Origin of the sequence: Streptomyces sp. NPDC056527, from assembly GCF_042794475.1 — a bacterium.
Lineage (GTDB): Bacteria > Actinomycetota > Actinomycetes > Streptomycetales > Streptomycetaceae > Streptomyces.
Map to the genome: position 1 here is coordinate 1 of NZ_JBHTTQ010000003.1, position 185,380 is coordinate 185,380.

A 185,380-nucleotide genomic window follows, 5' to 3' on the forward strand; every position below is an offset into this window, starting at 1 on the left:
GCCCCTTCCGGGGGCGGCGGCCACGGCCGTTTCCGGCCAACGCGATTGCAGTCGGGAACGACAATGTGTGACGATCGCACACGTGTGCGTGAACGGGGGAGGGCACATGAGACTGTCGGATCTGACCGCCGAATCGCCGACGCAGGCGGCACAGGGGGCGACTCCCGACCCGAAGGACCAACCCGACAGAGGGCTTGACTTCGCGGTGTTGCTGGGCGAATTCCGGCGTACGGCAGTCCTGGTGCCGATCGATCCATACGGAAGTCCATGGACGGCCGAGCACGGCGGGGTGCGCTGGATCTGCGCCTTCTCGAACCAGGAGTGCCTGGCACGATTCGCGCGGGCACAGGGCGATGCGGCGCGTGAGTGGGAGTACCGCACGATCCTCGGCGCCCGCCTGCTGGACGTGCTGGTGCCGAAGCTGGCGGTCGCGCTGGGCATACCCGCCGGGGTGGCACTGGACGCGGGCAGCGACGACGGAACAGTGTTCCCGCCGGTCGAGGGCATCGTCCCGGCCGGGGCGGTGGTGGATCTCGGGGGTGGGGCATGAGCGGAACCGATCCGGACCTGGCGGCGCCGGAGGGCGCGCTCGAACTGATCGCACAGGGCATCGACAAGGCGCACGGAGAACTGAAGGACCTGACGGTCGGCCAGCAGGCCGTCACCGGTCGTGGGTTCTCCACGCTCGCGCTGTCCGGTGTGCAGTTGGGGCACCTGGGGCTCGCGGAGCAATTCGAGACGTTCTGTGATCGCTGGGGCTGGGGTGTGCGCGACATGATGCAGAAGGCGAACGTGTTCACGGCCGCTTTGGGGGTGTCGGCGGGCGCGTACGGCGAGCAGGAGCGCTACGTCAAGGACACGATCAAGATCGCGACGAACGCGGTCAACGGCAATCCGCATCTGTCCGAGGACGAGGTCAAGCAGAAGACTTGGGACGAGATCAAGAACCAGAGCCCGACCGACAACGCCGACTACAGCCAGGAGTCGATGGCGCGGGCGCACCTCAATGTGAAGCAGAACTGGCGGGACACCGTGTACGACGTCGAGGACGGGCTGCTCGACTCGATGGGCAATGCCGGCGTCATCGACCCCGAGCAGCGCGCGGCGATGGACGAGCGGCTTCGTGAGGGCATCGACCCGTCACAAGCGGCCGTCGACCAAGCCCGGCAGCCGAACTGGGGGGAGCGCTGACGATGCCGGAGTGGGGGGAACTGTTCGACAGCGGCAAGCGGTGGGTCGGCGAGGGCATCGACGGCGCCACCGACATCATCGGCGACGGCCTGGACTACGTGGGTGCGGAAGGCGCCGCGGACACGGTCGAGGACTGGGGAGACAGGACCGCGTCCTCGCTCGGGGCGGAGGTCGGCGAGGCACAGCTCGGGCAGTCCGAGGAACCGGACGAGCTCGTGCACGGCAACGCGGGCGAGATCACCGCGACGGTGAAGAACCTGCGTGATTTCCAGTCGGCGTTCGACAGCGTCGGCCGCGGCCTGAAGGGCGTGGAGGGATCCGGGCGCTGGAAGGGCGAGGCTCAGAAGGCGTTCCAGGAGAAGTTCCAAGCGCTGCCGACGAGCTGGCTCCATGCGGCGGACGCCTTCGGATCCGCCGCGGCCGTCCTGGAGGCGTACGGGACGACGGTGACCTGGGCGCAGGGCAAGGCGCGGGAGGCGATCGCCCTCTACAAGCAGGGAAACGCGTCCTCGACGACGGCACAGGCCGCGTACGACAAGAAGGTCGTCGAGTACGAGGCATCGCTCGACGGTGACGATCCCCTGCCCTGCCCGGCCCCGGGGACGGACCCGGGCGACGCCCAGCGGGCCCGTGCCCAGGAGATCCTCACCGACGCGCGCCGCCAGCGGAACGAGGCGGCGGAGACGGCGAAGAAGGCGATCGCGTCCGCTCTGGTGCACGCACCGGTCGAGCCATCGCTCGGGGACCGGCTCAAGATCGACGCGATGGACTACGCCATAGGCACGGGCGCCGAGCGGTTGCACTTCGCCGGAGGCGCCGTGAAGGGCGTCGTCGGCCTGACGAACTTCGTCCGTTCCATCGACCCGCGCGATGCGTACAACCGCACGCACCCGGCTGAGTACTACGAGAGCGTCAACATGACGCTGTCCGGCCTCGTCTCGACAGGGGCCCACCCCGACCGGGCGCTGCAGGGCGCGTGGGAGTCGCTGAAGAGCGACCCGAGCGAGTTCTTGGGCCGACTGGCACCGGAGGCATTCGGAACGAAGGGCCTCGGCGGCGCGAAGGCGATCACGCGGGTGTCCGATCTCCCGAACAACCCCAAGGGCAAGGGCCGGACGGGGCACACGGAGGACCCGCACGGCACATGCCGAGCGGGCGGGGAGAAGTGCGAAGGCGGCGACCCCGTCGACATGGCGACGGGGAGGGTGATCCTGCCTCAGACCGATGTCACCCTGCCGGGCACCCTGCCACTGGTGCTCACCCGCACCTTCGAATCGTCCTACCGTGCGGGCCGCTGGTTCGGCCCGACATGGGCGAGCACGCTGGACCAGCGCCTGGAGATCGACAGCGAAGGGGTCATCCTCCACTGCGCCGACACCAGCCTCCTCGCATACCCGCACCCGGCTCCCGGCGTGCCCGTACTGCCCACGCACGGCATCCGCCGTTGGCCGCTGGACCGCGAGGGCGACACGTACACGGTCACGGACCCGGACAGCGGCCGCGTCCTCCACTTCGCCGTGCACTCCACCCACCTGGCCCTCCTCACCCAGATCGACGACCGCAACGGCAACTGGATCACCTTCGAGTACGACGCGGCCGGCGCCCCGGCCTCGATCGTCCACCACGGTGGCTACCACCTGAAGTTGACGACCGACGGCTCCCGTGTGTGCGCCCTGCACCTCGGCGAGCAGGAGGTCCTCCGATACGGCTACACCGACGGCCATCTGACCTCCGTGACCCACTCCTCCGCCCGCCCGCTGCGCTTCGGCTACGACGAGCACGGCCGGATGACTTCCTGGACCGACACCAACGACTCCCGCTACGACTACGTCTACGACGAGCAGCACCGCTGCGTCTCCCAGGCCGGACAGAACGGAGTCATGGCCTTCCGGTACACCTGGGCCGACGACCTGACGACGATCACGGACGCCCTCGGGCGCACCACCCGCTACGAGGTGGACGATCGCAGGCAGATAGTCGCCGAGACCGATCCGACAGGGGCGGTCACCCGCTACGAAAGGGACGGCCGAGGGCGCCCGCTGTCCCGCACGGACCCGCTGGGCTCCATCGGGCGCTTCTCGTACGACGAAGACGGCCGTCTCGTCGCGGTGGTGCGCCCGGACGGCCGCGTCACGACCACCGAGTACGACGTGCTCGGCCTCCCTGTCCGCGTGACGCGACCGGACGGCACGACGGTCCGCCAGACGTTCGACGAGCGCGGCAACCGCACGTCGGTGACGGAGGCGTCGGGAGCACGGACGGCGTTCTCGTACGACGCGGCGGGCGGGCTCACCGCGGTGACGGACCCGCTGGGCGCCACCACACGCATACGCACCGACCCCACCGGCATGCCTCTGGAGGTCACCGACCCCCTGGGCGCCACCACCCGCTACGAACGGGACGCCTTCGGTCGCACGGTCCGGATCACGGACCCGCTGGGCGCGGTCACGCATCTGGAGTGGACGGTGGAGGGCCGTCCGGTGCGTCGTACGGCCCCGGACGGCACGACGGAGTCCTGGACGTACGACGGCGAGGGCAACTGCCTCACCCACACGGACGCGATGGGTGCCACGACGAGCTTCGAGTACGGCGACTTCGACGTGATGAGGTCCCGTACGGGCCCGGACGGGGTCCGCTACGCGTTCGCCCACGACGCCGCTCTCCGGCTGACCCAGGTCACGAACCCTCAAGGACTGACCTGGGACTACCGCTACGACCCCGCAGGCCGAGTGACCGCGGAGACGGACTTCGACGACCGGACGCTGACGTACGGCTATGACGGAGCGGGTCGGCTGGCATCCCGTACGAACGCCTTGGGGCAGACCGTCCGGTTCGAGCACAACGAGCTCGGCCAGATCGTCCGCAAGGACGCGGCGGGCCTGGTGACGACGTACGAGTACGACATCTTCGACGAACTGGCGGCGGCGACCGCTCCCGAAGCGACACTGACCCGTCTCCGCGACCGCCACGGCCGGCTGGTATCGGAGACGGTGAACGGTCGGACGATGTCGTTCGCTTACGACGAGGTGGGCCGCCGGGTGGAGCGGACGACCCCGAGCGGTTCGGTGAGCACGTGGTCGTACGACGCGGCGGGCCGCAGGACGGAACTGACCTCCTCGGGCCGCGCACTGGCCTTCGCCCATGACGCCCTGGGCCGTGAAACCTCCCGTCATATCGGCGACTTCGCCGCCCTGACCTCGTCGTTCGACACGATGGGCCGCCTCACCGATCAGGAGGTCACCGGCGGATCGGGCCACCGCCTGCAGCGCCGCGCGTACACGTACCGCGCGGACGGGGGTCTCGTCGGCATGACGGACGACCTCTCCGGCCCCCGCCGCTTCGACCTGGACGCGGCGGGCCGCGTCACGGCCGTCCATGCGAACGACTGGACGGAGCGGTACGCGTACGACGAGGCCGGCAACCAGACGAAGGCATCCTGGCCGCCCACTCACCCGGCCCACTCCTCGACGGGCACGCGCGCCTACCAGGGAACCCGCATCACCCACGCGGGGTCGGTCCGCTACGAACACGATGCCCAGGGCCGGATCGTCCTGCGCCGGAAGACCCGCCTGTCGCGGAAGCCGGACACCTGGCGCTACGCATGGGACGCGGAGGACCGCCTGACGTCGGTGACGACACCGGACGGCACAGTGTGGCGGTACGCCTACGACCCCCTGGGCCGCCGAATATCCAAGCGATCCCCTTCGGAGACCGTCCACTTCACCTGGGACGGCGCCACCCTGTGCGAGCAGGCGGCCGAGGACATCACCCTCACCTGGGACCACGCGGGCCTGCGCCCCCTGCCCCAGACGGAACGCCGCACGGACACGGACGACGAGCGCTTCTTCGCCATCGTCACGGACCTGATCGGCACCCCGACGGAACTCGTCGACGAATCAGGCGACGTGGCCTGGCGCACCCGGGCCACTCTCTGGGGCACGACGACATGGAACAAGTCGGCCACGGCCTACACCCCGCTCCGCTTCCCGGGCCAGTACTTCGACCCGGAGTCGGGCCTCCACTACAACTACTTCCGCTACTACGACCCGGAATCCGCCCGCTACCTCACCCAGGACCCACTGGGCCTGGCCCCGGCCCCGAACCCGGCGACGTACGTCCACAACCCACACACGTGGAGCGACCCGCTGGGACTGGCTCCGGATGGGTGCCCTGACACGCCGCCGAAGGTCGGCCGCGACCTGACCCAGACCAAGGCAAAGGCATTGAGGGAGGCAGGAATTCCTGAAGGCGCCACACCAATCGATGTGAACGACTACGCACCCGCAACGACACCGGAGTGGCAGGGTTCAAAGCAGCTGCTGAACGAGAACCACGAGCCGATCTACTACCGGGAGGAGGTATACGAACATCCCAATGGGCAGGACCTCATCGTCTTCCAGGACCACTGGTTTGGCCATCAGAAGTTCGGAGAACCCGGGTACCAACCGGCGCACGTTCATGTGAGACCGTTTGAGGACACCCGCAATGGCCAGATACCCGGCACGGAGCCGCACTACTACTATGACCGATAGCCTGACCCTGGTGAATACCGAGAGCCTCGTAGCCCTCTACGGAAAGGTCCCGCCCCTCGACGAATTCCGTCTGCGCTCCATCAATGTGGACTGGCGGGGGCCCACGGTCACCCTCCGGGTGGACCTTTCGACCTTCCCGGCGGCGCTTCCTCCCGAGTGGGAGGACGCGGACATCGACACCGTCCAGTGCCACCTGCAATTCCTGGCGGTGGCGGACCTCTCCCTGGCGAAATGGCAACCCCCCGTACACTCCGCGTCCCTCGATGCCCAGCCCCTGGGCGAGGAACGGAGAATTCGGGTACGGGTGACAGGTCCCGGGGTGGACCTCGGCTTCACCAGCAACGAGTCCGTCCTGGTGGGACATGTGAGCGGCTTCAAGGTCGCGGCCGACGGCACGGACGGAGGCCGTCACCTCTTCTCTCGGAGGATCGACAGCCTGCGCCACGAAATCATTCCGGAAACCGATGAAAAGACCTTCTATGGGCGACTCTGACTGGACCTTGATGGTCGACTCGGCAGAGGAGATCACGGCCGCCTACGCGGCGCCACCCAGGCTGAACGAATGCGAGCTGTTCTACGTCCAGATCGACGAGAGAGACGCCTCCGTCACCTTGGGGTTCGAGACGTCCGTGCTCCCCTCGTCTCCACCTCACGCCTGGACAGGCCGGCCGTACAACGCCGTCGAGTTCTATCTGAAGTTCATGCGTGTGAAAGAACTCCGAATCACAGGCTGGGACTCCAGCGCTCGCGATGCGGCGGTCACCCTGGGCCGACGCGATGACGGAAGCGTCCATGTTTCCGTCGAAGGCGACCGGTCACACCTCGATTTCACGGCGTCTGCGTCCCTCCTGACCCGAACGCATCCGTTCCTCCGTGCTGACGAGCCGTGACACTGATGCCGACCGACAGCAGGCTTCAGAGCTGCTCGGTCGAGCAGGAAGAGGACCACGGAGGTGTGTGCGTCGTCAGGCTCGGGGCTGCGCAGGGGTTCCATCCTGGTGTCCGTGCCGGAGACTGCGGGCGCCTGCCCCAGGGCCTCGCACCTGGCACCTCGGTCAGTGCGTCCAGTCCTTCAGGGGTTCGGTGTCCAGTTCCAGGCTCACCGGCTCCGGCAGCGTGATCGTCTTCCCGAACGGGACCGTCACCACCATCTCGTAGCGCTCGCCGTCCGGTTGGGAGTGGACCTTGACCTCGCCCGCGGTCCGGTCGATCAGCAGGTAGACCGGGATGCCCGTCTCTGCGTACGCCTGCGGCTTCTCGATGCGGTCGCGCCGGCCGGTGTCGGAGTCACCCGAAGTGACCTCGACCGTCATCAGCACCCCGTCCGCGCTCGCCCATTCCCCCTGACCGACGAAGGCGTCGAGCGGCACGAGGCAACCGTCCGGGCGCGCGTTGCCCTTGCGGTACTTCTCGATCCGGAGGCCCTGGTCCGGGTAGAGCCACCAGCCGGCGTCGGCCTGGATGCACAGGCGAGTCAGCCAGGCGATGATCCGCCCATGATCACCGTCCGGCACAGCCTTCTCCTCGATCCTCCCGTCGATGAACTCAAGGCGCAGAGATTCGTCCACGCGTTCGCCGAGACGGGCGAGCTCTTCGAACCCCTCCTGGCTCAGGACGCTCACGGCAGACTCCTCCTGGATCGGTGGCGCCTTCCACGGTACGTGTTTGCCCCGGCTCACGTCCGGGTCCGTCGCAGTCGTCATGCCCGGGAGGCTGGCATATGCCAGGCTCGGCGTCCGCCGTTTCCTCGGCCGTCACCCCCGTGGGTGATACAGCGTGCTCACAGCCCAGCGTGAGCGGGCGCCCAGGTAGGGGCCCGGCGTGGGCGGGCATGGTTGTGAGACGTGGCCGGGTCTCGCCCTCGGGGCAGCGGCCGGATGCTCGCCGCTGCCCTGTTCGTGGACGGGCTACGGGGTCAGGAGGACGTGCCCGTGTGGGTCTCGTCCGGGTCGACGCCCATCGTGAGGGTGGCGACGACGCCCTTCGCGATCCTGCCCTTCGGGTACCTGAGGGCGAGCAGGCCGCCCTCCGTGCCGTTGCCCGGGTAGATGGTGTCGTCGTCGAGGGTCGTGCGTTCCGTGGTGCTCGTGGAGTACGGGGCGACCCTCGCCGAGTCCAGGACGGCGGACTCGGCGAAGAACAGCTGGCCCGTGTGGCAGGTGTGGCCGCCCTCGTAGCCGGACGACGTCATCTTCCCGCCGACGTGCACCTTGGTGTGGATGTGGACGCAGCGGCCCCGGTACCAGCCGGGGAAGACCGTCCGGAACTCCACGTACCCCTGCTTGTCGGTGAGTTGGGTGCCGCGCAGGTAGCGCTTGTCGTCCGTGGGCTCCTCATGGCCGCCACCGCCGCCACCTCCACCACCGCCGGGCTCACCGCTGGGAGGCGTACCCGTGGGGGTACCCGTCGGCGCGTCCGTGGGAGGCGTACCCGTCGGAGGCGTCCCGCCCCCGCCGCCACCGCCCGTGCTCAGGCTCTCGTACCCCGAGTAGATCCCCAGCGCGTCGCAGTGCCAGATGTCGACGGCCGCGTTCCGCAGCGGCTTGCAGGTGTCCGCGTCGATCACCTTCAGGCGCACGGTCAGCGGGATGCCCTCGCGGTCCTCGGTGATGTCCTTGCGGATCTTGTCCGCGTCGATGTAGTACGGGCCTTCGGTGGTCTCCGAGGTCAGCCGGTAACACGCCTCACCCGCCGTGCCCTTCCCGGACGAGCCCTTGCCCGACGAGCCGGCCGACGCCGTCGCGACCGCCCCGGCGCCGATCCCGGCCGCGACCACCACGCCGCCGCCCGCGACGAGCATCCGGCGCCGCGTCATGGTCCTCTTGTGCTTCGCGTTCTCGCTCATGGCCGAGGACCCTAGGAAGCCCCGCTGTCAGGGGCATGGGCGGCAGCTGTGAGTTCCTGTGCGTACGCCGAAGGGCCCGGAATCCGCGTGGATTCCGGGCCCTTCGTCTGCAGAACGCCGGTGACTACCGCGCCGCGTCCGGGTGGACCGCGTCCGTGATCGGGCGGGCGTCGGTGGGCTTCTCCACGACCTTCGACTCCACCGGCTTGCGGAGCTGGATGTTCAGCTCGCGCAGGCGGGCCTCGTCCAGTTCCGTCGGGGCCCCCATCAGGAGGTCCTGGGCGTTGCCGTTCAGCGGGAAGGCGATCGTCTCGCGGATGTTCGGCTCGTCGGCCAGGAGCATCACGATGCGGTCCACGCCCGGGGCGATGCCGCCGTGCGGCGGGGCGCCGTACTCGAAGGCGCGGAGCATGCCCGCGAACTCGTGCTCGACCGTCTCGCGCGAGTAGCCCGCGATCTCGAAGGCCTTGAACATGATCTCGGGCTCGTGGTTCCGGATCGCGCCCGAGGACAGCTCGATGCCGTTGCAGACGATGTCGTACTGCCAGCCGAGGACGTCCAGCGGGTCCTGGGTCTCCAGGGCCTCCAGGCCGCCCTGCGGCATGGAGAACGGGTTGTGCGAGAAGTCGATCTTGCCGGTCTCCTCGTCCCGCTCGTACATCGGGAAGTCGACGATCCAGGCGAAGCGGAAGACGTTCTCCTCGAACTGGCCGGCGCGCTTGGCGGCCTCGACCCGGACCGGGCCCATGATCTTGGAGACCTCGTCGAACTCGCCCGCGCCGAAGAAGATCGCGTGGCCGGGCTCCAGACCGAGGCGCTCGGTCAGGACCTTGACGTTCTCCTCGGTGAGGAACTTGGCGATCGGGCCGGTCAGGGCGTTGCCCTCGCCGACACGGACCCAGGCCAGGCCCTTGGCGCCGAGGGAGACGGCGAAGTCGCCGAGCTGGTCGAAGAACTTGCGCGGCTGGTCACCCGTGTTCGGCACCGCGAGCGCACGCACGTGCTTGCCGGCGAAGGCCTTGAACTCGGAGTTCTCGAAGACGTCGGAGATGTCGACGAGTTCGAGGGCCGTACGCAGGTCGGGCTTGTCGTTGCCGTACTTGAGCATCGACTCGCGGAACGGGATCCGCGGGAACGGGGAGGTGACGTGACGTCCGCCGCCGAACTCCTCGAAGAGCTCGGTCATGAGCTTCTCGATCGGCTGGAAGACGTCCTCCTGCTCGACGAAGCTCATCTCGACGTCGAGCTGGTAGAACTCGCCCGGCGAACGGTCGGCGCGGGCGTCCTCGTCGCGGAAGCACGGCGCGATCTGGAAGTAGCGGTCGAAGCCGGAGATCATCAGCAGCTGCTTGAACTGCTGCGGCGCCTGCGGCAGCGCGTAGAACTTGCCCGGGTTGAGACGGGACGGGACGACGAAGTCGCGGGCGCCCTCGGGGGAGGTCGCGGCGAGGATCGGGGTCGCCATCTCGTTGAAGCCGAGGGCCACCATCTTGGAGCGGATGGAGGCGATGACGGCGGAGCGCAGCATGATGTTGCGGTGCATGCGCTCGCGACGCAGGTCGAGGAAGCGGTACTCCAGGCGCCGCTCCTCGTTCACGCCGTCGTCGGCGTTGATGGTGAACGGGATCTGCTTCGCCGCGCCCAGGACCTCGACCTCGGCGGCCTCGATCTCGATCTCGCCGGTGGCGAGCTCCGCGTTGACGTTCTCCGCGCCACGCGAGACGACCTTGCCGTCGACGCGGACCACGGTCTCCTTCGTCAGCTTGTCGAGGACCTCGGCCGCGGCGGTGCCGGGCCGGGCGACGAGCTGCGTGATGCCGTAGTGGTCGCGCAGATCGATGAAGAGGATGCCGCCCAGGTCGCGCCGATTGTGCAGCCAGCCGCTCAGCCGGACGTCGGTGCCGACGTCAGAGGCGCGGAGCTCGCCGCAGGTGTGGGACCTGTACCGATGCATCGTCGTTCATCCAGTCTTCTGGGATCGATGGAATGCCTGGACATATCCAGGCCCGTCAAGGGTACCGGGCGACCCGAGATCGACCTTCGAATACTCTCAGTGGCGACCAGCAGTCCGATATTCATAAAGTGGGGCAATGCGCACCGAGGACGTCCTGGCCGCGATCGCGACCGGCATATGGCGCTGGGACAACGCGTCCGGGATGGTCACGCTCGACGCCGAGGCGGCCCGGCTCCTCGGGCTGCCCGCCGAACCGGCCCAGCTCACGGAAGCGGCCGTACGCTCCCGCTTTCATCCCGTCGACTGGAACGAGATCGACGGGGTCGTGAACCTCGCCGTGGCGGAGGGGACGCTCGCCGAGGCCCGGCTGCGGATCATGGACGGTCACGGACGGGTGATCCGTACCGTACGGAGCAGGTCCAAGCCGCTCGTCGAGGCCGGCGACTACCAGCTCGTCGGCACCCTCCAGGAAGTCGCCGAACCCCAGCCCGGCACCGCCGCCCGTACGCCCATCACCGGTGACTGGCGCCGCTCGCGCGAGGCGTTCCTGCTCGACGCGGGGCGGGCGCTGGCCGAGGCCAGGTCGACCGCCGAGGTGCTGCGGGTCGCCGCCTCGCTCTCCATGCCGGGCTTCTCGCCCGACGGACTCGCCGTCTTCGGGGTCGCCGGCGAACGGCTCACGATCATCGGCCATCACGGGCACAACGCGGGCGACGAGGGCCCCTTCACCTCGATGTCGGTGGACACCGACTATCCGGCGGCCGAGGTCGTACGGACCGGGCGGGCGATCTATCTGCCGTCGCCGGACGAGTACCTGCGGCGCTTCCCGGTGACCTGGCCGCTCGCGCAGCGCTTCGGCCGGCAGTCGTGGGCGTACCTGCCGCTCATCGTGGCCGGGCGCACCATGGGCGCGTGGATGGCCGCCTTCAAGCACCAGGTCGCCTTCACCCCCGACGAGCGGTCCGTGCTCACCACGGTCGCGCGAATGCTGGCCCAGGCCCTCGCCCGGGCCGGGGTCGCGGAGTCCGAGCGGGAGCTTTCGCTCGGACTGCAGCGCACGATGATGCCGGTGCTCGGCCCCGGCATCCCGGGGCTGCACGTCGCCGCGCGGTACGTCCCCACCGGCGGCGGGCTCCAGGTCGGCGGCGACTGGTACGACTTGATCCAGCTTCCCGGCGGCCGTATCGCGCTCGTCATCGGTGACGTCCAGGGCCACGACGTCCGCGCCGCCGGACTGATGGGCCAGCTCCGGATCGCGCTGCGGGCGTACGCCTCCGAGGGCCACCGGCCGGACGCCGTCCTCTCCCGCGCCTCGCGCTTCCTGTACGGGATCACGGACGGCGACGGGGACGGGGGCGTCGCGGGCCGAGGTGTGGACGGCGCCGTGGGCTTCGGGAACGGGGGCGTCGGGATCGGGGGGATCGAGCTCGGGGGGATCGAGCTCGGCGGGGAGGGCAGTGACCGGGGCGCGCACAACGGCGGGCCCCGCTTCGCGACCTGTCTCTACATGGAGATCGACCCCGTCACCGGCGTCGTGGACATCGCGCGGGCCGGGCACCCCGACCCGGCGGTGCGGATGACCGACGGAACGGTTCTCCTGCGGCCCACGGCCGGCGGGCTTCCGCTCGGCATCGACCCGGACACCGACTACCCCACCACCCGGTTCACCTTGGAACCGGGCGAGACCCTGATGATGTGCACCGACGGGCTCCTGGAGACCGGCGGCCATGACCTGGACAGCGGCTGGGAACGTATCCGCGCGCTGCTCGAAGGGCACGAGGGCGACTCCCTGGAGGACCTGGCCGACAGCCTCGTCGAGGCGGTCCACGGCCCCGGCTCCCACCACACCACCGGGCCGCTCGCCGACCGGCGCGAGGACGACATCGCGGTCCTGCTTTTGTCCCGCCAGGGCCCGGCCGTCCGCGAGGCGCCGCGCCGCACGATGATGACGGTCGCCCAGGCGGAACCGGAACGGATCGCGGCGGCCCGCCAGCACGTACGCCAGCTGCTGCACGACTGGTCGGACGAGGACCAGGTCGACTCGGCGGTCCTGATGGTCTCGGAGATGGTCACCAACGTCCTCATCCACACGGACGGCGACGCCCTGATCGTGGCGGCGGTGACCTGCGACGGGGTCGGCCGCCGGATGCGGGTGGAGGTCTCGGACGCGAGCGACGAACTCCCGCACAAGCGCCATCCGGGCGAGATGGCGTCGTCGGGGCGCGGCCTGGTCCTGATGGAGATGCTGGCGGAGGCGTGGGGCGTGGACCCGCGGGGCGAGGGCAAGTCGATCTGGTTCGAACTGACCGAGCCGCAGAAGGGGTAGCGCGGGGGCGATGGCAGGCGGGGTGCACGCGCGCGTGGGGGCGGGCGCCGCAGCCCCGCCCCGCGCGCGCGGGGCGGGGCTGCGCGGGAGACTGGTGACGTACCGCCGTCGCCGGGGGGACCACGGAGTTTGTCATGGACACCCACAAGGTCGGCAGCGACACCACCGTCCTGGCCGACAGTCTCGAAGTCCCGGGGATCGGCCACATCCCCGCCAGCGCGTACGTCCTCACGGCCAAGGAACCGGTCGTCGTCGACACCGGTCTCTCCCTCGCCGACCGGAACTTCGTCGGCGCCCTCGGCTCCGTCATGGACCCCGCCGACGTCCGCTGGATCTGGCTCACCCACCCCGACCGCGATCACACCGGCGGCATCTTCGACCTGCTCGTGGCCGCGCCGAAGGCGAAGGTCGTGACCACCTTCATCGGCGCCGGGATCATGACCACCGAGCGCCCGCTGCCGATGGACCGCGTCTACTTCCTCAACCCCGGCCAGTCCCTCGACGTCGGCGACCGCATGTTGCGCGCCTTCAAGCCACCGCTCTTCGACAACCCCGCCACGGTCGGCTTCTACGACGAGAAGACCCGGATCTGCTTCAGCTCCGACTGCTTCGGCGGCCCGATGCCGACCGCGGAGCTCGCCGAGAGCGGGCATGCGAACGACCTCAAGCCCGAGGAGCTTCGGCAGGCGCAGCTGCTGTGGGCGACCGTGGACAGCCCGTGGGTGCACATCGTGGACCGGGAGAAGTACCGCGCGACCGTGCAGCCGCTGCGCGACATGAATCCTGAGATCGTGCTGTCGACGCATCTGCCGCCCGCGGTGCGGATGACCGACATGATGATCGAGACGATCACGATGGCCCCGGACAGCGACCCGTTCGTGGGCCCGGACCAGGCGGCGCTCGAGCAGATGCTGGCGTCCTTCGAGCCGGGCGGCATCCCTGCCGCGACCTGACCGCCGGCGTCACTCCCCGGCCGGGGCGCCGTCGCCCCGAGCGCCCGCGTCGGGGGTCCCGTACCGGCTGCGCAGCTCGCCGATCACCCCGAAGGCGGCGGCCGTCACCGGCACGGCCAGCAACATGCCCAGGATTCCGGCGACGGACGCCCCGGCCGTGATGGCGAGCATGACGACGGCCGGGTGCATCTGTACGGTCCGGCTCTGGATCGCGGGCTGGAGGACGTTGCCCTCGATGACCTGGACGGCCAGCACGACCCCGAGGACCCACAGCGCGATGACGAAGCCGCGGTCGGCGAGGGCGACGAGGACGGCGACGGCCCCCGACAGGAACGCGCCGAGGTACGGGATGTAGGCCGTGACGAAGACGAGCGCGCCGAGCCCGACGGCGCCGGGCACCTGAAGGATCAGCAGCCCGGCCGTGATGAGGACGGCGTCGACGAGGGCCACGATGGTCGTGCCGCGCATGAACCCCTCGACGGCCTCGAAGGCGCGGCGCCCCATGGCCTCGATCGTGTCGCCGGTCGAGCGGGGGGCGAGCGAGCGCAGGGCCCCGGCGGCCTTGTCGGAGTCCCTGAGGAAGAAGAAGATCAGCAGCAGGGCGAGGACGGCCATGGCTGCCACCTGGCCGACGACGCTCAGCCCCGAGATCACCCCGGAGGCGGCGGTCCCGCCGAACTTCTCCAGCAGCGCCTTCGCGTTCTTGGCGAGGTCGTCGATCGAGGTCCCCGCCGCGCCCAGATGGTCGGCGATGTCGACGGCGGCCTGCCGCAGCGAGGCGATGATCTGGTCGCCGGTCTCGATGAGGGCGACGACGACGATGTAGGTGGCGCCGCCGACGAAGGCGAGGACGGCGAGGACCGTGAGCCCGGCGGCGAGCGACTTCCGCATCTTCATCCGCAGCAGGCGCCGGTAGAGCGGCCCGAGGAGCGCGGTGCCGAGGATCGCGAGCAGGACGGGCGAGACGGCCGTCTGGAACACCACGCACAGCCAGATGGCGACGGCGGCGACCCCCGCGACGAGCAGCATGACGACGCACCAGGCGGCGACCCGGCGGGCGACCTCGGGGAGGAGGGGACGGGGACTCGGCGTCTGCACCCGTCCACCGGACCACGACGCCCGGCGTGTCGTCCTGCGCTACGGACCCGGACGAGTGACGCCCCGTCAGAGTTCGCACGGGTACGCGTACGGGGACGGGTACGGGGCCAGGCACCTCGCCCAGCGCCGTACCGAACCCGAACCCGACCCGATCTCGTACCGAACCCGACCTCGTACCGAACCCGGACCGAACCGGACCCAGACCGAACCCGGACCGAACCGGACCCCGGACCCAGACCGAACCCCGGACCCGATCTCCTACCGGACCCGCCGGACCCGGACCCGTACCCGAATCCGGACCGTCCTCCGCTACTCGCCCATCCCATGCACCGCCGGGATCGTGCCGAGGCGGCCCGCCTGGAAGTCCTCGAACGCCTGGCGAAGCTCGGCCTGGGTGTTCATCACGAACGGGCCGTAGTGGGCCATCGGTTCGCGGATGGGCTGTCCGCCGAGGACGACGACCTCCAGGTCGGGCGTGTGCCCGTCCTGCTTCTCGTCGGCCCGGACCGTCAGCGCGCCGCCCTTGCCGAAGACGGCGGTCTGGCCCATGTGGACCGGCCGTCGCTCCGCACCGGCGGAGCCGCGCCCGGCCAGGACGTACACGAGTCCGTTGAAGTCCTCGCGCCACGGCAGGGTCACCTCGGCGCCCGGCCGGATCGTCGCGTGGATCATCGTGATCGGAGTGTGCGTGATGCCCGGACCCGCATGCCCTTCGAGGTCTCCGGCGATGACGCGGAGCAGCGCGCCGCCGTCGGGGGAGGTCAGCAGCTGCACCTGGCCGCCGCGGATGTCCTGGTAGCGCGGGGCCATCATCTTGTCGGAGGCGGGCAGGTTCACCCACAGCTGGAGCCCGTGGAAGAGGCCGCCGCTCACGACGAGGGACTCCGGCGGGGCCTCGATGTGGAGGAGTCCGGAGCCGGCGGTCATCCACTGTGTGTCGCCGTTGGTGATCGTGCCGCCACCGCCGTTGGAGTCCTGGTGGTCGAAGGTTCCGTCGATGACGTACGTGACGGTCTCGAAGCCGCGGTGGGGGTGCCACGGGGTGCCCTTGGGCTCACCGGGGGCGTACTCCACCTCCCCCATCTGGTCCATCATGATGAACGGGTCGAGGTACTGGTAGTTGATCCCGGCGAACGCGCGGCGCACCGGGAAACCCTCGCCCTCGAAACCGGACGGGGCCGTGGTCACGGCGAGCACGGGGCGGGAGACGGCGTCGGCCGGGGCGGCGACGCGCGGCAGGGTGAGCGGGTTCTCGACAGTCACAGCGGGCATGGCGGGACCTCCTTGTGCGACCAGTTTAGTTGAACGATGAACTTCCTGCCACCCGGAACGCGGAACGCCCGGGAGGAATTCCTCCCGGGCGTTCTCCCACTTCTCCAGCGTGCGTCAGCCGTACATCCGCCGCATCGCGAAGTCGACCATCTGCTCCACGGCCTTCGCGTCGAAGACCATCCGGTGGTCGCCCTCCATGTCGAGGACGAAGCCGTAGCCGGTCGGGAGCAGGTCGATCACCTCGGCGCCGGTGATCACGAAGTACTTCGACTCCTTGCCGGCGTACCGGCGCAGCTCCTTCAGCGAGGAGAACATCGGGATGACCGGCTGCTGGGTGTTGTGCAGGGCGAGGAAGCCGGGGTTGTCCCCGCGCGGGCAGTAGACCTTCGAGGTCGCGAAGATCTGCTGGAAGTCCTCGGCGGCCAGGGAACCGGTCGTGAAGGCCCGTACGGCGTCGGCGAGCGACGGCGGTGACGGCTCGGGGTACAGGGGAGGCTGCTGCCCGTACCCGCCCTGCATCCCACCCGGCATCCCGCCCTGCGCAGCGCCCGGCATGGGCTGCTGCGGCGGCGGGGCGTACTGCTGCTGGGCGCCCTGATTCTGGTCGTAGCCGTACATGGCCCCCAGCCTAGCGAGCGGGCGCGGCGCGCAGAGCGGATCGGGTCGGCCGAGACGGAGCGCACACTCCCGGGGGCCCGTTTTCTGCGGCTCGCGTCACAGATGGCCCGAGAGGGGTTGCTCTTATTACCGGTGGGTAGCATCATCGTAGAGAAGCGTGGGCTACTCACCGGTAGTGCGAGCACGCGCGCATTCCAGGACATCCGCCTCCCCGATCCTTACGGAGCCGTCGCCATGGGGCACTACAAGTCGAATCTCCGCGACATCGAGTTCAACCTCTTCGAGGTGCTCGGGCGCGACAAGGTGTACGGCACCGGTCCGTTCGAGGAGATGGACGTCGAGACCGCCAAGAGCGTTCTGGAGGAGCTGACCCGCCTCTCCGAGAACGAGCTGGCCGAGTCCTTCGCCGACGCCGACCGCAACCCGCCGGTCTTCGACCCCGAGACGAACACCGCCCCGGTCCCGGCTAGCTTCAAGAAGTCCTACAAGGCCTTCATGGACTCCGAGTACTGGCGCCTCGGCCTGCCCGAGGAGATCGGCGGCACCACCTCCCCGCGCTCCCTGATCTGGGCCTACGCGGAGCTGATCCTCGGCGCGAACCCGGCCGTGTGGATGTACTCCTCCGGCCCGGCCTTCGCCGGCATCCTCTTCAACGAGGGCAACGAGGCGCAGAAGAAGGTCGCGCAGATCGCCGTCGAGCGCCAGTGGGGCTCCACCATGGTCCTCACCGAGCCGGACGCCGGTTCGGACGTCGGCGCCGGCCGCACGAAGGCGGTCAAGCAGGAGGACGGCTCCTGGCACATCGAGGGCGTGAAGCGCTTCATCACCTCCGGTGAGCACGACATGGAGGAGAACATCCTCCACTACGTCCTCGCCCGCCCCGAGGGCCACGGCCCGGGCACCAAGGGCCTCTCCCTCTTCCTCGTGCCGAAGTACCACTTCGACTGGGAGACCGGCGAGCTGGGCGAGCGCAACGGCGTCTACGCCACGAACGTCGAGCACAAGATGGGCCTCAAGGCCTCCAACACGTGCGAGATGACCTTCGGCGACCAGCACCCCGCCAAGGGCTGGCTGATCGGCGACAAGCACGACGGCATCCGCCAGATGTTCCTCATCATCGAGTTCGCCCGCATGATGGTCGGCACGAAGGCGATCTCCACCCTCTCCACGGGCTACCTCAACGCCCTGGAGTACGCCAAGGAGCGCGTCCAGGGCACCGACCTGGCGAACTTCATGGACAAGGCCGCGCCCAAGGTCACCATCACGCACCACCCCGACGTCCGCCGCTCGCTGATGACGCAGAAGGCGTACGCCGAGGGCATGCGCTCCCTCGTGCTCTACACGGCCGCCGTGCAGGACGCGATCCAGCTCAAGGAGGCCGCCGGCGAGGACGCGAAGGCCGAGATCGGCCTGAACGACCTGCTGCTGCCGATCGTGAAGGGCTACGGCTCCGAGAAGGGCTACGAGCAGCTCGCGCAGTCGCTCCAGACCTTCGGCGGCTCCGGCTTCCTCCAGGAGTACCCGATCGAGCAGTACATCCGGGACGCCAAGATCGACACCCTCTACGAGGGCACCACGGCCATCCAGGGCCAGGACTTCTTCTTCCGCAAGATCGTCCGCGACCAGGGCGCGTCCCTGAACGCGCTGGCCGAGGAGATCAAGAAGTTCCTCGCGGTCGGCACCGGCGGCGAGGAGCTGGCCGGCGCCCGCGACTCGCTCGCCAAGGCGGCCGTGGACCTGGAAGGCATCGTCGGCGCGATGCTCACCGACCTCACCGCCACCGGCGAGGACGTCAAGAACATCTACAAGGTCGGCCTCAACACCACCCGCCTGCTGATGGCCTCCGGTGACGTCGTCGTCGGCTACCTGCTCCTCAAGGGTGCGGCCGTCGCCGCCGAGAAGCTGGCCGCCGGCGCCTCCGCCAAGGACCAGGCGTTCTACACCGGCAAGATCGCGGCCGCGAAGTTCTTCGCCGCCAACGTCCTGCCGGGCGTCAGCGCCGAGCGTGCCCTCGCCGAGGTCGTCGACGGCTCGCTGATGGACCTGGACGAGGCCGCGTTCTAGTACGCGCCCCCGTCCACTGACGAACGGCTCGCTCCCGGGGAGGGGAGTGGGCCGTTCCGTCTTTCGGGGCACCGTTCTCGCATTCCGGCGCGTGCGTAAGGTGAACCCCATGACGAGCACCGCCCGCTTCGACCGCGGCCACACCGACGACCTCATGACCTTCCTGGCGGCGTCCCCTTCGCCGTACCACGCCGTGGCGAACGCCGCCGAGCGACTGGAGAAGGCAGGCTTCCGGCAGGTCGAGGAGACCGCGGCCTGGGACGCCTCCGCCGGCGGGAAGTACGTCATCCGCGGCGGCGCGCTCATCGCCTGGTACGTGCCCGAGGGCGCCGACGCCCACACCCCGTACCGGATCGTCGGCGCCCACACCGACTCCCCCAACCTGCGGGTCAAGCCGCAGCCCGACATGGGCGCCCAGGGCTGGCGGCAGGTGGCCGTCGAGACGTACGGCGGGACGCTGCTCAACACCTGGCTCGACCGCGACCTCGGCCTCGCCGGCCGCCTCACCCTGCGCGACGGCAGCCACCACCTGGTGAACGTGGACCGCGCCGTGCTGCGCGTCCCGCAGCTCGCCATCCACCTCGACCGCCAGGCCAACGACGGCCTCAAGCTCGACCGGCAGCGCCACATGCAGCCCATCTGGGGCCTCGGCGAGGTCCACGAGGGCGACCTGATCTCCTTCGTGGCCGAGGAGGCCGGGGTCGACGCCGAGGACGTGGCCGGCTGGGACCTGATGGTCCACTCCGTCGAGGCCCCCTCCTACCTCGGCCGCGACCGCGAACTCGTCGCCGGCCCCCGCATGGACAACCTGATCTCGGTCCACGCGGGCGTGGCCGCGCTCGCCGCCGTGTCCGCGCGCACCGACCTCGCGTACATCCCGGTCCTCGCCGCCTTCGACCACGAGGAGAACGGCTCCGAGTCCGACACCGGCGCGCAGGGCCCGCTGCTCGGCTCGGTCCTGGAGCGTTCGGTCTTCGCTCGCGGCGGAGCGTACGAGGACAAGGCCCGCGCCTTCGCCGGCACGGTCTGCCTCTCCTCCGACACCGGCCACGCCGTCCACCCCAACTACGCGGAGCGCCACGACCCGACGCACCACCCGCGCGCCAACGGCGGCCCGATCCTCAAGGTCAACGTCAACCAGCGCTACGCCACCGATGGCAGCGGCCGCGCGGTGTTCGCCGCGGCCTGCGAGAAGGCCGGCGTGCCGTGGCAGACGTTCGTGTCGAACAACGAGATGCCGTGCGGCACGACGATCGGCCCCATCACCGCCGCGCGCCACGGCATCACGACCGTCGACATCGGCGTCGCGATCCTGTCCATGCACAGCGCCCGCGAACTGTGCGGCGCGAAGGACCCGTACCTGCTCGCGAACGCGCTCGTGGCGTTCCTGGAGGGATAGCCGCCCAGGACCCGGGTACGCGATCCTGACCACCCCACTAGGAGGCGGGATTCATGGGCCTGGGAGGCTGCATCATCCTCATAGCCGTGGGCGCGATCCTCACGTTCGCCACGGACTGGGAGCTCGACGGCGTCAACCTCGACCTGATGGGACTGATCATGATGGCGGTCGGTCTCATCGGTCTGGCCACGTTCACCAGCATCGCGCGGCGCCGACGGGTCGTCGTCCCACCGACGGCCCCCACGGTCGTGGACGAGGACCGTCGCAACGGCGGCTACTGACCGCACGCCGGGCGTCGGGCCCGGCCCCCGCACTCCGGGGCGGCCGGTGCCCGGTCGCCGTGCCCCGGACGTTCGGGCCGCCGGACACCCCGCCGTCCTCGTCGTCCGACGAAACATCCGGGAAAGGCCCCTCCTGACACCGTCGACCTCATGGATCGTCACGAGGGCCCTCCCCGGGGGAAGTTCATCGCCTGCGTCGCCACGGCCGTGCTGATCGGCACGGCCGTGGCGGGCTACGGAATCGCCAGGTACGACGAACGCCCGCCCTGGGGCACGGACATCGCCTACGAAGGCGGTTATCTCCAGGCCGTCCGAATCCGCCAGGCCGACGTCGACGGGGAGCGGACCCGGGCCCTCCTCACCGGCGAGTGCGCGGCGATGGAGCGACGGGGCATGGGCGGCGACCGGGCCGTCCACGACCCCGGGGCGTGGGTGGAGGGCTGCCTGGACGGGGCGGCGGGGCGCGCTTCCAGGAACCAGGGGTTCGTGCGTTAGGACCACGGGCCCGCGGGCACCTGGGGTCCGTCGGCACCGTGGCCGACCGACGCCTGCCGGACACGACCGGGTCGTGTCCGACGGGCGTCACTCGTCAGGCGTCGCTCAGGCGTCCATCCCGGCCAGGATGAGCGGGAGCCGCTGCGCGCCCTCCGCCGTCACCTTCACCGGAACGCCCCAGTCCTGCTGGTGGACGTGACAGGCCGGGTACTCGTTGGCCGGGTCGTCGTCGCAGGACGCCGCCATCGCCGACACGTGCAGCACGCCCTCCGTGATCTCCGGGTTGAGGTCCAGCTCCCGGAAGAGGTCCGTGCCCGTGCCCTCGCCGCCGAGCAGCAGCTCGGGCGGGGTCGAGGAGACGAGGAGCCGGGTGGAGGGGCCGTAGCGCTCGTCCAGCTTCTGCCCGGTCGGTGCCTGGAAGACGACGTCGAGCCGGAGCCGGCCGGGCGCCACCTCGGTGGCCTCGCGCTGCGTGCGGTGGGCGACCGCCTCGACCTGGACGGCCTCCTCGGGCAGCCGCAGACGCGTCAGCCGGTGCCGCGCCGACTCGACGACGACGATCTCGTCCCCGACGAGCACGGCGTCGCTCGGCTCGCGCAGGTCGGCGGCGAGGGTCGTCACCTCGCCCGTCGCCGGGTCGAAGCGGCGCAGGGCGTGGTTGTACGTGTCGCTGACGGCGACCGATCCGTCGGGGAGGGCGGTCACGCCCAGCGGGTGCTGGAGGAGTGCCTGGGCGGCGTCGCCGTCGCGGTGGCCGAAGTCGAAGAGGCCGGTGCCGACGGCGGTGTGGACGGCGCCGTCGGTGTCGACCCAGCGCAGGGCGCTGGTCTCCGAGTCGGCGATCCAGAGCCGGTCCTCGGTGGCGGCGAGCCCGGACGGCTGCGCGAACCAGGCCTCGGCGGCCGGCCCGTCGACGAGCCCTTCGTTGGTCGTACCGGCGGCGACCTCGACCGTCCTCGTGGCGGGGTCGTAGGTCCACAGCTGGTGGACACCGGCCATGGCGATCCACACCTTGCCCTGCCACCAGGCGACGTCCCACGGCGAGGAGAGGTCGACCTCCAGGGCGGGGCCCGAGGTGGGCGACCCCTGCCACCACTGCTTCCCGGTGCCGGCGAGCAGCTCGATCGCGCCGCTCTCGGGGTCGTAGGCGCGCAGCGCGTGGTTCACGGTGTCGGCGACGACGACCGTGCCGTCGGGGAGCACGGTGAGCCCCTGCGGCTCGCGGAAGTCGCCGTCCCCGATCCGCCGCACGACGGTCTCCCCGTCCGGCGCCAGCTCGACGAGCTGGTGGCGGGTGGTGTCGGAGACCAGGAAGTTCCCGGAGGGCAGCAGGACGGCCTTGCCGGGGAAGCGCAGATCGGTCGCGACGGGCTCCGGCGGCACGTACAGCCCGTCCCCGCGCCGCAGCGTCCCCTTGGCCGCGTGCTCGGCCTCCAGCTCCTCGACGAGCGTCCGGATGGCGTTGGCGTGCCCCTCACCCGCGTGCTGGGCGACGACGTACCCCTCGGGATCGATGACGACGAGCGTCGGCCAGGCGCGTACGGCGTACTGCTTCCAGGTCGCGAGCTCGGGGTCGTCGAGGACGGGGTGGTGGACCTCGTACCGCTCGACGGCGTCGACGACGGCCTGGTGCTCGGCCTCGTGGACGAACTTGGGGGAGTGGACACCGACGATCACGAGGGTGTCGCGGTGCTTCTCCTCCAGCTCACGGAGCTCGTCGAGAACGTGCAGGCAGTTGATGCAGCAAAATGTCCAGAAATCCAGGATCACCACGCGACCCCGGAGGTCGGCGAGGTTCAGTTCCTTCCCGCCGGTGTTGATCCATCCGCCCTTGCCGATCAGCTCGGGGGCACGGACACGGGCACGGCGGGTCGCGGGCGCGGGGGTGGGCGCCGGGGCGGCATCGTTCATGCTTCAAGCTTGCCATCCGGGTGTGAAGACCGGGTCACACGCATGCGTACGACGGGGCCGGTGCCGGTGAGCGACGGTCGGGGCGCCTACGGACAAGGGCCTGTGGGCGCAGGGGAGCGGCGCGGTCCGGTCCTGGTCGGGTCTGCCCCGTGGTTGCGTGAACCGGGACCCGGCGGGGAAGCCCTGACGTCATGAAATACCTCGTACGGGACAAAATCTTCGCCATCGGCGACGACTACTGGATCGAGGACGAGAGCGGGCGGCACGCCTTCCTCGTCGACGGCAAGGCGCTGCGGTTGCGCGACACCCTGGAGCTGAAGGATCCGCTCGGGCAGGTCCTGGTCACCCTGCGGCAGAAGATGTTCAGCCTGCGGGACGCGATGACGATCGAGCGGGACGACCGCCCGCTCGCCACGATCCGCAGGAAGCGGCTCTCGCTGCTCCGCAACCACTTCCGGGTCACGCTGGTCGAGGGCACCGAGCTCGACGTCAGCGGCCGGATCCTGGACCGGGAGTTCACCGTCGAGTACGACGGTGAACTCCTCGCCCACATCTCCCGGCAGTGGTTCCGCGTCCGGGACACGTACGCCGTGAACGTCGTCCGTGAGGACACCGACGCGGCGCTGCTGATCGCGGTCGCCGTGTGCGTGATCCGGATGGCGGAGCGGGAACGGGAGGGCTGAGCCGGAACGGGATGGTGGAGGGGGGCGGGATGGTGGAGCGGGGCTGGAGGGCTGACCCGGACGGCACGAGACCTCGGCCGTACTAGACCGCCTTCGCCGCCACCTCCAGGGCCTGCTCCAGGTCCGCCCACAGGTCTTCGACGTGCTCGATGCCGACCGACACCCGTACCGTCCCGGGGCCGATCCCCACCGCTTCCAGGGCCGCCGCGTCCAGCTGCCGGTGCGAGGTGGAGGCCGGGTGCATGACCAGGGTCTTCACATCGCCGAGCGAGGGGCTCAGCGAGGCCAGCCGCACCGCCCCGACGAAGGCGCGGCCCGCCTCCCGGCCGCCCGCGAGGTCGAAGGAGATCACCCCGCCGCCGCCCTTCGGCAGCAGCCGCCGGGCGACGGCCTCGTCGGGGTGTCCGGCGAGCGCCGGATGGAGCGCCGTCGAGACCGCGGGGTGCGCCGCGAGCCGGCCGGCCAGGTCGAGGGCGCTCGCGCACTGCCGCTCGATCCGCAGCGGCAGCGTCTGCAGGCCGCGCAGGGTCAGCCAGGCGGCGAAGGGGTCGGTCGACGCACCCAGCTCGACCGCGTAGTGACGGACCCTGCCGTACAGCTCGGGGTCCTTGAAGACCGCGATGCCGCCGAGGACGTCCGCGTGCCCGGCGAGGTACTTGGTCGCGGAGTGGATGACGATGTCCGCGCCGTGCTCGATCGGCCGGAACAGCAGCGGCGAGGCAAAGGTGTTGTCCACGGCGCTCGGCACGCCGGCCTCGGCGGCGACGGCGATCAGGGCGGGCAGGTCGCCGACGCGGGTGGTCGGGTTGGCGATGGTCTCCAGGTACAGCAGGCGGGTCTCGGGCCGCAGGGCACGGCGTACCTCCTCCGGGTCCGTCCCGGAGACGTAGGTGACCTCGACGCCCCAGCGTTCGGCGAGGTCGGTGAGGACCGCGTACGTTCCGCCGTAGAGGCAGCGCTGGGCGACGACATGGCCGCCGGCGGAGAGCAGGGCGAGCAGGACGCCGTTGATCGCGCCCATGCCGGAGGCGTACGAGAGCCCCGCCGCCCCGCCCTCCAGGCGGGCCACTGCGTCCTCGAGAGCGCGGACGGTGGGGTTCCCGAAGCGGTTGTAGAGGAAGGTGCCGGGCGCGTGGAAGGCGTCCGCCATCGCGTCGGCGGTGTCGAAGGAGAAGATGTGCCCCTGGTACAGGGGGACGCTCATCGGGTTGCTGCCGGTGACATCCGGCTGCGGCGGGTGGACGGCGAGGGTGTCGGGACGGAGGGCTCCGGTGTCGTCGCTCATGGCGCCAGTGAAGCGGGGCGGAGCCCGCAGGCCCAGAACCAATCCCGCCGCATTGGTCCGCCGCCGATGCCGCTCTCTCGCCTGCCGGACGGCAGCCAGTCAGACGCGCTGACCGGTTTTCAGGCGGCTTGCCCGTAAGGCGCATGGCCTGCGGTCAGGCCGGGCCCGTCAGGCGCCTTGGCCGGAGCCGGACATCTCATCCCGTCGGCCGGCCCGCGGTCGGCCCTTCGGCCGGTCAGGCCCGTGACCCGCCGTCAGGCGTCGCGAGCCGGCCTTGCCACGCCCAGTACGCGGTCCTTCAGGGCCGGGAACTGTTCCCTCGTCGTCGTCACCTTCGTCGGGTCGAGCTCCACGCGCAGGGTCTCCTCGTCCGGGCCCGCTTCCGCGAGGACCTCGCCCCACGGGTCCACCACGATCGAGTGCCCCGCCTGTTCCACGCCCGCGTGCGTGCCCGCCGTGCCGCAGGCCAGCATGTACGCCTGGTTCTCCACCGCCCGCGCCTGGGCGAGCAGGGTCCAGTGGGCGCGGCGGCGGGCCGGCCAGCCCGCCGGGACGACGAAGGCCTGGGCGCCCGCGTCCACGAGGCCGCGGAACAGCTCCGGGAAGCGGAGGTCGTAGCACGTGCCCACGCCCACCGTCAGCTCCGGCAGCGCGACCGTCACCAGCTCGTCGCCCGCCGCCATCATCACGGCCTCGCCCTTGTCGAAGCCGAAGCGGTGGATCTTGCGGTAGCTCGCGGCGAGCTCACCCTTCGGAGTGAAGACCAGCGAGGTGTTGAAGAGCGCTCCGCCGGCCGCCTCGACGATCGATCCGGCATGCAGCCAGACCGACGCGTCCCGGGCCGCCGCCGCCATCGCCTCGTACGTCGGACCGTTCAGCGGCTCGGACTCCGCCGCGAAGGACTCGTACGCGAACGCCCCCATCGGCCACAGCTCCGGCAGGACGACGAGGTCCGCGGCGCCGCGCTCCTCCCGTACGAGACCGGCCACCCGCGCCCGGCGAGATTCGACCGATTCGTCCGGGTCTACTGCGATCTGGATCAGCGAGGCGCGCACACTACCACCGTCCTGGCATTCGAGCCGTCAACACGGGCCTACGATCGTCACACGAAAGCACTGCCGGGGTGCCTTCGGGCAGCGTAACTTAGCGTCCGAGCCTCCCACGCAGTCTTGTTTTCAGCCCGCGCACCGCAGAACCGCCGAGGGGTCCCGTGACCGTCCATCCCAGCCTTCAGACCTACGCCGACGCCTGGACCCACTCCATCGAAGCGATATCCGAGCTGGTTCAGCCGCTCGTGGAAGGCGAATGGAACCGCGCCACACCGTGCCCGGGCTGGTCGGTGCGCGACATCGTGTCCCATGTGATCGGCATGGAGTGCGAGATGCTCGGGGACCCGCGCCCCATCCACTCGCTGCCCCGCGACCTCTACCACGTGCGCAGTGAGTTCGCCCGTTACATGGAGATGCAGGTCGATGTGCGGCGGCACCACACCGGCCCCGAGATGACCTCGGAGCTGGAGTACATCCTCATCCGCCGCGCCCGCCAGCTGCGCAACGAGAACCGGCAGCCCGACCATCTGATCCGCGCGCCGCTCGGCGCCGAGCAGACGCTGGAACTGGGCTACCGGACGCGCGCGTTCGACGTCTGGGTGCACGAGCAGGACCTGCGCACCACGCTCGGCCGGCCGGGCAACCTGGACTCCCCCGCCGCCCTTGTCACCCGTGACGTCCTCCTGGAGGCGCTGCCGAAGGTGGTCGCCAAGGACGCGGGAGCGCCGACGAGTTCGGCGATCGTCTTCGACGTGCACGGGCCGGTCGAGTTCCTGCGGACGGTACGGGTCGACGCGGACGGCCGCGGGACGATAGACGGGGCGCCGTCCCTGGGGCCGCTCGTGACGCTGGCGCTGGACTGGGAGACGTACGTCCGTATGGCCTGCGGCCGTGTCCGGCCGGCCGATGTGGCCGACCGGATCAAGACCGAGGGCGACCTCGACCTGGCGCGGGCGATCCTGGACAACTTCGTGGTGACGCCGCGGTAGCCCCACCTCGGGCGCGGTGACGCGTGCCGCGGCCGGGGCGGGTACGACCGGGCCGGGTACCTGCGCCGCCGACGGACGGCTGAGACGGGTACGACCGGGGCGCGTACGGCTACACCGGTACGTGCACCGCCTCGACGCGGCTGGCGACGAGGCGTTCCTTCTCCCTGCGGGCCGACCGGGCCTTCAGTCGCAGGATCTGGACGACGCCCAGCGCCTCCAGCACGAAGACGGAGGAGAAGGCGATCCGGTAGTTGTCACCGGTCGCGTCGAGGAGGACGCCGACCGCGAGCAGCGTCGTCATCGAGGCGGTGAAGCCGCCCATGTTGACGATTCCCGAGGCCGTTCCCTGACGCTCCGGCGGATTCGCCGGGCGGGAGAAGTCGAAACCGATCATCGAGGCGGGCCCGCAGGCACCGAGGACCGCGCAGAGGGTGATCAGCAGCCACATCGGGGCCGCGTCGCCCGGGTGGGCGAGAGTGGCGGCCCACAGCAGCGCGGTCGACGCGACCGTACCGAGGGCGAGCGGGGCCCTCGCCGCGTGGTGCCGGGCGATGATCTGCCCGTACGCGAGCCCCACCACCATGTTGGAGAGCACGACGAGCGTCAGCAGCTCGCCGGCGACCCCCCGCGACAGCCCCTGGTCCTCGACCAGGAACGGCAGGCCCCACAGCAGCAGGAACACCATGGCGGGGAACTGGGTGGTGAAGTGCACCCACATGCCGAGCCGGGTGCCGGGCTCCCGCCAGGACTCGACGATCTGGCGGCGGACGAACGCGGCACCGGTGTGGTCGGCGGGCGGGGGCTCGTGGCCTTCGGGGTGGTCCTTGAGGAAGAGCAGCAGCAGGACGAGGACGACGACGCCCGCGATCGAACTGCCGACGAAGGTCGTCGTCCAGCCCACGCCGTGCAGGGCACGGGCGATGACGATGGTGGAGACGAGATTGCCCGCCATGCCGAACAGCGCGGCCACCTGACCGATGAGCGGGCCGCGCCGGGCGGGGAACCAGCGGCTGCCGAGCCGCAGCACGCTGATGAACGTCATGGCGTCTCCGCAGCCGAGCAGCGCGCGGGAGGCCAGTGCCATGCCGTACGAGGGGGAGAGCGCGAACCCCAGCTGGCCGACGGTGAAGAGCACCACTCCGAGCGTCAGGACCTTCTTGGTGCCGAGCCGGTCGACCATGAGGCCGACGGGTATCTGCATCCCGGCGTAGACGAGGAGCTGGAGGATGGAGAAGGTGGAGAGCGCGGAGGCGTTGACGTCGAAGCGGTCGGCGGCGTCGAGGCCGGCGACGCCGAGCGACGTACGGAAGATGACGGCGACGAAGTAGACGGCGACGCCGACGCCCCAGACGAGGGCGGCGCGCCTGCCGCCGGGAGGGTCACCGGGCAGGGTGACGGCCGATCCGAAGCCCCGTCCGCTCACCGCTCCTCACCCCGGACCAGGACCTTGACCCAACTCAGGTGCTGTCGGACGCAGTGGGCCGCGCCCTCGACGTCACCCGCGCGGATCCGCTCCAGGATCTCGGCGTGCTCGGTGATGTTCTTGGTGATGCGGTCGGGCTGGGACTGCATCACGGCCACGCCCATCCGCAGCTGGCGGTCGCGCAGCTGGTCGTAGAGGCGGGCGAGGATCTGGTTGCCGGCGTGCTTGACGATCTCGGCGTGGAAGCAGCGGTCGGTGACGGCGACCTCGGCGAGGTCCCCTGCCTCGGCGCGCCGCTTCTGCTCCTCCAGGAGCTCTTCGAGCCGCTCGATGAGCGCGGCCGGCGCGGGCACGGCGCGGCGGACGGCGAACTCCTCGACGAGCAGCCTGGTCTCGACGACATCGGCGATCTCCTGGGCGGAGACGGCAAGGACCAGGGCGCCCTTCTTGGGGTAGAGCTTGAGCAGCCCTTCCATCTCCAGCTTGAGCAGCGCCTCCCGCACCGGGGTGCGGGAGACCCCCACGGCCTGGGCGAGTTCGCCCTCGGTGAGGAGGGTGCCGCCCTCGTAACGACGCTCGAGGACGGCCTGCTTGACGTGCATGTAGACACGGTCGGCTGCTGGGGGTGCGGATGCCATGCGCACAGCTTAGATACAACAGAGGTACAACAGGCAGCCCCGTCCGCGATACGGACGGGGCGGGGCGCGGGCGGGCTCTAGCGGGCCGGATCCGCGTCGTAGACCTGGCGGGCCTCGTCGACCTTCTCCAGGTTGTCGGCGGCCCATTCGGCCAGGTGGGCGAAGAGCGGGGCGAGGCTGCGGCCGAGTTCGCTGATCTCGTACTCGACCCGGGGCGGCACCTCCGGGTGGTACGTACGGACGACCAGGCCGTCGCGCTCCAGCTGGCGCAGCCGCTGGGTCAGCACCTTCGGCGTGATCCTGCCGATCGCACGCTCCAGCTCCACGAACCGTTGCCGGCCGCGGGCGTTGAGGGTCCACAGGATCGGCGTGGTCCATCGGCTGAACACGATGTCCACCACGGGAGCGACCGGGCAGGCGAGCTCCGGGTCGGTGTCCGCCGAAGCGGTCGGCATCGTCTCGGCAGCCATGCGCGCCCCCTCGGGCATAGTCGCTTTCCTCTAGGTACCTACTATACCGAGGCTGTTAGCGTCCCCGACGTCAACCAAGCGGAACGACAGGGGAGTTCACGATGATCGTTGTGACGGGGGCGACGGGTAACGTCGGCCGATCGCTCGTACGCGTTCTCGCGGCGGCCGGGGAGGACGTGACCGCGACGTCCCGGGGGATCTCGGAGACGGACGTGCCGCCGGGCGTCCGGCACATGCGGTCGGATCTGATCGAGGCCGAGAGTCTGCGGCCCGTCTTCGACGGTGCCGACGCGCTGTTCCTGCAGAGCGGCGGACCCAGCGCGTACCGGCTGAACGCGCACGCCATCCTCGACGCCGCGAAGGCCGGCTCGATCCGCCGGGTCGTCCTGCTGTCCTCCCAGGGCGTCGCGACGCGGCCGGAGTCGGCCTCGCACGGGGACACGGGACGCGCCATCGAGGACGCCGTCCGGGAGTCGGGACTGGAGTGGACGATCCTGCGGCCCGGCGGCTTCGCCTCCAACGCCTTCGCCTGGGTCGAGTCGGTCCGCGCCCACCGGGAGATCGCCGCGCCGTTCGCCGACACCGGCCTGCCGGTCATCGACCCGGACGACATCGCCGAGGTCGGTGCCGCGGCGCTGCGAGAGGACGGCCACGGCGGGCGGATCCATGAGCTGACCGGCCCCGCCCTCAGCACGCCCCGGGAGCGGGCCGAGGCGATCTCCGACGCACTGGGCGAGCCGGTCCGGTTCGTGGAGCAGACCCGGGAGGAGGCCCGGGCGCAGATGCTGCACTTCATGCCCGAGCCCGTGGTCGAGACGACTCTGACCATCCTCGGCGAGCCCAACCCCGCCGAGCAGCAGGTGAGCCCGCACGTCGAGCAGGTCCTGGGCCGTGCGCCCCGCACCTTCGCCGACTGGGCACAGCGCTACGTCGCCGCGTTCCAGTAGGTCTCACCCGAAGAAGCGAAACGCCCGACCGGGGAGCCCGGTCGGGCGTTTCACGTGAAACAACGCAGTGCGCTCGGTCCGTTACGACCAGGTGATGAGTCGCTTCGGCTGCTCCAGGATCGCGGCGACATCCGCCAGGAACTTGGAGCCGAGCTCGCCGTCGACCAGACGGTGGTCGAACGACAGAGCCAGCGTGGTGACCTGACGCGGCTTCACCTTGCCCTTGTGGACCCACGGCTGGAGCTTGATCGCGCCGACCGCGAGGATCGCGGACTCGCCCGGGTTGAGGATGGGCGTACCGGTGTCGACGCCGAAGACGCCGACGTTGGTGATGGTGAACGTGCCGCCCTGCATCGCAGCCGGGGTGGTCTTGCCCTCGCGGGCGGTGGCGACCAGCTCGCTCAGGGACTTCGACAGCTCCGGAAGGGTCTGGGCGTGCGCGTCCTTGATGTTCGGCACGATCAGACCGCGCGGGGTGGCCGCGGCGATGCCCAGGTTGACGTAGTGCTTGAGCACGATCTCCTGGTTCGCCTCGTCCCAGGCCGTATTGATGTCCGGGTTCCGCTTGGCGGCGACCAGGACGGCCTTGGCGATGAGGAGGAGCGGATTGACCCGAAGGCCCGCCATGTCCTTGTCGGACTTGAGCTCCTCGACCAGCTTCATCGTGCGCGTGATGTCGAAGGTGACGAACTCGGTCACGTGCGGGGCGGTGAAGGCCGAGCCGACCATCGCCGCCGCCGTGGCCTTCCGTACGCCCTTGATGGGGATACGGGTCTCCCGGGCGTCCGCCGACACGGCGGGGGCCGGGACGACGGCGGGTGCGGAGACGGGCGCGGGCGCCTCGACCACGGGGGCCGGGGCCTCGACCGCCGGAGCGGCGGCCGCGTGGACGTCCTCGCGGGTGATGATCCCGTCCGGGCCGGTCGGGGTGACCGTGGCGAGGTCGACGCCGAGGTCCTTGGCGAGCTTGCGCACCGGCGGCTTGGCCAGCGGCCGGGTGGCTGTGGCAACACCGCCGTGCCCGTTGAGCTCGCCCTGGATCGCGGCGGCGGCCTGCTCGGGCACCGCGGCGGAGCCCGCCGTGGCCCCCTTGCGCGGACGGCGCTTGGTGGAGGTCGCGGCGACGCCGTAACCGACGAGGACCGGCTGGCGGCCCTGCGGCTCGGACTCCTCCGCCGCGGGGACGGGTGCTGCGGGCGCCGGCGCGGCGGCCGGAGCGGCCGGAGCCTCCGCCGGAGCGTCCCCGCCCACGTTGACCGAGATGATCACCTGGCCGACGTCGACCGTCGTCCCCTCGGGGAAGAGCAGCTCGTGGACCACTCCGTCGAAGGGGCTCGGCAGCTCGACGGCAGCCTTCGCCGTCTCGACCTCGCAGACGACCTGCCCGTCGGCGACGGTGTCACCGGGCTGGACGTACCACTTGAGGATCTCGGCCTCGGTGAGGCCCTCGCCCACGTCGGGCATCTTGAATTCGCGGATCGTCACGATGCTCTCCTCAGTACGCCAGCGAGCGGTCGACGGCGTCGAGCACGCGGTCCAGGCCCGGCAGGTACTCCTCCTCCAGGCGCGCCGGCGGATACGGCGCGTGGTAGCCGCCGACCCGCAGGACGGGGGCCTCCAGGTGGTAGAAGCAGCGCTCGGTGATCCGGGCGGCGATCTCCGCGCCGGAGCCGAAGAACACCGGGGCCTCGTGGACCACGACCAGGCGGCGGGTCTTCTCGACCGAGGTCTGGATGGTGTCGAAGTCGAGCGGGGAGATCGAGCGCAGGTCCAGGACCTCCACCGACTTGCCCTCCTCGGCGGCGGCAGCGGCCACCTCCAGGCAGGTCTTCACCATCGGGCCGTACGCGGCGAGCGTGAGGTCGCTGCCCTCGAGGGCCACGCGCGCCTTGTGCAGCTCGCCCGGGATGGCCTCGGTGTTGACCTCGCCCTTGTCCCAGTAGCGGCGCTTGGGCTCGAAGAAGATGACCGGGTCGTCGCTCTGGATCGCCTGCTGGAGCATCCAGTAGGCGTCGGAGGAGTTCGCCGGGGTGACCACCTTCAGGCCCGCGACGTGCGCGAAGAGCGTCTCGGGGGACTCGGAGTGGTGCTCGACGGCGCCGATGCCACCGCCGTAGGGGATGCGGATGACGATCGGCATCTTCACCGTGCCGAGCGAACGGGCCCGCATCTTCGCCAGCTGGGACACGATCTGGTCGTACGCCGGGAAGACGAAGCCGTCGAACTGGATCTCCACGACAGGCCGGTAGCCGCGCAGCGCGAGACCGATCGCGGTGCCGACGATGCCGGACTCGGCCAGCGGGGTGTCGATGACCCGGTCCTCGCCGAAGTCCTTCTGCAGTCCGTCGGTGATCCGGAAGACACCGCCGAGCTTGCCGACGTCCAGGCCCATGACGAGGACCTTGGGGTCGGTCTCCAGGGCCTTGCGCAGCGACTCGTTGAGCGCCTTCGCAAGGGGAAGCTTCTGAACAGCCATGATTACTCGGCCTCTCCGCCCTCGAAGGACGCCTGGTAGGCGGCGAACTGCGCGCGCTCCTCGTCGACGAGCGCGTGCCCGTCCGCGTACACGTTGTCGAAGATCGCCATGTGCTCCGGGACGGGCATGGCGCGGACGACCTCGCGGACGTGCTTGCCGAGCGCCTCGCTCTCGCTCTCCAGCTCCTCGAAGAAGGCCGCGTCGGCGTGGCCCTCGTTCTCCATGTACGTCTTGAGGCGCTGGATCGGGTCCTTGGCCTCCCACTCCTCGCGCTCCGCGTCCCGGCGGTAGCGGGTCGGGTCGTCGGAGGTGGTGTGGGCGGCCATCCGGTAGGTGTACGCCTCGATGAGCGTCGGGCCCTCGCCACGGCGGGCGCGCTCCAGCGCGGACCGGGTCACGGCCAGGCACGCGAGGACGTCGTTTCCGTCGACGCGGACGCCGGGGAAGCCGAAGCCCTGCGCGCGCTGGTAGAGCGGGACGCGGGTCTGCTTCTCGATGGGCTCGGAGATGGCCCACTGGTTGTTCTGGCAGAAGAACACGACCGGGGCGTTGTAGACCGCGGAGAAGACGAACGACTCGTTGACGTCGCCCTGGCTGGACGCGCCGTCGCCGAAGTACGCGATCACGGCGGAGTCCGCGCCGTCCCTGGTGATGCCCATGGCGTAGCCGGTGGCGTGCAGGGTCTGCGAGCCGAGGACGATCGTGTACAGGTGGAAATTGTTGGTGTTGGGGTCCCAGCCGCCGTTGTTCACACCTCGGAACATGCCGAGCAGGTTGGTGGGGTCGACCCCGCGGCACCATGCGACGGCGTGCTCACGGTAAGTGGGGAACACGTAGTCGTCGTCGCGCAGGGCGCGGCCGGAGCCGATCTGGGCAGCCTCCTGGCCGAGCAGCGAGGCCCACAGGCCCAGCTCGCCCTGGCGCTGAAGGGCGGTGGCCTCGGCGTCGAAGCGGCGGCTCAGGACCATGTCCCGGTAGAGGCCGCGAAGCTCGTCGGCGCTCAGGTCGATGTCGTAATCGGGGTGCTGGACGCGCTCCCCTTCGGGCGTCAGCAGCTGAACGAGCTCGGGCTCGGTGGCCTGGCTCTTCTTGACGCTCGCGCTAGCGGTGCGCTTGGTGCCGCTGCTGCGTCGCGTCGTCTTGCGCGCGGCAGTGCTTTCCACGGTCACGTGCGTGCTCCTCCGTCGGTCCGGCCCCCGGGGTTGCCGGGTAGGCCAGTGCGGCTCGCCTTGTCCGTGCCCGCGCACGGGGTGGGTGCGACTCGGCCGGGGTCGGGCGTGACAGGTGCCCCGGCGAGCGCCCTGTCATAGGCACGTTACCCAGTGCGTCGCATTCCTGCGAAACCCCATTTGACCTGCGATTTTGCTTGGATTTCCAAGTAAATCGAGAAATGCGGGAACACAGCTGGTCAGCGCACTGCCAACAGCCTCGCAGGCCGCCGGAACACCGGCACGTTATCCCGGGCACCCCGGGCGCGGGAAGAGCCAATATGTGAGACTGGCTCCGTGCGCGAAGATGGAAAAATCCGGGTATTTCTGTTGGACGACCACGAAGTCGTCCGGCGCGGCGTCCACGAGCTGCTCTCCGTGGAGGACGACATCGAAGTGGTCGGCGAGGCCGGTACGGCGGCGGATGCGCTGGTCAGGATCCCCGCGACCCGGCCCGATGTGGCCGTGCTCGACGTCCGGCTCCCGGACGGCAGCGGCGTCGAGGTCTGCCGCGAGGTCCGTTCGCAGAACGAGAACATCAAGTGCCTGATGCTCACCTCGTACGCCGACGACGAGGCGCTCTTCGACGCGATCATGGCCGGGGCCTCGGGATATGTCCTCAAGGCCATCCGCGGCAATGAACTGCTGTCGGCCGTTCGCGACGTGGCGGCCGGCAAATCCCTGCTCGATCCGGTCGCGACCGCCCGTGTCCTGGAACGGCTACGCGACGGGAACAATCCGAAGGGTGACGACAAGCTCGCCAACCTGACGGAGCAGGAGCGCAAGATCCTGGACCTGATCGGCGAGGGCCTGACGAACCGGGCCATCGGCGAGCGGCTCCACCTGGCGGAGAAGACCATCAAGAACTACGTCTCCAGCCTGCTGTCGAAGCTCGGCATGGAGCGGCGCTCGCAGGCCGCCGCGTACGTGGCCAGGCTGCAGGCGGAGCGCCACTGACACCCTCCCGCCGACCCGGGTCACCCGCACGGACCGGCCCGGACCGGCGGTGGGGATTCGGGACCTACGTCCCGGCCCGACCGGGGCGGGGGCCCCTGTTCCCGCACCGAGGCGGTGGCAGAGAGTGGAAGCCATGTCCACCGAGGAGATCCGCGCCATCGAGCTGCTGAACCGCGTGTCGTACGGGCGGGTGGCGACGAGCATGCGCGCGATGCCGTTCGTCGCACCAGCCCGGCACATCGTGGACGACGGCGGCGTCCTGATCCGGATGCACCGGGGCCTCGGCTACCACCGGGCCTGCGCCGGCAGCGTCGTCGCCTACGGCGCGGACAACTTCAACTCGGGCGCCGAGAACCTCTGGTCCGTGCAGTTCACCGGCACCGCCGAGGTCGTCGAGCCGACCGAGGAGCAGCTGGCGTCCTTCGGCGCCGCCCCGCAGATCGTGGACGGCGAGCCCTTCGACCCGATCTACATGCGCATCGAGCCCCGGTTCGTGACCGTGCACGAGCTGGACTACACCATGGAGCGACATCTCCACCACGTAGCGTGATCTAACATATGGGGAGTGCCGCGCTCATCTGAAACGCTCGCTCCGCCCGTCGGCGCCCTGCTCCGCCGCTACCACGAGGCCGGTGAGCCGCTCTCCTGCCAACCCGTCACCCAGGGCCTCCTCAACCGCGGCTACCGCCTCGCCACCACCCGCGGCGCCTACTTTCTCAAGCAGCACCTCGACGCCCCGACCGCCGACCGGGACACCATCAGCCGCCAGCACCGCGCGACCCAGCGCCTGCACGCCCTCGGCCTGCCCGTCGCCCCGCCGCTCGCCGACTCCGCCGGCCGTACCGTCGCCGTCATCGGCGGTCGCTGCTACGCCCTGCACCCCTGGATCGACGGCCGCCACCGCGATGGCGCCCAGCTCTCCACCGGTGGATCGAGGCGCCTGGGGGCGCTCCTCGGGCACGTCCACACCTGTCTGGAGCAGGTGATGGAGTCGCCGCCGCCCGGCGCGGAGCACGAGAGCGCGCGCCCCGAGGACACCTTCCGGCTCATCGACGAGCTGCTCCGGCTCTCCCGCACCGGCCACCCCCGCACCGGCTTCGACGCGCTCGCCGAGCACCGGCTGCTCGAACGCCGGGTGCTCCTCGCCGAGCACGCCCATCGCCGTCCCCCGGCCGCCGCGGCGGCCGGCTGGGTGCACGGCGACTTCCACCCGCTGAACCTGCTCTACCGCGGCGCCGAGCCGGCCGCGATCGTCGACTGGGACCGCCTGGGCGTCCAGCCGCGGGCGGAGGAGGCGGTCAGGGCCGCCGCCATCTTCTTCGTACGGCCGGCGGGCGAGCTGGCCCTGGAGAAGGTGCGGGCGTACGCGAGGGCCTACCGGCGGGCGGCCGGCGCGGACGGGGCTGAACTGGCGTCGGCGGTGCACCGGGTGTGGTGGGAGCGGCTCAACGACTTCTGGATACTGCGCTGGCGCTACCAGCTCCACGACCGAAGGGCCGACCCGCAGTTTCCTGCGGCGTCGGCCCTGGCGGTGTGGTGGACCCGTGAGTACGAGGCGGTACGCGACGCGTTCACGGGGTGAGTCTCACCAGACGGGTCAGGTGCCCGCGGTCGTCCCGAGTGTCGTGCCCTGCGACGTGCCCGTGTTGGTGTTGCCCTGCGACGTGCCCGTGTTGGTGTTGCCCTGCGACGTACCCGAGTTGGTGCTGCCGTCCGTGGTTCCCTCGGTGGTCCCCTCGGTGGTGCCCTCCGTGGTCCCCTCGGTCGTGCCCTCCGTCGTGCCCTCGGTGTCCGTGCCCCCGTCGGTCGTGTCCGTCGGCGGGGCCGACGGCTCGCCCGTCGGCGTGGCCGGCGTCGACGGCCTGTACGTGGGCCTGTACGAGGGCGTGTAGGGCTGCTGGTTGCCGCCCGTGGAGGTGTCGGGCTCCTCGGTCTCCTGCGAGGGCGTCTCCTGCGACGGAGTCGACGGTTCCTGGGACGTGGACGGCGAGTCGGTGACCGCCGGCGGCTTGTTCGTACCGCCGCTCTTCTCACCGGCCTTGTCGATCGCGTACACCACGCCCGCGACGATCGCGATCAGCGCGAGCGCCACGAAGAGCAGTGCCTTGCCCCGGCCCCTCTTGCCGCCGCCCCGGGGCCCGTAGCCGTCCTGCCCGTAGCCGCCGTGGCCGCCGTCGTATCCGCCGTCGTCCGGGTTCATCGGCGGCAGGATCGGGCCCTGCGACGTCTCGTGGTGCATCGGGTGCCCCATCGCGGTCGTCGCGGCGACGCCGCCGACCGGCGTGTGGCCGCCCTCGTGCACCTCCACCGGGCCCGTGTTCCACGTGCCGGTGTGACCGCCCGCCTGCTGGAGCATCTGCAGGCCGTACTGGATCAGCCCGCGCATCTCCTCGGCGCTCTGGAACCGGTCGTCCGGGTCCTTCGCGAGCGAGCGCATCACGAGCCCGTCGAGCTCCGGCGGCGCCCCGTGGGCGACCTCGGACGGCGGGATCGGCGCGTCCTGCACGTGCTGATAGACCACCGACAACGGTGTCTCGCCGGTGAAGGGGGGCCGCAGCGCGAGGAGTTCGTAGAGCAGACAGCCCGTCGCGTACAGGTCGGACCGGTGGTCCACGGCCTTGCCGAGCGCCTGTTCGGGGGAGAGGTACTGCGGCGTGCCCATGACCATGCCGGTCTGGGTCATCGTCGACTGCGCGCCGTGCAGGGCGCGCGCGATGCCGAAGTCCATGACCTTCACGGCGCCGGTGTGCGTGATGATGACGTTCGCCGGCTTGATGTCCCGGTGCACGATGCCGTGCTGGTGCGAGTACGCGAGCGCCTCGAGCACGCCGGAGACGATGATCAGGGCCTGCTCGGGACCGGGCGCCTCGGCGCTGATCAGCAGGTCGCGGATGGTGCGGCCCTCGACCAGCTCCATCACGATGTACGGCACGGAGTGGTCGCTCACGACATCCTCGCCGGAGTCGTACACCGCGACGATCGCGTGGTGGTTGAGTCCGGCGACCGATTGCGCCTCACGGGTGAAGCGGGCCTTGGAGACCGGGTCCTCGGCGAGGTCGGAGCGGAGCAGCTTCACCGCGACCGTGCGGCCCAGGCGGACGTCCTCGGCGGCGAACACCTCGGCCATGCCGCCTCGTCCGAGACGGTGCGTCAGCCGGTACCGTCCGTCGCCGACCACTCCGCCGACGCCCCAGGACTCGGCGGCGGCGCCCGACAGGCCGCCGCCGCCTGCTTCGGATTCGGGTGCCATCAGTCCTCGCCGTCGTATATCTACCGTGCAATGCCGTACCGCCGTCACGCTACAGGCTTCGTCCGACACCACGGTTCGAGATGGACCGGTCATCCAACCCCGTCCGCGTACGCCTGTGCAAATTCCAGGCAGTTCCTGTAACGCTTGCGAGACGCTTCTTACGCGGAGGGTCACGGAACGGGCACCCGGCTTGACGTGTCGTTGCCCTGGGGCAGACTTGGCCAGGAAATTCCGATCAGCGCCGCCACGCGCGCGTAGGGGGAGCACGAATGAGCCAGGACGGCGCACAGGGCCGCTATGCGGGCGGTTCGGTCGCGAACGGCCGGTACCAACTTCGCGACCTGCTCGGCGAGGGCGGCATGGCCTCCGTCTACCTGGCGTACGACAGCGCGCTCGACCGGCAGGTGGCCATCAAGACCCTGCACTCCGAACTCGGCCGGGAACAGTCGTTCCGCGAGCGGTTCCGGCGCGAGGCGCAGGCGGTCGCGAAGCTGTCGCACACCAACATCGTCTCGGTCTTCGACACCGGCGAGGACACCCTCGACGGCGCCGTCATGCCGTACATCGTCATGGAGTACGTGGAGGGTCAGCCGCTCGGCTCGGTCCTCGCCTCCGACGTACGGCAGTTCGGCGCGATGCCGGCCGACAAGGCGCTGAAGGTGACGGCCGACGTGCTGGCCGCGCTGGAGACCAGCCATGAAATGGGCCTGGTCCACCGGGACATCAAGCCCGGCAACGTGATGATGACCAAGCGCGGCGTCGTCAAGGTCATGGACTTCGGCATCGCGCGGGCCATGCAGTCCGGCGTCACCTCGATGACGCAGACCGGCATGGTCGTCGGTACTCCGCAGTACCTCTCCCCCGAGCAGGCCCTCGGCCGCGGTGTCGACGCGCGCTCCGATCTTTATTCGGTCGGCATCATGCTCTTCCAGTTGCTGACGGGCCGTCTTCCGTTCGACGCGGACTCGCCGCTCGCCATCGCCTACGCGCACGTCCAGGAGGAGCCGGTCGCGCCGTCCTCCATCAACCGGTCGGTGACGCCGGCGATGGACGCGCTCGTCGCCCGCGCGCTGAAGAAGAACCCGAACGAGCGCTTCCCGAGCGCGGCGGCGATGCAGGACGAGTGCCTTCGCGTGCTGTCGGCGGGCCAGACCGGTGCGCCGGTGATCGTCGCCGGTGGTCAGGTCAGCAGCGGCTCGGGCGTGGGCTCGGCGGTCTTCCCGCCGGTCGGCCAGACCCCGCCGCCCTCGGTGCACGGCGTCCAGCAGCCGTACCAGCCTCCGACGCCGCAGCCGGGTCCGTACGGCCCGCCGACACCGGCCCCGTCCTACGGCTACCCGCAGCAGGCCCCGACGCCCGCCCCGGCGTACCAGACGCCCGCTCCCGGGCCGTACACGATGGCGCCGCAGCCCCCTCAGCAGACCTCGGTGACCACGGGCGGAGGCTCCGGCTCGCGGCGGAACATGCCGGTCCTCGTGGGTGCGATCGTCGTGGCGCTGGTGGCGATCGGCGGTGTGATCACGGCGATCAACCTCAACAAGGACGACTCGGAGAACGGGGGCGACAACCAGAACACGAGCCAGTCGCAGGCCCCCGGATACAAGGAACCGGACCTCTCGAAGGCCATCGAGACCAAGAAGTGCACGGAGCCGACCGAGTCGAGCGACGACCCGGACAAGTTCGAGGTCCCGAACTTCACGTACAAGAACATCCAGTCGGTGAAGGCCTGCATCCAGGCCGCGGGCTGGCAGATCAAGACGGAGACGCCGGTGGACGAGAACACCTACGGCGACGGCACCGTCCTGGAGCAGTACCCGCCGATCGGTGAGGACGTCACCAAGGACGGCGCCGAGTTCACGCTGAAGGTCTCGACGGGCAACCCGCCGCAGTAAGCACCCTCCGAGCGCCCCTCGGCCCACCCCCGGGCCGGGCTCTCACCCCCTCCTCCCGTCCGGGATGCCGGATGTGTCCCGACATGTGACGCTGAGTTGAAACTCGGCGGCTCGGTACGGGAGGGGGTCACCCGGTGACTCCAGGACTCCGCGGTGGGCGGACACGGACCATCGGCCCGGTGGTCGTGTGCTGGCTGGTGGTGGGTGCCGTACCGATCGCGTACGGGGCGGAGAGAGGGCCGACGGAGGACCCGAAGCCCTCGGCGTGGACGGCCGCTCCCTCCAAGCCGGCCGCGCCGACCTGGAGGCCGACCTCGTCGGCCCCGGCGGCCACGCCGTCGCGGTCCCCCTCCCCTTCGACCTCCTGGACCGTGGCACCCCACCCGCGGCCCTCCGCCACGAGCGATGTCTCCGGCCCTCCCGGCCCGCCCGGGGCGGCCACCTCGGCGCGGCCCAGGCCCTCCGACCCCGGCGAGCCCGCCCCGGCCGGCTCCATGGCCGGGCGCCCCGCCATGGAGGGGCGCGAGCGGCCCGGCCGCCCGGTCAAGCCCCGCGAACCGAGCTCCTCCCCCGAGCCGGACAGCCCCTCGCGTACCAAAACTGCAACAGCCGACGACCCTTCAGAGGCGGAGGAAGGGGCGGACGAGGGTCTCGAAGCGGTACCCGAGACGGAGTCCACGACCGACACGCCCCCGCCCGCGTCCGCGCCCGCCGCTGCCCCCCGGCTCAGCCCGCGCGCCACCGCCACCACTGCTGACCGGCAGATTCCCGTCCTCACCTTCGGCGCGGGGCTCGCGATGATGGGGCTCGGGATCGGCTTCCTCGGGGTGAGGATGCGCCGCCGCTGAGCGGTCCGTCGCCCGCCGCGTCCCCCTTGAGTCGGACCCGGAGGTTCCGTCTCAGGTCCCTTGTCCGGCCGGGCATACCCGGTATACATACTGAGTATGTCGATCCGCCACGGGCTTCTCGCCCTCCTCGAACGCGGGCCTCGCTACGGCTCGCAGCTCCGCACGGAGTTCGAGTCACGCACGGGCTCCACCTGGCCTCTCAACGTCGGTCAGGTCTACACGACCCTCAACCGTCTCGAACGGGACGGCATGGTCGCGCAGGGCGGCGAGGACGACGCCGGCCACGCGCTCTACGCGATCACCGACAGCGGTCGCGAAGAGCTCAAGAAGTGGTTCGAGAAGCCCGTGGACCGCACCAGCCCGGCCCGCGACGAGCTCGCCATCAAGCTCGCCATGGCCGTCGGGGCGGCCGGCGTCGACATCCGCGCCGTCATCCAGTCCCAGCGCCACCACACCGTGAAGGCGATGCAGGACTACACCCGGCTCAAGGCCCAGGCACTCGCCGCCCTCGAGAGCGGCGAGTCCAAGGAACGCGACGACGTGGCCTGGCTCCTCGTCCTCGAGCAGCTGATCTTCCAGACCGAGGCCGAGGCCCGCTGGCTCGACCACTGCGAGGCCCGGCTGATCCGGCTCTCGACGGCCGGCGCCTTCGGCACCACCGGCTCCTCCGACCGCCCCGCCTCCGGCACCGGCTCCGACACCGGCGAGGCACGACCGCCCGACTCCGCCGCCGCGTCCTCCCCGGACACCCGCTCGGCGCCGCTGCGCTGACCCGCGGCCCCGCACACGTACACCGCACCACCACCTCAACCGCTCCGTACGAGACCAACCGCTCCGTACGACACCGCACGCGACCTCACGTGACCGCACGTCACGCGAGCGTCCGTCGGCGTACGCCCAAGGGGGACCCCTCCATGTCCACACAGCAGCCCGTGCTGCAACTGCAGAACCTGACCCGTGTCCACGGCTCCGGCGAGACCGAGGTGCACGCCCTGCGCGGCATCGACCTCGATGTCTTCCCCGGTGAACTCGTCGCCGTCATGGGCCCGTCCGGCTCCGGCAAGTCCACCCTGCTCACCATCGCGGGCGGCCTCGACACCCCCTCCTCCGGCCGGGTGATCGTCGAGAACACCGACATCACCACCGCCGGCCGCAAGGCCCTCGCGGCCCTGCGCCGCCGCAGCATCGGGTACGTCTTCCAGGACTACAACCTGATCCCCGCGCTCACGGCAGCCGAGAACGTCGCCCTGCCCCGCGAGCTGGACGGCACCTCCGCGCGCAAGGCGCGTGGCGAGGCCCTCGCCGCGCTGGAGGAGATGGACCTGGGTCACCTCGCCGACCGCTTCCCCGACGAGATGTCCGGCGGCCAGCAGCAGCGTGTGGCCATCGCCCGAGCCCTCGTCGGCGACCGTCGTCTCGTCCTGGCCGACGAGCCCACCGGCGCCCTGGACTCCGAGACCGGAGAGTCCGTCCTCGCCCTGCTCCGCTCGCGCTGCGACGCCGGTGCCGCGGGCGTGCTCGTCACCCACGAGCCGCGGTTCGCCGCCTGGGCCGACCGCGTCGTCTTCCTTCGGGACGGCGCCGTCGTCGACCAGACCGTACGCAGCGACGCCGACTCGCTCCTCTCGGGCCAGGCGGCCGAGCGGTGAACAACTGGTTCCACTCCTGGCGCGCCGCGATCCGCATCGCCCGCCGTGACGCCTGGCGCTACAAGGGCCGCAGCTTCCTGGTCCTCGCCATGATCGCCCTGCCCATCCTGGGTGTCAGCGCCGCCGATCTGACCTTCCGCAGCTCCGAGCTGTCCACCGAGGAGAGCCTGGACCGGACGATCGGCGCCGCCGACGCCCGGTTCACCGACGCCGCCGTGGCCGGCGTGCCGATCCTCCAGTCGCCCGACGGCCAGATGAACACGCCGGCGCAGGACTACGGCGACAAGGTCTGGCCCAGCGGCACCACCGATGTCCCCAAGACCTTCCCTGCCGGATCGACCACCCTGACGGACAGCTCCGGAAACGCGAAGCTCACCACCGTCCACGGCCTGCTCCAGACCGAGGTCCGTGAGCTCAAGGCCGCCGACCCGATCGCCAAGGGCATCATGTCCCTCCAGGAGGGACGCTTCCCGGAGAAGGCGGACGAGTTCGCCGCCACCACGCACTTCCTGGAGAGCAGCGGTCTGTCGATCGGTTCGACCCTGTCCGCGCGTGGCTACGAGAGGACCTACCGGATCGTCGGCTCCTACGAGCTCCCGAACGATCTGAAGGCCGACCAGGTCAACGCCCTGCCGGGCGCCTTCCTCGCCCCGTACGCGAAGGTGGCCGAGAAGGCCGGCATCACCCAGGGTGGAGTCGAGACCACGTACCTGGTGAAGGCCGCCGGTGGTTTCACGTGGAACACCGTGCAGCAGATCAACACCAAGGGCGTCGCCGTCGTCTCGCGCGCCGTGCTGCTCGACCCGCCCGCCGACTCCGAGGTCCCGCTGTACCAGAAGGAGGGCTGGGGCACCTACGAGTCCAGCACGGGCGCCCAGGCCGCCGAACTCGCCGCGGTCGGCACGGTCGTCGGCCTCGCGATGCTGGAGATCTGCCTGCTGGCCGGACCCGCGTTCGCCGTCGGCGCGCGACGCTCGCGCCGTCAGCTGGGACTCGTCGGCGCCAACGGCGGCGACCGGCGCCACATCCGGGCCATCGTCCTCGGCGGCGGTCTGGTCATCGGTGTCGCCGCCGCCGTCACCGGCACGGTCCTCGCGCTGATCCTGACCTTCGCCCTCCAGCCGGTCCTCGAGGACTCGTTCGGGCAGCGGTTCGGCAGCTTCGACATACGCCCCCTGGAACTGCTCGCCATCGCGTTGCTCGCCGTCCTGACCGGCGTCCTGTCCGCGATCGTCCCGGCCGTCACCGCCTCCCGGCAGACCGTCCTGGCCTCGCTCACCGGCCGTCGCGGTGTCCGCCGCAGCAGCCGTGTGCTGCCGCTGGTCGGGCTCGGCGCCCTGCTCCTGGGAGCCGCGATCGCACTGTACGGATCGGTGGTCTCCGACCAGTTCGTCATCGTCGCCGGCGGCAGCGCCATCGCCGAGCTGGGCGTGGTCGCCATGACCCCCGCCCTCGTGGGTCTCTTCGGCCGGACCGGCCGCTGGCTGCCCCTGTCGCCGCGGCTCGCCCTGCGGGACGCCGTGCGCAACCGGGGGCGTACGGCACCCGCCGTCGCCGCCGTGCTCGCCGCCGTCGCGGGAACCGTCGCCGTCTCCACGTACACGGCCAGCTCCGATGCGCAGGAGCGGGCCGAGTACCGGGCGAGCCTGCCGCACGGCGCGGTCTCCGCCCTCGTCATGGAGGACGGCGGCCGGGACGTCCCGGCGGTCCGCGATGCCGTCCAGCGCCATCTGCCCATCGACGTCCGCGCGGACGTCGAGCGTGTGCAGGTCGGCAAGCCCAACTGCCAGCCCTATATGGACTCCCCGGGCTGCGGCAGGTCCGAGATCGTCATCCCGAAGGCCAACGAGTGCCCGCTGTGGACCTCCGAGGGCGACGAGGCACCCTCGGAGAGGTTCACCAAGGAACAGCTGCGCAAGCTCGCCGAGGACTGGCGCTGCAAGTCGAGCAACGACGGCGGCATCTACGTCGAGGGCGGGCTGCTGATCGGCGACGCCAAGGTTCTCAAGGTCCTCGGGATCAACGACTCGGGAGCCGAGAAGGCCCTCGCCGAGGGCAAAATCGTTTCCTTCTCCAAGCCCCAGGTCGATCAGGGCGGAAAGATCTCCGTCAAGCTGGTCGCCGACACGATGAAGGCCAGCGAGGCCGAGCAGGCCGGCAAGCCCGTCCCGGGTGAGATCAAGACGCTGCCCGCCTACCAGGTGCCCGCCGGGAAGAAGTCGTACGGCGTCCAGGCCCTCCTCACCCCGGCCACCGCCAAGGCCGCCGGCTTCGGCACGGCGCCGCTGGGCTCGCTGTTCTCCACCGACACGATGCCCACCAGCGAGCAGCGCCAGAAGCTCGACGGCGAGATCGCCAGGATCGGCAGCGACGTCGAGCTGCGCGTCGAGGACGGCTTCGTCGGCAAGAGCAGCATCGTGCTCCTCTCGCTGGCCGTCTTCGCCGGGCTCGTGACCATCGGCGCCGCCGGTATCGCGACCGGACTGGCGCAGGCCGACGCGGAGGCCGACCTCAAGACGCTCTCCGCCGTCGGAGCACCCCCGCGGGTCCGCCGCACTCTCAGCGGCTTCCAGTGCGGGGTGGTCGCCGCGATGGGTGTGATCCTCGGGTCGGCCGCCGGAGTGCTGCCGGCGATGGGCCTGCGGCTCACCGAGGGGCGCGAACGCGAGCGCTTCTACCAGGAGAGCCTCGACCAGGGCTGGGGCGCCATGGACGCGCCTCCGTACGTGCCGATCGTCGTCCCCTGGGAGACGCTGGTGGCGCTCCTGGTGCTCGTGCCGATCGGCGCCGCGCTCCTGGCGGCCCTGGTCACCCGCTCGCGCGGGGCCCTGGCCCGCCGCGCCGCGATCTGATCGGACCGTTGCCGTCCTGTGCCCCCGGAGAAGGGTGGATCACCCTCCTCCGGGGGCACACCGTGTGGTGAGGCACGTGTGCGAGAGAATGGCGGCATGGAGATGCCGAGGAATGAACGGTCGCAGGAGAGCCCCCAGGTCCTCATCGTGGGACAGGACGGAATGGCGCTCGGCGGCACTCAGGGTGACGACGAATCCCGCGAGGTCCCGGTGACGGAAATGGTCGAGCAGCCTGCGAAGGTCATGCGCATCGGCAGCATGATCAAGCAGCTCCTGGAGGAAGTACGCGCGGCACCTCTCGACGAGGCCAGCCGGGTCAGGCTCAAGGACATCCACGCCAGCTCCGTGAAGGAGCTCGAAGACGGGCTCGCGCCCGAACTGGTCGAGGAACTGGAGCGTCTCTCCCTGCCGTTCACGGACGAGGCGATTCCCTCCGAGGCGGAACTGCGCATCGCACAGGCCCAGTTGGTCGGCTGGCTGGAGGGCCTGTTCCACGGAATCCAGACGGCGCTGTTCGCCCAGCAGATGGCGGCCCGCGCCCAGTTGGAGCAGATGCGCCGGGCGCTTCCGCCGGGTGCGTCGCACGACGATGACGACGAGCAGGGCCACGGACACGCGGTCCGCTCGGGGCCGTACCTGTAGTCCGGTAGGGCGTCCGACGCAAGGGAAGGGCCCGGCACACGGTGTGTGCCGGGCCCTTCCGTGCGCCGGGGCTCCGGGTCGGCTCAGGCCCGCGGGGCCAGCAGCAGGACCTTGCCCACGTGCGAACCCGAGTCCAGCGCCCGGTGGGCCTCGGAGGCGTCGGGCATCGGCACCGTACGGTCGACCACGGGGCGTACCGTGCCCGCGCCGATCAGCGGCCAGATGTGCTCACGCACCGCGGCGACGATGGCCGCCTTCTCGTGCAGCGGGCGGGCACGCAGCGTGGTCGCGGTGATCGCCGCACGCTTGGCGAGCAGCGCGCCGAGGTTCAGCTCGCCCTTCACCCCGCCCTGCATCCCGATGATCGCCAGCCGGCCGTTGACCGCGAGGGCCTTCACATTGCGGTCCAGGTACTTCGCCCCGACGATGTCGAGGATCACATCCGCCCCGGCCCCGTCGGTGGCCTTGCGCAGCTCCTCGACGAAGTCCTGCTCGCGGTAGTCGATCAGGATGTCCGCGCCCAGCTCGGCGCACCGCGCCAGCTTCTCCGGGCCGCCGGCGGTGACGGCGACCCGTGCGCCGATCGCCTTGGCCAGCTGGATCGCCATGGTGCCGATGCCGCTCGCACCGCCGTGCACCAGGAGCGTCTCGCCGGGCCGCAGGTGGGCGATCATGAAGACGTTCGACCAGACGGTGCTGGTCACCTCGGGCAGCGCCGCGGCCGTGACCAGGTCCATCCCGTCCGGTACGGGAAGCAGCTGGCCGACGGGCACCACGACCTTCTCCGCGTAACCGCCGCCCACGAGCAGCGCGCACACCTCGTCGCCGACGGACCAGCCGGACACCCCCGGCCCGAGCGCGGTGATCCGCCCGGAGCATTCGAGGCCGGGGTACGGGGACGTGCCCGGCGGCGGGTCGTAGAAGCCCTGTCGCTGGAGCAGATCGGCACGGTTGACGGCGCTCGCCACCACCTCGACGAGGACCTCGCCCTCGCCGGGCACGGGATCGGGCACCTCGGCCCAGACGAGGGCCTCGGGGCCGCCGGGTTCCGGAATCGTGATCGCATGCATGGCGGCGAGGCTACTCGGGCGGCGGCGACAGCGGAGTGACGGACGCCGCCCGGACGATCGTGATCACACGGTCCGTCAACTGCAGCGGGCTGGCGGCGGGATCGTCGTATCCGAGCAGCCGGTGCCCGCGCAACACACTGACCACCAGGTCCTCGGTCTCCCGTACGTTCTTGCCCACCTCGGCCTTTATCACCGGCCGTTCGACCAGATCGAGGCCCGAGCCCTGCTGGATCAGGTCCTCCATCACCGTGCCCGCGCTGGGGCTGAGCACGGAGAGACCGAGCAGGCGGCCGGCGGCGCTGGCGCTGGTGATCACGGCATCCGCACCGGACTGGCGCAGCAGCGGCGCGTTCTCCTCCTCACGGACCGCGGCGACGATCTTCGCGCCCCTGTTGAGCTGCCGGGCGGTGAGCGCCACCAGCACGGCGGTGTCGTCGCGCTGGGTGGCGATGACGATCTGACGGGCCTTCTGGACCTCGGCACGGAGCAGCACATCGCTGCGGGTCGCGTCGCCGACGACGCCGACGAAGCCGTCCGCGTTCGCCGTCTCGATCACCTTGGTCGAGGGGTCGACGATGACGATCTGATCCTTGCGAAGCCCCGTCGCACAGAGTGTCTGAATCGCCGAGCGGCCCTTGGTGCCGAAGCCGACGACGACGGTGTGGTCACGCAAGGTGGACCTCCAGCGGTTCAGCCGCCACTCCTCCCGGGTCCGTTCGGTGAGGACCTCGAGAGTGGTGCCGACCAGGATGATCAGGAACAGGACGCGCAGGGGCGTGACCACCAGGATGTTCACGAGCCGCGCGGAGTCGCTGTACGGGACGATGTCGCCGTATCCCGTGGTGGAGAGGGTGACGGTCGCGTAGTAGGCGCTGTCGAGGAAGTCCAGGCTGCCGTCGGCGTTGTCGTTGTAGCCCCCACGATCGATGTAGACGATCACGGTGGTCAGGGCCAGCACCCCGAGGGCCATCAGCAGCCGCTTGGTCACCTGCCGCAGAGGCTTCTCGACGACGCGCCGGGGCATCCGGATCCGGGACGGGGACGTCTTCTCGTCCGCGTTCCGGGCCATGACGTCACGGCTGGGAAGTTTCACGTGAAACACGCTCCTTGGGACGCGCCGGGACCTGGTGCCTGGCCCGGGGCCACCGGCCAGGGGAGGTCGAGGATCTCCAGTGCGTCCCCCGACCGCGCGCCCCCGGGCGGCACGACGGCCATCCCGTCCGCGGCGGCGATGCCCCTGAGCATCGCCGGGCCGTTGTAGTGCAGCGGCACGACCTCGTCGCCCCGGTGGACGACCGGGACGAGCCGGGTGTCGTACGGATGGCCTTGGACCTCGTCCCTCACGGAGACGCGGTACGGCGGCTGGAACGGGGCGCCCGCGAGGGCGTGCAGCAGCGGCTCGGCCAGCGTGAGCAGTCCGGAGACGGCGGCGAGGGGGTTGCCGGGCAGGCCGACCAGGTGCCGGTCGCCGTCGAGGCGGGCGAGCAGCATCGGGTGGCCGGGACGGACCTTCACCCCGTCGACGAGGAGTACGGCTCCGGCCTTGGCGAGGACCGGGTGGACGTGGTCGACGGGCCCCGCTGCCGTGCCCCCGGTGGTGATCACGAGGTCGGCCTCGGAACCGGTGACGGCGGCGTACAGGGCGTCGGCGTCGTCGCCGATCCGCCGGGTGGCGAGCACGTCGGCGCCGAGCGCGTTCAGCCAGGGGCCGAGCATGGGGCCGAGGGCGTCACGGATCAGACCGTCGTGGGGGAGTCCCTCGGTCAGCAGCTCGTCGCCGAGGACGAGGACCTCCACACGCGGGCGGGGCAGGGTCGCCAGCTCGTCGTAGCCGGCCGCCGCGGCGAGACCGAGAACGGCGGGGGTCACCACGGTTCCGGCGGGCAGCAGCCGGTCGCCGGAGCGGCACTCCTGTCCGCGCGGGCGGATGTCCTGGCCGGGCAGGACCTCGCGCCGGGCATGCAGATGGCCGCCGGCGTCCGTGCGGGAGTGCTCGCTGCGGATGACCGCGGTGGTCTCGGGCGGGACGCGGGCGCCGGTGGCGATCCGTACCGCCGTGCCGTCCGCGAGCGGCGCGAGGGGCGCGTGGCCTGCGAGTACCGCGCCCTCTTCATTGATCTGCCACGGACCGGGTCCCGCGACCGCCCAGCCGTCCATGGCCGAGGTGTCGAAGGACGGCAGATCGGTGAGCGCGCGGAGCGGCTCGGCGAGGACCTGCCCGAGGGCCTGTCCGAGGGGCATACGACGAGCTTCCCGGCCGCCCCCGCCCGCCTCCCCGGCCCGCACGGCAACCGCCCGGGCAGCGGGCCAGGCGGTGGCGCGGTGAGGCTGGGCGGGGTGGGGGTCGGTGCGGGGGGACGGGTCGGGGTGGGGCTCGGCCCGGTGGGACGGGCCGGTGCGGGGGGACTCGGCCCGGTGGGACGGGCTGGGGTGGGGGTCGCCGGGGCGCGGGTCGGCGGACGCGGGTCCAGGCGACGCGGGGCCGGCGGGCGCGGGGTCGGCGGACCGTTCGCCGGAGCCGGTCGCGGGGCCGGTGGACCGTTCGCCGGAGCCGGACGCGGCGGATCGGTAGGCGGCGTCGCGCGGCTCGGCGGGCCGGGGCCCTGCCGGCCGGGATGCGGCGGCGCGGGGCTGGGCGCGCGGCGGGGCGACGAGGGCGAGGGCCTCGTCGCTGCCGTCGCTCTCGGGCTCGGAGGCGGCCTCCGGGCCGGTCCCGGGCTCGGCCGCCCGCTCCTGTGAGGTCATCCGGCTTCGCCCTGCCCCGCTTCGCCCTGCTCCGCCTCGGCGGCCCAGCGGTTGGCGAGGGCGGCGGCCTTGCGGGCGGCCTCGGCGACCGCCTTGGGGCCGCCGTCGCCACCGGCCGCCTGCGCCGCCGCGTACCCGACCAGGAACGTGGTCAGCGGCGCGGCCGGGCGGGCCACCCCGTGGGCGGCGTCCCGGGCCAGGTCGAGCAGCACGCCGGTGTCGACGTCGATCTCGATGCCCAGCTCGTCCTTGACTGCGGTGATCCATTCGTCCAACACGTTCCCATGCTCCCTGATGCGGGCCCTGGCCGCGGCAATGTCCTCCCAGGTGTCGCAGTCGAAGGAGGCGAGAGGCTCCGCGGCGACCCGGACGATGTGGAGCTCCCGCGTGAGCAGACGCAGCGGGAGGCCGGCGAGGGTGCCGTGAGCGTCGGCGATGAGAGCCAGCTCACGCCGGAGCGCGTCCGTGCGGTACGCGGCCACGAGCGGCTGGTCCCGGCCGTCGGCGTCGACCAGCAGCGCGGCGTCGGCGTCGGACGCGGTGGACAGGGCGTCCAGGAGCTGCCGGCCGGTGCCCTCGTCGAGGAACGGCAGGTCGGCGGAGAGGACGAGCGCGGTGTCGGCGGCGACCTCGCGCACCCCGGCGTCGAGCGCGGCCAACGGCCCCCCGCCGGGGGGCTCTTCCCTGGCCCACACCACGGGGCGGACGGTCGTCCGCCGACCGCCGACGACCACGGTGCGCCCGGCGCCCCGGCATCCCGCGAGGACCCGGTCGAGCAGCGCCCGGCCGCCGACCCGTACCGCGGGCTTGTCCGCCCCGCCGAGCCGCTTCGCGGCACCCCCGGCGAGGACGATGGCGTCATACACGGTCGTCATCCCAGCAGTATGGTCCGCGCCCGCCCGGTACGACCCCGAAGATCGCCGCCTGTCTCACGTACGGAGACAGGCGGCCGATCAGGGTGATCCGCGCGACCTCGCGCACCACGGCCTACCGGCGCGGCGGGCGACGTCAGAGCGTGCGGAGCAGGACCGCGGGGTGCTCGACGCAGTCCGCGACGTAGCGCAGGAAGCCGCCCGCGGTGCCGCCGTCGCAGACGCGGTGGTCGAAGGTCAGCGACAGCTGGACGACCTGGCGCACGGCCAGCTCTCCCTCGTGGACCCACGGCTTGGGGATGATCCGGCCCACCCCGAGCATCGCCGCCTCGGGGTGGTTGATGATCGGCGTCGATCCGTCGACCCCGAACACCCCGTAGTTGTTCAGCGTGAACGTCCCGCCGGTCAGGTCCGCCGGCGTCAGCGTCCCCTGCCGGGCGGACTCGGTCAGCCGCCCGAACTCCTCCGTCAGCGACTCCGCCGTCCGCGTGCCCGCGTCCCGGACCACCGGGACGACCAGTCCACGTGGGGTCTGCGCCGCGAACCCGAGGTGCACCGACGGCAGCCGGACGATCTCCCGGGCCGCCGTGTCCACCGTGGAGTTGAGCTCCGGGAAGCGGGCGAGGGCATGGGTGCAGATCCGGGCGAGCAGCGCGAGCAGCGAGATCTTCGGCCCGCCCGCCGCGTTCATCGCGGCCCGCGCCGCCATGAGTTCGGTGGCGTCGGCGTCGACCCAGCAGGTCGCGTCCGGGATCTCCGTACGGCTGCGCGAGAGCTTGTCGGCCACGGCGCCGCGGACTCCGCGCAGCGGAATGCGCTCGCCGGCGGCGACGGTCGCGGGCGCCGAGGCGGCGGCCGGAGCAGCTGCCGGGCGCTCGGCGACGGCCAGGGCCGACTCGACGTCCGCCCGCAGGATCAGTCCTGCCGGACCGGATCCGCGCACGTCGCGCAGGTCGAGCCCCTTGTCCCGGGCCAGCTTCCGCACGAGCGGGGAGATCACCGGCACGGGCCCCTCGGGAAGCGCCGGCTTCACGGGCGCCGCCACCTGGGCGACGGGTGTCGCCGGGGCGGCGTCCTTGCGGACGCGGCGCCGGCGCGCCGCCGGTCCCGCCGTGCCGTAGCCGACGAGCACGTTGCCGGAGTACTCCGAGGACTCTGCGTCCTCGGCGGCCGCCGCCGACTTCGCGGGCGCCGCCACGGGAGCTTCCGTCCCGCCCACGGCGACCGTCAGCAGCGGTGCGCCGACGGGCAGTTCGGCGCCCTCCTCGCCGAAGCGGGCGGTGACCACCCCGCCGTAGGGACACGGCACCTCGACCATCGCCTTGGCGGTCTCGACCTCGACGACCGGCTGGTCGATGGCGACGACGTCGCCGACGTTCACCAGCCAGCGCACGATCTCCGCCTCGGTCAGCCCCTCGCCGAGGTCCGGCAGCTTGAACTCGAGCACCTGGGCCATCAGCTCCCCGCCTCCCACTGCAGCCGCGCCACCGCGTCGAGCACCCGGTCCACGCCCGGCAGATGGTGCCGCTCCAGCATCGGCGGCGGGTACGGGATGTCGAAGCCGGCGACCCGCAGTACGGGCGCCTCCAGGTGGTGGAAGCAGCGCTCGGTCACGCGCGCGGCGATCTCCCCACCCGGGCCGCCGAACCCGGCCGACTCGTGCACGACGACCGCCCGACCGGTGCGCCGTACCGACGCGCTGACGGTCTCGTCGTCGAACGGCACCAGCGAGCGGAGGTCGACGACCTCCAGGTCCCAGCCCTCCGCCTGGGCGGCCTCGGCCGCCTCCAGGCAGACCGGCACGGACGGCCCGTAGGTGATCAGCGTGGCGCTGGTGCCGCGGCGCCGTACGACGGCCTTGCCGATCGGCTCCACCTGCGTGGGCGCCTCGGGCGACCAGTCGGACTTCGACCAGTAGAGCCGCTTGGGCTCCAGGAAGACGACCGGGTCGTCGGAGGCGATCGCCGCCCGCAGCAGCCCGTACGCGTCCTCGACCGTGGCCGGGGTGACGACATGGAGACCCGGGGTCGCCATGTAGTACGCCTCGGAGGAGTCGCTGTGGTGCTCGACGCCGCCGATCCCGCCGCCGTACGGCACCCGGATCACCATCGGCATCGGCATCGCGCCGCGGGTGCGGTTCCGCATCCGCGAGACGTGGCTGATCAGCTGCTCGAACGCCGGGTAGGCGAAGGCGTCGAACTGCATCTCCACGACCGGCCGCAGCCCGTACATCGCCATGCCGACGGCCGTGCCCAGGATGCCGGCCTCGGCCAGCGGGGTGTCCGTACAGCGGTCCTCGCCGAACTCCTTGGCGAGGCCGTCGGTCACCCGGAAGACACCGCCGAGCGTGCCGACGTCCTCGCCCATGACGTGCACGGTCGGGTCCTCGGCCATCGCGTCCCGCATGGCCCGCTGCAGCGCCTGGGCCATCGTGGCCGGCTTCGCGGGCTTGGCGGGCTTGGCCGCCACCTGGGTCGTCATCACGCCTCGCTCTCGGCGTCGAGCTCGGCCCGCAGCTGCGCGGCCTGCTCGCGCAGCTGGGTGGTCTGCTCGGCGTAGACGTGCGCGAACAGGTCCATCGGGTCGAGGACCGGCTCGGCGTTCATCCGCTCGCGCAGCGCCGCCGCCATCGTCTCGGCGGCCTCGGCCGCGGCCCGCTTGCCGTCCTCGTCGAGCATCCCGCGCTCCGTCAGCTCCCGCTCGAGGAGCAGGATCGGGTCGTGTGCCCGCCACGCCTCGACCTCGCTGTCGCCGCGGTAGCGGGTGGCGTCGTCGGCGTTGGTGTGGGCCTCGATGCGGTACGTGACCGCCTCGATCAGGGTCGGTCCACCGCCGCGACGCGCGCGTGCCACGGCCTCGGTGAGCACCTGGTGGACGGCGACGGCGTCGTTGCCGTCCACGAGTCGGCCGGGCATGCCGTATCCGACGGCCTTGTGGGCCAGGGAGGGGGCCGCGGTCTGCTTGGCGAGCGGCACGGAGATCGCGAAGCCGTTGTTCTGCACCAGGAAGACCACGGGGGCCTGCCAGACGGCCGCGAAGTTCAGCGCCTCGTGGAAGTCGCCCTCGCTGGTGCCGCCGTCGCCGACCATGGCGAGCGCGACCACGTCGTCGCCCTTGAGCCGGGCGGCGTGGGCCAGGCCCACCGCGTGCGGGAGCTGGGTGGCGAGAGGCGTGGACAGCGGCGCTATGCGGTGCTCACGCGGGTCGTACCCGGTGTGCCAGTCGCCGCGCAGCAGCGTCAGCGCCTGGACCGGGTCGAGGCCCCGGGCGACGGCCGCGAGGGTGTCGCGGTACGAGGGGAACAGCCAGTCCCGGTCCTCCAGGGCCAGCGCGGCCGCGACCTCGCAGGCCTCCTGGCCGGTCGTGGACGGGTACACGGCGAGCCGGCCCTGCTTGGTGAGGGCCGTGGCCTGCGCGTTGTACCGCCGGCCGCGCACCAGCTCCGCGTAGAGCCGCCGCAGCAGCTCGGGGTCGGCGGCGGCCACCGCGTCCGTGCCGAGGACACGGAACGGCTCGGCGTCGGGCAGCAGGGGGGCCGGGTCGGTGCGCGGCTTCCACGCCGGGGGCGGGGTGGGCCGGTAGTCAGTGGCACCGGGCGGCTCTTGGACTGTCGAACTGCGCTGTTGCAACGAGTCCACCTCCTCGTGGGAGCGGGCATAAGACCCGAAGGCGGGTGGCGCGGGTGTGGCGCGCCTCACCTACCGATTGTTCGGTCGTGGAGGCATTTTGGCTACAGGCACCCTCAGCCTGTGGACAATCGGTTCTCCACAGCCTGGGATAGGAGCATGTCGTCCATGGGAGAGAGGCGGGGGGACATGGCGGATGAACAAATGGCCGAGAGCTGGGAGCGGGAGCTCGCCCAGCCGCCGGGCACGGCGCCCGGTGGGGCGTCCCAGGGGCCCCAGGGCCCTCCGGCGCGCCCGCTGGACGCCATCGACCGGGACATCCTGCGCATCCTCCAGACGGATGGTCGCGCCTCGATACGTTCCGTGGCCGAGCGGGTCCATGTGTCCAGGGCCAACGCCTACGCGCGTATCAACCGGCTGATCGACGACGGGGTGATCCGCGGCTTCAGCGCCCGGGTGAACCACGAGCGCGCGGGCCAGGGCGCCTCCGCCTACATCACTCTCAAGATCGTCCAGAACTCCTGGCGCACCGTGCGCGAGCAGCTCCAGGCCCTGCCCGGCGCCGCGCACATCGCGCTGGTCAGCGGGGACTTCGACGTCCTGCTGCTGGTCCACACCCCCGACAACCGGACCCTGCGCGAGCTGGTGCTCACCAAGCTCCAGTCGATCCCCGAGGTGCTCTCCACCCGCACGCTGCTGGTCTTCGAGGAGACGGACCTCGACCCGGACCACTGAGGAGACCCCGCACGGGCCCGGAGGGCCGGTACAGGTGGGAGGGCCCGGTGCAGGCCTGGAAGGCCCCGTACAGGCCGAGAGGGTCAGTACAAGGCGGGGAGGCCGTACAGGCTGGGGAGGCCGTACAGGCCGAGAAGGCTCGTACAGGCCGAGGGGCCGCGTACAGGCGCCAGGAGGGCGAGTACAGGCCGAGAAGGCTCGTGCAAGGCCACAGGGCCCGCACTCAGCCATGACCCCGGCCCGTACAACGCCAGAGGGCCCTGTACAGACCTCTGGCGGTCTCCACAGGGCCCTCTCGGCTGCTTCAGCGGGCCGTACGCAGCCCGTCGAACGCGAGGTGCACGACGGTGTCGGCGAGCTGCTCGCGCACCGCGTCGGCGCCCGGCAGCGGCCGGTACCACTCCACCAGCGAGTTGATCATGCCGAAGAGCAGTCGCGTGGCCAGCTTGATGTCCACGTCGGCCCGCAGGTCGCCGTCGGCCACGGCCGCCTTCAGCAGCTCGGCCACCCTGTGGTCGAACTCCCGGCGCCGCTCCATCGCCCACCGCTCGGTGTCGGTGTTGCCCCGGACCCGCAGCAGCAGCGTCACGTACGGAAGCTCCGCCATCAGCACCTCGACGGTGCGCCGGGTGACGTACTCGACCCGCTCGATGGCCCGCCCGCGCCCCGCGCCCGGCTCGTCGAGGATCGCGAAGAGCCCGTCGATGGCCCGACTGACGGCCCGCCGCAGCAGCTCCTCCTTGCCCGCGACATGGTGGTATATCGACGACTTGGAGATCCCCGCGGCCTTGGAGAGGTGCTCCATGGACGTGCCGTCGTAGCCGCGCTCGTTGAAGACGCGCACGGCGACGGAGAGCAGCGTCTCGGGGGTGTACGTGTCGCGCTTCGCGGTGGTCATGCCGTCGCCTCCCGCGCGGCCGCGGCCGCCTCGGCGGCGACCCGCTCGGCGGCGGCCCGGCGGAGCAGCGCCTGCGAGGGGGCGTAGCGGCCCGTCGGGTACTCCTCGTGGAGGTTCGACAGCATCTCCAGGACCCAGCCGGCGCCCAGCTCCTCGCCCCAGGCGCGCGGCCCGCGCGGGTAGTTCACGCCGAGCCGCATCGCGGTGTCGATGTCGTCGCCGTCGGCCACGCCGCGCGCGGCGGCGTCGAAGGCGAAGTCGGCGAGCATCGCGACCGTACGGCCGACGATCATGCCGGGGATGTCGCGGATGACGCTGACTTCCTTGCCCGCCGCCTGGAACAGGCCGATCGCCTCCTGGAGGGCCACGTCGTCCACGGTGGCCGAGGGCGCGAGCGCGATCCGGGCGCAGCCGTGGAAGTCCAGAGCCAGGTCGATGTGGACGACCGGCATCGCGGCGTCGTCGGCCGAGGTCCCGTCGGCGAGGAAGAGCCGGGTGCCGCTCGGCAGCTCGATCCAGCCCGGGTAGCCGGGCACGGCGTCTTCGCCGAACTCGACGGGGATCGCGGCTTCCTGGATCCGCTCCACCAGGCCGCGCAGGTGCTCGACGTCGCCCTGGACCGTCACGGAGGCCGGCGGCTCGGCCGGGGGCGCGGTGTGCGGCTCGGGGGCCGCCGCGCCGTCCGCGTAGGGGTACCAGCCCTGCCCCGACTTGCGTCCGAGCCGAGCCGACTCGACGAGGCGCCGCTGGGCGAGGGACGGCGTGAACTTCGGGTCCTGGTAGAAGGAGTCCCACACGGACCGGGTGACGGCCTCGTTGACGTCCTGGCCGATGAGGTCGGTCAGTTCGAAGGGGCCCATCCGGAAGCCGCCGCATTCGCGCAGCACCGCGTCGATGGTGGCGGGATCGGCCGCGCCCTCCTCGTACACGCGCAGCGCCTCCGCGTAGAAGGGCCGGGCTATCCGGTTCACGATGAACCCGGGGGTGTCGGCGCAGCGCACCGGCGTCTTGCCCCAGCCCTTAGCGGTCTCGTACGCGCGCGTGGCGGCGGATTCGTCGGTGGCGAAGCCGCTGACGACCTCGACGAGCGGGAGCAGCGGGGCGGGGTTGAAGAAGTGCAGCCCGACGAACCGGCCGGGCAGCCGCAGCCCTCCCGCGATCGCGGTGACGGAGAGGGAGGAGGTGTTGGTGGCGAGCAGGGTGTCGTCGCCGACGATCTTCTCGAGTTCGCCGAAGAGCTGCTGCTTGACCGGGAGGTGCTCGACGATCGCCTCGACGACGAGCGCGGCGTCGGCCAGTTCGGTCAGCTCTGCCGCGGCGTGCAGCCGGGCGACGGCTCCGTCGCGCTCGGCCCGATCCATCCGCCCCTTCTCGACGAGGCGGTCCAGGCGGGCGGCGAGGGCGCTCACGGCCTCCTCGGCCCGGCCGGGCGCGCTGTCGTAGAGCCGGACGGGATGGCCGGCGACCAGGGCGACCTGCGCGATTCCCTGGCCCATGGTCCCCGTGCCGACGACGGCGACGGTCCGGCTCCGTTCGATGGCGTCTGTGCCGGACTCGGGCACGGAAACCGGCGCGGGCTTCGGCGCGGAATCCGATACGGCGTCCGGCGCGGAATCGCTCACATTGGCGGTCATGCGACTGATCCTCCCCGATGGGTTGTCCACAGCTTCGACAGACCCCCTTGTCCCGACCGATCGTTCGGTTACTCTAACTCTGTCCGTCCCTTACTGCCCAGCTCAACGAGGAGTTGGTCCTGCCATGGCCGCCGCTCAGCTGACCACCGACGCTCTGGCCGAGAAGCACCGGTCCACACTCGACCAGGCTCTCGACACCATCCGCACCCGTGCCTACTGGTCGCCCCACCCCGAGCACCCGAAGGCATACGGCGAGAACGGCTCGCTGGACGCCGCCGCCGGTCTCGACGCGTACAAGGCACTGCTCGACAACCGCTTCGAGCTGGACCAGCCCGGCACGGACGGCTGGACCGGTGGCGAGATCTCGCCGTACGGCCCGGCGCTCGGCGTGGAGTACCCGCACGCCGACATCGACGTCCTGCTGCCCGCGATGCGCGCCGGCATGGCCGCCTGGCGCGAGGCCGGACCCGAGGTCCGCGCCCTGGTCTCGCTCGAGATCCTCGCCCGGATCTCCGCCCGCACCCACGAGTTCGCGCACGCGGTGATGCACACCAGCGGCCAGGCCTTCATGATGGCGTTCCAGGCCGGCGGCCCGCACGCGCAGGACCGCGGCCTCGAAGCGGTGGCGTACGCGTACGCGGAGCAGACCCGCACCCCCGGCGGCACCGCCCCCTGGTCCAAGCCGCAGGGCAAGCGGGACCCGCTGGAGCTGACCAAGCAGTTCACCCCGGTCGCCCGCGGCATCGCGCTGATGATCGGCTGCAACACCTTCCCGACCTGGAACGGCTACCCGGGCCTGTTCGCCTCCCTGGCCACCGGTAACGCGGTCCTGGTCAAGCCCCACCCCCGGGCCGTCCTCCCGCTGGCGCTCACGGTCCGTGTGGCCCGTGAGGTCCTCGCCGAGGCCGGCTTCGACCCGAACCTGGTCGCGCTGGCCGTCGAGCGGCCCGGCGAGGGCATCGCCAAGACCCTGGCCGTCCGCCCCGAGGTCCGGATCATCGACTACACCGGCTCCACCGCCTTCGGCGACTGGCTGGAGGCCAACGCCCGCCAGGCGCAGGTCTACACGGAGAAGGCCGGCGTCAACACGGTCGTCGTCGACTCCACCGACGACTACAAGGGGATGCTCTCCAACCTGGCCTTCTCCCTGTCCCTGTACAGCGGCCAGATGTGCACGACCCCGCAGAACCTGCTGATCCCCCGCGACGGCATCACCACCGACGCGGGCACCAAGTCGTACGACGAGGTGGTCGCCGATCTCGCGGCGGCGGTGGGTGGCCTGCTCGGCGACGACGCCCGGGCGAACGCCCTGCTCGGCGCGCTGGTCAACCCCGACGTGAAGGCGCGACTGGAGGCCGCGGCCGGCCTGGGCGAGGTGGCGCTGGCCTCCCGCGAGGTCGCGAACCCGGACTTCCCGGGCGCCGTCGTCCGTACGCCGGTCATCGTGAAGCTGGACGGCTCCAAGCCCGACGCGGACGCCGCGTACTTCTCCGAGTGCTTCGGTCCGGTGTCCTTCGCCGTCTCCGTCGACTCGACCGCCGACGCCCTCGAACTGCTGCGGCGCACGGTCCGCGAGAAGGGCGCGATGACGGTCGGGGCGTACACCACCTCGGCCGACACCGAGCGCGCCGTCGAGGAGGTCTGCCTGGAGGAGTCGGCCCAGCTGTCGCTGAACCTGACGGGCGGGGTCTACGTCAACCAGACGGCGGCGTTCTCCGACTTCCACGGCTCCGGCGGCAATCCGGCCGCGAACGCGGCCCTGTGCGACGCGGCCTTCGTCGCCAACCGCTTCCGGGTGGTGGAGGTCCGCCGCCAGGCGTGAGCCGCGGTCTCGCGGAGGCCCTACGGGGTCTCCGCGAGCCCTGCCGTTCCCTCGATCTCGGCGTACCGCTGCACCCACGCGTGCATCGCGATCGCGGCCGCGGCACCGGCGTTGATCGACCGGGTCGAACCGAACTGGGCGATCGAGCAGACCTTCTCCGCGTGCTTCCGGGCCTCCTCGGTGAGGCCCGGCCCCTCCTGGCCGAAGAGCAGGACACAGCGCCGCGGCAGCACGGTCCGCTCCAGCGGCACCGCGCCCGGCAGGTTGTCGATCCCGATGATCGGCAGACCCTCGGCCGCGGCCCACGCGGTCAGCGACTCGGTGTCCGGGTGGTGGCGCACATGCTGGTAGCGGTCCGTGACCATCGCCCCGCGCCGGTTCCAGCGCCGGCGACCCACGATGTGGATCTCCTTCGCCAGGAACGCGTTCGCGGTCCGCACCACCGACCCGATGTTGAAGTCGTGGCCCCAGTTCTCCACGGCGACATGGAAGTCGTGACGGCGGGTGTCCAGGTCGGCGACGACCGCCTCGCGCGTCCAGTACCGGTACCGGTCGACGACATTGCGCCGATCCCCGCCGACCAGCAGCTCGGGGTCGTAGCGCTCGCCGTCCGGCCAGGGCAGCGGATGCGGCCCGACACCGACCTCGGGGGCGTACCCCTCGTCGTACTGGATCGGCTCGGACTGCTCTGCGGTGCTCACCCCACGAGGGTACGGGCGGCGGGTTCCTCACTCGAACGGCGCTGGTCGGGCACCTTCCCACCCCTCCGGGACAGCAGCCTGTCCCGGCCGAGCCCCACCCGCGCGCCCAGCCAGACCAGGAACGCCGTCGGCAGGAACACCGCGTCCGCGGAGATCATCGCGAGCGAGAACAGGGGCAGCCCGAGCAGCACCGCGATCCCGGCGTGCTCCAGCATCATCGCCACCAGCAGGACGTTCTTGACCTTGCGGTTGAACAGCGCGAAGGGGAACGCGACCTGGATCAGCACGGTGCCGTAGGTCAACACCATCACCATCACGCCGCTGGAGCCGAGGAAGTCGGAGAGCGCGGGCCACGGAGTGAAGTAGTCCAGCTGGAGCGGGTAGTACAGCGCGGTGCCGTCCTGCCAGCGCGAACCCTGGATCTTGTACCAGCCGGCCGTGGCGTAGATCAGACAGACCTCGGCCATGATCACGACGAGCGTCGCGTTGTGGGCGAGATTGGCGAGGACGTCGAGGAGCGTGCGCGGCTCGCCCGGGGCGTAGCGGCACACCGCCCACCACAGCGCCTGCGCCAGCCACAGCACCCACATCAGCACCAGCAGCCAGGTGGAGCCGGTGACACCGAGGAAGTAGGTGGCGACGAGCAGGAAGCCTCCGAGGACCACCCACAGCAGAGGTCCGACGACGTCACGGCGTGGTGTCAGACCGTCGGCCGCGGCGCGGGCCTCGCGGGCCGCCCGGCGGGCGTCCAGGGACCAGACCTGGCCGCAGCGGGTCAGGACGAGGTAGATCGCGGCGAGGTGGATGACGTTGTCGCCGCCGTCGCCCACGAAGACGGAGCGATTCTGCAGGGACAGCACGCCGACCATGAAGACCACCGACATGGCGCGGGTGCGCCAGCCGACCAGCAGCAGCGCGGCGGAGAGCACGGCGAGCACGTAGACGAACTCGAACCAGAGCCCGCCGTCCGACCACATCAGCACCGTGAACGCGCTGTTGTCGGCGATCAGCTGCCGGCCCATCTCCCACGACCAGGGGCTTTCGGGGCCGTACAGCTCATGACGGTGGGGCAGCTCGCGCAGCAGGAAGAGCAGCCAGGTGAGCGAGAAGCCGATCCGGATGATCGCGCTCTGGTACGGCCCGAGGGCGTTGGCGGTGACCCGCTGGATGGCCCGCGCGAGCCGCCGGTCGAAGGGCTCGCGGGGCAGGCCGGGGGCGGCGTACGCACCCGGGGCCGCGTGGTCGCCGGAGGTCTGGTGCACGGGGGCCTGGTCCTGAGCTGCCAGGTTCTCCGGGGCCTGGTCCTGGGACGGCCGGTTCTGGGACGGCTGGTCCTGGGACGGCTGGTTCTCAGGCGCCTGGTTCTGGGAGGGCTGGTTCACCGGGCCGCCTCCGTACGGACGTCCTTCGCACCACCGGGCAGATCGGCGGCGGTCACCTTCCACCACGGGTACTCCCGGTGGACGGGGTCGGTGGAGGTCTTCTCGGTGCTCCACGACGGGGCCGGGACGGCACGCACGGTGGTACGGAGCTGGATCCGCTTCACCGCGCCGTCGAGGCGCTGCTCGTCGAGGCGGAGCATCACGATCCGGCGGACGTAGCTCTCGGAGAGCCGGCCGCGCAGCCCTTGGGCCCGATGGTCCTCGGTGTGGGTGTTCAGATAGAAGTCCCACGCCCGGCGGAGCTCGTTCTGCTCCGTGTGGCTGGGGAGGAGGCTGCCGCGGACGGCCTCGGTGTCCTGCGCGGTCAGATCGATCCAGCCGGTGGTGCGCCGGGAGCCGTCGGCCGCGGCGACCTCCGCGCGAACCTGGACGGCGTTGTTCTGCTGGAGCGGGTTGGGCGCGAAGAGCTTCCAGTTCTGCTCGAACTCGGGGTAGATCCAGTCGTCGACGACCGCTCCGTGCTGCTTGGTGAGCGTGTTCGACGGTGCGACGTGGAGAAACACCATCGCGAGATGGACCAGGGCGAAGACGCCCGCGCCGGCCAGCGCGACGGCCGCGACGACCTGGTACGGAAGCGAGAGCGAGGCGATCCCGACGCCCGTTCGGGGCCCCGGTCCGGTGGCTGGGCGCGCTTCACGCGTGCCCGTGTCGTCGTACGAGTCCATCCCGCCCCGATCCCCGATTCGTCCACCGCTGTTATCCACAGGGTTGACACCATACGGGCCGCCGACCGACCATTGAAGTCATTCAACCGAACGATCGGTCGGTAGGGGGTCCGATGACCACAGGGACGTCAGCGACAGCGGTGACCGCGGGCGCACAGGACGCACAGTCCATGCGGGACGCGGCCACGGCAGCGACCCACGCCGCCTACGAGGCGGTGTTCGACGCCGCCGTCGCCGCCGACGAGCGCATCGAGCCACGCGACTGGATGCCCGACGCCTATCGGGCGTCGCTCGTCCGCCAGATCGCGCAACACGCGCACTCCGAGATCATCGGAATGCAGCCCGAGGCCAACTGGATCACCCGCGCGCCCTCACTGCGCCGCAAAGCGATCCTCATGGCCAAGGTCCAGGACGAAGCCGGCCACGGTCTCTACCTGTACAGCGCGGCGGAGACCCTCGGCACCAGCCGCGACGAGCTGCTCGACAAGCTCCACTCCGGCCGCCAGAAGTACTCCTCGATCTTCAACTACCCCACGCTGACCTGGGCCGACGTCGGCGCGATCGGCTGGCTCGTGGACGGCGCCGCCATCACCAACCAGGTCCCGCTCTGCCGCTGCTCCTACGGCCCGTACGCCCGCGCGATGGTCCGCGTCTGCAAGGAGGAGTCCTTCCACCAGCGCCAGGGCTACGAAGCCCTGCTCGCCCTCTCCCGCGGCACCGAGGCCCAGCACGCCATGGCCCAGGACGCGGTCGACCGCTGGTGGTGGCCCTCCCTGATGATGTTCGGCCCCCCGGACGACGAGTCGGCGCACTCCGCCCAGTCCATGGCCTGGAAGATCAAGCGCCACTCCAACGACGAGCTGCGCCAACGCTTCGTCGACATCGCCGTCCCCCAGGCCGAGGCCCTCGGGCTCACCCTCCCCGACCCGGACCTGAAGTGGAACGAGGAGCGCGGACACCACGACTTCGGCGCCATCGACTGGACCGAGTTCTGGGACGTCCTCAAGGGCAACGGCCCCTGCAACGAACAGCGGCTCGACAAGCGCCGCCAGGCCCACGAGGACGGCGCCTGGGTCAGGGACGCCGCCGCGGCATACGCAGACAAGCACGCACAGCAGCAGAAGCACGGGGAGGCAGGCGCATGACCACCGACGGATGGCCCCTGTGGGAGGTGTTCGTGCGCTCGCGCCGCGGACTGTCCCACACCCACGCGGGCAGCCTCCACGCGCCGGACGCCGAGATGGCCCTGCGCAACGCCCGCGACCTGTACACCCGCCGGAACGAAGGCGTATCGATCTGGGTGGTCCCCTCCGCCGCGATCACCGCGTCCTCGCCCGACGAGAAGGACCCCTTCTTCGAGCCGTCGGCGGACAAGCCCTACCGCCACCCGACCTTCTACGAGATCCCCGAGGGAGTGAAGCACCTGTGACCGCGCAGACCACCGCGACCACGACCGCCGCCCTCGCCCTCGGCGACGACGCCCTCGTCCTCTCCCACCGCCTGGGGGAGTGGGCCGGCAGCGCGCCCGTACTGGAAGAGGAGGTCGCCCTCGCCAACATCGCACTCGACCTGCTCGGCCAGGCACGCATCCTGCTCTCGCTCGTCGGCGACGAGGACGAGCTCGCCTACCTCCGCGAGGAACGGGCCTTCCGCAACACCCAGCTGGTCGAACAGCCCAACGGCGACTTCGCCCACACCATCGCGCGCCAGCTCTACTTCTCCACCTACCAGCGGCTCCTCTACGGCCGGTTGGCCACCGGCGGCGGGCCCCTGAGCGGACTCGCGGCCAAAGCCGTCAAGGAAGTCGCCTACCACCAGGACCACGCCGAACACTGGACCCTGCGCCTCGGCGACGGCACCCCCGAGAGCCACGACCGGATGCAGCGGGCCTGCGACGCGCTCTGGCGCTACACCGGCGAGCTGTTCCAGCCCGTCGACGGCCTCGACGTCGACCACGAAGCCCTGCAGAGCGCCTGGCTCGCCTCCGTCACCGCCGTCCTCGAAAAGGCCACCCTCACCGTCCCCGGCGGGCCCCGCACCGGCGCCTGGGCCGCGGGAGCGGGCCGACAGGGCCTGCACACCGAATCCTTCGGCCGGATGCTCGCCGAGATGCAGCACCTGCACCGCAGCCACCCGGGGGCGACATGGTGACCATGACGGACCTGGAGCAGGAACTGAGCCGGATCGCCGGCGCCGTCCCCGACCCCGAGCTGCCCGTCCTCACCCTCGGCGAACTCGGCGTCCTGCGCGGCGTCCAGGTCCTCGGCACCGGCCGCGTCGAGGTCGAGCTGACCCCCACGTACACCGGCTGCCCCGCCATCGAAGCGATGTCCAGCGACATCGAGCACGCACTGCACGAGCACGGCGTGCCCGAGGTCACCGTCGTCACCGTCCTCGCACCCGCCTGGTCGACGGACGACATCAGCGACGAAGGACGGCGCAAGCTCGCCGAATTCGGCATCGCCCCGCCCCGCCCCCAAGGCCCCGCAGGCGGACCCGTCGCCCTCACCCTGGCGATCCGCTGCCCGAACTGCGGCTCCACCGACACCGAACTGCTCAGCCGGTTCTCCTCCACCGCCTGCAAGGCGCTGCGCCGCTGCACCGCCTGCCGCGAACCGTTCGACCACTTCAAGGAGTTGTAGATGCAGTCCTCACGCCCCGGACGGGCCGGGTTCCATCCGCTCCGGGTGAGCGAGGTCGAGCAGCTCACGGACGACTCGGTGGCCGTCACCTTCGCGGTCCCGCCCGAGCTGCGCGAGGCCTACCGCCACACCCCCGGCCAGCACCTCGCCCTGCGCCGCACCACCCGGGACGGCGAAGAGATCCGCCGCACCTACTCGATCTGCGCCGCCGCCACCCCCGAAGGCCAGGACCCCGTCCTGCGCGTCGGCATCCGGCTCGTCGACGGCGGCGAGTTCTCCACGTACGCCCTCAAGGAACTGGCCGTCGGCGACACCGTCGAGGTCATGGAACCGATGGGCCGCTTCACCCTCGCCCCCCGCCCCGGACGCTTCGCGGCCGTCGTCGGCGGCAGCGGCATCACCCCGGTCCTGTCGATGGCGGCCACCCTCCTCGCGGCGGAACCGGACGCCCGGTTCTACCTCGTACGGAGCGACCGCACCGCCTCCTCCACGATGTTCCTCGACGAGGTCGCCGACCTGAAGGACCGCCACCCCGACCGCTTCCAGCTCGTCACCGTGCTCTCCCGCGAGGAACAGCAGGCGGGCCTCCCCTCCGGACGCCTCGACAAGGAACGGCTCACCGGACTGCTCCCCGCACTCCTGCCCGTCGCCGACATCGACGGCTGGTTCCTGTGCGGCCCGTTCGGCCTCGTCCAGAGCGCCGAACACGCCCTGCGCGGACTCGGCGTCGACCGCACCCGGATCCACCAGGAGATCTTCCACGTCGACGACGGCTCTGCGCCCGCCCCGGCACCCCGCGCCGACGCACCCGTCCACGCCACCCTCACCGCGACCCTGCACGGCCGCTCCGGCAACTGGCCCGTACAGGAAGGCGAGACGCTCCTCGACACCGTCCTCCGCGCCCGCGCCGACGCCCCCTACGCCTGCAAGGGCGGAGTATGCGGCACCTGCCGCGCCTTCCTCGTCGACGGCGAAGTCCGGATGGACCGCAACTTCGCCCTGGAGCCGGAAGAGACCGAGGCCGGATACGTCCTGGCCTGCCAGTCCCACCCGGCCACCGCGGAAGTGGAGCTCGACTTCGACCGCTGAAGGCCCCGCGGCCATTCCCTTCGCCTAGAACCTGTTCTATCTTGACGATCCGTCAGATCGGCAACGGGAGGGCATGGCCGTGGACTTCACCTTCACCGAAGAACAGCAGGCGGCCGTCGAGGCGGCCAAAGCGGTCTTCTCCGGCGTCACACCCGACGGCGTACCGAGCCCCGCGCTCACCCCCCACGCCGTCGCCGACGACCTCGACCGACCCCTCTGGTCCCGCCTCGCCGCCTCCGACCTCCTCGGCCTCGTCCTCGCCCCCGAACACGGCGGCGCCGGACTCGACACCATCGCCCTCTGCCTCGTCCTGCGCGAATCAGCCCGCGTCCTCGCCCGCGTCCCCCTCCTGGAGACCAGCGCGGTCGCCATGACCATCCAGCGCTACGCCACCGACGACACAGCAGCCGAACTCCTCCCCCGCGTCGCCCGCGGCGAACTCGTCCTCACCGCCGCCGCAAACGGCCGCACCGGCCACGACCCCGCCGAACTCGCCGTCACCGCCCACCGCGACGGCACCCAATGGATCCTCGACGGCCTCCAGAGCGCCGTCCCCTGGGCCCACGGCGCCGACCGCATCGCCGTCCCCGCCCACACCACCGACGGTGGCACCGTCCTCGCGCTGCTCCCCCGCACCCACGACGGCCTCACCCTCGCCGAGCAGTACTCCACGAGCGGCGAACTCCTCGCCGAACTCCACCTCGACTCCGTCCGCCTCGACGGCGCCGACGTCATCGACACCGAAGGCGCCTGGGAATGGCTACGCGGCCTCCTCGCCACCGGAACCTGCGCCCTCGCCCTCGGCCTCGGCGAGAACGTCCTCACCATGACGAGCCAGTACACCGGCAAGCGCGAACAGTTCGGCCACCCCGTGGCCACCTTCCAAGCCGTCGCCGTCCAGGCCGCCGACCGCTACATAGACCTGCGCGCCATGGAAGTCACCCTCTGGCAAGCCGCCTGGCGCATCAGCACAGGAGCCGGCGGACCACTGCCCGCCGCCGCGGACATCGCCGTCGCCAAGATCTGGGCATCCGAAGGCGTCCGCCGCGTCGTCCAGACCGCCCAACACCTCCACGGAGGCTTCGGCGCCGACACCGACTACCCCCTGCACCGCTACCACGCCTGGGCCAAACAGCTCGAACTCGCCCTCGGCCCCGCCGCCGCCCACGAGGAAGCCCTCGGCGACCTGCTGGCCGCCCACCCCCTCGGCTGAACCGGCTCCTACAGGACGAAGCCCGGGCTGCCGTCGTTCCCCACGACCGGCCGCCCGGCACCGTCCCAGGCGAGCATCCCGCCGTCGACGTTCACCGCGTCGATCCCCTGCTGCACCAGATACTGCGTGACCTGCGCCGACCGGCCACCCACCCGGCACATCACATACGCGCGACGGCCATCGGCCACCGCCTCGGTCACCTCACCGAACCGCGCAACGAAGTCACTCATCGGCACATGCAGCGCGTCCACCGCATGCCCGGCCACCCACTCGTCGTCCTCCCGGACATCCAGCACCAGGGCATCGGCCGGCACGGAGGCCGCTTCCACCGAGGGCAGCGGGGCGAAGTTCATGGGACGGGCCTTCTCTCATTCAGTACCGAGCTCTGACAAAAACCTACTGCACCAGTCCGGCCAGCTCCGCCTCACGCTCGGAGACCTGCGCCAACAGCTGCTCGGCGATCTCCTCCAGCAACCGGTCCGGGTCGTCCGGCGCCATCCGCAGCATCGCGCCGATCGCGCTGTCCTCCAGCTCCCGCGCCACCAGCGTCAGCAGCTCCTTGCGCTGCGTCAGCCACTCAAGGCGCGCGTACAGCTCCTCGCTCTCGCTGAGCCGCTCCTCCTCCGGCACCGGACCCGCGGCCCACTCGGCGGACAGCTCCCGCAGCAGCGCGACGTCACCGCGCGCGTACGCGGCGTTCACCCGCGTGATGAACGCGTCGCGCCGCTTGCGCTCGTCCTCGTCCCGCGCCAGATCCGGGTGCGCCTGCCGCGCCAGCTCGCGATACAGCTTCCGGGCCTCCTCGCCGGGCCGGACCCGCTTCGGCGGCTGCACCGGCTGCTCGGTCAGCATCGCGGCGGCCTCGGGCGACAGCCCGTCGGAGTCGATCCAGTCATGGAAGAGCTCCTCGACGCCGGGCATCGGCATCACGACCGCCCGCGCCTCCTGCGCCCGCCGCAGATCCTCCGGATCCCCGGTCTTGGCCGCCCGCGCCTCGGCGATCTGCGCGTCCAGCTCGTCGAGACGCGTGTACATCGGGCCGAGCCGCTGGTGGTGGAGCCGGGAGAAGTTGTCCACCTCGACCCGGAACGTCTCCACCGCGATCTCGAACTCGATCAGCGCCTGCTCGGCCACCCGCACGGCCTTCTCCAGCCGCGCCTCGGGCCGCTCCGCACCGGCGTCACCATCCGGGCTCGCGCCCTGGTCCACGTCCTGGTCCACGCCTACGTCCTCGCTCCGGTCCGTCACCCCACCAGCCTACGATCCCGTCGGGGGCCCTCCCCCCTCCCTCCCCCGCCCCGCCCCATCCCCCGTCCCCCTCGGCGACGTCAGCCCGTGGTCGGGCAGGCGTCGGCCGTCACACTCCGAGCTCGGCCGCTATCCGGCCGTTGTTCACCGCTGTGACCAGGTCGGTGTGGTCCGCCGTGGTGCGGTCGGCGTACGCGACGGCGAAGGCCGCGATCGCCTCGTCGAGCTCCTCGTTCTTTCCGCAGTAGCCGGCTATCAGACGCGGGTCGGCGCTGTGGGCGTGCGCACGGGCCAGCAGGGCGCCGGTCATGCGGCCGTAGTCGTCGACCTGGTCCGGGGTGAGGGCGGCCGGGTCGACGCTGCCCTTGCGGTTGCGGAACTGGCGCACCTGGAAGGGGCGCCCCTGCACCGTGGTCCAGCCGAGCAGGATGTCGCTGACGACCTGCATCCGCTTCTGCCCCAGGACCACGCGGCGCCCTTCATGTCCCGCGTCCGGGACGGTGAATCCGACGGCCGGGAGGTGGGGGAGCAGGGCCGAGGGCCGTGCCTCCTTCACCTGGAGGACGAGGGGCTCTCCGCGGTGGTCGAGGAGCAGCACGACGTAGGAGCGGGTGCCGACGCTGCCGGTCCCGACGACGCGGAAGGCGACGTCGTGGACTGCGTACCGGGCGAGCAGCGGCAGCCGGTCCTCGGAGACGGTGGCCAGGTAGTCGCCGAGGGAGGCGGCGACCGCCGCCGCTTCCTGGTCCGGTACGCGGCGCAGTACCGGCGGTGCGTCGACGAAGCGCCGGCCTCCGCCGTCGGCGTCGGTCACGGACTCGGTCGACTTGGCGGCGAAGCGTGCGCTGGTGTTGTTCCGTGCCTTCTCCGAGACCCGTTCGAGGGTGCCGAGCAGGTCACGGGCGTCGGTGTGGGAGACGAGCTCCTCGTCGGCGATGGCGTTCCAGGCGTCGAGGGCGGGGAGCTTGGCGAGCAGGCGCATCGTGCGTCGGTAGGCGCCGACGGTGTCGAAGGCGGCGGCCCGGCAGGTGTCCTCGCTCGCTCCCGCTTCCCGCCCGGCGAGCACCAGGGAGGTGGCGAGTCGCTTCAGGTCCCATTCCCAGGGGCCGACGACGGTCTCGTCGAAGTCGTTGAGGTCGATGACGAGGCGGCCGCGTGCGTCGCCGTAGAGGCCGAAGTTGGCCGCGTGCGCGTCGCCGCATATCTGGGCGGCGACGCCGGTGACGGGGGAGCCGGCGAGGTCGTGGGCCATGAGTCCGGCGGATCCGCGCAGGAACGCGAAGGGGCTGGCGGCCATTCTGCCGACGCGTATCGGTGCGAGTTCCTTCACCCGGTCGCGGCTGGATTCCTCGACGGCGCGGACGGCGTCGGGACGGTCGCCGGCGAGGGTGAGCGTGCTGTGGGTAGAGCGCGGGACGCGCTCGCGCAGGGACTTGCCCTGTTCCTTGGGGGTGTCCGTGGCTCCCGCGGCTGCCCGCTCTGCGAACCCGGGCACGTGCGGAACGCGTCCGCTGTCCATGCCTCGCTGTTCCGGTACGACGGTCCGGATCTCGCCCATGAGACATCCTCCCCCGACTTGGTGTGGCGCTGCCCAACATCAACTGGGCATGACGGTACCGCCGGGTCGGTCGGCCCGTCTTCCCCCTGTGGACAACGGCCTGTGGACAACGGGGGTCGGGACGCTCAGACCCCGACGGCCTGCTCCAGTTCCTCCTGCAGTTCCTCCTCCGGCTCCTCCTTCGGCGGGCCCTCCGGCTCCTGCCGTCGGCGCGCCTCGGCAACGGCCGCGACGGCCATGAGAGCGACTCCGGCGAGGAACCACAGGGCGAGGACGAGGAGGTGTCCGCCGAGGGCGTGGTCGTCGAAGTAGACGTGGCCGCGGACGCCCTCGACGAAGCCGGCGCCGTTCCAGAAGGCGTGCAGGGCGGCGAAGAGGCCGGGCTGGAGTTCGGGGCGGTAGATGCCGCCTGAGCTGGTGAAGTTGAGCATGACGAACAGGACCATCACGCCGAGGGTGGTCCAACGGCGCAGGAAGGTGTGGAGGCCGACGCCGATCAGCAGGATGCCGGCCGAGTACAGCCATGACATCGCCCAGACTCCGCCGAGTCCGTGGTCGACGAGGTGGAACATCGGTCCGGCGAAGACGGTGCCGATGAGGCTGACGGCGAGCGATGTCCCGGCGGCGAGCAGGGCGCGGATCCGGAGGGGGAGGACGGCGCCCGCGCCGCCGATGACGGCGACGGAGGCGTACGAGCCGATGCTGAGGGCGACCAGGAGGAAGAAGATGCCCTGTCCGGTGGGGTCGCCGTCGGAGACGGGGGCGACGTCGGTGACCTTCAGGGGCGCGTTCTGTCCTGCGGCGACCTTGGTGAAGACCTTCTCGACGGCCATGGCGCTGGTGTCGGAGGAGGCGGAGGCGACGAGCAGTTCGGGGCGGGTGCCGGGGATGTAGGCGCCGTAGGAGGTCTGTTCGCGCAGTGCGGTGACGGCGGTCTGCCGGTCGGCGACGGTGCGGACGTCGAGGGCGCCGGCACCCTTGTCGTGGAGGGTCTGGGCGAGGACCTGGGCGGAGGGGCCGGAGCCGACGACGTCGACGCGCAGGTCGTGGGGCTGGGGGGCGTGGAAGGCGCCGAGGTAGGCGAGTCCCATGCCGACGCACATGAGGAGCGGGGTGAGCAGATGCCCGAGCACGTGCCGCAGCGCGCCCGCCGGCGCCGATCCCGACGCCGGTCCCGGTGCCGTACCCGCCGGTCCCGGTGCCGTACCCGCCGATGCCGCCATCGATCCTGGCGTCGATCCCGAGATCGGTGCCGTTCCCGCCGATGCCGATCCAGCAGTGCCTGGGGACACGAGCACCCACCTCCATTGTTGGCTTTTACAACTAAAGAACCGTTGTACTATACAACTGAACTGTCATCGAGCAAACCGGGACCAAAGGAGCGCACCATGACCGACGCCCCGCGCGAGACATCGGTCGACACCATCCAGCGGGAACTGACGGCATTCGCCCGCCGGGCCCGCGCCGCGGCCGCCCGGCTCCATCCCGAGCTCCCGCTCGTCTCGTACACGCTGCTCGCCCACATCGTCGACCAGCAGGGCTGCCGCGCCACCGATCTCGCCGCCCACTATCTGCTGGACAAGTCGACGGTCAGCCGCCAGGTCGGCGGCCTGGAGAAGCTCGGTCTCGTCGAGCGCCGGCCGGACCCTGAGGATCACCGGGTGCAGGTGCTGCATCCCACGGAGGCGGGCACGCGCATCCTCGCCTCCACCCAGGCCAGCCGGCGGGCCGCCTACCAGGAGCGCCTCAAGGACTGGTCGGCAGAGGACCTCGCCCGATTCGCCGCGTACCTGCTCCGCTACAACGCGGCCGGTCCCGTCGCCCTCCCCGACGGCAGCCCCGCCGACCCCACCACGACAAGCCCCTAGAGCCCCGCGTCGCGCGCGAGGAGCGCCGCCTGGACCCGGTTCTCGCACCCCAGCTTGGCGAGGATCCGGCTGACGTACGTCTTCACGGTGGCCTCGCTCATGTGCAGGCGCCGCCCGGCGTCCGCGTTGGACAGCCCCTCCCCGAGCAGCGCGAGCACCTCGCGTTCCTTCTCGCTCAGCGCCGCCACCCGCGTCCGCGCCTGTTCGGCGCGGGCCACTTCGCGTCCCGAGGCGAGCTGTTCCACCACGTGCCGGGTGGCGGCGGGAGACAGATAGGCGTCTCCCGCCGCCGCGGCCCGTACCGCCCCGATCAGCTCGGCCGGGGCCGTGTCCTTGAGCAGGAACCCCGCGCCGCCGTGCTCCAGGGCGCGCAGGACGTTCTCCCGTTCGCCGAAGGTCGTGAGCACGATCACCTTCGTCGAGGGCGCCGCCCGGCGCAGTTCGGGCAGGGCGGAGAGTCCGTCGAGGACCGGCATCTGGATGTCGAGGAGCACGACGTCGGCGGCGTGGGCCCGCGCCTGCTCGACGGCCTCCCGCCCGTTCGCGGCCTCCCCCACCACCTCGATGTCCTGGTCGGAGGTGAGGATCATCCGGATCCCGGCCCTGATCAGCGGCTCGTCATCGGCGATCACGACCCTGATGCGCTGCCCTGTCACAGCTACTCCCCAACGGCTACCGATTCGGGCGGGCCAGCGTTAGCGCTTGACCTCGTACGACTTTTTCTCGATCAGCTTGCCGTCCTTGAAGCAGAACCGGAAAACCGGCTCTGCTTCGCTGTCCACGACCTCCGAGGACATCAGCACCAGGCACTTCGCCCCCTCGGGCTCCGCGGGGCCCTTGCCGTGCAGACCGGTGGTGGCGATGGTGTCGCCGGACGGGAGCCGGTCACGCACCTCCTGCTCGGCCGCGCCGACCTTGACCGCGTCGTACTCGCCCGGATCGATCATGCCCTTCTCCATGGCGCCGACCAGGAAGTAGACGCCGAAGCCCCCCGCCACCAGCAGCAGCACCAGGGACGCGAACGCGATCCCGCATCCCACCGCGACTCCGCGGCCCGTGCTCCTGCCCCCGCGCATCGCCATCGCCAGCTCCCGTTCCGTGAACGTCCAGTCGGCCGGTCCGACCGTGACCGGACCAAGGTCGCCGACCAGGGGCCGCGTCGACTGCTGCCGGAAGTCGTCGGCCACATCGACCAAAGGCGCTGCTTCGACCACCCCGTAGGGGAGTACGCCGGCGACCCGGAACCCGCCGCCGTCGGCGGGGCCCGCGTGGACCATGCCGCCGACGAGCCGGGCCCGCTCGTACAGCCCGGTCAGTCCCTGTCCGCCGCTCACCACGTCCCGCGGCGGGTCGGCGACCGGCTCGTTGCCGATCTCGATGACGAAGGAGTCCGGCTCGTACCGCACCTCGACGTCGATCGGCGCCCCCGGCGCGTACTTGTAGGCGTTGGTGAGCGCCTCCTGGACGATCCTGTACGCGGCGTGGTCGGCGGCCGGCGGGAGGGGCTGGTACTCCCCGAGCCGCCGTAGCTCCACCTTGTTCCCGGCGGCCCGTGCCGCCTCGACGAGCCCCTCGATACCGGCGGTCCCCCGTGCCGCCCGTCCCGATTCGTCGCCGGCCCGTACGGGCGCCGTGGGCGCCTCGACCGGTGCCTCGATGCCGTCGTTCAGGATGCCGACGACCTCGCGCAGTTCGTGCATCGCGGTCACCGACGCGTTGCGCAGGACGCCGACCGCCTCGCGCTGTCGGTCGGTCAGCTCCCGGTCGACCTCCAGGGCGCCGGTGTGCACGGAGATGAGGGCCAGTTGGTGTCCGAGGCTGTCGTGCATGTCCTGGGCGATGCGCTGCCGTTCCCGGAGCCGGGCCGACGAGGCCACCATCGCGCGTTCCCTCAGCAGTTGGGCGTTGCGCTCCTGGAGGGCGTGGAGCAGGCTCCGGCGCTGGGTCCAGTACCGGTTGGCGAGGCCGGGTGCCAGCGTCGTCCCCAGGTAGTACAGCGTCGACATGAACACGACGGTCAGGGTCCGGTGCAGGTCCCAGACGTCGAGCAGGGACGTGGCGATGTTCAATACGTACGCGACGGTGAACGCGATCAGCGCCCGTCCGGCGCCGGCGATGTACCGGCCGGCGGACCAGCCGACGAGGATGAGCAGCACCAGGAAGCCGGGCAGGAGGGGCGCGAGGCCGCCGGTGAGGATGAGCGTGGTGGAGGGCAGCCGGCGGCGCAGCAGCGACAGGACCGCGGCGGCCAGCGCGACCGCGGCGAGCTGCCATCCGTGCTCTCCGGCGAGTTCCTCGGTGCCGGCGGCCAGCAGCGCCATGACGACGGCGAGCACCACTTCGCCGGCGGTCCTGCGCCGCGACCACATGCCGGGCGTCGCGAACCATTTCCAACCGGCGCGGAGCCCGGCCCTGCTCTTCGTAGTCGCGTCCACGCTCGCACCCTAGGGAGTGCCCACCCCGCGCCGCGGCTCTCTTTCGTCGCTCGCCGGCGCGACGAACGTCTCACCCGTCGGCCGCGCCGGACGCCGATCACCGGGCGCGCGTCCACAACATGCGGAAGCCCCGTAGGTCGATGACCTACGGGGCTTCCGTCTGGTGCGCGAGGGGGGAGTTGAACCCCCACGCCCTTTCGGGCACTGGAACCTGAATCCAGCGCGTCTGCCTATTCCGCCACCCGCGCATTGGGTGTGCTCCGGGCTCCCTCACCTTTTCGGTGTGATCGCCTGGCGACATCTGAAGATTAGCACGTCGCAGACCGTGGATTCACATCCGTTTGTTTGACCCCCTCCTCGAACGAACAGGACAGACGGAGACCGGGACCGGGGGCGGATGCCCGAACGATTGCCGGGACGGTCAGGACGGCAGGGACGGATCTCGGGACGGACGCAGGGACGGATCTCGGGTCGGATCTCGGGACGGATGTACGGATCCACAGAGAGAGGAGGGACACTCGGCGTGAACGAGGAGCCGACGGGTAACGGGAGGAACGGGGCGGACCGCCCCCACGGCCCCGCCCGGTCCCCCTGCTCGCTCTCCGGGTGCGGGACACTGTCCACAGGCCGCCTCTACGATCCGTGGGGAAGGTCTGTGAGAGGTGACACTCGTCCACAGGGCAGAGAAGGGGAACCAGCCGATTTCCCGACGCGTGGATACGATCAGTAAGCAGTACCAGGACGACAACGACGGAGGAGGTGCCCCATGGGAGTCCTGAAGCGTTTCGAACAGCGGCTCGAAGGTCTGGTCAACGGCACCTTCGCCAAGGTCTTCAAGTCCGAGGTCCAGCCCGTCGAGATCGCGGGCGCTCTCCAGCGTGAGTGCGACAACAACGCGACGATCTGGAACCGCGAGCGGACCGTCGTCCCCAACGACTTCATCGTCGAGCTGAGCACGCCGGACTACGAGCGCCTCAGCCCGTACTCGGGCCAGCTCGGCGACGAGCTCGCCGGCCTGGTCAGGGACTACGCGAAGCAGCAGCGCTACACCTTCATGGGCCCGATCAAGGTCCACCTGGAGAAGGCCGAAGACCTCGACACCGGTCTGTACCGGGTGCGCAGCCGCACTCTCGCGTCGAGTTCGTCACAGCACGCGGCGCCGCAGCAGGCCCCGGCCGCCGGCCCCTCGCAGGGTCGTGCGCCGGGTGGTTACGGCTATCCTCCGGCCGGTGCCCCGCCGATGCCCGCGGCCCCGCCGCCGGGCGCCGGTGCGCCGCGCCCCGGCCAGGCGCCCGCCGGCCGTCCCAACGCCGGTGGCCCCGGCCCCATGCCTTCCGCCGGCGCCCAGGTGCGCCGGTGGATCGAGATCAACGGCACCCGCCATCAGATCTCCCGCCCGACTCTGGTCCTTGGCCGCAGCACCGACGCGGACGTGAGGATCGACGATCCCGGCGTCTCCCGCCGGCACTGCGAGATCCGGACCGGAACGCCCTCGACGATCCAGGATCTCGGATCCACCAACGGCATCGTGGTGGACGGGCAGCACACCACCCGCGCTACGCTCCGCGACGGCTCGCGGATCGTCGTGGGCAGCACCACCATCGTTTACCGGCAAGCCGAAGGGTGAAGCGGGGGCAATGTCAGAGCTGACCCTGACGGTCATGCGGCTGGGTTTCCTGGCCGTTCTGTGGCTGTTCGTGATCGTGGCCGTCCAGGTCATCCGCAGCGACCTGTTCGGCACGCGTGTCACGCAGCGCGGTTCGCGCCGCCAGGACGCCCGTCCGCAGCAGAATCCGCGCCAGCAGGCGGCCGCGCCGCCCCAGCAGCGCGGACAGCAGAACGCGGGCGGCGGGCGGCAGCGCCGCGGCGCCCCGACCAAACTCGTCGTCTCCGAGGGCACCCTCACCGGCACGACGGTCGCCCTGCAGGGGCAGACCATCACGCTGGGGCGTGCACACGATTCGACGATCGTGCTGGACGACGACTACGCGTCCAGCCGCCATGCCAGGATCTACCCGGACCGGGACGGCCAGTGGATCGTCGAGGATCTCGGGTCCACCAACGGCACGTATCTCGACCGGACCCGCCTCACCACCGCCACACCGATTCCGCTGGGCGCGCCGATCCGCATCGGCAAGACCGTCATCGAGCTGCGGAAGTAGTGCTACGTCATGTATGAGTGCGAGCGGAGCGAGCGGGCCGAGGCGGTCCTCACAGTGGGCCGCACGGCGGACCGTGGGGTCCCGGCCGTGTCCTGGCACGGGCTCCCGACCGGAGGGTGGGCAGTGTGGCTCGAGACCGGCTGTACCCCGAGGCGACGTCGACGGGGCAGGTGCGCATGAGCCTGTCACTGCGCTTCGCCGCCGGGTCGCACAAGGGCATGATCCGTGAGGGCAACGAGGACTCCGGCTACGCCGGTCCCCGTCTGCTCGCCATCGCCGACGGCATGGGTGGTCAGGCCGCCGGTGAGGTCGCCTCCTCCGAGGTGATCTCGACGCTGGTCACCCTCGACGACGACGTCCCCAGTTCGGACATCCTCACCTCGCTCGGTGCGGCGGTGCAGCGTGCCAACGACCAGCTGCGGATGATGGTCGAGGAGGACCCCCAGCTGGAGGGCATGGGCACGACGCTCACCGCCCTGCTGTGGACGGGCCAGCGCCTCGGCCTGGTGCACGTCGGCGACTCGCGGGCGTACCTGCTGCGCGACGGGGTGCTCACGCAGATCACGCAGGACCACACCTGGGTGCAGCGCCTCGTCGACGAGGGCCGGATCACCGAGGAAGAGGCCACGACCCATCCGCAGCGTTCGCTGCTGATGCGTGCGCTGGGCAGCGGCGACCATGTCGAGCCCGACCTGTCGATCCGTGAGGTCCGGGCCGGCGACCGCTATCTGATCTGTTCCGACGGGCTGTCCGGAGTCGTCTCCCACCAGACGATGGAGGACACCCTCGCCAGCTACCAGGGCCCGCAGGAGACCGTGCAGGAGCTGATCCAGCTCGCGCTGCGCGGCGGCGGCCCCGACAACATCACGGTGATCGTCGCCGACGTCCTCGACGTCGACGGCGGTGACACGCTCGCCGGTCAGCTGAGCGACACCCCGGTGATCGTCGGCGCGGTCGCCGAGAACCAGGTGCAGCCTTCGGACGGCGGAGCGATGCAGACGCCGGCCGGCCGTGCCTCCGGGCTCGGCCGCCCCGCGCCGCACCAGCAGCCCCCGGCGGGCGGCTTCGGTCCGCCCGGCAGCGGCGACGACCACGGGTACGGCGGGATGCCCCCGCAGGGCTCGTTCGGGTCGTACAGCGACGAGGACTTCACCAAGCAGCGCGGCGGCCGCAAGTGGCTGAAGCGGAGCTTCTTCCTGATCCTGGCGCTGGCCGTGCTCGGCGGCGGCGCGTACGGCGGCTACCGCTGGACGCAGACGCAGTACTACGTCGGCTCGAACGAGGAGCACGTGGCGCTGTACCGGGGCATCAGCCAGGACCTGGCCTGGGTCTCGCTGTCGGATGTGGAGAAGGACCACCCCGAGATCGAACTCAAGTACCTGCCGGCGTACCAGCGCAAGCAGGTCGAGGACACCATCGCCGGCGGCAGCCTCGGCAAGGCGCAGACGAAGATCGCGGAGCTTTCGGCGCAGGCCTCGGCCTGCAAGAAGGCCGAGCAGCGCCGTGAGGCCGCAGACAAGGCCGCGGACCAGGCGAGCAAGCCGCCCGCCGACGGTTCCACCCCCGAATCCAAGCCCACCACAGCCGCTCCCTCCCCGGGCCCCACCCTCACGGAGGACGAGCAGAAGCTGGCCTCGAACTGCGGCAAGCAGTAAGCACCCGTAGGGGGCCTTTCACCACCATGAGCGTTGTCACCAACACGACCACCATCGGCGCGATCGAGGCGCCGAGCCGCCGCAACACCGAGCTGGCGCTGCTGGCGTTCGCCGTCGTCATCCCGGTGTTCGCCTATCTGAACGTCGGCCTGGCGATCGACGGCAAGGTGCCCGCGGGAATGCTCGGGTACGGGCTCGGCCTCGGCCTGCTCGCGGGCGTCGCGCACCTCGTGGTGCGCAAGTTCGCGCCGTACGCGGACCCTCTGCTGCTGCCGCTGGCGACCTTGCTGAACGGGATGGGTCTGGTGCTGATCTGGCGCCTGGACCAGTCGCCGCGCATCATCTCCCGGTACAAGACGTTCACCCCGGACGCGCCCAGCCAGATGCTGTACTCGGCGATCGCGGTCGCGATGTTCGTGGGTGTGCTGCTGGTCCTGAAGGACCACCGGGTGCTCCAGCGGTACACGTACATCTCGATGGTGGCGGCCCTGGTGCTGCTGCTGCTGCCGCTGGTGCCGGGCCTCGGTGCCGATGTCTTCGGCGCCAAGATCTGGATCAGCGTCGCCGGCTTCTCCATCCAGCCCGGCGAGTTCGCCAAGATCATCCTGGCGGTCTTCTTCTCCGGCTATCTGATGGTGAAACGGGACGCGCTGGCGCTGGCCAGCCGCCGGTTCATGGGGCTCTACCTGCCGCGTGGCCGTGACCTCGGCCCGATCCTCACGATCTGGGCCGTCAGCCTTCTCATCCTGGTCTTCGAGAACGACCTCGGTACGTCGCTGCTGTTCTTCGGCATGTTCGTGATCATGCTGTACGTGGCGACGGAGCGGACCAGCTGGGTCGTCATGGGTCTGCTGATGTCCACCGCGGGTGCGGTCGTCGTCGGTTCCACGGCCGGCCACGTCAAGTCCCGTGTGGCCGCCTGGCTGGACCCGTTCGAGTGCCTGAAGACGGCTCCCGAGGGCTCCAACATGGCCGCCGCCTGTGACCAGATGACGCAGGTGCTGATGTCCTTCGGCTCCGGCGGCATCCTCGGCACCGGCCTCGGCCAGGGCAACTCGGACCTGATCGGCTTCGCCGCCAACTCCGACTTCATCTTCGCCACCGTCGGCGAGGAGCTCGGTCTGGCCGGCGTCATGGTCTTCCTGCTCCTGTACGGCCTGATCATCGAGCGGGGTGTCCGGACCGCCCTCGCGGCCCGCGACCCCTTCGGCAAGCTGCTCGCGATGGGCCTGTCCGGCGCCTTCGCGCTCCAGGTCTTCGTCGTCGCCGGCGGTGTGATGGGCCTCATCCCGCTGACCGGTATGACCATGCCGTTCCTCGCGTACGGCGGTTCGTCCGTGATCGCCAACTGGGCCCTGATCGGCATCCTGATCCGGATCAGCGACACCGCGCGCCGCCCGGCGCCCGCCCCCGCCCCCTCCCCCGACGCCGAGATGACCCAGGTGGTCCGTCCGTGAACAAGCCCCTGCGACGGGTCGCGATCTTCTGCGGCCTGCTGGTCCTCGCCCTGCTGCTCCGCGACAACTGGATCCAGTACGTCCGCGCCGACGAGCTGAACGCGCACCCGAAGAACCGGCGCGTCACGATCGAGCGGTACGCGAACGAGCGCGGCAACATCATCGTGGACGGCAAGCCGATCACGGGCTCGGTCGACTCCCAGGACCCGTACTACCGCTTCAAGCGGACCTACGTCGACGGCCCGATGTGGGCACCGGTGACCGGGTACGCCTCGCAGGCGTACGACGCCAACCAGATCGAGAAGATCGAGGACGGCATCCTCACCGGCAACGACGACCGGCTCTTCTTCGACCGCACGCTGTCGATGTTCACGGGCGACAAGAAGAAGGGCGGCAACGTCGTCACGACGCTGAGCGGCGCCGCCCAGAAGGCCGCCTTCGAGGGGCTCGGCAGCAAGACGGGCGCGGTCGTGGCCATCGAGCCGAGCACCGGCAAGATCCTCGCGCTCGCCTCGACCCCGTCGTACGACCCCTCGTCCTTCGCCGGCTACTCCAGCAAGGACGAGAAGGCGTGGATCGCGCTGGAGAAGGACAAGAACAAGCCGAAGCAGAACCGCGCCCTGCGCGAGATCTACCCGCCCGGCTCCGTCTTCAAGGTCGTCACCGCGGCCGCGGCGCTGGAGAACGGCAAGGTCACCGACATCAACGCGGCGACGGACACACCGGAGCCGTACATCCTGCCGCTGTCCACCGTGCCGATGAAGAACCACGCCAGCGGGTGTGAGAACGCCAGCCTGAACAAGGCGCTGGAGGTCTCCTGCAACTCGGTCTTCGCCAAGCTCGGTGACGAGGTCGGCCGCGACAAGATGGTCGAGATGGCCGAGAAGTTCGGTTTCAACGCCGAGCAGTTCACGCCGGTCCGCTCGGCGGCCTCCGTCTACGACAAGAAGATGGACCGCGGCGGCAACGCCCAGTCCTCCATCGGCCAGTTCAACACCGCCACGACTCCGCTGCAGATGGCCATGGTCACGGCGGCGATCGCCAACGACGGCAAGCTGATGAAGCCGTACATGGTCGACAAGCTGGTGGCTCCGAACCTCGACGTGATCAAGCAGAACGAGCCGGAGGAGATGAGCCGCCCGGTCTCGCCCGAGAACGCGCAGCTGCTCCAGCAGATGATGGAGAACGTCGTCTCGAACGGCACCGGCGGCAAGGCCGACCTCAACATGGACGGCGTGAAGGTCGGCGGCAAGACGGGTACGGCACAGCACGGCCCGAAGAACGCCGCTCGCCCCTTCGCGTGGTTCATCTCATACGCCAAGACCGCCCAGGGCTCCCCGGTCGCGGTCGCGGTTATCGTCGAGGACTCGGCGGGCACGGACCGCGAGGACATCAGCGGTGGCGGCCTCGCCGCCCCGATCGCCAAGGCCGTGATGAAGGCGGTAGTGAAGAGCAGGAGCTGACCTTGCGGCCGGGCACCGGCCAGGTACCGGTCAGGTATCAGGTGCCGGTCCGGGGCGGATCGCCTTCCCGTGGCCGGTAGCGTATGCGCGAACAGCACACCGCCGGACCACACACGGGTGCGGTCGGGACAGACGGAGAGGGCTGGATCAGTTATGGAAGAGCCGCGTCGCCTCGGCGGCCGGTACGAGCTGGGCTCGGTGCTCGGCCGTGGTGGCATGGCGGAGGTCTACCTCGCCCACGACACCCGGCTCGGCCGCACCGTCGCCGTGAAGACGCTGCGGGCCGACCTCGCCCGCGACCCGTCCTTCCAGGCCCGGTTCCGCCGTGAGGCCCAGTCGGCCGCCTCGCTCAACCACCCGGCGATCGTCGCTGTCTACGACACAGGCGAGGACTACGTCGACGGGGTCTCCATCCCGTACATCGTGATGGAGTACGTCGACGGCTCGACCCTCCGTGAGCTGCTGCACTCCGGGCGCAAGCTGCTGCCCGAACGCACGCTCGAGATGACGGTGGGCATCCTCCAGGCGCTGGAGTACTCGCACCGCGCCGGCATCGTGCACCGTGACATCAAGCCGGCGAACGTCATGCTGACGCGGACCGGTCAGGTCAAGGTCATGGACTTCGGCATCGCGCGCGCCATGGGCGACGCGGGCATGACCATGACGCAGACCGCGGCGGTCATCGGCACGGCGCAGTACCTCTCCCCGGAGCAGGCCAAGGGCGAGCAGGTCGACGCCCGCTCCGACCTGTACTCCACCGGCTGTCTGCTGTACGAGCTGCTGACCGTCCGGCCGCCGTTCGTCGGCGACTCCCCGGTCGCGGTCGCGTACCAGCACGTGCGCGAGGAGCCCCAGCCGCCGAGCAACTTCGATCCCGAGATCACGCCGTCGATGGACGCCATCGTCCTGAAGGCGCTGGTCAAGGACCCCGACTACCGCTATCAGTCCGCGGACGAGATGCGTGCCGACATCGAGGCCTGCCTCGACGGGCAGCCGGTCGCCGCGGCCGCGGCGATGGGCGCGGCCGGGTATGGAGGCGGCTACGGCGGCGGGTACGGCGGCTACGCGTCGGACGACCAGCCGACGACGGCGCTGCGCCAGACCGACCCGGCCGGCCAGACGTCGATGCTTCCGCCGATGAACCCGGACGACGGCTACGGCTACGACGACCGCCCGGACCGCCGCCGCCAGAAGAAGTCGAACACCTCGACGATCCTGCTGGTGCTCGCGGGCATCCTGGTGCTGGTGGGCGCGATCCTGATCGGCCAGTCGATCTTCGACGGCAAGAAGGGCACCGACCAGGTGCCCGTGCCGCAGTTCGTCGGCCACACGCTGGAGGAAGCCAAGGGCCTGGCGACAAACGCCCAGGTCAAGGTGGCCCAGTCGGGTTCGGAGCGGTGCGAGCAGCTCCCGGGCAAGATCTGCAGCCAGATTCCGGCGGCCGACGGCACGACGAAGATGAACGTCGGCGAGACGATCCAGGTGGTCATCTCCGAGGGCGCCCCGCAGATCGAGGTCCCGGACGTCGTCGAGAAGTCCCAGGAGAGCGCGGAGCAGGCGCTCAAGGACAAGGGCTTCAAGGTCAAGATCGCGTTCGAGGAGTCCGAGGACGAAGCCGGTCGCGTCCTGAAGCAGGACCCGAAGGGCGGATCGAAGGCGGAGCAGAACGCCGAGGTCACGATCACGGTGGCGAAGAAGAAGCAGACGCCGCTTCCGGACGTCATCGGACGGGACGTCAACGTCGCCATCCAGCAGCTCAACGCGCTCGGGTTCACCAACATCGCCCAGCAGCAGGAGGACTCGTCGCAGCCTGCCGGCACGGTCACCGGTCAGACGCCCGACGGGCAGACGCAGCAGCCCAAGGACGTCCAGATCACGCTGAAGGTCTCCAAGGGCCCGCAGCAGACGCAGCAGCCTGTTCCGAGCCTCTTCGGCCTGACGCTGGACCAGGCCCGTGCGCAGCTGTCCGCGGCCGGTTACCAGCTCGGCAACGTGGACGGCTCGACCGATCCCGACTCGCGGATCAGGGAGCAGGACGTCCAGGCGGGCACGGTGGGTCAGCCCAACCAGGCGATCAACGTGAAGATGTTCGGCAAGAACGGCGGCATCTTCGACTAGCGGTCGCGAGCGCACGCAGAACGGGAAGGGCCCCGGCATCCATGAGGATGCCGGGGCCTTTCCCGTTGTCTCCGACCCGGGCTCTTTCCGCCCTGGGCGCCCAGCCGGGCTTCCGGCCTAGCGCAGCTCCGCCGGCGGTGTGCGGTCGCTGTCGACCTTCTCCGTGCGCTCCAGCTCGCCCCACACGATGTAGCGGTAGTCCGAGGTGTACATCGGGGTGCACGTCGTCAGCGTGATGTAGCGGCCCGGCTTGGTCCTGCCCGATTCCTTCGGGACCTGCTGGAGGACGTCCACGTTGTACTTCGTCGTCTCCGGCAGGGTCTTGTAGACCTTGTAGACGAACCAGGTGTCCTTGGACTCGAAGACGATCGAGTCGCCGTTCTTCAACTTGTGGATGTTGTGGAACTTCGCCCCGTGCCCGTCCCGGTGGGCGGCCAGCGTGAAGTTGCCCTCCTTGTCCTGCGGGAGGGCCGACTTGATCGGGTCGAGGTAGTAGCCGGCGACACCGTTGTTCAGGGTCTCGGGCTCGGTGCCCTTCTTGACCAATATCTCGTCGTCGCCCATCGCCGGGACGTGCAGGAAGCCGATGCCGCCCTTGGTGTCCAGCGCACCGGGCCCCTGCGCCCACTGGTCACGGACCTGGTCGCCGTCGCGGCCGGCGGCGCGGTCGGCGAGGACGTTCGTCCACCACAGCGAGTAGACGACGAAGAGACCGAGCACCAGGCCCGCGGTGATGAGGAGTTCACCGAAGACACTGATGACTCCGGCGATCCGGTTGCGCGCACGTGCCACTGCGTCGTCCCGTCTGAGGTGTGGGTCGTGAGGTCGAGGGTCTCAGCCTACGAGCGCGTCCGGCTTTCCCTTGCTCCGCGGGCGTTCCTCGACCATCTTGCCCCACACGATCATGCGGTACGTACTGGTGAACTCGGGCGTACAGGTCGTCAGCGTGATGTACCGCCCCGGCCCCTTGAAGCCCGACTGCCTCGGCACCGGGTCGATGACCGACACGTTGGACGGCGCCGTCTGGGGCAGGATGCTCGCCATCTCGTACGTGTAGTAGGCGTCCTGGGTCTCGACGACGATCGGGTCGCCGGGCTCCAACTGGTTGATGTAGCGGAACGGTTCGCCGTGCGTGTTGCGGTGCCCCGCCACGGCGAAGTTGCCCTGCTTGTCGCCGGGCATCGCCGTCTTCAGGGTGCCCTCCGCGTAGTGGCCCACCATGCCCCGGTCCAGGACCTTGGGCTTGCTGATGCCCTCGGCGACCGGGACGACCACGTCCAGCTTGGGGATGTACATGATCGCGAAGCCCTGCCCCGGCTCGAACTCGCCCGGCGCCCGGCCCTTGGACCAGGAGTCCTCTATCTGCCCCTTGGCCTGGTTCGCCTGCTGGCCGGCCCGGACGTTCGTCCACCACAGCTGGTACGTGACGAACAGCAGCATGACCACGCCGAAGGTGATGAACAGCTCGCCCACGACGCGGCTCGCGACGACGCCGACGCTTTCCTTCCGGGCCTTGGCCGCACGGCGGGCCTCGACGCGCGAGAGCGGGGCCGCGGGGGCGTCGGAGGACGTCTCCGACGGCTCCGCCGGCGGCGCTCCCCGGCGTCCGCGTCCCTTGGCCGCCTTGCGGCGCTCGGCCCTGCCGGGGCCCGGGAGGGGCGCTGCGGCGGGTTCGACGGTCCGCAGGGCCATCGTCCCGTCGTCCGGCTCGTCCTGGGCCGTGTAGGGCGCCTCGTAGGGCGTCTCGGGCGTCGGCACGGATGCCGGCTCGGGCGTCGGCTCGACGGAAGGCTCCGGTATCGGCCCGTACACGGCCTCGTCAGCGGACGCGCCGTAGCCGGGCGCGTCGTACCCGGGCGTCTCGTACCCGGGTGTCTCGTACGTGGGCGTCTGGTACGCCTCGTAGCCGGGCGTCTCGTACGCCTGCGTCTCGTACCCCTGCGCGGGCTGGTACGCCGTCTCGTCGTAAGAAGCCGTCGGCATCTGCTCCCCCGGACCCGGCTCGTCCGGCAGGTTCGTCGCCCGGAACCACGGCGACCCCGCCGTCACGCGACGGCCTTGCCCACCACCGGCGCGAGCCCTGCCGACCGGCCCACCGCCCCCTTGTCGCCGCACTGCTCCAGCCAGTTGGCGAGCATCAGGTGGCCGTGCTCGGTGAGCACCGACTCGGGGTGGAACTGCACGCCCTCGACCGCCAGATCACGGTGGCGCAGCCCCATGATGATGCCGTCGTCCGTGCGCGCCGTGACCTCCAGCTCGTCCGGCAGCGCGGCGGGCTCGGCGGCCAGCGAGTGGTAGCGCGTCGCGGTGAACGGCGAAGGAAGGCCGGCGAAGACGCCCTTGCCCTCGTGCGTGACGAGCGAGGTCTTGCCGTGCAGCAGCTCGGGGGCGCGGTCGACGACGCCGCCGTACGCCACCGCCATCGACTGCATCCCCAGGCAGACGCCGAAGACGGGCACGCCGGTCGTGGCGCAGTGGCGGACCATGTCGATGCAGACACCGGCCTGTTCGGGCGCGCCGGGGCCGGGAGAGAGCAGGACGCCGTCGAAACCGTCCTGTGCGTGGCTCAGTTCGACCTCGTCGTTGCGCAGCACCTCGCACTCGGCGCCGAGCTGGTAGAGGTACTGAACGAGGTTGAAGACGAAGCTGTCGTAGTTGTCGACGACGAGAATCCGCGCGCTCACTGGCCGTCCACCGTCACATCGTTGAACGGAAGCAGCGGCTCCGCCCAGGGGAACACGTACTGGAAGAGCGCGTAGACGGTCCCGAGGACGAGTACGAGCGAGATGATCGCCCTGATCCACACGTTGCCCGGCAGATGCCGCCAGATCCAGCCGTACATGACGTCCACTGCCCCTTCCGTTCGTTACGGGCACCAGAGTACGGGGGATCGGGGCTGTCAGGGGTCAGCCGGCCAAAGCAGGTGGCTTGCCCTGCGTCACAGGCTGGGTGGCGTCCAGGTGCGCCCAGGCGATCAGCCGGTGGCTGCTGCCCCACTCGGGCTCGCAGGTGGTGAGGGTGAGATAGCGGCCGGGCCCGTCGAACCCCGACCTTCGGGGGACGGGGTCGATCACGCCGATGTCGGTGGGGACGGTCCGGTGGGGCTTGCGTGCGATGCGGTACGTGAACCAGGTCGTGCCGTCGGTGAGGACGACCGCGTCACCCGGGCGCAGCCGGGGGAAGTCCTTGAACGGATCTCCGTACGTGCGCCGGTGGCCTGCCACGGAGAAGTTGCCGGTCTCGCCGAGGCGGGCGGTGGCGGCGTAGTGGCCGAGGCCCTTCTTCAGGATGGCCGTGGAGGTCCCCTCCAGGACGGGCCACTCCCAGTTCCCGCCGAGCCGGGGGATGTACATGACGGCGATGCCCTTGCCGGCCGTGTACGCCTTCGGGGGCGGTGCGGCCGCGGTGGCGTCGGGGACGGGCCGGTCGATCCACTCCTGTTCCAGGGTGTCGATCTGGCCGGCCGTGGCGCTCTCGGCCTGTACTCCGGTCCAGAACATCACGTACACGACGAAGAGGACGATCAGGGTCCCGACGGTGATGCACAGCTCGCTGAACGTTCTGACGATCAGTCGCACCGCCACCGGCCGGGCCTCCCCGCAGTCAGCTCACAGGCTTCGCGTAGTGGAGATCCACTGTGCCGGAGTAGCCGGGAAGAGTCACCGCCCTGTGCTCGTCCACTTTCCAGCCGAGTCCGTACGCCTTCACGTAGAGCTGGTAGTTCTGGACGGCGGGCGAATCGGCGAGCGCCTTGGTCAGCTTCCCCCGGTCGCCCACGGCGGTGATCTTGTACGGGGGCGAGTAGACGCGTCCCTGGAGGATCAGGGTGTTGCCCACGCAGCGCACGGCGCTGGTGGAGATCAGCCGCTGGTCCATCACCTGGATGCCCCGGGCGCCGCCCTTCCACAGGGCGTTCACGACGGCCTGGAGGTCCTGCTGGTGGATGACGAGGTCGTTGGCCTGCGGTTCGGGGTAGCCGGGGGCGGCCTGGGCGTTCGGCGGGGCGTCGTTGAGGGTGACGCTCAGGCCGGATCCCGAGGTCTCGGAGGTCCCGGCGGCCGCCTCCAGGGCGCGCAGCTTGGCGTCCTCGGCGCTGGTGGAGCCGTCGTCGCGGGCCGCGAGGGCGTCGACCTGGCCGCGCAGGGCGGCGGTGGACTCGTCCAGGCCGGCGTTCTTGTGGCTGCGCTCCTCGATCAGGTCGGAGAGCCTCAGCAGGGAGGCGTCCGTCCGGATGTTGGTGCCCTTCGCGGTGTTGAAACTGGTCACGAAGATCAGTCCGGCGAGGGCGAAGACGGCAGCGGTCAGCACCCGGACGGGGCGCCACCCAGTGGTTCGGCCCGGCCCGGGGGATGAGTCGGCGGAATTGCTCAACGTACCCTGATCCCCTTCGGTGCCGCGGAACCACTACGCTAACGGACGCCCGGGGGACGCAGTGGTCCTCCTACGTCACAGTCGTCCCGCCCCGGCGCCAGCCACAGTTCCCTGCGCGGTCACGCAGCGCATCGACAGGAGAGTCCCTCGTGCCGAAGTCACGTATCCGCAAGAAGGCCGACTTCACGCCCCCGCCCGCCAAGCAGGCCACCAACATCAAGCTGACCAACCGCAGCTGGGTGGCTCCCGTGATGCTGGCGCTGTTCGCGATCGGGCTGGTGTGGATCGTCGTCTTCTACGTCACCGACGGCACGCTGCCGGTGAAGTCCATCAACAACTGGAACATCGTGGTGGGCTTCGGCTTCATCGCGGCCGGGTTCGGCGTCTCCACGCAGTGGAAGTAGCTTCTCCCCGCTCTGCCCGTCAAGCCTTGCCCTGAACTTATCCACAGCGTTGTGCACAGCACTGGATAACTTACGAAGATCTGTGGATAACTCAACGGTAGGTTGACGCCGGTGTGACTGCGGCGCCCACGCCGGAAGCGCGCCCCGCCCCTCACTCCCGCTGGAAAAGCCCAGTTCAGGAGTGAGGGGCGCAGTCGTTCTCCACGAGGTGCACAAGATCCACCACTCGCTGTGGATAACTCTGGGGAAAGCTTTTCAGGAAGCTCGTCCACAGCCCTCGTCGCTCAGGTGAGCGCGGCCGAGCGGGCGAGGATCATGCCCAGGTCGATCAGGAGCACCAGTCCACAGGCCGTGTACTGGACGACGTTCCGCCGGGCCCTCGGCGCGTGCAGCAGACCGTAGGCCACCAGGGCGCCGCCGACGAGGCCGCCGATGTGCGCCTCCCAGGAGATTCCGGGGCGGGTGAAGGTCAGCAGCAGCGACAGACCCACGAAGAGGATCACCGGCCGCATGTCCAGCCGCTGGCGGCGGGTGAGCACCGCCCAGGCGCCGATCAGGCCGAAGACGATGCCCGAGGCGCCCAGCGAGGGCTGGTTCGCCGGGGAGAGCAGGAAGGCGAGCGCGGAGCCGGAGAGTCCTGAGAGCAGACAGAGCGTGGCGTAGCGGATCCGGCCGAGCTCCGGCTCCACGATCCCGCCGATGACCCACAGTCCCAGCATGTTGAAGACGAAGTGCGCGACCTCCTGGTGGAGGACGGTCGAGGTCACCAGCCGGTACCACTCGCCGTCCGCGACCCCCACGACCTCGGCGAGCGACGGGCTGAAGGCGTAGCCGATCAGCGCGAGCTCGTCCACGACCCGGTCGCCGGCCACCTGGACTGCGATGAAGAGGGCCAGGTTGATCGCGATGAGGATCTTGGTGACCAGGCGCCCGTCGGACGCCACCCGTCCGCCGGCCAGCGTCCTCGGCTGGTTGGCGTCGGGAGCGTGGCCCGTGCCGGAGCCGTTGCGTACGCAGTCCGGGCACTGGAAGCCGACGGAGGCGGAGACCATGCACTGCGGGCAGATCGGCTTGTCGCAGCGGGTGCAGCGGATGCCTGTCTCGACGTCCGGGTGGCGGTAACAGCGCGGCAGGCCGGACTGCGGCTCCATGGAGGTCCCTCCCGAGGAGATGGGGCGACGAGGCAGCACCCCGCCCTCCTGATACGGATGAGCGGGGCGGAAAGGTTCCCTGGCGGGACGGGGCGCCGACCGGCTGTCCGCCGGCGCGTCGTTCAGCCCGTCCTTCAGCGCGTCTCGATGACGACGGACTCCAGGACCACGTCGTCGAGGGGGCGCTTGGTGCTCGCGTGGACCGGCACCGCCGCGATCGTGTCCACGACCTTCTTGCTCGCCGCGCCGACGACCTCGCCGAAGATGGTGTGCTTGCGGTTCAGCCAGGTCGTGGCCCCGACCGTGATGAAGAACTGCGAGCCGTTCGTGCCCGGGCCCGCGTTGGCCATCGCCAGCAGGTAGGGACGGTCGAAGAAGAGCTCCGGGTGGAACTCGTCGGCGAATTCGTACCCCGGTCCGCCCGTGCCGTTCCCCAGCGGATCGCCGCCCTGGATCATGAAGCCCTCGATGACCCGGTGGAAGACGGTGCCGTCGTACAGACGGTCGGCGGCGACGGTGCCGGTGGCCGGGTGCGTCCACTCCCGCTCGCCCAGGGCGAGCTCCGTGAAGTTTCTGACCGTCTTCGGGGCGTGGTTCGGCAGCAGCCGAATCTCGATGTCGCCCAGATTGGTCTTGAGAGTGGCGTAGAGCTGCTCGGCCACGGTCCGCCTTCCGTAAGTCTCCACTGACGCGGATCGCATCCTCGCACGGAAGAGACAGGGCGATGCCCCGGATGCCCGCCCCACATGCCGGACCGCGATCGGGCAGGCATGATTTCGAAATGGGTGGAAAGGCGAAATACCGACACCGCCACCGAGGAGGAGGATCCCGTGACCCGGATGGACAGCGTGCGCGCCGCGACCGATTCGGCCAAGGACAGCGTGCTGCACGCCGCGGAAGTGGTGGCGCCCTACGCGAGCACGGCCAAGGAGCAGGCCACGCAGTACGCCGGCACGGCCAAGGACCACGCCGCGCTCTATGCGCACGAGGCGCGCGTCCGGCTCGCGCCGAAGGTCTCTAAGGCCGCTCAGCAGGCCCGTAAGCAAGCTCGTGTGCAGTACGAGTGCCATGTCGCACCCCATGTACCGCCGCGGGTGGACGAGGCCGCGCAACGTGCCGCGATCGTCACCCGCAAGGCCGCCCGTCAGGCGGCCGACTACACCGTTCCGCGTGTCGAGAACGCGGTCGCCGCGACCGGTCCCGTCCTCGATGAGGCGGGGTCGCGTTCGGTGGCCGCCTGGGCCGCGCTGCGCGGACAGGTGACACCGAAGGAGATTCGGAAGATCGTGAGGAAGCATGAGCGTCGGGCCAGGGCCGGACGCATCGCCATCGGACTCGCGGTCCTCGGCGTGGTGCTCGGCGGCGCCTTCGCCGCCTGGAAGTGGTGGGACAAGCAGGCCAACCCTGACTGGCTGGTCGAACCGCCCGCTCCTACCGAGGTCGAGGAGGAGTCGTCGGAACCGTCGTCCCGTACGTCGCCGCTGTCGTCCGTCGACGGCAGTGGAGCTCTCGATCCCGAGGTGGAGGCCAAGGAGGCCGACACCGATACCGATACGGGGCGCGACGAGCGTCGCTGACCGCGGGGTTCGCCGACCACGGGCTGCCTCCGCGTGACGCGGTGGCGCGGTGGCGCGATGGGTCGTGGGGCACGGGGAGCACGAACTCCCTGCGCCCTACGCCTTCGCGGCGAGCGCGATGTCCGTCAGCTCCGTCTGGTCGGTGAGAGCGTTCTCGTCCGGGGCGCCGGCGGGCAGGTGGCGGACGGAGGGCGAGGAGTTGTGCGCCTCGGCGCCGATGCGCTGCTTGATGGTGGGCGGCAGGGAACGGTCGCGGACCCAGGGCCACTGATGCGCCGCCCGCTGTGCCGGTACGACGGCCTGGGTGCGCGCGGCCGGGGCGGCGGGCGAGGCCGGCTCCTCCGGCTGCTGGACGGCGGGAGCCTGCGCGGCGGTGGCGGTGGACGCCAGGCCGACGGAGGCGAGCAGGGCGAAGAGTACGGAGATGAAGGCGGTCCAGAACTGCTTGACCTTGGCGGTGGCCATGGCCCCTCGCTTTCGTGCGTTCTCGGATGGTGCATTTCGATTTGCGCGCTTTTCGTACCTTCCTCATGATGTGGACGGGCGCCTCGATTCCTCGGAGCGACGCCGCCTCCGCGCAGTTCTTCCGATGAACACCACCCGTACGGCTCAGCGGGCGCCGACGACCTCCGTGGGCGCGCCCGTGGCTTCCGCCTGCGCACGCGCCTTCTCGGCCCATCGGACCGCGGGTCTCATCGCCGCCGAGGCCGCCAGGAAGATCCCGCCGAGGACCAGCCAGCCGGGCACTCCCCAGGTCACCAGGAGCGTCGTGACGAGCAGCGGGCCGAGCGTGCGCGCGACGGGAACACCGGTGCCGTAGAAGCCCTGGTACTGGCCGATCCGGCCGGCCGGGGCGAGGGAGAAGCCGATCTGCCAGGAACCGGCGGAGTGGCGCATCTCCGCGACGACCTGGAGCGCCGCGCCGAGGGCGAGCACCGCGACGGTCGTCCACGGTCCGAGTCCCGCCGCCGTCACCGCGAACACGGCGCAGGAGGCGAGCATGACGACGCCGGAGGTGCCCACCGCGCGCGTGGCCTGCGGAAGTCCGGTCACCGACCTGGCCGTCCGCACCTGGAAGAGCATCACGGCCGCGGTGTTGAGGACGAACAGCGCCGAGACGACCCAGCCGGGCGCCGCAGTGCGCTCCACGATCCACAGCGGCAGGGCGAGGCTGAGCAGCGGGAGGCGCAGGAGCAGCAGCGCGTTGAGGAAGGTGAGCAGCGCGTACGGGCGGTCCCGGAGCACCGCGAGGCGCGGCTCGCCGCCGGTCGCGGCCGGGGTGGCGGGCACGGACGGCAGTCCGCGCAGCACGAGGGCGCAGAGCAGGAAGCCGGCCGCGTCCAGGGCGAAGACGGACAGGTAGGCGGTACGGGTGCCGGCGTGCAGGGCGAGCCCTCCGATCCCGGCGCCGACGGCGAGGCCCGCGTTGAGGGTGGACTGCAGCCTCGCCAGCGCCTCCGTACGGGCCGACGGCTCGACCAGCCCGGCCAGCAGCGCCTGCCGGGCGGCGGCGAGGCCGCTCTGGGCGGTGGCGTACACCGCGGCCGCGATCATGAACGGCACGAAGGAGCGGATGAGGAGGAACGATCCGACCGCCGCAGCGGTCGCGAGCGCGAGCAGGACGGCGGTCCCGCGCGGCCCGCGCCGGTCGGCGAGGTGTCCGAGCCCGACGCCGGCGACCGAGCCGACGGCCCAGGCGAGCGTGAGGCCGATGCCGATCTGCGCGGCGGACAGACCGACAATCCGGGTGAAGTAGAGCGCCGACGAGACGTAGAAGGCACCGTCGCCGATCGAGTTGCTCAACTGGGCGAGGAGAAGCGCCCGGGGAGCCCGGGAGGAGGTGTTCGGCATGGACACGACGCTATGAGCGGGTGGCCCAGCCGGACAGGTCCATTGCGGAGCCCGGAACCCGGGCCAATCCGCGAGCATCGAAAAATGCCCCCTGACACCTGCGTTTCCACAGGTCAGAGGGCATTTCTGGAGTGGAGCCTAGGGGAGTCGAACCCCTGACATCTGCCATGCAAAGACAGCGCTCTACCAACTGAGCTAAGGCCCCGGAACGAGAACAGAGTACCGGGTCACCCCCTCTTTCCCGCAAAAGGATTGGGACTCCCCGTCGGCGACCACGCTCCGTAAGATGCTGATCGAGGTTCGCAGTGGCGAACCGCAGGGATGGGGAGAAGCAATGGACACAGCGCAGCAGGAAGCCACGGCAAGAGCCAGAGAGCTTCAGCGCAGTTGGTACGGAGAGCCGCTGGGGGCGCTCTTCCGTCGCCTGATCGACGATCTCGGGCTGAATCAGGCAAGGCTCGCGGCCGTGCTCGGTCTTTCGGCGCCCATGCTCTCCCAGCTGATGAGCGGCCAGCGGGCCAAGATCGGCAACCCGGCCGTCGTGCAGCGTGTCCAGGCCCTCCAGGAGCTCGCCGGGCAGGTCGCGGACGGCAGCGTCAGCGCGGCCGAGGCCACCGACCGCATGGACGAGATCAAGAAGTCCCAGGGCGGCTCCGTGCTGACCGGCACCAGCCAGACCACGACCAGCTCGGGCGCGCCGACCGTGCGCCGCGTGGTGCGCGAGATCCAGTCGCTGCTGCGCTCGGTCGCGGCGGCCGGCGACATCATCGATGCGGCGGACTCCCTCGCCCCGGCCCACCCGGAACTGGCAGAGTTCCTCCGGGTGTACGGCGCCGGGCGTACCGCGGACGCGGTCGCGCACTACGAGTCGCACCAGAACTGACGTAGAGCAGCCGGTTCGGCACACACGGCAGAACGAGACGGCACGACGGGGAGCGGGCGCAGCGTAATGGGTGAGGTCTTCGCTGGTCGGTACGAGCTGATCGACCCGATCGGACGCGGTGGCGTCGGTGCGGTGTGGCGCGCCTGGGACCACCGACGCCGCCGCTACGTGGCGGCCAAGGTGCTCCAGCAGAGCGACGCCCACACGCTGCTCCGCTTCGTCCGGGAGCAGGCGCTCAGGATCGACCACCCGCATGTCCTCGCACCGGCCAGCTGGGCCGCGGACGACGACAAGGTGCTGTTCACCATGGATCTGGTGGCCGGCGGGTCTCTGGCGCACGTCATCGGCGACTACGGTCCGCTGCCGCCGCGCTTCGTCTGCACCCTGCTGGACCAGTTGCTCGCCGGACTTGCCGCGGTGCATGCGGAGGGGGTCGTGCACCGCGACATCAAGCCGGCGAACATCCTGCTCGACGTCACCGGGACCGGGCGGCCGCATCTGCGGCTGTCCGATTTCGGCATCTCGATGCGCAAGGGCGAACCCCGTCTCACCGAGACCAACTACGTGGTGGGGACGCCCGGTTACTTCGCTCCCGAGCAGATGATGGGCGCGGAGCCCGACTTCCCGGCCGACCTCTTCGCGGTCGGCCTGGTCGCGCTCTATCTGCTCCAGGGCCAGAAGCCCGACTCCCGTGCCCTGATCGAGTACTTCATGACGCACGGGACCCCGGGAGCCCCGGAAGGCATTCCGGAGCCGCTGTGGCAGGTCCTCGCGGGCCTGCTCCAGCCGGACCCGCAGACCCGCTTCAGGACCGCGACGGGCGTGCGCAAGGCGCTGACCTCGGCGGTCGAGATGCTGCCCGAGGCCCGTCCGGACGAGGAGCCGGTCGAGGTCTTCGACCAGATCGGCCCGCTGCCCGCCGGATTCGGCCCGAACGGCCCGGAGACCCCGGCCCCGGCCCAGCCACCGGCCACCCCCACTTCCGTACCCGTACAGCCCCATACACAGCCTCAGGCACAGGCACAGGCACAGGCACAGCCCCAGCCGCAGCAGCCCGCACCGACGCCGACGCCGAGCCCCTCCGAGACGGGCAGCTTCCACCTGTCCCCGCCCCCTCAGCCGGTCGCCGCCCCCACGCAGCCCCCGGTCACCGCCCCTTCCGCGCATACGGCCTCCCCCCATCCCGCCGCCGCGCCGGACTTCGCCCAGGCCCCGACGGCCGCGGTGTCGTTCAACCAGGCCTCCACTCGTCAATACACCGCTCACGCCCATCAGGTTCCCGCCCAGGCCGCTTCCGCCGCCCCGGTCCCGGCAAAGCGACCGGGACCGCCCCCGAAGGTGGCGATCCCGGTTCTATTCGTCGCGCTGATCTGCTTCGCCGTGGGCATCTGGGCACTCACCCAGACCTGACCGGCCGGACCGCACGACCCGGCCCCGGCCGGCGAGCCCCGCTCCCGCCGGCCAGGCGGCCCCGGCCTACCAGGCCGTCGGTGGTCCGAACTGAGGCGGCCCGTCCTGCGGCGCCGCCCGCGCCGCCCGGCGCCGCCCGGCGAGCGTCCAGAGGCCGAGCCCGACGATCAGCACGGTTCCCGCGCCGATCCCGGCCGCGGCGACCAGGGTCATGCTGTCGCTCTTCTGCGCCTGCGGCCCGCTCGCACCGCTCGCCGCCGCGTCCCGGTCGTCGTCGGTGACCTTGAAGGCGCCGGCGTCACCGTCGTACGCGGGTCCCGCTTTGGCCGTGCCGGTGATGTTCACCCGCAGGGTCAGCGGCACCGGCTTGTCCCCGTACTCCTTGGCGACCTCCGGGCTGAGCGTCGCGGACAGGTAGTACCAGCCCGCGAACCGCAGGGCGTTCGTGTAGCTGTTGGAGGAGTAACGGTTCTCGAACGCGACCGGCCGGTGCGGATCGAGTGCGAGCGTCGCCGGCTTGCCGTCGTAGCTGACGGTGTCCTCGTCGACATGACCGCGCGCCGGGTTGTCGAGCGACATGACCAGCGCGTTGCTCACGTAGGTCGTGGCGCCCGAAGGGCTGCTGCCGAGCTCCGCGGTGGCGAAGAGCTGCTGCCCCCAGTCGACGGGCACCCGGTAGAAGAGCGTCTGCCCGGGCTTGATGTCGGCGCGCCACTCGCCCTGCTTCAGCGAGGTGGCGTCGTGGAAGCCCGCGCCGCCCTGCCGCTTCTGCGGGCCGCCGGCGGGCGGCGGCGGTGAGGAGGAGGGCCAGTTCTCGGGCAGCTCGGTGGGCCCGGTCTGCTTCACTCCGGGCTCGGTGAGGTACCGGATCTCCAGTTGCCAGTCGTCGGGCGTGGAGACGGCCTTGGAGGTCCGCTCCACCAGCACGTAGTAGGCGCCCGCCTGCTGGCAGGTGGAGCTGTCGGCCTCGATCGTGCGGTGGGCGTACGCGGTGATGGGCCGGGTGAACCCGGCGGAGCCGAACGCCGCGTCCTGGTAGCCGCACTGCGTGTTGGAGCCGTCCTGCAGGCTGACCTTGATGCCGTCGCCGTACTCCACCTTGCCGCCGGCCTTGGGGACGGCGACCACCGACACGTACGCGTTCTGCTTCGCGTCCAGATCGATCCGGTAGTAGAGCTTGCCGTCCTTCCTGATGCTGTCGCGGTAGCTCTGACCGGCCTTCAACTGCTGGGCGTCCAGGCTGGATGCGGCGCCCTTGACCTGCGTGGCGCCACCGTCGAAGGCGTACGGTTCCTCGCCCGCCGCCCATGCCGCGCCCGGCAGCACCGCGGCCGTGAACACCGCCGCCGCACCCGCCGCGGCGACCAGGGACCCGGCCGCCCGCATCCTCCCGCGCTGCCTCTTCACGCGCCTCTCCTCGTGTCCGTAGCCGTCCCGCCCCGTACCCGCTTCACGACGAACACCGCCGCCGCGATCAGTACGAGGGCACCGCCGCCCGCCCCGGCGGCCCCGATGACGGTCCATCCTGCCCCGCCCGTCCCCGCGCTGTCTGCGCGCGCGGACGATTCGCCCTGCTTGTCGGCCTTTCCGGCCACCGGCGCCGCACCGTGCTCCGGCCCGGTCAGCTCCTCGCCGAGGACCGCGATCCGCAGGACCATGGCGATCTGCGGGTTCCGGGCGATCTCGGCCGTCTCGGCGCCCAGAGTGACGGCGATGTAGAAGCCGCCGGTGGTGTGCACGGGGACGACGTTGGCGTTGCTCTCGTACCGGTTGGTCCACGCGGTCGGCACCGTGCCCATGCTCAGCGCGGTGGGACGGCCGTTGTACGTGGTCTGGGAGCCGAACTCGCCGGTTCCGCCGCCGACGGGGTGGCGGGCCGGGGTGTAGACCTGCGTGCCGCCGTAGGACGTCACGGACGAAGAGCCCTCGACGGTCGGTTCGTTGGCGAACTCGACGTCGTAGCGCAGCTGCTGTCCCCAGCCGACCGGCACCTTGTACCAGAGGGTCTGCGACGGCAGGAGACGGTCGCGCCACACGCCCCGCCCCAGCTCCCGGGCGTCGTTGAAGCCGGTCCCGCCGCGGACGTCCTTCGGATCGCCGGTGGGCAGCACGGCCTCCTTGCCGCCGGCTCCGTACTCCGGCTGCGACTGCGCCGGGGTGACTCCGGCGCGCAGCGGCTTCTCGACGCCGAGGACCAGCTCCAGCGGCCAGCGGGCCGCGTCGGACGCGGGCTTGCTGGTGCGCTCGACGACGAACCAGTAGCGGCCCGCCTTGTCGCAGGTCGAGTACCGCTTCTCGGTCGGGATGCGGGAGACGGCCGAGGTGAGCGGGACGGCTCCCTCGTTCTGGTGGAAGATCTCGCTGGCGGTCGCGCAGTTGCCCTCGCCGCCGGCGTGGGCGTAGACGAGGCTGGTGCCCAGCTTGTCGACGGTGTCCACGGCCGCTCCGGGCTGGGGCACGGCCGTCGCCGAGAAGTCCACCGTGGAGACGTCGTCCAGGTCGACGGCGTAGTACCGCTTCTCCCCGGGCCCGATGGTGTCCAGGTACTGCCCCGGTACGAGTCCGGGTGCCCGGTCGCTCGTCGGCGTGCCCGCGATCTGCTTGCCGCGCAGCCGGTAGCCGTCCGCGGAGAGCCGCGAGGCCCGCTGGAGCTGCCGGGCGAGGGCGTCGGCGTCGGGTGCGTCGTAGTAACGGCCGTTGCCCGCCTCGGCGATGCACTCCAGCTGCTTGCGCGCCGCGCCCTTCACCTGGAAGCCGACGGTGTCGATCCGCAGTCCGACGCCGGCCTTGGCGAGCTGTGCGGCGACCTCGCAGGGCTTGGGGGTGCCGCAGGTGTCCTCGCCGTCGGAGATCAGCAGGACGGTGCGCGTCGCGATCGTTCCGCCGGAGGGCTCGGGAAGGTCCTGGGCGGCCTTCTGGAGGGAGAGCCCGATGGGGGTGTCCCCGGTGGGCTTCAGCGCCGCGACGGCGGCCTTGAGCCCGGCCCGGTCCAGCGGTGCGACGGGCCGGACGAGCCGGGTGTCCGTGCAGCCCTGGGGCCGGTCGGCGCCGTAGACCCGCAGTCCGGTGGGATGCCCGTCCGGCAGGCCGTCGACGACGGTGCCGACGGCGGTGCGGGCCGCCTCCATCCTCGTACGTCCCGAGCCGTCGTCGTCGCCCATGGAACCGGACGAGTCGAGCACCATCACGAGGCTGCCGCTCCCGGGCGCCTCCCCCTCGGCCGCGGCCGCTCCCGGTGCCGGTACGAGCAGGAGGGCGAGCAACGCCCCCACCACCCAGCCGGCCGCTGTACGTCGCATTCTCATCCCGCTACCCCCTTGACCGCGATCACTCAACTTTGCTCTAGCAACCTAGTGATTCGCATAGGCGAACTCAAGGGAGGCTGCGTCACGGTCCTGAAACAGCGCGAAGCCCCGGCCGCTCGAAAGCGGCCGGGGCTTCGCCCTCAGACATTCTGCGACTCAGACACCCGAACCTGCGGGCACGGAGTCGGTCGCCTCCGTCCACAGATCCTGCTCGGCGCGATCCGCCTGGATCTGGCGGTACACGAGGAGCCCGCCGATGGCGGCCAGTGCGACCAGGAGAAGCTTCTTCACCGCGCGACCTCGTCTTTCGTTGACGTAGGAGACTTCTGACGCCCACTCTACACACCGACCGATACCGATCGGTGACCTAGGCCGGGCATGTGGCGTGAAAAGCAATCGGCCCGAACGGGTGAACCGTCCGGGCCGATCTGTACTGTGGGGCTAACAGGATTTGAACCTGTGGCCTCATCCTTATCAGGGATGCGCTCTAACCAACTGAGCTATAGCCCCGCCGCGCTTTGCGGTGTGTGTCCCGCGCGCTGACTCCTGAAGATTAGCGCACGTGGGGGCCAGTCCCAAAATCGGTTCCGACGGACCCCCCACGGGTCACTCGTCCTCCGCCAGCGTCAGCTCCACGCCGCCCACGAAACCGGCGGACAGGTTGTAGATGAACGCGCCCAGCGTCGCCAGCGCGGTCATGAGGACCACGTCGATCACGGCGATCACCGAGGTGAACATGAGCACCCGCGGCAGCGAGAGGAACGACTGCAGATCGAAGCCGTTGGACTCGTTCGAGCCCGTCGCCTCGCTGATCGTGCCGCCGACGGTCGAGAAGACGCCCATGGCGTCCATGACCATCCACAGCACCGAAGCGGCCACGACCGTGCAGATGCCCAGCGCGATGGAGAGCAGGAAGCTCACCTTCATCACCGACCACGGGTCGGCCTTGGCCACCCGCAGCCGCGCCTTGCGCGTACGGGGCGTGGTGCGGGCCCCGGTACGCGGACGACGCACCGCGCCGGTGTTCTGGCCGCCCGCGCCGGCGGCCGGCGCCTGAGCGCCGTACGCCTGCGGCGGGTGGTAGGGCCCGCTCGGCTGCTGCGCGCCCGCGCGATCGCCGGGCAGCGGCCCGTTGTACGTCTCGTACGAGGGCCCCTGCCCTCGGGTGTCCGTCACCGCAACCCCCTGGGAGTCCGTGGCGGAACCACGGGCACCGTTCGCTCCAGCACCAGCAGAAGCTCCGGCAGCAGCCGAACCGGCGCCCGTGGCTCCACTCACGCTCTACTCCTCGTGCTCCCCGGCCGAGGGCTGGGTGCCCTCGGCTGCCTCGACCGCGGTCGCGGCCTCGACGCCATCGCCGTCAGCGGCAGCTTCGACCTCTTCGGCCTCGCTGCCCGCCTCGGCGTTCCGTGCGATGCCGACGACGGCATCGCGCTTGCCCAGGTTGATCAGCTGGACGCCCATGGTGTCACGGCCGGTCTCCCTGACTTCGTTGACTCGCGTACGAATCACACCGCCGGACAGCGTGATGGCGAGGATCTCGTCCGTCTCCTCGACCACCAGCGCGCCCACGAGCGAGCCGCGGTCCTCCACGATCTTGGCGGCCTTGATACCGAGGCCACCGCGACCCTGGACGCGGTACTCGTCGACGTTGGTCCGCTTCGCGTACCCACCGTCGGTGGCGGTGAAGACGAACGTACCCGGCCGGACGACATTCATCGAGAGCAGTTCGTCGCCCTCGCGGAAACTCATCCCCTTGACGCCCGACGTGGCACGTCCCATCGGCCGCAGCGCGTCGTCCGTCGCGGTGAAGCGGATCGACTGCGCCTTCTTGCTGATGAGCAGCAGATCGTCCTCCGCCGACACCAGCTCGGCGCCGATCAGCTCGTCGTCGCCGCCGTCCTCCGTCTCCCGGAGGTTGATCGCGATGACACCGCCGGAACGCGGCGAGTCGTAGTCCTTCAGCGCGGTCTTCTTCACCAGACCGGCCTTGGTGGCGAGCACCAGGTACGGCGCGGCCTCGTAGTCGCGGATCGCGAGGATCTCGGCGATCTGCTCGTCCGGCTGGAAGGCCAGCAGGTTGGCGACGTGCTGACCGCGCGCGTCCCGGCCGGCGTCCGGCAGCTCGTACGCCTTGGCCCGGTAGACCCGGCCCTTGTTGGTGAAGAAGAGCAGCCAGTGGTGGGTCGTGGAGACGAAGAAGTGGTCGACGATGTCGTCCTGCTTCAGCTTCGTGCCGCGCACGCCCTTGCCGCCGCGCTTCTGCGAGCGGTAGTCCTCGGTCTTCGTCCGCTTCACATAGCCGCCACGCGTGATGGTGACGACGATGTCCTCTTCGGCGATCAGGTCCTCGATGGACATGTCGCCGTCGAAGGGCACCAGCTTGGAGCGGCGGTCGTCGCCGAACTTCTCGACGAGCAGCGCCAGTTCCTCGCTGACGATGGCGCGCTGGCGCTCCTCGGAGGCGAGGATCGAGTTGTACTCGTTGATCTTCGCCTGGAGCTCGTCGTGCTCGGCGACGATCTTCTGGCGCTCCAGGGCGGCGAGCCGGCGCAGCTGCATCTCGAGGATGGCGTTGGCCTGGATCTCGTCGATCTGCAGCAGGCCCATCAGGCCCTCGCGCGCGACCTCGACCGTGTCGCTGCGCCGGATGAGCGCGATGACCTCGTCGATCGCGTCCAGCGCCTTGAGCAGACCGCGCAGGATGTGGGCGCGCTCCTCGGCCTTGCGGAGCCGGAAGCGGGTCCGGCGCACGATGACCTCGATCTGGTGCGTCACCCAGTGGCGGATGAACGCGTCCAGGGAGAGCGTGCGCGGCACACCGTCGACGAGCGCCAGCATGTTGGCGCCGAAGTTCGTCTGCAGGTCGGTGTGCTTGTACAGGTTGTTCAGCACGACCTTGGCGACGGCGTCGCGCTTGAGCACGATGACGAGCCGCTGGCCGGTACGGGACGAGGTCTCGTCGCGGACGTCGGCGATGCCGCCGATCTTGCCGTCCTTGACCAGGTCGGCGATCTTCTGCGCCAGGTTGTCCGGGTTGGTCTGGTACGGAAGCTCCGTGACCACCAGGCACTGGCGGTTCTGGATCTCCTCGACCTCGACGACCGCGCGCATCGTGATGGAGCCGCGACCGGTGCGGTACGCCTCCTCGATGCCCTTGCGACCGACGACCAGCGCGCCGGTCGGGAAGTCGGGGCCCTTGATGCGCTCGATGAGCGCGTCGAGCAGCTCCTCGTGCGTGGCCTCCGGGTGCTCCAGCGCCCACTGGGCACCGGCCGCGACCTCGCGCAGGTTGTGCGGCGGGATGTTGGTCGCCATACCGACCGCGATACCGGCCGAGCCGTTGACCAGCAGGTTCGGGAAGCGCGCCGGCAGGACCGTCGGCTCCTGGTTACGGCCGTCGTAGTTGTCCTGGAAGTCGACGGTCTCCTCGTCGATGTCCCGGAGCATCTCCATGGCCAGCGGCATCATCTTGCACTCGGTGTACCGCATGGCGGCGGCCGGGTCGTTGCCCGGGGAACCGAAGTTGCCGTTGGAGTCGACCAGCGGCAGCCGCATCGACCAGGGCTGGGCGAGACGGACGAGCGCGTCGTAGATGGAGGAGTCGCCGTGCGGGTGGTACGTACCCATGACGTCACCGACGACGCGGGCGCACTTGTAGAAGCCCTTCTCGGGCCGGTAGCCGCCGTCGTACATCGCGTACAGCACGCGCCGGTGGACCGGCTTGAGGCCGTCCCGCACGTCGGGCAGCGCACGCGACACGATGACGGACATCGCGTAGTCGAGGTACGAGCGCTGCATCTCGGTCTCGAGCCCGACGGGCTCGATCCGCAGCACCGGCTCTTCTTCTTCGGTGGTCACAGGGGGGTTCTCGTCGGCCATTGCTGGTCGTCAGTCCTTTCGTACGGTCAGCTGAGACCGACTCAGATGTCGAGGAAGCGAACGTCCTTGGCGTTGCGCTGGATGAACGAACGCCGCGCCTCGACGTCCTCACCCATCAGCACCGAGAACAGGTCGTCCGCCTGGGCCGCGTCGTCCAGGGTCACCTGGCCGAGGACACGGTGGTCCACGTCCATCGTGGTGACGCGCAGCTCCTCGGCGTTCATCTCGCCCAGACCCTTGAAGCGCTGGATCGAGTCTTCCCTGATCCGCTTGCCGTTCTGCTTGCCCAGCTCGACGAGCGCGTCCCGCTCACGGTCCGAGTACGCGTACTCGAAGTCGTCCCGGCCCCACTTGATCTTGTAGAGCGGCGGGCGGGAGAGGTAGACGTGACCGGCCTCGACCAGCGGACGCATGAAGCGGAAGAGGAAGGTCAGCAGCAGGGTGTTGATGTGCTGGCCGTCGACGTCGGCGTCCGCCATCAGAATGATCTTGTGATAGCGGAGCTTCTCGATGTCGAAGTCCTCGTGGACTCCGGTGCCGAAGGCCGAGATCAGCGCCTGGACCTCGGTGTTCTGCAGGATCTTGTCGATCCGCGCCTTCTCGACGTTCAGGATCTTGCCTCGGATCGGCAGGATGGCCTGGTACATCGGGTTACGACCGGACTTGGCCGAGCCACCGGCCGAGTCACCCTCGACGATGAAGATCTCGCACTGGGTCGGGTCGTTCGACTGGCAGTCGCTCAGCTTGCCCGGCAGGGACGCCGACTCCAGCAGGCCCTTGCGGCGGGTCAGGTCGCGCGCCTTGCGGGCCGCCACGCGCGCGGTGGCCGCCTGGATCGACTTGCGGATGATGTCCGCCGCCTCGACGGGGTTGCGGTCGAACCAGTCGTTGAGGTGCTCGTGGACGATCTTCTGGACGAAGGTCTTGGCCTCCGTGTTGCCCAGCTTCGTCTTCGTCTGGCCCTCGAACTGCGGTTCGCCCAGCTTGACGGAGATGATCGCCGTCAGACCCTCGCGGATGTCCTCACCGGTGAGGTTGTCGTCCTTCTCGCGCAGCAGCTTCTTGTCGCGCGCGTACCGGTTCACCAGGCCCGTCAGCGCGGCGCGGAAGCCCTCTTCGTGCGTACCGCCCTCATGCGTGTGGATCGTGTTCGCGAAGGAGTACACGCCCTCGCTGTACTGCGAGTTCCACTGCATCGCGATCTCGACCGAGAGCGTGCGCTCCTTGTCCTCGGCCTCGACGTCGATGACGGTCGGGTGGATCAGCTCGCCCTTGCGCGAGTTGAGGTACTTCACGAAGTCGACGATGCCGCCCTCGTAGTGGTACTTCACCGTGCGCGCGGTCGGCTCGGCGGCGGCCTCGGCGTCCGGGTCGTCGGCGCCGACGGTCGCCTTCGCGGACTCGCGCTCGTCGGTGAGGGCGATGGTGAGGCCCTTGTTGAGGAAGGCCATCTCCTGGAAGCGGCGCGAGAGCGTCTCGAAGGAGTACTCGGTCGTCTCGAAGATGTCCGGGTCGGACCAGAACGTGACCGAGGTGCCGGTCTCGTCGGTCTCCTCGTGCTTCGCGAGGGGAGCGGTCGGGACGCCCAGCTTGTAGTCCTGCGTCCAGCGGTGGCCGTCGGTCTTGATCTCCACCGAGACCTTGGTGGAGAGGGCGTTGACGACGGAGACACCGACGCCGTGCAGACCTCCGGAGACCGCGTAGCCGCCGCCCCCGAACTTGCCGCCCGCGTGGAGGACCGTCAGCACGACCTCGACGGCCGGCTTGCCCTCGGACGGGACGATGCCGACGGGGATGCCGCGACCGTTGTCGACGACGCGCACGCCGCCGTCGGCCAGGATCGTCACATCGATGGTGTCCGCGTGGCCGGCCAGGGCCTCGTCGACGGAGTTGTCGACGACCTCCTGCACCATGTGGTGCAGGCCGCGCTCACCGGTCGAGCCGATGTACATGCCGGGTCGCTTGCGGACCGCGTCCAGACCCTCGAGGACGGTGATCGCGCTGGCGTCGTACGACGCAGCGGTGGCGGACGGAATGTTCTCGTTGGGGTTGCCGGAATCGGCCACGAAGCGCCCTTTCTGGCACAGCACAGGCCGTTCTCCGGGCATACGGGAGCGGCTGCGTCGTTCGACTTGTTCCGCGGGGTGGCGGGATTACTTACCAGTCTACCGGTAGCGCTGACACGAATGGGGGTTTGCCGGTACCTGAGTCCGCATGTGCCGCCCTGAGCGGGAGCGAGACGACTCCCCATATCAGGGGAGGGGCTCCAAAGGGCTCTGACGGCCACCCAGCGCTTCGGGCGGTGACAGCCGGTGGACGGGCTCGGTGACAGCCGGTGGACGCCTTCGGGGACAGCCGGGAGTCACCCCTCTCCGAGCCCGCCGGGGCGGTGCGCCCAGCTGCTGTGGGCGATCGTTCCGCTGGGCCGGGGGTCCCCCGGAAGGAGTCCGGGGGGAGGGTGGGCACAGCGGAACGGCGCCCTTGGGGGCGCGCTCCGCACGTCCCCACCAGGAGCGCCCGCACCACGCACACGGGCAGAGCCCCGCCCGCTCCGCCCGGCGCTCTAGCCGTACGTGTCCCCCGGCCCCACGGACCCGGGCGCCCGAAGCGGCCCGTACCCCTTGCGCGGCGCCCCCGGCCCCAGGACCTTGATCACCCGCACCGTCCCGTGCCCCAGATCCTCGTTCAGCCGCGCCACCAGCCTCGGCGCCAGCAGCCGAAGCTGCGTCGCCCACGCCGTGGAGTCGCACTGCACGGTGAGCACCCGCTCCTCCGGCGCCTCGTCGTACTTCAGCGGTACGCAGTGGTTCGCCAGGTCCTCGCCCACGATCTGCGGCCAGCGCCCCATGACCCCGCCGACCGCCGCCGGCGTCTCCCAGCCGCGCTCGGTGATGAGCCGGTTGATCGCGGCGCCGAGCCCGACCGGGTCGCGACCGTCGGCATGGGCGCCCGAGCGCAGCCCGCCGCCGCGCCGGGCCTGCTTCTTCTGCTGCGCCGCGGCGCCCCGCGCCTTCGCCTGCTCCTTGGCGGCGCGCAGCGCGACCCGCGCGAGATCCACACCCGACGGCTCGGCCGCCTTGGGGGCCTGGTCGACCCCGCCCTGCGGGATCCGCGCCTGGGGGTTCTCGTTCTCGCTCACGACCTCACAGCCTTTCCACCGAACCCCCGGCGACCGCGTACCGGACCCCCGCCAGCACGCCCGGCACGTCGTCGTCCACCGCCGCCGTCACCAGCACCTGCTCGCCCGGGGCCACCAGCTCCGCGAGCCGCTCCCGGCGCCGCGCGTCCAGCTCCGCGAAGACGTCGTCGAGGACGAGCACCGGCTCGTTCCCCTCCGCCCGCAGCAGGTCGTACGAGGCCAGCCGCAGCGCCAGCGCGTACGACCAGGACTCCCCGTGGCTCGCGTACCCCTTCGCGGGCAGGTCGCCCAGCTTGAGGAGCAGCTCGTCCCGGTGCGGGCCGACCAGCGTCACGCCCCGCTCGATCTCCTGCTTGCGGACCTCCGCAAGCGCGGCGATGACCTGCTCGTACAGCTCCTCACGGGTGTGCCCGGCGCCCGGTGCGGACGGCCGGTACTCCAGCAGGATCGGTCCGCCGCCCGGTGCCAGCTGCTCGTACGCCTTGTCGGCCAGCGGCTGCAGTACGGCGATCAGATCCAGCCGCTGCGCCAGCAGCTCGGCGCCCGCCCGGGCCAGATGCTGGTCCCACACGTCCAGCGTCGACAGGTCCATGCCACGGCCGCCGTGGCGCCTGGCCATCGCCGCGGACTTCAGCAGGGTGTTGCGCTGCTTGAGCACCCGCTCGTAGTCGGAGCGCACAGCCGCCATGCGCGGCGAGCGCGCCGTGATCAGCTCGTCGAGGAAGCGCCGGCGCTCCCCGGGATCACCCTTGACCAGGGCCAGATCCTCCGGCGCGAACAGCACGGTCCGCACGATCCCCAGGACATCGCGTGGCCTGACCTGCGAGGACCTGTTGATACGGGCACGATTGGCCCGGCCCGGGTTGAGCTCGAGCTCGACCAGCTGGGAGCGCTCGCCCTGGGTGACCGCGGCGCGGATGATCGCCCGGTCCGCTCCCATCCGTACGAGCGGGGCGTCCGAGGCGACTCGGTGGCTGCCGAGGGTGGCGAGATAGCCGACGGCCTCGACCAGGTTCGTCTTGCCCTGGCCGTTCGCGCCCACGAAAGCGGTGACGCCCGGATCGAGCGGGACCTCGACCCGGGCGTAGGAGCGGAAGTCGGCCAGCGACAGATGCGTGACATGCATGATGTGCGCCGACCTTCCCCCGGCTGCTGTGCACCGGGAGGTGCACAGCCTGTGGATTACTTCTTGGACTCGACCGCGTGGCCACCGAACTGGTTGCGCAGCGCGGCGATCATCTTCATCTGCGGGGAGTCGTCCTGACGGGACGCGAACCGCGCGAACAGCGACGCGGTGATCGCGGGCAGCGGCACCGCGTTGTCGATCGCGGCCTCCACCGTCCAGCGGCCCTCGCCGGAGTCCTGTGCGTAACCGCGGAGCTGGTCCAGGTGCTCGTCCTCGTCCAGCGCGTTGACCGCCAGGTCCAGCAGCCAGGAACGGATGACCGTGCCCTCCTGCCAGGAGCGGAAGACCTCGCGCACGTCGGTGACGGAGTCGACCTTCTCCAGGAGCTCCCAACCCTCGGCGTACGCCTGCATCATGGCGTACTCGATGCCGTTGTGGACCATCTTGGCGAAGTGGCCCGCGCCGACCTTGCCCGCGTGGACCGAGCCGAACTCGCCCTCGGGCTTGAGAGCGTCGAAGATCGGCTGGACCCGCGCCACGTGCTCGGCGTCGCCGCCGTACATCAGCGCGTAGCCGTTCTCCAGGCCCCAGACGCCACCGGAGACGCCGCAGTCGACGAAGCCGATGCCCTTGGCGGCGAGCTCCTCAGCGTGCTTCTCGTCGTCGGTCCAGCGGGAGTTGCCGCCGTCCACGACGATGTCGCCGGGAGCGAGCAGCTCCGCCAGCTCGTCGATGGTGGACTGGGTCGCGGCACCCGCCGGGACCATGACCCACACGACGCGCGGACCCTTGAGCTTGCCCACAAGCTCTTCCAGGCTGTGGACATCGGCGAGGTCCGGGTTGCGGTCGTATCCGATGACGGTGTGGCCTGCGCGGCGGATGCGCTCACGCATGTTGCCGCCCATCTTGCCGAGACCGACGAGACCGAGCTCCATCAGAGATTCCTTAAGCGTCGTGTGCGGTTTACCCGGGTCCGAGCCTACGCCCGCACCCGGGTGCACACCTGTGGGGTCAGCCGCTCAGTCGACGGCCACCCGAGGGCGTTCAGCCGCTGAGCCGCACCGGCATGATCAGGTACTTGTACGCCTCGTCCGCCTCGGCGTCGACCGCCGGCTTGCCGCTCAGCAGCGCGGGCTTGGTGGACGTCGTGAAGGAGAGCTGGGCGACCGGGGAGTCGATCGCGCTCAGACCGTCCAGCAGGAAGGTCGGGTTGAAGGCGATCGAGATGTCGTCGCCCTCCAGCTGCGCGTCCACACGCTCCACAGCCTGTGCGTCGTCGCTGGAGCCGGCCTCCAGGATCAGCACGCCCTGCTCGAAGCTGAGGCGGACCGGGGTGTTGCGCTCGGCCACCAGGGCCACACGCTTGACGGCCTCGACGAACGGGGCGGTCTCGATCACCGCGACCGAGTTGAACTCGGTGGGGAAGAGCGTCCGGTACTTCGGCAGGTCGCCCTCGAGCAGCCGGGTGGTGGTGCGGCGGCCGGCGCCCTCGAAGCCGATCAGGCCCTCGCCCTTGCCGGAGCCCGAGAGCGCCAGGGTGACCGTGTCGCCGCTCGTGAGCGCCTTGGCGGTGTCCAGGAGGGTCTTCGCGGGCACCAGGGCGACGGCGGAGGCGTCCGGGGACTCCGGCTTCCACAGGAACTCGCGGACCGCGAAGCGGTAGCGGTCGGTGGAGGCCAGGGTGACCGTGTCGCCCTCGATCTCGATGCGCACACCGGTGAGCACGGGCAGCGTGTCGTCACGGCCGGCGGCGATGGCCACCTGCGCGGCGGCGGAGGCGAAGACCTCACCGGGGACGGTGCCGGTCGCGGTGGGCATCTCCGGCAGCGCCGGGTACTCCTCCACAGGAAGGGTGTGGAGGGTGAAGCGGGAGGAGCCGCAGACCACGGTCGCCCGTACACCGTCTGTGGAAATCTCCACCGGCCGGTTGGGGAGAGCGCGGCAGATGTCGGCGAGCAGTCGGCCGGAGACGAGGACGGTGCCGTCCTCCTCGACCTCGGCCTCGACGGAGACACGCGCCGAGACCTCGTAGTCGAAGCTCGAGAAGCTCAGCGCGCCGTCCTCGGCCTTCAGCAGAAGGCCCGCGAGAACGGGGGCCGGCGGACGGGCCGGGAGGCTGCGGGCCACCCAGGCCACCGCCTCGGCAAGTACGTCGCGCTCCACCCGGATCTTCACCGGAACCGCCTCCTGCTTGTTGCTGGCTCTTCGTCGACTGCGGGAACCAGTCTGACGTACGCCGCCGACACTCGGTGCGGCTCGGGGTCAAGTCGCGACAAGAGGCCGCCGAGGCTCCGGCGCCGAGTTGTGCACAGGTCCCACTTCGAAGCGGATTCCGGGCTAACTCTATGTGGGAGTAGTAGTAGGGCCTGTGGAAACCGTGGATAACGTCATATGCGCAGGTCAACGCCGGTTTTTTGTCCACTGCCCCTGTGGGTGGACCCGGTGGACAACCGGGGTGTTCTGTGGACACCCGAAAGTTCTGCACACCCGGTACACAGGCAACCTGGAGTTCTCCCCAGTGCTGTCCCCAGCTTTACCCACGTTCCCCACAGCCCAACCGTCTCCCTTGGTGTGACCGCTTTCACTCGACGCGGTGATGCCGGGTGTTTTGTTGCCGAACGGTGGACAGCGGTGTGGAGAAGCTGTGGGCAACCGACGCCAGCCTGTGGGCCGCCGGTGGACAACCGAGAGGACCCCCTGTGGACGAAAGATTCGTCCACAGCCTGTGGATCACGGTTGCCAACAAATCCACACCCACCTGACCTGGAGTGATGACCTCTCAGCCGACGCGCCTGTGGATTCGATCCGGATAACTCCGCAGTCCCCACCCTGTGGACGGAAGATCATCCCCCAATCTGTGGAGAACGCGCCACTCGCTCCATGGATTCGAACAGCACGGCTGTGCACAAGCGTGTGGGAAACGGCGAAGGGCGCCCCGGGAGGTGTCCCGGAGCGCCCTTCGAGGGGTGCGGAGCGGCTCTCAGCCGTGCCGTGAGCCGCTTGAGCCGCCGTCTCAGCCGCGCTGTGAGCCGCTTGAGCGGCCGCCTCAGCCGTTCTTGATGCGGTTGGTCAGCTCGGTGACCTGGTTGTAGATGGAGCGCCGCTCGGCCATCAGCGCGCGGATCTTCCGGTCCGCGTGCATCACCGTCGTATGGTCGCGTCCGCCGAACTGCGCACCGATCTTCGGCAGCGACAGGTCCGTCAGCTCCCGGCACAGATACATGGCGATCTGGCGGGCCGTCACCAGGACCCGGCTGCGCGAGGACCCGCAGAGGTCCTCCACCGTGAGTCCGAAGTAGTCGGCCGTGGACGCCATGATGGCCGGCGCCGTGATCTCCGGCGCCGAGTCCTCGCCGCCCGGGATCAGGTCCTTGAGGACGATCTCGGTGAGACCCAGGTCCACCGGCTGCCGGTTGAGCGACGCGAACGCCGTCACCCGGATCAGCGCGCCCTCCAGCTCACGGATGTTCCGCGAGATGCGGGACGCGATGAACTCCAGTACCTCCGGCGGGGCGTTGAGCTGCTCCTGTACCGCCTTCTTGCGGAGGATCGCGATCCGCGTCTCCAGCTCCGGCGGCTGCACGTCGGTGGTGAGGCCCCACTCGAAGCGGTTGCGGAGCCGGTCCTCCAGGGTCACCAGCTGCCTGGGCGGCCGGTCGGAGGAGAGCACGATCTGCTTGTTCGCGTTGTGGAGCGTGTTGAAGGTGTGGAAGAACTCCTCCTGCGTCGACTCCTTGCTCGCGAGGAACTGGATGTCGTCGACCAGGAGGATGTCCACGTCGCGGTAGCGCTTGCGGAACGTGTCGCCCTTGCCGTCGCGGATCGAGTTGATGAACTCGTTGGTGAACTCCTCGGAGCTCACGTACCGCACGCGCGTGCCCGGGTAGAGGCTGCGCGCGTAGTGCCCGATCGCGTGCAGCAGGTGGGTCTTGCCGAGACCCGACTCGCCGTAGATGAAGAGCGGGTTGTACGCCTTCGCCGGCGCCTCGGCCACCGCGACCGCGGCGGCGTGGGCGAACCGGTTCGAGGAACCGATGACGAAGGTGTCGAAGAGGTATCGGGGGTTCAGCCGTGCGTGCTGCTCGCCCGGGGCACCGGCCGCGGAAGCCTGTCCGGTGGAGGAGACGCCGCCGCCCACGGGACCCGGTACCGGTCCGCCCGGTCGGAGACCGGGGCCCGTACCGGGGCGCGGAGCGTCGGGCAGCTCGGCCCGCTCCGGCCGCTGCGGCTGGTCGTAGGCGGACGGCCGCTCGTCGTACCGCGGCTGCTGGGGCTGATCCCTACGCGGGCCCGCGTAGGGATCGCGCTCCTGGAACGAGCCGAGCCGCGGCTGCTGCCAGGACAGGTCGTCCTGGGTGCGCGGCCAGGAGCCGGGGTCGGGGCGCTGCTGCTGGTAGTCCGGGTAGGCGGGGCGCGCCGTGGGCAGCCCGTCGTCCGGCATGGGCCGGTGACCGTAGCCGTCGTACTTGTCGTAGGACTCCGCCGGCGGCCGCTCGTCGTAGCGCGGCGGCTGCTGCTGGACCGGAGGGGCGAGCGGAGTCGGCTCGCCGACCGAGTCGTCGACGGTGATCGCGATCCGGATCGGGCGGCCGCACTCGCGGCTCAGGGTCTCGCTGATCAGCGGAGCCAGGCGTCCTTCGAGAACTCGCTTGCCCCATTCGTTGGGGACGGCGAGCAGTGCGGTGTCGGCCACCAGTGCGAGAGGCTGGCAGCGCTCGATCCACTGCTTGTCCTTGGGCTCGATGCCCTGCTGGCCTTCCGCGAGGAGCTGCTCGAGCACGCGTGGCCACACTGCGGCAAGATCGGCAGGTACGTCAGCCACAGGGCACGCTTTCTCGCAGGTCCCACGAATGTGTGGTTCTCGGGACGGTGGGTCGAAGTTCCGTCTAGGACAGGTAAGGACAGAACGGAAAAAGATTGAGGAGTCCAGCCACGGTAGTCGCGGCGGCTGACCTCGTTCAAGTTGTTGTCCACAGCCTGTGCACAATGGACCCCGGTGATCGGTCGGTTTGACCGGATGGCGTAGCCGCGCGTACCGTAACCAGGTCGAGTTGTCGATGGCTGCTGCCGCCTGCCTCCGATGGGCAAAGATCACGGTCTGTGATCGTGAAGCGGTGCACTCGGGCGTATTGCGAGCTACTCGTGGGCGCACGGTGACAGCCAGGCGATGTCCCGCCATCTACGAATCATTTCTGGAGCCCCCGAGTGAGCAAGCGCACCTTCCAGCCGAACAACCGTCGCCGCGCCAAGACCCACGGCTTCCGCCTGCGGATGCGTACGCGCGCCGGTCGCGCCATCCTGGCGAACCGCCGTTCCAAGGGTCGCTCGAGCCTGTCCGCCTGATCCGCTTAAACGGGTCATGACGTGCTGCCTACCGAGAATCGGCTGAGGCGGCGCGAGGACTTCGCAACCGCGGTACGCCGAGGGCGCCGGGCCGGTCGCCCGCTCCTCGTCGTCCACCTGAACAGCGGTGCAACGAACCCGCACGCGCCTGGGGAGAGCGCTTCCCCGGCACGTGCGGGTTTCGTCGTGAGCAAGGCCGTGGGCGGTGCCGTCGTACGCAATCAGGTAAAGCGACGCCTGCGCCATCTCGTCCGCGAACGACTGTCCGAGCTGCCCCCCGGTAGCCTGGTGGTCGTACGGGCGTTGCCCGGAGCCGGCGACGCCGATCACGCACAGCTGGCCCGAGACCTGGACACCGCTCTTCAGCGGCTCCTGGGAGGGGGCACGCGATGAAGTACCCGCTGCTGGCTCTCATCAAGCTGTACCAGTGGACGATCAGCCCGCTCCTCGGGCCCGTCTGCCGGTACTACCCGTCGTGTTCCCACTATGGATTCACGGCCATCGACCGGCATGGCGCGATCAAGGGCACAGCCCTGACCGCCTGGCGCATCCTGCGGTGCAATCCGTGGTCGCCCGGCGGCGTGGACCACGTGCCTCCGCGCAAGCGTCCTCGCTGGCATGAACTGCTGCGGAACGCGCTGCGTGGCGACAAGGGCGGGTCCACCGCCGAGACGAGCCCGGCCGCAGAGACCTCGCCCAATGCTCAAGGAGCCTGATTAGTGGACACGATTGCCAATTTCTTCAGCTTCATCACCACACCTGTCTCATGGGTGATCGTCCAGTTCCACAAGCTGTACGGGGCGATCTTCGGCCCTGACACGGGCTGGGCCTGGGGCCTGTCGATCGTGTCCCTCGTGGTGCTGATCCGTATCTGTCTGATCCCGCTCTTCGTGAAGCAGATCAAGTCGACGCGGAACATGCAGGCGCTCCAGCCGAAGATGAAGGCGATCCAGGAGCGCTACAAGAGCGACAAGCAGCGTCAGTCCGAAGAGATGATGAAGCTGTACAAGGAGACGGGTACCAACCCGCTCTCCTCGTGCCTGCCCATCCTGGCGCAGTCGCCGTTCTTCTTCGCCCTGTACTCGGTGCTGTCCCACATCGCCGAGGGCAAGACGATCGGCGTCATCGATCAGCCGCTGCTCGAGAGTGCCCGCCAGGCGCACATCTTCGGCGCTCCGCTGGCCGCCACCTTCACCGACAGTGCCGCCGAGGTCGCCGCTCTCGACGCCTCGCTGACCTCGGTCCGCATCGTCACCGCGGTCATGATCATCATGATGTCGGCCTCGCAGTTCTACACGCAGCGCCAGCTGATGATGAAGAACGTCGACCTCTCGGTGAAGACGCCGTACATGCAGCAGCAGAAGATGCTCATGTACATCTTCCCGGTGATCTTCGCCGTCATGGGTATCAACTTCCCCGTCGGTGTCCTCGTCTACTGGCTGACCACCAACGTGTGGACCATGGGCCAGCAGATGTACGTGATCAGCCAGAACCCCACCCCGGGCAGCAAGGCTCAGGACGCCTACCTCCAGCGCCTGCTGAAGAGCGTCGGGTCGCACGGTGAGGTCCGCGGTCGCCGCCGGAAGAACATCGTCAAGGCCATCGTCGCCAAGGGCGCTGATCGCAACGAGAACGAGCGCCGCTTCTTCTCGGGCCTGGCCAAGGCGGGCTTCGCCCCCCAGGTCGACGGCACCGTGATCAAGAGCGACACCGTCGCGGCCGAGGTCGAGGGCGGTGCCGCCGCCAAGCGCCAGCAGCCCAAGCGCCAGACCAAGGCGAAGCGTCAGGCCGCGGCCCAGCACTCCACGGCGAAGTCCGAGGACGCCGAGGATTCCGAGACGTCCGGCGAGAAGCCCACCACCTCGCTGGAGAAGAAGCCGCAGGACGAGGCGAAGAGCGAGGCCAAGGACGCGGATCAGGGCGACAAGCCCGCGCGTCCGAGCCGGGCCAACTCCGGCGGTAACCGTCAGGCCAAGTCCGGTCAGCGCAAGGGCCAGCAGCGCCCGAAGCACCCGTCGTCCAAGAAGTAGAAGGAGTCCATCCGTGACGGAAGGCACCATCTCCGCCGCCGCCGAGGGTGGCGACACCCTGACCCGCCTGGAGCAGGAGGGTGAGATCGCGGCCGACTACCTCGAGGGTCTGCTCGACATCGCCGACCTCGACGGCGACATCGACATGGACGTCGAGGCGGACCGAGCGGCGGTCTCGATCGTCAGCGACTCGAGCAGCCGCGACCTGCAGAAGCTCGTGGGCCGTGACGGCGAGGTGCTGGAGGCGCTCCAGGAGCTGACCCGACTGGCCGTGCACCGGGAGACCGGTGACCGCAGCCGGCTGATGCTCGACATCGCCGGGTTCCGCGCCAAGAAGCGCGAGGAACTCGCCGAGATCGGCGCCAAGGCCGCGTCCGAGGTGAAGTCGACCGGTGAGCCGGTCAAGCTGGACCCGATGACGCCGTTCGAGCGCAAGGTCGTGCACGACGCGGTCGCCGCGGCCGGTCTCCGCAGTGAGTCCGAGGGCGAGGAGCCGCAGCGCTTCGTCGTCGTACTCCCTGCCTGACCCCTCTCGCAGAGTCGGCCCCGTCTGCTCGCAGGCGGGGCCGATCTTGTCAGCCTGATAGTCAGCCACCACAGTGCGCTCGCACCTATGTGTGCGGTGCGGAAGGACGGTTCCCGTGACGGAGGCAGCGGAGCTCCCCCCTGCGCCCGAACAGGCGCGGACGGTATTCGGTGAGTTCTTCCCGGAGGCCGTCCGGTACGCGGAGCTCCTCGCGGACGCGGGCGTCAAGCGCGGGCTGATCGGCCCGCGTGAGGTTCCCCGACTGTGGGAGAGGCACCTGCTGAACTGCGCGGTGCTCTCCGAGGTGGTGCCCGAGGGCGTCACCGTGTGCGACGTCGGCTCGGGCGCCGGGCTGCCTGGTATCCCCCTGGCCCTCGTACGGCCGGACCTGAAGATCACGCTCCTGGAGCCCCTGCTCCGCCGTACGAACTTCCTCCAGGAGGTCGTGGAGCTGCTGGGTCTGGACCATGTCACCGTGGTGCGCGGCCGCGCCGAGGAGATGCTCGGCAAGCTCCCGCCCGTGCACGTCGTGACGGCGCGCGCCGTGGCGCCGCTGGACCGGCTGGCCGGCTGGGGAGTCCCGCTGCTGCGTCCGTACGGCGAGATGCTGGCCCTCAAGGGCGACACGGCCGAGGAGGAGATCGACGGCGCCCGCGCCGCGCTCTCCAAGCTCGGCGTGGTGGGAACCTCCGTGGTTCAGGTCGGCGAGGGCATCGTGGATCCGCTGTCGACCGTCGTACGGGTGGAGGTCGGCGAGAGCCCGGGCGGTGTGAGGTTCGCCGCAAAGCGCGCCAAGGCCGCCCGTACCAGCCGGACGCGTCGTCGCCGCTGATCCGTCAATGCGGCGTGATTGAGTCGTCAACGCGGCTCGACTGAGCCGTACAAGCTGCCATACGTACGTATTTCGGAGTGTCGAGCGGTCCTGCGTGGGCGGCGAGTGCATCGTGTTTCACGTGAAACGTCGCTCACTGCTGCAGGGGATCATCAGCCGCGGCCGCGCGGCTGCCACGCCCCGGGACCGCAAACCTCTCGCAAAGCCACTCGCGAGAGGGACGGGATTGTCCACAGAGGTGGATTCCTCCACAGAACCACGGGCCTCGCTGGTTCACGACCCCGAAAGCATGGCAGGCTCTGCTCATCGCGAGCCTGAAGCCGAGGAGAGTGAATCCTTGCGGTCCGACGCCAACATCGCGGGACCGATGACCGATCCGGTCCCCGGTCCCCGAACCGAATCGGTGGGGGAGGATGTTTCACGTGAAACACCGCCCCCGATGGACGACACCCCCATTGGTCGTGCTGCCCAACTGGCAGTAGAGGCACTGGGGCGTGCCGGCGAGGGTCTTCCCCGGCCTGCACAGACACGCGTGATGGTGGTTGCCAACCAGAAGGGCGGTGTCGGCAAGACGACCACGACGGTCAACCTTGCCGCCTCCCTGGCGCTGCACGGGGCGCGCGTCCTGGTCATCGACCTCGACCCGCAGGGCAACGCCTCCACGGCCCTGGGTATCGACCACCATGCCGAAGTTCCCTCGATCTATGACGTCCTGGTGGAGAGCAAGCCGCTCTCCGATGTGGTGCAGCCCGTTCAGGATGTCGAAGGTCTCTTCTGCGCTCCCGCCACCATCGATCTCGCCGGTGCGGAGATCGAGCTGGTGTCGCTGGTGGCGCGGGAGAGTCGACTGCAGCGAGCGATCCAGGCGTACGAGCAGCCGCTGGACTACATCCTGATCGACTGCCCGCCCTCGCTCGGCCTGCTGACGGTCAACGCCATGGTGGCGGGGGCCGAGGTGCTGATCCCGATCCAGTGCGAGTACTACGCGCTGGAGGGCCTGGGCCAGCTCCTGCGGAACGTCGACCTGGTGCGTGGGCACCTCAACCCCACGCTTCATGTCTCGACGATCCTGCTCACCATGTACGACGGCCGGACGAGGCTCGCCTCGCAGGTCGCCGACGAGGTGCGCACCCACTTCGGCGAGGAGGTGCTGCGGACCAGCATCCCGCGATCCGTGCGCATCTCGGAGGCGCCGAGCTACGGCCAGACCGTCCTCACCTACGACCCGGGCTCGAGTGGTTCGCTGTCGTATCTCGAGGCGGCCCGGGAGATCGCGCTGCGGGGTGTCGGCATCCAGTACGACCCGCAGCATGCCCACGTGGGCCACCAGAACAGCCAGCCAAGCATGTCGGAGGGGATCCAGTGAGTGAGCGACGTAGGGGGTTGGGGCGTGGGCTCGGTGCGCTGATCCCTGCTGCTCCCCAGGAGCGGCAGGCGCCGGCCGTGAGTGTGGGGGCGGGCGCTGCCTCCCCCGGAGCGGCTCCGGCCCTGTCCTCGGAGCGAGGTGTGGCTGCCGCGAAGGTGGCAACTCTTCCTCAGAGCCCGCAGTCCCCGGACTCGGTTGTTCCCGTGATCGAGACCGTGGTGGTCGAGGAGCCGGAGTCCCCCGCAGGGGCGCACTTCGCCGAGCTGCCGCTGGACTTCATCACGCCGAACCCGAAGCAGCCGCGCGAGGTCTTCGACGAAGATGCTCTGGCGGAGCTGGTCACCTCCATCAAGGAGGTCGGTCTGCTCCAGCCGGTCGTCGTGCGGCAGCTGGGTGCCGAGCGCTACGAGCTCATCATGGGCGAGCGTCGCTGGAGGGCGTGCCGTGAGGCCGGCCTGGAGCGCATCCCCGCGATCGTTCGAGCCACGGAGGACGAGAAGCTTCTCCTGGATGCCCTCCTGGAGAACCTCCACCGGGCACAGCTGAACCCGCTGGAAGAGGCCGCGGCCTACGACCAGCTGCTCAAGGACTTCAACTGCACCCACGACCAGCTGGCCGACCGCATCGGACGCTCGCGTCCGCAGGTCTCCAACACGCTGCGTCTGCTGCGGCTGTCGCCTCCGGTCCAGCGACGGGTCGCGGCCGGTGTCCTGTCGGCCGGTCATGCCCGTGCCCTGCTCTCCGTGGAGGACCCGGAGACCCAGGACAAGCTGGCGTACCGAATCGTGGCCGAGGGGCTCTCGGTTCGCGCGGTCGAAGAGATCGTGACGCTGATGGGCTCGGAGCCCACCGCCACGTCGAAGGCCAAGGGGCCGAGGGCGGGGGCGCGCGTCTCCCCGGCACTGACGGGTCTGGCGACCCGGCTCTCGGATCGCTTCGAGACCCGCGTGAAGGTCGACTTGGGGCAGAAGAAGGGAAAGATCGTCGTCGAGTTCGCCTCGATAGAGGATCTGGACCGCATTCTCTCGACGCTCGCTCCGGGCGAGGGGCGTGTCCTGGACCAGGTGAACTCCGAGCAGAACGAGGAGGACGAGGAGGGCTGATCCGCCTTCTGGAGCCTTCAGGGCGGGCCGTGTTCCGGTGAAAGCCGGGACACGGCCCGCCCCTTTGCCTGAGTGCGGTATCGCCCTGATCGCCCCATCGATACGATTCTGTGAGGGCGTATCCGTACTGCGATGGCCATGGGAAGCGAGGAACAGCCGTGGGGCGTCGGCTCGTACCGCTCACTCTGGACAACCTTCCGGACCTCCCCAAGCGGTGCCGCTCCTGCGTCTTCTGGGAGCTGGATCCCGTGAGCGGAGAGGCTGCGGTGAAGGCGGGTCGGCCGGAGTTGGAGAAGGAGGCATGGATCTCCGCGGTTCTGCTGGAGTGGGGATCCTGTGGGCGGGTGGTCTATGTGGACGAGGTCCCCGTCGGCTTCGTTCTCTACGCACCCCCGGCGTATGTGCCGCGCTCCATGGCCTTCCCCACGAGTCCGGTCTCTGCTGACTCGGTGCAGTTGATGACGGCCTGGATCATGCCGGGGTACCAGGGGCAGGGACTCGGCCGGATGATGGTGCAGACCGTTGCGAAGGATCTGCTGAGGCGCGGGTTCAAGGCGATCGAGGCGTTCGGGGACGCGCGATGGAAGGAGCCGGCCTGTGTGTTGCCTGCGGAGCATCTTCTCGCCGTGGGCTTCAAGACCGTGCGTCCCCATCCGAGCCATCCGCGGCTGAGGCTGGAACTCAGGACGACGCTCTCCTGGAAGGAGGACGTCGAACTGGCGCTGGACCGGCTCCTGGGCGCCGTCCAGAAGGAGCCGGCCCTGCGGCCCCTGTGAGGGCGAACCCTCCGACGACGACGGCCCGCCTCCATCCGGAGGCGGGCCGTTCGTGTTTCACGTGAAACAGAGGCGTCAGGCAGTGGCCTCGACGAAGCCCTCGAGGTCGCGGAGGATCGCGGCCTTCGGCTTGGCGCCGACGATCGTCTTCACGACCTCGCCGCCCTGGTAGACGTTCAGCGTCGGGATGGACATGACGCCGTACTTCGCAGCCGTGGCCGGGTTCTCATCGATGTTGAGCTTCACGACCTCGATCTCGCCGTGCTCGGCGGCGATGGCCTCGAGCGACGGGGCGATCTGGCGGCACGGACCGCACCAGGCGGCCCAGAAGTCCACCAGGACGGGCTTGTCGCTCTTGAGGACGTCTTCCTCGAAGGAAGCGTCGGTCACGTTCTTCAGGGCGCCGGCCACGGCGACCTCCTTAACTTCGCGGGGTGTGGGGTGGGGAAAGCCGGGTGGGTCAGACCGCGGGAGTCGTCGCCGGCTCGGCGACCTTCTCGTTGTCGGCAAGGGCGGCCAGGAAACGCTCGGCGTCGAGCGCGGAGGAGCAGCCGGTGCCGGCAGCGGTGATCGCCTGGCGGTAGGTGTGGTCGACGACGTCACCGGCGCCGAAGACACCGGAGAGGTTGGTCCGCGTCGACGGGGCGTCGACCTTGAGGTAGCCCTCCTCGTCCAGCTCCAGCTGGCCCTTGAAGAGCTCCGTGCGCGGGTCGTGGCCCACGGCGATGAAGAGACCGGTCACCGGCAGCTCGCTGGTCTCGCCCGTCTTGGTGTTGCGCAGGGTCAGACCGGAGAGCTTCTGGTCACCGTGGATCTCGGCGACCTCGCTGTCCCAGGCGAACTTGATCTTCGGGTCGGCGAAGGCGCGGTCCTGCATCGCCTTGGAGGCGCGCAGCGAGTCCCGGCGGTGGACGATCGTGACGGACTTGGCGAAGCGCGAGAGGAAGGTGGCCTCCTCCATCGCGGTGTCGCCGCCGCCGACGACGGCGATGTCCTGGTCCTTGAAGAAGAACCCGTCGCAGGTGGCGCACCAGGAGACACCGCGGCCGGAGAGCTCGTCCTCCTTGGGCAGCCCGAGCTTGCGGTGCTGGGAGCCGGTGGTGACGATGACGGCCTTCGCACGGTGCACGGTGCCGGCGGTGTCCGTGACGGTCTTGATCTCTCCGGTGAGGTCCACGGCGACGACATCGTCGGGGACCAGCTCGGCACCGAAGCGCTCGGCCTGGGCGCGCATGTTGTCCATCAGGTCCGGGCCCATGATGCCGTCACGGAAGCCGGGGAAGTTCTCCACGTCGGTCGTGTTCATCAGCGCGCCACCAGCGGTGACAGCACCTTCGAAGACCAGCGGCTTCAGCGACGCACGCGCCGTGTAGAGCGCAGCGGTGTAACCCGCGGGCCCGGAGCCGATGATGATCACGTTACGGACGTCGCTCACGGGTTTCTTCCTCGTCTCTGCAGACTGCCTACTACCTACGGGGCGGTCGATCGGTGACTCTCACCCCACCCAACGGATCCTAAGGGGCGAGCATTCCCGAGACCGCCGCGCGGCACGGCGTCTATGTCAGGAGCGGGGGTAGGACCTCGTCATCAGAACCTCGGCCTTGGCCTGTCCGCCGCCGTCGGCGCAGGAGGCGTCCAGCACGAATGCCTGCACATGCGTGCCCGCGGTTCCCTGAGGCAGCACGACGAGATAGGCCGGGGTGCCTTGGTACTCGCCCCTCTGGAAGGCGAGAACCGTGTCGGTCCGGCCCGTCCCGGCCTTGACGCAACTGGGCAGAGACTCCGCCATGCCCCGCTTCGTGGTGTCACCACCGTTCTCGGCGGACATGGACTCCGGAGGAGAGCTGTCGGGGACCTTGAGAGTCCCCTGCGTCTGCAGGAGGTCCTGCACCCGGACCTCGACCGGCCGGCCGTCGAACTGGTCCGCGGCGAATCCGCTGGCGGCGGTGTCGGTCTTCTTGTCGCCCGACTCGCCACTGAGCGTCTGGATGCCGCCCTGGACGAAGAAGAGACTCATGCCCAGCGCAGCGGCACCGAAGACCGCGCCGAGCGCGGCGATCCGGCGGCGTCGAGTCTTGTGGCGGCCCGGGCCGGTGGCGGCGCGTGGGCGGCCGGCAGGACGATCCGTGGCCGCCGGCGTCGGACTGGGGTGTGGAGTCGGGGTGCTCGCTGTTTCACGTGAAACATGCGCGTCGACATCCCGCGTGGTGGAGTTCAGGAGCGCTTCGGCTGCCAGGGCGGCATCGATGCGGCCGGCGATCTCGGCGGGCATCCGCGGCGGCCCGGGGAGTGTGCCGAGCAGCCCACGGATCTCCTCCAGAGAGGTCCGTACATCGGCGCACAGAGAGCAGTCGTCGAGATGCCTTCTCACGGCCGCGGTGCGGGACGGAGAAAGCAGCCCCTCGGTGAGATCGGAGATCTCCGAGACGTCAGGGTGCTGTGTTGTGTCGGCCCTGCCGGTCGTGGAAGTCACGCGCGCCCACCTCCGCCCTTCACAGCAGCCGGACCATTCGATCCGTTATCCGTTGGCCCCGACACCGGTGGGACGGATGTCCCCGGCGTCCGGTTCCTTCCCCGGTCGGTGGCCTCGTTACCCCCCGTATCGGCGCGCAGATGGATGACCATCGGCAGCAACCGGGCCCGCCCTCGCGCACAGCGGCTCTTCACCGTTCCGGTGGGGACATCCAGGATGCGGGCTGCCTCCGCCACGGGGTATCCCTGCATGTCCACCAGGACGAGCGCGGCGCGCTGGTCCTCGGGGAGCTTGGCGAGGGCAGCCAGCAACTCACGGTGGAGGTCCTGGCGCTCGGCCGGGGCCTCGGCGGACTCGGCGGGTTCGAGGAGCTGCTCGAAACGTGCCGTGTCGTCCATGGGAGAGGTCTTGCGGGAGGCGGTCTTGCGCGCACGGTCGAGGCACGCGTTCACCGTGATCCGGTGGAGCCAGGTCGTGACAGCCGACTGGCCCCGGAAGGTATGCGCGGCCCGGAAGGCGGAGACGAGGGCGTCCTGAACGGCGTCAGCGGCCTCCTCGCGGTCTCCCAGCGTCCGCAGGGCCACGGCCCACAGCCGATCGCGGTGTCGCCGTACAAGCTCACCGAAGGCGTCGGGATCGCCCGCGACATGGCGCGCCAGGAGATCCTGGTCGCTGATGTCGCCGCCTATGGCTTCGTCCAACGGTGAGCCCCCTCCCCGGATGCCGTCAGCTCGTGATCTTGATGTCCGTGATCTTGCCGCGGAAGTTGCCCTCGTCGCTGCCCGGCAGTTCCGTCAGCCAGACCAGAACGTAGCGCGTCGTGATCGGCTTCGCGGGCTTCAGCGTCACCTTCTCGCCGGATCCCTTGGCCCCTGTGGCGAAGGCGTCCGGGGTCGTCGGTTCTTCCTTGGCATCCGCCGGGGCAGTCCGCAGCTCCACCGAGGTGTGGCCGATGAACGAGATGTCGACCGAACCGACCTGTTGCGTCTTGCCCAGGTCGAGGACGATTCCCACGCCCGACTTGAGTCGGCCGAAATCGGCGCTGTAGTAGCCGTCTGTGTTCCAGAAACTGCTCGGGTCGCCGTCGTAGGCGTTCTTTATGCCCTGGGGCTTCTCCGAGCCGTCGCCCAGCGGGTCGAAGTCGTGCGCGCCGACGATCGCGACGGCCTTGCCCGTCGCCGGCTCCTTCTCGTCCGTTTCGTCCTGCGGCTGGGTCGTCTGCTGGGGCTGGTCGGTCTTGTTCTGGTCCAGCAGACGGTCGGCGATCTGCCAGCTGCCCAATCCCAGCGCGGCGATGAGGAGCGCCGACACGGCCCACTTCAGGGCCCTGCCCGTACGGCTCTCCAGCGGCGCCGGAGGTGCCATCACGGGCTGGGTGACCGCGGCGCCCGGGCGCTGCTGCGGGCGGCCGTACGTGCCCTGTTGGTAGGTGGTGCGCTGGTACTCGGGCGGAGTGGGGAACTCGGGCTCCGGCGGGCGGATGCGGGGCATCGCCGCCACGGCCTTGGCGAGCTCGTCCGGGGTGGTGCAGGGAGGCTCCTGGCGCGAGGCGGTGGCCCCGTCGTTGGCCAGGGCGCGCATGGCGATCTCGGAGAGGCCGCGATGGACGCCGGCCCGCACCTGGTCGGGGGCCAGCAGGCCCACGCCCTTGGGCAGCCCCGAGAGGCCGTAGGCGTCACTGTCGTACGGCCAGCGCTGGGTGAGCGCCGCGTACAGCAGGGCGCCGATCGCCTCGGTGTCCGTGCGCTGGGGGCGCTCCGCGCTGATCCCGCGCAGCGCGGCGTTCACGGCCAGGCCACGGATCCGGTACTGGCCGGTGGAGCTGCGCAGCACCGCGCTCGGCGTGAGGCGCAGATGGGCGAGCCCTTCGCGGTGCGCGGCGGCCATCGCCTGGGAGACCTGGCTGACGAGCTGGTAGGCGTCGTGCGGCTCCAGAGGACCCGCGGCGAGCAGCGTCGTCAGCTCGGTGGAGTCGGGAAGCCACTCGTGCACCACGTACACGAGATCGTTCTCTTCCACGGCGTCGAGGACCTGGACGAACCGGGGGTCTCCGAGCAGCGCCGAGGAACGGGCCGCCGCGAGGACCGAACGGGCCCGCGGGTGGTCGGCCGGCAGCAGATGGACACCGACCGCTCGCCGCAGTTTCTCGTCGACGGCACGCCAACTGCTGAATCCGTCCAGACGAGTGACGCACTCCTCCAGGCGGTAACGCCTGGCCAACTTGTGCCCGCTGTGCAGTTCGGGTGTCTCGATGGAGGGCTGTTCGCCGTTCTGCCGGGTCCCGGCCTCGTCCTCTGCGACCTCGGCGGACTTCTCCGCCGTGTCCTGCGCTTCCGCCACCCCGTCGGTCGCGGCCTTGTCCGCCTTGGCGGTCAGCGGGTCGTCACCGCTGTTGTCGGCCACGTCGACGGCAGCCGTGCTACGTTCCGCCACCGTCGTTCCTGCCTCCCCATCCGTTGCGCCACATCCAACAGCCAAGCCAATTGTGCCCACAGTCGGCCGCTATGCACGACACGCGGCGGCCGACGATGGTTGTGCGGGACCGGTTTCCCTACCGACCCAGACGTCCACGGACCATACCGACCAAGGAGTTCAGCTCCTCGATCCGCATCCGCTTCGCCGCCACGAAGAAGACTCCGAGCAGCACCGCACCGCCGACGAGCAGGGCCACCAGGGAGCCGAGAGCGCCGTCACCGACGACCTGGAGCAGGCCGAAGCCCACCGCTCCGGCCACGATCGCGGCGGGCAGCGAGGCGAGGCAGAGACGGGCGTAGGTCCGCATGACATGGGCGCCGTCCAGGTCGCCACCCAGTCGGTTGCGAAGGCGACGCCAGGCGACGCCGACGCCGACCGCGTAGGCCAGACCGTACGAGGCGGCCATGCCCACGACGGCCCACCGGGCGGGCAGGACGAAGTAACAGACGGCCGAGGCGGCCGCGTTGACGGCGGCGACGATGACCGTGTTGTAGAAGGGCGTCCGGGTGTCCTCGTAGGCGTAGAAGCCACGCAGGACGACGTACTGGACCGAGTACGGGATGAGCCCGAGTCCGAAGGCCATCAGGATGAAGCCCATGCCCTGGGCCGCCTCGATGCCGCTGGAGGCGTAGAGCAGGGTGCTCATCGGGACGCCGAGCGCGAGGAACGCGAAGGCGACCGGGACGATCGCGACGGCGGAGTTCCGCAGACCCTGCGAGATGTCGTCGCGGACGGCGCCGGGGTCGTTGTCGTGGGCCGCGCGGGAGATGCGGGGCAGCAGCGCTGCCATGACCGAGACGGTGATGATGGCCTGCGGCATACCCCAGATCAACTGGGCGTTGGAGTACGCCAGGAAGCCGGCGCCGTCCCTGCCGGACTCCTCACCGGCCGCGGTGGCGAGCTGCGTCACGACCAGGACACCGGCCTGGTTGGCCAGCACGAACAGCACGGTCCACTTGGCCAGTTTGACCGTCTTGCCGAGGCCGTGGCCCTTCCAGTCGAAGCGGGGGCGGAACCGGAAGCCCGTCTCGCGGAGGTAGGGAATCATCGCCAGGGCCTGGACGGCCAGGCCGAGCAGGGTGCCGATGCCGAGCAGGCGGATGCCGTCGTCCGGGATGGTCTGGACGCCCATCTGGGATTCGGCGGAGGTGCCGTAGACCCAGATGAACAGACCGAACGTGACGATCATGACGATGTTGTTGAGGACCGGAGTCCACATCATCGCGCCGAACTTGCCACGGGCGTTGAGGATCTGACCCATCACCACATGGACACCCATGAAGAAGATCGTGGGCAGGCAGTAGCGGGCGAAGGTGACGGCGACGCTGTTGGCCGCCGCGTCGTCGGCGATGGTGTTCGACATCGCCCGGATCAGCAGCGGGGCGGCGAAGACCGCGACGACCACGATCGCGCCGAGCGCCACCATGACCAGAGTCAGCAGCCGGTTGGCGTAGGCCTCGCCGCCGTCCTCGTCGTTCTTCATCGAGCGGACCAGCTGCGGCACGAAGACCGAGTTGAGGCCGCCGCCGACCGTCAGGATGTAGATCATCGTCGGCAGGGTGTACGCGATGGTGAACGTGTCACCGAGCAGCGCGGCACCGAGCGCGCCGGTGATGACCAGGCTGCGGACGAAGCCGGTGAGGCGGGAGACCAGCGTGCCGGCTGCCATCACCGCGCTCGACTTGAGCAGCCCGGAGGCGCGGCCTGACTTCTTCGGGGCGGGGGCGGGCATCGGGTTCGGCTCCGGAGCGGGCGGGGGCACCTGACCGGGGGTCTGCTGGTCCCGGTAGAGGTGCGCGAAGGCGTCCGGCTCGGGCTTCTCGTCACCGGCCCGGGTCACCAGGTCGTCCACTCCGGTGAACTGGACCGTGCGGGGGTCGTCGCCGTACGGCAGATGGCGTGAGGGGCCGTCCGGCTCGGGCGCCGGGGTCTGGGCCCAGACCCGCGGGTCTGGGGCGTGCTCGGGCGCGGCCGGCTGCTGGTAGAGCGGCTGAGGCTCCTGGTAGGTGCCAGGCGGCGGCGGAGGGTGGGCCGCGCGGTCGTAGAGCGCCTCGGTCACCGGGTCCTGAGCGGAGAGGTCCTGCGCCCGGTAGGGATCGTGGGTGTACGCGTCCTCGACGTAGGGGTCCTGGGCGTACTGGTTCTGGGCGTACGGGTCCGAGGCGGGCTGCTGCGGCGAAGGGGCCGGCGGCCGGCCGGGTCCCGGGGTCGCCGAGGGCGTACCACCGGACGGCTCGGTGCCGCCCGCGCCCTGGCCGCGGTCACCGTCGTACGGCGCGTTCATGGTTACCCCACCTCATCGTCCCCGGCCGACCGGCCACGACATCGCTCAACGGTCCACCTTCTCACCCGCGCCCGACGGGTCGCCGCTTTCGGGACCGGTGTCCGGCGTCGGGTCACTCGGCTGCTCGGGATCGTTCTCCTCCGCCGCCTCCGCTTCGGCGTTCCTGGCCGCCGCGCGCTTGCGTTGGGTGTACATCCGCGCCCCGGCGAGGACCAGGAGCAGCACACCGCCGGCGATGACGAGCATCACGGTCGGCGTGATCTCGGAGACCTTCACCGTGAACTGCATCGGCTGTCCGTACGGCGTGCCGTCCTCGGTGAACAGCTGGGCCGTCATCGGCACGGGGCCGTTGGCGTTGGCCGAGGCGGTGAACTTCACCGACTGGCTGTGCCCGCCGCCGATCTTGACGGGCAGCTCGGCGACGTCGTCACCGTTGAGCTTCAGACGGGTCTTGTTGCTGGAGGTCAGTCGCAGTACCAGATGGTCCACACCTTGCAGCAGCTTGTTCTGCACGGTCACCGGGATGGTGGCGCTGCGGCCGGAGAGCGTGAGATCCGACTTGCTGATCAGCTGGACCCCCTTGGAGAGGGTCTTCAGGTACTCCTGCACCGTGATCCGGTAGAGCGACGCCGCAGGCGCCTGTCCGCGCCAGGACGTGGACATCTCACGGCTGATCGCGTTGCCGAACGGCGTCACCACACGGTCCGGCTGGGTCAGGATGACCTTGAAGTCGTCGAGCGCCCCACGGGTGTCCTGCATCTCGCGGAAGGCCTGCACCGGCAGTTCCTGCTTGCGCAGAGCCTGCGGGTAGCGGGATGCGCCGGGCACCTTGGTGTTCGCGTCCGGGTCCGGCTTCACCGCGGAGGCGGCGACCAGGTCCAGGGACTGCGTCCAGCGCTGGGCGGACAGGCCGCGCAGCGCGTTCGCCATGGTCTCCGCCTGGGCCGTGGTCGGCATCCGCTGGGGAGCGACCACGATGCTGCGCTGCAGGTCCGGCTGCTCCAGGGTCACCGCGAGCGTCTGGGCCAGGAACTCCTGGACGGCGAGCGTGGAGTTTCCGGCGGGGAGCATGTCGCCCTCGAACGCCGTCGACAGGTAGGCGTCGCTGACGACGGCGGTGGTGCCGCCACCGATGGGCCGAGCCGCCGTCGGGGTGTACGGGAGGTCGTCCCGGAAGCTGTCCGATCGGGCGATGACCTTGCGGGCACCGGCCGAGGTCGCGACATCCATGATCGAGGGGTCGACGGCTCCGTCGACGGGCCAGGAGAAGTCCGTGGACGGCTTCACGTGGAGGATGGTCTCCACGGTCGACCCGGCCAGCTCCGTCGCGGGCTGGAGATGGCTCACGGAGCCGGGGACGTCCTTGCCCCGGTGGGCGAGGGAGGCGATGTCCGGGTCGGCGAACGGCAGGGCGACGACCTTGCGTCCGACCACCGCCTTCTCCAGTGCGTCGAGCCATCGCTCGGCGACTGCCTGGTTCCTGCCGGGCACGGTCGTCGTGCCGGACTTGACCTGGTAGTTCTTCGTCATGGCGTCGACGGTGGCCAGCAGGTCCGGGTCGATCACCCAGGTGACGGGGAGTTCCTTGCCCAGCGTCACCATGTGGTCCAGCCGGCCGCCCGGTGCGAGCTCGGCGGCCAGCTCGTCGTTCTCGAAGACCGGCGTCTGCTGGTCGTCCGTGCCGGTCTCCGCCGACACATGGGCCGAGGAGATCAGCGGCCAGAGGTAGGTGAGCTGGGTCTTCTTCTCCGTCGCCTCGGGCTGGTAGGGCAGGAAGGTCCGCTCGATACCGAGGACCCGCTCGCCCGACTGCGCGGGTGTCTGCCCCGAGAGGGAGACGCCCAGCTGGTAGACGCCCCCGTCCTCCTCGAGCCCGAGCTTGGCGACCGGTACGGAGAGCGAGAACTCCTTGCTGAGTCCGGCTGCCAGCTGAGGAATCGCGACCTTGTAGCTGCCGCCCAGAGGCGCGGGGTCGCTGGCGGGGTGGAAGCCCGTGCGATTCGAGACGGCCTCGATCTCGCTCCGGCTCGTCATCCGGGGGCCGACCCTGACGTCCACCGTGGCATTGGTGACCGCCTGCTTGCTCTGGTTGGTCACCCGCCCGGAGACGGTGAGCGTGTCGCCCTCGACCGGTGCGCTCGGGGAGAGCGTGTTGAGGGACACATCGACGGTCCGGGAGCCGGAGGCCACCTCGGATGCTGCCGCCGGAGCGGCCGTCGCGCCCTGCAGGAGGCCGGCCAGTAGCGGCGCTGCTGCGAGGAGTGACGCTGTGCGCCGAAGCCAACGGCGGGCAGGTGAGGGGACGGTCCCCTGGATGTCTGCCGCCTCGGCCACGCGTTCGCCCGTCCTCGTCGTATCAGTGGTGTCGGTGGTTCGCCGTTGCTGTGTCCACGCATGGTAACGAGGCACGCTGTGGCCAAGTGCCGGGGACTGCTCCAGCTGATGCGAGCAGAGGGTCGGCCCACGGAAAACGGGGACGCTGCCGTGGGTCGGGGCACGTACCCTTTTCTGTTGTGCCGAACGCCAACGAAGACACCCCGACTGCACTGAGCCAGGTGCAACGCCGCGCGGTCAGTGAACTACTGCGCGTATCCCCTGTCGCCGACGACCTCGCCATCCGCTTCCAGGAGGCAGGGTTCAGCCTCGCGCTGGTCGGCGGCTCGGTACGGGACGCGTTGCTCGGCCGGCTCGGCAATGATCTCGATTTCACTACCGATGCCCGCCCCGAGGACGTCCTGAAGATCGTCCGCCCGTGGGCGGACGCCGTCTGGGAGGTCGGGATCGCCTTCGGCACGGTCGGGTGCCAGAAGAGCGGCTACCAGATCGAGGTGACGACGTACCGCTCCGAGGCGTACGACCGGACCTCGCGCAAGCCCGAGGTGTCCTACGGCGACTCCATCGAGGAGGACCTCGTCCGGCGTGACTTCACGGTCAACGCCATGGCCGTGGCCCTCCCGGAGAAGGAGTTCATCGACCCGCACGGCGGGCTCGACGACCTCGCCGCGCGGCTGCTGCGGACGCCCGGCACGCCGGAGGAGTCCTTCTCCGACGACCCGCTGCGCATGATGCGTGCGGCGCGCTTCGCCGCCCAGCTCGACTTCGAGGTAGCCCCCGAGGTCGTCGCGGCGATGACCGACATGGCCGGCCGGCTCGAGATCGTCTCCGCCGAGCGGGTCCGTGACGAGTTCAACAAGCTGCTGCTCTCCGCGTACCCGCGGAAGGGCCTCGGTCTGCTGGTCGACACGGGCCTCGCCGATCACGTCCTGCCCGAGCTGCCTGCCCTGCGGCTCGAGAGTGACGAGCACCACCGGCACAAGGATGTCTACGAGCACTCCCTGACCGTTCTCGACCAGGCGATCGACCTGGAGGAGGACGGGCCGGATCTCGTGCTCAGGCTCGCCGCTCTGCTGCACGACATCGGCAAGCCGCGTACCCGTCGCTTCGAGAAGGACGGGCGGGTCTCGTTCCACCACCATGAGGTGGTCGGCGCGAAGATGACCAAGAAGCGGATGACGGCGCTGAAGTACTCCAACGAGATGATCAAGGACGTCTCGCACCTGGTCGAACTGCATCTCCGCTTCCATGGCTACGGAACCGGAGAGTGGACCGACTCCGCGGTGCGCCGCTATGTACGCGACGCCGGCCCGCTGCTCTCGCGGCTGCACAAGCTGACCCGGTCGGACTGCACGACGCGGAACAAGCGCAAGGCCGGAGCCCTCTCGCGTGCCTACGACGGCCTGGAGGAGCGGATCGCGCAGCTCCAGGAGCAGGAGGAGCTGGACTCGATCCGGCCCGACCTGGATGGCAACCAGATCCAGGAGATCCTGGGCATCCGGCCCGGGCCCGCCGTCGGGCAGGCGTACAAGTTCCTTCTGGAGCTGCGCCTGGAGAACGGGCCGATGGAGCACGAGGCGGCGGTCGCGGCGCTCAAGGAGTGGTGGGCGACCCAGAGCTGAGCCGCAGCCGTCGATGTTTCACGTGAAACATCGACGGCGCGGAGATCGAGAGGGGCGATGTTTCACGTGAAACATCGCCCCTCTTTCCGTCGCCGCAGCAACATCAGCGCGATCGAGGCATAGACCGCGGCGACCAGTACGACGAGTGGGGCGGAGCGGCCGTCCGACGGGAGCATCAGCGCCGCGACGGCGGCGGCGCCGACGAAGGCGACGTTGAAGAGGACGTCGTAGAGCGAGAACACTCGCCCGCGGTAGGCGTCGTCCACCGACGTCTGCACCACCGTGTCCGTTGCGATCTTGGCGCCCTGAGTCGTGAGTCCGAGGACGAATGCCGCGATCAGCAGCGGAGTCTGCGCGAAGGGCAGCCCCAGCGCGGGAACCAGAACGGCGGCCGAACCCGCGCACACGGCCATCCAGCCGAAGGCGCCGAGCCGCCCGATCGCCCAGGGCGCGATCACGGCGGCCGTGAAGAAGCCGGCGCCCGAGATACCGACGGCCAGCCCCAGCAGCGCCAGCCCCTCCGACTCCGTGGTGCTCCAGGCGTAGCGGCAGAGCATCAGCACGGCCACCGTCAGCGCGCCGTAGCAGAAGCGCATCAGTGTCATCGCCGCCAGCGCACGGGCAGCGGGACGCCGCTCGGCCAGATGGCGCAGCCCGCTCTTGAGGCCGCGGGCCGTCGAAGCCAGCGCGGCGCCGAGCCGGGGCTGGATCATGTCCGGGTCGGGGCCGAGGAGCCCGCGGGGCATCCGCAGGGAGGCGAGGGCGGCGCAGAGATAGAGGAGAGCGCCCAGGGCCACGACCGCGGCGTCGGAGTCCTCGGAGATCAGTCGCACCCCGAAGGCCAGACCGCCTCCCACTGTCGCCGCCACGGTGCCGGCCGTCGGAGAGAGGGAGTTGGCCACGACCAGCCGTTCGTCGTCGACGACCCGGGGCAGTGCGGCGGAGAGGCCCGCGAGGACGAAGCGGTTGACGGCGGTCACCGAGAGGGCCGAGGCGTAGAAGAGCCAATCGGGCACGGACGCCAGCATCAGTACGGCCGTGCCGCAGGCGAGGAGCGTTCGCAGCAGGTTCCCGTAGAGGAAGACCTGGCGTCGCTGCCAGCGGTCCAGGAGGACTCCGGCGAAGGGGCCGACGAGGGAGTACGGGAGCAGGAGCACGGCCATGGCGGAGGCGATGGCGGCAGGAGAGGTCTGCTTCTCGGGGGAGAAGACGACGTACGTGGCCAGTGCCACCTGGTAGACGCCGTCGGCGCACTGTGACAGCAGACGGACGGCGAGGAGGCGGCGGAAGTTCGTCAGGCGCAGGAGTACGCGCAGATCACGTACGACGGACATGGCAGCAAGACTCACATACGAAGAGGGCCCCCGGGCGAAAGACCGGGGACCCTCGATCGAAGAACTCGATCGGCGTCTTAGCGCTCGACCTCGCCCTTGATGAACTTCTCGACGTTGGCGAAGGCCTCGTCGTCGAAGTACTGCACCGGCGGGGACTTCATGAAGTACGAGGACGCCGAGAGGATCGGGCCACCGATGCCCCGGTCCTTGGCGATCTTCGCGGCGCGCAGGGCGTCGATGATGACACCGGCCGAGTTCGGGGAGTCCCACACCTCGAGCTTGTACTCCAGGTTCAGGGGAACGTCACCGAAGGCGCGGCCCTCCAGGCGGACGTACGCCCACTTGCGGTCGTCCAGCCAGGCCACGTAGTCCGACGGGCCGATGTGGACGTTCTTCTCGCCCAGCTCGCGGTCGGGGATCTGCGAGGTGACGGCCTGCGTCTTCGAGATCTTCTTCGACTCGAGGCGGTCGCGCTCGAGCATGTTCTTGAAGTCCATGTTGCCGCCGACGTTGAGCTGCATGGTGCGCTCAAGACGGACACCGCGGTCCTCGAACAGCTTCGCCATCACGCGGTGCGTGATGGTGGCGCCGACCTGGGACTTGATGTCGTCGCCGACGATCGGGACACCGGCCTCGGTGAACTTGTCCGCCCACTCCTTGGTGCCGGCGATGAAGACCGGAAGGGCGTTGACGAACGCGACCTTGGCGTCGATGGCGCACTGCGCGTAGAACTTCGCGGCGTCCTCGGAGCCCACGGGCAGGTAGCAGACGAGCACGTCGACCTGCTGGTCCTTGAGGACCTGGACGACGTCCACGGGAGCCTCGGCGGACTCCTCGATGGTCAGGCGGTAGTACTTGCCGAGGCCGTCGAAGGTGTGGCCGCGCTGAACCGTGACGCCCGTGTTCGGGACGTCACAGATCTTGATGGTGTTGTTCTCGCTGGCGCCGATGGCGTCGGAGAGGTCGAGGCCGACCTTCTTGGCGTCGACGTCGAACGCGGCGACGAACTCGACGTCACCGACGTGGTAGTCGCCGAACTGGACGTGCATCAGGCCGGGCACCTTGGCCGCCGGGTCGGCGTCCTTGTAGTACTCGACGCCCTGCACCAGTGAGGCGGCGCAGTTGCCCACGCCGACGATGGCTACGCGAACCGAACCCATTTCCGGTTGCTCCCTGTGTGATCGTGGAAGCCCTGCGGGATGCAGGGTTTCACTTGGCGGTGTCGTCGGACGGATCCGGCCGGGTACTGCCCCCGTGCCGGGGCAGGCCGCCCGTTTCTCCAGAATCGTTGTCGTGCCGAGCGGCGCCCTCGGGGGCGTCGGGGCCGGATCGCTGATCCCGCCCCGCCCGCTCGCTCTCGATGAGCTCGTTCAGCCAGCGCACTTCGCGCTCCACGGACTCCATGCCGTGGCGCTGAAGCTCGAGTGTGTAGTCGTCGAGGCGCTCGCGCGTGCGGGCCAGAGAGGCGCGCATCTTCTCCAGGCGCTCCTCCAGCCGACTGCGGCGGCCTTCCAGCACTCGCATCCGCACCTCGCGCTCGGTCTGACCGAAGAAGGCGAAGCGGGCGGCGAAGTGTTCGTCCTCCCAGGTGTCCGGGCCGGTGTGGGAGAGGAGCTCTTCGAAGTGCTCCTTACCCTCGCCCGTCAACCGATAGACGATCTTGGCGCGGCGCCCTGCGAGTGAAGCGGCGAGAGCGTCCTCGGGGGCGCTTCCCGGCTCCTCGATCAACCAGCCGTTGGCGACCAGCGTCTTGAGGCAGGGATAGAGGGTCCCGTAGCTGAAGGCCCGGAAGATGCCCAGCGAGGTGTTGAGCCGCTTGCGCAGCTCGTACCCGTGCATGGGCGCTTCTCGGAGCAGGCCGAGGACGGCGAACTCGAGGATTCCCGAGCGTCTGCTCATCCGCCGCCTCCTCCGTCTTCAGGGATCTTATGCCGCACTGATGTATCGACTCGATACATCATGACGATAGAACGGCCACTCCCCTGCGACAAGTGGGGCCACAGTGACCGGCATCACATCGTCAATTCACAGCAATTGACTTGCCTGATTTGGGGTGAACTTCGCCGCTAGGCAGGTTTTGACCGTGCGTAGTCTGTGCGGCATGCAGAGCACCGGGAACCGAGCGACGCCGCAAGGCGTCAGTGATGCGGGTGACCGGCTGCGGTACGGAGGAGTCTTCGATGAGGCTCGGCCGTCCGTATTTCGGGGGGACCGGAACTCAACTGCCGCTTCCAGGCGTACGCGCCTGCCCGAGGAGTAGTCGTTCGATGAGCGAGCACCGTCGCAAAATGCCGCAGTCGCAGCCGCCCAGTGGCGGTCGCGCGGCGGCCCGACGCGCTGCCCAGCAGCCCACGGGCCGCAGGTCGGCCCAGTCGCGGGACGTGAGTACGGGATCCCCTTCGTCCGGGTACGAAGAGGAGCGCACCTACGGAGGGCGGGCCGAGGCCCGTCGCGCGGCACAGCGCGGCGGCAGCAGACGGCGTGCCCCCGACGGAGGCGGAGCCGGCGGCCCCGGCGGCCCCGGTGGCCCCGGCGGCGGCCGGCGCGGAGGTGGCGGCGGAGGCGGCCAGGGCGGTCCGGGCCGCGGCCGCGGTGGAGGCCGTCCGCCGGGCAAGAAGCGGATCATCGACTACCCGCGGTACGGGAAGTACGGCTGGCGTCGCTGGATGCCCTCGTGGAAGCTGGTCACCGGGCTCTGCCTGGTGTTCTTCGGCGGCATGATGGGTGCGGCGACGATCGCGTACTCGCAGGTGGTGATCCCCGAGCCGGCCGATGCCGCCACGGCGCAGAACAACGTCTACTACTGGTCCGACGGCTCGCAGATGGCCGCGACCGGTGGTGAGGTCAACCGTCAGATCATCGGTATCTCAAAGATCCCGATCCACATGCAGGACGCGGTGATCGCGGCCGAGAACAAGACGTTCAAGAAGGACTCGGGCATCGACCCGATGGGTATCGGTCGTGCCGTCTGGAACATGGCCAAGGGCGGGCAGACCCAGGGTGGCTCGACGATCACCCAGCAGTTCGTGAAGAACAACATGCTCAACGACCAGTCGCAGACCCTGACCCGTAAGGTCCAGGAGCTCTTCATCTCCATAAAGGTCGGCGCCGAGATGGAGAAGCCCGACATCATGGCGGGCTACCTGAACACGGCGTACTACGGTCGCGGTGCCTACGGCATCCAGGCCGCGGCCCGGACGTACTTCAACAAGGACGCCGAGAAGCTCAACGTCAGCGAGTCCGCCTTCCTCGCCTCCCTGCTCAAGGGCGCGACCTACTTCGACCCCGCGGGCTCCACCGACATCGACCCGAAGGCGACGCCTCAGGCGAACACGGCGCGTGCCACCGAGCGGTGGCAGTGGATCCTCGGCGAGATGGTCAACGACGGCAGCCTCGACGCCGCGGAGCGGGCGAAGTACCCGAACTTCCCCAAGGTGCAGCCGCCGAAGAAGAGCGCCCAGCTGACCGGTCAGATCGGCTATCTGGTGAGCACGGCCAAGGCCAACTTCATCAACAACCACCCGGGGATGGACGAGAAGAAGCTGGCTGAGGGCGGATACGAGATCCACACGACCTTCGACAAGAAGAAGGTCAAGGCTCTCGAGGACTCCGTCAAGAAGATCTACGACGAGTACATCGACCCGAAGAAGCGGCCGAAGACGGACACCCACGTCCAGTTCGGCGGTGCCTCGGTCGACCCCAAGACCGGTGCGATCGTCGCCATCTACGGCGGCACCGACGCCACCAAGCACTTCACCAACAACGCGGACGAGACTGGCGCCAAGGTCGGATCGACCTTCAAGCCCTTCGTTCTCGCGGCGGCGATGACCGACGGTGTGCGCGACCCCAAGGACCCCTCCGTCCGGACCCCAGTCGACCCTGACAAGACCTTCTACAGCGGCGTGGACGACTACAAGGTCAAGAACTACGACGGCTCGGTCTGGCTGGACGAGAACGACAAGCCGTGGCTCCAGAACAACGATGAGAACTCGAGCGTCAAGAGGGCCGACCTCCGGCTGGCGATGATCAAGTCTCTCAACTCGCCCTTTGTGCAGCTCGGCATGGACGTCGGCATCGACAACGTCCGCCAGGCAGCCGAGAAGGCGGGTCTCCTGGAGACCTCGCTGGTGAAGGGCGAGGTGCCTTCGTTCTCCCTCGGTATCTCCTCTCCGAGCGCGATCCGGATGGCCGGTTCCTACGCGACCTTCGCGAACAACGGTGAGCAGAACGACCCGTTCTCCGTCACCAAGGTGGAGGAGAACGGCGAACCGATCTACACGCACAAGGCCAAGCCGGAGCGTGCTTTCTCCACCGCCGTGTCCAGCAACATCACCGACGTCCTCACGGACGTCGTCGAGAAGGGCACCGGTAAGAAGGCCAAGCTGGACGACCGGAAGGCCGCCGGCAAGACCGGTACGACCGACGGCAACGAGTCGGCTTGGTTCGTGGGCTACACCCCGCAGCTGTCGACGGCGATCGACATGTACCGCTTCGACGACGACGAGACCAAGCAGGGCCGCAAGTTCGAGGAGATGTACGGCACGGGTGACCAGCCGAAGATCCACGGTTCCTCGTTCCCGTCCCGGATCTGGCACGACTACATGACCGCCGCGCACAAGGACGTCGAGGTCAAGTCCTTCCCGGAGCCGGAGGACCTGGACTTCGACCCGGTCTTCGGTGGCGGTCTGACCAGCCCCACGCCGACGCCTTCGGACACGCCGTCCGAGACGCCTTCCTCCACCCCGTCGCAGACCCCTTCGACGAGGCCCACCAACTCGCCTAAGCCCGGCAAGACCTGTGATGTCTGGGACTGGCCGTGCGACGACAACGGCGGGCAGGACGGTGGCGCCACGTCCGGCAACGACAGCGGCGGGGCCTCCAACGGCGGTCCGACCTCGACGCCGACGTCACCCTCGCCGACAGCCACCGACGACAGCGGTGGAGGCAAGCCGAACGGTGGAACCTGGGGGCTGGGCGGCTGATCCGCCCGCCGGGCCCCGCCCGGTACGGCCCTGAGGGCCGCCGTATCCGACACGTACTCCAGGTGCGTGGCCGGGTACGGCGGCCCTCACCGTTTCCCGGGGACGTACGGCAGGATGTCCCCATGCCGAGCCTCCACAAGACGAGTCCGCCTCAGGACCGCCCGCAGGACCCGCCGGTGGTGTGCCCCACCCAGCGCGACGAGGTCGCGGCGGCGGGCAGCGAACTGATCGGCGGACCGATCGGCCGCCGGGCACTGCTCGGCACGAGCGCCCTCACCCCTGTGCGGGTGATCGCACTGGTGGCCATCGGGATGTTTGCCCTCGGGATGGTGCAGAAGGTCCCGTGTTACGACTGGGCCTGGTTCCGGGGCACCACGTCCCAGTACACGCATGCCTGCTACTCCGACATCCCGCACCTCTTCGCGGGGCGCGGGTTCGCCGACGGCATGGTGCCGTACTTCGACCGCCTGAACAGCGACATAGAGTTCCTGGAGTACCCGGTTCTGACCGGACTGTTCATGCAGGTCGCGGCCTGGCTCACGCCGGGCGGCAGCGACCTGATGCACCGTGAGCAGATCTTCTGGATGGTCAACGCGGCCATGCTGATGATCTGCGCCGCCGTGATGGCCGTCTGTGTCGCGCGCACCCACCGCCGTCGGCCCTGGGACGCTCTGCTCGTCGCCCTGGCGCCCGCGTTCGCTCTCACCGCCACCGTCAACTGGGATCTGCTGGCCGTCGCGCTGACCTGCGCCGCCGTCCTGATGTGGTCACGCGGCCGGCCGCTCGCTTTCGGCATCCTGATCGGCCTCGCGACCGCCGCCAAGTTCTACCCGGTCCTGCTGCTCGGGCCGCTTCTGCTGCTGTGCTGGCGGGCCTGGCGGTGGCGGGAGTTCGGGGCGGCGCTGCTCGGTGCGGCGGGCGCCTGGCTCGTGGTGAATCTGCCGATCATGGTGCTCGCGCCCGAGGGGTGGAAGCAGTTCTACACCTTCAGTACCGACCGAAACATCGACTTCGGGTCGTTCTGGCTGCTGATCAGCCAGCGCAGCGGAGAGCCGATCGCGCCGAGCACCGCGAACACCTTCGCGATCCTGCTGATGCTCCTCGCATGCGTGGGTCTCGGCGTCCTGACGCTCACGGCACCCCGCCGGCCCCGCTTCGTCCAGCTCGCGTTCCTGACCGTGGCCGCGTTCGTGCTGACCAACAAGGTGTACTCGCCGCAGTACGTCCTGTGGCTCATTCCGCTCGCCGCGCTGGCCAGGCCGCGCTGGCGCGACTTCCTGGTCTGGCAGGCCTGCGAGGTCATGTACTTCCTGGGTATCTGGATGTACCTGGCCTTCACCATGAGCGGCAACAAGCAGGGCCTGCCGACGGACGGCTACCACTTCGTCGTCGTGCTGCACATCCTCGGCACGCTCTACCTGTGCGCCGTGATCGTGCGGGACATCCTGGCGCCCGAGCGGGACGTGGTGCGACAGGACGGCTCGGACGACCCCTCAGGGGGTGTCCTGGACGGCGCGGAGGACGTCTTCGTGCGGGGCAGGGCCGCGCATCCGGCCCGGCACGCCGCCATGGCCGTGGACGCCCCGCGGGTGGAGTGGGGAGTCCCGCGGGACTAGCACGGGACTCCTGGGGGCTCCAGAGGGCCTTCAGGGGCCCTGGAGCTCAGCGTTCGACGAGGCGGTCGAACTGGGTGGTGGTGTGCCGCAGGTGGGCCACCAGTTCGTCGCCGACCTTCGGCTCCTGGGCGTCGGCGGGGACGAACAGGATCGACACCTGCATGTGCGGCGGCTCGGCGAACCAGCGCTGCTTGCCGGCCCAGACGAATGGCGAAAGGTTCCGGTTGACGGTCGCGAGGCCGGCGCGGGCCACGCCCTTGGCGCGCGGCATGACACCGTGCATCGCCTTGGGGGCCTCCAGGCCCACTCCGTGCGAGGTTCCGCCGGCGACGACCACCAGCCAGCCGTCGGAGGCGGCCTTCTGCTGGCGGTAGCCGAAGCGGTCGCCCTTGGAGACGCGGGTGACGTCCAGGACGGCGCCGCGGTACTCGGTGGCCTCGTGGTCGCCCAGCCAGAGCCGGGTGCCGATCCGGGCGCGGAACCGGGTCTGCGGGAACTGCTGCTGGAGCCTGGCCTGCTCCTGGGCCCGCAGATGGCTCACGAACATGGTGTGCAGCGGCAGCCTGGCGGCCCGCAGGCGGTCCATCCAGGCGATGACCTCCTCGACCGCGTCGGTGCCGTCGGTGCGGTCCAGGGGCAGGTGGAGCGCGAAGCCCTCGAGCCGTACGTCCTCGATGGCGGCATGCAGCCGGCCGAGGTCCTCCTCGAGGATGCCGTGGCGCTTCATCGAGCTCATGCACTCGATGACGACCCGCGCGCCCACGAGGGCGTGCACGCCGTCCACGGACGACACGGAGCGGATCACCCGGTCCGGCAGCGGCACCGGCTCCTCGCCCCGCCGGAACGGGGTGAGGACGAGCAGGTCGCCGCCGAACCAGTCCTTGATCTTCGCGGCCTCGTACGTGGTGCCGACGGCCAGCATGTCCGAGCCGAAGCGGGCCGCCTCGTCGGCGAGCCGCTCATGGCCGAAGCCGTAGCCGTTGCCCTTGCAGACCGGGATCAGTCCGGGGAACTGGTCGATCACGGTCTTCTGGTGCGCCCGCCAGCGAGCGGTGTCGACGTAGAGGGAGAGCGCCATGGCCGGCCCGGAACCTTTCTGATGGCTGCGGTGTATCAAAGGTATGTACGAGACCTACGAGATTACGTACGAGACTACGCAACCGTCAGCGGCGCGACATGTAGATGTCGAGTGCCTTGTGCAGGAGCTTGTTGAGCGGGAAGTCCCATTCGCCGACGTACTCCACCGCTTCGCCGCCGGTGCCGACCTTGAACTGGATCAGACCGAAGAGGTGGTCGGTCTCGTCGAGCGAGTCCGAGATGCCCCGGAGGTCGTAGACGGTCGCGCCCATCGCATAGGCGTCGCGCAGCATCCGCCACTGCATCGCGTTCGAGGGCCGGACCTCGCGGCCGATGTTGTCCGAGGCTCCGTAGGAGTACCAGACGTGGCCGCCGACCACGAGCATGGTGGCCGCGGACAGGTTCACGCCGTTGTGGCGAGCGAAGTACAGGCGCATGCGGTTGGGGTCCTCGTTGTTGAGGACGGTCCACATGCGCTGGAAGTAAGAGAGCGGGCGCGGGCGGAAGTGGTCGCGGACGGCCGTGATCTCGTACAGCCGCTGCCACTCGGCGAGGTCCTCGTAGCCGCCCTGGACGACCTCGACACCGGCCTTGTCGGCCTTCTTGATGTTGCGGCGCCACAGCTGGTTGAAGCCCTTGAGGACGTCGTCGAGGGAGCGGTTGGCGAGGGGCACCTGGAAGACATAGCGGGGCTGGACGTCACCGAAGCCCGCGCCGCCGTCCTCGCCCTGCTGCCAGCCCATCTTGCGCAGCCGGTCGGCGACTTCGAAGGCACGCGGCTCGATGTGCGAGGCCTCGACGTCCTTCAGGCGCTTCACGTCCGGGTCCTGGATGCCGGACTTGATGGCGGCGGAGTCCCAGCGCCGGATGACGACCGGCGGGCCCATCTTCACGGAGAAGGCGCCCTGCTGCTTGAGATGCGCGAGCATCGGCTGCAGCCAGTCGTCGAGGTTGGGGGCGTACCAGTTGATGACCGGGCCCTCGGGCAGATAGGCCAGGTAGCGCTTGATCTTCGGCAGCTGGCGGTAGAGGACGAGGCCCGCGCCGACGAGTTCGCCGGACTTGTCGAACCAACCCAGGTTCTCCGAGCGCCACTCGGTCTTCACATCAGCCCACGCCGGGACCTGGCAGTGGCTCGCCGCGGGCTGGCTCTGGATGAATGCCAGATGCTGCTCACGGCTGATGGTCCTCAGGGTCAGGCTCATGCGGGGCGCTCCTCGGCAGGTGTGTCCCCATCGGTACAGGGGCTCCGGCTCACGCGCCGAAGCCTACTGTGACCGGGGAGCGCCCCGATTGTGCGTGTGTCCCTTGGCCGGTGGCCGGTTCGGGATGCCTCAGACGAGGCCCCCGTAGAACATGCCGAGATAGAAGCCGACAGCCGAGGCGCCGAGCCCGACGATCAAGGCGAAGCGTTCCCTCGTGGTCACCGAGATGAACTGTCCGAACGCGCCCGTCCCGATGCCGATCAGTCCTGCCCAGGAAGCCAGGACATGGAGGTCGTGGAACTGCGCGGTGATGAAGGAGAGGACTCCGAGGAAGAGCGTCACCCCGACCAGCGTGTCCTGCAGCGGGTGGGGCTTGCCATCGGTGGCGAGAAGGGAATGTCCGGGGTCGGGTCGCATTGCCTGTGCCATGGGGCACCTCCTGGCGTGGCTTCCGGGAAGGCGGCGCATCCTAGCGCCGCCGACGTCCGCTGTGTACAGATTGCGTCCCCCCACCACCGGATTTCAACCGGAAGCCGGTGTGCAGGTAGTCTGTACGGTCTGCACCGGTGTCTGCCCAGGTCCACCCAGGACCCCGACGGCCTCCTCGCTCGCCGAGGGGATTGTCAGTGGCGGCCGATACCGTTGCTTACGCATCACGACCCTCCTGCCACGGAACGACCGTGGCCGCTGAGTCCAAAGGAGGTGGGTTCCACATGCGTCACTACGAGGTGATGGTCATCCTCGACCCCGATCTCGAGGAGCGCGCTGTCTCCCCGCTGATCGAGAACTTCCTTTCCGTCGTCCGTGAGGGCAACGGAAAGGTCGAGAAGGTCGACACCTGGGGCCGTCGTCGTCTCGCCTACGAGATCAAGAAGAAGCCCGAGGGCATCTACTCGGTCATCGACCTGCAGGCCGAGCCTGCGGTCGTCAAGGAGCTCGACCGCCAGATGAACCTGAACGAGTCGGTCCTCCGGACCAAGGTCCTCCGTCCCGAGACCCACTGAGCACCTAGCTCAGAGGTCATCGGGTTCGAGTAGCAGTAAGCAGCCAGAAGCAATCCCGCCGAGAGGTTCACCCAATGGCAGGCGAGACCGTCATCACGGTCGTCGGCAATCTTGTCGACGACCCCGAGCTGCGCTTCACCCCGTCCGGTGCGGCGGTCGCGAAGTTCCGTATCGCGTCCACCCCCCGCACCTTCGACCGTCAGACCAATGAGTGGAAGGACGGCGAGAGCCTGTTCCTGACCTGCTCGGTCTGGCGTCAGGCGGCGGAGAACGTCGCCGAGTCGCTTCAGCGAGGCATGCGCGTCGTCGTGCAGGGCCGGCTGAAGCAGCGGTCCTATGAGGACCGCGAGGGCGTCAAGCGCACGGTCTACGAGCTGGACGTCGAGGAAGTCGGCCCCAGCCTCAAGAACGCCACGGCCAAGGTCACCAAGACCACGGGTCGCGGTGGCCAGGGTGGCTACGGCGGCGGTGGCGGCCAGCAGGGCGGCGGCAACTGGAGCGGAAGCTCCGGTGGTGGCCAGCAGGGTGGCGGCGGTGCTCCCGCCGACGACCCGTGGGCGACCAGCGCGCCGGCCGGTGGCGGCCAGCAGCAGGGCGGCGGAGGCGGCTGGGGTGGAAACTCCAGCGGCGGCGGCTACTCGGACGAGCCCCCCTTCTAGGGCACTCCCCTGGAAGTGGGTTCGTACCCAAACTTCTTGATCACACAGGAGAAACACCATGGCGAAGCCGCCTGTGCGCAAGCCTAAGAAGAAGGTCTGCGCGTTCTGCAAGGACAAGACCGCGTACGTGGACTACAAGGACACGAACATGCTGCGGAAGTTCATTTCCGACCGCGGCAAGATCCGTGCCCGCCGCGTGACCGGCAACTGCACGCAGCACCAGCGTGACGTCGCCACGGCCGTGAAGAACAGCCGTGAGATGGCGCTGCTGCCCTACACGTCCACCGCGCGATAAGGAAAGGGTGACCGACTAATGAAGATCATCCTGACCCACGAGGTCTCTGGCCTCGGTGCCGCCGGCGATGTCGTCGACGTCAAGGACGGTTACGCTCGCAACTACCTGGTCCCGCGTGGTTTCGCGATCCGCTGGACCAAGGGTGGCGAGAAGGACGTGGCGCAGATCCGCCGCGCCCGCAAGATCCACGAGATCGCGACCATCGAGCAGGCCAACGAGATCAAGGCCCAGCTCGAGGGCGTGAAGGTGCGTCTGGCCGTTCGCTCCGGCGACGCCGGCCGCCTCTTCGGCTCCGTGACCCCGGCCGACATCGCCTCGGCGATCAAGTCCGCGGGTGGCCCCGACGTCGACAAGCGTCGCGTCGAGCTCGGTTCGCCGATCAAGACCCTGGGCTCGCACCAGGTGTCCGTGCGTCTGCACCCCGAGGTTGCCGCGAAGCTCGGCGTCGAGGTCGTCGCCGCGTAACGCTGCTCTCAGCAGTACGGAAGGGCCGCACCCCTCGGGGTGCGGCCCTTCCGCCGTTTCACGTGAAACACGTCAGCGGGGTCAGCGGGTGGCTCCGGTGACGATCCACCGGCCGGAGCGGGAGCGCAGCCAGAGCGTCAGCATCCGCACGGTCATCATGAGCGTCATCGCCCACCACAGAGCCGTCAGCCCTCCGCCGAGTGCGGGGATCAGGAGGGCGACCGGGGCGAAGACCGCCAGGGTGAACAGCATGGCCCAGGCCAGATAGGGGCCGTCGCCCGCGCCCATCAGGACGCCGTCGAGGACGAACACCACTCCGGAGATCGGCTGCGACACGGCGACGACCAGCAGGGCCGGGAGCAGGGTGTCCTGGACCGTGGTGTCGCTGGTGAAGAGCGGGATGAAGAGCGGGCGGGCGACGATGATCAGTGCGCCCAGGACGACGCCGGAGATCGCACCCCACTGGACCATGCGCCGGCAGACCTGTCGTGCCCCTTCGGCATCGTCGGCACCGAGGTAGCGGCCGATGATGGCCTGTCCCGCGATGGCGATGGCGTCGAGGGCGAAGGCCATCAGACTCCACAGGGACAGGATGATCTGGTGGGCGGCGACCTCGGCGTCGCCCATGCGAGCCGCGACGGCCGTGGCGATCATCAGGACCGCTCGCAGGGAGAGCGTGCGGACGAGGAGCGGCACGCCTGCCTGTGCGCTGGCGCGTATGCCTGCCGCGTCCGGACGCAGGGAGGCTCCGTGGCGTCTGGCGCCCCGGATGACCACGACGAGATACGCGACGGCCATGCCGCACTGGGCGATCACCGTGCCCCATGCGGAGCCGGCGATGCCCATGCCGGCGCCGTATACGAGGCCCACGTTGAGGAGCGCGTTGGCGGCGAAGCCGCCGATGGCCACGTACAGGGGTGTACGGGTGTCCTGGAGGCCGCGCAGGACACCCGTGGCGGCCAGGACGACGAGCATGGCGGGGATGCCGAGGCTGGAGATCCGTAGATAGGTGATGGCGTACGGGGCGGCGGTGTCGGAGGCTCCGAAGAGATCGATCAGCCAGGGGGCGGTGGGCAGCGTGAGTGCGACGACGGCTGCACCCAGCAGAAGGGCGAGCCAGATGCCGTCCATGCCCTGGCGGATCGCGGCCTGGAGATCGCCTGCTCCCACGCGGCGGGCGACGGCGGCCGTGGTGGCGTAGGCAAGGAAGACGAAGACGCTCACGGCGGTGGTGAGCAGGGCCGCCGCGATGGCCAGACCGGCGAGTTGCGGCGTGCCGAGATGGCCGACAATGGCGCTGTCGACCATGAGGAAGAGCGGCTCGGCGACGAGCGCGCCGAAGGCCGGGACGGCGAGCGAGATGATCTCTCGGTCGTGCTGCCGACGGGCGGCCTTGGGGGTCGGGGGAGCCTGGGTCATGGGTCCCAATCTAATCTTCCACAGGTAAGAGATGCAATGTGGTTGGGGTCCTTACAATCGGCGGGCTCCGGGCTTCGACTGTGCGCCGTTTGTTCTGATCTTGATCCGGAGGGGAAAGTTTTTCTCCCCCACAGCCCGTGGATGGAAAAAGGCCAGGTCAGAGCTGCGGGTCAGGGTCGGCTATGAGTTTGTCCACATGGCTGTCCCCCGGTCCGTGCACAGGTTCTGCGGAGTTCTCCACAGCATCTGGTCCTTCACCCACAGGCCCTGTGGATAACCAGATTGGCTGACGGTGCCCGCGGGCCTACCGTGGTCCGGCGCCCGACGCGCCAGAAGCGGAGTCAAAGCCTCTTGTTTGTCCGAGCCGTGGCGTAAGAAAGAGTGGCACGGCTAGGTCCGCGGAGCGGACGGGAGGAGGTGGCTTGATGAGCATTCCCGAGCCCCTGGACGACCCCTGGGCCGACAGCGGACCGAGTGACCGGCTGCCTGTCGCACGACCCCGCGGCGAGGGCCGTGCACGCGGACGGGGCCGGGAGGACCAGCACGACCGCGGCAGCGACAGCGGCCCGTGGGACAGCGGTCTCTCAGGCTTCGAGCGGGTGCCCCCGCAGGACCTCGACGCCGAGCAGTCGGTGCTCGGCGGCATGCTGCTCTCCAAGGACGCCATCGCGGACGTCGTGGAGATCATCAAGGGTCACGACTTCTACAAGCCCGCTCACGAGACGGTCTACGCGGCCATCCTCGATCTGTACGCCAAGGGCGAGCCCGCCGACCCGATCACGGTCGGCGCCGAGCTCACCAAGCGCGGCGAGATCACCCGCGTCGGCGGCGCCTCGTATCTGCACACCCTCGTCCAGTCGGTGCCGACCGCGGCCAACGCCGCGTACTACGCCGAGATCGTCCACGAGCGCGCCGTGCTGCGACGGCTCGTGGAGGCCGGCACCAAGATCACGCAGATGGGATACGCGGCCGACGGCGACGTCGACGAGATCGTGAACTCGGCCCAGGCCGAGATCTACGCGGTCACCGAGCAGCGCACCACCGAGGACTATCTGCCGCTCGGCGACATCATGGAGGGCGCGCTCGACGAGATCGAGGCGATCGGCTCCCGCAGCGGCGAGATGACCGGTGTGCCGACCGGCTTCACCGACCTCGACCAGCTCACCAACGGACTGCACCCGGGCCAGATGATCATCATCGCGGCCCGTCCTGCCATGGGTAAGTCGACGCTCGCCCTGGACTTCGCCCGGGCCTGCTCCATCAAACACAACCTGCCGAGCGTCATCTTCTCCCTCGAAATGGGCCGCAACGAGATCGCCATGCGCCTGCTCTCGGCGGAGGCCCGGGTCGCGCTGCACCACATGCGCTCCGGCACCATGACGGACGAGGACTGGACCCGGCTGGCGCGCCGGATGCCGGATGTCTCGCAGGCCCCGCTCTACATCGACGACTCCCCGAACCTGTCGATGATGGAGATCCGCGCCAAGTGCCGTCGGCTCAAGCAGCGCGCCGGCCTCAAGCTCGTGGTCATCGACTACCTCCAGCTGATGCAGTCGGGCGGCAAGCGTTCCGAGAGTCGCCAGCAGGAGGTCTCGGACATGTCGCGAAACCTGAAGCTTCTGGCCAAGGAGCTCGAGCTGCCGGTGATCGCGCTCTCGCAGCTGAACCGTGGCCCCGAGCAGCGCACCGACAAGAAGCCGATGGTCTCCGACCTCCGTGAATCCGGCTCCATCGAGCAGGACGCCGACATGGTGATCCTGCTGCACCGCGAGGACGCGTACGAGAAGGAGTCGCCGCGCGCCGGCGAGGCGGACATCATCGTGGGCAAGCACCGAAACGGCCCCACGGCGACGATCACGGTGGCCTTCCAGGGTCACTACTCCCGCTTTGTCGACATGGCGCAGACCTGATCGGGTGTACGCCGTTCCGAGCGTCCGCCCCGCGTGAAATGTGGTCGACTCCGGCGGGGCGACGGCGTTGGATCGGGGCATGACCTCACCCTTCGACGTTCTGCTTCCCACCACCGAACGAGCCTTGCTGCACCGCGTTGCCCTCGCCCAGTCCGAAGGGAGGTCGCCCTCCTTCGTCGGGGCCGTGGCCCGCGACGGGGCGATGGTGTGGAGCGGATCGCGCAGCTGTGTGGACGGCCATGCCCCGGACGCCGATACGCAGTACAGGATCGGCTCCCTCACCAAGGTGTTCACCGCGGTCCTGGTGATGCGGCTGAGGGATGAGGGGCTCCTCGATCTGAACGACCCGTTGGAGAAGCACCTTTCGGGTACGGGCGTGGGCGAGGTGACCATCGCCCAGCTCCTCGGGCACAGCGCCGGGCTCGCGGCGGAGACGCCGGCGCCGTGGTGGGAGCGGACTCCCGGGACCGTCCGGCCGGAGCTGGCCGATGTCCTGGGCGACGATCCCCTCGTCCACCCGGTGGGGCGTCTCCACCATTACTCCAACCCTGGCTACACGCTGCTCGGTTCACTGGTCGAGGCGGTCCGTGGAGTGTCCTGGGAGGAGGCGCTGCGCGGCGAGATCCTGGAGCCTCTGGGGATGACGCGTACGAGCGCACAGCCGGTGGCTCCGCATGCCGGTGGCTGGGCCGTGCACCCCTGGGCCGATGTGATGCTGCCCGAACCGTCGGAGGACCTGGGGGTGATGGCGCCGGCCGGACAGCTCTGGTCGACGGCCGAGGATCTCTGCCGCTTCGCCGGCTTCCTCGCCCAGGGCGACGACCGGGTGCTCGGCGCGGCTTCCGTCGAGGAGATGCGTACACCGGCGGCGCCGCCGGGAGCCGGTGAATGGGAGGGGGGCTACGGCCTCGGCGTCCAACTGGCGCGCAAGGACGGGCGGACGCTGGTCGGTCACACCGGCTCGCTGCCCGGTTTCGTCGCGTGCCTCTGGGTGAGTGTGGAGGACGGAGTGGCGGCGGTAGCGCTCGCCAACGCCACTTCGGGGCCGCTGACTTCGGTCGTGGCGGCCGATCTCGTGCGGATCGTGGCAGATGCCGAGCCCAGGTTCCCCGAGCCGTGGCGGCCCTTGCCCGCGGCCGAGGTCGACCAGAAGCTGTTGGAGCTGACCGGTCCTTGGTACTGGGGAACGTACGCGTACGGGCTGCGCCTGGGTTCCGACCGGAGTGTGGTCCTCGAACCGCTGCGCGGGGCCGGCCGGCGGGCGACCTTCCGGGCGTTGCCCGATGGTGGGTGGATCGGTCTGAACGGCTACTACGCGGGGGAGAGGCTGCGCGTGGTGCGACGGGCGGACGGCTCGGTGAGCCACCTTGATCTGGCGTCCTTCGTCTTTACGCGCGAGCCGTACGAGCAGGGCGACGCCGTGCCCGGCGGGGTCGACGAGGCGGGCTGGCGCGGCCTCTGAGCCGGATGTTTCACGTGAAACAGGACGCCGAGGTCCCTCGGCGTCCTGTGTGCTCCGGTCGGCTGTCGTCGCGGCCGGGCGCCCTCCCCTCAGAGGCTCAGCTTGAAGCCCAGGTGCGAGGCCTCGAACCCGAGGCGCTCGTAGAAGCGGTGGGCGTCCGTGCGGGTGGCGTCGGAGGTCAGCTGCACCAACTGACAGTTCTGGCGTCGGGACTCCTCGACGGCCCACTCGATGAGCCGGGTGCCCAGGCCGCTGCCTCGCTCCTCTGCGTGGATGCGCACGCCTTCGATGATCGACCGCGTGGACCCGCGCCGGGAGAGCCCGGGGATGATCGTGAGCTGAAGGGTGCCGACGACCTTGTGGTCGCGCACGGCCACGACCAGATGCTGGTTCGGGTCCGAGGCCAGTCGCCGGAAGGCCGCGGTGTACGGGGTGAGGTCGTCGGGGGACTCGCGCCGGGCGCCCAGGGGGTCATCGGCGAGCATGGCGACGATGTCCGGGAGATCCTCGACGGTGCCGGGCCGTATCTCAAGATCGCTCATGGGGCGCAGATTACGCCCGGGGCCCGTTCCGGCTAGGCCGGAACCCACATCCCTTCGACGACGCGGACCAGGGGGGTCAGCTCCGGGTCCTTCGCGGCCTCGTCGAGCGCCTCGCGCAGTGCCCCGTCATTGGTGGGCCGTGCCTCGTCGAGCAGCGCCATGCCGGCTTCGGTGACATCGGTGTAGATGCCGCGCCGGTCGGTGGCGCAGAGATAGCGGGTGAGCAGGCCGCGGTCCTCCAGCCGGGTCACCAGGCGGGTGGTGGCACTCTGGCTGAGTACGACGGCGTCCGCGACCTGCTTCATCTGGAGATGGCCGCCGGGTCCGCTGTGCTGGCGACTGAGGACGTCCAGCAGCGAGTACTCGCGCATGCTCAGACCGTGGTTGGCCTCCAACGCGCGCTCGATGTGGGATTCGATCCTGCCGTGCAGCAAGGAGAGGGCGCACCAGCCCTGGGAGAGGGCGGTGAGAGCGGGGTCGGTCGCGGTCATGATCTCTCCTCTGTCCGGAGCGGCTTCTCCCAGAGTAGACGATGACTGCAATAGCCCGCGTGTGCAATTACTTGCTGTCTATCCCGCCGCCACAGTGAGAGGCGCGAATCGGCGGCGCCAGTCACCCGGAAGCCCGTCCAGCGAGCGCACCATGACCGCGTTGAACGCGATCGGAGCGAGACCGTTCGTCTTGAGCCAGCGCAGCAGCGACTCGTGGCGTACGTCGATGTCCGTGCGCAGGGGGCGGTCCGTGGCGGTGGCCAGGGAGGCGACGAGCGCCTGTGCTGTCGCCGTGTCCCTGGCGATCAAGGGGCCGATGACATGGGTGTCCATGTTGGGCCATGCCGCGGCGAAGCCGGTGATCTCGCCGTCGATCTCGGTGACGCGGAGCTGATCGGCGAAGGCGGGCAGGCGGGTGATCATGTGGGTGCGGTCCAGGCCGAAGATCTCGGTGTCCAAGCACAGAATGGCTTGGAGGTCCTCCGCCGTGGCGGGTCGGGTCGGGATGTCCGGGGCCGGTTCCGTCGGAGTGAAGCGGCCCATGACCATCTCCGCGCGGCCCGTCTGGGCGAAGCCCAGCTGCTCGTAGAGCGGCTGCCCGTTCGGGGTGGCATGGAGCGTGAGCGGGGTGTCTCCCGCCTGCTCCAGCACATGGATCATGAGCCGACGCCCCACGCCCTGGCGGGCGTATCGCTCGGCGACCAGCACCATGCCGATCGCGGCGAGCCCCGGTCCGTACGAGGTCACCACGCAGGCCGTGACCAGCCCCTTGCCGGCCGGGTCGTCGATGCCATAACCGGTCCCGGCGGTGAGCAGCAGGCTCCACTTGTGTTCCTCGCGGGGCCATCCTCGGTCCTCGGAGAGATCGGCGCAGGCGGTGAGGTCGTCCGTGGTGAGGCGTCGGACGGGGAGCTGGTCGAGCGGGGAGGGCGAGGTCGGCATGGGCTCAGGCTGTCCGACCTACTGATCGTCCGTCCACCGCTTTAGGAGAACTCGCGCGGGTTCGCAGGCGCCGACCTCTTCGGGTCAGCCCCCATGGCTTCAGGATCGAGATCGCCGTCATGAAGAGATAGGCCGTCGTCGACACCGTGGGCGCCGCCACCAGGCTGATGTCCGGTACCCCGGCCGCCGCCGCGTGCTCGATCTCGGGGCGCAGGGCGAAGACGGTCGCTGCCGCGGTGGCCATCGTGATCCAGAACTTGATCCAGACCCAGCGATGCCGGGCGAGACCCCAGGGTGTGCCCAGTGACAGCACCAGCCCGCTCACCAGGGTCCCGACGGCGACCGGAGCCAGGAGCCAGTCGGCGAAGACCTTCATCGCGCGGTAGGACGCTTCCGTAAGGGAGGGATCACCGGTCGTCCAGGCCGTGATCCCCAGCGTCAGCAGTCCCACGCTGAGCCCGAGCCAGGCCACGGAGACGGCGACATGGAGGACGAGGAGAGCCCGCCGAGCGGGACGCTTGAGATGTTTCACGTGAAACACCGTGCCGCTCGGCCGGCTCGTCCCGCGTCTGACGGTCGGAGTAACCGCACGTACTAGCCTCGGCGTACATGACGACTCTCCGGGGCCGAGGCAGGCTTCATCTCTTCGATCTCGACGGCACCCTGATCCGAGGTTCGGCCGCGGCCGTGGAGATCTCTCGGCAGCTGGGGCTCGCCGAGGAGATCGCCGCCCTGGAGCAGGGGTTTCTGCTCCACGGAATGACGCCGGACGAGTTCGCCGTCCAGGCTCGTGAGCTCTGGTCCGCCCTCACCGTTGAGCAGGTCACCGCCGCCTTCGAAGGGGCGCCCTGGCTGGCCGGCATCCGTGAGGTCTGGGCGGACATCCGCGCTCAGGGAGACCGCTGCGCGGTCATCTCGCTCTCGCCGGACTTCTTCGTCGAGCGCCTTCTCGACTGGGGCGTGGACTCGGCCCACGGTTCGCAATGGCCTTCGGTTCCTTTCACGGCGCCCATCCACCGGCCGGGGATTCTCAATGCCGCGGCGAAGGTGAGTATCGCCCGTCGACTCTGCGCGGAGTACGGGATGGGGTTCGAGGATTGTGTCGCCTACGGGGACTCGATGTCCGACGCGGAACTCTTCGCCGTCGTCCCCATGACGGTGGCGGTGAACGCGGACCGTCATCTGGCCGGACTCTCCCGGCACGCCTATGCGGGAGACGATCTGCGAGAGGCGTACGAACTGGTCCGAAAGAGCGCAGCCTAGCCCCCTCCAGGGGTTAATGCCCGAGAATTCCACTTTCTGTCCGAACCGGTGGCCGAACCTGCCAGGCTGCGGCGACAAGAGCCGCTTGCGCGAGGCGAGGCACACGATGGAAGAGGCCGTGCACGACGACGGCGAGGCACCGCCCCGGATACCTCCGGAACCGTCCCCCGACGCGATCCTCATTCGCCGCACCTTGGCCGAGATCGGGCCCGCCGCCGACAAGGTGACCTCGTACTTCTACGCGTTGCTCTTCGTCCGCCACCCTGAACTGCGCGCGATGTTCCCCGCGTCGATGGACACCCAGCGCGACCGCCTCCTCAAGGCGCTGCTGACGGCGGCCGAGCACTTGGACAACGCCCCCGTACTCACCGAGTACCTGCAGAACCTCGGCCGTGGACACCGCAAGTACGGCACCCTACCGACGCACTACCCGGCTGTCGGCGAGGCTCTGATCGGTGCGTTGATCCGGTACGCCACCCTGACCTGGAACGAGGAGACCGAGGCCGCCTGGGTGCGGACGTACACGACGATCTCGCAGATCATGATCGACGCGGCGGCCGAGAACGAGCGGCACGCGCCCGCCTGGTGGCAGGCGGAGGTCGTCTCGCACGATCTGCGGACGCCGGACATAGCGGTGATCACACTGCGGCCGGACCAGCCGTACTCCTTCGTCGCCGGTCAGTACACGACGCTTGAGACCCCGCGGTGGCCGCGCGTATGGCGGCACTACTCCTTCGCCTCGGCGCCCCGGCCCGACGGGCTGCTCTCCCTCCACGTCAAGGCGGTGCCGGCCGGCTGGGTCTCCAACGCCCTGGTCCACCACGCCCGTCCGGGTGACGTGTTGCGCCTCGGTCCGCCGGCGGGGTCGATGACGGTCGACCACTCCACGGACAACGGATTGCTGTGCCTGGGCGGCGGCACGGGGATCGCGCCCATCAAGGCGCTGGTCGAGGATGTCGCCGAGCACGGGGACCGGCGCCCCGTGGAGGTGTTCTACGGGGCGCGCAGCGGCCATGACCTGTACGACATCGACACGATGATGCGGCTCCAGAAGACGTACCCCTGGCTGTCGGTGCGGCCGGTCACCGAGGACCAGGCCCAGCTGCCGGACGCGGTGCGCCAGTACGGCCCGTGGAACGAGTACGAGGCCTATCTGTCGGGCCCGCCCGGCATGATCCGGCGCGGCGTGGCCACCCTGCGGGGGATCGGTATCCCCGCAGAGCGGATCCGCCACGACCTCCTGACGGAGCTCGCGTCCTAGCCCAGGTCGGGGGCGTGCATCGCGCGGACGCCCTCGATGTTGCCGTCCAGGTAGTGACGCAGGGAGAGCGGTACGAGATGGACGGCGGCGATCCCGACCCGGCTGAACGGCACCCGGACGATCTCGTACTCGCCGCACGGCTCCTCGATCTCGGGACCGTGCCGCAGCGAGGTGTCCATGGACTCGAGCCGGCAGACGAAGAAGTGCTGGACCTTCACCCCGGAGACACCGCCGTCGACGATGTGCTCGACGGTGTCGACGAAGCAGGGAACCACGTCGGTGACCTTGGCGCCGAGCTCCTCGTGTACCTCGCGGTGCAGGGCCTCGACGACGGTGGTGTCCGAGGGCTCGACCCCGCCGCCCGGCGTCACCCAGTACGGATCCACCCCCGGCTTCGTGCGCTTGATGAGGATGAGGTCGTTTCCATCGAGCAGGATGGCGCGTGCGGTGCGCTTGACCACAGGACGTTCGGTCATGGGAAGAAAATGGCCCGCCAGGGGTGTCCTGAAACTCACCAGCCCGTAGAGGCCCGCAGAAGCCAGTCGTGGGCCCGCGCGATGTGCGGAAGCGCGAGTGTGCCGGCGCGGACGATCAGGAAGTACGTCCGCAGCGGGGGAACCGGCGGATCGAGCAGCGCCACGAGACGCCCCTGCTCCAGAGCGTCCTCGCACAGATAGCGGGGCAGCACCGCAAGGCCGGCGCCGGAAGCCGCCGATTCCAGGACGGCCCGCAGATCGGGCGCTATGACGGTGGCCGCCGCGGCCGGCTTGGTCTCGAAAACGGCCGCCCAGTAGCGGGAGACGAAGGGCAGCGACTCGTGCACCTCCACCACCGGCAGCTGCTCCAGGACGACGGCGCCCTTGCGCAGCAGCACCTCGGGCGCGAGCCGAGCGGCCCAGCGAGGTGCGGCGACCAGCACATGCTCCTCGTCGCAGAGCGGGGTGGAGGTGAGCAGGCCGCCGCGCGGCCGGGCGGCGGCGATGGCCAGATCGTGGTGGCCCGCGGCGAGGCCGTCGAGGATCTCCTCGGTGTTCCCCGCGAAGGAGGTCCGAAGGGCCAGCCCTTGGGCGATCAGAGGCGTGAGGGCGGGCAGGGCGCGCATCGAGGTGAACTCGGGAGGCCCGGCGAGATGGAGCGTGCGAACGCCGCTCTCCTCGTCCACGCCGGTCTCCGCGATCTCGACGAGCGCGTCCAGATGCGGGGCTGCGCGGTGGGCGAGCTCGTCGCCGATGGTGGTGGGGGTGACACCACGGGCCTGTCTGAGGAAGAGCGGGCGGCCCAGCTGCCGTTCCAGGGTGCGGATCTGGCTGGTGACCGCGGGCTGCGAGAGTCCGAGGAGCGCCGCGGCGCGGGTGAAGGAGCCGGCCCGGTGCACCGTGACGAATGTGCGCAGCAGGGCGAGATCCATGTCCGCCCCCTCCCGGCCGTGTGGCCGTTCGACTCAGGCGGTCGGCTGACGGCGCCTCGGGACCGTCCAACTATAAATAAGTCGATAGGTCTCTGTCGCTACCGTGATTGGACACTGACGCAGAGTCAACTAGCCTTGGTCAGGCGGTTCTCCGCGCGTGGAACCGGGGCGTTCCGAGCCATGAGGGGGGAGGCTCGGAGCGCCCCGTTCCGTGTGCCCTGGCGGCGCTGCCGCCAGGCGCCGTCCGTCAGCCGGCGGCCTTCTCGGCCGTGTCGAGAGCGCGCAGCACGTCCGCGATCAGGTCCTCCGGGTCCTCCGCACCGACGGAGAAGCGGATGAAGCCCTCCGGCACGGAGTCGCCGCCCCACCGTCCACGCCGCTCGGCCGTGGAGCGCACGCCGCCGAAGCTGGTGGCGTCGTCCACGAGGCGCAGCCCGTCGAGGAACCGCTCGGCCCAGGCCTGGTCGGGAAGGACGAAGGACACCACCGGCCCGAAGCGCTTCATCTGCGTCGCCGCCACCGCGTGCGAAGGGTCGCCGGGGAGCCCCGGATACCGCAGCCCGGTCACCTCACCCCGCGTGCGCAGGGCCTCCGCGAGGGAGAGCGCCGAGGCGCACTGCCGGTCGATGCGGAGCTGGAGCGTGGCCAGGGAGCGGTGCGCGAGCCAGGCTTCCATGGGGCCGGGAATGGCCCCGACGATCTTGCGCCAGCGCCGTACCTCCGCCGCCTGCCTCGGATCACGGCAGCTGACATGGCCGAGCAGGATGTCGCCGTGCCCGGTCATGCCCTTGGTGTCGCTCGCGACGGAGAAGTCCGCGCCGAGCTCCAGGGGCCGCTGGCCGAGCGGGGTGGCCAGGGTGTTGTCGACGGCGACGAGCGCCCCGCGTCGGTGCGCCGCGTCGGCCAGGCGGCGGATGTCGCAGACGTCGAGCCCCGGGTTGGAGGGCGTCTCGATCCACAGCAGGCGCGCTCCGTCCAGGACGGACAGCTGGGCGTCGCCGGCGGTCGGTGCGGTGCGGACCTCGATCCCGTACGCCCTGAGCTGCTCGTGGACCAGCGGCAGCGCCTGGTAGCCGTCGTCCGGCATGACGACCACGTCACCGGACTTGAGCTGGGAGAAGAGGACGGCGGAGATGGCGGCCATGCCCGAGGCGAAGACGAGCGTCTCGACACCCGGCTCCCCTGGCGCCTCCAGCTCGCCGATGGCGCGTTCCAGATGGGTCCAGGTCGGGTTCTCGTCCCGCCCGTAGGTGTAGGGGCCGGTGGGGTCGCCCGGCAGGTGGAAGTGGGCGGCGAAGACCGGCCCCGGCAGGGTCGGTTCGTATTTGACCGGCTCGGGAAGTCCGGCGCGCACCGCCCGCGTTCCGTCGCCGACGGCGCCGAGGTCCTCGGGCCCCCCGAACGTGTCCTCGCTCATACCGCTCGTTCCTCCACGCTCTTGCGTACCGCGGCGAGCAGCCCCTCGCCGGCGGCCTCCACCATCTCCAGGCACTCCTCGAAGCCTTCCGGCCCGCCGTAGTACGGGTCGGGCACGTCGAGATCGTCGGCCGCCGGGTCGTACGAGCGCAGCAGCCGTACCTTCGCCACGTCGTCCGGCGTCGGGGCGAGTCGTCGGAGCTCCCGCAGATGACTCTCGTCGAGGGCGATCACCAGATCCAGCGCAGGGAACCACGAGGCGTGGAACTGGCGGGCGCTGTGGTCGGAGTCGTAGCCGTGTTCCTCCAGGACGGCGACCGTGCGCGGATCGGCGGGGTGGCCCTCGTGCCAGCCCCCGGTGCCCGCGCTGTCGACCTCAACCACCCCCGCCAGGCCGGCCTCCTCCACGCGGGCGTGGAAGACGGACTCGGCCATCGGCGAGCGGCAGATGTTGCCGGTGCAGACGAAACAGACACGGTAGGTCATCGTCGGCACTCAGTCCCCGTCGGGGAGAACGACGTTCAGCGCCCAGGACACGACGGAGATGATCAGGCCGCCGAGCACGGCGGTCCAGAAACCCTCGACATGGAAGCTGAGGCCGAGCTGGTCGGCCAGCCAGGAGGTGATCAGCAGCATCAGCGCGTTGATCACCAGCGTGATCAGGCCAAGTGTGAGAAAGAACAGTGGAAGTGAGATCAGTTTGACGATCGGCTTCACCAAGAAGTTCACCAGACCGAAAACCAGGGCGACGAGGATCAGCGTCCAGGCCTTCTTGCCGGTGCTGTCACCGGTCAGGGTGATGTCCTGGAGCAGCCAGATGGCGACTCCCAAAGCCCCCGCGTTCGCGAGCGTCTTGACTACGAAATTCATCATGTGTCTGATCGTGGCAGACATGATCGGGCCAATGGCAGGGGCGGACGCACGATGAAAGCATTCCGACTGGACGAGTTGGAGGCGGAGCGCGCCGCCAACGACGGCGCATATCTCCAGTTCCTGCGCGAGCGGAACATGTCGGTCGGTCTGTACGCGCTCGACGCGGGGGCGCTCGACCCGCAGCAGCCACACGGCCAGGACGAGGTGTACTTCGTCGTGAGCGGCCGTGCCGCGATCACGGTGGGGATGGAGACGACACAGGTCGCGCGCGGAAGCGTGGTCTACGTGCCCGCCGGGGTGGCCCACAAGTTCCACCACATCACCGAGGACCTGCGGGTCATGGTGGTCTTCTCGCCGCCGGAGTCCTGACCTCCCCTAGGGGTCGGATCAGGGGATATCAAGGGCCACGAGGCCCCCGTCGACCCCGTAGCCGCCCCTAGCATCGAGAGTGTTCGGCGCAGAGCGCGTGGAGCGAGGTCTTCCGGAGATGAGGTAAGCGCGATGGCTGTACGAGAGATTCTCGCGGGGATGCCCTGGTGGGTGAAGTGGGTGGCCATACCGGTCATCGCCCTGCTCGTCTTCGGCGGTCTGATCACCAGCATCGCGATGTTCGTGATCGGTCTGCTCTTCAAGGTCCTGGTCTTCGTGGCCCTCGTCGGTGGACTGATCTACGTCGTACGGAAGTTCACCTCGTCGTCGGCATCGCGCGAGGATTGGTAGCACGAGCTACCTGCCGGTATGACCGGGCTGCTCGCTGTTAGCCCGGCCGAGGGATGCGGAGAGGGAAACCGCGTCCGTGCCCGGGGGCTGCCATTAGGGTGGAAATCTCTGCCGCCCCCGGGGAAAACCGGCGTAGATCTCCGTGCTGACCTGCGGTTTCTTCACCAGTCCCGGGCGGGTCCTTCATCGGACTCCACCGGTTTCCCAGGCCGCGGCGGGCGCGCGGGGGCGGCCCCCGCGGGCGGGTGCACGGCACCCGTCACCACGCCTGGGGGTGACCTTTGGCCACGGCTTCGCAGTCCGCCGTCCCTACCCTGATCGGCTCGGTGCAGCGGGCGCTGAGACTCCTGGAAGCCGTGGGCTCCCACGAGGACGGAGCCCCCGCCAAACAGCTCGCGCGTGAAGCGGGACTCCCGCTTCCCACCGCGTACCACCTGCTCCGCACCCTGACGCACGAGGGCTATCTACGCCGCGAGAAGGGTGTGTTCGTGTTCGGCGACGCGGCCGGTCGGTTGGCCGGCGGCGGAGTTCTGCAGAATCGTCGCACCAAGATCGAAGACTCGCTCGCACACTGGCGCGACGAGATCGGCGTGCCCATCTACTTCGCGATCTACCGCGAAGGCGAGATCGAGCTCGTCGCCGTCGCCGACACCCCGTCCGCCCCCGCGGTGGACGAGTGGGCCGACTTCCGCGAGACCGGCCACGCTCATGCGATCGGCCAGTGTCTGCTCAGTCAACTGGATCTCAAGAGTCGTCAAGACCACCTCGACCGCCATCCGGTGGAAGCCATCACTCCGTTTACGGTGCGTAACCGGCGGGCGCTTTTGGAGCGTTTGGGCGGTATGGGGCGAATGGAGCCCCTGGTGGAGCGTCAGGAATATGCGCTCGGCACAGTTTGCGCCGCAATCCCCATCACTGCGGGGTCCACGGCGGCCACGATGGCGATTTCTGTACCACTTCACCAGGAAGAACGATTGCTACCCGCAGTCGCTCGGCTACAGAATGAGATCGGAGGGCTCTTCAGCTCCTTCGCTTTCTCTATCAGTATCTGAAAAATCACTCCTTGTGATCTGCTAGCGCTTACAGCACGATTGCGTCAACAGGGCCATCGGGGATCATTCCTGGCCGTTTCGATCACAGCTTCAGTAGCCGTGTGCACACAACTGCTTCATCTACTGCGGGGTACAAGATGCGAGAGTCGGTCCAGGCCGAGGTCCTGATGAGCTTCCTCGTCTCCGAGGAGCTCGCCTTCAGGATCCCGGTGGAACTCCGGTACGAGACCCGGGATCCCTACGCGGTGCGGATGACCTTCCATCTCCCCGGAGACGCGCCGGTGACCTGGGCGTTCGGGCGGGAGCTGCTGCTGGACGGGATCAACCGGCCGAGCGGCGACGGCGATGTGCACATCGCGCCGACCGATCCCGAGGCGCTCTCGGACGTCTCCATCCGGCTCCAGGTCGGCAGCGACCGCGCCCTGTTCCGGGCCAGCGCTCCGCCGCTCGTCGCCTTCCTCGACCGCACGGACAAGCTGGTTCCGCTCGGTCAGGAAAGGACGCTGGGCGACTTCGAGGACAACCTGGAAGCCGCGCTCGGCCGGATTCTGGCAGAGGAGAACGCGGGCTGACCGCCTCGGGTGCCCGCCGGAAAGGGCCCCGGACCAGTCACTTCGCCCGGCGCCGGCGTCCACCCCTGGATGAACGCTTCTCCGGATCGCCCGGCCGGTCGGCGGAGACGACCAGGGCGGCAAGCACGGTCGTGACCGGCACCGAGGCCACCAGACCGATCGATCCCACGAGCGTCCGGACGATCTCCTCCGCGACCAACTCGCTGTTGGCCACCGTCCCCACACTGCTCTGCGCGATGGTGAAGAGCAGCAACAGGGGCAGGGCCGCACCGGCGTAGGCGAGGACCAGCGTGTTCACCACGGACGCGATGTGGTCGCGGCCGATCCGGATCCCGGCCCGGTACAACGCCCGGGGCCCCATACGGGGATCGGCCTGGTGCAGTTCCCACACCGCCGAGGTCTGCGTCACCGTCACGTCGTCGAGGACGCCGAGCGAACCGATGATGATGCCCGCGAGCAGCAGACCGGACATGTCGATGTCCGGGTACAGGCCGTGGATCAGACCGGTGTTGTCGTCCGTGTTGCCGCTGAGCGACGCCCAGCTGATGAAGTACGAGCCGAGCAGCCCGATCAGCAGCAGCGAGATCAGGGTGCCGAGCACCGCGACCGAGGTACGCGCCGACAGGCCGTGGCACATGTAGAGCGCGATGAGCATGATCGCGCTCGACCCGACCACCGCCACCACCAGCGGATTCGATCCCTGAAGGATCGCCGGCAGGATGAAGAAGGTCAGGATCAGGAAGCTGATGGCGAGCGAGATCAGGGCCATCACCCCGCGCATCCGGCCGACGAGCACGACCACGATCGCGAAGATCAGCGCCAGCACCGTCAGCGGAACCTTGCGGTTCACATCCGTCACCGAGTACTGCAGATCGCGCGGGGCGTCGGGGGCGTACGCCACCACCACGCCCTGCCCCTGGTCCAGTTGACGCGGCGCGTCCGGCTGCACGATCTCGACGAAGGTACGGCCCTTGTCGGGGCCGTCGGTGACCTCGATCGTCGCCTTCTCGCACTCTCCCTGCTGGGCGTTGACGGCCTCACGGCCCTGAGGCGTGGAGACGTCCCCGGTCGGCGGGACCTGAGCGGCGTTCACGTCCTTGCAGTCGACCTTCTCGACCGAGGCGACCTTGCCCGCGTAGGTCTGCCGGTCGAAGCCGACGCCGGTGCGCTCGTGCTCCGGTGCGCCGCCCGGCCACAGCACGACGAGACCGACCACCACCGCCGCGGCGAAGGGGATCAGGACCGCGGCGATGACTCTGCGCAGATGCCGGGAGACCGGCGCCGCCGGGCCGTGGCTGTGGCTGTGCCCGTGCCCGTGGCCCGCGTCCCCATGGCCGTCGTGTCCATCGGGTTCCGGGGTCTGCTGCGAGGAAGTCACCGACAGATCATCGCAAGAACGGCGGGGGCCCACTGTTCAGCACGCCAGGGTTGCCGCTAGCGTGGTGGCACCTTTGCACACGCGGGAGCTCGGAGCACCGGGCTGAGAGGGCGCTGATCACCGTACGCGCGTACTGATGTACGTACGGGAGGAGGCTGCGCCGACCGCCGAACCTGTTACCGGGTAATGCCGGCGTAGGGAGATCGGTCTCATGACCATTCAGGATGCACGCACGCCTGCCACCAGCCAGGACGAGCGCAAGCCGGGCTGGCACAAGGGATACGTCGAGGGCTCGCGCCCCGACCTCCGAGTGCCCGTCCGTCAGGTGCACCTCACCAACGGCAAGGACGTGACGCTGTACGACACGTCCGGCCCGTACACCGACCCCACCATCGACACCGACGTACGGCGGGGCCTTCCGCCGCTGCGCGAGAACTGGATCATCAGCCGCGGCGACACCGAGGAGTACGCGGGCCGCCCCGTCCGTCCCGAGGACGACGGCATCAAGCACACCTCGCCGCGCGGTGGCCTCAAGAACCTCGACGCGGTCTTCCCCGGCCGCCCCCGCCAGCCCCGCCGGGGCCGCGACGGGGCGGCGGTGACCCAGCTCGCGTACGCCCGCCGCGGCGAGATCACCCCGGAGATGGAGTACGTCGCGATCCGCGAGAACGTCTCCCCCGAGGTCGTACGGGAGGAGATCGCCGCAGGTCGCGCGGTGCTCCCGGCCAACGTCAACCACCCGGAGATCGAGCCGATGATCATCGGCAAGCGGTTCCTGGTGAAGGTCAACGCCAACATCGGCAACTCCGCCGTCACCTCCTCCATCGAGGAGGAGGTGGAGAAGATGACGTGGGCGACCAAGTGGGGCGCGGACACGGTCATGGACCTGTCCACCGGCCGCAACATCCACACCACCCGTGAATGGGTGCTGCGCAACTCCCCCGTGCCGATCGGCACCGTGCCGCTCTACCAGGCCCTGGAGAAGGTCGACGGCAAGGCCGAGGAGCTGACCTGGGAGATCTACAAGGACACGGTCATCGAGCAGGCCGAGCAGGGCGTCGACTACATGACGGTCCACGCCGGTGTGCTGCTGCCGTACGTGCCGCTGACCGCCCGTCGCAAGACCGGCATCGTCTCGCGCGGCGGCTCGATCATGGCCGCCTGGTGCCTCGCGCACCACAAGGAGAACTTCCTCTACACGAACTTCGAGGAGCTCTGCGAGATCCTCGCGACGTACGACGTCACGTACTCGCTGGGCGACGGTCTGCGCCCCGGCTCGATCGCGGACGCCAACGACGCGGCGCAGTTCGCGGAGCTGAAGACGCTCGGTGAGCTCAACACGATCGCCAAGCGCCACAACGTGCAGACGATGATCGAGGGCCCGGGCCATGTCCCGATGCACAAGATCAAGGAGAACATCGACCTTCAGCAGGAGATCTGCGAGGAGGCGCCGTTCTACACCCTCGGCCCGCTGACCACGGACGTCGCGCCGGCGTACGACCACATCACCTCGGGCATCGGCGCCGCGATGATCGCCTGGTGGGGCACGGCGATGCTCTGCTACGTCACGCCCAAGGAGCACCTGGGCCTGCCCAACCGGGACGACGTGAAGACCGGTGTCATCACGTACAAGATCGCGGCGCACGCGGCCGACCTGGCCAAGGGGCACCCGGGGGCGCAGGAGTGGGACGACGCGCTGTCGGACGCGCGCTTCGAGTTCCGCTGGGAGGACCAGTTCAACCTGGCGCTCGACCCGGACACGGCGCGTGAGTTCCACGACGAGACGCTGCCGGCGGAGCCCGCGAAGACCGCGCACTTCTGCTCGATGTGCGGCCCGAAGTTCTGCTCGATGAAGATCTCGCAGGACATCCGGCGCGAGCACGGCGGCGACCTCCAGTCCGAGGAGATCCAGGCCGGGATGGCGGAGAAGTCCAAGGAGTTCGCGGCCGCCGGCAACCGCGTGTACCTCCCGCTGGCGGAGTAGCCGCACGCAGAGGTGCCTACAGGGCGGGTACGGACCGCACGGCCACGGGGGGTCGTGCGGCGCGTGCCCGCCGTGGCGTTCCCCGGATCACTCCGGCCGGTGCTCCGGGGAGCCGAACTCGGGGCTCGTGAAGTCCGGGCTGCTGAACCTGGGACGGCTGCTGCCCGAGGCTCCCTCGCTCGGACTCGAGAAGTCCGGTCCGCTGTAGCCGATCTTCGGGATGCGGTCCGTGCGCTCCGAGGGCTGCGGCGGCAGGGGCGGGGCCGGGTGTGCGACGGGGTCGGCCAGGGCCTCCCGCAGGAACGGGAGGATGCCGCGTTCCAGCAGGGCGCGGCGCCAGGCGTCGCGGGCCCGGGACAGTTCGTCGTCCGGTTCACCGCCGATGCCGGGACCCGCGGCCACTTCGGTGGAGCGGTTGCGCAGCGCCGTCACAAGGAGACCGACGGCCGCGCAGAACAGTCCGGCGGCTGCGACGGCGCCGAAGAACCAGGCCGCCGTCAGCAGCGTGTCGGCGAACACGAGTGAGGGTGCCAACACCTTCAGAACGGCTCCGACCAGCAGGAATATCACCGCGGCCGTGCCCGAGAGCACCGGTGCGAGGACCGTGAGGACCGCGACGATGCCCGCGCCGGGGCCCGTGCTCGCTCCGTCCCCTTCCGCCACGAGAACGGCGTCCATCACACTTGTACCGCCTGTCGCCCGGCCTTCCGCGCGGACCTTGACGAAGTGGTCGTACTCCACCGCGGCGGCCGCGGTGATCAGCGCCGTCGCGCTCATGGCCATCGAGCGCAGTTGTTCGGACGTGAGCCGTTTCCCGATCTCGGCGAGATCCGGATGGTCATGCGGGTTTCGCAGTGCGTCGCCGAGGATGCGCTCGTACTCGGCGCGGTCCTCGGTCAGCAGGTGCGGAGCCACGTTCATGTGCATCCCCCGATGCTCCGTAAGGCCTGGTTGACCGTGGGAAACGGGCAGTTGGGCGGAAACGGAGGAGAGCCTGCTACGGATGATCCGATGGTATTGCGGTTACGGCACAGGGTGACAGGGGGTTTCCCGAAATCGACTTCCCCGGATGCGCAGGGTTATGCGTCAGCCATGCAGGGGGAGTTGGACGACCAGCAGCTTTCCGGCCATGGTCACACCGCCGTCCATGGCGATCGCCAGACCGTCCGCATACACGTGCGGACCGTCGACGACCGGACCCGATCCGTCCTCGCCGTCTTCCGTTCCGACCTGCCCGAGGAGGTACGGGATGGGGCTGTGGCCGTGCACGACCCGGCGGCCGCCATAGGTTCCGAGCAGCTCCTGGACGGCCTGCGGGCCCGCGTCGTCGCGGAACGCGAACCGCTTGGTGAACTTGCGGAACAGGTCCCAGACCTCGTCGGCGTCGTTCCGGTTGATGATCTCGTGGACGGTCTCGTTGACGTCCTCGATGGTGCTGCCGTACTCGAGATAGGCGGTGGTGTCGGAGTGCATCAGGAGGTGCCCGTCCTCCTCCACCACGGCGTCGAGCCGGGACATCCACTGGAGGTGGACGTCCTGGAGGCGGTCCATGTCGTGCTTCTGGCCGCCGTTGAGCAGCCAGGCGGCCTGGAAGGTGGCGGTGCCCGCGCCGGAGTTGACCGGAGTGTCGGCGAAGCGCTTGGCGCCGATCAGGAGCAGCTCGTGGTTGCCCATCAGCGCCTTGCAGTAGCCGCCGGCGGCCGCGGCCTCCGCGGACAGCCGCATGACGAGATCGATGACGCCGATGCCGTCGGGACCGCGGTCGGTGAAGTCGCCGAGGAACCAGAGGCGGGCGTTGCCGGCGGACCAGGCGCCGTTCTCGTCGATGAGGCCCTGGGCGCGGAGGGCGGCGACGAGCTCGTCGAGATAGCCGTGGACGTCGCCGACGACGTAGAGCGGGCCGGGGCCGTCGGCGGCCGCGGCCGCGGGGGCCGGCTCCGGGTCCACACGGACCTGCACGGTGTCACCCCGATTGATGACCGGGAGATCGCGTTCGGTGGGGGTGTAGCCGTCGGGAAGGGCTTCGTCGGGGAAGGCGTTCCCGGGGTGGCCGGTCGCGACGGCGACGATGGAGGACATGCCGCCGGCGAGGGGGAGATGGAGCGTGGGGGCGAGCGACCCGACGGGTGCGACCGGTTCGTGGACGGTGCGCGGATCGAGGTGGGCGCCGCGCGTGACCGGAGCGTCGGGTTCGAGGAGAGCGACGGGCTCGGGAGAGGTGCCGGGTTCGGGGAGCGCGCCGTGGTCGGGGAACGCGCTGGGCTCGGGAAAGGCGCCGGTCGGGCCGGTCGGGGTCCCGGTGGGAGGCTCGGTGGCGTTGCCCTGCACGGGCACGCGGGCGTACGGCGGTACGCGGAAATCACGCAATGTCGCCGTGCGCACCACGGGTTCCTGCCCGGCCCCCTGAGTCATCGACCCCTCCACCACCGTCGCGATGCCCTGTACATCGCGGACCGGCCTGGTCGGGGTGGTCCGCGGTGTCGTGCGCCCATCATAGGAATGAGGGTCCGCCTGTGTGACGCACCAGGGGTGGTGAATCCGGGTCCACTCCGGGTTCACCGGTTGTTTCGCCCGAATTGAGAAGGTCCAGGCCAGGGTCAGGACCGGGCTGGGCTGGGTTTGGGCCCTGCCCGGCCCGGAATCCGGCTGGTACTGATCGTTCGCTAGTCCTTCGAAGGTGACCGGGGCGGGCTGACCGTCGTACGCGGCGAACGCCTCTGGGAGGACGTCCGGACGATGAGTTCGGTCGGTATGACCTGCTCGACCGGTCCGTCGGTGTCGATCCCCTCGATGGCGTCGATGAGGAGCTGGACGACGGCCGTGCCGATCCTTCGGGGTTTGAGCGAGAGGGTCGTGATGGGCGGTTCGGTGTTGGCGTAGACGGTCGACTCGCTGCAGCAGACCAGCAGCAGATCCTCCGGGACCCGCAGTCCGTAGCGACGGGCCGCCGCCAGCAGATCGGTCCCGTTGGGGTCGAAGAGTCCGTAGACGGCGTCGGGTCGGTCGGGGCGGGCGAGCAGCCGGTCGGCCGCGACGGCGCCCGCGCACGGGTCGTGCGCCGGATAGGCCTCGTAGACGGGGTCCTGTCCGACCCGTTCGCACCAATTGAGGTACGCGGTGGTGGACAGGCGGGTGTACGTGTCGGTGGTGGTGCCGGTGAGCAGGCCGATCCGGCGGGCGCCGGCGTCGGCGAGGTGGTCGAGGAGGTCGAGTACGGCGGCTTCGTGGTCGTTGTCGACCCAGGCGGTCACCGGGAGCGTGCCGGCGGGGCGTCCGTCGGAGACGACGGGGAGGCCCTGGCGGACGAGCTCGGTGACGACCGGGTCGTGGTCGGAGGGGTCGATGACGACAGTGCCGTCGAGGGCGACGTTCGACCAGACGTCATGGCGGGAGGTTGCGGGCAGGATGACCAGGGCATAGCCGCGCGCGAGCGCGGCCGATGTGGCTGCTCTGGCCATCTCCGCGAAGTACGCGAATTCGGTGAAGGTGAAAGGTTCATCCCCGTAGGTCGTCACGGTCAGGCCGATGAGGCCCGACTTGCCGGTACGGAGCGTGCGGGCCGCGGCGGATGGGCGATAGCCCAGCCGGTCTGCGACCTCGCGGACGTGGCGGCGGGTGGCGTCCGGGAGCCGGCCCTTGCCGTTGAGCGCGTCGGAGACAGTCGTGATGGAGACCCCGGCGGCGGCGGCCACGTCCCGGATGCCCGCTCGTCCCTGCCGACTTCCCCGGGTCTGTGCCCGGCTCACCTGGTGCTTCCCTGCTGCTGTCATGGCGAGCCGATAGTAGGGCGAGGGCGGGTGGTTGGGCCGGTCGCATATTCACTCGTTGACAGGCACGTTTCTGCATGATCAAAAAGCATCAAGTGCCTAAGGAAGTAAGGGAGTTAAGGCCCCTTGGGTGTGATCTACGGTTGTCGAAACGCATGGACCTGCCACAGAGCCGATGTCTCGAAGAGGTCTCAACTCACCTCTACGGGGGATGCGCGCCACGGCGCCCGCCACCGGCGCGCGCCACCCACGGCTGCGCTCCCCCGGTTGTCCACAGCTTGTCCGACCCGTTGTCCACAGCCCATTCGCAGCGGAGGCGAATCCTCATAAGGTGAGCAGTATTGGTGGTACGGACGGTCGAGGAGGACCACAGTGAGCTCAGTGAGCGAGAACGGCGGGACGAGCGCGGGCGGCCCGAGGCTGCGCGCCGTGCTGGACGGCGTCCCCACGTACAAGCCGGGCAAGCCGGCCGCCGCGGGCGGTCCGGTCGCCTTCAAGCTGTCCTCCAACGAGAACCCGTATCCGCCGCTGCCGGGCGTGATGGAGAGCGCGCTGGCCGCGGCCTCGAATTTCAACCGGTACCCGGACATGGCCTGCACCGGCCTGATGGCGGAGCTCGCCGACCGTTTCGGCGTCCCCGTCTCGCACCTGGCCACCGGCACCGGCTCGGTCGGTGTCGCGCAGTCGCTGCTCCAGGCCACCTCGGGCCCGGGCGACGAGGTCATCTACGCCTGGCGGTCCTTCGAGGCGTACCCGATCATCACGCAGATCAGCGGGGCCACCTCGGTGCAGGTGCCGCTGACCGACGGCGAGGTGCACGACCTCGACGCCATGGCCGCGGCGATCACCGACCGGACCCGGCTGATCTTCGTCTGCAATCCGAACAACCCCACGGGCACGGCGGTGCGCCGGGCCGAGCTGGAGCGGTTCCTGGACCGGGTGCCCTCCGACGTCCTGGTGGTGATCGACGAGGCGTACCGCGAGTTCGTGCGCGACGCCGACATCCCGGACGGCATCGAGCTCTACCGCGACCGGCCGAACGTCGCGGTGCTGCGGACGTTCTCCAAGGCGTACGGCCTGGCCGGGCTGAGGGTCGGTTTCGCGATCGCCCATGAGCCGGTCGCGGCGGCGCTGCGCAAGACGGCGGTGCCGTTCGGCGTGAGCCAGCTGGCGCAGGACGCGGCGGTCGCCTCGCTGCAGGCCGAGGACGAACTGCTCGGGCGGGTCGGCTCGTTGGTGGCCGAGCGCGAGCGGGTCCGCTCGGGGCTCGTGGCCCAGGGCTGGACCGTGCCGGACACCCAGGCGAACTTCGTCTGGCTGCGGCTCGGTGAGCGGACGATGGACTTCGCGGCGGAGTGCGAGCGGCACGGTGTGGTGGTGCGGCCGTTCGCGGGTGAGGGCGTGCGCGTCACGATCGGTGAGTGCGAGGCGAACGACCTGTTCCTGAAGACGACGGAGGGCTTCTTCCGCAAGGAGGGCTGATCAGCCCGGTGGGAGCGGGTCGAGGGCGGGCGGTCAGCCCTCGACGCGCTCGACGCGGATCGGGTCGCCGTCCCTGACGGTGGCCAGGACCCGCGGATCGCCGTCGAGCGAGCCCAGGAGGTTGCAGGGGCTCGCGAGCCGGCATTCGGAGCCCCGGGAGATCGGGGTGGGGCCGTAGGGGAGTGCGAGTGCGTCGCCCTCGGTCCAGAAGGCGACCGTGCCCGGCTCCACGACCTGCCGCGCGTCGGACTCGACCGCGGCGGAGACCGGAGTGTCGAAGTAGACCTCCTCGCCCCAGGTCCGGGCGGTGGACGAGATCGGGAGAGCCCCCACGAGCGCCTTGCTCGTGGGGGTTTCTTCGAGTGTGGCCGTGGTGTGCCCGGCCGGCCAGGAGATGCGGATCTGAAGGGTCATGCCCTGGATTCAACAATATGTTGAAGGTCCTGGGAAGGGGTGACCTTCGGTAGGGGTACCCCCGGTCTTACGTACGGATTTCGTATGAGCCATAATGCTTGTGAATGTGAACGCGTTCACAAGCGTGTCCCGTTCGTGCCGAGATTGGTGGGATTAAAGGGGCAAACTGCCCTGTGACCATGGCGATGTAAGGAGAAGCGACGTGGACCTAGCTCTGGCGCCAGAGACTCTGGCGCGATGGCAGTTCGGCATCACCACCGTCTACCACTTTCTCTTCGTTCCTCTGACGATCTCCCTCGCCGCTCTCACCGCCGGTCTTCAGACCGCCTGGGTGCGTACGGAGAACGAGAAGTACCTCAAGGCGACGAAGTTCTGGGGCAAGCTCTTCCTGATCAACATCGCGATGGGTGTCGTCACCGGCATCGTCCAGGAGTTCCAGTTCGGCATGAACTGGTCCGACTACTCGCGCTTCGTCGGAGACATCTTCGGTGCCCCGCTGGCCTTCGAGGCGCTGATCGCGTTCTTCTTCGAGTCGACGTTCATCGGCCTGTGGATCTTCGGCTGGGACAAGCTCCCCAAGAGGATCCACCTGGCCTGCATGTGGATGGTGTCGATCGGCACCATCCTCTCCGCGTACTTCATCCTGGCGGCCAACTCCTGGATGCAGCACCCCGTCGGCTACCGCATCAACGAGGAGCGGGGCCGGGCCGAGCTCACGGACTTCTGGCTGGTACTCACCCAGAACACCGCCCTCACCCAGTTCTTCCACACGATGACGGCCGCGTTCCTGGTCGGCGGCGCGTTCATGGTCGGCATCTCCGCCTTCCACCTGGCGCGCAAGAAGCACGTCCCGGTGATGCGGACCTCCCTGCGGCTCGGCCTGATCACTCTGATCATCGCCGGACTCGGCACGGCCATCAGCGGCGACCTGCTCGGCAAGGTCATGTTCAAGCAGCAGCCGATGAAGATGGCCGCAGCCGAGGCGCTCTGGGACGGCGAGGCGCCGGCGCCCTTCTCGATCTTCGCCTACGGCGATGTCGACCAGGGCCACAACAAGGTGGCCATAGAGATCCCGGGACTGCTGTCCTTCCTCGCGAACGACGACTTCAGCTCGTACGTCCCGGGCATCAACGACATCAACAAGGCCGAGCAGGAGAAGTTCGGGCCCGGCGACTACCGGCCCAACATCCCCGTCGCCTACTGGGGCTTCCGCTGGATGATCGGCTTCGGCATGGCCTCGCTGACCATCGGCATGATCGGCCTCTGGCTGACCCGCAAGAAGTTCATGCTGGCGCCGGGGATGCGGACCGGCGAGGACGAGGTGCCGAATCTGGTCCTGTTCAAGCGGAAGGCGCTCAGCCCCCGCCTGGCCAAGTGGTACTGGATCGTCGCCCTCTGGACCATGGCCTTCCCGCTGATCGCCAACTCCTGGGGCTGGATCTTCACCGAGATGGGCCGTCAGCCCTGGGTCGTCTACGGCGTGCTGCGCACCCGGGACGCGGTCTCCCCCGGCACCTCCCAGGCCGAGGTGCTGACCTCGATGATCGTCTTCACCCTGCTCTACGCCGTGCTCGCGGTGATCGAGGTCAAGCTGCTGGTCAAGTACGTCAAGGCCGGACCGCCCGAGCTCACCGAGGACGACCTCAACCCGCCCACCAAGATCGGCGGGGACCACCGTGACCCCGACCGGCCCATGGCCTTCTCGTACTGAGGCTCAGGAGATCGAGGCATGGAACTCCACAACGTCTGGTTCGTACTCATCGCGGTCCTCTGGATCGGCTACTTCTTCCTCGAAGGCTTCGACTTCGGGATCGGCGTCCTGACCAAGGTGCTCGCCCGGGGCCGCCCCGAGAAGCGCGTCCTGATCAACACCATCGGTCCCGTCTGGGACGGCAACGAGGTGTGGCTGCTGACCGCCGGCGGAGCGACCTTCGCCGCGTTCCCCGAGTGGTACGCGACGCTCTTCTCCGGCTTCTACCTGCCGCTGCTGATCATTCTGGTCTGTCTGATCGTCCGCGGTGTCGCCTTCGAGTACCGGGTGAAGCGGCCCGAGGAGAGCTGGCAGCGCAACTGGGAGGAGGCCATCTTCTGGACCTCCCTGATCCCTGCCGTGCTCTGGGGTGTCGCCTTCGGCAACATCGTGCGCGGAGTGAAGATCGACGCGCAGAAGGAGTACGTCGGCACCTTCGGCGACCTGCTCAACCCGTACGCGATCCTCGGCGGTCTGGTCACGCTCGCCCTCTTCACCTTCCACGGGGCGGTCTTCGCGGCCCTCAAGACCGTCGGCGACATAAGGGTCCGGGCGAGGGCGCTCGCGTTGAAGCTGGGTCTCGTCTCGGCCGTCCTCGGGCTCGGCTTCCTGATCTGGACCCAGATGGACAAGGGCGACGGCGGCAGCCTCATCGCCATGATCGTCGCCGTGGTGGCGCTGGTCGGTGCGATCGGGGCGATCAAGGTGGGGCGCGAGGGCTGGTCGTTCGCGCTCTCGGGCATCACGATCGCCGCGGCGGTGGCGATGCTCTTCCTGACGCTCTTCCCCAACGTCATGCCGTCTTCACTCAACCCCGAGTGGAGTCTTACGGTGACGAACGCATCGTCGAGCCCGTACACGCTGAAGATCATGACGTGGTGTGCGGCGATCGCGACGCCCCTGGTGCTGCTCTACCAGAGCTGGACCTACTGGGTGTTCCGTAAGCGGATCGGCACGCAGCACATCGCCGACGCTGCTCACTAAGAGGGCCGCCGCTCACCAAGAGGGAATGTTTCACGTGAAACCGATCGATCCGCGTCTGCTCCGGTACGCCCGGGCCACCCGTCTCTTCCTCACGGCAGTGGTGGTCCTCGGCCTGGCCGGGGCGGCGCTGGTCGTCGCCCAGGCGATGCTCATCGCCGAGGTGGTGGTGGGGTCCTTCCAGAAGGGCCTGTCGGTTTCCGACCTGACCACGCCGCTGCTGCTGCTCGCCGGAGTCGCGGCGGGGCGGGGGCTGGTCTCCTGGCTGACCGAGCTGGCCGCCCATCGGGCGAGCGCAGCGGTCAAGTCCGAACTGCGCGGCCGACTGCTGGCGCAGGCGGCCGAGCTGGGGCCGGGATGGCTCAGTGGGCAGAAGGCCGGCTCGCTGGCCGCCCTCGCGACGCGAGGGGTGGACGCGCTCGACGACTACTTCTCGCGCTATCTGCCGCAGTTGGGGCTCGCGGTGGTGGTGCCCGTGGCGGTCCTGGCGAGGATCGTCACCGAGGACTGGGTCTCGGCGGCGGTCATCGTCGTGACCCTGCCGCTCATCCCCCTCTTCATGATCCTGATCGGCTGGTACACCCAGGCCCGGATGGACCGTCAGTGGAAGCTGCTGTCCCGGCTCTCGGGCCACTTCCTGGACGTGGTGGCCGGGCTGCCGACACTCAAGGTGTTCGGACGGGCGAAGGCGCAGGCCGAGTCGATCCGCGCCATCACGTCGGAGTACCGGCAGGCGACGATGAAGACGCTGCGCATCGCGTTCCTTTCGTCCTTCGCCCTGGAGTTGCTGTCGACGCTGTCGGTGGCGCTGGTCGCGGTCGGTATCGGCATGCGGCTGGTCCACGGGGACCTCGATCTGTACACCGGCCTGGTCATTCTGGTTCTGGCGCCCGAGGCGTACCTCCCGATCCGGCAGGTGGGGGCCCAGTACCACGCGGCCGCCGAAGGGCTGGCCGCCGCTGAGGAGATCTTCGAGGTCCTTGAGACCCCTGCGAGGGAGCGTGGAACGGCGGCGGTGCCGACGTCGCCGCGTATCGAGCTGGAGAACGTGACCGTGCGTCATGCGGGTCGCGCGGAGCCCTCGTTGGATGCGGCCTCGCTCGTCGTGGAGCCGGGCGAGACGGTGGCGCTGGTGGGCCCGAGCGGGGTGGGCAAGTCGACGCTGCTCGATGTGGTGCTGGGGTTCGCGGCGCCTGAGGAGGGCGGCTCGATTCAGGTCGGGGGCGTGGAGTTCGGCGCCCTGGACGTGGAGGAGTGGCGGTCGCGGATCGCCTGGGTGCCGCAGCGGCCGCACTTCTTCGCGGGCAGCATCGCCGAGAACGTCCGCCTGGCCCGGCCGGACGCCTCCGACGAGGCGGTGCGCGAGGCGCTGCGCGACGCCGGGGCCGATGCGTTCGTGGCGGGCCTCTCCGAGGGGGCCGAGACACTGCTGGGTGAGGACGGGGTGGGCCTCTCCGCGGGGCAGCGGCAACGCCTCGCCCTGGCCCGTGCGTTCCTCGCCGACCGGCCGTTGCTGCTTCTGGACGAGCCCACGGCGGCGCTGGACGGCGAGACGGAGGCGGCCGTGGTCGACGCCGTCCGCCGTCTCGCGTCCGGCCGTACGGTGCTTCTCGTGGTCCACCGGCCGGCGCTGCTCGCGGTCGCGGACCGTGTGGTCGAGCTCCGGCGGACCACCGCCGTGGACGGGGTGGAGCCGGCCGGCGCCGACGGGACGCCGGAGGTGCCGGCGGCTCCCTCGGCGGCCGAGACGACGACCGTCGTGCCCGGTGAGGACGCGGCGGAATCGGAGCCTTCGCAGGCGGGCGCCGAGGCCGGTACCGGGCGTTCGGTCTTCGGGCGCGTCCGGGACATGGCAGGGGAACTCAAGGGCCGGATGGGGCTCGCCCTGCTGCTCGGGAGTCTGGCGCTGGGGTCCGCCGTCGGGCTCATGGCGGTGTCCGGGTGGCTCATCTCCCGGGCGTCCGAGCAGCCGCCCGTGCTGTATCTGATGGTGGCCGTCACGGCCACACGGGCGTTCGGCATCGGGCGGGCGGTGTTCCGGTACGCCGAGCGGATCGTGTCCCACGACGCCGTGCTGCGGATGCTCGCCGAACTGCGCGTGTCGGTCTACCGCCGCCTGGAGCGCATCGCCCCCGCAGGGCTGCGCCGCACCCGCCGAGGTGACCTGCTCTCCCGGCTCGTCCAGGATGTCGACGCCCTCCAGGACTACTGGCTGCGCTGGCTGCTGCCCGCCGGCGCCGCGCTCGTCGTGGGGGCCGGCTCCGTGGGCTTCACCACCTGGCTGCTGCCCGAGGCCGGAGCCGTGCTCGCCGTGGGCCTGCTGACGGCGGGAGTGGCCGTCCCGCTGCTGAGCGGCGCGCTCGCGCGCCGGGCCGAACGACGGCTCGCCCCCGCCCGTGGAGTCCTGGCCGTCACGGTCCTCGACCTGCTGCGCGGCTGCGCCGAACTGACCGTGGCCGGGGCGCTGAAGGACCGTCTCTCGCGGGCCAGGGCCGCCGACCGTACGCTCACCTCCATCGCCTCCCGACAGGCCGCCGCCACCGCCATCGGGGCCGGTCTTTCGGCGCTCGTCTGCGGAGTGACGGTCGCCGTCGCCGCTTTCGTCGGTGTCCAGGCCGTCCGCGAGGGACGCCTCGACGGCGTGACGCTCGCCGTCGTCGTCCTCACCCCGCTCGCCGCCTTCGAGGCCGTCACCGGCCTCCCGCTGGCCGTCCAGTACCGCCAGCGCGTGAAGCGCAGCGCCGAGCGGGTGTACGAGGTGCTCGACGCCCCCGTTCCCGTACTCGAGCCCGCGCGGCCCGCCGTACCCCCGCGGACTCCGTTCCCGCTGGAGCTCGCCGGCCTCTCCGCCCGTCACGCGGGGCAGGAGCGGGAGGCGCTGGGCGACTTCACGCTCACGCTGGAGGCCGGGCGCAGGGTCGCCGTCGTGGGGGCCTCGGGATCGGGCAAGACCACTCTCGCCCAGGTGCTGTTGCGTTTCCTGGACGCCGACGCGGGCTCGTACCGGCTCGGCGGCGTGGCGGCGGCGGAACTCGACGGCGACGACGTCCGTCGCTTCGTCGGTCTCTGTGCCCAGGACGCGCACACGTTCGACAGCACCATCCGGGAGAACCTGCGGCTGGCGCGTACCGGCGCCGACGACGAGGAACTGCGGGCCGCCCTCGGCCGGGCCAGGCTCCTCGACTGGGTGGACGGGCTGCCGGACGGCCTCGACACACAGGTCGGCGAGCACGGCTCGCGGCTCTCCGGCGGTCAGCGGCAGCGCCTCGCCCTCGCCCGGGCGCTCCTCGCCGACTTCCCCGTCCTCGTCCTCGACGAGCCGGCCGAGCACCTCGACCTGGCCACGGCGGACGCGCTCACCGACGACCTGCTGCGGGCCACCCAGGGCCGTACCACCGTCCTGATCACCCACCGGCTGCACGGCCTCGACGCCGTCGACGAGGTGGTGGTCCTGGACGGGGGCCGGACCGTGCAGCGAGGGCCCTACGCGGAGCTGGCGCGGGCCGAAGGCCCCTTGCGTCGCATGTTGGAGCAGGAGCGGGAGGCCGATCTCCTGGTCACTGCGGGGAGAAGCGCAGGGCGTCCGACTTTTCTCGCCAAATAGGACTTACTAGGCTCAAGGCCATGACCGCCGCCGTGCCTGATGTCCCGGACCCCCTGGAAGCCGCCACCCAGGCCACCCGCAGCCTCCAGGGTCTGTCGACCGAGCTCACGGCACGGGTGCCGCAGCTCCTCGAGGCGATGCGCTCGGTCGGGACCGGGCTCGAACTGCACTCGACGCTCGACCGGATCTGCGAGACCGCGGCCGAACTCGCCGACGCCCGCTACGCAGCGATCGGTGTCGTCGACGAGGAGGGCGAGGGGCTCTCGGACTTCGTCACCTTCGGCGTCGACGGGGAGGTCGCCCGCCGGATCGGGCGCCGCCCGGACGGGCACGCGGGGCTGCTCGGCGCGCTGATCCGCGAGCCCGCGAGCATTCGGCTGACGGATCTGTCCAAGGACCCGCGCGCCGCGGGGTTCCCGCCGGGGCACCCTCCGATGCGGACCTTCCTCGGGGTTCCGATCCGGGTCCAGGGGGAGATCTTCGGCAACCTCTACCTCGCCGAGAAGAACGGCGGCGGCGAGTTCAACGACTACGACTTCCACATGGTCCGGGTCCTCGCCACCGAGGCCGGGATCGCCATCGGCAACGCCCGCCTCTACGAGGCCGCGCGGCAGCGCGAGCGCTGGATCGACGGCTCGGTCGCGGTCACCACCGCCCTGCTCTCCGGCGGCGACGCGGACGACGCCCTCGCGGTGGTCGCCGAACAGGCCCGCAGGCTCGCCGACGCGGCCGCCGGGATCGTGCTGCTGCCCGCCGAGGACGGCGGCCTGGAGATCGTCGCCGTCTCCGCCGACCGGCCGAGCAGTTCGCTGGGTGTGGTGATCCCGCCGGAGAGCGCCGTGGTGGAGCAGCTGCTGGGCGGCGACGCGGTCTTCGTGGACGACGCCTCAGGGGATCCGCGCATGATCAGCCGTCTGGCGTCCCAGTACGGACCGAGCATGTTGCTGCCTCTGCACAGCGGCGGCAAGGTGCTGGGCGCGCTCGCCATGCCCCGGATACGGGGTGGCCGGCCCTTCACCGAGGCGGAGCGAACGCTGGCCACGCAGTTCGCCTCCCAGGCGGCGCTCGCGCTGATGATGGCCGACGCGCAGCGTGACCGGGAGCGGCTGGCCGTCTACGAGGACCGTGACCGGATCGCCCGTGACCTGCACGACCTCGTCATCCAGCGGCTGTTCGCCACCGGGATGATGCTGGAGAGCGCCCAGCGCAAGTCGATCGTGCCCGCGGTGCGCGAGGGCGTCGGCAAGGCCGTGGACGAGCTGGACGTGACGATCCAGGAGATCCGTACCGCGATCTTCGCGCTGCAGCAGGGGCCCGCAGAGGCGCCGTCCGGGCTGCGCACCCGTGTGCTGCGGGAGATCAACATGGCGGCCGTGCCGCTGGGCTTCAAGCCCGCGCACCGGTTCCTGGGCGCGATCGATTCGACGGTCGGCGATCTCGCCGGCAAGAACCTCATCGCCGCCCTGCGCGAGGCGCTCTCCAACGCCTTCCGGCACTCGGAGGCCACCCGGATCGAGGTCGTCGTCGACGCGGGCGCCGAACTCCCCGACGGCGCCGCCGGCGTTCGGCTCTCGGTCGCGGACGACGGCGTCGGCATCCCGGAGGGCGGCCGGCGCAGCGGACTGCGCAACCTGGCGCGGCGCGCGGAGTCGCTGGGCGGGTCGAGCTGGTGCGGTCCGGGGATCGGGGAGGACGGCGCGGGTACGACGGTGGTGTGGCAGGCCCCGCTCTAGACCTGCGGGTCGTCGAGGGTGCCGGCGAGGATCCGTTCGATGACGACGGCCACGCCGTCCTCGTTGTTGGCGACGGTACGGCCGGAGGCGGCGGCGATCACGTCCGGGTGGGCGTTGCCCATGGCGTACGAGCGGCCGGCCCAGCTGAGCATCTCGATGTCGTTCGGCATGTCGCCGAAGGCGACGACCTCGTCGGCGGAGATGCCGCGCTCGGCGCAGCAGAGGGCCAGGGTGGACGCCTTGGAGATGCCGAGGCCGCTGACCTCCAGGAGCGCGGTGGGGCTGGAGCGGGTGAACGAGGCCAGCTCGCCGGCGGCCGCGCGGGCGGTCGCCAGGAAGGCGTCGGGGTCGAGCTCCGGGTGCTGCGCGAGCAGCTTGAGCACCGGGGCCGCGGCGCCGGGCTCCTCCTCGAAGAGGAGCTTCTCTGCGATCGCGACGGTCGCGCCCGGGTCGAGGAAGAAGGGCGGGTACAGCGGCTCGTAGTGGATGCCGGTGGTGAGCTCGACGGCGAACGAGGTGCCCGGGGCGGCGGCGCGCAGCGTGGTCACGACGTCGAGCGCGACGCTCCGCTCCAGCGACCGCACCTTCAGGAACGTGCCGCCCGCATGCAGATCGACGACGGCCGCACCGTTGGCGCAGATGGCGAGTCCGTGCCCGTGGACATGGTCGCTGACGACATCCATCCACCGGGCCGGCCGCCCGGTGACGAAGAAGACCTCGATCCCGGCCCGCTCGGCGGCGGCGAGCGCCGCGACCGTCCGCTCCGAGAGGGACTTGTCGTCACGCAGCAGGGTGCCGTCGAGGTCGGTGGCGATCAGTCGGGGGGCCGGGGCGGCAGGGCGCGGGGAGTGGGGTGAGGTCACCGATCCATTCTTCCGCACCGCGTGCACGGGCGTGCGAGGGGGCGCACATCTGAGAGGGCTGTTTCGGCGCCGACGATCCGGCGATGTGCGTCCCGGTGTGGTGGGAGGGGGTGGCGGGGCGGTCGTAGGCTCGTGGGTATGACCTTGCGCCTGAGCACCGTGATCCTTCCCGTCCACCGCTGGCACGAGGGTGGTCGTGACCGTTGGCAGCGAGCCGAGGAGCTGGGCTTTCATGCTGCGTACACCTATGACCACCTGTCCTGGCGGACCTTCCGTGACGGGCCCTGGTTCGGTGCGCTGCCTACGCTCACGGCGGCCGCGACGGCCACCGAGCGGCTGCGTCTGGGCACCCTGGTGACGTCGCCGAACTTCCGGCACCCGGTGACGCTCGCCAAGGAACTGATCTCCCTGGACGACATCTCGGGCGGCCGGATCACGCTCGGCATCGGCGCGGGCGGCAACGGCTTCGACGCCACCGCGCTCGGCCAGGAGGCGTGGTCGCCCAAGGAGCGGGCGGACCGGTTCGGCGAGTTCCTGCCGCTGCTCGACCGGCTGCTCACCGAGGGCGCCGTCTCGCAGCAGGGCAGCTTCTACTCGGCCGAGGAGGCCCGGAACATCCCCGGCTGTGTGCAGAGCCCGCGGCTGCCCTTCGCCGTCGCCGCGACCGGGCCGCGCGGGCTGAAGCTCGCCGCGCGCCACGGGCAGGCGTGGGTGACGACCGGGGATCCGAAGCTGTACGAGGCGGGCACGCCGGAGCAGTCGGTCGAGGCCATCCGCGGCCAGGTCGAGAAGCTCGGCAAGGCATGCGCGGAGATCGGCCGGGACGTGGCCGAGCTGGACAAGGTGCTGCTCACCGGGTTCACCCCGGACCGGAGCCGTCCGCTGGAGTCCGTGGACGCCTTCGTGGACTTCGCGGGCACCCACCGGGACCTCGGCTTCACCGAGATCGTGATCCACTGGCCGATTCCCGACTCCGACTTCGCCGCCGATCAGGCCGTCTTCGAGAAGATCGCCACGGAGGCCGTCGCCCAGTTGGGCTGAACGCGACCGAACCGGCCGGCGGCGCGGGGTTCAGTGGGCTTTTCGGCTCATCCACGGGCTGAGCGTGCCCTGCAGGACGAGCTCCTTGTACGTCTCGTCGCCGGGGAGCGGGACGACCAGCCACCAGCCCGGCGGGAAGAACCTGCCCTTCACATGGGCGAGCCCGCCGTGGACGGAGCGCAGGAACGCGGGGACGGAGTCACGGGGGATGTCCTCGAACTCCACGCCGTCGACGGTGATCTTCGCGTCGTCCTCGGCGAAGAGCTGGACGGTGACCGCGGGCGAGCCGCCGAGTTCGACGAAGGCCTCGTGCGGGAGGGAACCGTCCGGATCGAGGACGGTGAAGACACCGGCGGAGGTGCGGCGGGAGATCTGGTCCGCACCGATGTCGTCGGTGACGGTCATCTCCAGGCCGTACTCGCGGGCGATCTCACGGATCGCCGCCACGGCCGACTCGGTGGTGGGCAGAGGTGGGTGTCCCATGGGAACGATCATCCCCCAGCGCCCCGGCGAGTGCCTCGGCCGTGAGGCCGAGATGTCAGCCGGGGAAGCGGAGGAACTTCGGCGGGACGGTGTCGGTCAGCCAGACCCCGTTGGCGCTGACGTGGAAGACGTACCCCGCCCGGTGCATCGCACCGGCGTCCACGCTGAGCACCACCGGACGGCCACGACGTGCGCCGACCCGGGTCGCGGTCTCGCGGTCGGGGGAGAGATGGACATGGTGACGGGCCATCGGCCGCAGGCCCTCGGCCCGGATGGCGTCCAGGTGGGAGGCGACCGTACCGTGATAGAGGTACGCGGGCGGTTCGGCGGGCGGAAGGTCCAGGTCCACGGTGACGGTGTGGCCCTGGCTGGCCCGGATCCGCGTTCCTTCGATCGCGAAGCGCTTCTTGTCGTTGGCGGCGACGACATGGTCCAGCTCGGCGCGGCTGATCGGGAAGCCGTGCTCGGCAGCCGCTCGCAGGAGGGTGTCGATCTCGGTCCAGCCGTTCGCGTCGAGGACCAGTCCGATCCGCTCGGGCTGATGGCGCAGGTGTTTCGAGAGGTACTTCGACACCTTCACGGTGCGTCGTTCGTCGCCGGATCGGTCGTGGGCTCTTTCGCCGGATCTGTTCATGGCGCCAGGATGCCGGAGGGCCGCGCGGCGGACCATTGAATTGCAGCACGGATGTTTGATCCACAGCCAAGTGGAGTTATCCACAAGGGAATTGGTGATTCTGTGGACAACGGCCTTCCCTTTCCAGGGTGATTGAGCTATTCACCCCTCACTCGCGGGATTTGAGGAGAGTGCGTCCAATGTCCTTGTCTGTACCTCGCGTTCCGCGGCCGCCGCGATGAACGCGGAAACGTTCTCCGCGCCAACGAGCCGCTGAACGGCCCGAATCGTCCCGGCCGGCAGGGCCACCGGACGCGGCTCTTCGTCCCGAACCGGAGGAGGGTCGGCCGACAGATGGTGCTGCAGATGACGGGTGGCGAACAGCCGCATCGCACGCGCGAGTTCGGCGTCGACCGTCTGCTGGGCGAGCGGCCGGAGCCTGCGGACCATCGTCGCCGCCTCGGCAGCGTCGGCGTCCGTCGGAGGACGATGCTCCAGATAGCGCGCGAAGACGTGCTCGGTGGTGAACTCCAGGAAGCGCGAGGCGATGTGCTCGACCTGGACGCGAAGTTCCCGCAGATGACCGGAGATTGCCGTGAGCGGAACGCCGGCCTCGTACAACTCGGCCGCCACTGCCAGCTCTTGGGGGCTCGGAACCAGGAATTCGTCGTCCCGGTCCGGGACCCGCTCCAGGACCCCGAGCTCGATCGCCTCTCGGATCGCGTCCTCGTCGGGCTTGCCGCCGAACGTGGCGTCGAGGTCCTCCCGGGAGATCCGGTCGGCCTTCTCGTCCGTCCACGGACCGTCGACCTCGGCGACCAGACCCAGCACGCCGCCCAGCCCTCGGCCGGCGTCCCACGCCTCCAGCAGCTCCTTGATGGAGGCCAGGGTGTAGCCACGGTCCAGGAGATCGGCGATCTGCCGCAGCCGGGCCAGATGCGTGTCCCCGTACACATTGGACCTGCCCCGGCGCTCCGGCCGGGGCAGCAGGCCGCGGTCCTGGTAGGCGCGGATCGTCCGGACCGTGGCACCGCTGTGGTGGGCCAGATCCTCGATCCGGTACTCCGCCGGGGCCGGCCGGCCGGCCCCGGACGGCAGTCCGGTCCGACCCGACGGCCCGGTCCGACCCGACGGCCCGGTCCGACCCGACGGCCCGGTCCGACCCGACGGCCCGGTCCGACCCGACGGCCCGGGCTGCCCCGCCTGTGCTGACTGCTCCGACAAACCCGCTCCCACCCGCTTGCTCCGGCTACGAGGGATGGTACGACCGCCGGCTCAGGCCGGCGGCTCCAGCCGGGCTATCGCCCGCAGCGCCCGGGGGGCGAACCGGGCCATGAAATGGGCGCCGCGTGCCTCCGGGGTGACGGGAACGACGGCCTGGTTGCGCACCACCGCCCGCAGGATCGCGTCCGCGACCTTCTCCGGCGGATAGTTGCGCAGGCCGTAGAGGCGGGAAGCCTCCTTCTGGCGGCGCTTCTGCTCCTCCTCGCCGGCTCCTGCGAACCGGGCCGTCGCGGTGATGTTGGTGTTCACGATGCCGGGGCAGATCGCCGAGACCCCGATGCCCTGGCCGGCCAGTTCGGCGCGCAGGCACTCGCTCAGCATCAGCACCGCCGCCTTGGAGGTGCTGTACGCGGGCAGGGCGCGGGAGGGCTGGAAGGCCGCGGCGGAGGCGGTGTTGACGATGTGCCCGCCCTGGCCGCGCTCGGCCATCTGCCCGCCGAAGATCCGGCAGCCGTGGATGACGCCCCAGAGATTGACGTCGAGGACCTTCTTCCACTCCTCCGTCGTCGTCTCGAAGAACGAGCCGGAGAGGCCGATGCCGGCGTTGTTGACCAGGACGTCGACGATTCCGTACTCGCTCGCCACCTTCGCGGCGAGCTTCTCCATGGCCTGCTCGTCGCTGACGTCGACGGTCTCGCCCCAGGCTTCGGGTGCTCCGATCAGCCGTGACATCTCCGCCGTGCGCGCCGCGCCCTCCCCGTCCCGGTCGACGGCGACGACCCGTGCGCCCGCCTCGGCGAAGGCGAAGGCGGTGGCCCGGCCGATACCGCTGGCGGCGCCGGTCACCAGGACCAGCCGGCCGCCGAACCGCTCGGCGTGGACCGGGTCCGCCGGGCTCTCCGCGGCGGTCCGCGGGGCCTTGGTGGACGGATCCTCGTTCGCCCGGACGAACTCGCCGATCCACGACGCCAGCTGGTCGGGCCGGGTGCGCGGGATCCAGTGCTTGCCCGGCAGGGAGCGCCGGGTCAGATCCGGCACCCAGGTGGCGAGGTCGTCGTAGAGCCGCTCCGACAGGAAGGCGTCGCCGGTCGGAGTGATCAGCTGGACCGGCGCATGCGCGTAGGCGTCGGCGCGCGGACGGCTCAGCCGCGAACGGACGTTGTCCCGGTAGAGCCAGGCTCCGTGCGCCGCGTCATGGGGCAGTGAGGGTGTCGGATAGTCGCCCGCCGGGACCTTCTCGATCCGTTCGAGCAGCTTCGGCCACCGCTTGCCGAGCGGTCCGCGCCAGGCGAGCTCGGGCAGGACGGGGGTGTGGAGCATGTACACGTACCAGGACTTGGCGCCCTGGCCGAGGAGCTGGCCCACCCTGCGCGGGGTGGGCCGGGTCATCCGCTGCTTGATCCAGTGTCCGAAGTGGTCCAGGGACGGGCCCGACATCGAGGTGAAGGAGGCGATCCGGCCCTCGGTGCGCGGGACGGTCACGAACTCCCAGGACTGCACCGAGCCCCAGTCGTGCCCCACCAGGTGGACGGGCCGGTCCGGGCTGACCGCGTCGGCGACCGCCAGGAAGTCGTCCGTCAGCTTCTCCAGGGTGAACCCGCCGCGCAGCGGGGCGGGCGCGGTGGACCGGCCGTGGCCGCGGATGTCGTACAGCACCACGTGGAACCGCTCGGAGAGCCGGTGCGCGACCTCCGACCAGACCTCCTTGGAGTCCGGATAGCCGTGCACGAGCAGCACGGTCGGCCGGCTCTCGTCGCCCAGTTCGGCGACGCACAGCTCGATCCCGCCCGTACGGACCCAACGCTCACGCGCCCCCTGCAGCACGGCCATCACACGTCCCTCTCGTTCCAGCGCCGCACGTGCGGCAGATCGTCGTCCAGCCAGAACGCGCTCTGCTCGGGGTCCTTGGAGTCGGTGACGACCAGGATCTCCTCGAACTTCGCGCCCGTACCCCGGAAGCCGAGGTGCGGCTCGACCGCCCACAGCCCCGGCCGGGGCGGATGGTCGGAGAACTTGTACGGCGACCAGAGCGGCGACCAGCCGTCGCGGTGGCCGTGGATCGCGTCGCTCGCGAGCCCCTTCAGCGACTGGGTGCCGAAGCCGAAGAGCGTGGGGGACCAGCGGCGCTCCCTCACCCGGTCGATCTTGTGCGCGATCACGCCGAAGGGATACGCGCGGTGCCGGTTGGCGTACCCCTGGCGGACCATGAGCCGGTCCACGTTCTCGTAGATCTCGCGCAGGGAGCGGCGCTCGCGCACCTCGCTCAGGATCAGCTCGCGGTGAGCCTTCAGGTCGGCGAGCAGCTTGTCGTGGAGCGGGTTGAGGCCGAGGCAGCCGGAGTACCCGATGTCCGAGGTGTAGCCCTTGTACACCGGGGCCATGTCGAGGATGAACGGCATCCCGGCCTCAAGACGCCGGTTCGTGGGGAAGAACTGGAGCGGGATCTTGAAGTCGACGAACGCCGTGCGGTCGCCGAACCAGGCGAAGGGCCGGTGGAACCAGTCACGCACACCCCGCTCGTACAGCCAGTCCCGCTGCATCTTCGCGGCCTCGCGCTCGGTCACCCCCGGCTTGAGCTGGGCCGCGACGGCTTCCGCGCACTCGTAGGAGAGGCGCTGCACTTCCCTGAACCCCCGCAGCTCCGCGGTCAGTTCGCTTGTCACTGCTGAGGTCATGCCACCTGCCCGTCCGTGAGCGTATGCGTGCGCTACGCGGTCGTAACTTGACACTGATGAATGTGACAATGCTCGGAGGCTGCGTCAAGGGGTGTGCAGGACGCCTGTGGAAAACCCGGCGCCGGCGGGCGGCGAGCGACTTTGGTCTCGACTCCCCTACGGGTCCGTACACCTGGAGTCGGACAAGGAACGAGCCGTTGGGCTGACGACGGCTGTGGTGTACGCCACTACCGTCTATGGCGTGACTGTGATCGCCACCGAAAGCCTCAGCAAGCGGTTCCCCCGGGTGACCGCTCTCGACCGGCTCTCCCTGGACATCGGGCCCGGTGTGACCGGACTGGTGGGTGCCAACGGAGCCGGCAAGTCCACGATGATCAAAATCCTGCTCGGACTGTCCCCCGCAACGGAAGGCCGCGCCGAAGTGCTCGGCCTGGACGTCGCCACCTCCGGCGCCCAGATCCGTGAGCGCGTGGGGTACATGCCCGAGCACGACTGCCTCCCACCGGACGTCTCGGCGACCGAGCTCGTCGTCCACATGGCGCGGATGTCGGGCCTGCCCGCCACCGCCGCCCGTGAGCGGACGGCCGACACCCTGCGCCATGTCGGCCTGTACGAGGAGCGGTACCGCCCCATCGGCGGCTACTCGACCGGTATGAAGCAGCGGGTGAAGCTGGCCCAGGCGCTGGTCCACGACCCGCAGCTGGTTCTCCTCGACGAGCCCACCAACGGCCTCGACCCGGTGGGCCGCGACGAGATGCTCGGCCTGATCCGGAGGGTCTGGACGGACTTCGGCATCTCGGTGCTCGTCACCTCCCACCTCCTCGGCGAGCTCGAGCGCACCTGCGACCACGTCGTCGTCATCGACGGCGGCCGCCTGCTGCGCTCCAGCTCCACCAGCGACTTCACGCAGATCACCACGACCCTCGCGGTCGAGGTCACCGACTCCGACACCCACCCCGACGGTTCCCAGGCCGTGCGCGCCGCGCTCGCCGCCGCGGGTGTCACCCTCCACGAGGGTGTCGAGGACGGGCTGCCCGGCGCCGGCCACATCCTCCTGGTGGAGGCCGAGGGCGAGGACACGTACGACCTCGTCCGCGACACCGTCGCCGACCTCGGCCTCGGACTCGTACGGATGGAGCAGCGGCGGCACCACATCGCCGAGGTCTTCCGCCCCGGCGCCCAGCAGCAGGAGGAGGTGCCGGCGCGATGAGCTCCCAGGCTCCCGAGACCACACAGATCCACAACATCGGCTACCGCAACTACGACGGGCCGCGCCTCGGACGCGCGTACGCGCGCCGCGCGCTGTTCTCGCAGTCGCTGCGCGGAGCGTACGGACTCGGCCGCAGCGCCAAGTCCAAGGTGCTGCCGATGATCCTCTTCGCCGTGATGTGCGTGCCGGCGCTGATCATCGTCGCGGTGGCCGTCGTCACCAAGGCGTCCAAGCTGCCGCTCGACTACACCGCCTACGCGATCTACCTCCAGCTCGTGATCTCCATCTACCTGGCGGCCCAGGCACCTCAGTCCGTCTCCCGCGACCTGAGGTTCCGCACGGTGCCCCTGTACTTCTCGCGCCCGATCGAACGGGTGGACTACGTCCTCGCCAAGTTCGGCGCGATGGCCTCGGCGCTCTTCATCCTCACCGCGGCGCCGCTGGTGATCCTCTTCGTCGGGGCGCTGCTCGCGAAGCTGGACTTCGCCGACCAGGCCAAGGGCTTCGGCCAGGGACTGCTCTCCGTGGCACTGCTCTCGCTCCTCTTCGGCGGCATCGGCCTGGTCATGGCCGCGCTCACCCCCCGCCGCGGCTTCGGCGTGGCCGCCGTCATCGCCGTCATGGTGATCTCCTACGGCGCGGTCTCCACGCTCCAGGGCATCGCCTACGGCACGGACAACCTCGACGCCATCAAGTGGATCGGCCTGTTCTCGCCGGTCACGCTCATCGGCGGGGTGCAGAGCGCCTTCCTCGGCGCCGACACCTCCTTCCCCGGAGGGGAAGGCGTGGGCCCGGGCGCCGGAGTCGGCGTCGTGTACCTGCTGGTCGTCCTCGCGCTCATCGCCGGCTCGTACGGAGTCCTGATGCGCCGCTACCGAAAGGTCGGGCTGTGATCGCGCTCCTGTCGCCCACCACCACCCTTCCCAAGAATGGGCTGCGCCCATGAGCACTCTTTCCATCGACCACGCCTCGCGCTGGTTCGGCAACGTCGTGGCCGTCAACGACGTCACCATGACCATCGGCCCCGGCGTCACGGGCCTCCTCGGCCCCAACGGCGCCGGGAAGTCCACGCTCATCAACATGATGGGCGGCTTCCTGGAGCCCTCCACGGGCGCCGTCACCCTGGACGGCGAGGCGATCTGGCGCAACGAGTCGGTCTACCGGCAGATCGGCGTCGTGCCCGAGCGGGAGGCGATGTACGACTTCCTCACCGGACGCGAGTTCGTCGTCGCCAACGCGGAGTTGCACGGTCTCGGCGCCAAGGAGGCGCAGCAGGCGCTCGCCACCGTCGAGATGGAGTACGCCCAGGACCGCAAGATCTCCACGTACAGCAAGGGCATGCGGCAGCGCGTGAAGATGGCGTCCGCCCTCGTCCACGACCCGTCCGTGCTCCTGCTCGACGAACCGTTCAACGGCATGGACCCGCGCCAGCGGATGCAGCTGATGGACCTGCTGCGCCGGATGGGCTCGGCGGGCCGCACGGTGCTCTTCTCCTCGCACATCCTGGAGGAGGTCGAGCAACTCGCCTCGCACATCGAGGTGATCGTGGCCGGACGCCACGCCGCCTCCGGCGACTTCCGCAAGATCCGCCGGCTGATGACGGACCGGCCGCACCGCTATCTCGTACGGTCAAGCGACGACCGGGCGCTCGCGGCCGCGCTGATCGCCGACCCGTCCACGGCGGGCATCGAGGTCGATCTCGCCGAAGGCGCCCTGCGCATCCAGGCGGTGGACTTCGGCCGCTTCACGGAGCTGCTGCCCCGGGTCGCCCGGGACCAGGGGATCCGGCTGCTGACGGTCTCGCCCTCGGACGAGTCCCTCGAATCGGTCTTCTCGTACCTCGTAGCGGCCTGAAAGGAGCCTGACCGATGTACAACCCCACAGTCGCCCGGCTCACCTACCGGGCCCTGCTCGGCCGCCGGCGGGCGCTGATCCTCTTCGCGCTGCCCGCACTCCTGCTCGTGATCGCCGCCGCGGTACGGGCGTTCAACGGCGCGGACGACCAGGTCGCCGCCGATGTCCTCGGCGGATTCGCGCTCGCCACGATGGTGCCGCTGATCGGTGTCATCGCGGGAACGGGAGCGATCGGCCCGGAGATCGACGACGGTTCGATCGTCTATCTGCTCTCCAAGCCGGTGAAGCGGCCCTCGATCATCTTCACCAAGCTGATCGTCGCGATCGCGGTGACGATGGTCTTCTCCGCGGTGCCGACCTTCATCGCGGGCATGATCCTCAACGGCAACGGCCAGCAGGTGGCGGTGGCGTACACCGTCGCGGCGCTGGTCGCCTCCATCGCGTACAGCGCGCTCTTCCTGCTGCTCGGTACGGTCAGCCGCCACGCGGTGGTCATCGGGCTGGTCTACGCGCTGGTCTGGGAGGCCCTGTTCGGCTCGCTGATCTCCGGGGCGAAGACCCTCAGCGTGCAGCAGTGGGCGCTCGCGGTCGCGCAGAAGGTGAGCGGCGAGGGCCTCGTCACCTCGGACGTCGGCCTGACGACGGCGGTGGCGCTGCTGATCGGCGTGACGGTCCTCGCGACCTGGTACGCGGGCCAGAAGCTGCGGACGCTGAAGCTGGCGGGCGAGGAGTAGAGGCGTTCAGGCGTAGAACCCGGGGCCGGGACCCGAGTCGGGTC

General features: G+C 70.0%; 167 protein-coding genes, 3 tRNA genes and 1 riboswitch. Of the genes, 77 read left to right on the forward strand and 93 right to left on the reverse strand.

The features are described 5' to 3' along the window. Positions 1 to 106: 106 nt before the first annotated feature. From ACFQ7Q_RS02435 to ACFQ7Q_RS02455, 5 genes are read left to right on the forward strand one after another with little or no spacing between them, the layout of a single operon-like run. The gene (locus ACFQ7Q_RS02435) at positions 107 to 550 is read left to right on the forward strand and encodes an SseB family protein (protein ID WP_383548728.1); all 444 of its coding nucleotides are present in this window, start codon (positions 107 to 109) and stop codon (positions 548 to 550) included. Continuing rightward, the gene (locus ACFQ7Q_RS02440) at positions 547 to 1,191 is read left to right on the forward strand and encodes a hypothetical protein (protein ID WP_383548730.1); all 645 of its coding nucleotides are present in this window, start codon (positions 547 to 549) and stop codon (positions 1,189 to 1,191) included. The genes ACFQ7Q_RS02435 and ACFQ7Q_RS02440 overlap by 4 nt, the downstream gene beginning before the upstream one ends. Positions 1,192 to 1,193: 2 nt before the next feature. Then, a complete protein-coding gene (locus tag ACFQ7Q_RS02445; RefSeq protein ID WP_383548733.1) occupies positions 1,194 to 5,723 on the forward strand; it encodes a putative T7SS-secreted protein in 4,530 nt (1,509 codons plus the stop codon). After that, the gene (locus tag ACFQ7Q_RS02450) at positions 5,713 to 6,216 is read left to right on the forward strand and encodes an Imm50 family immunity protein (RefSeq protein WP_383548735.1); all 504 of its coding nucleotides are present in this window, start codon (positions 5,713 to 5,715) and stop codon (positions 6,214 to 6,216) included. The genes ACFQ7Q_RS02445 and ACFQ7Q_RS02450 overlap by 11 nt, the downstream gene beginning before the upstream one ends. Then, entirely contained in the window at positions 6,203 to 6,613 is a 411-nt protein-coding gene (locus ACFQ7Q_RS02455; protein WP_383548738.1) for an Imm50 family immunity protein, read from the forward strand. Before ACFQ7Q_RS02450 ends, ACFQ7Q_RS02455 begins: the two co-directional genes overlap by 14 nt. A gap of 165 nt (positions 6,614 to 6,778) precedes the next feature. On the opposite strand, the gene ACFQ7Q_RS02460 is transcribed toward ACFQ7Q_RS02455, so the two are convergent. The 3 genes from ACFQ7Q_RS02460 to aspS form a co-directional block, all read right to left on the reverse strand. After that, a complete protein-coding gene (locus ACFQ7Q_RS02460) occupies positions 6,779 to 7,345 on the reverse strand; it encodes a Uma2 family endonuclease (RefSeq protein WP_383548740.1) in 567 nt (188 codons plus the stop codon). 293 nt (positions 7,346 to 7,638) lie between these two features. Then, positions 7,639 to 8,568, reverse strand: coding sequence for an intradiol ring-cleavage dioxygenase (locus tag ACFQ7Q_RS02465; RefSeq protein WP_383548743.1), 930 nt, complete (start codon positions 8,566 to 8,568; stop codon positions 7,639 to 7,641). Between the two features lie 124 nt (positions 8,569 to 8,692). Then, positions 8,693 to 10,522 (reverse strand): aspartate--tRNA ligase, encoded by a 1,830-nt coding sequence (gene aspS / locus ACFQ7Q_RS02470; RefSeq protein ID WP_383548745.1) that lies wholly within the window; start codon positions 10,520 to 10,522, stop codon positions 8,693 to 8,695. 136 nt (positions 10,523 to 10,658) lie between these two features. On the opposite strand from aspS, the gene ACFQ7Q_RS02475 reads away from it, so the two are divergent. Both ACFQ7Q_RS02475 and ACFQ7Q_RS02480 read left to right on the forward strand, forming a co-directional pair. Next, positions 10,659 to 12,848 carry a SpoIIE family protein phosphatase gene (locus tag ACFQ7Q_RS02475; RefSeq protein WP_383548748.1) on the forward strand — a complete coding sequence of 730 codons (2,190 nt, stop codon included), beginning with the start codon at positions 10,659 to 10,661 and terminating at the stop codon, positions 12,846 to 12,848. A 134-nt stretch (positions 12,849 to 12,982) separates the two neighbouring features. Beyond that, on the forward strand, positions 12,983 to 13,801 hold the full coding sequence (locus tag ACFQ7Q_RS02480; protein WP_383548751.1) for an MBL fold metallo-hydrolase: 819 nt from the start codon (positions 12,983 to 12,985) through the stop codon (positions 13,799 to 13,801). Between the two features lie 9 nt (positions 13,802 to 13,810). On the opposite strand, the gene ACFQ7Q_RS02485 is transcribed toward ACFQ7Q_RS02480, so the two are convergent. From ACFQ7Q_RS02485 to ACFQ7Q_RS02495, 3 genes are all read right to left on the reverse strand, one after another. Beyond that, complete coding sequence (locus ACFQ7Q_RS02485) at positions 13,811 to 14,830, reverse strand: AI-2E family transporter (RefSeq protein ID WP_383549104.1); 1,020 nt, start codon at positions 14,828 to 14,830, stop codon at positions 13,811 to 13,813. A gap of 378 nt (positions 14,831 to 15,208) precedes the next feature. Further along, positions 15,209 to 16,171 carry a pirin family protein gene (locus tag ACFQ7Q_RS02490; RefSeq protein WP_383548753.1) on the reverse strand — a complete coding sequence of 321 codons (963 nt, stop codon included), beginning with the start codon at positions 16,169 to 16,171 and terminating at the stop codon, positions 15,209 to 15,211. Between the two features lie 114 nt (positions 16,172 to 16,285). Further along, positions 16,286 to 16,789, reverse strand: a complete 504-nt coding sequence (locus ACFQ7Q_RS02495; protein WP_383548756.1) for an SseB family protein — start codon at positions 16,787 to 16,789, stop codon at positions 16,286 to 16,288. Positions 16,790 to 17,023: 234 nt separating this feature from the next. On the opposite strand from ACFQ7Q_RS02495, the gene ACFQ7Q_RS02500 reads away from it, so the two are divergent. The 4 genes from ACFQ7Q_RS02500 (at position 17,024) to ACFQ7Q_RS02515 (ending at position 21,028) form a co-directional block, all read left to right on the forward strand. Continuing rightward, a complete protein-coding gene (locus ACFQ7Q_RS02500) occupies positions 17,024 to 18,853 on the forward strand; it encodes an acyl-CoA dehydrogenase (protein ID WP_383548758.1) in 1,830 nt (609 codons plus the stop codon). Between the two features lie 109 nt (positions 18,854 to 18,962). Then, complete coding sequence (locus ACFQ7Q_RS02505) at positions 18,963 to 20,252, forward strand: M18 family aminopeptidase (RefSeq protein ID WP_383548761.1); 1,290 nt, start codon at positions 18,963 to 18,965, stop codon at positions 20,250 to 20,252. Positions 20,253 to 20,305: 53 nt separating this feature from the next. Continuing rightward, a complete protein-coding gene (locus ACFQ7Q_RS02510; RefSeq protein ID WP_383548764.1) occupies positions 20,306 to 20,533 on the forward strand; it encodes a DUF6458 family protein in 228 nt (75 codons plus the stop codon). Between the two features lie 150 nt (positions 20,534 to 20,683). After that, complete coding sequence (locus ACFQ7Q_RS02515; RefSeq protein ID WP_383548767.1) at positions 20,684 to 21,028, forward strand: hypothetical protein; 345 nt, start codon at positions 20,684 to 20,686, stop codon at positions 21,026 to 21,028. A 105-nt stretch (positions 21,029 to 21,133) separates the two neighbouring features. Here the strand turns inward: ACFQ7Q_RS02515 and ACFQ7Q_RS02520 are convergent, their stop codons facing one another. Further along, positions 21,134 to 22,939, reverse strand: coding sequence for an NHL domain-containing thioredoxin family protein (locus tag ACFQ7Q_RS02520; RefSeq protein ID WP_383548770.1), 1,806 nt, complete (start codon positions 22,937 to 22,939; stop codon positions 21,134 to 21,136). Between the two features lie 191 nt (positions 22,940 to 23,130). On the opposite strand from ACFQ7Q_RS02520, the gene ACFQ7Q_RS02525 reads away from it, so the two are divergent. Beyond that, entirely contained in the window at positions 23,131 to 23,622 is a 492-nt protein-coding gene (locus ACFQ7Q_RS02525) for an LURP-one-related/scramblase family protein (protein ID WP_383548772.1), read from the forward strand. Between the two features lie 82 nt (positions 23,623 to 23,704). Here the strand turns inward: ACFQ7Q_RS02525 and ACFQ7Q_RS02530 are convergent, their stop codons facing one another. Further along, entirely contained in the window at positions 23,705 to 24,907 is a 1,203-nt protein-coding gene (locus ACFQ7Q_RS02530) for a trans-sulfuration enzyme family protein (protein WP_383548774.1), read from the reverse strand. 254 nt (positions 24,908 to 25,161) lie between these two features. After that, a complete protein-coding gene (locus tag ACFQ7Q_RS02535) occupies positions 25,162 to 25,962 on the reverse strand; it encodes a carbon-nitrogen family hydrolase (RefSeq protein ID WP_383548776.1) in 801 nt (266 codons plus the stop codon). Positions 25,963 to 26,117: 155 nt separating this feature from the next. Here ACFQ7Q_RS02535 and ACFQ7Q_RS02540 point away from each other — a divergent pair, with 155 nt between their 5' ends. Next, entirely contained in the window at positions 26,118 to 26,945 is an 828-nt protein-coding gene (locus ACFQ7Q_RS02540; protein WP_383548779.1) for a maleylpyruvate isomerase family mycothiol-dependent enzyme, read from the forward strand. Between the two features lie 109 nt (positions 26,946 to 27,054). Here the strand turns inward: ACFQ7Q_RS02540 and ACFQ7Q_RS02545 are convergent, their stop codons facing one another. The 3 genes from ACFQ7Q_RS02545 to ACFQ7Q_RS02555 form a co-directional block, all read right to left on the reverse strand. After that, complete coding sequence (locus ACFQ7Q_RS02545; protein ID WP_383548782.1) at positions 27,055 to 28,368, reverse strand: nitrate/nitrite transporter; 1,314 nt, start codon at positions 28,366 to 28,368, stop codon at positions 27,055 to 27,057. After that, on the reverse strand, positions 28,365 to 29,006 hold the full coding sequence (locus tag ACFQ7Q_RS02550; protein WP_383548785.1) for a GntR family transcriptional regulator: 642 nt from the start codon (positions 29,004 to 29,006) through the stop codon (positions 28,365 to 28,367). The genes ACFQ7Q_RS02545 and ACFQ7Q_RS02550 overlap by 4 nt, the downstream gene beginning before the upstream one ends. Before the next feature lie 77 nt (positions 29,007 to 29,083). Next, positions 29,084 to 29,476, reverse strand: coding sequence for a winged helix-turn-helix transcriptional regulator (locus ACFQ7Q_RS02555; RefSeq protein ID WP_383548788.1), 393 nt, complete (start codon positions 29,474 to 29,476; stop codon positions 29,084 to 29,086). A 101-nt stretch (positions 29,477 to 29,577) separates the two neighbouring features. Between ACFQ7Q_RS02555 and ACFQ7Q_RS02560 the strand changes: the two genes are divergently transcribed. Next, a complete protein-coding gene (locus ACFQ7Q_RS02560) occupies positions 29,578 to 30,423 on the forward strand; it encodes an NAD(P)H-binding protein (RefSeq protein ID WP_383548791.1) in 846 nt (281 codons plus the stop codon). A gap of 81 nt (positions 30,424 to 30,504) precedes the next feature. On the opposite strand, the gene ACFQ7Q_RS02565 is transcribed toward ACFQ7Q_RS02560, so the two are convergent. From ACFQ7Q_RS02565 to pdhA (ACFQ7Q_RS02575), 3 genes are read right to left on the reverse strand one after another with little or no spacing between them, the layout of a single operon-like run. Then, positions 30,505 to 31,887: a dihydrolipoamide acetyltransferase family protein gene (locus ACFQ7Q_RS02565; RefSeq protein ID WP_383549107.1), complete on the reverse strand. Its 1,383-nt coding sequence runs from the start codon at positions 31,885 to 31,887 to the stop codon at positions 30,505 to 30,507. A 31-nt stretch (positions 31,888 to 31,918) separates the two neighbouring features. Further along, positions 31,919 to 32,899: an alpha-ketoacid dehydrogenase subunit beta gene (locus ACFQ7Q_RS02570; protein ID WP_383548794.1), complete on the reverse strand. Its 981-nt coding sequence runs from the start codon at positions 32,897 to 32,899 to the stop codon at positions 31,919 to 31,921. A gap of 2 nt (positions 32,900 to 32,901) precedes the next feature. Continuing rightward, a complete protein-coding gene (pdhA, locus tag ACFQ7Q_RS02575) occupies positions 32,902 to 34,068 on the reverse strand; it encodes a pyruvate dehydrogenase (acetyl-transferring) E1 component subunit alpha (protein WP_376434346.1) in 1,167 nt (388 codons plus the stop codon). Positions 34,069 to 34,404: 336 nt separating this feature from the next. On the opposite strand from pdhA (ACFQ7Q_RS02575), the gene ACFQ7Q_RS02580 reads away from it, so the two are divergent. The 3 genes from ACFQ7Q_RS02580 to ACFQ7Q_RS02590 all read left to right on the forward strand — a co-directional run bounded on the left by ACFQ7Q_RS02580 (position 34,405) and on the right by ACFQ7Q_RS02590 (position 36,646). Next, positions 34,405 to 35,064 (forward strand): response regulator, encoded by a 660-nt coding sequence (locus ACFQ7Q_RS02580; RefSeq protein WP_383548797.1) that lies wholly within the window; start codon positions 34,405 to 34,407, stop codon positions 35,062 to 35,064. Positions 35,065 to 35,197: 133 nt separating this feature from the next. Continuing rightward, positions 35,198 to 35,614: a pyridoxamine 5'-phosphate oxidase family protein gene (locus ACFQ7Q_RS02585; protein WP_383548800.1), complete on the forward strand. Its 417-nt coding sequence runs from the start codon at positions 35,198 to 35,200 to the stop codon at positions 35,612 to 35,614. 15 nt (positions 35,615 to 35,629) lie between these two features. Further along, positions 35,630 to 36,646 (forward strand): phosphotransferase, encoded by a 1,017-nt coding sequence (locus tag ACFQ7Q_RS02590; RefSeq protein ID WP_383548803.1) that lies wholly within the window; start codon positions 35,630 to 35,632, stop codon positions 36,644 to 36,646. 15 nt (positions 36,647 to 36,661) lie between these two features. Here the strand turns inward: ACFQ7Q_RS02590 and ACFQ7Q_RS02595 are convergent, their stop codons facing one another. Continuing rightward, a complete protein-coding gene (locus tag ACFQ7Q_RS02595) occupies positions 36,662 to 38,314 on the reverse strand; it encodes a protein kinase (protein WP_383548805.1) in 1,653 nt (550 codons plus the stop codon). Between the two features lie 269 nt (positions 38,315 to 38,583). On the opposite strand from ACFQ7Q_RS02595, the gene ACFQ7Q_RS02600 reads away from it, so the two are divergent. Continuing rightward, the gene (locus ACFQ7Q_RS02600) at positions 38,584 to 40,206 is read left to right on the forward strand and encodes a protein kinase (RefSeq protein WP_383548808.1); all 1,623 of its coding nucleotides are present in this window, start codon (positions 38,584 to 38,586) and stop codon (positions 40,204 to 40,206) included. A gap of 127 nt (positions 40,207 to 40,333) precedes the next feature. Here ACFQ7Q_RS02600 and ACFQ7Q_RS02605 read toward each other — a convergent pair whose 3' ends face one another. Beyond that, a complete protein-coding gene (locus tag ACFQ7Q_RS02605) occupies positions 40,334 to 40,702 on the reverse strand; it encodes a hypothetical protein (RefSeq protein WP_383548810.1) in 369 nt (122 codons plus the stop codon). On the opposite strand from ACFQ7Q_RS02605, the gene ACFQ7Q_RS02610 reads away from it, so the two are divergent. The 5 genes from ACFQ7Q_RS02610 (at position 40,701) to ACFQ7Q_RS02630 (ending at position 46,197) form a co-directional block, all read left to right on the forward strand. Continuing rightward, entirely contained in the window at positions 40,701 to 41,054 is a 354-nt protein-coding gene (locus tag ACFQ7Q_RS02610; RefSeq protein ID WP_383548813.1) for a hypothetical protein, read from the forward strand. The two genes, ACFQ7Q_RS02605 and ACFQ7Q_RS02610, sit on opposite strands and share 2 nt — an antisense overlap. 96 nt (positions 41,055 to 41,150) lie before the next feature. Next, positions 41,151 to 41,825 (forward strand): PadR family transcriptional regulator, encoded by a 675-nt coding sequence (locus ACFQ7Q_RS02615; protein ID WP_383548816.1) that lies wholly within the window; start codon positions 41,151 to 41,153, stop codon positions 41,823 to 41,825. Between the two features lie 143 nt (positions 41,826 to 41,968). Next, complete coding sequence (locus ACFQ7Q_RS02620) at positions 41,969 to 42,703, forward strand: ABC transporter ATP-binding protein (RefSeq protein ID WP_383548819.1); 735 nt, start codon at positions 41,969 to 41,971, stop codon at positions 42,701 to 42,703. Next, the gene (locus tag ACFQ7Q_RS02625) at positions 42,700 to 45,555 is read left to right on the forward strand and encodes an FtsX-like permease family protein (protein ID WP_383548822.1); all 2,856 of its coding nucleotides are present in this window, start codon (positions 42,700 to 42,702) and stop codon (positions 45,553 to 45,555) included. Before ACFQ7Q_RS02620 ends, ACFQ7Q_RS02625 begins: the two co-directional genes overlap by 4 nt. A gap of 96 nt (positions 45,556 to 45,651) precedes the next feature. After that, positions 45,652 to 46,197 (forward strand): bacterial proteasome activator family protein, encoded by a 546-nt coding sequence (locus ACFQ7Q_RS02630; RefSeq protein ID WP_383548824.1) that lies wholly within the window; start codon positions 45,652 to 45,654, stop codon positions 46,195 to 46,197. A gap of 83 nt (positions 46,198 to 46,280) precedes the next feature. On the opposite strand, the gene ACFQ7Q_RS02635 is transcribed toward ACFQ7Q_RS02630, so the two are convergent. The 7 genes from ACFQ7Q_RS02635 to pdhA (ACFQ7Q_RS02665) all read right to left on the reverse strand — a co-directional run bounded on the left by ACFQ7Q_RS02635 (position 46,281) and on the right by pdhA (ACFQ7Q_RS02665) (position 54,522). Next, complete coding sequence (locus tag ACFQ7Q_RS02635) at positions 46,281 to 47,267, reverse strand: NAD(P)H-quinone oxidoreductase (protein WP_383548826.1); 987 nt, start codon at positions 47,265 to 47,267, stop codon at positions 46,281 to 46,283. Positions 47,268 to 47,277: 10 nt separating this feature from the next. Further along, a complete protein-coding gene (locus tag ACFQ7Q_RS02640) occupies positions 47,278 to 48,336 on the reverse strand; it encodes a potassium channel family protein (RefSeq protein ID WP_383549110.1) in 1,059 nt (352 codons plus the stop codon). Between the two features lie 20 nt (positions 48,337 to 48,356). Next, a complete protein-coding gene (locus ACFQ7Q_RS02645; protein ID WP_383548829.1) occupies positions 48,357 to 50,012 on the reverse strand; it encodes a molybdopterin-binding protein in 1,656 nt (551 codons plus the stop codon). Beyond that, positions 50,009 to 50,887 (reverse strand): NTP transferase domain-containing protein, encoded by an 879-nt coding sequence (locus ACFQ7Q_RS02650; protein WP_383548832.1) that lies wholly within the window; start codon positions 50,885 to 50,887, stop codon positions 50,009 to 50,011. The genes ACFQ7Q_RS02645 and ACFQ7Q_RS02650 overlap by 4 nt, the downstream gene beginning before the upstream one ends. A gap of 133 nt (positions 50,888 to 51,020) precedes the next feature. After that, entirely contained in the window at positions 51,021 to 52,340 is a 1,320-nt protein-coding gene (locus ACFQ7Q_RS02655; protein WP_383548834.1) for a dihydrolipoamide acetyltransferase family protein, read from the reverse strand. After that, positions 52,340 to 53,365, reverse strand: coding sequence for an alpha-ketoacid dehydrogenase subunit beta (locus ACFQ7Q_RS02660; RefSeq protein WP_383548837.1), 1,026 nt, complete (start codon positions 53,363 to 53,365; stop codon positions 52,340 to 52,342). The genes ACFQ7Q_RS02655 and ACFQ7Q_RS02660 overlap by 1 nt, the downstream gene beginning before the upstream one ends. After that, a complete protein-coding gene (gene pdhA / locus ACFQ7Q_RS02665; protein ID WP_383548839.1) occupies positions 53,365 to 54,522 on the reverse strand; it encodes a pyruvate dehydrogenase (acetyl-transferring) E1 component subunit alpha in 1,158 nt (385 codons plus the stop codon). Before pdhA (ACFQ7Q_RS02665) ends, ACFQ7Q_RS02660 begins: the two co-directional genes overlap by 1 nt. Positions 54,523 to 54,699: 177 nt before the next feature. Between pdhA (ACFQ7Q_RS02665) and ACFQ7Q_RS02670 the strand changes: the two genes are divergently transcribed. After that, positions 54,700 to 55,245, forward strand: coding sequence for an Lrp/AsnC family transcriptional regulator (locus ACFQ7Q_RS02670; RefSeq protein WP_383548842.1), 546 nt, complete (start codon positions 54,700 to 54,702; stop codon positions 55,243 to 55,245). Between the two features lie 304 nt (positions 55,246 to 55,549). On the opposite strand, the gene ACFQ7Q_RS02675 is transcribed toward ACFQ7Q_RS02670, so the two are convergent. Further along, on the reverse strand, positions 55,550 to 56,143 hold the full coding sequence (locus ACFQ7Q_RS02675) for a TetR/AcrR family transcriptional regulator (protein WP_383548844.1): 594 nt from the start codon (positions 56,141 to 56,143) through the stop codon (positions 55,550 to 55,552). After that, positions 56,140 to 57,777, reverse strand: a complete 1,638-nt coding sequence (locus tag ACFQ7Q_RS02680; protein ID WP_383548847.1) for a 3-hydroxyacyl-CoA dehydrogenase — start codon at positions 57,775 to 57,777, stop codon at positions 56,140 to 56,142. Before ACFQ7Q_RS02680 ends, ACFQ7Q_RS02675 begins: the two co-directional genes overlap by 4 nt. Positions 57,778 to 57,901: 124 nt before the next feature. On the opposite strand from ACFQ7Q_RS02680, the gene paaN reads away from it, so the two are divergent. After that, on the forward strand, positions 57,902 to 59,599 hold the full coding sequence (gene paaN / locus ACFQ7Q_RS02685) for a phenylacetic acid degradation protein PaaN (protein WP_383548850.1): 1,698 nt from the start codon (positions 57,902 to 57,904) through the stop codon (positions 59,597 to 59,599). A 20-nt stretch (positions 59,600 to 59,619) separates the two neighbouring features. Here the strand turns inward: paaN and ACFQ7Q_RS02690 are convergent, their stop codons facing one another. The 3 genes from ACFQ7Q_RS02690 to ACFQ7Q_RS02700 form a co-directional block, all read right to left on the reverse strand. Beyond that, a complete protein-coding gene (locus tag ACFQ7Q_RS02690) occupies positions 59,620 to 60,300 on the reverse strand; it encodes a TrmH family RNA methyltransferase (protein ID WP_383548853.1) in 681 nt (226 codons plus the stop codon). Beyond that, complete coding sequence (locus ACFQ7Q_RS02695; RefSeq protein WP_383549113.1) at positions 60,297 to 61,508, reverse strand: HTTM domain-containing protein; 1,212 nt, start codon at positions 61,506 to 61,508, stop codon at positions 60,297 to 60,299. The genes ACFQ7Q_RS02690 and ACFQ7Q_RS02695 overlap by 4 nt, the downstream gene beginning before the upstream one ends. A gap of 170 nt (positions 61,509 to 61,678) precedes the next feature. Continuing rightward, entirely contained in the window at positions 61,679 to 62,407 is a 729-nt protein-coding gene (locus tag ACFQ7Q_RS02700) for a DUF5819 family protein (protein ID WP_383548856.1), read from the reverse strand. A 170-nt stretch (positions 62,408 to 62,577) separates the two neighbouring features. Here ACFQ7Q_RS02700 and paaA point away from each other — a divergent pair, with 170 nt between their 5' ends. From paaA to ACFQ7Q_RS02730, 6 genes are all read left to right on the forward strand, one after another. After that, on the forward strand, positions 62,578 to 63,552 hold the full coding sequence (gene paaA, locus ACFQ7Q_RS02705) for a 1,2-phenylacetyl-CoA epoxidase subunit PaaA (RefSeq protein WP_383549116.1): 975 nt from the start codon (positions 62,578 to 62,580) through the stop codon (positions 63,550 to 63,552). After that, on the forward strand, positions 63,549 to 63,836 hold the full coding sequence (paaB, locus tag ACFQ7Q_RS02710; protein ID WP_260228409.1) for a 1,2-phenylacetyl-CoA epoxidase subunit PaaB: 288 nt from the start codon (positions 63,549 to 63,551) through the stop codon (positions 63,834 to 63,836). The genes paaA and paaB overlap by 4 nt, the downstream gene beginning before the upstream one ends. Next, positions 63,833 to 64,558 carry a 1,2-phenylacetyl-CoA epoxidase subunit PaaC gene (gene paaC / locus ACFQ7Q_RS02715; RefSeq protein ID WP_383548859.1) on the forward strand — a complete coding sequence of 242 codons (726 nt, stop codon included), beginning with the start codon at positions 63,833 to 63,835 and terminating at the stop codon, positions 64,556 to 64,558. The genes paaB and paaC overlap by 4 nt, the downstream gene beginning before the upstream one ends. Beyond that, positions 64,552 to 65,049, forward strand: a complete 498-nt coding sequence (gene paaD / locus ACFQ7Q_RS02720; protein WP_383548861.1) for a 1,2-phenylacetyl-CoA epoxidase subunit PaaD — start codon at positions 64,552 to 64,554, stop codon at positions 65,047 to 65,049. Before paaC ends, paaD begins: the two co-directional genes overlap by 7 nt. Continuing rightward, positions 65,050 to 66,138 carry a 2Fe-2S iron-sulfur cluster-binding protein gene (locus ACFQ7Q_RS02725; protein WP_383548864.1) on the forward strand — a complete coding sequence of 363 codons (1,089 nt, stop codon included), beginning with the start codon at positions 65,050 to 65,052 and terminating at the stop codon, positions 66,136 to 66,138. Between the two features lie 79 nt (positions 66,139 to 66,217). Then, complete coding sequence (locus ACFQ7Q_RS02730; protein WP_383549119.1) at positions 66,218 to 67,351, forward strand: acyl-CoA dehydrogenase family protein; 1,134 nt, start codon at positions 66,218 to 66,220, stop codon at positions 67,349 to 67,351. 8 nt (positions 67,352 to 67,359) lie between these two features. Here ACFQ7Q_RS02730 and ACFQ7Q_RS02735 read toward each other — a convergent pair whose 3' ends face one another. The 4 genes from ACFQ7Q_RS02735 to ACFQ7Q_RS02750 all read right to left on the reverse strand — a co-directional run bounded on the left by ACFQ7Q_RS02735 (position 67,360) and on the right by ACFQ7Q_RS02750 (position 71,380). Next, positions 67,360 to 67,704, reverse strand: a complete 345-nt coding sequence (locus ACFQ7Q_RS02735; RefSeq protein WP_383548867.1) for a rhodanese-like domain-containing protein — start codon at positions 67,702 to 67,704, stop codon at positions 67,360 to 67,362. A gap of 43 nt (positions 67,705 to 67,747) precedes the next feature. Next, positions 67,748 to 68,572 (reverse strand): hypothetical protein, encoded by an 825-nt coding sequence (locus ACFQ7Q_RS02740; RefSeq protein WP_383549122.1) that lies wholly within the window; start codon positions 68,570 to 68,572, stop codon positions 67,748 to 67,750. Positions 68,573 to 68,708: 136 nt separating this feature from the next. Continuing rightward, the gene (locus ACFQ7Q_RS02745) at positions 68,709 to 70,157 is read right to left on the reverse strand and encodes a DUF2252 domain-containing protein (RefSeq protein WP_383548870.1); all 1,449 of its coding nucleotides are present in this window, start codon (positions 70,155 to 70,157) and stop codon (positions 68,709 to 68,711) included. Positions 70,158 to 70,282: 125 nt separating this feature from the next. Then, the gene (locus ACFQ7Q_RS02750; RefSeq protein ID WP_383548872.1) at positions 70,283 to 71,380 is read right to left on the reverse strand and encodes a hypothetical protein; all 1,098 of its coding nucleotides are present in this window, start codon (positions 71,378 to 71,380) and stop codon (positions 70,283 to 70,285) included. A 165-nt stretch (positions 71,381 to 71,545) separates the two neighbouring features. On the opposite strand from ACFQ7Q_RS02750, the gene ACFQ7Q_RS02755 reads away from it, so the two are divergent. Further along, a complete protein-coding gene (locus ACFQ7Q_RS02755; protein ID WP_383548875.1) occupies positions 71,546 to 72,025 on the forward strand; it encodes a MarR family winged helix-turn-helix transcriptional regulator in 480 nt (159 codons plus the stop codon). Here the strand turns inward: ACFQ7Q_RS02755 and ACFQ7Q_RS02760 are convergent. The 3 genes from ACFQ7Q_RS02760 to ACFQ7Q_RS02770 form a co-directional block, all read right to left on the reverse strand. Beyond that, the gene (locus ACFQ7Q_RS02760; RefSeq protein ID WP_383548878.1) at positions 72,022 to 72,681 is read right to left on the reverse strand and encodes a response regulator; all 660 of its coding nucleotides are present in this window, start codon (positions 72,679 to 72,681) and stop codon (positions 72,022 to 72,024) included. The genes ACFQ7Q_RS02755 and ACFQ7Q_RS02760 overlap by 4 nt on opposite strands. Before the next feature lie 39 nt (positions 72,682 to 72,720). Further along, the gene (locus tag ACFQ7Q_RS02765) at positions 72,721 to 74,394 is read right to left on the reverse strand and encodes a sensor histidine kinase (RefSeq protein WP_383549125.1); all 1,674 of its coding nucleotides are present in this window, start codon (positions 74,392 to 74,394) and stop codon (positions 72,721 to 72,723) included. 227 nt (positions 74,395 to 74,621) lie between these two features. Next, positions 74,622 to 74,708: transfer RNA gene (locus ACFQ7Q_RS02770), tRNA-Leu, on the reverse strand. Positions 74,709 to 75,226: 518 nt separating this feature from the next. Here ACFQ7Q_RS02770 and ACFQ7Q_RS02775 point away from each other — a divergent pair. From ACFQ7Q_RS02775 to pknB, 6 genes are all read left to right on the forward strand, one after another. Further along, complete coding sequence (locus ACFQ7Q_RS02775; RefSeq protein ID WP_383548880.1) at positions 75,227 to 76,087, forward strand: FhaA domain-containing protein; 861 nt, start codon at positions 75,227 to 75,229, stop codon at positions 76,085 to 76,087. A gap of 10 nt (positions 76,088 to 76,097) precedes the next feature. After that, positions 76,098 to 76,622: an FHA domain-containing protein gene (locus ACFQ7Q_RS02780; RefSeq protein WP_329118517.1), complete on the forward strand. Its 525-nt coding sequence runs from the start codon at positions 76,098 to 76,100 to the stop codon at positions 76,620 to 76,622. Between the two features lie 176 nt (positions 76,623 to 76,798). After that, the gene (locus ACFQ7Q_RS02785) at positions 76,799 to 78,277 is read left to right on the forward strand and encodes a Stp1/IreP family PP2C-type Ser/Thr phosphatase (protein ID WP_383548883.1); all 1,479 of its coding nucleotides are present in this window, start codon (positions 76,799 to 76,801) and stop codon (positions 78,275 to 78,277) included. Positions 78,278 to 78,303: 26 nt separating this feature from the next. Then, entirely contained in the window at positions 78,304 to 79,734 is a 1,431-nt protein-coding gene (locus ACFQ7Q_RS02790; RefSeq protein WP_329118513.1) for an FtsW/RodA/SpoVE family cell cycle protein, read from the forward strand. After that, on the forward strand, positions 79,731 to 81,197 hold the full coding sequence (locus ACFQ7Q_RS02795; protein WP_383548887.1) for a peptidoglycan D,D-transpeptidase FtsI family protein: 1,467 nt from the start codon (positions 79,731 to 79,733) through the stop codon (positions 81,195 to 81,197). Before ACFQ7Q_RS02790 ends, ACFQ7Q_RS02795 begins: the two co-directional genes overlap by 4 nt. Before the next feature lie 153 nt (positions 81,198 to 81,350). Next, positions 81,351 to 83,315 carry a Stk1 family PASTA domain-containing Ser/Thr kinase gene (gene pknB, locus ACFQ7Q_RS02800; RefSeq protein WP_383548890.1) on the forward strand — a complete coding sequence of 655 codons (1,965 nt, stop codon included), beginning with the start codon at positions 81,351 to 81,353 and terminating at the stop codon, positions 83,313 to 83,315. A 117-nt stretch (positions 83,316 to 83,432) separates the two neighbouring features. Here pknB and ACFQ7Q_RS02805 read toward each other — a convergent pair whose 3' ends face one another. Genes ACFQ7Q_RS02805 through ACFQ7Q_RS02830 form a run of 6 tightly spaced genes read right to left on the reverse strand, consistent with a single transcriptional unit; the run spans position 83,433 to position 87,686 of the window. Beyond that, a complete protein-coding gene (locus ACFQ7Q_RS02805; protein WP_383548893.1) occupies positions 83,433 to 84,107 on the reverse strand; it encodes a class E sortase in 675 nt (224 codons plus the stop codon). A 42-nt stretch (positions 84,108 to 84,149) separates the two neighbouring features. Beyond that, positions 84,150 to 85,364 carry a class E sortase gene (locus ACFQ7Q_RS02810; protein WP_383548896.1) on the reverse strand — a complete coding sequence of 405 codons (1,215 nt, stop codon included), beginning with the start codon at positions 85,362 to 85,364 and terminating at the stop codon, positions 84,150 to 84,152. After that, a complete protein-coding gene (locus ACFQ7Q_RS02815) occupies positions 85,361 to 85,999 on the reverse strand; it encodes an aminodeoxychorismate/anthranilate synthase component II (RefSeq protein ID WP_376438990.1) in 639 nt (212 codons plus the stop codon). The genes ACFQ7Q_RS02810 and ACFQ7Q_RS02815 overlap by 4 nt, the downstream gene beginning before the upstream one ends. Beyond that, a complete protein-coding gene (locus tag ACFQ7Q_RS02820) occupies positions 85,996 to 86,166 on the reverse strand; it encodes a hypothetical protein (protein ID WP_383549140.1) in 171 nt (56 codons plus the stop codon). The genes ACFQ7Q_RS02815 and ACFQ7Q_RS02820 overlap by 4 nt, the downstream gene beginning before the upstream one ends. Before the next feature lie 55 nt (positions 86,167 to 86,221). Next, positions 86,222 to 86,899, reverse strand: coding sequence for a class E sortase (locus ACFQ7Q_RS02825; protein WP_383548900.1), 678 nt, complete (start codon positions 86,897 to 86,899; stop codon positions 86,222 to 86,224). A 19-nt stretch (positions 86,900 to 86,918) separates the two neighbouring features. After that, positions 86,919 to 87,686 carry a DUF881 domain-containing protein gene (locus tag ACFQ7Q_RS02830; protein ID WP_383548903.1) on the reverse strand — a complete coding sequence of 256 codons (768 nt, stop codon included), beginning with the start codon at positions 87,684 to 87,686 and terminating at the stop codon, positions 86,919 to 86,921. A 149-nt stretch (positions 87,687 to 87,835) separates the two neighbouring features. Between ACFQ7Q_RS02830 and crgA the strand changes: the two genes are divergently transcribed. After that, positions 87,836 to 88,090, forward strand: a complete 255-nt coding sequence (crgA, locus tag ACFQ7Q_RS02835; RefSeq protein ID WP_329118500.1) for a cell division protein CrgA — start codon at positions 87,836 to 87,838, stop codon at positions 88,088 to 88,090. Positions 88,091 to 88,374: 284 nt separating this feature from the next. On the opposite strand, the gene ACFQ7Q_RS02840 is transcribed toward crgA, so the two are convergent. Together ACFQ7Q_RS02840 and ACFQ7Q_RS02845 are read right to left on the reverse strand one after the other, a co-directional pair. Next, on the reverse strand, positions 88,375 to 89,241 hold the full coding sequence (locus ACFQ7Q_RS02840) for a rhomboid family intramembrane serine protease (RefSeq protein ID WP_383548906.1): 867 nt from the start codon (positions 89,239 to 89,241) through the stop codon (positions 88,375 to 88,377). Between the two features lie 134 nt (positions 89,242 to 89,375). Next, the gene (locus ACFQ7Q_RS02845) at positions 89,376 to 89,903 is read right to left on the reverse strand and encodes a peptidylprolyl isomerase (RefSeq protein ID WP_383548909.1); all 528 of its coding nucleotides are present in this window, start codon (positions 89,901 to 89,903) and stop codon (positions 89,376 to 89,378) included. Between the two features lie 168 nt (positions 89,904 to 90,071). On the opposite strand from ACFQ7Q_RS02845, the gene ACFQ7Q_RS02850 reads away from it, so the two are divergent. Continuing rightward, positions 90,072 to 90,818 carry a DUF5324 family protein gene (locus tag ACFQ7Q_RS02850; RefSeq protein WP_383549128.1) on the forward strand — a complete coding sequence of 249 codons (747 nt, stop codon included), beginning with the start codon at positions 90,072 to 90,074 and terminating at the stop codon, positions 90,816 to 90,818. Between the two features lie 96 nt (positions 90,819 to 90,914). On the opposite strand, the gene ACFQ7Q_RS02855 is transcribed toward ACFQ7Q_RS02850, so the two are convergent. The 3 genes from ACFQ7Q_RS02855 to ACFQ7Q_RS02865 form a co-directional block, all read right to left on the reverse strand. Further along, a complete protein-coding gene (locus ACFQ7Q_RS02855) occupies positions 90,915 to 91,283 on the reverse strand; it encodes a DUF6344 domain-containing protein (protein ID WP_383548912.1) in 369 nt (122 codons plus the stop codon). 144 nt (positions 91,284 to 91,427) lie between these two features. Continuing rightward, on the reverse strand, positions 91,428 to 92,669 hold the full coding sequence (locus tag ACFQ7Q_RS02860) for an MFS transporter (protein WP_383548915.1): 1,242 nt from the start codon (positions 92,667 to 92,669) through the stop codon (positions 91,428 to 91,430). 132 nt (positions 92,670 to 92,801) lie between these two features. After that, positions 92,802 to 92,874, reverse strand: a tRNA-Ala gene (locus ACFQ7Q_RS02865). Positions 92,875 to 93,003: 129 nt separating this feature from the next. On the opposite strand from ACFQ7Q_RS02865, the gene ACFQ7Q_RS02870 reads away from it, so the two are divergent. After that, positions 93,004 to 93,552, forward strand: coding sequence for a DNA-binding protein (locus ACFQ7Q_RS02870; protein WP_362359546.1), 549 nt, complete (start codon positions 93,004 to 93,006; stop codon positions 93,550 to 93,552). Positions 93,553 to 93,618: 66 nt separating this feature from the next. Next, positions 93,619 to 94,962 (forward strand): protein kinase, encoded by a 1,344-nt coding sequence (locus tag ACFQ7Q_RS02875; protein ID WP_383548918.1) that lies wholly within the window; start codon positions 93,619 to 93,621, stop codon positions 94,960 to 94,962. A 66-nt stretch (positions 94,963 to 95,028) separates the two neighbouring features. Here the strand turns inward: ACFQ7Q_RS02875 and ACFQ7Q_RS02880 are convergent, their stop codons facing one another. From ACFQ7Q_RS02880 to dnaA, 12 genes are all read right to left on the reverse strand, one after another. After that, entirely contained in the window at positions 95,029 to 96,369 is a 1,341-nt protein-coding gene (locus ACFQ7Q_RS02880) for a hypothetical protein (RefSeq protein WP_383548921.1), read from the reverse strand. Continuing rightward, positions 96,366 to 98,261, reverse strand: a complete 1,896-nt coding sequence (locus ACFQ7Q_RS02885) for a VWA domain-containing protein (protein WP_383548924.1) — start codon at positions 98,259 to 98,261, stop codon at positions 96,366 to 96,368. The genes ACFQ7Q_RS02880 and ACFQ7Q_RS02885 overlap by 4 nt, the downstream gene beginning before the upstream one ends. 162 nt (positions 98,262 to 98,423) lie before the next feature. Then, positions 98,424 to 98,558, reverse strand: a complete 135-nt coding sequence (locus ACFQ7Q_RS02890) for a DLW-39 family protein (protein WP_003958712.1) — start codon at positions 98,556 to 98,558, stop codon at positions 98,424 to 98,426. A gap of 145 nt (positions 98,559 to 98,703) precedes the next feature. After that, a tRNA-Ile gene (locus ACFQ7Q_RS02895) sits at positions 98,704 to 98,777 on the reverse strand. A 96-nt stretch (positions 98,778 to 98,873) separates the two neighbouring features. Further along, the gene (locus tag ACFQ7Q_RS02900; RefSeq protein ID WP_383548927.1) at positions 98,874 to 99,443 is read right to left on the reverse strand and encodes a DUF3566 domain-containing protein; all 570 of its coding nucleotides are present in this window, start codon (positions 99,441 to 99,443) and stop codon (positions 98,874 to 98,876) included. A 105-nt stretch (positions 99,444 to 99,548) separates the two neighbouring features. Next, positions 99,549 to 102,149 carry a DNA gyrase subunit A gene (gene gyrA / locus ACFQ7Q_RS02905; protein WP_383548929.1) on the reverse strand — a complete coding sequence of 867 codons (2,601 nt, stop codon included), beginning with the start codon at positions 102,147 to 102,149 and terminating at the stop codon, positions 99,549 to 99,551. Between the two features lie 41 nt (positions 102,150 to 102,190). After that, on the reverse strand, positions 102,191 to 104,239 hold the full coding sequence (gyrB, locus tag ACFQ7Q_RS02910; protein ID WP_383548932.1) for a DNA topoisomerase (ATP-hydrolyzing) subunit B: 2,049 nt from the start codon (positions 104,237 to 104,239) through the stop codon (positions 102,191 to 102,193). A gap of 473 nt (positions 104,240 to 104,712) precedes the next feature. Next, entirely contained in the window at positions 104,713 to 105,258 is a 546-nt protein-coding gene (locus ACFQ7Q_RS02915) for a DUF721 domain-containing protein (RefSeq protein ID WP_383549130.1), read from the reverse strand. A 34-nt stretch (positions 105,259 to 105,292) separates the two neighbouring features. After that, positions 105,293 to 106,414 (reverse strand): DNA replication/repair protein RecF, encoded by a 1,122-nt coding sequence (recF, locus tag ACFQ7Q_RS02920; RefSeq protein WP_383548935.1) that lies wholly within the window; start codon positions 106,412 to 106,414, stop codon positions 105,293 to 105,295. Between the two features lie 56 nt (positions 106,415 to 106,470). After that, positions 106,471 to 107,349, reverse strand: coding sequence for a phosphogluconate dehydrogenase (NAD(+)-dependent, decarboxylating) (gnd, locus tag ACFQ7Q_RS02925; RefSeq protein ID WP_362359528.1), 879 nt, complete (start codon positions 107,347 to 107,349; stop codon positions 106,471 to 106,473). A 109-nt stretch (positions 107,350 to 107,458) separates the two neighbouring features. Then, positions 107,459 to 108,589, reverse strand: coding sequence for a DNA polymerase III subunit beta (gene dnaN, locus ACFQ7Q_RS02930; RefSeq protein ID WP_030205035.1), 1,131 nt, complete (start codon positions 108,587 to 108,589; stop codon positions 107,459 to 107,461). Between the two features lie 871 nt (positions 108,590 to 109,460). Next, entirely contained in the window at positions 109,461 to 111,236 is a 1,776-nt protein-coding gene (gene dnaA / locus ACFQ7Q_RS02935) for a chromosomal replication initiator protein DnaA (protein WP_383548939.1), read from the reverse strand. 383 nt (positions 111,237 to 111,619) lie between these two features. On the opposite strand from dnaA, the gene rpmH reads away from it, so the two are divergent. The 9 genes from rpmH (at position 111,620) to ACFQ7Q_RS02980 (ending at position 118,390) form a co-directional block, all read left to right on the forward strand. After that, positions 111,620 to 111,757 (forward strand): 50S ribosomal protein L34, encoded by a 138-nt coding sequence (gene rpmH / locus ACFQ7Q_RS02940; protein WP_060891143.1) that lies wholly within the window; start codon positions 111,620 to 111,622, stop codon positions 111,755 to 111,757. Positions 111,758 to 111,778: 21 nt separating this feature from the next. Then, positions 111,779 to 112,150 carry a ribonuclease P protein component gene (gene rnpA / locus ACFQ7Q_RS02945; protein ID WP_376439037.1) on the forward strand — a complete coding sequence of 124 codons (372 nt, stop codon included), beginning with the start codon at positions 111,779 to 111,781 and terminating at the stop codon, positions 112,148 to 112,150. Next, on the forward strand, positions 112,147 to 112,473 hold the full coding sequence (yidD, locus tag ACFQ7Q_RS02950; protein ID WP_137994568.1) for a membrane protein insertion efficiency factor YidD: 327 nt from the start codon (positions 112,147 to 112,149) through the stop codon (positions 112,471 to 112,473). Before rnpA ends, yidD begins: the two co-directional genes overlap by 4 nt. A gap of 3 nt (positions 112,474 to 112,476) precedes the next feature. After that, positions 112,477 to 113,787, forward strand: coding sequence for a membrane protein insertase YidC (yidC, locus tag ACFQ7Q_RS02955; protein WP_383548944.1), 1,311 nt, complete (start codon positions 112,477 to 112,479; stop codon positions 113,785 to 113,787). Positions 113,788 to 113,800: 13 nt separating this feature from the next. After that, positions 113,801 to 114,313: a protein jag gene (locus ACFQ7Q_RS02960; RefSeq protein WP_383548947.1), complete on the forward strand. Its 513-nt coding sequence runs from the start codon at positions 113,801 to 113,803 to the stop codon at positions 114,311 to 114,313. Between the two features lie 115 nt (positions 114,314 to 114,428). Next, entirely contained in the window at positions 114,429 to 115,145 is a 717-nt protein-coding gene (rsmG, locus tag ACFQ7Q_RS02965) for a 16S rRNA (guanine(527)-N(7))-methyltransferase RsmG (RefSeq protein ID WP_383548949.1), read from the forward strand. Positions 115,146 to 115,434: 289 nt separating this feature from the next. Further along, positions 115,435 to 116,511: a ParA family protein gene (locus ACFQ7Q_RS02970; RefSeq protein ID WP_383548952.1), complete on the forward strand. Its 1,077-nt coding sequence runs from the start codon at positions 115,435 to 115,437 to the stop codon at positions 116,509 to 116,511. After that, positions 116,508 to 117,614, forward strand: a complete 1,107-nt coding sequence (locus ACFQ7Q_RS02975) for a ParB/RepB/Spo0J family partition protein (RefSeq protein WP_383548955.1) — start codon at positions 116,508 to 116,510, stop codon at positions 117,612 to 117,614. Before ACFQ7Q_RS02970 ends, ACFQ7Q_RS02975 begins: the two co-directional genes overlap by 4 nt. Positions 117,615 to 117,772: 158 nt before the next feature. Further along, on the forward strand, positions 117,773 to 118,390 hold the full coding sequence (locus tag ACFQ7Q_RS02980) for a GNAT family N-acetyltransferase (RefSeq protein ID WP_376439053.1): 618 nt from the start codon (positions 117,773 to 117,775) through the stop codon (positions 118,388 to 118,390). A 75-nt stretch (positions 118,391 to 118,465) separates the two neighbouring features. On the opposite strand, the gene trxA is transcribed toward ACFQ7Q_RS02980, so the two are convergent. From trxA to ACFQ7Q_RS03015, 7 genes are all read right to left on the reverse strand, one after another. Beyond that, on the reverse strand, positions 118,466 to 118,801 hold the full coding sequence (gene trxA / locus ACFQ7Q_RS02985; RefSeq protein ID WP_376439055.1) for a thioredoxin: 336 nt from the start codon (positions 118,799 to 118,801) through the stop codon (positions 118,466 to 118,468). Positions 118,802 to 118,850: 49 nt separating this feature from the next. Then, positions 118,851 to 119,825: a thioredoxin-disulfide reductase gene (trxB, locus tag ACFQ7Q_RS02990; RefSeq protein ID WP_383548960.1), complete on the reverse strand. Its 975-nt coding sequence runs from the start codon at positions 119,823 to 119,825 to the stop codon at positions 118,851 to 118,853. Between the two features lie 126 nt (positions 119,826 to 119,951). After that, positions 119,952 to 120,863 (reverse strand): hypothetical protein, encoded by a 912-nt coding sequence (locus tag ACFQ7Q_RS02995; RefSeq protein ID WP_383548963.1) that lies wholly within the window; start codon positions 120,861 to 120,863, stop codon positions 119,952 to 119,954. Then, positions 120,860 to 121,564 carry an RNA polymerase sigma factor SigM gene (sigM, locus tag ACFQ7Q_RS03000; protein WP_383548966.1) on the reverse strand — a complete coding sequence of 235 codons (705 nt, stop codon included), beginning with the start codon at positions 121,562 to 121,564 and terminating at the stop codon, positions 120,860 to 120,862. The genes ACFQ7Q_RS02995 and sigM overlap by 4 nt, the downstream gene beginning before the upstream one ends. Before the next feature lie 25 nt (positions 121,565 to 121,589). Beyond that, the gene (locus ACFQ7Q_RS03005) at positions 121,590 to 123,296 is read right to left on the reverse strand and encodes a protein kinase family protein (protein ID WP_383548970.1); all 1,707 of its coding nucleotides are present in this window, start codon (positions 123,294 to 123,296) and stop codon (positions 121,590 to 121,592) included. Between the two features lie 118 nt (positions 123,297 to 123,414). After that, on the reverse strand, positions 123,415 to 125,622 hold the full coding sequence (gene murJ / locus ACFQ7Q_RS03010; RefSeq protein WP_383548973.1) for a murein biosynthesis integral membrane protein MurJ: 2,208 nt from the start codon (positions 125,620 to 125,622) through the stop codon (positions 123,415 to 123,417). A gap of 45 nt (positions 125,623 to 125,667) precedes the next feature. Beyond that, complete coding sequence (locus tag ACFQ7Q_RS03015) at positions 125,668 to 127,956, reverse strand: DUF6049 family protein (RefSeq protein WP_383548976.1); 2,289 nt, start codon at positions 127,954 to 127,956, stop codon at positions 125,668 to 125,670. Between the two features lie 179 nt (positions 127,957 to 128,135). On the opposite strand from ACFQ7Q_RS03015, the gene ACFQ7Q_RS03020 reads away from it, so the two are divergent. Next, positions 128,136 to 129,578, forward strand: a complete 1,443-nt coding sequence (locus ACFQ7Q_RS03020; RefSeq protein ID WP_383548979.1) for a CCA tRNA nucleotidyltransferase — start codon at positions 128,136 to 128,138, stop codon at positions 129,576 to 129,578. A 62-nt stretch (positions 129,579 to 129,640) separates the two neighbouring features. Here the strand turns inward: ACFQ7Q_RS03020 and ACFQ7Q_RS03025 are convergent, their stop codons facing one another. The 3 genes from ACFQ7Q_RS03025 to ACFQ7Q_RS03035 all read right to left on the reverse strand — a co-directional run bounded on the left by ACFQ7Q_RS03025 (position 129,641) and on the right by ACFQ7Q_RS03035 (position 132,811). Next, complete coding sequence (locus ACFQ7Q_RS03025) at positions 129,641 to 130,912, reverse strand: MFS transporter (protein WP_383548982.1); 1,272 nt, start codon at positions 130,910 to 130,912, stop codon at positions 129,641 to 129,643. A gap of 77 nt (positions 130,913 to 130,989) precedes the next feature. Further along, on the reverse strand, positions 130,990 to 132,072 hold the full coding sequence (locus ACFQ7Q_RS03030) for an inositol-3-phosphate synthase (protein ID WP_383548985.1): 1,083 nt from the start codon (positions 132,070 to 132,072) through the stop codon (positions 130,990 to 130,992). Between the two features lie 49 nt (positions 132,073 to 132,121). Then, the gene (locus ACFQ7Q_RS03035; protein WP_376439081.1) at positions 132,122 to 132,811 is read right to left on the reverse strand and encodes a helix-turn-helix transcriptional regulator; all 690 of its coding nucleotides are present in this window, start codon (positions 132,809 to 132,811) and stop codon (positions 132,122 to 132,124) included. A gap of 368 nt (positions 132,812 to 133,179) precedes the next feature. Here ACFQ7Q_RS03035 and ACFQ7Q_RS03040 point away from each other — a divergent pair, with 368 nt between their 5' ends. Both ACFQ7Q_RS03040 and ACFQ7Q_RS03045 read left to right on the forward strand, forming a co-directional pair. Continuing rightward, positions 133,180 to 135,894 (forward strand): transglycosylase domain-containing protein, encoded by a 2,715-nt coding sequence (locus ACFQ7Q_RS03040; protein ID WP_383548988.1) that lies wholly within the window; start codon positions 133,180 to 133,182, stop codon positions 135,892 to 135,894. Between the two features lie 122 nt (positions 135,895 to 136,016). Further along, positions 136,017 to 137,510 carry a glycosyltransferase family 87 protein gene (locus ACFQ7Q_RS03045; protein WP_383548991.1) on the forward strand — a complete coding sequence of 498 codons (1,494 nt, stop codon included), beginning with the start codon at positions 136,017 to 136,019 and terminating at the stop codon, positions 137,508 to 137,510. A gap of 46 nt (positions 137,511 to 137,556) precedes the next feature. Here the strand turns inward: ACFQ7Q_RS03045 and ACFQ7Q_RS03050 are convergent, their stop codons facing one another. From ACFQ7Q_RS03050 to ACFQ7Q_RS03060, 3 genes are all read right to left on the reverse strand, one after another. Then, positions 137,557 to 138,588 (reverse strand): alanine racemase, encoded by a 1,032-nt coding sequence (locus tag ACFQ7Q_RS03050; RefSeq protein WP_329118431.1) that lies wholly within the window; start codon positions 138,586 to 138,588, stop codon positions 137,557 to 137,559. Between the two features lie 85 nt (positions 138,589 to 138,673). Continuing rightward, positions 138,674 to 139,792, reverse strand: coding sequence for a peptidoglycan bridge formation glycyltransferase FemA/FemB family protein (locus ACFQ7Q_RS03055; RefSeq protein ID WP_361435418.1), 1,119 nt, complete (start codon positions 139,790 to 139,792; stop codon positions 138,674 to 138,676). Between the two features lie 129 nt (positions 139,793 to 139,921). Then, a complete protein-coding gene (locus ACFQ7Q_RS03060; RefSeq protein ID WP_383548995.1) occupies positions 139,922 to 140,221 on the reverse strand; it encodes a hypothetical protein in 300 nt (99 codons plus the stop codon). Between the two features lie 284 nt (positions 140,222 to 140,505). On the opposite strand from ACFQ7Q_RS03060, the gene rpsF reads away from it, so the two are divergent. The 4 genes from rpsF to rplI all read left to right on the forward strand — a co-directional run bounded on the left by rpsF (position 140,506) and on the right by rplI (position 142,215). Further along, entirely contained in the window at positions 140,506 to 140,796 is a 291-nt protein-coding gene (gene rpsF, locus ACFQ7Q_RS03065) for a 30S ribosomal protein S6 (RefSeq protein WP_004950685.1), read from the forward strand. Between the two features lie 74 nt (positions 140,797 to 140,870). After that, positions 140,871 to 141,455 (forward strand): single-stranded DNA-binding protein, encoded by a 585-nt coding sequence (locus tag ACFQ7Q_RS03070; protein ID WP_383548998.1) that lies wholly within the window; start codon positions 140,871 to 140,873, stop codon positions 141,453 to 141,455. Positions 141,456 to 141,513: 58 nt separating this feature from the next. Beyond that, positions 141,514 to 141,750, forward strand: coding sequence for a 30S ribosomal protein S18 (gene rpsR / locus ACFQ7Q_RS03075; protein ID WP_005315025.1), 237 nt, complete (start codon positions 141,514 to 141,516; stop codon positions 141,748 to 141,750). A gap of 18 nt (positions 141,751 to 141,768) precedes the next feature. Further along, positions 141,769 to 142,215, forward strand: coding sequence for a 50S ribosomal protein L9 (gene rplI, locus ACFQ7Q_RS03080; protein ID WP_137994544.1), 447 nt, complete (start codon positions 141,769 to 141,771; stop codon positions 142,213 to 142,215). 81 nt (positions 142,216 to 142,296) lie between these two features. Here the strand turns inward: rplI and ACFQ7Q_RS03085 are convergent, their stop codons facing one another. Continuing rightward, on the reverse strand, positions 142,297 to 143,634 hold the full coding sequence (locus ACFQ7Q_RS03085; protein ID WP_383549001.1) for an MATE family efflux transporter: 1,338 nt from the start codon (positions 143,632 to 143,634) through the stop codon (positions 142,297 to 142,299). 425 nt (positions 143,635 to 144,059) lie between these two features. Between ACFQ7Q_RS03085 and dnaB the strand changes: the two genes are divergently transcribed. Together dnaB and ACFQ7Q_RS03095 are read left to right on the forward strand one after the other, a co-directional pair. Next, on the forward strand, positions 144,060 to 145,544 hold the full coding sequence (dnaB, locus tag ACFQ7Q_RS03090) for a replicative DNA helicase (RefSeq protein WP_383549004.1): 1,485 nt from the start codon (positions 144,060 to 144,062) through the stop codon (positions 145,542 to 145,544). A 79-nt stretch (positions 145,545 to 145,623) separates the two neighbouring features. Then, on the forward strand, positions 145,624 to 147,006 hold the full coding sequence (locus ACFQ7Q_RS03095; protein WP_383549007.1) for a serine hydrolase domain-containing protein: 1,383 nt from the start codon (positions 145,624 to 145,626) through the stop codon (positions 147,004 to 147,006). A gap of 89 nt (positions 147,007 to 147,095) precedes the next feature. On the opposite strand, the gene ACFQ7Q_RS03100 is transcribed toward ACFQ7Q_RS03095, so the two are convergent. The 4 genes from ACFQ7Q_RS03100 to ACFQ7Q_RS03115 all read right to left on the reverse strand — a co-directional run bounded on the left by ACFQ7Q_RS03100 (position 147,096) and on the right by ACFQ7Q_RS03115 (position 149,513). Continuing rightward, on the reverse strand, positions 147,096 to 147,548 hold the full coding sequence (locus ACFQ7Q_RS03100) for a GNAT family N-acetyltransferase (RefSeq protein ID WP_383549010.1): 453 nt from the start codon (positions 147,546 to 147,548) through the stop codon (positions 147,096 to 147,098). A gap of 32 nt (positions 147,549 to 147,580) precedes the next feature. Next, a complete protein-coding gene (locus ACFQ7Q_RS03105) occupies positions 147,581 to 148,039 on the reverse strand; it encodes a MarR family winged helix-turn-helix transcriptional regulator (RefSeq protein ID WP_383549013.1) in 459 nt (152 codons plus the stop codon). A 78-nt stretch (positions 148,040 to 148,117) separates the two neighbouring features. Beyond that, positions 148,118 to 148,981 carry a GNAT family N-acetyltransferase gene (locus tag ACFQ7Q_RS03110; protein WP_383549016.1) on the reverse strand — a complete coding sequence of 288 codons (864 nt, stop codon included), beginning with the start codon at positions 148,979 to 148,981 and terminating at the stop codon, positions 148,118 to 148,120. Between the two features lie 4 nt (positions 148,982 to 148,985). Then, positions 148,986 to 149,513: a DUF2269 domain-containing protein gene (locus tag ACFQ7Q_RS03115; protein ID WP_383549019.1), complete on the reverse strand. Its 528-nt coding sequence runs from the start codon at positions 149,511 to 149,513 to the stop codon at positions 148,986 to 148,988. Between the two features lie 77 nt (positions 149,514 to 149,590). Between ACFQ7Q_RS03115 and ACFQ7Q_RS03120 the strand changes: the two genes are divergently transcribed. Both ACFQ7Q_RS03120 and ACFQ7Q_RS03125 read left to right on the forward strand, forming a co-directional pair. Further along, entirely contained in the window at positions 149,591 to 150,244 is a 654-nt protein-coding gene (locus ACFQ7Q_RS03120) for an HAD family hydrolase (protein ID WP_383549022.1), read from the forward strand. 106 nt (positions 150,245 to 150,350) lie between these two features. Further along, positions 150,351 to 151,505, forward strand: coding sequence for a globin domain-containing protein (locus tag ACFQ7Q_RS03125; protein ID WP_383549025.1), 1,155 nt, complete (start codon positions 150,351 to 150,353; stop codon positions 151,503 to 151,505). Here the strand turns inward: ACFQ7Q_RS03125 and ACFQ7Q_RS03130 are convergent. The 5 genes from ACFQ7Q_RS03130 to ACFQ7Q_RS03150 form a co-directional block, all read right to left on the reverse strand. After that, entirely contained in the window at positions 151,502 to 151,981 is a 480-nt protein-coding gene (locus tag ACFQ7Q_RS03130; RefSeq protein ID WP_383549028.1) for an NUDIX domain-containing protein, read from the reverse strand. The two genes, ACFQ7Q_RS03125 and ACFQ7Q_RS03130, sit on opposite strands and share 4 nt — an antisense overlap. A gap of 35 nt (positions 151,982 to 152,016) precedes the next feature. Continuing rightward, positions 152,017 to 152,913, reverse strand: coding sequence for a LysR family transcriptional regulator (locus ACFQ7Q_RS03135; protein WP_383549031.1), 897 nt, complete (start codon positions 152,911 to 152,913; stop codon positions 152,017 to 152,019). A gap of 247 nt (positions 152,914 to 153,160) precedes the next feature. Further along, entirely contained in the window at positions 153,161 to 154,330 is a 1,170-nt protein-coding gene (locus ACFQ7Q_RS03140) for a cystathionine gamma-lyase (protein ID WP_383549034.1), read from the reverse strand. Beyond that, positions 154,327 to 154,815 (reverse strand): low molecular weight protein-tyrosine-phosphatase, encoded by a 489-nt coding sequence (locus ACFQ7Q_RS03145; protein ID WP_383549037.1) that lies wholly within the window; start codon positions 154,813 to 154,815, stop codon positions 154,327 to 154,329. The genes ACFQ7Q_RS03140 and ACFQ7Q_RS03145 overlap by 4 nt, the downstream gene beginning before the upstream one ends. A gap of 9 nt (positions 154,816 to 154,824) precedes the next feature. Next, the gene (locus tag ACFQ7Q_RS03150) at positions 154,825 to 155,202 is read right to left on the reverse strand and encodes a phage holin family protein (RefSeq protein ID WP_383549040.1); all 378 of its coding nucleotides are present in this window, start codon (positions 155,200 to 155,202) and stop codon (positions 154,825 to 154,827) included. 51 nt (positions 155,203 to 155,253) lie between these two features. Between ACFQ7Q_RS03150 and ACFQ7Q_RS03155 the strand changes: the two genes are divergently transcribed. From ACFQ7Q_RS03155 to ACFQ7Q_RS03170, 4 genes are all read left to right on the forward strand, one after another. Then, positions 155,254 to 155,571, forward strand: coding sequence for a cupin domain-containing protein (locus ACFQ7Q_RS03155; protein WP_329118392.1), 318 nt, complete (start codon positions 155,254 to 155,256; stop codon positions 155,569 to 155,571). Between the two features lie 132 nt (positions 155,572 to 155,703). Then, entirely contained in the window at positions 155,704 to 155,922 is a 219-nt protein-coding gene (locus ACFQ7Q_RS03160) for a DUF5326 family protein (RefSeq protein ID WP_383549044.1), read from the forward strand. A gap of 281 nt (positions 155,923 to 156,203) precedes the next feature. Beyond that, positions 156,204 to 156,974, forward strand: a complete 771-nt coding sequence (locus tag ACFQ7Q_RS03165; protein WP_383549047.1) for an IclR family transcriptional regulator — start codon at positions 156,204 to 156,206, stop codon at positions 156,972 to 156,974. A gap of 137 nt (positions 156,975 to 157,111) precedes the next feature. Then, on the forward strand, positions 157,112 to 157,546 hold the full coding sequence (locus ACFQ7Q_RS03170) for an SsgA family sporulation/cell division regulator (protein ID WP_383549050.1): 435 nt from the start codon (positions 157,112 to 157,114) through the stop codon (positions 157,544 to 157,546). 37 nt (positions 157,547 to 157,583) lie between these two features. On the opposite strand, the gene ACFQ7Q_RS03175 is transcribed toward ACFQ7Q_RS03170, so the two are convergent. Continuing rightward, positions 157,584 to 158,924 carry a YibE/F family protein gene (locus ACFQ7Q_RS03175; RefSeq protein ID WP_383549053.1) on the reverse strand — a complete coding sequence of 447 codons (1,341 nt, stop codon included), beginning with the start codon at positions 158,922 to 158,924 and terminating at the stop codon, positions 157,584 to 157,586. Between the two features lie 71 nt (positions 158,925 to 158,995). Further along, a riboswitch (TPP riboswitch) is annotated at positions 158,996 to 159,142 on the forward strand. Between ACFQ7Q_RS03175 and thiC the strand changes: the two genes are divergently transcribed. Beyond that, complete coding sequence (thiC, locus tag ACFQ7Q_RS03180; protein WP_383549056.1) at positions 159,136 to 160,908, forward strand: phosphomethylpyrimidine synthase ThiC; 1,773 nt, start codon at positions 159,136 to 159,138, stop codon at positions 160,906 to 160,908. It overlaps the preceding riboswitch by 7 nt. 87 nt (positions 160,909 to 160,995) lie before the next feature. Here the strand turns inward: thiC and ACFQ7Q_RS03185 are convergent, their stop codons facing one another. The 3 genes from ACFQ7Q_RS03185 to ACFQ7Q_RS03195 form a co-directional block, all read right to left on the reverse strand. Continuing rightward, the gene (locus tag ACFQ7Q_RS03185) at positions 160,996 to 161,835 is read right to left on the reverse strand and encodes a hypothetical protein (RefSeq protein WP_383549059.1); all 840 of its coding nucleotides are present in this window, start codon (positions 161,833 to 161,835) and stop codon (positions 160,996 to 160,998) included. A gap of 159 nt (positions 161,836 to 161,994) precedes the next feature. Beyond that, positions 161,995 to 163,320 carry a metallophosphoesterase gene (locus ACFQ7Q_RS03190; protein ID WP_383549062.1) on the reverse strand — a complete coding sequence of 442 codons (1,326 nt, stop codon included), beginning with the start codon at positions 163,318 to 163,320 and terminating at the stop codon, positions 161,995 to 161,997. Positions 163,321 to 163,571: 251 nt separating this feature from the next. Further along, the gene (locus tag ACFQ7Q_RS03195; protein WP_361849635.1) at positions 163,572 to 164,678 is read right to left on the reverse strand and encodes a LacI family DNA-binding transcriptional regulator; all 1,107 of its coding nucleotides are present in this window, start codon (positions 164,676 to 164,678) and stop codon (positions 163,572 to 163,574) included. Between the two features lie 378 nt (positions 164,679 to 165,056). Between ACFQ7Q_RS03195 and hisC the strand changes: the two genes are divergently transcribed. Continuing rightward, complete coding sequence (gene hisC / locus ACFQ7Q_RS03200; RefSeq protein ID WP_383549133.1) at positions 165,057 to 166,157, forward strand: histidinol-phosphate transaminase; 1,101 nt, start codon at positions 165,057 to 165,059, stop codon at positions 166,155 to 166,157. 33 nt (positions 166,158 to 166,190) lie between these two features. On the opposite strand, the gene ACFQ7Q_RS03205 is transcribed toward hisC, so the two are convergent. Next, a complete protein-coding gene (locus ACFQ7Q_RS03205) occupies positions 166,191 to 166,571 on the reverse strand; it encodes a cyclophilin-like fold protein (protein ID WP_383549066.1) in 381 nt (126 codons plus the stop codon). A gap of 202 nt (positions 166,572 to 166,773) precedes the next feature. On the opposite strand from ACFQ7Q_RS03205, the gene ACFQ7Q_RS03210 reads away from it, so the two are divergent. Genes ACFQ7Q_RS03210 through ACFQ7Q_RS03225 form a run of 4 tightly spaced genes read left to right on the forward strand, consistent with a single transcriptional unit; the run spans position 166,774 to position 174,639 of the window. Beyond that, positions 166,774 to 168,282, forward strand: a complete 1,509-nt coding sequence (locus ACFQ7Q_RS03210) for a cytochrome ubiquinol oxidase subunit I (protein WP_383549069.1) — start codon at positions 166,774 to 166,776, stop codon at positions 168,280 to 168,282. An 18-nt stretch (positions 168,283 to 168,300) separates the two neighbouring features. Beyond that, complete coding sequence (cydB, locus tag ACFQ7Q_RS03215) at positions 168,301 to 169,305, forward strand: cytochrome d ubiquinol oxidase subunit II (RefSeq protein ID WP_383549072.1); 1,005 nt, start codon at positions 168,301 to 168,303, stop codon at positions 169,303 to 169,305. Positions 169,306 to 169,339: 34 nt separating this feature from the next. Further along, complete coding sequence (gene cydD, locus ACFQ7Q_RS03220; protein WP_383549074.1) at positions 169,340 to 172,906, forward strand: thiol reductant ABC exporter subunit CydD; 3,567 nt, start codon at positions 169,340 to 169,342, stop codon at positions 172,904 to 172,906. Between the two features lie 20 nt (positions 172,907 to 172,926). Then, positions 172,927 to 174,639, forward strand: a complete 1,713-nt coding sequence (locus ACFQ7Q_RS03225; RefSeq protein WP_383549077.1) for a GAF domain-containing sensor histidine kinase — start codon at positions 172,927 to 172,929, stop codon at positions 174,637 to 174,639. On the opposite strand, the gene ACFQ7Q_RS03230 is transcribed toward ACFQ7Q_RS03225, so the two are convergent. Continuing rightward, on the reverse strand, positions 174,636 to 175,502 hold the full coding sequence (locus ACFQ7Q_RS03230) for a Cof-type HAD-IIB family hydrolase (protein WP_383549080.1): 867 nt from the start codon (positions 175,500 to 175,502) through the stop codon (positions 174,636 to 174,638). The genes ACFQ7Q_RS03225 and ACFQ7Q_RS03230 overlap by 4 nt on opposite strands. 138 nt (positions 175,503 to 175,640) lie before the next feature. Here ACFQ7Q_RS03230 and ACFQ7Q_RS03235 point away from each other — a divergent pair, with 138 nt between their 5' ends. Then, on the forward strand, positions 175,641 to 176,543 hold the full coding sequence (locus tag ACFQ7Q_RS03235; RefSeq protein WP_383549083.1) for an LLM class flavin-dependent oxidoreductase: 903 nt from the start codon (positions 175,641 to 175,643) through the stop codon (positions 176,541 to 176,543). Positions 176,544 to 176,573: 30 nt separating this feature from the next. On the opposite strand, the gene ACFQ7Q_RS03240 is transcribed toward ACFQ7Q_RS03235, so the two are convergent. From ACFQ7Q_RS03240 to ACFQ7Q_RS03260, 5 genes are all read right to left on the reverse strand, one after another. Beyond that, positions 176,574 to 177,026 carry a hypothetical protein gene (locus tag ACFQ7Q_RS03240; RefSeq protein WP_383549086.1) on the reverse strand — a complete coding sequence of 151 codons (453 nt, stop codon included), beginning with the start codon at positions 177,024 to 177,026 and terminating at the stop codon, positions 176,574 to 176,576. A 55-nt stretch (positions 177,027 to 177,081) separates the two neighbouring features. Next, a complete protein-coding gene (locus tag ACFQ7Q_RS03245; RefSeq protein WP_383549088.1) occupies positions 177,082 to 177,660 on the reverse strand; it encodes an RNA 2'-phosphotransferase in 579 nt (192 codons plus the stop codon). A gap of 141 nt (positions 177,661 to 177,801) precedes the next feature. After that, positions 177,802 to 178,737: a MerR family transcriptional regulator gene (locus tag ACFQ7Q_RS03250; protein WP_383549135.1), complete on the reverse strand. Its 936-nt coding sequence runs from the start codon at positions 178,735 to 178,737 to the stop codon at positions 177,802 to 177,804. 177 nt (positions 178,738 to 178,914) lie between these two features. Beyond that, positions 178,915 to 180,693 carry an SDR family oxidoreductase gene (locus tag ACFQ7Q_RS03255; protein ID WP_383549091.1) on the reverse strand — a complete coding sequence of 593 codons (1,779 nt, stop codon included), beginning with the start codon at positions 180,691 to 180,693 and terminating at the stop codon, positions 178,915 to 178,917. Continuing rightward, positions 180,693 to 181,538: a M24 family metallopeptidase gene (locus tag ACFQ7Q_RS03260; protein WP_383549093.1), complete on the reverse strand. Its 846-nt coding sequence runs from the start codon at positions 181,536 to 181,538 to the stop codon at positions 180,693 to 180,695. Before ACFQ7Q_RS03260 ends, ACFQ7Q_RS03255 begins: the two co-directional genes overlap by 1 nt. Before the next feature lie 247 nt (positions 181,539 to 181,785). Here ACFQ7Q_RS03260 and ACFQ7Q_RS03265 point away from each other — a divergent pair, with 247 nt between their 5' ends. Genes ACFQ7Q_RS03265 through ACFQ7Q_RS03280 form a run of 4 tightly spaced genes read left to right on the forward strand, consistent with a single transcriptional unit; the run spans position 181,786 to position 185,336 of the window. Then, on the forward strand, positions 181,786 to 182,748 hold the full coding sequence (locus ACFQ7Q_RS03265; RefSeq protein WP_383549138.1) for an ABC transporter ATP-binding protein: 963 nt from the start codon (positions 181,786 to 181,788) through the stop codon (positions 182,746 to 182,748). Further along, the gene (locus ACFQ7Q_RS03270) at positions 182,745 to 183,641 is read left to right on the forward strand and encodes an ABC transporter permease (RefSeq protein ID WP_383549096.1); all 897 of its coding nucleotides are present in this window, start codon (positions 182,745 to 182,747) and stop codon (positions 183,639 to 183,641) included. Before ACFQ7Q_RS03265 ends, ACFQ7Q_RS03270 begins: the two co-directional genes overlap by 4 nt. Positions 183,642 to 183,690: 49 nt before the next feature. Next, the gene (locus ACFQ7Q_RS03275; protein WP_383549099.1) at positions 183,691 to 184,602 is read left to right on the forward strand and encodes an ABC transporter ATP-binding protein; all 912 of its coding nucleotides are present in this window, start codon (positions 183,691 to 183,693) and stop codon (positions 184,600 to 184,602) included. Between the two features lie 14 nt (positions 184,603 to 184,616). Continuing rightward, positions 184,617 to 185,336 (forward strand): ABC transporter permease, encoded by a 720-nt coding sequence (locus ACFQ7Q_RS03280; RefSeq protein ID WP_383549102.1) that lies wholly within the window; start codon positions 184,617 to 184,619, stop codon positions 185,334 to 185,336. Positions 185,337 to 185,380: the final 44 nt, after the last annotated feature.

Bases quoted from the DNA above. Each gene is read 5' to 3' on its own strand.
- ACFQ7Q_RS02435 (WP_383548728.1), top strand. From the start codon at position 107: ATGAGACTGTCGGATCTGACCGCCGAATCGCCGACGCAGGCGGCACAG.
- ACFQ7Q_RS02440 (WP_383548730.1), top strand. From the start codon at position 547: ATGAGCGGAACCGATCCGGACCTGGCGGCGCCGGAGGGCGCGCTCGAA.
- ACFQ7Q_RS02445 (WP_383548733.1), top strand. From the start codon at position 1,194: ATGCCGGAGTGGGGGGAACTGTTCGACAGCGGCAAGCGGTGGGTCGGC.
- ACFQ7Q_RS02450 (WP_383548735.1), top strand. From the start codon at position 5,713: ATGACCGATAGCCTGACCCTGGTGAATACCGAGAGCCTCGTAGCCCTC.
- ACFQ7Q_RS02455 (WP_383548738.1), top strand. From the start codon at position 6,203: ATGGGCGACTCTGACTGGACCTTGATGGTCGACTCGGCAGAGGAGATC.
- ACFQ7Q_RS02465 (WP_383548743.1), bottom strand. From the start codon at position 8,568: ATGAGCGAGAACGCGAAGCACAAGAGGACCATGACGCGGCGCCGGATG.
- aspS (WP_383548745.1), bottom strand. From the start codon at position 10,522: ATGCATCGGTACAGGTCCCACACCTGCGGCGAGCTCCGCGCCTCTGAC.
- ACFQ7Q_RS02475 (WP_383548748.1), top strand. From the start codon at position 10,659: ATGCGCACCGAGGACGTCCTGGCCGCGATCGCGACCGGCATATGGCGC.
- ACFQ7Q_RS02480 (WP_383548751.1), top strand. From the start codon at position 12,983: ATGGACACCCACAAGGTCGGCAGCGACACCACCGTCCTGGCCGACAGT.
- ACFQ7Q_RS02485 (WP_383549104.1), bottom strand. From the start codon at position 14,830: ATGCTGCTCGTCGCGGGGGTCGCCGCCGTCGCCATCTGGCTGTGCGTG.
- ACFQ7Q_RS02490 (WP_383548753.1), bottom strand. From the start codon at position 16,171: ATGCCCGCTGTGACTGTCGAGAACCCGCTCACCCTGCCGCGCGTCGCC.
- ACFQ7Q_RS02495 (WP_383548756.1), bottom strand. From the start codon at position 16,789: ATGTACGGCTACGACCAGAATCAGGGCGCCCAGCAGCAGTACGCCCCG.
- ACFQ7Q_RS02500 (WP_383548758.1), top strand. From the start codon at position 17,024: ATGGGGCACTACAAGTCGAATCTCCGCGACATCGAGTTCAACCTCTTC.
- ACFQ7Q_RS02505 (WP_383548761.1), top strand. From the start codon at position 18,963: ATGACGAGCACCGCCCGCTTCGACCGCGGCCACACCGACGACCTCATG.
- ACFQ7Q_RS02510 (WP_383548764.1), top strand. From the start codon at position 20,306: ATGGGCCTGGGAGGCTGCATCATCCTCATAGCCGTGGGCGCGATCCTC.
- ACFQ7Q_RS02515 (WP_383548767.1), top strand. From the start codon at position 20,684: ATGGATCGTCACGAGGGCCCTCCCCGGGGGAAGTTCATCGCCTGCGTC.
- ACFQ7Q_RS02520 (WP_383548770.1), bottom strand. From the start codon at position 22,939: ATGAACGATGCCGCCCCGGCGCCCACCCCCGCGCCCGCGACCCGCCGT.
- ACFQ7Q_RS02525 (WP_383548772.1), top strand. From the start codon at position 23,131: ATGAAATACCTCGTACGGGACAAAATCTTCGCCATCGGCGACGACTAC.
- ACFQ7Q_RS02530 (WP_383548774.1), bottom strand. From the start codon at position 24,907: ATGAGCGACGACACCGGAGCCCTCCGTCCCGACACCCTCGCCGTCCAC.
- ACFQ7Q_RS02550 (WP_383548785.1), bottom strand. From the start codon at position 29,006: ATGGCATCCGCACCCCCAGCAGCCGACCGTGTCTACATGCACGTCAAG.
- ACFQ7Q_RS02555 (WP_383548788.1), bottom strand. From the start codon at position 29,476: ATGGCTGCCGAGACGATGCCGACCGCTTCGGCGGACACCGACCCGGAG.
- ACFQ7Q_RS02560 (WP_383548791.1), top strand. From the start codon at position 29,578: ATGATCGTTGTGACGGGGGCGACGGGTAACGTCGGCCGATCGCTCGTA.
- ACFQ7Q_RS02565 (WP_383549107.1), bottom strand. From the start codon at position 31,887: ATGCCCGACGTGGGCGAGGGCCTCACCGAGGCCGAGATCCTCAAGTGG.
- ACFQ7Q_RS02570 (WP_383548794.1), bottom strand. From the start codon at position 32,899: ATGGCTGTTCAGAAGCTTCCCCTTGCGAAGGCGCTCAACGAGTCGCTG.
- ACFQ7Q_RS02585 (WP_383548800.1), top strand. From the start codon at position 35,198: ATGTCCACCGAGGAGATCCGCGCCATCGAGCTGCTGAACCGCGTGTCG.
- ACFQ7Q_RS02595 (WP_383548805.1), bottom strand. From the start codon at position 38,314: ATGGCACCCGAATCCGAAGCAGGCGGCGGCGGCCTGTCGGGCGCCGCC.
- ACFQ7Q_RS02600 (WP_383548808.1), top strand. From the start codon at position 38,584: ATGAGCCAGGACGGCGCACAGGGCCGCTATGCGGGCGGTTCGGTCGCG.
- ACFQ7Q_RS02610 (WP_383548813.1), top strand. From the start codon at position 40,701: ATGGCCGGGCGCCCCGCCATGGAGGGGCGCGAGCGGCCCGGCCGCCCG.
- ACFQ7Q_RS02605 (WP_383548810.1), bottom strand. From the start codon at position 40,702: ATGGAGCCGGCCGGGGCGGGCTCGCCGGGGTCGGAGGGCCTGGGCCGC.
- ACFQ7Q_RS02615 (WP_383548816.1), top strand. From the start codon at position 41,151: ATGTCGATCCGCCACGGGCTTCTCGCCCTCCTCGAACGCGGGCCTCGC.
- ACFQ7Q_RS02620 (WP_383548819.1), top strand. From the start codon at position 41,969: ATGTCCACACAGCAGCCCGTGCTGCAACTGCAGAACCTGACCCGTGTC.
- ACFQ7Q_RS02630 (WP_383548824.1), top strand. From the start codon at position 45,652: ATGGAGATGCCGAGGAATGAACGGTCGCAGGAGAGCCCCCAGGTCCTC.
- ACFQ7Q_RS02635 (WP_383548826.1), bottom strand. From the start codon at position 47,267: ATGCATGCGATCACGATTCCGGAACCCGGCGGCCCCGAGGCCCTCGTC.
- ACFQ7Q_RS02640 (WP_383549110.1), bottom strand. From the start codon at position 48,336: ATGGCCCGGAACGCGGACGAGAAGACGTCCCCGTCCCGGATCCGGATG.
- ACFQ7Q_RS02645 (WP_383548829.1), bottom strand. From the start codon at position 50,012: ATGACCTCACAGGAGCGGGCGGCCGAGCCCGGGACCGGCCCGGAGGCC.
- ACFQ7Q_RS02650 (WP_383548832.1), bottom strand. From the start codon at position 50,887: ATGACGACCGTGTATGACGCCATCGTCCTCGCCGGGGGTGCCGCGAAG.
- ACFQ7Q_RS02655 (WP_383548834.1), bottom strand. From the start codon at position 52,340: ATGGCCCAGGTGCTCGAGTTCAAGCTGCCGGACCTCGGCGAGGGGCTG.
- ACFQ7Q_RS02660 (WP_383548837.1), bottom strand. From the start codon at position 53,365: ATGACGACCCAGGTGGCGGCCAAGCCCGCCAAGCCCGCGAAGCCGGCC.
- ACFQ7Q_RS02670 (WP_383548842.1), top strand. From the start codon at position 54,700: ATGGCGGATGAACAAATGGCCGAGAGCTGGGAGCGGGAGCTCGCCCAG.
- ACFQ7Q_RS02675 (WP_383548844.1), bottom strand. From the start codon at position 56,143: ATGACCACCGCGAAGCGCGACACGTACACCCCCGAGACGCTGCTCTCC.
- ACFQ7Q_RS02680 (WP_383548847.1), bottom strand. From the start codon at position 57,777: ATGACCGCCAATGTGAGCGATTCCGCGCCGGACGCCGTATCGGATTCC.
- paaN (WP_383548850.1), top strand. From the start codon at position 57,902: ATGGCCGCCGCTCAGCTGACCACCGACGCTCTGGCCGAGAAGCACCGG.
- ACFQ7Q_RS02700 (WP_383548856.1), bottom strand. From the start codon at position 62,407: ATGGACTCGTACGACGACACGGGCACGCGTGAAGCGCGCCCAGCCACC.
- paaA (WP_383549116.1), top strand. From the start codon at position 62,578: ATGCGGGACGCGGCCACGGCAGCGACCCACGCCGCCTACGAGGCGGTG.
- paaB (WP_260228409.1), top strand. From the start codon at position 63,549: ATGACCACCGACGGATGGCCCCTGTGGGAGGTGTTCGTGCGCTCGCGC.
- paaD (WP_383548861.1), top strand. From the start codon at position 64,552: ATGGTGACCATGACGGACCTGGAGCAGGAACTGAGCCGGATCGCCGGC.
- ACFQ7Q_RS02725 (WP_383548864.1), top strand. From the start codon at position 65,050: ATGCAGTCCTCACGCCCCGGACGGGCCGGGTTCCATCCGCTCCGGGTG.
- ACFQ7Q_RS02735 (WP_383548867.1), bottom strand. From the start codon at position 67,704: ATGAACTTCGCCCCGCTGCCCTCGGTGGAAGCGGCCTCCGTGCCGGCC.
- ACFQ7Q_RS02745 (WP_383548870.1), bottom strand. From the start codon at position 70,157: ATGGGCGAGATCCGGACCGTCGTACCGGAACAGCGAGGCATGGACAGC.
- ACFQ7Q_RS02750 (WP_383548872.1), bottom strand. From the start codon at position 71,380: ATGGCGGCATCGGCGGGTACGGCACCGGGACCGGCGGGTACGGCACCG.
- ACFQ7Q_RS02755 (WP_383548875.1), top strand. From the start codon at position 71,546: ATGACCGACGCCCCGCGCGAGACATCGGTCGACACCATCCAGCGGGAA.
- ACFQ7Q_RS02765 (WP_383549125.1), bottom strand. From the start codon at position 74,394: ATGTGGTCGCGGCGCAGGACCGCCGGCGAAGTGGTGCTCGCCGTCGTC.
- ACFQ7Q_RS02775 (WP_383548880.1), top strand. From the start codon at position 75,227: ATGGGAGTCCTGAAGCGTTTCGAACAGCGGCTCGAAGGTCTGGTCAAC.
- ACFQ7Q_RS02780 (WP_329118517.1), top strand. From the start codon at position 76,098: ATGTCAGAGCTGACCCTGACGGTCATGCGGCTGGGTTTCCTGGCCGTT.
- ACFQ7Q_RS02785 (WP_383548883.1), top strand. From the start codon at position 76,799: ATGAGCCTGTCACTGCGCTTCGCCGCCGGGTCGCACAAGGGCATGATC.
- ACFQ7Q_RS02790 (WP_329118513.1), top strand. From the start codon at position 78,304: ATGAGCGTTGTCACCAACACGACCACCATCGGCGCGATCGAGGCGCCG.
- pknB (WP_383548890.1), top strand. From the start codon at position 81,351: ATGGAAGAGCCGCGTCGCCTCGGCGGCCGGTACGAGCTGGGCTCGGTG.
- ACFQ7Q_RS02840 (WP_383548906.1), bottom strand. From the start codon at position 89,241: ATGGAGCCGCAGTCCGGCCTGCCGCGCTGTTACCGCCACCCGGACGTC.
- ACFQ7Q_RS02855 (WP_383548912.1), bottom strand. From the start codon at position 91,283: ATGGCCACCGCCAAGGTCAAGCAGTTCTGGACCGCCTTCATCTCCGTA.
- ACFQ7Q_RS02860 (WP_383548915.1), bottom strand. From the start codon at position 92,669: ATGCCGAACACCTCCTCCCGGGCTCCCCGGGCGCTTCTCCTCGCCCAG.
- ACFQ7Q_RS02870 (WP_362359546.1), top strand. From the start codon at position 93,004: ATGGACACAGCGCAGCAGGAAGCCACGGCAAGAGCCAGAGAGCTTCAG.
- ACFQ7Q_RS02875 (WP_383548918.1), top strand. From the start codon at position 93,619: ATGGGTGAGGTCTTCGCTGGTCGGTACGAGCTGATCGACCCGATCGGA.
- ACFQ7Q_RS02885 (WP_383548924.1), bottom strand. From the start codon at position 98,261: ATGCGACGTACAGCGGCCGGCTGGGTGGTGGGGGCGTTGCTCGCCCTC.
- gyrA (WP_383548929.1), bottom strand. From the start codon at position 102,149: ATGGCCGACGAGAACCCCCCTGTGACCACCGAAGAAGAAGAGCCGGTG.
- recF (WP_383548935.1), bottom strand. From the start codon at position 106,414: ATGCATGTCACGCATCTGTCGCTGGCCGACTTCCGCTCCTACGCCCGG.
- gnd (WP_362359528.1), bottom strand. From the start codon at position 107,349: ATGGAGCTCGGTCTCGTCGGTCTCGGCAAGATGGGCGGCAACATGCGT.
- yidD (WP_137994568.1), top strand. From the start codon at position 112,147: ATGAAGTACCCGCTGCTGGCTCTCATCAAGCTGTACCAGTGGACGATC.
- ACFQ7Q_RS02970 (WP_383548952.1), top strand. From the start codon at position 115,435: ATGGCAGGCTCTGCTCATCGCGAGCCTGAAGCCGAGGAGAGTGAATCC.
- murJ (WP_383548973.1), bottom strand. From the start codon at position 125,622: ATGAACGCGCCGTACGACGGTGACCGCGGCCAGGGCGCGGGCGGCACC.
- ACFQ7Q_RS03025 (WP_383548982.1), bottom strand. From the start codon at position 130,912: ATGTCCGTCGTACGTGATCTGCGCGTACTCCTGCGCCTGACGAACTTC.
- ACFQ7Q_RS03030 (WP_383548985.1), bottom strand. From the start codon at position 132,072: ATGGGTTCGGTTCGCGTAGCCATCGTCGGCGTGGGCAACTGCGCCGCC.
- ACFQ7Q_RS03035 (WP_376439081.1), bottom strand. From the start codon at position 132,811: ATGAGCAGACGCTCGGGAATCCTCGAGTTCGCCGTCCTCGGCCTGCTC.
- ACFQ7Q_RS03040 (WP_383548988.1), top strand. From the start codon at position 133,180: ATGAGCGAGCACCGTCGCAAAATGCCGCAGTCGCAGCCGCCCAGTGGC.
- ACFQ7Q_RS03045 (WP_383548991.1), top strand. From the start codon at position 136,017: ATGCCGAGCCTCCACAAGACGAGTCCGCCTCAGGACCGCCCGCAGGAC.
- ACFQ7Q_RS03050 (WP_329118431.1), bottom strand. From the start codon at position 138,588: ATGGCGCTCTCCCTCTACGTCGACACCGCTCGCTGGCGGGCGCACCAG.
- ACFQ7Q_RS03055 (WP_361435418.1), bottom strand. From the start codon at position 139,792: ATGAGCCTGACCCTGAGGACCATCAGCCGTGAGCAGCATCTGGCATTC.
- ACFQ7Q_RS03060 (WP_383548995.1), bottom strand. From the start codon at position 140,221: ATGGCACAGGCAATGCGACCCGACCCCGGACATTCCCTTCTCGCCACC.
- rpsF (WP_004950685.1), top strand. From the start codon at position 140,506: ATGCGTCACTACGAGGTGATGGTCATCCTCGACCCCGATCTCGAGGAG.
- ACFQ7Q_RS03070 (WP_383548998.1), top strand. From the start codon at position 140,871: ATGGCAGGCGAGACCGTCATCACGGTCGTCGGCAATCTTGTCGACGAC.
- rpsR (WP_005315025.1), top strand. From the start codon at position 141,514: ATGGCGAAGCCGCCTGTGCGCAAGCCTAAGAAGAAGGTCTGCGCGTTC.
- rplI (WP_137994544.1), top strand. From the start codon at position 141,769: ATGAAGATCATCCTGACCCACGAGGTCTCTGGCCTCGGTGCCGCCGGC.
- ACFQ7Q_RS03085 (WP_383549001.1), bottom strand. From the start codon at position 143,634: ATGACCCAGGCTCCCCCGACCCCCAAGGCCGCCCGTCGGCAGCACGAC.
- dnaB (WP_383549004.1), top strand. From the start codon at position 144,060: ATGAGCATTCCCGAGCCCCTGGACGACCCCTGGGCCGACAGCGGACCG.
- ACFQ7Q_RS03095 (WP_383549007.1), top strand. From the start codon at position 145,624: ATGACCTCACCCTTCGACGTTCTGCTTCCCACCACCGAACGAGCCTTG.
- ACFQ7Q_RS03100 (WP_383549010.1), bottom strand. From the start codon at position 147,548: ATGAGCGATCTTGAGATACGGCCCGGCACCGTCGAGGATCTCCCGGAC.
- ACFQ7Q_RS03105 (WP_383549013.1), bottom strand. From the start codon at position 148,039: ATGACCGCGACCGACCCCGCTCTCACCGCCCTCTCCCAGGGCTGGTGC.
- ACFQ7Q_RS03110 (WP_383549016.1), bottom strand. From the start codon at position 148,981: ATGCCGACCTCGCCCTCCCCGCTCGACCAGCTCCCCGTCCGACGCCTC.
- ACFQ7Q_RS03120 (WP_383549022.1), top strand. From the start codon at position 149,591: ATGACGACTCTCCGGGGCCGAGGCAGGCTTCATCTCTTCGATCTCGAC.
- ACFQ7Q_RS03125 (WP_383549025.1), top strand. From the start codon at position 150,351: ATGGAAGAGGCCGTGCACGACGACGGCGAGGCACCGCCCCGGATACCT.
- ACFQ7Q_RS03130 (WP_383549028.1), bottom strand. From the start codon at position 151,981: ATGACCGAACGTCCTGTGGTCAAGCGCACCGCACGCGCCATCCTGCTC.
- ACFQ7Q_RS03135 (WP_383549031.1), bottom strand. From the start codon at position 152,913: ATGGATCTCGCCCTGCTGCGCACATTCGTCACGGTGCACCGGGCCGGC.
- ACFQ7Q_RS03140 (WP_383549034.1), bottom strand. From the start codon at position 154,330: ATGAGCGAGGACACGTTCGGGGGGCCCGAGGACCTCGGCGCCGTCGGC.
- ACFQ7Q_RS03145 (WP_383549037.1), bottom strand. From the start codon at position 154,815: ATGACCTACCGTGTCTGTTTCGTCTGCACCGGCAACATCTGCCGCTCG.
- ACFQ7Q_RS03150 (WP_383549040.1), bottom strand. From the start codon at position 155,202: ATGATGAATTTCGTAGTCAAGACGCTCGCGAACGCGGGGGCTTTGGGA.
- ACFQ7Q_RS03155 (WP_329118392.1), top strand. From the start codon at position 155,254: ATGAAAGCATTCCGACTGGACGAGTTGGAGGCGGAGCGCGCCGCCAAC.
- ACFQ7Q_RS03160 (WP_383549044.1), top strand. From the start codon at position 155,704: ATGGCTGTACGAGAGATTCTCGCGGGGATGCCCTGGTGGGTGAAGTGG.
- ACFQ7Q_RS03170 (WP_383549050.1), top strand. From the start codon at position 157,112: ATGCGAGAGTCGGTCCAGGCCGAGGTCCTGATGAGCTTCCTCGTCTCC.
- thiC (WP_383549056.1), top strand. From the start codon at position 159,136: ATGACCATTCAGGATGCACGCACGCCTGCCACCAGCCAGGACGAGCGC.
- ACFQ7Q_RS03185 (WP_383549059.1), bottom strand. From the start codon at position 161,835: ATGCACATGAACGTGGCTCCGCACCTGCTGACCGAGGACCGCGCCGAG.
- ACFQ7Q_RS03190 (WP_383549062.1), bottom strand. From the start codon at position 163,320: ATGACTCAGGGGGCCGGGCAGGAACCCGTGGTGCGCACGGCGACATTG.
- ACFQ7Q_RS03195 (WP_361849635.1), bottom strand. From the start codon at position 164,678: ATGACAGCAGCAGGGAAGCACCAGGTGAGCCGGGCACAGACCCGGGGA.
- ACFQ7Q_RS03205 (WP_383549066.1), bottom strand. From the start codon at position 166,571: ATGACCCTTCAGATCCGCATCTCCTGGCCGGCCGGGCACACCACGGCC.
- cydB (WP_383549072.1), top strand. From the start codon at position 168,301: ATGGAACTCCACAACGTCTGGTTCGTACTCATCGCGGTCCTCTGGATC.
- ACFQ7Q_RS03225 (WP_383549077.1), top strand. From the start codon at position 172,927: ATGACCGCCGCCGTGCCTGATGTCCCGGACCCCCTGGAAGCCGCCACC.
- ACFQ7Q_RS03235 (WP_383549083.1), top strand. From the start codon at position 175,641: ATGACCTTGCGCCTGAGCACCGTGATCCTTCCCGTCCACCGCTGGCAC.
- ACFQ7Q_RS03240 (WP_383549086.1), bottom strand. From the start codon at position 177,026: ATGGGACACCCACCTCTGCCCACCACCGAGTCGGCCGTGGCGGCGATC.
- ACFQ7Q_RS03245 (WP_383549088.1), bottom strand. From the start codon at position 177,660: ATGAACAGATCCGGCGAAAGAGCCCACGACCGATCCGGCGACGAACGA.
- ACFQ7Q_RS03255 (WP_383549091.1), bottom strand. From the start codon at position 180,693: ATGGCCGTGCTGCAGGGGGCGCGTGAGCGTTGGGTCCGTACGGGCGGG.
- ACFQ7Q_RS03260 (WP_383549093.1), bottom strand. From the start codon at position 181,538: ATGACCTCAGCAGTGACAAGCGAACTGACCGCGGAGCTGCGGGGGTTC.
- ACFQ7Q_RS03270 (WP_383549096.1), top strand. From the start codon at position 182,745: ATGAGCTCCCAGGCTCCCGAGACCACACAGATCCACAACATCGGCTAC.
- ACFQ7Q_RS03275 (WP_383549099.1), top strand. From the start codon at position 183,691: ATGAGCACTCTTTCCATCGACCACGCCTCGCGCTGGTTCGGCAACGTC.
- ACFQ7Q_RS03280 (WP_383549102.1), top strand. From the start codon at position 184,617: ATGTACAACCCCACAGTCGCCCGGCTCACCTACCGGGCCCTGCTCGGC.